The sequence below is a fragment of the Cupriavidus sp. H39 genome (assembly GCF_050271075.1).
Taxonomy (GTDB): Bacteria; Pseudomonadota; Gammaproteobacteria; order Burkholderiales; family Burkholderiaceae; genus Cupriavidus; species Cupriavidus necator_B.
Genome location: NZ_CP189846.1, coordinates 1,525,024 through 1,749,550 on the forward strand (window position 1 = coordinate 1,525,024; position 224,527 = coordinate 1,749,550).

197 protein-coding genes and 2 tRNA genes (2 of these 199 running past the window's edge) are annotated in these 224,527 nt (G+C 68.8%); 99 read left to right on the top strand and 100 right to left on the bottom strand.

Annotated elements, in window-relative coordinates:
* Both ACOCMH_RS07310 and ACOCMH_RS07315 read right to left on the bottom strand, forming a co-directional pair.
* Positions 1-241, bottom strand: the 5' end (the start) of a protein-coding gene (locus ACOCMH_RS07310) for an IucA/IucC family protein (RefSeq protein ID WP_427306230.1). 1,580 nt of this gene lie to the left of the window's left edge; 241 of the gene's 1,821 nt are visible here — the first part of the coding sequence; its start codon is at positions 239-241; its stop codon lies off the left edge, out of view.
* A complete protein-coding gene (locus tag ACOCMH_RS07315) occupies positions 238-1,443 on the bottom strand; it encodes an ATP-grasp domain-containing protein (protein ID WP_427306231.1) in 1,206 nt (401 codons plus the stop codon). The genes ACOCMH_RS07310 and ACOCMH_RS07315 overlap by 4 nt, the downstream gene beginning before the upstream one ends.
* Positions 1,444-1,878: 435 nt before the next feature.
* Between ACOCMH_RS07315 and ACOCMH_RS07320 the strand changes: the two genes are divergently transcribed.
* The 4 genes from ACOCMH_RS07320 (at position 1,879) to ACOCMH_RS07335 (ending at position 4,502) form a co-directional block, all read left to right on the top strand.
* Positions 1,879-2,370: a helix-turn-helix transcriptional regulator gene (locus ACOCMH_RS07320; protein WP_427306232.1), complete on the top strand. Its 492-nt coding sequence runs from the start codon at positions 1,879-1,881 to the stop codon at positions 2,368-2,370.
* 154 nt (positions 2,371-2,524) lie between these two features.
* Positions 2,525-2,836, top strand: a complete 312-nt coding sequence (locus ACOCMH_RS07325) for a hypothetical protein (RefSeq protein ID WP_427306234.1) — start codon at positions 2,525-2,527, stop codon at positions 2,834-2,836.
* 240 nt (positions 2,837-3,076) lie between these two features.
* Complete coding sequence (locus tag ACOCMH_RS07330) at positions 3,077-3,202, top strand: hypothetical protein (protein WP_427306235.1); 126 nt, start codon at positions 3,077-3,079, stop codon at positions 3,200-3,202.
* Positions 3,203-3,221: 19 nt separating this feature from the next.
* Positions 3,222-4,502 carry an Nramp family divalent metal transporter gene (locus ACOCMH_RS07335; RefSeq protein WP_427306236.1) on the top strand — a complete coding sequence of 427 codons (1,281 nt, stop codon included), beginning with the start codon at positions 3,222-3,224 and terminating at the stop codon, positions 4,500-4,502.
* Positions 4,503-4,523: 21 nt separating this feature from the next.
* On the opposite strand, the gene ACOCMH_RS07340 is transcribed toward ACOCMH_RS07335, so the two are convergent.
* Complete coding sequence (locus ACOCMH_RS07340; protein ID WP_427306237.1) at positions 4,524-5,423, bottom strand: manganese catalase family protein; 900 nt, start codon at positions 5,421-5,423, stop codon at positions 4,524-4,526.
* A gap of 288 nt (positions 5,424-5,711) precedes the next feature.
* Positions 5,712-6,245: a hypothetical protein gene (locus tag ACOCMH_RS07345; RefSeq protein WP_427306238.1), complete on the bottom strand. Its 534-nt coding sequence runs from the start codon at positions 6,243-6,245 to the stop codon at positions 5,712-5,714.
* Positions 6,246-6,257: 12 nt separating this feature from the next.
* Here ACOCMH_RS07345 and ACOCMH_RS07350 point away from each other — a divergent pair, with 12 nt between their 5' ends.
* A complete protein-coding gene (locus tag ACOCMH_RS07350; protein ID WP_427306239.1) occupies positions 6,258-7,538 on the top strand; it encodes an SDR family oxidoreductase in 1,281 nt (426 codons plus the stop codon).
* Positions 7,520-7,978, top strand: a complete 459-nt coding sequence (locus ACOCMH_RS07355) for a DUF2269 family protein (RefSeq protein ID WP_427306240.1) — start codon at positions 7,520-7,522, stop codon at positions 7,976-7,978. Before ACOCMH_RS07350 ends, ACOCMH_RS07355 begins: the two co-directional genes overlap by 19 nt.
* Before the next feature lie 55 nt (positions 7,979-8,033).
* Here ACOCMH_RS07355 and ACOCMH_RS07360 read toward each other — a convergent pair whose 3' ends face one another.
* On the bottom strand, positions 8,034-8,339 hold the full coding sequence (locus ACOCMH_RS07360; RefSeq protein ID WP_427306241.1) for a LysR family transcriptional regulator: 306 nt from the start codon (positions 8,337-8,339) through the stop codon (positions 8,034-8,036).
* Between the two features lie 104 nt (positions 8,340-8,443).
* Positions 8,444-9,385: a LysR family transcriptional regulator gene (locus ACOCMH_RS07365; protein WP_427306242.1), complete on the bottom strand. Its 942-nt coding sequence runs from the start codon at positions 9,383-9,385 to the stop codon at positions 8,444-8,446.
* A gap of 309 nt (positions 9,386-9,694) precedes the next feature.
* Between ACOCMH_RS07365 and ACOCMH_RS07370 the strand changes: the two genes are divergently transcribed.
* The 5 genes from ACOCMH_RS07370 to fdhF all read left to right on the top strand — a co-directional run bounded on the left by ACOCMH_RS07370 (position 9,695) and on the right by fdhF (position 17,645).
* Positions 9,695-10,618, top strand: coding sequence for a LysR family transcriptional regulator (locus tag ACOCMH_RS07370; protein ID WP_427306243.1), 924 nt, complete (start codon positions 9,695-9,697; stop codon positions 10,616-10,618).
* Between the two features lie 133 nt (positions 10,619-10,751).
* Positions 10,752-10,970, top strand: coding sequence for a hypothetical protein (locus ACOCMH_RS07375; protein WP_427306244.1), 219 nt, complete (start codon positions 10,752-10,754; stop codon positions 10,968-10,970).
* A 628-nt stretch (positions 10,971-11,598) separates the two neighbouring features.
* The gene (gene oxlT / locus ACOCMH_RS07380) at positions 11,599-12,918 is read left to right on the top strand and encodes an oxalate/formate MFS antiporter (protein ID WP_427306245.1); all 1,320 of its coding nucleotides are present in this window, start codon (positions 11,599-11,601) and stop codon (positions 12,916-12,918) included.
* A 174-nt stretch (positions 12,919-13,092) separates the two neighbouring features.
* Complete coding sequence (locus ACOCMH_RS07385) at positions 13,093-14,802, top strand: NADH-ubiquinone oxidoreductase-F iron-sulfur binding region domain-containing protein (protein WP_427306247.1); 1,710 nt, start codon at positions 13,093-13,095, stop codon at positions 14,800-14,802.
* Positions 14,803-14,825: 23 nt separating this feature from the next.
* A complete protein-coding gene (gene fdhF / locus ACOCMH_RS07390; protein WP_427306248.1) occupies positions 14,826-17,645 on the top strand; it encodes a formate dehydrogenase subunit alpha in 2,820 nt (939 codons plus the stop codon).
* Positions 17,646-17,718: 73 nt separating this feature from the next.
* Here the strand turns inward: fdhF and ACOCMH_RS07395 are convergent, their stop codons facing one another.
* The 4 genes from ACOCMH_RS07395 to ACOCMH_RS07410 form a co-directional block, all read right to left on the bottom strand.
* Positions 17,719-18,765 carry an AI-2E family transporter gene (locus ACOCMH_RS07395; protein WP_427306249.1) on the bottom strand — a complete coding sequence of 349 codons (1,047 nt, stop codon included), beginning with the start codon at positions 18,763-18,765 and terminating at the stop codon, positions 17,719-17,721.
* Positions 18,766-18,814: 49 nt separating this feature from the next.
* Complete coding sequence (locus ACOCMH_RS07400; protein ID WP_427306250.1) at positions 18,815-19,039, bottom strand: DUF2188 domain-containing protein; 225 nt, start codon at positions 19,037-19,039, stop codon at positions 18,815-18,817.
* A 172-nt stretch (positions 19,040-19,211) separates the two neighbouring features.
* Positions 19,212-19,505, bottom strand: coding sequence for a GYD domain-containing protein (locus ACOCMH_RS07405; protein WP_427306251.1), 294 nt, complete (start codon positions 19,503-19,505; stop codon positions 19,212-19,214).
* Positions 19,506-19,743: 238 nt separating this feature from the next.
* Positions 19,744-20,265, bottom strand: a complete 522-nt coding sequence (locus ACOCMH_RS07410; RefSeq protein ID WP_427306252.1) for a MarR family winged helix-turn-helix transcriptional regulator — start codon at positions 20,263-20,265, stop codon at positions 19,744-19,746.
* Positions 20,266-20,403: 138 nt separating this feature from the next.
* On the opposite strand from ACOCMH_RS07410, the gene badH reads away from it, so the two are divergent.
* From badH to aliA, 4 genes are read left to right on the top strand one after another with little or no spacing between them, the layout of a single operon-like run.
* Positions 20,404-21,171, top strand: coding sequence for a 2-hydroxycyclohexanecarboxyl-CoA dehydrogenase (gene badH / locus ACOCMH_RS07415; RefSeq protein WP_427306253.1), 768 nt, complete (start codon positions 20,404-20,406; stop codon positions 21,169-21,171).
* Positions 21,172-21,201: 30 nt separating this feature from the next.
* Positions 21,202-21,984: a 2-ketocyclohexanecarboxyl-CoA hydrolase gene (gene badI / locus ACOCMH_RS07420; protein WP_427306255.1), complete on the top strand. Its 783-nt coding sequence runs from the start codon at positions 21,202-21,204 to the stop codon at positions 21,982-21,984.
* Between the two features lie 12 nt (positions 21,985-21,996).
* Positions 21,997-23,148: a cyclohexanecarboxyl-CoA dehydrogenase gene (aliB, locus tag ACOCMH_RS07425; RefSeq protein WP_427306256.1), complete on the top strand. Its 1,152-nt coding sequence runs from the start codon at positions 21,997-21,999 to the stop codon at positions 23,146-23,148.
* Positions 23,149-23,196: 48 nt separating this feature from the next.
* Positions 23,197-24,840 carry a cyclohexanecarboxylate-CoA ligase gene (gene aliA, locus ACOCMH_RS07430; RefSeq protein ID WP_427306257.1) on the top strand — a complete coding sequence of 548 codons (1,644 nt, stop codon included), beginning with the start codon at positions 23,197-23,199 and terminating at the stop codon, positions 24,838-24,840.
* Positions 24,841-25,011: 171 nt separating this feature from the next.
* Here aliA and ACOCMH_RS07435 read toward each other — a convergent pair whose 3' ends face one another.
* From ACOCMH_RS07435 to ACOCMH_RS07445, 3 genes are all read right to left on the bottom strand, one after another.
* On the bottom strand, positions 25,012-25,344 hold the full coding sequence (locus tag ACOCMH_RS07435) for a DUF2917 domain-containing protein (protein WP_427306258.1): 333 nt from the start codon (positions 25,342-25,344) through the stop codon (positions 25,012-25,014).
* 14 nt (positions 25,345-25,358) lie between these two features.
* The gene (locus tag ACOCMH_RS07440) at positions 25,359-26,378 is read right to left on the bottom strand and encodes an alpha/beta fold hydrolase (protein WP_427306259.1); all 1,020 of its coding nucleotides are present in this window, start codon (positions 26,376-26,378) and stop codon (positions 25,359-25,361) included.
* 165 nt (positions 26,379-26,543) lie between these two features.
* Positions 26,544-27,158 carry a TetR/AcrR family transcriptional regulator gene (locus tag ACOCMH_RS07445; protein WP_427306260.1) on the bottom strand — a complete coding sequence of 205 codons (615 nt, stop codon included), beginning with the start codon at positions 27,156-27,158 and terminating at the stop codon, positions 26,544-26,546.
* 338 nt (positions 27,159-27,496) lie between these two features.
* Here ACOCMH_RS07445 and ACOCMH_RS07450 point away from each other — a divergent pair, with 338 nt between their 5' ends.
* From ACOCMH_RS07450 to fahA, 4 genes are all read left to right on the top strand, one after another.
* A complete protein-coding gene (locus ACOCMH_RS07450) occupies positions 27,497-27,880 on the top strand; it encodes a helix-turn-helix domain-containing protein (protein ID WP_427306261.1) in 384 nt (127 codons plus the stop codon).
* 143 nt (positions 27,881-28,023) lie between these two features.
* Positions 28,024-28,212, top strand: coding sequence for a hypothetical protein (locus tag ACOCMH_RS07455; RefSeq protein WP_427306262.1), 189 nt, complete (start codon positions 28,024-28,026; stop codon positions 28,210-28,212).
* 79 nt (positions 28,213-28,291) lie between these two features.
* Entirely contained in the window at positions 28,292-29,611 is a 1,320-nt protein-coding gene (hmgA, locus tag ACOCMH_RS07460) for a homogentisate 1,2-dioxygenase (protein WP_427306263.1), read from the top strand.
* Between the two features lie 128 nt (positions 29,612-29,739).
* Entirely contained in the window at positions 29,740-31,002 is a 1,263-nt protein-coding gene (fahA, locus tag ACOCMH_RS07465) for a fumarylacetoacetase (RefSeq protein WP_427306264.1), read from the top strand.
* A gap of 20 nt (positions 31,003-31,022) precedes the next feature.
* Here the strand turns inward: fahA and ACOCMH_RS07470 are convergent, their stop codons facing one another.
* The 9 genes from ACOCMH_RS07470 to ACOCMH_RS07510 all read right to left on the bottom strand — a co-directional run bounded on the left by ACOCMH_RS07470 (position 31,023) and on the right by ACOCMH_RS07510 (position 40,957).
* A complete protein-coding gene (locus ACOCMH_RS07470) occupies positions 31,023-31,502 on the bottom strand; it encodes a hydroxymyristoyl-ACP dehydratase (protein ID WP_427306265.1) in 480 nt (159 codons plus the stop codon).
* Positions 31,495-32,307 carry a beta-ketoacyl synthase chain length factor gene (locus tag ACOCMH_RS07475; protein ID WP_427306267.1) on the bottom strand — a complete coding sequence of 271 codons (813 nt, stop codon included), beginning with the start codon at positions 32,305-32,307 and terminating at the stop codon, positions 31,495-31,497. The genes ACOCMH_RS07470 and ACOCMH_RS07475 overlap by 8 nt, the downstream gene beginning before the upstream one ends.
* Positions 32,308-32,316: 9 nt before the next feature.
* Positions 32,317-33,519 carry a beta-ketoacyl-[acyl-carrier-protein] synthase family protein gene (locus ACOCMH_RS07480; protein WP_427306268.1) on the bottom strand — a complete coding sequence of 401 codons (1,203 nt, stop codon included), beginning with the start codon at positions 33,517-33,519 and terminating at the stop codon, positions 32,317-32,319.
* Between the two features lie 64 nt (positions 33,520-33,583).
* Positions 33,584-34,432: a polysaccharide deacetylase family protein gene (locus ACOCMH_RS07485; protein ID WP_427306269.1), complete on the bottom strand. Its 849-nt coding sequence runs from the start codon at positions 34,430-34,432 to the stop codon at positions 33,584-33,586.
* The gene (locus ACOCMH_RS07490; protein WP_427306270.1) at positions 34,429-36,834 is read right to left on the bottom strand and encodes an MMPL family transporter; all 2,406 of its coding nucleotides are present in this window, start codon (positions 36,832-36,834) and stop codon (positions 34,429-34,431) included. Before ACOCMH_RS07490 ends, ACOCMH_RS07485 begins: the two co-directional genes overlap by 4 nt.
* The gene (locus ACOCMH_RS07495; protein ID WP_427306271.1) at positions 36,831-37,457 is read right to left on the bottom strand and encodes a LolA-related protein; all 627 of its coding nucleotides are present in this window, start codon (positions 37,455-37,457) and stop codon (positions 36,831-36,833) included. The genes ACOCMH_RS07490 and ACOCMH_RS07495 overlap by 4 nt, the downstream gene beginning before the upstream one ends.
* 17 nt (positions 37,458-37,474) lie before the next feature.
* A complete protein-coding gene (locus tag ACOCMH_RS07500) occupies positions 37,475-38,449 on the bottom strand; it encodes an acyl-CoA synthetase (protein ID WP_427306272.1) in 975 nt (324 codons plus the stop codon).
* Positions 38,443-40,164: an AMP-binding protein gene (locus tag ACOCMH_RS07505; protein ID WP_427306273.1), complete on the bottom strand. Its 1,722-nt coding sequence runs from the start codon at positions 40,162-40,164 to the stop codon at positions 38,443-38,445. The genes ACOCMH_RS07500 and ACOCMH_RS07505 overlap by 7 nt, the downstream gene beginning before the upstream one ends.
* A gap of 49 nt (positions 40,165-40,213) precedes the next feature.
* A complete protein-coding gene (locus ACOCMH_RS07510) occupies positions 40,214-40,957 on the bottom strand; it encodes an acyl carrier protein (RefSeq protein ID WP_427306274.1) in 744 nt (247 codons plus the stop codon).
* Positions 40,958-41,222: 265 nt separating this feature from the next.
* Here ACOCMH_RS07510 and ACOCMH_RS07515 point away from each other — a divergent pair, with 265 nt between their 5' ends.
* On the top strand, positions 41,223-41,483 hold the full coding sequence (locus tag ACOCMH_RS07515; RefSeq protein ID WP_427306275.1) for a phosphopantetheine-binding protein: 261 nt from the start codon (positions 41,223-41,225) through the stop codon (positions 41,481-41,483).
* A gap of 39 nt (positions 41,484-41,522) precedes the next feature.
* Positions 41,523-42,356, top strand: coding sequence for a glycosyltransferase family 2 protein (locus ACOCMH_RS07520; protein ID WP_427306276.1), 834 nt, complete (start codon positions 41,523-41,525; stop codon positions 42,354-42,356).
* 66 nt (positions 42,357-42,422) lie between these two features.
* Here the strand turns inward: ACOCMH_RS07520 and ACOCMH_RS07525 are convergent, their stop codons facing one another.
* From ACOCMH_RS07525 to ACOCMH_RS07540, 4 genes are all read right to left on the bottom strand, one after another.
* Complete coding sequence (locus ACOCMH_RS07525; protein ID WP_171513682.1) at positions 42,423-42,599, bottom strand: glycine zipper 2TM domain-containing protein; 177 nt, start codon at positions 42,597-42,599, stop codon at positions 42,423-42,425.
* 170 nt (positions 42,600-42,769) lie between these two features.
* Positions 42,770-43,648: an NAD(P)-dependent oxidoreductase gene (locus tag ACOCMH_RS07530; protein WP_427306277.1), complete on the bottom strand. Its 879-nt coding sequence runs from the start codon at positions 43,646-43,648 to the stop codon at positions 42,770-42,772.
* A gap of 341 nt (positions 43,649-43,989) precedes the next feature.
* Entirely contained in the window at positions 43,990-46,278 is a 2,289-nt protein-coding gene (locus tag ACOCMH_RS07535; protein ID WP_427306278.1) for a cation:proton antiporter, read from the bottom strand.
* Positions 46,275-47,213, bottom strand: a complete 939-nt coding sequence (locus ACOCMH_RS07540; protein WP_427306279.1) for a LysR substrate-binding domain-containing protein — start codon at positions 47,211-47,213, stop codon at positions 46,275-46,277. Before ACOCMH_RS07540 ends, ACOCMH_RS07535 begins: the two co-directional genes overlap by 4 nt.
* Positions 47,214-47,348: 135 nt before the next feature.
* Between ACOCMH_RS07540 and ACOCMH_RS07545 the strand changes: the two genes are divergently transcribed.
* The gene (locus tag ACOCMH_RS07545) at positions 47,349-48,326 is read left to right on the top strand and encodes a 3-hydroxyacyl-CoA dehydrogenase family protein (protein WP_427306280.1); all 978 of its coding nucleotides are present in this window, start codon (positions 47,349-47,351) and stop codon (positions 48,324-48,326) included.
* Positions 48,323-49,207: a 3-keto-5-aminohexanoate cleavage protein gene (locus ACOCMH_RS07550; protein ID WP_427306281.1), complete on the top strand. Its 885-nt coding sequence runs from the start codon at positions 48,323-48,325 to the stop codon at positions 49,205-49,207. The genes ACOCMH_RS07545 and ACOCMH_RS07550 overlap by 4 nt, the downstream gene beginning before the upstream one ends.
* Positions 49,208-49,231: 24 nt before the next feature.
* Here the strand turns inward: ACOCMH_RS07550 and ACOCMH_RS07555 are convergent, their stop codons facing one another.
* Complete coding sequence (locus ACOCMH_RS07555; RefSeq protein WP_171513676.1) at positions 49,232-49,507, bottom strand: hydroxyquinol 1,2-dioxygenase; 276 nt, start codon at positions 49,505-49,507, stop codon at positions 49,232-49,234.
* 251 nt (positions 49,508-49,758) lie between these two features.
* Between ACOCMH_RS07555 and ACOCMH_RS07560 the strand changes: the two genes are divergently transcribed.
* Complete coding sequence (locus tag ACOCMH_RS07560; protein ID WP_427306282.1) at positions 49,759-50,064, top strand: H-NS family nucleoid-associated regulatory protein; 306 nt, start codon at positions 49,759-49,761, stop codon at positions 50,062-50,064.
* Between the two features lie 20 nt (positions 50,065-50,084).
* Here the strand turns inward: ACOCMH_RS07560 and ACOCMH_RS07565 are convergent, their stop codons facing one another.
* The gene (locus ACOCMH_RS07565; protein ID WP_427306283.1) at positions 50,085-50,528 is read right to left on the bottom strand and encodes a hypothetical protein; all 444 of its coding nucleotides are present in this window, start codon (positions 50,526-50,528) and stop codon (positions 50,085-50,087) included.
* Between the two features lie 207 nt (positions 50,529-50,735).
* On the opposite strand from ACOCMH_RS07565, the gene ACOCMH_RS07570 reads away from it, so the two are divergent.
* The 4 genes from ACOCMH_RS07570 (at position 50,736) to ACOCMH_RS07585 (ending at position 55,876) form a co-directional block, all read left to right on the top strand.
* Positions 50,736-51,425, top strand: a complete 690-nt coding sequence (locus ACOCMH_RS07570) for a heavy metal response regulator transcription factor (RefSeq protein WP_116340733.1) — start codon at positions 50,736-50,738, stop codon at positions 51,423-51,425.
* Positions 51,422-52,873, top strand: a complete 1,452-nt coding sequence (locus ACOCMH_RS07575) for a heavy metal sensor histidine kinase (protein ID WP_427306284.1) — start codon at positions 51,422-51,424, stop codon at positions 52,871-52,873. Before ACOCMH_RS07570 ends, ACOCMH_RS07575 begins: the two co-directional genes overlap by 4 nt.
* Positions 52,874-52,991: 118 nt before the next feature.
* On the top strand, positions 52,992-53,402 hold the full coding sequence (locus ACOCMH_RS07580) for a VOC family protein (RefSeq protein ID WP_427306285.1): 411 nt from the start codon (positions 52,992-52,994) through the stop codon (positions 53,400-53,402).
* A gap of 107 nt (positions 53,403-53,509) precedes the next feature.
* Positions 53,510-55,876 (top strand): heavy metal translocating P-type ATPase, encoded by a 2,367-nt coding sequence (locus ACOCMH_RS07585; RefSeq protein ID WP_427306287.1) that lies wholly within the window; start codon positions 53,510-53,512, stop codon positions 55,874-55,876.
* A gap of 75 nt (positions 55,877-55,951) precedes the next feature.
* On the opposite strand, the gene ACOCMH_RS07590 is transcribed toward ACOCMH_RS07585, so the two are convergent.
* From ACOCMH_RS07590 to ACOCMH_RS07620, 7 genes are read right to left on the bottom strand one after another with little or no spacing between them, the layout of a single operon-like run.
* A complete protein-coding gene (locus tag ACOCMH_RS07590) occupies positions 55,952-56,857 on the bottom strand; it encodes a polysaccharide deacetylase family protein (protein ID WP_427306288.1) in 906 nt (301 codons plus the stop codon).
* Positions 56,858-56,870: 13 nt separating this feature from the next.
* A complete protein-coding gene (locus ACOCMH_RS07595; protein ID WP_427306289.1) occupies positions 56,871-57,923 on the bottom strand; it encodes a bifunctional UDP-4-keto-pentose/UDP-xylose synthase in 1,053 nt (350 codons plus the stop codon).
* Positions 57,920-58,861 (bottom strand): formyltransferase, encoded by a 942-nt coding sequence (locus ACOCMH_RS07600; protein WP_427308398.1) that lies wholly within the window; start codon positions 58,859-58,861, stop codon positions 57,920-57,922. The genes ACOCMH_RS07595 and ACOCMH_RS07600 overlap by 4 nt, the downstream gene beginning before the upstream one ends.
* Complete coding sequence (locus ACOCMH_RS07605) at positions 58,861-59,853, bottom strand: glycosyltransferase (RefSeq protein ID WP_427306290.1); 993 nt, start codon at positions 59,851-59,853, stop codon at positions 58,861-58,863. Before ACOCMH_RS07605 ends, ACOCMH_RS07600 begins: the two co-directional genes overlap by 1 nt.
* Positions 59,832-61,004, bottom strand: coding sequence for a DegT/DnrJ/EryC1/StrS family aminotransferase (locus ACOCMH_RS07610; RefSeq protein WP_427306291.1), 1,173 nt, complete (start codon positions 61,002-61,004; stop codon positions 59,832-59,834). Before ACOCMH_RS07610 ends, ACOCMH_RS07605 begins: the two co-directional genes overlap by 22 nt.
* Positions 61,005-61,056: 52 nt before the next feature.
* Positions 61,057-61,428, bottom strand: coding sequence for an EamA family transporter (locus ACOCMH_RS07615; RefSeq protein ID WP_171513666.1), 372 nt, complete (start codon positions 61,426-61,428; stop codon positions 61,057-61,059).
* A gap of 18 nt (positions 61,429-61,446) precedes the next feature.
* Entirely contained in the window at positions 61,447-63,177 is a 1,731-nt protein-coding gene (locus ACOCMH_RS07620) for a glycosyltransferase family 39 protein (protein ID WP_427306292.1), read from the bottom strand.
* A 455-nt stretch (positions 63,178-63,632) separates the two neighbouring features.
* On the opposite strand from ACOCMH_RS07620, the gene ACOCMH_RS07625 reads away from it, so the two are divergent.
* Positions 63,633-64,547 carry a hypothetical protein gene (locus ACOCMH_RS07625; RefSeq protein ID WP_427306293.1) on the top strand — a complete coding sequence of 305 codons (915 nt, stop codon included), beginning with the start codon at positions 63,633-63,635 and terminating at the stop codon, positions 64,545-64,547.
* A 67-nt stretch (positions 64,548-64,614) separates the two neighbouring features.
* Here the strand turns inward: ACOCMH_RS07625 and ACOCMH_RS07630 are convergent, their stop codons facing one another.
* Both ACOCMH_RS07630 and ACOCMH_RS07635 read right to left on the bottom strand, forming a co-directional pair.
* Positions 64,615-64,929 carry an amino acid ABC transporter permease gene (locus ACOCMH_RS07630; protein WP_427306294.1) on the bottom strand — a complete coding sequence of 105 codons (315 nt, stop codon included), beginning with the start codon at positions 64,927-64,929 and terminating at the stop codon, positions 64,615-64,617.
* A gap of 186 nt (positions 64,930-65,115) precedes the next feature.
* Entirely contained in the window at positions 65,116-66,057 is a 942-nt protein-coding gene (locus ACOCMH_RS07635; protein ID WP_427306295.1) for an amino acid ABC transporter substrate-binding protein, read from the bottom strand.
* A 376-nt stretch (positions 66,058-66,433) separates the two neighbouring features.
* On the opposite strand from ACOCMH_RS07635, the gene ACOCMH_RS07640 reads away from it, so the two are divergent.
* The 5 genes from ACOCMH_RS07640 to ACOCMH_RS07660 all read left to right on the top strand — a co-directional run bounded on the left by ACOCMH_RS07640 (position 66,434) and on the right by ACOCMH_RS07660 (position 79,063).
* Positions 66,434-68,650, top strand: coding sequence for a type I secretion system permease/ATPase (locus ACOCMH_RS07640; protein WP_427306296.1), 2,217 nt, complete (start codon positions 66,434-66,436; stop codon positions 68,648-68,650).
* Positions 68,634-70,016, top strand: a complete 1,383-nt coding sequence (locus ACOCMH_RS07645; RefSeq protein WP_427306298.1) for an HlyD family type I secretion periplasmic adaptor subunit — start codon at positions 68,634-68,636, stop codon at positions 70,014-70,016. The genes ACOCMH_RS07640 and ACOCMH_RS07645 overlap by 17 nt, the downstream gene beginning before the upstream one ends.
* 87 nt (positions 70,017-70,103) lie before the next feature.
* Complete coding sequence (locus ACOCMH_RS07650; RefSeq protein WP_427306299.1) at positions 70,104-77,123, top strand: VCBS domain-containing protein; 7,020 nt, start codon at positions 70,104-70,106, stop codon at positions 77,121-77,123.
* Between the two features lie 171 nt (positions 77,124-77,294).
* Positions 77,295-78,635 (top strand): TolC family outer membrane protein, encoded by a 1,341-nt coding sequence (locus ACOCMH_RS07655; protein WP_427306301.1) that lies wholly within the window; start codon positions 77,295-77,297, stop codon positions 78,633-78,635.
* 98 nt (positions 78,636-78,733) lie between these two features.
* Positions 78,734-79,063, top strand: a complete 330-nt coding sequence (locus ACOCMH_RS07660) for a DUF2917 domain-containing protein (RefSeq protein WP_427306303.1) — start codon at positions 78,734-78,736, stop codon at positions 79,061-79,063.
* Here the strand turns inward: ACOCMH_RS07660 and ACOCMH_RS07665 are convergent.
* Positions 78,990-79,919 (bottom strand): LysR substrate-binding domain-containing protein, encoded by a 930-nt coding sequence (locus ACOCMH_RS07665; protein WP_427306304.1) that lies wholly within the window; start codon positions 79,917-79,919, stop codon positions 78,990-78,992. The genes ACOCMH_RS07660 and ACOCMH_RS07665 overlap by 74 nt on opposite strands.
* 181 nt (positions 79,920-80,100) lie before the next feature.
* Here ACOCMH_RS07665 and ACOCMH_RS07670 point away from each other — a divergent pair, with 181 nt between their 5' ends.
* The 8 genes from ACOCMH_RS07670 to ACOCMH_RS07705 all read left to right on the top strand — a co-directional run bounded on the left by ACOCMH_RS07670 (position 80,101) and on the right by ACOCMH_RS07705 (position 88,524).
* Positions 80,101-81,336 (top strand): MFS transporter, encoded by a 1,236-nt coding sequence (locus ACOCMH_RS07670; RefSeq protein WP_427306306.1) that lies wholly within the window; start codon positions 80,101-80,103, stop codon positions 81,334-81,336.
* 309 nt (positions 81,337-81,645) lie between these two features.
* Complete coding sequence (locus tag ACOCMH_RS07675; RefSeq protein ID WP_427306307.1) at positions 81,646-82,770, top strand: acyltransferase family protein; 1,125 nt, start codon at positions 81,646-81,648, stop codon at positions 82,768-82,770.
* A 267-nt stretch (positions 82,771-83,037) separates the two neighbouring features.
* Positions 83,038-84,276, top strand: a complete 1,239-nt coding sequence (locus ACOCMH_RS07680; RefSeq protein ID WP_427306308.1) for a GTP cyclohydrolase II — start codon at positions 83,038-83,040, stop codon at positions 84,274-84,276.
* On the top strand, positions 84,273-85,571 hold the full coding sequence (locus ACOCMH_RS07685; RefSeq protein WP_427306309.1) for a URC4/urg3 family protein: 1,299 nt from the start codon (positions 84,273-84,275) through the stop codon (positions 85,569-85,571). Before ACOCMH_RS07680 ends, ACOCMH_RS07685 begins: the two co-directional genes overlap by 4 nt.
* Positions 85,572-85,643: 72 nt before the next feature.
* A complete protein-coding gene (gene upp, locus ACOCMH_RS07690) occupies positions 85,644-86,339 on the top strand; it encodes a uracil phosphoribosyltransferase (protein WP_427306310.1) in 696 nt (231 codons plus the stop codon).
* A complete protein-coding gene (locus tag ACOCMH_RS07695; RefSeq protein ID WP_427306311.1) occupies positions 86,339-87,019 on the top strand; it encodes a TetR/AcrR family transcriptional regulator in 681 nt (226 codons plus the stop codon). The genes upp and ACOCMH_RS07695 overlap by 1 nt, the downstream gene beginning before the upstream one ends.
* Positions 87,020-87,054: 35 nt before the next feature.
* Positions 87,055-88,341, top strand: a complete 1,287-nt coding sequence (locus ACOCMH_RS07700; RefSeq protein ID WP_427306312.1) for an amidohydrolase family protein — start codon at positions 87,055-87,057, stop codon at positions 88,339-88,341.
* A gap of 96 nt (positions 88,342-88,437) precedes the next feature.
* A tRNA-Leu gene (locus tag ACOCMH_RS07705) sits at positions 88,438-88,524 on the top strand.
* 141 nt (positions 88,525-88,665) lie between these two features.
* Here ACOCMH_RS07705 and ACOCMH_RS07710 read toward each other — a convergent pair.
* Entirely contained in the window at positions 88,666-90,504 is a 1,839-nt protein-coding gene (locus ACOCMH_RS07710; protein WP_427306313.1) for a GGDEF domain-containing protein, read from the bottom strand.
* Positions 90,505-90,755: 251 nt separating this feature from the next.
* Between ACOCMH_RS07710 and ACOCMH_RS07715 the strand changes: the two genes are divergently transcribed.
* On the top strand, positions 90,756-91,670 hold the full coding sequence (locus ACOCMH_RS07715; protein WP_427306314.1) for a hydrolase: 915 nt from the start codon (positions 90,756-90,758) through the stop codon (positions 91,668-91,670).
* 99 nt (positions 91,671-91,769) lie between these two features.
* Here the strand turns inward: ACOCMH_RS07715 and ACOCMH_RS07720 are convergent.
* Positions 91,770-91,846: transfer RNA gene (locus tag ACOCMH_RS07720), tRNA-Arg, on the bottom strand.
* Positions 91,847-91,926: 80 nt separating this feature from the next.
* Entirely contained in the window at positions 91,927-93,624 is a 1,698-nt protein-coding gene (locus ACOCMH_RS07725; protein ID WP_427306315.1) for an MBL fold metallo-hydrolase, read from the bottom strand.
* Positions 93,625-93,861: 237 nt separating this feature from the next.
* Here ACOCMH_RS07725 and ACOCMH_RS07730 point away from each other — a divergent pair, with 237 nt between their 5' ends.
* From ACOCMH_RS07730 to ACOCMH_RS07755, 6 genes are all read left to right on the top strand, one after another.
* On the top strand, positions 93,862-94,239 hold the full coding sequence (locus ACOCMH_RS07730) for a short-chain fatty acid transporter (RefSeq protein ID WP_427306316.1): 378 nt from the start codon (positions 93,862-93,864) through the stop codon (positions 94,237-94,239).
* 198 nt (positions 94,240-94,437) lie between these two features.
* Positions 94,438-95,778, top strand: a complete 1,341-nt coding sequence (locus ACOCMH_RS07735) for a short-chain fatty acid transporter (RefSeq protein WP_427306318.1) — start codon at positions 94,438-94,440, stop codon at positions 95,776-95,778.
* A 37-nt stretch (positions 95,779-95,815) separates the two neighbouring features.
* On the top strand, positions 95,816-96,112 hold the full coding sequence (locus ACOCMH_RS07740) for a YciI family protein (RefSeq protein WP_427306319.1): 297 nt from the start codon (positions 95,816-95,818) through the stop codon (positions 96,110-96,112).
* A gap of 47 nt (positions 96,113-96,159) precedes the next feature.
* Complete coding sequence (catC, locus tag ACOCMH_RS07745; RefSeq protein ID WP_171513649.1) at positions 96,160-96,444, top strand: muconolactone Delta-isomerase; 285 nt, start codon at positions 96,160-96,162, stop codon at positions 96,442-96,444.
* A 49-nt stretch (positions 96,445-96,493) separates the two neighbouring features.
* Entirely contained in the window at positions 96,494-97,273 is a 780-nt protein-coding gene (gene pcaD / locus ACOCMH_RS07750; RefSeq protein WP_427306320.1) for a 3-oxoadipate enol-lactonase, read from the top strand.
* Between the two features lie 232 nt (positions 97,274-97,505).
* Positions 97,506-98,918, top strand: a complete 1,413-nt coding sequence (locus tag ACOCMH_RS07755) for a DUF1254 domain-containing protein (protein ID WP_427306321.1) — start codon at positions 97,506-97,508, stop codon at positions 98,916-98,918.
* 98 nt (positions 98,919-99,016) lie between these two features.
* Here ACOCMH_RS07755 and metE read toward each other — a convergent pair whose 3' ends face one another.
* Positions 99,017-101,395, bottom strand: a complete 2,379-nt coding sequence (metE, locus tag ACOCMH_RS07760; RefSeq protein ID WP_427306322.1) for a 5-methyltetrahydropteroyltriglutamate--homocysteine S-methyltransferase — start codon at positions 101,393-101,395, stop codon at positions 99,017-99,019.
* Positions 101,396-101,524: 129 nt separating this feature from the next.
* On the opposite strand from metE, the gene ACOCMH_RS07765 reads away from it, so the two are divergent.
* Positions 101,525-102,448, top strand: a complete 924-nt coding sequence (locus ACOCMH_RS07765) for a LysR family transcriptional regulator (protein WP_427306323.1) — start codon at positions 101,525-101,527, stop codon at positions 102,446-102,448.
* Positions 102,449-102,463: 15 nt separating this feature from the next.
* Here the strand turns inward: ACOCMH_RS07765 and ACOCMH_RS07770 are convergent, their stop codons facing one another.
* Positions 102,464-102,805 (bottom strand): AsnC family transcriptional regulator, encoded by a 342-nt coding sequence (locus tag ACOCMH_RS07770; protein ID WP_427306324.1) that lies wholly within the window; start codon positions 102,803-102,805, stop codon positions 102,464-102,466.
* Between the two features lie 152 nt (positions 102,806-102,957).
* Between ACOCMH_RS07770 and ACOCMH_RS07775 the strand changes: the two genes are divergently transcribed.
* Positions 102,958-103,428, top strand: a complete 471-nt coding sequence (locus ACOCMH_RS07775) for an Lrp/AsnC family transcriptional regulator (protein ID WP_012356231.1) — start codon at positions 102,958-102,960, stop codon at positions 103,426-103,428.
* Here the strand turns inward: ACOCMH_RS07775 and ACOCMH_RS07780 are convergent, their stop codons facing one another.
* A complete protein-coding gene (locus tag ACOCMH_RS07780) occupies positions 103,429-103,959 on the bottom strand; it encodes a riboflavin biosynthesis protein RibA (protein WP_427306325.1) in 531 nt (176 codons plus the stop codon).
* 259 nt (positions 103,960-104,218) lie between these two features.
* On the opposite strand from ACOCMH_RS07780, the gene ribA reads away from it, so the two are divergent.
* The 4 genes from ribA (at position 104,219) to ACOCMH_RS07800 (ending at position 108,238) form a co-directional block, all read left to right on the top strand.
* Positions 104,219-104,815 (top strand): GTP cyclohydrolase II, encoded by a 597-nt coding sequence (gene ribA / locus ACOCMH_RS07785; protein WP_171513641.1) that lies wholly within the window; start codon positions 104,219-104,221, stop codon positions 104,813-104,815.
* Positions 104,816-104,885: 70 nt separating this feature from the next.
* A complete protein-coding gene (locus ACOCMH_RS07790; RefSeq protein ID WP_427306326.1) occupies positions 104,886-106,229 on the top strand; it encodes a hypothetical protein in 1,344 nt (447 codons plus the stop codon).
* A 124-nt stretch (positions 106,230-106,353) separates the two neighbouring features.
* Positions 106,354-106,833: a MarR family winged helix-turn-helix transcriptional regulator gene (locus ACOCMH_RS07795; RefSeq protein ID WP_427306327.1), complete on the top strand. Its 480-nt coding sequence runs from the start codon at positions 106,354-106,356 to the stop codon at positions 106,831-106,833.
* 43 nt (positions 106,834-106,876) lie between these two features.
* Positions 106,877-108,238 (top strand): serine hydrolase domain-containing protein, encoded by a 1,362-nt coding sequence (locus ACOCMH_RS07800; protein ID WP_427306328.1) that lies wholly within the window; start codon positions 106,877-106,879, stop codon positions 108,236-108,238.
* A gap of 42 nt (positions 108,239-108,280) precedes the next feature.
* On the opposite strand, the gene ACOCMH_RS07805 is transcribed toward ACOCMH_RS07800, so the two are convergent.
* Both ACOCMH_RS07805 and ACOCMH_RS07810 read right to left on the bottom strand, forming a co-directional pair.
* Complete coding sequence (locus ACOCMH_RS07805) at positions 108,281-108,619, bottom strand: HigA family addiction module antitoxin (protein ID WP_427306330.1); 339 nt, start codon at positions 108,617-108,619, stop codon at positions 108,281-108,283.
* A 12-nt stretch (positions 108,620-108,631) separates the two neighbouring features.
* Positions 108,632-108,910: a type II toxin-antitoxin system RelE/ParE family toxin gene (locus ACOCMH_RS07810; RefSeq protein ID WP_427306331.1), complete on the bottom strand. Its 279-nt coding sequence runs from the start codon at positions 108,908-108,910 to the stop codon at positions 108,632-108,634.
* Between the two features lie 230 nt (positions 108,911-109,140).
* Here ACOCMH_RS07810 and uvrA point away from each other — a divergent pair, with 230 nt between their 5' ends.
* The 4 genes from uvrA (at position 109,141) to ACOCMH_RS07830 (ending at position 117,086) form a co-directional block, all read left to right on the top strand.
* Positions 109,141-115,002: an excinuclease ABC subunit UvrA gene (uvrA, locus tag ACOCMH_RS07815; RefSeq protein ID WP_427306332.1), complete on the top strand. Its 5,862-nt coding sequence runs from the start codon at positions 109,141-109,143 to the stop codon at positions 115,000-115,002.
* 101 nt (positions 115,003-115,103) lie between these two features.
* The gene (locus ACOCMH_RS07820) at positions 115,104-115,472 is read left to right on the top strand and encodes an endonuclease (protein ID WP_427306333.1); all 369 of its coding nucleotides are present in this window, start codon (positions 115,104-115,106) and stop codon (positions 115,470-115,472) included.
* A gap of 35 nt (positions 115,473-115,507) precedes the next feature.
* A complete protein-coding gene (locus ACOCMH_RS07825) occupies positions 115,508-116,398 on the top strand; it encodes an endonuclease/exonuclease/phosphatase family protein (protein WP_427306335.1) in 891 nt (296 codons plus the stop codon).
* Entirely contained in the window at positions 116,385-117,086 is a 702-nt protein-coding gene (locus ACOCMH_RS07830; RefSeq protein ID WP_427306336.1) for a BON domain-containing protein, read from the top strand. Before ACOCMH_RS07825 ends, ACOCMH_RS07830 begins: the two co-directional genes overlap by 14 nt.
* A gap of 62 nt (positions 117,087-117,148) precedes the next feature.
* Here the strand turns inward: ACOCMH_RS07830 and ACOCMH_RS07835 are convergent, their stop codons facing one another.
* From ACOCMH_RS07835 to ACOCMH_RS07845, 3 genes are read right to left on the bottom strand one after another with little or no spacing between them, the layout of a single operon-like run.
* Positions 117,149-117,547, bottom strand: coding sequence for a hypothetical protein (locus tag ACOCMH_RS07835; RefSeq protein ID WP_427306337.1), 399 nt, complete (start codon positions 117,545-117,547; stop codon positions 117,149-117,151).
* Positions 117,548-117,589: 42 nt separating this feature from the next.
* Positions 117,590-117,820 carry a hypothetical protein gene (locus ACOCMH_RS07840; protein WP_025585081.1) on the bottom strand — a complete coding sequence of 77 codons (231 nt, stop codon included), beginning with the start codon at positions 117,818-117,820 and terminating at the stop codon, positions 117,590-117,592.
* A gap of 44 nt (positions 117,821-117,864) precedes the next feature.
* Positions 117,865-118,236, bottom strand: coding sequence for a BON domain-containing protein (locus ACOCMH_RS07845; RefSeq protein WP_427306338.1), 372 nt, complete (start codon positions 118,234-118,236; stop codon positions 117,865-117,867).
* A gap of 483 nt (positions 118,237-118,719) precedes the next feature.
* Between ACOCMH_RS07845 and ACOCMH_RS07850 the strand changes: the two genes are divergently transcribed.
* Entirely contained in the window at positions 118,720-119,382 is a 663-nt protein-coding gene (locus ACOCMH_RS07850; RefSeq protein ID WP_427306339.1) for a malto-oligosyltrehalose synthase, read from the top strand.
* A 10-nt stretch (positions 119,383-119,392) separates the two neighbouring features.
* Here ACOCMH_RS07850 and treY read toward each other — a convergent pair whose 3' ends face one another.
* The 8 genes from treY to ACOCMH_RS07890 all read right to left on the bottom strand — a co-directional run bounded on the left by treY (position 119,393) and on the right by ACOCMH_RS07890 (position 140,533).
* Entirely contained in the window at positions 119,393-122,062 is a 2,670-nt protein-coding gene (gene treY, locus ACOCMH_RS07855; RefSeq protein ID WP_427306340.1) for a malto-oligosyltrehalose synthase, read from the bottom strand.
* Entirely contained in the window at positions 122,059-124,077 is a 2,019-nt protein-coding gene (locus tag ACOCMH_RS07860) for a malto-oligosyltrehalose trehalohydrolase (protein ID WP_427306341.1), read from the bottom strand. Before ACOCMH_RS07860 ends, treY begins: the two co-directional genes overlap by 4 nt.
* A gap of 218 nt (positions 124,078-124,295) precedes the next feature.
* Positions 124,296-126,839, bottom strand: coding sequence for a glycogen/starch/alpha-glucan phosphorylase (locus ACOCMH_RS07865; protein WP_427306342.1), 2,544 nt, complete (start codon positions 126,837-126,839; stop codon positions 124,296-124,298).
* A 155-nt stretch (positions 126,840-126,994) separates the two neighbouring features.
* Complete coding sequence (malQ, locus tag ACOCMH_RS07870; RefSeq protein ID WP_427306344.1) at positions 126,995-129,256, bottom strand: 4-alpha-glucanotransferase; 2,262 nt, start codon at positions 129,254-129,256, stop codon at positions 126,995-126,997.
* Entirely contained in the window at positions 129,253-131,448 is a 2,196-nt protein-coding gene (glgX, locus tag ACOCMH_RS07875) for a glycogen debranching protein GlgX (RefSeq protein ID WP_427306345.1), read from the bottom strand. Before glgX ends, malQ begins: the two co-directional genes overlap by 4 nt.
* On the bottom strand, positions 131,445-133,739 hold the full coding sequence (gene glgB, locus ACOCMH_RS07880; protein WP_427306346.1) for a 1,4-alpha-glucan branching protein GlgB: 2,295 nt from the start codon (positions 133,737-133,739) through the stop codon (positions 131,445-131,447). Before glgB ends, glgX begins: the two co-directional genes overlap by 4 nt.
* Positions 133,736-137,089, bottom strand: coding sequence for a maltose alpha-D-glucosyltransferase (treS, locus tag ACOCMH_RS07885; protein ID WP_427306347.1), 3,354 nt, complete (start codon positions 137,087-137,089; stop codon positions 133,736-133,738). The genes glgB and treS overlap by 4 nt, the downstream gene beginning before the upstream one ends.
* 21 nt (positions 137,090-137,110) lie before the next feature.
* Positions 137,111-140,533, bottom strand: a complete 3,423-nt coding sequence (locus tag ACOCMH_RS07890) for a maltotransferase domain-containing protein (RefSeq protein ID WP_427306348.1) — start codon at positions 140,531-140,533, stop codon at positions 137,111-137,113.
* A 340-nt stretch (positions 140,534-140,873) separates the two neighbouring features.
* Between ACOCMH_RS07890 and ACOCMH_RS07895 the strand changes: the two genes are divergently transcribed.
* From ACOCMH_RS07895 to ACOCMH_RS07905, 3 genes are read left to right on the top strand one after another with little or no spacing between them, the layout of a single operon-like run.
* On the top strand, positions 140,874-141,254 hold the full coding sequence (locus ACOCMH_RS07895) for a hypothetical protein (protein WP_427306349.1): 381 nt from the start codon (positions 140,874-140,876) through the stop codon (positions 141,252-141,254).
* Between the two features lie 36 nt (positions 141,255-141,290).
* Positions 141,291-141,743: a PA2169 family four-helix-bundle protein gene (locus ACOCMH_RS07900; protein WP_427306350.1), complete on the top strand. Its 453-nt coding sequence runs from the start codon at positions 141,291-141,293 to the stop codon at positions 141,741-141,743.
* 29 nt (positions 141,744-141,772) lie between these two features.
* Positions 141,773-142,390 carry a diguanylate cyclase gene (locus ACOCMH_RS07905; RefSeq protein WP_427306351.1) on the top strand — a complete coding sequence of 206 codons (618 nt, stop codon included), beginning with the start codon at positions 141,773-141,775 and terminating at the stop codon, positions 142,388-142,390.
* 85 nt (positions 142,391-142,475) lie between these two features.
* Here the strand turns inward: ACOCMH_RS07905 and ACOCMH_RS07910 are convergent, their stop codons facing one another.
* From ACOCMH_RS07910 to ACOCMH_RS07920, 3 genes are all read right to left on the bottom strand, one after another.
* Positions 142,476-142,817: a hypothetical protein gene (locus ACOCMH_RS07910; RefSeq protein WP_427306352.1), complete on the bottom strand. Its 342-nt coding sequence runs from the start codon at positions 142,815-142,817 to the stop codon at positions 142,476-142,478.
* Between the two features lie 81 nt (positions 142,818-142,898).
* Positions 142,899-143,465, bottom strand: a complete 567-nt coding sequence (locus ACOCMH_RS07915; protein WP_427306353.1) for a CinA family protein — start codon at positions 143,463-143,465, stop codon at positions 142,899-142,901.
* Positions 143,462-144,064 (bottom strand): DUF421 domain-containing protein, encoded by a 603-nt coding sequence (locus tag ACOCMH_RS07920; protein WP_427306354.1) that lies wholly within the window; start codon positions 144,062-144,064, stop codon positions 143,462-143,464. The genes ACOCMH_RS07915 and ACOCMH_RS07920 overlap by 4 nt, the downstream gene beginning before the upstream one ends.
* Before the next feature lie 249 nt (positions 144,065-144,313).
* On the opposite strand from ACOCMH_RS07920, the gene ACOCMH_RS07925 reads away from it, so the two are divergent.
* The 4 genes from ACOCMH_RS07925 (at position 144,314) to ACOCMH_RS07940 (ending at position 146,781) form a co-directional block, all read left to right on the top strand.
* Positions 144,314-145,468, top strand: coding sequence for a flavodoxin family protein (locus ACOCMH_RS07925; protein ID WP_427306355.1), 1,155 nt, complete (start codon positions 144,314-144,316; stop codon positions 145,466-145,468).
* A gap of 56 nt (positions 145,469-145,524) precedes the next feature.
* Entirely contained in the window at positions 145,525-146,079 is a 555-nt protein-coding gene (locus ACOCMH_RS07930) for a BON domain-containing protein (RefSeq protein ID WP_427306356.1), read from the top strand.
* Between the two features lie 24 nt (positions 146,080-146,103).
* Positions 146,104-146,376, top strand: a complete 273-nt coding sequence (locus ACOCMH_RS07935) for a BON domain-containing protein (RefSeq protein ID WP_427306357.1) — start codon at positions 146,104-146,106, stop codon at positions 146,374-146,376.
* 87 nt (positions 146,377-146,463) lie between these two features.
* Entirely contained in the window at positions 146,464-146,781 is a 318-nt protein-coding gene (locus ACOCMH_RS07940; RefSeq protein ID WP_427306358.1) for a hypothetical protein, read from the top strand.
* 32 nt (positions 146,782-146,813) lie between these two features.
* On the opposite strand, the gene ACOCMH_RS07945 is transcribed toward ACOCMH_RS07940, so the two are convergent.
* Positions 146,814-148,190 carry an erythromycin esterase family protein gene (locus ACOCMH_RS07945; RefSeq protein WP_427306359.1) on the bottom strand — a complete coding sequence of 459 codons (1,377 nt, stop codon included), beginning with the start codon at positions 148,188-148,190 and terminating at the stop codon, positions 146,814-146,816.
* 58 nt (positions 148,191-148,248) lie between these two features.
* Entirely contained in the window at positions 148,249-148,470 is a 222-nt protein-coding gene (locus ACOCMH_RS07950) for a DUF2188 domain-containing protein (RefSeq protein ID WP_116358764.1), read from the bottom strand.
* Positions 148,471-148,643: 173 nt separating this feature from the next.
* On the opposite strand from ACOCMH_RS07950, the gene ACOCMH_RS07955 reads away from it, so the two are divergent.
* Positions 148,644-148,952, top strand: coding sequence for a hypothetical protein (locus tag ACOCMH_RS07955; protein WP_010814535.1), 309 nt, complete (start codon positions 148,644-148,646; stop codon positions 148,950-148,952).
* Between the two features lie 55 nt (positions 148,953-149,007).
* On the opposite strand, the gene ACOCMH_RS07960 is transcribed toward ACOCMH_RS07955, so the two are convergent.
* From ACOCMH_RS07960 to ACOCMH_RS07975, 4 genes are all read right to left on the bottom strand, one after another.
* Complete coding sequence (locus ACOCMH_RS07960) at positions 149,008-150,375, bottom strand: MFS transporter (RefSeq protein WP_427306361.1); 1,368 nt, start codon at positions 150,373-150,375, stop codon at positions 149,008-149,010.
* A 138-nt stretch (positions 150,376-150,513) separates the two neighbouring features.
* Entirely contained in the window at positions 150,514-150,750 is a 237-nt protein-coding gene (locus ACOCMH_RS07965) for a DUF2783 domain-containing protein (RefSeq protein WP_427306363.1), read from the bottom strand.
* Positions 150,751-150,778: 28 nt separating this feature from the next.
* Positions 150,779-152,521: an FAD-dependent oxidoreductase gene (locus tag ACOCMH_RS07970; protein ID WP_427306365.1), complete on the bottom strand. Its 1,743-nt coding sequence runs from the start codon at positions 152,519-152,521 to the stop codon at positions 150,779-150,781.
* A gap of 60 nt (positions 152,522-152,581) precedes the next feature.
* Positions 152,582-153,541, bottom strand: a complete 960-nt coding sequence (locus tag ACOCMH_RS07975) for an MBL fold metallo-hydrolase (protein ID WP_427306366.1) — start codon at positions 153,539-153,541, stop codon at positions 152,582-152,584.
* A gap of 308 nt (positions 153,542-153,849) precedes the next feature.
* Between ACOCMH_RS07975 and ACOCMH_RS07980 the strand changes: the two genes are divergently transcribed.
* Both ACOCMH_RS07980 and ACOCMH_RS07985 read left to right on the top strand, forming a co-directional pair.
* Complete coding sequence (locus ACOCMH_RS07980) at positions 153,850-154,677, top strand: IclR family transcriptional regulator (protein ID WP_427306367.1); 828 nt, start codon at positions 153,850-153,852, stop codon at positions 154,675-154,677.
* On the top strand, positions 154,674-155,504 hold the full coding sequence (locus ACOCMH_RS07985) for an IclR family transcriptional regulator (RefSeq protein ID WP_427306368.1): 831 nt from the start codon (positions 154,674-154,676) through the stop codon (positions 155,502-155,504). The genes ACOCMH_RS07980 and ACOCMH_RS07985 overlap by 4 nt, the downstream gene beginning before the upstream one ends.
* Before the next feature lie 9 nt (positions 155,505-155,513).
* Here ACOCMH_RS07985 and ACOCMH_RS07990 read toward each other — a convergent pair whose 3' ends face one another.
* Both ACOCMH_RS07990 and ACOCMH_RS07995 read right to left on the bottom strand, forming a co-directional pair.
* Positions 155,514-156,494, bottom strand: coding sequence for a Bug family tripartite tricarboxylate transporter substrate binding protein (locus ACOCMH_RS07990; RefSeq protein WP_427306369.1), 981 nt, complete (start codon positions 156,492-156,494; stop codon positions 155,514-155,516).
* Positions 156,495-156,608: 114 nt separating this feature from the next.
* Positions 156,609-158,582, bottom strand: a complete 1,974-nt coding sequence (locus ACOCMH_RS07995) for a hybrid sensor histidine kinase/response regulator (protein WP_427306370.1) — start codon at positions 158,580-158,582, stop codon at positions 156,609-156,611.
* A 251-nt stretch (positions 158,583-158,833) separates the two neighbouring features.
* On the opposite strand from ACOCMH_RS07995, the gene ACOCMH_RS08000 reads away from it, so the two are divergent.
* The 3 genes from ACOCMH_RS08000 to ACOCMH_RS08010 are packed head-to-tail and all read left to right on the top strand — an operon-like array spanning position 158,834 to position 160,847.
* Entirely contained in the window at positions 158,834-159,631 is a 798-nt protein-coding gene (locus ACOCMH_RS08000) for a Crp/Fnr family transcriptional regulator (protein ID WP_427306372.1), read from the top strand.
* Position 159,632: 1 nt separating this feature from the next.
* Entirely contained in the window at positions 159,633-159,986 is a 354-nt protein-coding gene (flhD, locus tag ACOCMH_RS08005) for a flagellar transcriptional regulator FlhD (protein WP_427306374.1), read from the top strand.
* A 3-nt stretch (positions 159,987-159,989) separates the two neighbouring features.
* Complete coding sequence (locus tag ACOCMH_RS08010; RefSeq protein ID WP_427306375.1) at positions 159,990-160,847, top strand: hypothetical protein; 858 nt, start codon at positions 159,990-159,992, stop codon at positions 160,845-160,847.
* Between the two features lie 12 nt (positions 160,848-160,859).
* Here the strand turns inward: ACOCMH_RS08010 and gabD are convergent, their stop codons facing one another.
* The 7 genes from gabD to ACOCMH_RS08045 form a co-directional block, all read right to left on the bottom strand.
* The gene (gene gabD, locus ACOCMH_RS08015; protein WP_427306376.1) at positions 160,860-162,308 is read right to left on the bottom strand and encodes an NADP-dependent succinate-semialdehyde dehydrogenase; all 1,449 of its coding nucleotides are present in this window, start codon (positions 162,306-162,308) and stop codon (positions 160,860-160,862) included.
* A 75-nt stretch (positions 162,309-162,383) separates the two neighbouring features.
* A complete protein-coding gene (locus ACOCMH_RS08020) occupies positions 162,384-162,593 on the bottom strand; it encodes a DUF3079 domain-containing protein (RefSeq protein ID WP_427306377.1) in 210 nt (69 codons plus the stop codon).
* Between the two features lie 78 nt (positions 162,594-162,671).
* The gene (locus tag ACOCMH_RS08025; protein ID WP_427308399.1) at positions 162,672-162,887 is read right to left on the bottom strand and encodes a hypothetical protein; all 216 of its coding nucleotides are present in this window, start codon (positions 162,885-162,887) and stop codon (positions 162,672-162,674) included.
* 101 nt (positions 162,888-162,988) lie between these two features.
* The gene (locus ACOCMH_RS08030) at positions 162,989-164,227 is read right to left on the bottom strand and encodes an AI-2E family transporter (RefSeq protein ID WP_427306378.1); all 1,239 of its coding nucleotides are present in this window, start codon (positions 164,225-164,227) and stop codon (positions 162,989-162,991) included.
* Between the two features lie 216 nt (positions 164,228-164,443).
* Positions 164,444-165,865, bottom strand: a complete 1,422-nt coding sequence (locus tag ACOCMH_RS08035) for an aldehyde dehydrogenase family protein (RefSeq protein WP_427306379.1) — start codon at positions 165,863-165,865, stop codon at positions 164,444-164,446.
* A gap of 29 nt (positions 165,866-165,894) precedes the next feature.
* A complete protein-coding gene (locus ACOCMH_RS08040; protein ID WP_427306381.1) occupies positions 165,895-166,806 on the bottom strand; it encodes a TauD/TfdA dioxygenase family protein in 912 nt (303 codons plus the stop codon).
* 38 nt (positions 166,807-166,844) lie between these two features.
* On the bottom strand, positions 166,845-168,515 hold the full coding sequence (locus ACOCMH_RS08045) for a GMC family oxidoreductase (RefSeq protein WP_427306382.1): 1,671 nt from the start codon (positions 168,513-168,515) through the stop codon (positions 166,845-166,847).
* 173 nt (positions 168,516-168,688) lie between these two features.
* Here ACOCMH_RS08045 and ACOCMH_RS08050 point away from each other — a divergent pair, with 173 nt between their 5' ends.
* Positions 168,689-169,399, top strand: coding sequence for a GntR family transcriptional regulator (locus ACOCMH_RS08050; RefSeq protein ID WP_427306384.1), 711 nt, complete (start codon positions 168,689-168,691; stop codon positions 169,397-169,399).
* Positions 169,400-169,618: 219 nt separating this feature from the next.
* Complete coding sequence (locus ACOCMH_RS08055; RefSeq protein ID WP_427306386.1) at positions 169,619-169,867, top strand: hypothetical protein; 249 nt, start codon at positions 169,619-169,621, stop codon at positions 169,865-169,867.
* A 54-nt stretch (positions 169,868-169,921) separates the two neighbouring features.
* Here ACOCMH_RS08055 and ACOCMH_RS08060 read toward each other — a convergent pair whose 3' ends face one another.
* The 3 genes from ACOCMH_RS08060 to ACOCMH_RS08070 all read right to left on the bottom strand — a co-directional run bounded on the left by ACOCMH_RS08060 (position 169,922) and on the right by ACOCMH_RS08070 (position 173,242).
* Positions 169,922-170,446, bottom strand: coding sequence for a host attachment protein (locus ACOCMH_RS08060; protein ID WP_427306387.1), 525 nt, complete (start codon positions 170,444-170,446; stop codon positions 169,922-169,924).
* A 215-nt stretch (positions 170,447-170,661) separates the two neighbouring features.
* Positions 170,662-172,230 carry a sulfatase-like hydrolase/transferase gene (locus tag ACOCMH_RS08065; RefSeq protein WP_427306389.1) on the bottom strand — a complete coding sequence of 523 codons (1,569 nt, stop codon included), beginning with the start codon at positions 172,228-172,230 and terminating at the stop codon, positions 170,662-170,664.
* Between the two features lie 34 nt (positions 172,231-172,264).
* Positions 172,265-173,242, bottom strand: a complete 978-nt coding sequence (locus ACOCMH_RS08070) for a Bug family tripartite tricarboxylate transporter substrate binding protein (RefSeq protein WP_427306390.1) — start codon at positions 173,240-173,242, stop codon at positions 172,265-172,267.
* A gap of 96 nt (positions 173,243-173,338) precedes the next feature.
* Between ACOCMH_RS08070 and ACOCMH_RS08075 the strand changes: the two genes are divergently transcribed.
* Positions 173,339-173,890, top strand: a complete 552-nt coding sequence (locus tag ACOCMH_RS08075) for a MarR family winged helix-turn-helix transcriptional regulator (RefSeq protein WP_427306391.1) — start codon at positions 173,339-173,341, stop codon at positions 173,888-173,890.
* 25 nt (positions 173,891-173,915) lie between these two features.
* On the opposite strand, the gene ACOCMH_RS08080 is transcribed toward ACOCMH_RS08075, so the two are convergent.
* Both ACOCMH_RS08080 and ACOCMH_RS08085 read right to left on the bottom strand, forming a co-directional pair.
* Complete coding sequence (locus tag ACOCMH_RS08080) at positions 173,916-174,041, bottom strand: hypothetical protein (protein WP_427306392.1); 126 nt, start codon at positions 174,039-174,041, stop codon at positions 173,916-173,918.
* The gene (locus ACOCMH_RS08085; protein ID WP_427306393.1) at positions 174,041-174,982 is read right to left on the bottom strand and encodes a LysR substrate-binding domain-containing protein; all 942 of its coding nucleotides are present in this window, start codon (positions 174,980-174,982) and stop codon (positions 174,041-174,043) included. Before ACOCMH_RS08085 ends, ACOCMH_RS08080 begins: the two co-directional genes overlap by 1 nt.
* Positions 174,983-175,159: 177 nt before the next feature.
* Between ACOCMH_RS08085 and ACOCMH_RS08090 the strand changes: the two genes are divergently transcribed.
* The 3 genes from ACOCMH_RS08090 to ACOCMH_RS08100 are packed head-to-tail and all read left to right on the top strand — an operon-like array spanning position 175,160 to position 178,442.
* On the top strand, positions 175,160-176,152 hold the full coding sequence (locus ACOCMH_RS08090; RefSeq protein ID WP_427306394.1) for a Bug family tripartite tricarboxylate transporter substrate binding protein: 993 nt from the start codon (positions 175,160-175,162) through the stop codon (positions 176,150-176,152).
* 45 nt (positions 176,153-176,197) lie between these two features.
* Positions 176,198-177,217 (top strand): DUF1338 domain-containing protein, encoded by a 1,020-nt coding sequence (locus ACOCMH_RS08095; protein WP_427306395.1) that lies wholly within the window; start codon positions 176,198-176,200, stop codon positions 177,215-177,217.
* A gap of 13 nt (positions 177,218-177,230) precedes the next feature.
* Positions 177,231-178,442, top strand: a complete 1,212-nt coding sequence (locus tag ACOCMH_RS08100) for a PLP-dependent aminotransferase family protein (RefSeq protein ID WP_427306396.1) — start codon at positions 177,231-177,233, stop codon at positions 178,440-178,442.
* 34 nt (positions 178,443-178,476) lie between these two features.
* On the opposite strand, the gene ACOCMH_RS08105 is transcribed toward ACOCMH_RS08100, so the two are convergent.
* Complete coding sequence (locus ACOCMH_RS08105) at positions 178,477-179,307, bottom strand: FadR/GntR family transcriptional regulator (RefSeq protein WP_427306397.1); 831 nt, start codon at positions 179,305-179,307, stop codon at positions 178,477-178,479.
* A 410-nt stretch (positions 179,308-179,717) separates the two neighbouring features.
* Between ACOCMH_RS08105 and ACOCMH_RS08110 the strand changes: the two genes are divergently transcribed.
* From ACOCMH_RS08110 to ACOCMH_RS08140, 7 genes are all read left to right on the top strand, one after another.
* Entirely contained in the window at positions 179,718-180,920 is a 1,203-nt protein-coding gene (locus ACOCMH_RS08110; protein WP_427306398.1) for an ABC transporter substrate-binding protein, read from the top strand.
* 109 nt (positions 180,921-181,029) lie between these two features.
* Positions 181,030-181,887 carry a branched-chain amino acid ABC transporter permease gene (locus ACOCMH_RS08115; RefSeq protein WP_427306399.1) on the top strand — a complete coding sequence of 286 codons (858 nt, stop codon included), beginning with the start codon at positions 181,030-181,032 and terminating at the stop codon, positions 181,885-181,887.
* Positions 181,887-182,882, top strand: a complete 996-nt coding sequence (locus ACOCMH_RS08120; RefSeq protein WP_427306400.1) for a branched-chain amino acid ABC transporter permease — start codon at positions 181,887-181,889, stop codon at positions 182,880-182,882. Before ACOCMH_RS08115 ends, ACOCMH_RS08120 begins: the two co-directional genes overlap by 1 nt.
* Entirely contained in the window at positions 182,879-183,655 is a 777-nt protein-coding gene (locus ACOCMH_RS08125) for an ABC transporter ATP-binding protein (protein ID WP_427306401.1), read from the top strand. Before ACOCMH_RS08120 ends, ACOCMH_RS08125 begins: the two co-directional genes overlap by 4 nt.
* The gene (locus ACOCMH_RS08130; RefSeq protein WP_171513580.1) at positions 183,652-184,356 is read left to right on the top strand and encodes an ABC transporter ATP-binding protein; all 705 of its coding nucleotides are present in this window, start codon (positions 183,652-183,654) and stop codon (positions 184,354-184,356) included. The genes ACOCMH_RS08125 and ACOCMH_RS08130 overlap by 4 nt, the downstream gene beginning before the upstream one ends.
* 48 nt (positions 184,357-184,404) lie before the next feature.
* Positions 184,405-185,688 carry a Zn-dependent hydrolase gene (locus tag ACOCMH_RS08135; protein WP_427306402.1) on the top strand — a complete coding sequence of 428 codons (1,284 nt, stop codon included), beginning with the start codon at positions 184,405-184,407 and terminating at the stop codon, positions 185,686-185,688.
* A 19-nt stretch (positions 185,689-185,707) separates the two neighbouring features.
* Entirely contained in the window at positions 185,708-187,198 is a 1,491-nt protein-coding gene (locus ACOCMH_RS08140; protein ID WP_427306403.1) for a M81 family metallopeptidase, read from the top strand.
* Positions 187,199-187,449: 251 nt separating this feature from the next.
* On the opposite strand, the gene ACOCMH_RS08145 is transcribed toward ACOCMH_RS08140, so the two are convergent.
* Positions 187,450-188,316 (bottom strand): LysR substrate-binding domain-containing protein, encoded by an 867-nt coding sequence (locus ACOCMH_RS08145; RefSeq protein ID WP_427306404.1) that lies wholly within the window; start codon positions 188,314-188,316, stop codon positions 187,450-187,452.
* Positions 188,317-188,459: 143 nt separating this feature from the next.
* Between ACOCMH_RS08145 and ACOCMH_RS08150 the strand changes: the two genes are divergently transcribed.
* The 3 genes from ACOCMH_RS08150 to ACOCMH_RS08160 all read left to right on the top strand — a co-directional run bounded on the left by ACOCMH_RS08150 (position 188,460) and on the right by ACOCMH_RS08160 (position 192,287).
* Positions 188,460-188,945, top strand: a complete 486-nt coding sequence (locus tag ACOCMH_RS08150; protein ID WP_427306406.1) for a (2Fe-2S)-binding protein — start codon at positions 188,460-188,462, stop codon at positions 188,943-188,945.
* On the top strand, positions 188,942-191,086 hold the full coding sequence (locus tag ACOCMH_RS08155) for a molybdopterin cofactor-binding domain-containing protein (protein WP_427306407.1): 2,145 nt from the start codon (positions 188,942-188,944) through the stop codon (positions 191,084-191,086). Before ACOCMH_RS08150 ends, ACOCMH_RS08155 begins: the two co-directional genes overlap by 4 nt.
* A 169-nt stretch (positions 191,087-191,255) precedes the next feature.
* On the top strand, positions 191,256-192,287 hold the full coding sequence (locus tag ACOCMH_RS08160; protein WP_427306408.1) for a patatin-like phospholipase family protein: 1,032 nt from the start codon (positions 191,256-191,258) through the stop codon (positions 192,285-192,287).
* Here the strand turns inward: ACOCMH_RS08160 and ACOCMH_RS08165 are convergent.
* From ACOCMH_RS08165 to ACOCMH_RS08175, 3 genes are all read right to left on the bottom strand, one after another.
* Positions 192,268-192,912 (bottom strand): HD domain-containing protein, encoded by a 645-nt coding sequence (locus ACOCMH_RS08165; protein ID WP_427306409.1) that lies wholly within the window; start codon positions 192,910-192,912, stop codon positions 192,268-192,270. The two genes, ACOCMH_RS08160 and ACOCMH_RS08165, sit on opposite strands and share 20 nt — an antisense overlap.
* Positions 192,909-196,379: an adenylate/guanylate cyclase domain-containing protein gene (locus ACOCMH_RS08170; RefSeq protein ID WP_427306410.1), complete on the bottom strand. Its 3,471-nt coding sequence runs from the start codon at positions 196,377-196,379 to the stop codon at positions 192,909-192,911. Before ACOCMH_RS08170 ends, ACOCMH_RS08165 begins: the two co-directional genes overlap by 4 nt.
* Positions 196,380-196,548: 169 nt before the next feature.
* Entirely contained in the window at positions 196,549-197,475 is a 927-nt protein-coding gene (locus ACOCMH_RS08175) for a LysR substrate-binding domain-containing protein (protein ID WP_427306411.1), read from the bottom strand.
* A 102-nt stretch (positions 197,476-197,577) separates the two neighbouring features.
* Between ACOCMH_RS08175 and ACOCMH_RS08180 the strand changes: the two genes are divergently transcribed.
* From ACOCMH_RS08180 to ACOCMH_RS08200, 5 genes are all read left to right on the top strand, one after another.
* On the top strand, positions 197,578-198,780 hold the full coding sequence (locus tag ACOCMH_RS08180; RefSeq protein ID WP_427306412.1) for an MFS transporter: 1,203 nt from the start codon (positions 197,578-197,580) through the stop codon (positions 198,778-198,780).
* A 142-nt stretch (positions 198,781-198,922) separates the two neighbouring features.
* Positions 198,923-199,729: a 2,5-didehydrogluconate reductase DkgB gene (gene dkgB / locus ACOCMH_RS08185; RefSeq protein WP_427306413.1), complete on the top strand. Its 807-nt coding sequence runs from the start codon at positions 198,923-198,925 to the stop codon at positions 199,727-199,729.
* Positions 199,730-199,805: 76 nt separating this feature from the next.
* Positions 199,806-200,921 (top strand): alkene reductase, encoded by a 1,116-nt coding sequence (locus ACOCMH_RS08190; RefSeq protein WP_427306414.1) that lies wholly within the window; start codon positions 199,806-199,808, stop codon positions 200,919-200,921.
* Positions 200,922-201,256: 335 nt separating this feature from the next.
* Positions 201,257-201,646, top strand: coding sequence for a hypothetical protein (locus ACOCMH_RS08195; protein WP_427306415.1), 390 nt, complete (start codon positions 201,257-201,259; stop codon positions 201,644-201,646).
* Positions 201,647-201,937: 291 nt separating this feature from the next.
* The gene (locus ACOCMH_RS08200; protein ID WP_427306416.1) at positions 201,938-202,909 is read left to right on the top strand and encodes a Bug family tripartite tricarboxylate transporter substrate binding protein; all 972 of its coding nucleotides are present in this window, start codon (positions 201,938-201,940) and stop codon (positions 202,907-202,909) included.
* 4 nt (positions 202,910-202,913) lie between these two features.
* Here ACOCMH_RS08200 and ACOCMH_RS08205 read toward each other — a convergent pair whose 3' ends face one another.
* The 3 genes from ACOCMH_RS08205 to ACOCMH_RS08215 all read right to left on the bottom strand — a co-directional run bounded on the left by ACOCMH_RS08205 (position 202,914) and on the right by ACOCMH_RS08215 (position 206,481).
* A complete protein-coding gene (locus tag ACOCMH_RS08205; protein WP_171513565.1) occupies positions 202,914-203,816 on the bottom strand; it encodes a LysR substrate-binding domain-containing protein in 903 nt (300 codons plus the stop codon).
* Positions 203,817-203,915: 99 nt separating this feature from the next.
* A complete protein-coding gene (locus ACOCMH_RS08210) occupies positions 203,916-205,154 on the bottom strand; it encodes an amidohydrolase family protein (RefSeq protein WP_427306418.1) in 1,239 nt (412 codons plus the stop codon).
* 1 nt (position 205,155) lies between these two features.
* A complete protein-coding gene (locus ACOCMH_RS08215; RefSeq protein ID WP_427306420.1) occupies positions 205,156-206,481 on the bottom strand; it encodes an MFS transporter in 1,326 nt (441 codons plus the stop codon).
* 443 nt (positions 206,482-206,924) lie between these two features.
* Between ACOCMH_RS08215 and ACOCMH_RS08220 the strand changes: the two genes are divergently transcribed.
* Positions 206,925-207,638, top strand: a complete 714-nt coding sequence (locus tag ACOCMH_RS08220; RefSeq protein WP_427306422.1) for a hypothetical protein — start codon at positions 206,925-206,927, stop codon at positions 207,636-207,638.
* Here the strand turns inward: ACOCMH_RS08220 and ACOCMH_RS08225 are convergent.
* The 7 genes from ACOCMH_RS08225 to ACOCMH_RS08255 all read right to left on the bottom strand — a co-directional run bounded on the left by ACOCMH_RS08225 (position 207,595) and on the right by ACOCMH_RS08255 (position 216,749).
* On the bottom strand, positions 207,595-208,545 hold the full coding sequence (locus ACOCMH_RS08225; protein WP_427306424.1) for a carbohydrate kinase family protein: 951 nt from the start codon (positions 208,543-208,545) through the stop codon (positions 207,595-207,597). The genes ACOCMH_RS08220 and ACOCMH_RS08225 overlap by 44 nt on opposite strands.
* A 38-nt stretch (positions 208,546-208,583) precedes the next feature.
* The gene (gene pgi / locus ACOCMH_RS08230) at positions 208,584-210,218 is read right to left on the bottom strand and encodes a glucose-6-phosphate isomerase (RefSeq protein ID WP_427306426.1); all 1,635 of its coding nucleotides are present in this window, start codon (positions 210,216-210,218) and stop codon (positions 208,584-208,586) included.
* 24 nt (positions 210,219-210,242) lie between these two features.
* Positions 210,243-211,739 (bottom strand): glucose-6-phosphate dehydrogenase, encoded by a 1,497-nt coding sequence (gene zwf / locus ACOCMH_RS08235; protein ID WP_427306428.1) that lies wholly within the window; start codon positions 211,737-211,739, stop codon positions 210,243-210,245.
* A gap of 44 nt (positions 211,740-211,783) precedes the next feature.
* The gene (locus tag ACOCMH_RS08240; protein ID WP_427308401.1) at positions 211,784-212,722 is read right to left on the bottom strand and encodes an ABC transporter substrate-binding protein; all 939 of its coding nucleotides are present in this window, start codon (positions 212,720-212,722) and stop codon (positions 211,784-211,786) included.
* Positions 212,723-212,795: 73 nt separating this feature from the next.
* The gene (locus ACOCMH_RS08245; RefSeq protein ID WP_427306430.1) at positions 212,796-213,809 is read right to left on the bottom strand and encodes an ABC transporter permease subunit; all 1,014 of its coding nucleotides are present in this window, start codon (positions 213,807-213,809) and stop codon (positions 212,796-212,798) included.
* Positions 213,810-213,889: 80 nt separating this feature from the next.
* The gene (locus ACOCMH_RS08250; protein ID WP_427306431.1) at positions 213,890-215,494 is read right to left on the bottom strand and encodes a sugar ABC transporter ATP-binding protein; all 1,605 of its coding nucleotides are present in this window, start codon (positions 215,492-215,494) and stop codon (positions 213,890-213,892) included.
* Positions 215,481-216,749, bottom strand: a complete 1,269-nt coding sequence (locus ACOCMH_RS08255) for an ROK family protein (protein ID WP_427306433.1) — start codon at positions 216,747-216,749, stop codon at positions 215,481-215,483. The genes ACOCMH_RS08250 and ACOCMH_RS08255 overlap by 14 nt, the downstream gene beginning before the upstream one ends.
* Positions 216,750-217,272: 523 nt before the next feature.
* Here ACOCMH_RS08255 and ACOCMH_RS08260 point away from each other — a divergent pair.
* The gene (locus tag ACOCMH_RS08260) at positions 217,273-217,473 is read left to right on the top strand and encodes a hypothetical protein (protein ID WP_427306434.1); all 201 of its coding nucleotides are present in this window, start codon (positions 217,273-217,275) and stop codon (positions 217,471-217,473) included.
* 108 nt (positions 217,474-217,581) lie between these two features.
* Here the strand turns inward: ACOCMH_RS08260 and ACOCMH_RS08265 are convergent, their stop codons facing one another.
* Positions 217,582-218,892: a DUF3422 family protein gene (locus tag ACOCMH_RS08265; RefSeq protein WP_427306435.1), complete on the bottom strand. Its 1,311-nt coding sequence runs from the start codon at positions 218,890-218,892 to the stop codon at positions 217,582-217,584.
* Positions 218,893-218,984: 92 nt separating this feature from the next.
* Here ACOCMH_RS08265 and ACOCMH_RS08270 point away from each other — a divergent pair, with 92 nt between their 5' ends.
* A complete protein-coding gene (locus ACOCMH_RS08270) occupies positions 218,985-219,845 on the top strand; it encodes a LysR substrate-binding domain-containing protein (protein WP_427306437.1) in 861 nt (286 codons plus the stop codon).
* 77 nt (positions 219,846-219,922) lie between these two features.
* Here ACOCMH_RS08270 and ACOCMH_RS08275 read toward each other — a convergent pair whose 3' ends face one another.
* Positions 219,923-220,588 carry a helix-turn-helix transcriptional regulator gene (locus ACOCMH_RS08275; RefSeq protein WP_427306438.1) on the bottom strand — a complete coding sequence of 222 codons (666 nt, stop codon included), beginning with the start codon at positions 220,586-220,588 and terminating at the stop codon, positions 219,923-219,925.
* Between the two features lie 80 nt (positions 220,589-220,668).
* On the bottom strand, positions 220,669-221,508 hold the full coding sequence (gene blaOXA / locus ACOCMH_RS08280; protein WP_427306439.1) for an OXA-1206 family carbapenem-hydrolyzing class D beta-lactamase: 840 nt from the start codon (positions 221,506-221,508) through the stop codon (positions 220,669-220,671).
* Positions 221,509-221,653: 145 nt separating this feature from the next.
* Here blaOXA and ACOCMH_RS08285 point away from each other — a divergent pair, with 145 nt between their 5' ends.
* Complete coding sequence (locus tag ACOCMH_RS08285; protein ID WP_427306441.1) at positions 221,654-223,294, top strand: hypothetical protein; 1,641 nt, start codon at positions 221,654-221,656, stop codon at positions 223,292-223,294.
* A 113-nt stretch (positions 223,295-223,407) separates the two neighbouring features.
* On the opposite strand, the gene ACOCMH_RS08290 is transcribed toward ACOCMH_RS08285, so the two are convergent.
* Positions 223,408-223,725 carry a zf-TFIIB domain-containing protein gene (locus ACOCMH_RS08290; protein WP_427306443.1) on the bottom strand — a complete coding sequence of 106 codons (318 nt, stop codon included), beginning with the start codon at positions 223,723-223,725 and terminating at the stop codon, positions 223,408-223,410.
* 223 nt (positions 223,726-223,948) lie between these two features.
* On the opposite strand from ACOCMH_RS08290, the gene ACOCMH_RS08295 reads away from it, so the two are divergent.
* Positions 223,949-224,449 carry a M23 family metallopeptidase gene (locus tag ACOCMH_RS08295; protein ID WP_427308402.1) on the top strand — a complete coding sequence of 167 codons (501 nt, stop codon included), beginning with the start codon at positions 223,949-223,951 and terminating at the stop codon, positions 224,447-224,449.
* Positions 224,450-224,466: 17 nt separating this feature from the next.
* Here ACOCMH_RS08295 and ACOCMH_RS08300 read toward each other — a convergent pair whose 3' ends face one another.
* Positions 224,467-224,527, bottom strand: partial view of a nucleobase:cation symporter-2 family protein gene (locus ACOCMH_RS08300; protein ID WP_427306445.1) — the 3' portion only. 1,271 nt of this gene lie beyond the right edge of the window; only the last 61 of its 1,332 coding nucleotides appear in the window; the start codon falls outside the window, past its right edge; its stop codon occupies positions 224,467-224,469.

A 224,527-nucleotide genomic window follows, 5' to 3' on the forward strand; every position in this document is an offset into this window, starting at 1 on the left:
TTACCGGGATCCACAGCGTGCCGGCGCCAAGGTGCGCGACGCGCAGCCACTGCTGGCCGGCGTCGAACCCATGCGCGTCAGCGGCCGCCACCGCTGCACCGCCGTACACCTCGCCACGGCTGGCACACGCGCGCACGTCTTCGCGCAGCAGGGTATCGACGACGCGAACGCAGACATAGTCCGCGTCGGCGTCGGCGGCGCTGGTGGACAGGGCTGGTCGCTCGGGCAGGCGGGCGCTCATTGTGCGATCTCCCAGGCGAGCTGGCTGCTGGCCAGTTCGACCGCGGCGGCAAGACCCGCGGTGTCGGGGCCACTGGCGCGCAGCACGCCCAGGTAATCCTTGTTGGAGTGGGTCAGCTGGATGGCGTCGCCCACCTTGCGCAGGGGCTGGTAGGTCAGCCGCACGCCGCCGTCTTCGTGCTGACTGTGGGCGGGCGCGTGTCGCAGCATGCCCTCTGCCTGCGCGGTGAAATAGCGGATCCAGGCCGCCCGCCGCGGCACCTCGAGCGCTGGCAGCGCCTCGCCAAGGTGCAGGCGCAAGACCTGCTCGAACAACGGGAACTGCAAGGTGTCGGCAAGCAGGAACTCGCGGTAGTCGCCGATGCTGCGGTAGTTGATCTCGATAAGCCGCGGGCCTTTCGCAGTCAGCACGTATTCGGTATGGCAGGCGCCAAAACCGATGCCGAAGCGGCGGATGGTGTCCAGCACCTCGGCTTCGACCGCGGCCGGCAGGCCGGTGCCCCATACCGCTTCCAGCTCAACGAAGTACGGCGGAGGCGACAGGGCCACGCGGAAGCCGCCCAGCGCGCGAAGCTGCTTGCCATCGCCCAGCGTTTCCAGCGTGTACAACGGGCCTTCCAGATATTCTTCCAGCAGCAACACCTGGCCCGGGTGGCGGGTCCAGATCGCGCCGCAATGCTCGGCCAGTTCGGCATGGCTGCGCGCCAGGCTGACCTGCTGGCTGGCCACGCCTTCGCGCGGCTTGACGATGCACGGCATCGGCACGTGGGCCAGCGCGGCCAGGCTGGCGCGGTCGCAGACAACCGCGTGCCAGAGCGTGTCGATGCCCGCCTCCTGCAGCCGCCGCCGCATTTCTGCCTTGTTCTTGGCGGCGTAGGTGGTGCGCCAGTCCTTGCCTGGCAGGCCAAAGTAGGCCGATGCGATCGCCGTCGCCGCCTGCAGATGGTCGCTATTGGAAAATACGGCCGCGGGCTTGCCGCCGCGGCGAGTGATGGCATCGACTACCGCCAGCGGGTTGAAGACATCGCACGGGACGATGTCATCCGGATAGGCGGGCAGGCCAACGCCGGCAAAGTGTGCGCGATGGGCGTCGGCACAATCGGTCAACAACACCACGGCGCGCCCGAGCGCGTGCGCCGCCGGCAGGAATCCTTCGTTGACGGCGGTGGTCGGTACGTGGGCGAGTACGAAGATCTCTTGCATGAGTCGAGCCTCAGAGGGATGTACGAGTGGGAGCTCTCAGTCGCTCCAACGACGGTGCGCGATGCACGGCGTCTTCGGGTTGCCGCGAATGCCGGGCGAAGATCCGTGGCCGTTCGCGGCGGGCCAATTGCTCGAAGCATGCTAATGCGACTCATTCTCAAATTCAACGACACATTGGCTGGCGGGCGGCATTTGCCATAGACATTCAGGCCATTTGTTCCGTGTTGGGATGGCGCAAGGTCCACATATTCGGCACCGGGACATATGTCCCGGATCGGAATTGTGCGAAGTAAGTCACTTCAGCTTATGCTGACAAGACAGGTCTTTGCCAGTTATTGAGAATCAGTTACATTACGCGTCCGCCTTTATGCCCGTTTTTTTCCAGCCGGCTCGTCATCGCTGGCCAGAAACCGAACGCCTATGCCCCCAAAGTTCTTGCTGCTGCTTGCCGTCTTCCCGCTTTATCAGGCATGGGATCTGTACCAGCTTGTAGGCAGCGGGCCGTCCTTCCACTTCTATGCCGAAACCGCGGCGACGATTGCGTTCCTGGCCGTCCTCTGCGTCGTGATCTGTGAACGCCGGCGGGCCTTGCGCGCGTTCGAAACGCTCAAGCATTCGGCGGACGCCTCCGCGCGCGCCGCGGCGGAACGCGACGCCGTCGCACAGCAGTCCACGCGCGATTTCCTGCAATCGATGCAAGAGCAGTTCGAGCGCTGGAACCTGACTCCCGCCGAAAGGGACGTCGCATTGCTGCTGGTCAAGGGCTTGTCGCTGGAGGAAATTGCCGGTGTGCGCGAAACCGGCGCGAAGACCGTGCGGCAGCACGCCGCCAACCTTTATGCCAAAGCCAAGGTGAGCGGGCGCCATCAGTTGGCGGCCTTCTTTTTCGAAGACCTCCTGGCGCCCCGTTCTTCGCGGGAATCGTAGTTAAACCCCTTGGCGAGCGCCTTTGCGGGGGCCTTCAGCCGGGCCAGTGCGCCGCCGTCAAGGGTCGCCGTTACAACCGGGAACCAGGCTAACGCTTAGAAAACACTTTCTGCCGCGTTTCGCGCCTACATTTCGCTGCGGGAGGAAATTCATCATGCGAAACATTCTTGCGGCCTGCGTTCTTGCAGGCCTGGGCACGATCGGATGGGGCAGTGCGCAAGCCCGGGTGAACGTGGACATTGGCATCGGGGTTCCCGGCTACGTCGTCGCTCCACCGCCCGTCTACTATGAACCGGCACCGGTCTACGCGGTGCCGCAACAACCGGTGATCGCCGCACCGGCGTATTACGATGACTGGCGGGCCAGGCGCGCCTGGCGAGAGGAGCAGTGGCGGGAGCGGCGGTGGCGCGAACGTGAATGGCGCGAACGGCACCGTGAATGGCATCGTTGGCATGACGACGACTGATCCGTGCTGGCCGCAGGCAGGAGCAAAGCACCTGCCATGTTTTTTGGGTCGAACCAACTCGACCCGATAGCGCACGTAAAGCTTGCAAAACGGCGCGTACACGGCTGCGCCGGATTTACCATGCAGCGCGCCGCGTGCGCCGCAGGCCGTGCGTGACCGGTCCTTGCCGGGCCGGAACGATCCTTGCGCCGCGGCAAGTCTGCCGGCACCGCGGTGGGCCGGCCCATCGGGAGAATGGCGATGGATCGAGACGGCTGGTTCTGGCGGCGCTGGCGCTGCCATCCGGTGCGCATGGCCCTGGGCCTGTTCATCGTCGCAGCGGGAGCCGCTTCCCTGCTGGCGCGGCTGTTGCCGCAATCGGTGTAGCGGTGCCAGCCGTGCCCTGATGCCTCCCGAACTCGCCGCCGCGCCACCGGCTTACGCGTGGCGCGACTTCGCCCGCTTTGCCGGGCCCGGCTACCTGGTCGCGGTCGGCTATATGGACCCGGGCAACTGGGCCACCGATCTCGCCGGCGGCTCGGCCTACGGCTATCGCCTGCTCTGGGTGGTGGCGATGGCCAGCGCCATGGCGATGCTGCTGCAGGTCATGGCCAGCCGCCTCGGGCTGGTCAGCGGCCTGGACCTGGCGCAGGCCTGCCGCAGGCACGCCTCGCCGCTGTCGGCCTGGTCCCAGTGGGTGCTGTGCGAAGTGGCGATCTGCGCCGCTGACCTGGCCGAGGTGATCGGCACCTCGATTGCGCTGAACCTGCTGTTCGGGCTGCCGCTGCCGTGGGGCGTGGCGCTGACCGTGCTCGACGTGCTGCTGGTGCTGGTGCTGCAGCAGCGCGGCTACAGGCGGCTGGAGGTCTTTGTCATCAGCATGGTGGTGCTGGTGCTGGGCTGCTTCCTGCTGATGCTGGCGCTGGCGCAGCCCGCGTGGCCGGACCTGGCGGCAGGCCTGGTGCCGCGCATGGCGGTGCTGGGCGATGCCGGCGCATTGTATATCGCCACCGGCATCATTGGCGCCACGGTGATGCCGCACAACCTGTACCTGCATTCCGCCGTGGTCAAGACGCGCCTGCCGCACGCGGACCGGCAGGGCACCGAGCGCGCGCTGCGCTATATCGCCGTCGACACGGTCACGGCGCTGGCGATTGCCTTCGTCATCAACAGTGCGATCCTGGTCACAGCCGCGGGCGTATTCCATGCGGCCGGCCATACCGACGTCGCCGAAATCCAGGATGCCTATCGGCTGCTCAGCCCGCTCACAGGCGCCACCTGGGCCAGCGTGGTGTTCGGTGTCGCGCTGCTCGCCTCGGGGCAGTGTTCCGCCGTGACGGCAACCCTGGCGGGGCAGGTGGTGATGGAGGGTTTTATCCGCACCCGGCTGCCGCCGTGGGCGCGCCGCCTGCTGACGCGCTGCGTGGCGATCGTGCCCGCGCTGGTGGTGGCCATCCTGTTTGCCGAGCGCGGCATGGCGCAGCTGCTGCTGGTGAGCCAGGTGATCCTGAGCCTGCAGTTGCCGTTCGCGGCGATCCCGCTGCTGCGCTTCACCAGCGACCGCAGGCTGATGGGCCGCTACGCCAATTCGCGCACGGTGTTCGTGCTGGCCGCGCTGGCCGTCGGCATCATCGTCGCCATGAACGTGGCGATGGTGGCGATGATGCTGACGGCGTGGCGGCCATAGCGCGGATTGCGCGCGCGCATCTCAGCGCTGCGGGCCCTCCTGCTCGTCATCGGCTTCGGGTCCGCCCGCACCCAGTTCCGCCCCCGTCAGCGGATCGCTCTGCGGATCAGAGGCGCCGCGCATCGCAAAGGCCTCCAGCGTGTCCTGCTGCTCGGCGGGCAGGTCGACCTGGGCGGTGCCGTCGCCGCCGTCCACCGCGGGCGTCGGGCTTTCGACAAAAACGAAGGTACGGTCCGCGTTCCACGGCCCGCGCATCGCCTCGCCCTGCGACATCTTGAAATAGACGTTGGCGAACTGCGGGTCGCCCGGCGTCTTGCCCGGCGGGAAGTTGGGGGTGATCGAGTACAGCGCCTTCTCGAACGACTTCTGGTGCGAGATCTCGCGCGTCATCAGGAAGCCCAGTGCCTCTTGCACGCTGGGGTCGTCGGTCACGTTCATCAGCCGTTCGTAGATGATCTTGGCGCGCGCCTCGGCGGCAATGTTGGAGCGCAGGTCGGCGGTGGGCTCGCCGATGGTATCGACATAGGCGGCGCTCCAGGGCACGCCGGCGGAGTTGACCAGCGCCGGTCCGCCGCCGAACAGCACCTGGGTCACGTGGCTGTCATTGCCGGCGCCCTGCAGCGAGCGGTAGAGCTCGGCTTGCTGGTCCAGCCCTTCAGCCAGTTCGCCCTTGGCGCCGCGGTTGAGCATGGCGATGATCGAGCCGATCACCTCGAGGTGGCTCAGTTCTTCCGTGGCGATATCGAGCAGCATGTCCTTGCGGCCGGGGTCTTCCTCGGCCAGGGCCTGCGTGAAATAGCGGCAGGCCGCGGCCAGCTCGCCCTGCGGGCCACCAAACTGCTCCAGCAGCAGATTGGCCAGGCCGGGGTCGGGACGCGATACGCGCACGGTGTACTGCAGTCGCTTGTTGTGCATGAACATGGTGGTCTCTCCGGTTGAGGTGAGCCGGGGGCGCGCCGGTGCGGCTGCCGCAGGCGGGTGGAGGAACGACGGCCCGGCCGGGCGCTCGCGGTCGCAACGATCATGCCCACGGGGGGCGCAAACAGCTTGCGGTGGCGTGGAGCTTGCACGGCTGCATGCAGCGTGTTGCCCGGCGCAACGCGCTAGGCCCGCCCGGCGCGGCGGATACGGTAAAACCGGGAGAGCCGTGTGAAAATTACTGGCGCTGGGTGCAGCAGGACGGGCGTTCCCGGAGAATGCAGGCGGGCCTTAGCCGCGCCTTCCGGCCGCGTGCCGCAGCAGCATCGCGCCCAGCGGCAGCGCCAGCCCAAACGCCAGGTAGACCAGCGTGAGCATGCTGGCCGAGAGCCGGCGCTCGAAGCCGGGAGTGAGGCGGTGGGGCGTGCACTTCAGGTCGACGAAGCACGCAATGCCGGCCACCGCAAGGCCGCCGAGCACCCGCGCCGGCGTGCGCTGGCGCTGCCCGCCCTGTGCCTCGGCACCGGCCATCGCCGCTTCGTAGAAGGCCGCCCAGAACACCGACATCGAATGATGGATGACATAGCCCAGCACGGTATGCCGGACCGAGGGACGGTTGACATGCATGGCACGCTCGCCCCAGACCCAGTGGCTGACCGCGTTGACCGGCGCGAAGGCGCTGCCGCAGTCGACGCTGCCGCCGCAGGCCAGCATGCCGGTGGACAACAGGCTGGCGCAGGTGCCCGAGACGACGGCGCGGCGCAGCACGGTGGCCGCATCCACCGGGTGCTGGTGCTCGGCGCCAGCGGCTTTATCGGCCGCCATGCCTGTGCCGCAATGCTGGCTGAAGGATTCCATGTGATAGCGGGCGTGCGGCGCGTGCCCGCGCGCGATGCACCCGAAGCGCCGCATGGCGGCCATGCCAGCACGGCAAGCGAATTCCGTGCCGTCGATTTCGCGCGGATGACGGCGGCGGCGGACTGGGCGCCGTTGCTGGCGGATGTCGATGCGGTGGTCAACCTGGTCGGCATCTTCCGTGAAACGCCCTCGCAGCGCTTCGACGTGCTGCATCGCGCCGCGCCGCAGGCGTTGTTCGACGCCTGCGTGCGGCATGGGGTGCGATTGGTACTGCAGATGTCGGCGCTGGGGGCCGATGACCACGCGCTTACCGAATTCCATCGCAGCAAGCGCACGGCCGACCAGCACTTGCTCGGCCTCGGCATCGATGCCACGGTGCTGCAGCCGTCGCTGGTGTTCGGCGCCGATGGCACCAGTGCGCAGCTGTTCTGCGCGCTGGCGACGCTGCCCTGCCTGGCACTGCCGGGAGGCGGCAGGCAACCGGTGCAGCCGGTCCATGTCGACGACGTGGCGCAGGCCATCGTGGCCTTGCTTGCCGCATGGGGCGGCAAGGCGCCCTGGCAATCCGGCCGGCTGGCGCTGGTGGGCCCGTCGCCGATGCCGCTGGCCGGCTACCTGGACGCACTGCGACACGGCCTGGGTTTGCGCGGCAACGCCTGGCTGTTGCCGATGCCGCGCAGTCTGGCCCAGGCGATGATGCCCCTGGCCGAACGCGTCACCGGCGGCGTGCTGGGACGCGATGCGCTGACCATGCTGGACCAGGGCAGCGTGGCGGATCCGTCGGGGCTCGCGCGCCTGCTGGGGCGGCCACCGCTGGCCGTGCCAGCATTCATCCCGCCGGGCCTGCGCGGCGCGTTGCGCGCGCAGGCGCTGCAGCGCTGGATCCATCCGGTGCTGCGCTGGAGCGTCGCCCTGGTATGGATCATCACCGCCGCGGTCTCGCTGGGGCTGTACCCGGTGGCTGACAGCTATGCGCTGCTTGCGCGCGCGGGCGTGCCCCCCGCCATGCAGCCGCTGGCGCTGTATGGCGCCGCGCTGCTAGACCTCGCCTTCGGCGTGCTGTGCGTGCTGCCGCGGCGCCCGCGCTGGCTGTGGCTGGCGCAGATCGCGCTGATCCTGGGCTACACCGCCATCATCAGCGTGCGCCTGCCGGAATACTGGCTGCATCCCTATGGCCCGCTCAGCAAGAATCTGCCGATGCTGGCCGTGCTGTGGTGGCTGCACCTGAGCGAGGAGCGGGCATGGACTACGTCACGCTGAAATGGCTGCATATCCTGTCGTCGACGTTTCTGTTCGGCACCGGCGTGGGCAGTGCCTTCTACCTGGTCGGCGCGACGCTGACGCGCAACGTCCGCACCGTCGCCGCGACCGCGCGCATGGTGGTGATCGCTGACTGGATCTTCACCGCTTCCACGGTCATCCTGCAGCCCCTGACCGGCTATGCGCTGGTGCGGATGGCAGGGTTCTCGTGGTCGGCGCCGTGGCTCAAGTGGTCGGTGGTGCTTTACGCGGTCGCCATTGCCTGCTGGCTGCCGGTGGTCTGGCTGCAGAAGCGCATGCGCGACGTGGCGCTGGACTGCGCCGGGCCGCGGTTGCCGCGCGCCTACTGGCGCCTGTTCTGGTGGTGGTTCGGGCTGGGCTTTCCGGCGCTGATCTCGTTCCTGGCCATCTTCTACCTGATGGTGGCCAAGCTCAGCTGAATAAAAAACGGCGAGGCCGCTGCCGCGCGCCTCGCCGTGAACCGATCGGGCCCGCTCAGTTGAGGTGGCCGACCGCGCGCAGGTACTCGTTCTTTTTCTCGAAGATCAGCGCGCTCAGGAACGCGGCGTCGTAGGCGGCCAGCAGGTGTGGGTGGTGTTCCTCGATATAGCGGGCCACCCGTCCCTTTTCGCATTCGATGCCGCACAGCCATTCATACATGGCGGCGTCCCAGCGAAAGCGCAGCCCCAGTTCAATGAACGCGGCGTTATACGCGGCGAGCTGGGTGTCGCGCGGGATGGGCTGGTTGTCGGCGCCGACGGTGATGGCGGCGTGGCGGCTTTCCTGCTGGGCGGGATTCATGCTGGTCTCCTCGGGTGCGCGCTGGCAGTTGGGTTGAGACAAGCATAGGGAGATCGGATGATTTACGATAATTAAAGTTTCATAGCAAAACCATAAACCATCGTTTATGCATCTTGGCGTATCAGTCCTTCCACGCCCGTGATCTTCTGGATCAGCCCGGCGCCTTCCTCCATCAGGAACTGCTTGAACGCCAGTGCCACCGGCGGCAGGCGCTTGTTCTTGCGATGCACCACGTACCAGTTAAGCATCACCGGGAAGCCTTCGATATCGAGCACGGCAAGCTTGCCGGCCTGCAGCTCCAGCCCCACCGTATGGGCCGACAGGAAGGCAATGCCCATATTGGCGATCACGGCCTGCTTGATGGTCTCGGTGCTCTTGATCTCCATGGCGATGCGCAGGTTCGACAAACGCCCGGCAAAGCCTTCCTGCATCGAGTTCCAGGTGTCCGAGCCTTTCTCGCGCGCAACAAAGGCTTCGTCGGCCAGTTCGGCAAGCGGGATGTTGCGCTCGCCCACCAGCGGATGGCTGGGCGCGGCGACGATGACATAAGGGTGGGGCGCAAAGGCCTCGTTGATGGTGTCCATGCCCTCGGGCGGGCGCACCATCACGGCCAGGTCGGTCAGGTTGCCGGCCAGCTGGTGCAGCAATTCCTCGCGGTTGTGCACGGCCAGGTTCAGCGTCACGCCGTCATGGCGGTCCATGAATTCCGCCAGCAGCCGTGGAAAGAAATAGTCGCCGGCGCTGATCACCGCGACATTGAGGCGACCGCCGGAGATGCCCTTGAGCTGCGACATGGCGTCTTCGGCTTCGCGGAACTGCTGGATGATGCTGCGGCTGTAATGCAGCATTTCATGGCCCGCCGGGGTCAGGTAGATCTTCTTGCCGAGTTGCTCGAACAGCGGCAGTCCCACGTGGTGTTCAAGCTGCCGCACCTGGGTCGACACCGCCGGCTGCGTCAGGTGCAGTTCCTCGGCGGCGCGGGAAAAACTCATATGGCGGGCAACGGTCTCGAAGACCTTGAGTTGCCGCAGCGTGGCGTTCTTCATCGGGCTCCTGTCCTATAAACGATCCGCTATATAAACGATAAAAAACTTTATGCAGTGTAGATCTTAGATTCAAGTAGCATCAATCGGCAGACTTCCATGTCCCGCCCGAATCCGGCACTCCGGTAGCGCAGGAGCCGCCGCCGGCCACCAGCACGGCCGACCGCAACGATGGCTGCCGACAGCCACGACAAACACCAAGGAGACTACCGTGACCGGACCGAACGCAACCGTGCGTGCCCCGCGGCGCCATGCCATGCCTGAAGACCGGCTTCGCCTCAGCCATGCCGGCGCAGGGCAGGGGGAGAGGCCATGAATATCTCGCTCCCGCAACTGAAAGCCTTTGCCGCGGTGGCGCGGCACAAGAGCTTCACCCGCGCCGCGGTGGAACTGGGCCTGACGCAGTCCGCGGTCAGCCGCAGCGTGCGCGAGCTGGAAGAAGAGATCGACCAGCGGCTGTTCGACCGCACCACGCGCCAGGTGGAACTGACCGACGCGGGCCAGCACCTGTCCCAGCGCATCTGCCACCTGATCGAGGAAGTCGAGCAGACCTTGCGCGACAGCCAGAGCGCCAGCCGGCCATGCCAGGGCCTGGTGCAGATCGCGTCGGACCCGGTGCTGAGCTCGATGTCGCTGCCGGCCTGGCTCGCCGGCTGCCGGCAGGCCTGGCCGGCGATCGCCATCCACCTGAAGGACCGTTCGCAGGAGTCGGTGCTGCAGAGCGTGCGCAGCGGCGAGGTCGATTTCGGCATCGCCACTGATCCGCGCGCTGGAGACGACCTGTATTGCGAGCCGTTGTGCGTCGACGCTTATCACGCCGTGCTGCCCGCCAAGCACCCGCTGGCCCAGCACGACACGGTAGGGTGGGGCGACCTGTCCGATGCCAGCGTGCTGACGCTGGATCAGCAATGCGGTATGCAGCCGGCGGTGGAAAAGGCGCTCAGCAGCTATCACGTGCGCGCGGGTTCGCTGCAACTGCTCGGCCATTTCGCCGCGGTGTTCGGCATGGTGGCGCTTGGGCTGGGCATCGGCGTGGTGCCGTCGCGGGCGCAGGCCGGAGGCATGCATCCGGCCGCCGTGATGCGGCCGCTGCGGCCACAGGTCACCTCGACGGTCATGCTGGTGCGGCGCAAGAGCCGGTCGTTGAAGCCGAATGCCGCCGCCATCTGGGACGCCCTGCGCGGCCAGGAGTATCAGGAGCCGCCTATGCGCAGTCGTGAAACGACGACGGTATGACCGCAAGCCTGAGGTGGCGACGTGTTGGATTAGTGCAAATCTTCTATTGATATATTACATACAGGATATTTACACATAGTGCGGCGCAGCATATAATGAAAACTCCTGATCACAACGCTACTGGAGTTTTCAAATGGAAGTCGCACTTCTCGTCGCCCTTGGCCTGGCCCTGATCGCTGTCGGTGTGGCCGTGACCACGCTGCTGGCCACGCGCCTGCCCATGGACATGCTGGTCACCGCGCAGGACCATGGCCGCTTCGCCGGACTGGGCTCGAACCAGCACAGCGACGGCGTGGGTCGTGCCAGCCCGTCGCGCATCGTGCCGGCCGCTGGCGAACTTGCTTACGCCTGAGGCCAGCACGCGCGCGACGCTTGCACGCTGAGGCGCGCATCAGGCAAGGGCTGTAGCGGCCGGCATCCCTGGCGACAAGCACGCCAATCACGACGTGTACGGCCGCCTTCTTCTCTCTCTCCATCCGTGCGCAACGGCGAACAGCGGCACGCATCCTGCGCGTCCCCTCTGCGCAAGCCAGCGCGCCCTGTCTGTCCAGTCCCTGCGGTAAGGATTCATCGTCCATACGTACACCGCCAGGCATCCATGTCTGCATCTAGGGACTTTCCCGAACCGCTCGTTTTCCCGGTTTTTCGATGGTGCGATCCCCGGCATGCTTGCGGGTGCGTTGCGTCGGCCGATTGATCTGCAGGCGCACGCCAACTGCTTGATTTCCAACGACTCCGGATGCTGCCGGCGCGGCCTTTGATGCAGTCTGCGCACTAGTCGCACGCTGCCAGGGAAGGCTCCGGCTCCAGGTAACGCGGCAGGATGCTGCATAGCCGCGAAGAATACGCTTGACTTACCTGATATATCACATACCGTATAGCACTAGAACGGCTCAGCTGTTCTTCGACCGAGAGTCACGCAGAGGCGTCTACAGGCGCCCATCTTCCACCTTGGCGGTTCGCCGCTATAAGGAGACATCATGGAATTGCAGCAGAGGGAGTCCACGTCGCGCTTTGCGTCGCCGTGGGTACAACTGGTATTCGGCGTGATCTGCATGGCGATGATCGCCAACATGCAATACGGCTGGACCCTGTTCGTCAACCCGATCGACGACAAATACGGCTGGGGCCGCACCGCGATCCAGGTCGCCTTCACCATCTTCGTGGTGACCGAAACCTGGCTGGTGCCGATCGAGGGTTACCTGGTCGACAAGTACGGCCCGCGCCCGGTGGTGGTGGGTGGCGGCCTGCTGTGCGCAGTGGCCTGGGCGCTGAACTCGGTGGCCTCCTCGCTGCCCATGCTTTACTTCGCGGCCGCTATCGGCGGCCTGGGCGCCGGCGCGGTGTATGGCACTTGCGTGGGCAACGCGCTGAAGTGGTTCCCGAATCGCCGCGGCCTGGCGGCTGGGATTACCGCGGCCGGTTTCGGCGCCGGCTCGGCGCTCACCGTGGTGCCGATCGCCAACATGATCAAGACCTCCGGCTATGAGGCTGCCTTCCTATGGTTCGGCCTTGGCCAGGGGCTGGTGGTGTTCATCCTCGGCATGGCCCTGTACCCGCCGTCGGCCAAGATCCTGAGCGACGTCAAGACCACGCTGAAGGCTGCCGCCACCTACAACGCTTCGCCGCGCGAGGTGCTGAAGTCGCCGATCTTCTGGGTCATGTATGCGATGTTCGTCATGATGGCCGCCGGCGGTCTGATGGCCACCGCGCAGCTGGGCCCGATCGCCAAGGACTTCGGCCTGCACGAGGCGCCGATCTCCATCCTTGGCCTGACCCTGCCGGCACTGACCTTCGCGCTGACCATCGACCGCGTGCTCAATGGCCTGACGCGTCCGTTCTTTGGCTGGATCTCCGACCATATCGGCCGCGAACGGACCATGTTCTTTGCCTTCGGCGTGGAGGCCGTCGGTATCCTGCTGCTGTCGAAGTACGGCCACCATCCGGTCGCCTTCGTGATCCTGACCGGCGTGGTGTTCTTTGCCTGGGGCGAGATCTACAGCCTGTTCCCGGCCACCTGCGGCGACACCTTCGGGCCCAAGTTTGCCGCCACCAACGCCGGCTTGCTGTATACCGCCAAGGGCACGGCCGCCTTGCTGGTGCCGTTCTCCAGCGTGATCACGGCCGCGACCGGCAGCTGGCATGCGGTGTTCATGGTGGCTTCCGCCATGGCGGCACTGACCGCGGTGATGGCGCTGTTCGTGCTAAAGCCGATGCGCGAGGCCCATGCCCGCAAGTACGTGCATGCCAACACCGCGGCGCCGATGGGCTACCGTACCGTACCCGAAGACCTGACCTGATGAAGAAAGCAGTACGGCGCCGGCCGGCGCCGGCAGTACCCGGGCGCGGCGGCTGCGAGGCCTGCACAGCGGCCACGCCCGGTAGCACAATACGACAACAACAAAGCGCGACAGGAGGGCGGCCCGCCGGGCGCCTTCCTGATCGCACCTAGACAAACAATATCCAGGCACGCCATGAACCAGGTTGTTATTCCTCTCGAGGCGACGGGGCTCAGCCGGCAGCGCAAGCGCCGCCAGCCCAAGGGCCGGCAGGTCGACGCGGCCGCGCTGGCCGAAGTGCGCGTGGCGCTGGGCGACATGCCCCGCCGGCGCGACCTGCTGATCGAACACCTGCACTGCATCAACGACCGCTACGGCCAGCTGGCGATGCCGCACCTGGTGGCGCTGGCCAGCGAGCTGCGGCTGTCGATGACCGAGGTCTACGAGGTCGCCACGTTCTATCACCACTTCGACGTGGTGCGCGAGGATGCCGACGGCCAGATCGCGCCGCCGCCCGCGCTGACCGTGCGCGTGTGCGAAGGCATTGCCTGCGAACTGGCTGGTGCGCAGGCGCTGCTCGACAAGCTGCCGGCGCTGCTCGGCACCGAGGTGCGCGTGGTGGCCGCGCCCTGCATCGGCCGCTGCGAGAAGGCGCCCGCGGCGCTGGTCGGACAGCATCCGGTCGATAGCGCCAGCGCCGAGGCGATCGGCGTCGCCGTGCAGGCCAAGGCGGTGCGCCATGTGCCCGAACCCCATATCGACTACGACGCATACCGGCGCGACGGCGGTTATGCGCTGCTGAAGTCCCTCGCCGGCGGCGCGCTCGACGCGGACGCCGTGCTCGCCACGATGGAGGATTCCGGCCTGCGCGGACTGGGCGGCGCCGGCTTCCCGACCGGGCGCAAATGGCGCATCGTGCGTAGCGAAGCCGCGCCGCGGCTGATGGCGGTCAATATCGACGAGGGCGAGCCAGGCACCTTCAAGGACCGCGTCTACCTGGAACGCGATCCGCACCGGTTCCTTGAAGGCATGCTGATTGCGGCGCACGTGGTCGATGTGTCGGCGATCTACATCTACCTGCGCGACGAGTACGCCGGCTGCCGCGCGCTGCTGGCTGAAGCCTTGCAGCAGATGCAGCAGGATCCGCCGATCCCCGGCCTGCCGCGCATCGAACTGCGCCGCGGCGCGGGCGCATATATCTGCGGCGAAGAATCGGCCATGATCGAATCGATCGAAGGCAAGCGCGGCATGCCGCGCCTGCGCCCACCGTATGTGGCGCAGGTAGGGCTGTTCGGCCGGCCGACGCTGGAGCACAACTTCGAAACCCTCTACTGGGTGCGCGACCTCATCGAAAAGGGCGCCGAGTGGTTTGCCGCGCAGGGGCGCAACGGACGCAAGGGGCTGCGCTCATTCTCGGTCTCGGGCCGGGTCAAACGTCCCGGCGTGCACCTGGCTCCGGCCGGGATCACGGTGCGCGAGCTGATCGACGAATACTGCGGCGGCATGCTCGACGGCCATGCGTTCTACGGCTACCTGCCGGGCGGGGCGTCGGGCGGCATCCTGCCGGCGTCGCTGGGCAATATCCCGCTGGACTTCGACACGCTGCAGCCCTACGGCTGCTTTATCGGCTCGGCCGCGATCGTGATCTTGTCCGACCACGACAGTGCCACGCAGGCGGCGCGCAACCTGATGCACTTCTTCAAGCATGAGTCATGCGGGCAATGCACGCCATGCCGCACCGGCACGGCCAAGACGCTCGACCTGATCCGCCAGCCGAAATGGGACCTGGCGGCGCTGGAAGACCTGTCCGCGGTGATGCGCGATGCATCGATCTGCGGGCTGGGGCAGGCCGCGCCGAACCCGGTCGACTGCGTGATCAAGTACTTCCCGCACGAACTGGCCTGATGGCCCGAGCCTGAGAGACAGACATGAATGCACTGACCCGCGCCGAACGCGCGCTAGTCGAATCCGCGGAGCCCGCCGTCACCTTCACGCTCAATGGCCGCGAAGTGAGCGCGCAGCCCCGCGAAAGCCTGCTCAAGGTAGCGCAGCGCGAAGGCTTTGAGGTGCCGCACCTGTGCTACAAGGACGGCCTGGAGCCGGCCGGCAATTGCCGCGCCTGCATGGTCGAGATCCAGGGCGAGCGCGTGCTGGCGCCGTCCTGCTGCCGCTACCCGGCCGCCGGCATGCAGGTGCAGACCGAGTCCGAGCGCGCCCGCCGGGCCCAGCGCACGGTGCTGGAACTGCTGCAGTCGGACATGCCGGAAGCCGACTACACGCGCCACAACGAACTGGACCAGTGGGCCGCGAAGCTGGAGGTCGGCAAGCCCCGCTTTGCCCCGCGCGAGCGCGTCACGGCCGACCTGTCGCACCCGGCCATCGCGGTCAACCTGGATGCCTGCATCCAGTGCACCCGCTGCCTGCGCGCCTGCCGCGACGAGCAGGTCAACGACGTGATCGGGCTGGCGCTGCGCGGCGACGCGGCCCGTATCGTGTTCGACATGGACGACCCGATGGGCGCCTCTACCTGCGTCGCCTGCGGCGAATGCGTGCAGGCGTGCCCGACCGGCGCACTGATGCCGGCGCGCGACGTAGCCCTCGCCGTGCCCGACAAGCAGGTCGAATCGGTGTGCCCGTATTGCGGCGTGGGCTGCCAGCTGACCTACAACGTCAAGGACAACCGCATCCTGTTCGTCGAGGGCCGCGACGGCCCCGCCAACCACCAGCGGCTGTGCGTGAAGGGCCGCTATGGCTTCGACTACGTGCAGCACCCGCAGCGGCTGACCGTGCCGCTGGTGCGGCGCGACGGGGTGCCGAAGCAGGGCGATTTCGTCATGGACCCCGACCACGTCATGGACGTGTTCCGCGAAGCCACCTGGGAGGAGGCGCTGGCGCTGGCCGGCGGCAAGCTCGCGCAGATCCGCGACACGCATGGCAAGCGCGCGCTGGCCGGGTTTGGCTCGGCCAAGGGCAGCAACGAAGAGGCCTACCTGTTCCAGAAGCTGGTACGCACCGGCTTCGGCAGCAACAACGTTGACCATTGCACACGGCTGTGCCATGCCTCGTCGGTGGCGGCGTTGCTGGAAGGCATCGGCTCGGGGGCGGTGTCGAACCCGGTGATGGACGTCGACAAGGCCGAAGTGGTGATCGTGATCGGCGCCAACCCGACCGTGAACCACCCGGTCGCGGCCAGCTGGATCAAGAACGCGGTGAAGAACGGCACCAGGCTGATCGTGGCCGATCCGCGCCGCTCCGACCTGGCGCGCTTCGCCTGGCGCTTCCTGCAGTTCAAGCCCGATGCCGACGTGGCGCTGCTCAACGCGATGATGCATGTGATCGTCAACGAGGGCCTGGTCGACCGTGACTTCATCGACAGCCGCACCATCGGCTTCGACGAACTGCAGCGCAACGTCGCCGCATACAGTCCCGAGCTGATGGCGCCGGTCTGCGGCATCGACGCCGAGACCATCCGCGAAGTCGCGCGCGTCTATGCCACCTCGAAGGCCTCGATGATCCTGTGGGGCATGGGCGTGTCGCAGCACGTGCACGGCACCGACAACGCGCGCTGCCTGATCGCGCTGGCGCTGATGACCGGGCAGATCGGCCGTCCCGGCACCGGCCTGCATCCGCTGCGCGGCCAGAACAACGTGCAGGGCGCGTCCGACGCCGGCCTGATCCCGATGATGTACCCGGACTACCGGCGCGTGGATGATCCGCTGGCGATCGCCAGCTTCGAGGCGCTGTGGGGCATGCCGCTGGACCGCCAGCCCGGCCTGACCGTGGTCGAGGTGATGCAGGCGATCGAGCGCGGCGAGGTGCGCGGCATGTACATCATGGGCGAGAACCCGGCGATGTCCGATCCCGACGCCGAGCATGCGCGCGCGGCGCTGGCGTCGCTCGACCACCTGGTGGTGCAGGACATCTTCCTCACCGAGACGGCCTACCTGGCTGACGTGGTGCTGCCGGCCTCGGCCTTCCCCGAAAAGACTGGCACCTTCACCAACACCGACCGCACGGTGCAGCTCGGGCGGCAGGCGCTCGAGCCGCCGGGGCAGGCGCGGCAGGACCTGTGGATCGTCCAGCAGATGGCGGCACGGCTCGGGCTGGACTGGCACTACGACAGCGTGGAGGACGTGTTCAACGAGATGCGCCAGGCCATGCCGAGCATCGGCGGCGTGACCTGGGAGCGGCTGGAACGCGAGCACGCCGTGACCTACCCGTGCAAGGCCGAGGGCGACCCGGGCGAACCCGTGATCTTCGTCGACAGCTTCCCGACCGCGACGGGGCGGGGGCGCTTCGTGCCGGCCGACATCATTCCGGCGGCGGAGCGACCCGATGCCGACTACCCGATGGTGCTGATCACCGGCCGCCAGCTCGAGCATTGGCACACCGGCAGCATGACGCGCCGCGCCGGCGTGCTGGACGCGATCGAGCCTGATCCGGTGGCGCTGGTGCATCCGCTGGACCTCGACGCGCTCGGCGGCACGCCGGGCGGCGTAGTCACGCTGTCGTCGCGGCGCGGTGAAGTCACGCTCTATGCGCGCGCCGATGCCGGCACGCCGCGCGGCGCCGTGTTCGTGCCGTTCTGCTACTACGAGGCGGCAATCAACAAGCTGACCAACGCGGCGCTGGACCCGTTCGGCAAAATCCCAGAGTTCAAATATTGCGCGATCAGGATGACGGCGGGCGGACCGGTGCCGGTGCAGTCCAGCTATGGCGGTGGACAGATACTGGCGCCCGCGGTCTGAGCGCAAGCATGGTGGTGTTTCGCCTGGCAGGCGAGACACCGCCTGGTTCCCAGCTTCGCGGCCCACGGGCCGGTCACATGGTCTCGTCCCGCTCCTCGAGTACGGAAATATCCCAGCAGGACATAAACAGCGCGGCAATCAGCGGACCTATCACAAAGCCGTTGATGCCAAAAACAGACATGCCGCCCAATGTCGATATCAGGACCAGCCAGTCTGGCAGCTTGGTGTCTTTGCCGATCAGGACCGGGCGAAGCAGGTTGTCCACGGCGCCAATGACCAGGGTGCCGATGGCAATCAGCGCGATGCCTTTCCAGGCCGGGCCTGCCAGCAGGAAATACACCGCGGCGGGACCCCAGACCAGCGCAGCGCCAACGGCTGGCAGCAGGGATAGAAACGCCATCAGGGTGCCCCACAGCAACGCCCCGTTGATGCCCAGCAGCAGAAAAGCCAGGCCGCCCAGAATGCCCTGAACCGCCGCCACGACGACGTTGCCCTTGACCGTGGCGCGGACTACGGTGGTGAACCGGCCGACCAGCCGGCGGGTGTGCGCGTCGGTCAGCGGTATGGCCTCGCGCAAGCGATGGGAAATGACCGCACCATCGCGCAGCAGGAAGAACACCAGATAAAGCATGATGCCGATGCCGACGGCGAACTGCAGCGTGTTCTGGCCAATGATGACAGCCTGGGCCGCCATGAACTGACTGATGCGGGCGGCACCTTCGGTCAGTTTCGCTTGCAACCCCGCTACGTCGGCCAACCCGATTTCATTCAGCCAGGCCGCGACGGAAGCCGGCAGGGCCTGTACGGCGGTCTGGAAGTATTGACCGAAGTCCCATTTGCCGGTCTTGATCTGGTGGTAGGCAAAGGCCGCTTCCTGCGCGAGTGTGGCAATCATCAGGAACACCGGAACAATGGCCATCAGCACGCAGACCAGCAGCGTTGCCAGCGCGGCGAGATTTTCCCGGTTGCCAAATCGCACCGTCAGCTTGCGGTGCATCGGATGAAAAAGGATAGCCAGTATGGTGCCCCAGAGAATCGCGCTGTAGAAGGGCAGCAGTATCCAGATGAACGCAATGGTGACAGCGACCAGGAGGATGTAAAAACCTTTCAGATTGCGCATCGTATTTTTCAGGTTCGCCGAAGCAACGATGCCGATGGTACCCCTGCAACTACCCGTCGAGGTCGCCCGGAGCGTTTCCAAAGGCGTTTCGCTCCAGGATCTGATGGTCTCTGCCGTGGATCAGCAATTCAACCTTGGCGCGCCTGGCCTTCTCCCTGCCGGTGGCAATCGCATGAGCCATTGAGGTGAATCGCTGCTGGTTGCCGGAGCGTCCTTCCGCTTCGACCGCCCAGCCGTTATAGGTGGGCACGACATGGATATTCTTGCCTGGCATGGCGCTCTCCCGAAGTTGGCAGTCTGAGTGTCGACTTCGGCGCGCCGGCGAGATATCGGGCGTCGTCTGACAAGACCGTCGGAAATCAGGAAGCATCACAGCAGCCAGAAACGACCACGCCCGCCAGGAACCATGACGGGCGTGCTTATGACAGGGACGGCGCAAAGCCGGTTCAACTCATCTTGTCGATAATCGCCTGCATTTCGTCGGCATTGAACGCCCGCAGCGTTTGCGTGCGCACGTTGCCAAGCGCGCCGACCGCCAGGCCGAACGCGGTCATGCTGGCGTCATCCTGGGCCTCGACGGTCAGCACGATGTCGTATTTGCCCAGGGTCCAGTAGATGTCTTTCATCTGCACCCCGAAGCGTGCGCCCATTTCGCGCACCGCGACGGCGCGCTTGGCGGTGTCCTTGACGGCGCGGATGCCCTGGTCGGTGAAGGTGGCTAGCACGATATAGCGGGTCATGGCGGGATCTCCGGTAAAGGATCGATCGAACGCCGTCCCGGTTGCGCGCGGCGACCCGTCGCAGCAAGCCGGGGCAGTGGTTCAGGACTTCGCGGCGCGGCGCCGGGGGCTCTGAGCAACCCCATACTGAAGCATTTCGCGCGCCAGCCGCCGTGGCGCGCCGCAGAGCGAGAGATGCTGCAGCGCCGGGCCATGCCGGCCGGTGCCATGTGTATCAGCCCTGAAACAGCGGCCCGCCTCAGTCCTGCGCCGGGCCGCTGTCGCCGCCCTCCGGCGTATCCAGCGCGCGCATGTTATCCAGCAGTTTCAGCAGGTAATGCAGCGTATGCGTCAGGTCGTTGGTCGAGAACCCGTCCAGCGCCTGCTCGTAATACTGGCGGATCTTCGGCTGCGCCTGGTGCAGCCATACCTCGCGGCCGGTCGCGCTCATCCGCACCAGCCGCGAGCGGCGATCACGCCCGTCCGGCGCCAGCGTCAAGTGACCGTCCCGTTCCATCCTGCTGACCAGCCCGGACAGGTTCTGGCGGCTCACCAACAGGTAGCGCGCCAGGTCGCCGACGCTCATGCCGGCGGCGGCTTCCGGGCGGGAGAGGGCGCCCAGCACGGCCCACTGCTGCGTCGTCAGGCCTTCCGCCTCGACGGCGCGCGACCCAGTTTTATGCAACATGTTTGCGCATTGGTACAGGCGAAAGAACAGCCGGTTGGCCAGTTCCATGCGGGCGTTTGTCGGGAGTTCGCCTCCCTGGTCGGGGTTAACCATAGTCATTTCCAAAGATTGACGCCTTGCGCGCGGCATCGGTCGAACCTATTATACGTCAACATATTTACGTAATTGACGGGGCTTGTGGCGGCGGCACCGCCGGCACGATAGCACCGGAACCCTCGAAGGAGAACGGCTGTGCAAGGACTCGAAGGCAAGACGGTCATCGTGACCGGCGGTGGTGGCGGTATCGGCGGCGCAACCTGTTTGCGCTTTGCGGGCGCCGGTGCAGCGGTGGGCGTGCTCGACCTGAACCCGGAGGCGGGCGAACGCGTGGCGGCGCAGATCCGCGATGGCGGCGGCCGCGCCCTGTCCGTGCGCTGCGACATTACCGATCGCGCCAGCGTCGACGCGGCGGTGGCAGCGGTGGAGCAGCAGCTGGGCCCGATCGACGTGCTGGTCAACAACGCCGGCTGGGACGTGTTCCGTCCCTTCGTCAAGACCGAGCCGGCGCAGTGGGAGCGGCTTATCGCCATCAACCTGACCGGCGCGCTGCATATGCACCACGCGGTGCTGCCGGGCATGGTCAGCCGCAAGCGCGGGCGCATCGTCAATATTGCCTCCGACGCCGCACGCGTTGGTTCTTCCGGCGAAGCGGTGTACGCCGCGTGCAAGGGCGGGCTGGTGTCGTTCTCCAAGACCATCGCGCGCGAGCATGCGCGCCACGGCATCACCGTGAACGTGGTGTGCCCGGGGCCGACCGAGACCGCGCTGTTCGAAGACTACAAGCAGGGCGCGGGCAACCCCGACAAGCTGGTGGAAGCCTTCACCCGCTCGATCCCGCTGGGCCGCATTGGCCAGCCCGATGACCTGCCCGGCGCGGTGCTGTTCTTCGCCGGCGACGATGCGGCATTCATTACCGGACAAGTGCTGAGCGTGTCGGGCGGCCTGACCATGCACGGCTGAGCGCAAGCCAATCACACCTTGGAGACGACCATGCAATACGAAGACATCCGCTATGAAGTGCGCAACGGCGCGGCCTGGATCATCATCAACCGCCCGGAAAAGATGAACGCCTTCCGCGGCCGTACCTGCGACGAACTGATCCACGCCATCAACCGCGCCGGCTACGACCGCGAGATCGGCGCCATCGTGCTGGCCGGCGCCGGCGACAAGGCTTTTTGCACCGGTGGCGACCAGTCCGCGCACGAAGGCCAGTACGACGGCCGCGGCACCATCGGCCTGCCCATGGAAGAGCTGCATAACGCCATCCGTGACGTGCCCAAGCCGGTGATCGCGCGCGTGCAGGGCTATGCCATCGGCGGCGGCAACGTGCTGTGCACGATCTGCGATTTCACCATCGCTTCGGACAAGGCCGTGTTCGGCCAGGTCGGCCCGCGGGTCGGCTCGGTCGACCCGGGCTACGGCACCGCCTTCCTCGCGCGCGTGGTTGGCGAGAAGAAGGCGCGCGAGATCTGGTACCTGTGCCGCCGCTATCCCGCCGCCGAGGCGCTGGCGATGGGGCTGGTCAATGCCGTGGTGCCGCACGAGCAGCTCGACGCCGAAGTGCAGAAGTGGTGCGACGAGATCCTGGAGAAGAGCCCGACCGCCATCGCCATCGCCAAGCGCTCGTTCAACATGGACACCGCGCACCAGGGCGGCATCGCCGGCATGGGCATGTACGCGCTCAAGCTCTACTACGACACCGAGGAGTCGCGCGAGGGCGTGCGCGCCTTCCAGGAAAAGCGCAAGCCGGATTTCCGGAAGTTCGCGAAGTGAGCGGAGGCGGCCATGAATCCCTACCTTGACGAAGACCTGACGGCGCTGGCCGAACATGCCCGCCGTTTTGCCGACGCCCGCGTCGCGCCCGGCTACCTGGAGCGCGACCGTACCCGCGTGCTGGACCGCGCGCTGATGCGCGAGATGGGCGAAATGGGCTTTATCGCGCCCGAGTTGCCGGAACAGTATGGCGGGCAGGGCCTGGGCTCGCTGGCGGCCGGCGTGATCCACGAAGCGGTGGCGCGCGCCGACCTGAGCCTGTCGTATATCAACCTGCTCGCTTCGCTGAACGGGCAGATCCTGGCGCACCATGCCCTGCCGGAGATCGCCGGCCCGTGGCTGCAGCGCCTGGCGCGCGGCGAAGCGCTGCTGGCGATCGCCCTGACCGAGCCGCGCGGCGGCTCGGACGCGGCCAGCCTGCGCCTGCGCATGGAGCGCGATGGCGACGACTACGTGCTCAATGGCGAGAAGACTTCGATCTCCGCCGCCGACCAGGCCGATGCCGCGGTGGTGTTCGCGCGCAGCGGCGCGGTCGAGGCGGGGGCGCGCGGCGTCTCGGCGCTGCTGGTGCCGATGGACCTGCCGGGCATCACGCGCAACCGCTTCGACTGCCATGGCCAGCGTGCCATCGGGCGCGGCTCGATCTTCTTCGAGAACGTGCGCGTGCCGGCAAGCCATCTGCTCGGCAAGGAAGGCGGGGGCTTCGTGCAGGTGATGCAGGGCTTCGATTTCTCGCGCGCGCTGATTGGCTTGCAGGTGCTGGCGGTGGCGCAGGTGGCGCTGGACGAGACCTGGGCCTACGTGGCCGAGCGCCAGGCCTTCGGCAAGCCGCTGTCAGCGTTCCAGGGCGTGTCGCACCCGCTGGCCGACTTCGAGACCCAGGTGCAGGGCGCGCGCCTGCTGTGTTTGCAGACGCTGTGGCTGAAGGACCGCGGCCTGCCGCATACCGCCGAAGCCGCGATGTGCAAGTGGTGGGCGCCCAGGCTGGCGTATGACGTGGTGCACCAGTGCCTGCTGTCGTTCGGCCACGGCGGCTACGACCGCGGCGTGATGGAGCAGCGCCTGCGCGACGTGCTGGGTTTCCAGATCGGCGACGGCACCGCGCAGATCATGAAGACCATCATCGCGCGCACGCGCGCGGGGCGCGAGGCGGTACCGGCCTGACGCGAGCCGCCTCAATGGCTGGCAGCACACAACAACGAGGAGACCGCCATGGATTTCGACGCCGTACTGATCGCGCCGCGCCGTGCCGCCAGCATTGCCGCCGGGCACTGGCATGACCGTACTATCAATGATTATCTTGCCGCATGCGTGCGGGACCGGCCCGACGCGCCCGCGCTGACGGCGCTCAGCATCGAGCGCCAGCATGTGGCGCGCTTCTCCTGGCAGCAGCTGGCGCGCATGGCCGACCGCGTGGCGGTGGGCCTCGCCCGCCTCGGCATCGTTGCCGGCGACGTGGTCTCGTGCCAGCTGCCCAACGGCTGGCACCTGAGCGTGCTGTATCTGGCCTGCGCTCGCCTGGGCGCGGTGCTGAACCCGGTGATGCCGATCTTCCGCGAGCGCGAGCTGTCGTTCATGCTGGCGCACGCGCAAAGCAAGGTGGTGGTGGTGCCCGAAGTGTTCCGCGGTTTTCGCCATGCGCGGATGCTGCAGGGTTTGCGCGATGCGTTGCCGGCGCTGCGGCATATCGTCGTGGCGGATGGCGATGGCGACGACAGCTTCGAGGCGCTGCTCAGCGGGCCATCCTGGGAAGAGGCGCCCGATGCCGGCACCATCCTGCGGCGCAGCCGACCGGGCCCGGATGACGTCACGCAGCTGATCTACACCTCCGGCACTACCGGCGAGCCCAAGGGCGTGATGCATACCGCCAACACGCTGTTCTCCAATATCGTCGCCTATGCCGGCCGGCTGCATCTCGGCGGCGACGACGTAGTGCTGATGGCTTCGCCGATGGCGCACCAGACCGGCTTCATGTATGGCCTGCTGATGCCGGTGGTGCTGGGCGCGCATGCGGTGCTGCAGGATATCTGGGACCCCGCGCGCGCAGCGGCGCTGATCCGCGACGAGGGCGTGACCTTTACCATGGGTTCCACGCCTTTCCTCACCGACCTGGCGCGCGTAGTGGCAGAGGCCGGCGCGCCCCTGCCCAGCCTGCGCATTTTTCTGTGCGCGGGCGCGCCGATTCCGGGCGCGCTGGTCGAGCAGGCACGTCAGGCGCTGGGCGCGAAGATCGTATCGGCCTGGGGCATGACCGAGAACGGCGCCGTCACCACGACGCTGCCGGAGGACGGCGACGAACGCGCGTCGACCACCGACGGCTGCCCGCTGCCCGGGGTTGAAATCCGCATCGTCGACGGTGCCGACGAGGACGTGCCGGTGGGCGCGACCGGCCGGCTGCTGGTGCGCGCCTGCTCCAATTTCGGCGGCTACCTGAAGCGCCCGCATCTGAACGGCACTGATGCCGGCGGCTGGTTCGACACCGGTGACCTGGCGCGGTGCGATGCAAGGGGGTATTTGCGCATCGCCGGCCGCAGCAAGGACGTGATCATCCGCGGCGGCGAGAACATACCCGTGCTCGAGGTCGAGACCCTGCTGTACCGGCACCCCGCGGTGGCGCAAGTGGCGATCGTGGCCTATCCCGATGCGCGGCTGGGCGAGCGCGCGTGCGCCTTCGTCGTGCCCATGCCGGGGCAGTCCTTCGACATGGATGCCATGGTGGACTGGCTCAGGCAGCAGAAGATGGCGCTGCAGTACATCCCCGAGAAACTGGTGGTACGGCAGGCGCTGCCGGCCACGCCCGCCGGCAAGGTCCAGAAGTTCCGGCTGCGCGAGATGCTGCTGGAGGACGCGGCCTGACACTGCATCGACGCGGGGCGCGCCGGTACGGCACGGCGCGTCCGCGGTCTAATTGCGCAATTAACCGCCATGACGCAAACTTGTCGGCGTACGCCGGCGGCGGCAAGCCTGCAGGGTGTGGTCCGTGAGGGCGACGGGCGGTGGCAACGGCGGCCTGTCAGCGGCCCGCGTCTAGCGGCCTGCGTCGCCAAAGCCGTGGCTGCGCGCGGCCAGCCAGCGCCAAAGCCGGCGCCGCCAGGCGGCGCCGGTGGCAGCGCACGCGGGCTTGCAGCGCGTGACATGCAGGGCGGCGGCGGTGATCGCATATAGCTCGATATGGCCGGTATCGGCCAACGTGATGCACTCGCTCGGCGTCAGCGCCGTGTCCTTGGGATCGCCATCGCGGATCAGCCACAGTTCGCCTGCGGTGCAGCGCACCGCAACCTGCTCGCCAGGCCCGGCCACGAGCCGCAACGAACTGCGGGCGGGCAGGGTGGCAGTCATATCGTTGCTTACCAGATACATGGCGGTCTCCTGGCTCAGGCCATGGCCGCCAGGCCGGCCGGTACGGGTCTCTGGCGCGGCTCGGAGGGCGGCCGGATGAATCCGGCGATGCGCTGGATCACGGCGGGATCGCGCAGGATGCGGCGATGGCCCAGGCCCGTGGTGGTCTCCAGCCGCGCGCCCGGCCAGGCGCCGGCGATGGCCGCGCCGTCTTCCCAGCGCACTTCCTTGTCGTCGCGGTCATGGATGACCAGCGTCGGCGGCACCGGGCGGGTGCGGCCCAGGTCCGGCACATTGAAGGCCGACCATGGCATGCCCAGCCAGCGCTCGCTGTGGCGTTGCATGCGTCCGAGCACGGCCGGTGACGCGCCCAGTTGCCACGCCAGCGCCGCGCACGCCGCGCGCATGTCGGCGGGCGCGCCAACCAGCACCGCGGCGCGTGCCGGCAGGCCTTCGCGCAACGCCAGCGCGGCAGCCGCGCCGCCAAGCGAATGGGCCACCACGGCATGAACCGGGCCGGCATGCCACGCGGCCGCCAGCAGCGAGCGCGACATCTCCAGCACGGAAGTCTGCGCGGCGCCGCGCGCGCCCGCATCGGACGCCCCATGCGACAGCGCATCGAAGGCTACCACCCGCATGCCCGCTGCCAGCAGGCCGTCGATCACCGCATGCCACTGGCCGGCATGGCCGCCCCATCCATGCGCGAGCAGTACCACCGGCCCGGCACTGCCCCAGCGGTAGACCCGCACGCGCCGGCTGGGGCCATGGCCGGTGACCAGGGCCCAGTCGGCGCGCGCGCGGTCCAGCGCGTGGCGTGCCGCGGAAGTGACCACCGCCCGCGGCGGGCGGAACCAGATGCGCTCGAGCGTGCGTGCCGCTGCCGCGGGCATCAGCACGCTGCCGGCTTGCCAGCGCAAGCGCTGCAAGCCCATCATGGCGCGCTCGAAGGTGCCGCCGCGGCTGGCAGGGGGCGACGCATCGGTGGGGCGCACTGCCGCGGCTGCAACTGCGGGCGACCGGGAAACCGGGGAAGGAGAAGAGACTGCTTGCGTCACGACCTGCACCTCCATTGGATTCTGGATTGCGCGGCGTCATCGGAACCGGGGTGGCCGGAGGCGTCCCGCGCTTTTAAAAGACCGACCAGTCGTGCTTTTCTAAGTGCAAAAAAAGCCCGCCGGAGCGGTTTGCTGCCCGCCGGCGCGGTAGCGCCGGCGCCGATTTCATGTCCTGGCGGGATGGGCCGCACCTGCCGCGGCGCGCTCGACCAATGCCGTAAAGGCGAGCCGTGCCATCGTTTCAGCATCCTGCCGGCCCAGCAGCTTGAATGACTGCTGGAAGGCCATGCCGATGCCCGAAAGCTCGAAGGCGAACTGGCGCGGATCGACGTGCGGCCCGAACTGGCCTTCTTCGATGGCGTCCCCGAAAACGCGCGCGATGGTGCTGTGCCAGTCCTTTAACGACTGCACCACCAGGTCGCGGATCGAGCCCGGCCGGTCGCGGTATTCCTGCCCCAGCGCCGTGAAAAGGCACCGTCCCTGCGTCACCGTGCCGCCCAGCCATTCCAGGTAGCCTTCGAACAGCGCCTGCAATCGCGGCATGCCGCGCGGCTGGCGCATCGCCGGCCGGATCACAATCTCGCCAAAGCGCTCTACCGCCAGGTCCAGCACCGCCTGCTGCAGCATCTCCTTGGACTTGAAGTGCGCATACAGGCCGCTCTTGGACATATTGGTGTCGGCCGCCAGCGTGGCCAGCGACAACTGTTCGAAGCCAACCTTGGCGGCCGCGTCCAGCGCCTGCTCGATGATGGCCTTGCGGGTGAGTTGTCCTTTCTGCATGCAGCGAAGAATAGCACGACCGGTCGGTTTGTCAACGAAACCGGATGCATGGTAGTTGCCCGAACTTGCGTTGTTGTGCTCGCGAGGCCATAACGTCATACAGCTATGCATGTGACGTCAACGCAAACTGAGGGGCCCCGTTACTGTCAAGGCAGCGCGAACACGTTGGGCACTTTCCGACGCCTGGATGGGCGACTTCCGGCGGATGCCGGCGCAAGATGACGGGCAAGCAAGAAATCTGCACAAAGTGTTTCGGCGGTTACATACGGAACGCTTTGCGTGCTCTATACTCGAATGCACGTCCGCGCACTTTTTTTCATTGGTGACTGGAGACCGACATGAACAGTACAGCCGTGCCACGAGGCGCTAGCGAACCGTTCCGGCAATTGCGGGCGCTGCGCCGCGCGCGCAAGCTCAAGCAGGAGGACGTCGCCCGCAAGGCGGGTATTTCCCGGGAAGCCTACCTGCGGGCAGAATCCGGCCAGGCCGACCCCCGCATGTCGACCTTCCTGGCCGCCTGCGAGGCGCTGGGCCTGGAAGTCGTGCTGGCGCCGCAGCACCTTGCCGCCGACGTCAACGCATTCATAGCCAGCCGCAACGGCGGCGTGACTGCTGCCTCAATGGCCGGCCAGCCCGCCGGCAGCGCGCCGGCGCCGGCCTCGACACCGGCATCCGGCGGCAGCTTCGGCCCCGGCACCGGCGAGGGTCACAAACCGGTCTGATTCGCCTTCTGCCTGCCCGGTCCTATGCTTTGCAGGGCCGGTATGGCAGCTGGGCTCCAGGCCACCCTCGGCAACCGGCGCGTGCCCTTCGGCGCGCGCCGGGCCACATTTGTCCGGAGCGCCGTTTTCGGCCCGGAACAGCCATGACGCCGCAGGCCCGCCTGCCTGAGCCGGCGCTTTTCCGCCTTTCTGCCTTTTGCCACGCCCGGCGCATTCGCCAGCGGCATCCTTCCCATTTCCCGGTTCGCTACCTGCCACTGCAAGCGCATCGCATGCTGCTCGCGCGCACGCGCGGTTTGACACGTCCAGTTTCGATCATTACGATATGGTAAATTCATTGCACAATACGTAATTCATGCGCGGTGCGGCCAGCGCTGCGCTGATGGACCACCCGGAGACGAAGACCACACCATGGACCTCACGCATACCCAGCTTGCCGAGCACGGCTATATGTCCGGCTTCGCCAACGAATTTGCCACCGAGGCACTGCCCGGCGCACTGCCGGTGGGCCGGAACTCGCCCCAACGGGCGCCCTACGGCCTGTATGCGGAGCAGTTGTCGGGCACGGCGTTCACCGCGCCGCGCGCGCACAACCGCCGCGCGTGGCTGTACCGCATCCGCCCGGCGGCGATGCACCAGCCGTTCACCCATATCGAACAGTCGCGTTTCCTGAGCCGCTTCGACCAGGTGCCGCCGTCACCGAACCAGATGCGCTGGAGCCCGCCGGCGATGCCATCGGTGCCAACCGACTTTATCGACGGCATCGTCACCATGGCGGGCAATGGCGGCCCGGAAGCCATGACCGGCTGCGGCATCCATCTGTACCTGGCCAACCGGTCGATGCAGGACCGTTTTTTCTACAACGCCGACGGCGAGATGCTGATCGTGCCGCAGCAGGGAAGGCTGCTGATGGTGACCGAGCTTGGCCGCCTGGAAGTCGAGCCGCACGAGATCGTGGTGATTCCGCGCGGCGTGCGCTTCCGCGTGGAGCTGCCCGATGGCGAGGCGCGCGGCTATATCTGCGAGAACTACGGCGCGCTGTTCCGGCTGCCTGACCTGGGCGTGATCGGCTCGAACGGGCTGGCCAACCCGCGTGACTTCCTGTCGCCGGTGGCGAGCTACGAGGACCGCGAAGGCGCGTTCGAACTGGTGGCCAAGTTCCAGGGCAACCTGTGGCGCGCCGACATCGGCCACTCGCCGCTGGACGTGGTGGCGTGGCATGGCAACTACGCGCCGTACAAGTACGACCTGCGCCGCTTCAACACCATCGGCTCGATCAGCTTCGACCATCCGGATCCGTCGATCTTCCTGGTGCTGCAGTCGCCGTCGGATACGCCGGGCGTCGACACCATCGACTTCGTCATCTTCGGGCCGCGCTGGCTGGCCATGCAGGACTCGTTCCGCCCGCCCTGGTTCCACCGCAATATCGCCAGCGAATTCATGGGCCTGATCGCCGGCGTCTATGACGCCAAGGCCGAAGGCTTCGCGCCCGGCGGCGCCAGCCTGCACAACTGCATGAGCGGCCACGGCCCGGATGCGGAGACTTTCGAGAAGGCCAGCGTCGCCGACACCTCGACGCCGCACCACATCGAGAACACCATGGCGTTCATGTTCGAAACGCCGGGCGTGATCCGCCCGACGCCGTACGCCGCGCAATCGGCCTCGCTGCAGCAGGAGTACTACACCTGCTGGCAGGGCCTGAAGAAGCATTTCAACCCGAACGTCCGCTAAAGCGCTGGCGTCTGCCATCCCGCCGTTGTTCTTACCCTGTGCCGGGAAGAACGTGAGACGGGGCAGACGCCGGGCAGCAACACAAGCCCGCACGCCACTCGTGCCGGCCAAATTTTCCGGAGCAACCGATGACCGCCCCCCAAACCAGCTGGATCGACAGCGCCAACGACGGCAAGAGCCATTTTCCGCTGCAAAACCTGCCCTACGGCGTGTTTTCCACCAAGGGCCAGACGCCGCGTGTCGGCGTGGCCATCGGCGACCAGGTCGTGGACCTGGCCGCACTGGACCAGGCGGGCCTGCTGCCTGAAGCGGTCCGGGGCACCTTTGCCGCGGCCAGCCTGAACCGCTTCATCGCGCTGGGCCAGCCGGTCTGGAGCGAGACGCGCCGGCGCCTGACGGCGCTGCTGTCCGGTGCGGACGCGGGCTTGCGCGACAACGCCGCCTTGCGCCAGCAGGCGCTGGTGCCGATGTCGGCCGCAACACTGCACCTGCCGGTTGAAATCCCGGGCTACACGGACTTCTATTCGTCGAAGGAGCATGCCACCAACGTCGGCCGCATGTTCCGCGATCCGGACAATGCGCTGCTGCCGAACTGGCTGGAAATTCCCATCGGCTACAACGGCCGCGCCAGCTCGGTGGTGGTGAGCGGCACGCCGCTGCACCGCCCCAATGGCCAGATCAAGCTGCCCAACGAGGCCCGCCCGGTCTTCAGCGCCTGCCGCAAGCTGGATTTCGAGCTGGAGATGGGCTTTATCGTCGGCAAGGCCTCGGCCCTGGGCGAGCCCGTCAGCACCGCCGACGCGCCGGCGCATATGTTCGGCATGGTGCTGCTGAACGACTGGAGCGCGCGCGATATCCAGCAATGGGAATACGTGCCGCTGGGGCCGTTCAACAGCAAGGGCTTCGGCACCTCGATCTCGCCGTGGGTGGTCACCATGGAGGCGCTCGAGCCGTTCCGCCGCGACAATCCCGCGCAATCGCCCGAGCCGCTGGCCTACCTGCGGCAGCAGGACAAGAACGCCTACGACATCGCGCTGGAAGTCGCGCTGCAGCCCGATGGCGCAGCGGCCCCCAGCACCATCTGCCGCACCAACTTCAAGGCGATGTACTGGACCATGGCGCAGCAGCTGGCGCACCACACCGTGTCGGGCTGCAACGTGCGCGTGGGCGACCTGATGGGCTCGGGCACGATCAGCGGCACCACGCCGGACTCTTACGGCAGCCTGCTGGAACTGACCCGCAACGGCGCCGAGCCGCTGACGCTGGCCGATGGCAGCCAGCGCGGCTTCCTGCAGGATGGCGACGAGGTGATCATGACCGGTTACTGCCAGGGCGACGGCTATCGCGTCGGCTTCGGTACGGTGTCCGGCAAGATCCTGCCGGCGCGCTAAGGCAAGGGCGCCGGGGCGCTTCAGTTGGTGTGATCGCCAAGCACGGCAGCATCCAGGATGACCGCCGCGCGGCCTGATAGCAGCGTACGTCCCGCGGCGCTGACGGCAAAAGCGTAGAGCACGGTCGCACCCTCGCCGCTGATGCGTTCTGCCGTAACCTCCAGCGGCGCCGGGATGTCGTCGAGCCGCTCCACCTGCAATACCAGCCTGCGCACGCTGGCAAGATAGCCCGTTCGCGGGCGCTGCTGCGCGCCGCAACCCGGCGCGGTCTCGGCCAGCAGGGCGCCATGCACGGCCATCGCCTGGGCGGCATATTCAATGCCGCACACTGCCGCCAGCCGGCCCTGCGCGCGCAACGGATTATCCGGGTGCGTGTGGCTCGCTGCCGTGCAGCGGATCGATGCCGCATCCCATGCCACCACGCCGTCGAGCAGGCACATGCTGCCCTGATGCGGAATGCGCGCCGCGATCCATGCGCGGTCCCTGATCCATTCAGGCATGGGCCTGGCTGCCCGGGCTGGCTACGTCGGCTTCGATCCGCAGCGTGTCCAGATAATCCAGTACCACCGTGCCGGTCTCGCCGCGGGCAATGGCCGCCAGCAGCGGCAGCGCGCGCGCGGCAGGGGCCGAGTTGCGCAGCGCTTCCAGCGCGGCGTCCGGCATTGCGGTGGCGGACGCCTGCGTCAGCGCCACCGCGATGCGCGCCAGCGAGCGCGGGGTCGGTCGTGGCGTGAGCAGCAGGGCCACGCCAAACGGATCGGGAATCGTCCGGCAACTGTGCAGCGGCTCCGGGTAGCCGGTGTCATAAGCGATCAGCAGGCAGGGCTCCGCATCGGCGCCAACCTGCAGCACGCCTTCCAGCAGCCCGGCGCCAAAGCTGCCGTCCATCGCGCACAGCACGTTCGAGGCGCGCATTGCGCCGGCGGCGATCGACCAGTAGCCGGCGGTCGCGTTGTGCACCGAGTTGTGAAAGCGGGTGGGCGACATCAGCGGCTCAGGCTGTGCCAGCCCTTCGCAGATGGCGTGGAAGTTGTGGCCATCGCTGCTGGACGAGGTAAAGATCGTCGGCAGTTGCGCGGCATCGTAGCCACTGGCCGCCACCGCCTGCTGGCCCACGCCCAGCGCCAGCCGGACGGTGGGGCCGGTGCGGCGGCGCTCGGCCGGGGGCAGGCCCGCGGGCAGCGGCAGCTCGGTGGCCGCGTACGCATAGGGCATGCGCCCCGCGAGCACGGCGCTGGCTTGCTGCCAGCTGCTCAGCCCGGGGCCGAGCAGGCCAATGCTTTCGATATAGACAGGCTGCGGCATGGCGCTGGCTCAGTGAGCAACCGCGTCCGCACGGGCGAACAGCAGGCTGCAGTTGGATCCGCCGAAGCCGAACGCATTGCTCATCGCGTAGCCCAACGGCGCGTCCCGGTTGGCGAGCTGGTAGTTCACGTCGAGCGCGGGGTCTACCTGCGTGGTATTGATGCCGGCCGGCACCAGGCCGTGGCGCAGCGCCAGCGCGGAGATCACCGCCTCGAGCGCGCCGGCCGCGCCGAGCGCATGGCCGGTGGCGCCCTTGGTCGAGCTGCACGGCGTGCCGGGCAGTACCGCGGCCATGGCCAGGGCTTCGGCGGCGTCGTTGCTGCGCGTGGCGGTGCCGTGCAGGTTGACGTAGCCCACCTGCGCCGGCGCGATGCCCCCGCCGGCCAGCGCCTGCGCCATCGCCATGCGCGCGCCGAGCCCTTCCGGGTGTGGCGTCGACATATGGTGGGCGTCGCTCGATTCGCCGATGCCTGCGAGCAGGATGGCATCGTCCGCCACCGTGCCGGTCACGCGTTCAAGCAGGCCGAACACCGCGCCTTCGCCGATCGAGATGCCGTTGCGCGCCACGTCGTAGGGGCGGCACGGCTGGCGCGACAACAACTCCAGCGCATTGAAGCCGTACAGCGTGGTGTGGCACAGCGAGTCGACGCCGCCGACCACGGCCGCATCGATCAGCCCGGCCTCCAGCAGGCGCCGCGCCGAGCTGAACACCTTGGCGCCCGACGAGCACGCCGACGACACTGCCGCCGCAGGCCCCGACAGGCCCAGATGCTGCCGCAGCAACGCCGGCAGCGAATAGGGGTTGTGCGTGCCGCCGTAGTGGAAGCCCGGTGGCAGCGCGCCGCTGGCCGGATCGCGCTGGCGGTAGCCCAGTTCCGTCTGCAGCACGCCCGCGGTGCTGGTGCCGAGAAAGACACCGATGCGGTGGCTGCCGTAGCGTGCCGCTGCCTCGCGCACCCGTGTGGCAAAGTCATCCTGCTCCAGGGCCAGCAGCGCCAGCCGGTTGTTGCGGCAGTCGAATTCGGCCAGGCCGGCCGGCAGCGTGACGGCGTCGAGGCCGGCCACTTCGCCGACGTAGGTGTCGAGCGCGACGTCGCCGAAGCGGCAGGGCGCCAGGCCGCCGCGCTGCGCGCGCAGCGCCGCCAGCGTGGCGTCGGTGCCGGCGCCAAGGCAGCTGGTGGCCGTGAAATGCGAGAACAGGAGCGGGGACACGGCTTGGATGGGGCGAATGGAAGGATTCTCGGAAAGCAGCGCCAATTGTAACAAGGCGCCGGACTCAGGCCGGCGGCACCGCGGCGCGCAGCGTCACGCAGCGCAGTCCGGCACGGTCGATGGCGGCAAGCAGGCCCGGCAGCACGGTGGTGCAGTGGGGGTGGCCGGCAGGGTCCAGGCCGGGGTTGCCGTCATGCAGCAGCAGGATGTCGCGCGCGGCCAGCCCGCCGGCAAGGCGCCGCGCCACGCGCGCGGCGTTGTTGCCGCTGCGGGTATCGAAGCCGCGCCGGGTCCAGGCCGCCAGTTGCAGCCCGAGCCGGCACAGCACCGGTTCCAGGAAGGGATTGCGCAGCCCCGCCGGGGCGCGGAAGAAGCGCGGCGCCTGGCCGGTGATATCCGCCAGCACCTGCTGCGCGGCGGCGATATCGCGCTGCATGCGGCCGGGCCCGAACGTGGAAAAGTACAGCCGGTGGAACATGCTGTGGTTCTCCACCGCGTGGCCGCGGCGCACGATCTCGCGCACCAGGTCGGGATGCGCCGCGGCGCGCTGGCCGATGCAGAAGAACGTCGCGCTGGCGCCGTGCTGGTCGAGCAGGTCGAGTACTCGCGGCGTCAACGCCGGGTTGGGGCCGTCGTCGAAGGTCAGCGCCACGCAGCCTTCGGCCGATGGCGGCAAGCGCAGCAGGTTGGGGCCGAGCCAGGTACTGCGCGGCCACAGGCCGGCGGCGCACATTGCCGCATGGGTTGCGCCGATGCTACCCAGGGCCCAGCCCAGGCTCTGCGGGTAAGCGAGCATCGCGCCGATGGCACCCACATGGACGGCGGCGGCGCCATAGAGCATGGGGCTGGGCCGCCATGGTCGGCTGGGGCAAGCTTCGGGCAAGGCAACGCCCGGTGCGGATAGCGGTTTCATGTTGCGCTCCCGGCCTTCCCCGGTGCTGCGGCGGGCGCAAGGATGGCCGAAAACCACAGCGCCAGCACGGCGCCGGGACCGACGGTCAGGCCAAACGCCTGCAGCAGCGGCAGGCTCGACAGCGCCAGCAGGCCGAACGCGGCAACCGTGGTCATGTTGGCCAGCAGCAGCGACACCAGCGTGTGCGGTGAAGCGCCGGCCACCCGGCCGTCCGCTGCCGGGCCATTAAAGAATAGTGCGTAGTTGGAGCCGACCGCGGCCAGCAGCAACAGGCCCACCAGGTGCAGCAGCGTCAGCGGCTGGCCCAGCGCCGCCAGCCCGCCCAGCACCACCACCGCCGCGGCGGCCAACGGCAGCACCGTGGCCAGCACTCGCCGCGGCGAGTGCAGCGCCACCGCCAGCAGGGCGATGATCGCCAGCAGCCCGGCCAGCGACAGCAGCAAGGCCTCGCGCAGGTAGCCGGCATAGAGCCGGTCCGATTCGCCTTTCAGATCGACGAACAGGGTATCGGCCACGCCGGCCCGCTGGATCGCGGCGCGCACCGCGGCGCTGTCGACGCCGTCGGCGGCGCCGGCTTCGTGCGGCGCGTGCACCGGCGCGCGCAGCGGCAGCGTGGCGCTCCAGCGGCCGTCGCGCTGCAGCAGCAGGGCGTCGACCGCCAGCGCCATCGAGGTGCCGCGCAGGCTCTCGCGCTGCAGCAGCGGCCCGGTGCGGGCCGCTTCGACCTGCGCCAGGAAGGGCGCGAACAGCGACACGCGCACCGGCTGGGTGGCGATGGCGGCATGCAGGCGCTGCGCCAGCGCGTCGGGCGGCGGCAGGCTGGCCTGGCGTTCGCGCTGGGTGGCCGCGCTCGGCAGGTAGCGCGCCGGACTCTCGTAGCCGCCGATGAAGTTCTGCGCCACCAGCGGTTCCAGCTCATGCGCCACGCGCTCGGCGCCCTGCAGCACGGATTCCTGGTCCGGCCCCGACACCACCACCAGGTAGCGTACGTCCGGTGCGCCCAGGTTCTCGCGCAGGGAGGTATCCAGGGCCTGGTCGCTTGCCGATACCGGGCTTAGCGCCTGCAGTTCCCGGCCCCACAGCGTGCCGCGGTGCAGGGCCAGCGCCACGCAGGCGCCCACCACCAGCAGCAGCACCAGCCAGCGCAGCCGGTGCGCGCGCACCGCCAGCCATTGCAACTTGCGGCCCAGTGGCGCGACGTCGCGCAGGTGCAGCGTCGCCGGCACCAGCTGCGGCAGCACGAAGCGGGTGACCAAAGCCGCGGTGGCGAGCCCGGCGATCGAATACAGGCCCAATTGCGCCAGTCCCGGGAAGCCCGACAGCAGCAGCGAGGCAAAGCCGCAGACCGAAGTCAGCACGCCCAGGCGCACCGTCGGCCAGAAGCCGCCCAGCCAGGCGTGTTCGTCGCGCTGGCCATTGCGCGTGTACTGCGCGGACTGCACGAATAGATAGATCGAATAGTCGACGGCCTCGCCGATCAGCGTGGTGCCAAAGCCGAGCGTCAGGCCATGCACCGATCCACCGAAACCCAGGCTGACCGCGGCAATGCCGGCCAGCGCGCCGCTCAGTACGGGCACCAGCCCGAGCACCAGCAGCGGCACCGAGCGGTACACCGCCAGCAGCAGCGTGACGACGATGGCCAGGCCGATGGTCGAGAGCCGCTCGACATCGTGCCGGATGGTGTCGCGCGCCTTGACCGAGAACACGCCGGGGCCCGTCATCACCAGCTGGTACGGACCGGCCGCTGCGGCGCGGGCAAATGCTTCCCGCACGGCGGCTATCGCCTGTGCCTGCGCATCCGTATCCGAGCCCGCGCTGGCGGTCTGCGCCAGCAACAGCGCGCGCTTGCCGTCGCGCGAGGCCCACGCGCCCGCATGCATCGGCACGCGCTGGCCGGCATCGAGTTGCGCCAGCATCGCCGCGACCTCGCCGGTGGGATCGCGCGGCAGCAATGACTTGGTGAAGAGCCCGGCGGAGGAGGCCAGCAGCGCGAACGAATCGTTCACCGCCTGGGCAAGCCCGCGTTCGCTGAAACGCTCCGGCGTGACCGCGGGGCTGAGCAGGTAGCGGTGGGCGAAGACGTACTCGCGGTCCGCGGCCTGGTTGACCGGCTCGCCGTTCTGCACCGACGCGAAGCGGCGGTCGGCGCGCAGTTGCGCCGCCATCGCGCGCGCGATCCGCGCGCGGCCGTCGGCGTCGCCGCCTTCGATGCCGACCAGGATCAGGCGCGAGACCAGCCCGTCGCGCAGCTGGTTCACCAGCAACTGCTGCTCGGCGCTGGGCAGCCGCGGCAGAAAGGCGGAGAGGTCGGCGGTGAAGGTGGTGCGGCTGACGACAGCGGCGCAGGCCAGCAGTGCCAGCACCCACAGCGCCAGCGCCAGGCGGCGCGGTGCCGCGCTCATCGGCTCGCGGCCGGCCGGATCTTCATCACCGAGCGGTCACCGTCGGCCTGCCGGATCTCGACCTGGTCCAGCGCATCCTGGCTGCCCTCGATGCGGACCTGGCTGACGGCCGCGGCCATGCGCGAGTCCGCCGGCGTCAGCGTCAGCGTCCAGCGGCTGGCGCGGCCCTCCAGGCCCAGCTTGTAGTAGCGCTCCAGCGTATCGCGGTTGCCGGCCAGCGTGGCGCGGATGCTTTCGATAAAGGCGGCGATCTCGGGGTAGTTCTGCAGCGGCATGGTGTAGCGCTTGCCGTCGCGCTCGACCGTCAGCATGTCGCCGTCCAGTAACAGGTTCTCTGGCTTGGGCGACAGCGTGCGCTTTTCCAGGTGGTCGGGCGCGGTGAAGCGCAGTTCGCCCGAGGACTGCACCGGCTTGTCGAGCATTGCCAGGTACTTGGTTTCGGTAAACAGCACGCGCCCGGACTTGCGCTGCGCCAGCGTGGACATCAGCTGGTCGACGCCGAACGCGGCGCTGGCCGCCGGCGCCGCGGGGGCGGCCGAGCTCGCCAGCGGCGCCAGTGCGAGCACGGCGCTGGCCAGCAGTGCGGACAGCGGGTAGCGGAAAGGACGCGCGGAGAAAAACATCAATGGCGGCTCACGGGTCAAGGCTCGTTCCCCGGCGGCGGCTGCTCGGACAGCGGCGGACCGGCGTGCCAGAAGTCATAGAAGTTGAACCAGTTGTACGGGGCGCTGCGGCAAAAACGCTGCAGCAGCTGCACGTAGTCGGCCAGCGCCGCCTGCACCGCCGTTTCGCGCTGGCCGCGCGCCGTCTCGGTGAAGTCCGCCAGCGGCACGAAATGGACGTCGTAGCGGTTGCCGCCACGGTACAGCCCGGTGATGAAGAACACCGGCCGCCGCAGCATGGCCGCCATGCGCAGCGGGCCGGTGGGGAAGCCGGTTTGCGCACCGAGGAAACTGCATTGCTGCACCGGGTCGGTGGCGCGCTGCGACAGCGTGCGGTCGGCCAGCATGCCGATCATATAGCTCCGGTCCAGGTAGTCGCGCACCCGCAGCATGGTGTCGAAGCGGCCCAGCGCGATCACGTCCTGGCGCATCGCCGGGTTGATCGACTGCAGCACGTCGTTGAGCTTGTGCGCGTTCTCTTCGTACATGGTGATCGCGACCTCCATGTCCGGGTGGCGCCGCCCCAGCGCGCGCACCACCTCGAAGCTGCCCAGGTGCGCGCCCAGCAGGATGGCGCCGCGCCCGCGCGCCATCGCGGCTTCCAGCAGGCCCTCGCCATGCAGGCGGATGTCGAACAGGTCGAAGCGGCCGTTGAGCAGGTAGATGCGGTCGTGGATGGTCGAGGCGAAGGTGAACACATGCCGGTAGCCGTCGCCCCAGGTGGCCTGGCGTCCGAGCACGCGGTCCAGGTAAGCGCGCGACGCATGGCGCGCCGCCGGCGCGAACAGCATGAAGTAGGCAGCAATGGCCCGCAGCACCACGCGTCCCGCGGGCCGGCCCAGCGCCAGCGACAGCCACGTCATGATGCGCAGCAGCGTGATGTTGCCGCGCTCTTCGCGGCTGGACCATTCCGCATCCAGCGGCGCCTGGCGCCGCCACCGCCAGCTCAGCATGGCAAGGCCTCCGCATGGGGCGCGCTGCCGCGTACCTGCAGCGTGCCGCTGGCGACATCGCGCCCGGCGCTGCGCAACGTGAAGCGGATGGTCTCGTCGCCACCGCTTGCCGCCTCGGACTGGTGCAGCACCTCCACGCGCTCGCCCGGGCGCACCGGGCTCAGGAACTTCAGCATGCTGGCCTGCGCGACGGCCAGCGGGCGGCCCAGCGCGGTGCCGAGCGCCAGCACGGCATGGTCCAGCAGCACCACGCCGGGTACGATCGGATGGCCCGGGAAGTGGCCGGCCATGGCCGGATGGCCGGCGTCGATGACAAAGCCTGGTGGTGGCGCGGGTTTGCGGCCTTGGGTGCCGGACAGTCTTGCCACCAGCGCGGCCAGCGCCGCGCGCGGCAGCTTGCCCGCGGCATTGCGCGGCAGGCACTCGGCAAAGTACAGGGGCCGCGGCATGAAGGCCGGATCGATCCGTTCGCGCAGTGCCTGCTGCAGCCGGTCCGGCGCCAGGTCCGGAGCCACCACTACGGCTACCAGCCGCACCACGTGCCCTTGCGCGTCGCCTTCATGCGCGTCGTCGGGCATGAAGAACGCGCCGTCGCGCACGCCGTCGATGGCCGTCAGCTGGTGATTCAGGTAAGCCAGCGAAGACCGCTTGCCGGCGATGTTGAGCAGGTCGGCCTTGCGCCCATTGAGCCGGAAGCGCTGCGCGTCCAGCGGGGCGATCGCATCGCCCAGCGGCACCGGCTGTTCGATATGGCCGCCCTCGGCCCAGGTCTCGGTATCGTCGCCGGCGGCATTGGGGCGGGCTTGCAGCCGCACCCCCGGCACCAGCGTCCAGGCGTCGTCCCGGGCGGTGCGACGGGTGGCGAGCTGGCCAGTCTCGGTGCTGCCGTAGATTTCGCACAGCGGCGCGGCGAACAGCGCCTCGGTCTCGGTGGCCAGCTCGCGCCCAAGCGGCGCGGTGGCGCACAGCACCAGGTCCGCCGCGGGCATGGCCAGCCCGGATTGCACCAGCGTGCGCAGATGCACGGGTGAGCTGACCAGCGCGCGCGGCGCCGGCACCGCGGCCAGCGCCGCGCAGACATCGGCCGGATAGAACGCCGGCGCGGCCACCAGCGCCGCACGGCCCTGCAGCACCAGCATCACGGTGGCTTCGAGGCCGAACATATGCTGCGGCGGCACCGTGCCGACCAGCGTCCACGCACGCCCGTCGAGCAGGCCCAGCCGTTGCGCCGCGGCGCGCGCGCAGCGGGCCATGGCGCCCCAGGTCTTGCGGTGCGGCACCGGCGTGCCGGTCGATCCGGAGGTGAACACGTAGGCCATGACCTGCGCCGCCGGGATCTGCGGAATCTCGACCGGGCCGTCCGCGACGGTGGCCGCCGGGCCATCGGGGTAGTGCATCGCCGGCATATCGAAGGCCGCATCGGGCTGGTCGTGCAGGCAGAAGGCGTCGGGCGCGAAGGCAAGCAGCTGGCGCACCGTCTCGGGCGTGTGCGACGGCGGCAGCAGCGTGGGCTTGCCCGCCAGCAGCGCCGCGCACAGGCCGACGGTAAAGCGGTAGCGGTCGGTGCAGGCGTTGAAGACATGGCCGCCAGCCGGCAGGGCTGCCGCCAGGCGGGCCGCATCGGCCAGGAATTGGCACACGGTCACTGGCTGTCCGTGCGCCCAGGCGATGATGTCGTCGGGCGTAGCGTGGGCAACGATGGGGAGCGTAGTCATGGACGGAGCCTGTGCGCAGTTCGCGGTGCCGGGGCCGGATCGCGGCGCGTCAGCGCGGCAACCCGAGCCGGGCCGCACGGGCCGTCATGAGCGCGCGGTAGCCATGCACCGCGTCGAGCAGGCCGCCGTGGCGCATGCCCGGGAAGGCAAGGCGGCGGCACACGGCCTCGCCCGCGAACATCAGGGCGATCAGCAGCGGCGTGGCAAGGTTGGCGAAGCTGGACCAGGCCGCCACCGGCGCCAGCACGAACAGCAGCGTCGACACGCCCACCATTGCCGCGAAGAACAGCGTCCAGGCCTGGGTCACGCGCACCGTATAGCGCGCATGCGCGGCGGACAGCGTGCCGTGGATGACCGTGGCGATCTGCGTGCAAAGCGGGGTGCGGCCGCGGCGCAGGCTGAGCGCGAACATCGCGCCCAGCGCGGCATTGGCGCCCGCATGCTGCAGGTAGTAGGTCCAGCCGAAATGACCGGCCAGCGGCGTGCGCCAGAGCCACAGCGCGGCGCACGCGGCCAGCAGCGCCAGCAGCGCCGGGACACGCAGGATAGGCGCGGCCAGCCGGCGGCAGGCCACGAAACCGACCAGCAGGAACGGCGCCGCGCCGAGCAGCAGCGCCGCCACCTCGGCGCCGGGCTGGTGTGCCGCGCGATGCAGGGCCGATTCGTAGGCCACGAAGGCCGCCACCGCGCCAATCCAGGCATGGCGCCGCCACCACGGGGCTGCGGCGTCCAGCGCGGGCGGGACCCGGGCGGCGGGCGGAGAAAAGCGGTCTACGGGCTGGCTCAAAGGCATCTGTGGAAGCTTGGTGTGTTGCGTAAGTCGCTTGGCCCGCGGTGCACCGGACAGGCGCCACCCGGCAAGCGAAGCGAACGCTTTATACCCCAAAAGACCTTCACGGCGCGATGATGATTCCCGAATAGGGTGTTGATGTTGTTACTAAACTTCTCTCGACTCGCCCGTGAATGCCCCGTTTGATAGCATTCGGGTGCCCGACGCGCGCACCGGGATTGACTTGCCCCGGCACGGGGGCGCAGCGGCGTTCCAGCCATCTAGCAACATGACCGAACTCGAAACCGAACTTGCCCGCCTGATCCTCGACGAACTCGACATCGCCGAACTGCGGCTGGAGGACATCAACGCCGCCACGCCGCTCTATGGAGAAGGCTTCGGGCTGGATTCCATCGACATTCTCGAGATCGCCCTGCTGGTATCGCGCAAGTACGGCGTCGAGCTGCGCTCGGACAATCCCGACAACAAGACCATCTTTACCTCACTGGGCAGCCTGGCCGCCTACCTGGCGGAACACCGCACGCGCTAGCCCAGCCATCGTTTTCTTCAGCCCGGACAGGATCACGACATGCCGCAGCAAGCCACGCCCGCGCCGGCGCTGGTGGACGGCAGCGCCGGGTCTTCAGCGACCCACCTGGTGCTGATTCCCAGCTATAACCCCGGCGTGCGGCTGCATGAGGTGCTGCGCGGCGCGCGCGCGGCCTGGACCCCGGTATGGGTAGTGGTCGACGGCAGCACTGACGGCAGCGCGCAGTGGCTGCAGGCGCAGGCCGCCACCGACCCCGGGCTGCAGGTGCTGGTGCTGCCGAGCAACCAGGGCAAGGGCGCCGCCGTGCTGCACGGCATCGAACGGGCCGCGGCGGCAGGCTATACGCATGTGCTGGTGATGGATTCCGACGGCCAGCATCCGGCGCAGCTGATTCCGGCATTCATGGCGGTATCGCAGCGCGACCCCGGCGCGATGGTGCTGGGCCGCCCGCGCTTCGACGCCAGCGCCCCGCGCGAGCGGGTGTACTGGCGGCGCATGTCGAATTTCTGGGTGGACGTGGAGACGCTGTGGGCCGGCATCGGCGATTCCCTGTTTGGCTTTCGCGTCTACCCGATCGCGCCGCTGCGCGCGGTGATGCGGCATAGCCGCTGGATGCGGCGCTTTGATTTTGATCCGGAAGTTGCGGTGCGGCTGTGCTGGCGCGGCGTGCGCCCCATCAACCTGGACGCGCCGGTGCGTTATTTCAAGCCGCGCGAGGGCGGGGTCTCGCACTTCCGCTACCTGCGCGACAACCTGCTGTTGGCCGGCATGCACCTGCGGCTGCTGGCCGGGTTCGTGGTGCGGCTGCCGCTGCTGGCCTGGCGGCGGTGGCGCCGGCCCAGGGGCGGCCCGGCGCCCGCGCACACGGACTAAGTCCCGAACGCATAAAGGCCGCGCGAAGCGGCCTTCAGGTCAGGCGGACAGGCGGATACAGGCGGGTTACTTGCCCAGCTCGTGGCCCACCACCCCACCCACCACGGCGCCGCCGATGGTTCCGGCGGTACTGCCGTCAGTCAGTTCATGCCCGGCGACACCGCCGGCTACTGCGCCCGCCGCCGTACAGCCGGCCAGCGCCATGCTTGCGCCTACCAGAAGCGCGCCTGCGAGTTTCCACATGATGGTCTCCTGCTTCGTTGCCGGGCCCGCCGCACGACATCGCAGCACCACTTCGAAGCGGCCAGGCCCTCACGCGTCCACTTTAGCCGCGTGACGCGGCGTGGCCCGTCCGTGAGGCGCCGATTGGCCGGTAGGAATCGGACGATGGCAGGGGTGGCGCGCCCGTGGCCTCAGCCCTTGTCGCTGTGCTGGCGCAGCCGCTTAACCAGCGACGAGGTGTCGGCACGGCCACAGCCCATCTGCTGCAGGTCGGCGTAGAACTGGTCCACCAGCGCCGTGACCGGCAGGCCCGCGCCGTTGCGGCGGGCTTCGTCCAGGCACAGGCCAAGGTCCTTGCGCATCCAGTCCACCGCGAAGCCGAAGTCGAACTTGTTGTCGATCATGGTGGGACCGCGATTCTCCAGTTGCCAGGATCCGGCCGCGCCCTTGCTGATGACGTCCAGCACCAGGCGCATGTCCAGGCCCGCGCGCTCGCCGAAGGCAATGGCCTCGGACAGGCCCTGGATCAGGCCCGCGATGCTGATCTGGTTGACCATCTTGGCCAGCTGCCCCGCACCAGATTCGCCGATGCGGGTCACGGCGCGCGCGTAGGCCGCGATGACCGGCTCGGCCCGCGCAAAGGCCTCGGCGTCGCCGCCGCACATGATGGTCAGGATGCCTTTTTCCGCGCCCACTTCGCCACCCGAGACCGGGCCGTCGATAAAGTGCAGGCCGCGTTCGCCGGCCGCAGCGTAGAGTTCGCGCGCGACGTTGGCGCTGGCGGTGGTGTGGTCGACAAAGATGCAACCGCTGGGCGCGCCGAAGAAGGCGCCGTCGCGCCCGGTCAGCACCGTGCGCAGGTCGTCGTCGTTGCCGACGCACGAGCACACCACCTGCGCACCGCCCACGGCCTGCGCGGGGGTGGCGGCGGACTTGCCGCCGAACCGGTCGACCCAGGCCTGGGCCTTGGCGGCGGTGCGGTTATAGACCGTGACCTCGTGGCCCTTGGACACCAGGTGGCCGGCCATGTGGAAACCCATGACGCCCAGTCCGAGGAATGCGACACGCATGCTGCTGCTCCGTTGCTTGTTGATGTTCGGGATCGGTGAGGCGCGGCCGCGCAAGGCTGGGCAAGCGCCCGCCGACAGCGCCGCGCCGGTCCCGCGAGTATACGGGCCGGGTGGCGCGGCGGACAGATACAGAACCGTCGGCAATGGGGCACGACAGCGCCGGGACGTCGGCATGGGCCGTTCCGGTCACAAGTGGGGCACAAGCGGGGCACAAGTGGGGCACAAGCGGGTCAGAACCCGCCTACGCCAGCATCCGCCCTTGTCCTATCCCTTGCGCCGTGCACGCTGCCTACATTGAACACAGGTTGCACCCCCGAAGGAGCCGACTCATGTCATTCGCGCTATATATCATCGGCCTGCTGGTCCTGGTAGGCGGCATTGCCTGGGGCCTCTCGACGGCCGGGCTGGCGCCGGTCTACATCGGCATTGCCTGCCTGATCGTGCTCGGTATCGGCATCATGGCGGCGGTCTCGCGTACCCGCACCAAGGATCCCTCCTGAAGCCCGCGGGCCCGGCGCCGTGCCGGGCTCGCCCGCATGGTCGGTCACGCCGCGCAAGGGCGGGCGCACCAGGCTGCCGTGCCACGCCTGCTGGATCACCTGGGCGATCTGGTTGAACGCTTCCTTGGAAATCACCGCCTCTTCGCGCATGGTCTGCAGCGAGAGCCTGCCCTTGCGCAGCGCGAACAGCGTCAGCAGGCGCCGCTCCAGCGCCACGGTATAGGCGCCGAACCTGGAACGCATGTCCGCCAGCCCTTCGGCGGCCGCCCGCGAGCGGTCTTCCAGCACCCCGTCGAGCACGGTGGCCATGCGCGCGCCGAACACCGGGGTCAGCATCGAGCGGTTGTAGCGGCGCAGCCGGTCCAGCACGGTCTGGCGGCAGATCAGCAGCTCAAAGCGGTCGGCCAGCGCGCGCGCCAGCGGGCGGTCGATGCCGAGCCGGCGGTGCAGGAACAGCGCCACCTTGAAACCCAGGTGATAGTCCAGGATATGCCGCGCGGCACGGTTGTAGCCGATGCGCCCCTGCTCGCGCGCCGCGTCGATCATCTGCGCGGTGTTGCGCATCATTGCGTCCAGGTTGGCCACGGAGATCACGCCGTCGCCATATTCGGGAATCAGTTCCCGCTCGCGGGTGGCCAGCGTGACCAGGCCGATGGTCAGGCGGTCGCGCTCGGACAAGGCCGTGTCGAAGTCGAATTCCGCCGAACCCAGTTCAATGCCGCGCCGATACGTCTGCGCCGCCTCGCGCGCGATGGCGGGTGGCAGGTCGAACGAGTCGGCCACGCGCGCCAGCATCGCCTCGACTTCTTCGGTGGAAAGGCGGATCGCCTGCAGCTGCAGCGCCCGCTCCTGCGGCGACAGCTGGTCCAGCCCGAGCCGGTGGATCAGCGCGCGCAGCGTGGTGCCGTTGAGCAGCAGGCTGACCAGCACGAAGCCGGTAGCCAGGATGGCAACAAAATGCCGCGTTTCGAGGGGCAGGGCGCTGTTCTCGGCGATGCCCAGCGCCAGCACCAGGGTCACCGCGCCGCGCAGCCCGCCCCACGCGATAGCCAGCTTGAAGGCGCCGTTGATGGGCGCGCTCAGCCGCAGCCAGGACAGCAGCGGTAGCAGCCCGAACAGCGTCGCCAGGCGCGCCGCCAGCGCCGCGAGCACCAGCACCAGCAGCAGCCAGCCATGATGCCCGGTCACGCCCGCCAGCATTGCGGGCACGCGCACGGCGGCCAAAAGGAACACCACGGCGCCGGCAATCCCGGCGAACTGCCCCCACAGCATGCGCAGGTGGCGCCAGTTGGGCGGTGCCAGCCGCGTCGGGCCCAGCGCGCTGACCATCAGGCCCGCGCACACCACCGCGACCACGCCTGATACGCCCAGCAGTTGCTCGGCCAGCAGGTAGAGCGGGTAGGGCAGCGCCAGGGTCAGCGCGCTTTCCGCCATGGCCAGGCCGGCCAGCCGGGGCAGCAGGTCGGACACCAGCCGCCCGGCCAGCGCGCCGCACAGCACCCCGCCGGCAAAGCCCCAGGCCAGCTCGCGCAGGCCGGCCGCCAGCGTCGCCTGCGCGCCATGCCCGGTCAGCATGGCCACCAGCACGCCGACGATGGCGATAGCGGCGGCGTCGTTGAGCAGGCTTTCGCCCTCCACCAGGCGGATCAGCCGCGCCGGCGCGCCCACGTCGCGGAAGATCGCGATGACCGCGGCCGGGTCGGTGGTGGCCACCACCGCGCCCAGCAGCAGGCACACCGCCAGCGGCATGCCGCTGGCCGCCGCGGTGGCCACGCCAATGACCCCGGTGGCCACCACTACGGCAACCACCGCCAGCAGCAGGATCGGTGCCGCGTCCGGCAGCATGCCGCGCACGTCGGCGGTCAAGGCGGCGTGGAACAGCAGCGGCGGCAGGAAGATCCACAGGTAGGCCTCCGGCGGCAAGGCCGGGTCGATCAGCGGATGCAGGAAATGCCGGGCAAAGTCAGGGTGGGCGGCGTCGATGGCGACATAGCCGGCGCCGATGGCGATGCCGATGGCCGACAGCAGCGTGGATTCCGGCAGCACCAGCCGTGCCGCGGCCACCTGCACCACGGCGACGATGGCCAGCAATACGCCGGCCAGGATCAGGATATCGACGATGATGCTCATGCGCCGGCCTCCGTGTCCGCCGCGGCCGGCAGCGGCCGGGTCGCCAGCCGCGCGCGCACGGCTGCCGCCAGTTCGGCCGCCGCCGGCGACAGGCTGCGGTTGCGCGCGGTGACCAGGCCGATCGAGCGCTCGGTGACCGGCGCGGTCAGCAGCCGTTCGACAATGCCGGGCTGGCGCACGGTGCCGGCGGCGATCTCGGGCAGCGCCGCCACGCCGAAGCCGCATTCGACCATGGCCGCGATGGTGGCCAGGCGTTCGGCCTCGAACACCGGCTGGAAGCGGATGCGGTTCTGCAGGAAGGCCCATTCCGCGTACTGGCGCACGCTGCTGGGATGCGTCATCGACACATGCGGCCCGTCGGCGGTGTCGGCCCAACGCAGCGGGCCGGGGCGGCGCGCCAGCGGGTGCGCCGACGGGATCAGCAGCACGAAGCGGTCCGACAGCAGCGGCTCGTACTGCAGATCGGCCTGCTGCGGGTTGGCCGCGGTCAGCGCGAAGTCCACTTCGCCGGCGCGCACCAGGTCGAAAGCCGGCCCGGACAGGGTGTCGAACACCTTCAGCGCGACCTCGGGGCGTGCCTGGTGGTAGGCCATCAGCACGCGCGGCAGCACCCGCGCCGCCAGCGACGGCAGCGCAGCCACCGCCACCCGGCCGCGCTCGGCGGTGGCGATGCCGGTCACGGCGTCGATGGCGCCGCGGAACGCCGCCTGCAGCAGCGCGGCCTGCTGCATGAAGACCTGGCCCGCGGCGGTCAGGCGCACGGTGCGGGTGGTGCGGTCGAACAGGCGCACGCCGAGGGATGCCTCGATGCGCAGGATCTGCGTGGACAGGGCGGACTGCGACAAGTGCAGCTGGCCGGCGGCCTGGCGGAAGTTCAGCGTGCGGCCCAGCACCAGCGTGGTTTCGATGTCGCGCATCGACAAGTTGATGTTCATGGAAGCGGCGGTCCGGCGGCATCCGCGGACGCGACGGTTCAGGCGATTGATCTGGTTTGTGGATCATTTTATCCAGAGAATCGACTTCTTCAATCAAAGCGGGTTCTCTACACTGGCGGGATGCCAGGAGAAACCATGCCGAACCCCAGTCCCCCGCCCTCATCATCGATCCTGAGCCGCCCGGGTGCCGCCCATGCCGTGGTGGTAGGCGGCGGCACCATGGGCGCCGATGTCGCCGTGGTGCTGACCCGTGCGCTGTGCCGCACCACCATCGTCGAGCCCGACGCGGGGCGTGCCGGTGGTTTGCCCGCGCGCGCGCGTGCCAACCTTGCCGCGATCGGCCGCGAAGCCGGCGCGGAGCGGCTCGGGGTGGCCGCGACGCTGGAGGCCGTGGACTGGGCCTCGGTCGACCTGGTGATCGAATGCATTCCCGAGGACCTCGCACTGAAGCAGGCACTCTTTGCCGAACTGGTGGCGCGTGCGCGCCCGGACACGCTGCTGGCCAGCAACAGTTCCAGCTTCCCGATCAGCGCGATCGGCGCCGGCCTGGACACGCGTGCGCGCATGCTTGGCCTGCACTTCTTCATGCCCGCGCACCTGGTGCCGCTGGTGGAGGTGGTGATGGGCGAGGCCAGCGACGAGCGCGGCGCCGACGCGCTGGCCGCCTTCATGCGCCGCTGCGGCATGGTGCCGGTGAAGGTGCGCAAGGACCTGCCGGGTTTCCTCGCCAACCGGCTGCAGCATGCGCTGTCACGCGAGGCCTTCAGCCTGATCGATCGCGGCATTGCCTCGCCCGAGGACGTCGATGCGGCGGTGCGCTTCGGCTTCGGCTTCCGCTTCCTGGCGGCGGGGCCGGTGCTGCAGCGCGACCACGCCGGCATCGACGTGCATGCAGCCGCCGGCGCCACCATGTACCCGACCTTCTGCAATGACGACCATCCCGCGCGCTGCCTGTCCGAGCGGGCCGCCGACGGCCGCCACGGCATGAAGCGCGGCGAAGGCTTCTACGCGTGGACGCCTGACACCATCGCCGCCGAGCGGGCGCGCTATGACCAATTGCTGCGCGCCGGCCTGGCGCTGATCGCGCCCGAACTGCCCGAGATCCAGCCATGACCGACACCCCATCCCAAGCCGCCCAGGTGGCTGCGCAGCGCGCGGCGCTGGCCGACTCGCCACTGATCGTCACCGTGGCGCCCAACGGCGCCTACAAGCGCGCCAGCGACCACCCCGCGGTGCCGCTGACCGCGGCCGCGCTGGCGGCGGAAGCGCGTGCCTGCCTCGATGCCGGGGCCGCCATGATGCACATGCACGTGCGCGATGCCGAGGGCCGCCATTCGCTTGATGTGCAGGCTTATCGCGAGGCCCTGGCGGCGGTCAGGCAGGCGGTTGGCGACGCGCTGCTGGTGCAGGTGACCAGCGAGGCCGCCGGCGTGTACCAGGCCGCCGAGCAGATGGCGATGGTGCGCGCACTGCGTCCCGAGGCGGTTTCGATCGGCCTGCGCGAAGTGGCCGTGCCGGAGATCCCGGACAGCGAGCTGGCGGCGTTCTTCGCCTGGCTGGCGCGCGAACGCGTGATGACGCAGGTGATCCTGTATGACGTGGCCGACGTAAGGCGCTGGCAGCGCATGCGCGAGCGCGGCATGGTGCCGCCGGGGGCGTGGTCGGTGCTGTACGTGCTGGGTCGCTACACGGCGGGGCAGGTTTCGTCACCGCACGACCTGCTGCCATTCCTGCAGGCTGCGGCCGAGGCCGGCGATGCGCTGCCATGGGCCATCTGCGCGTTCGGGCGCGAGGAGAATGCCTGCGTGACCGCGGCCGCCGCGTTTGGCGGCCATGTGCGGGTGGGCTTCGAGAACAACCTGCTGTTGCGCGACGGCAGCCGTGCGCCCGGCAACCATGCGCTCGTGGCGCAGGCGGTGCAGGGCGGGCTGACGCTGGGCCGGCCGATCGCGGATGCGGCCGATGCGCGCCGCATCTACGGCGCGGTGCGCTGAGGCAGGCGCGCTGGCGCGGCGCCGTCAGGCGCCGTCGGTAAAGCTGTCGCGCGGGGCGTTGGGGTTGTGGGCACCGTCGGCAAATGGGTCGCGCGCACCGGTCGCGGTGTGTGCGCCATCGGTAAAGCTGCTGCGGGTGCCGGTCGCGGTGTTGGCGCCATCGGTAAAGGCGCTGCGCGGGCTGGTGACGCTGCGCGCGCCATCGCTGAACGGATCGACGCTGCGTGGCGCGGCTTGCGCGGCGCCGGCAACGCCGGCAATAAGGGCGGTGGCGACAAAGACTTGCCTGAGTGCATGCATGGATCGCTTCTCCGTAAGGTTGCCGGCCCGGTATGGGCGGCGGTGTGGCTAGTCTAGGTGGCGGCCGCCCACGCGAGCATGACCGCCACATGACAATGCCGTCATCCCGCGCGCTGCCGCGGACCCCACCTGCACGCCAGAGCAGCTGCCGCCCGGCAAAGGCTGTAGAATCATGGCTGTCCGACCGGCCTGTGGTTCCATCGCCGGTTTTTCATTGCCCGCGGAAATGCAGCGGGCCTCTCACAAGAGTCATGTCCGAGTCTGATTCAGCCAAACTCGCTGCGGTGGCGTGGATCCGCGAGCAAATGGACCGTCATGCCCTGAGCATCGACGACCTCGTCGAGGCCGGGTGCTTCGACCACGTTCCGACGGCGTCGGCAGGCGCCGGCGAAGCCGCGCCGTCGACGGCCACCGCCGCGGCGCCGAAGGCCGCGGGCGCGCGCCCGCTGTACCGCAATGCCATGGGCCAGAGCTGGGACGGGCAGGGCGAGTATCCTGACTGGCTGCAGCGGGCGGTCAACGCCGGGCAGTCGATCGAATTCTTCCGCGTCAATTAAGTCCGGCCTGAGCCTCGCGCTCAGCAGTGCGTGGGCAGCAGCGGCAAGACGGGCAGCATGGGCAGGATGCCGTTGAATGCCGCCGGCGTGGCCATGGGGGCCACCCGCGCGCGGTGCACGAACACCTCGGCGGGCAGCTCGCGCAGCACGTTCGAAGCCGCGGCGGGCTGCAAGGCGGTGTCCGGGGCGGTGTCCTGCGCAGCATCCGGCTCGCCCGACTGCAACGGCGCGCCGCCGCCGGCCGGCTCGGCCATCACGCGGACCGCGCTGCCGCCGCAACCCGCGTCGGCGGCGCCGTCCAGCGACGCTTCCGCTGCCAGCTTGGCCACGACATGCCGATCCGGCAGCGACAGGCCAGCCGCCTGCACGGCGCCGCACGTCGCGGTCCCCGCCACCGCGGCGCCCGCAGCGGGCAGCGCAAGCAGGACAAGAGACAGCAACAAGGGGCTAGACAGGCGTTTCATCGCAGGGAAACCGGCAGAAGGGGAGACGACGTGCGCGGGCCAGTCGCGCACGGGAGATGAGCGCGCATTCTACCGGTGTTTTGCGCGGCCATGCCGTGGCAAGGCGTTGGCATGGCGATGACATTTCTGCAATCTTTACCCATTTGCCGCCATCCTCGGCTAGCGTTACGCCATGGCGGCACTGGGCCGCCGGAAAGTGATGGAATCATGCGTATCCTGATTGTCGAGGACGAACCCAAGGCGGGCGACTACCTGCACAAGGGGCTGACCGAATCCGGCTTCGTGGTGGACCTGGCGCGCGACGGCGCCGACGGCCTGGCCCACGCGCGCGAGCATCCCTATGACCTGATCGTGCTGGATGTGATGCTGCCCGGCCTCGACGGCTGGGAGGTGCTGCGCGAGCTGCGCCGCGAGCGCGACACGCCGGTGCTGTTCCTGACCGCGCGCGACGAGCTGTCGGACCGCCTCAAGGGCCTGGAGCTCGGCGCCGACGACTATATGGTCAAGCCCTTTGCCTTCGCCGAACTGGTGCTGCGCATCCGCACCATCCTGCGCCGCGGACCGCTGCGTGAGAGCGAGTTCATCGAGGTGGCCGACCTGCAGATCGACGCCATCCGCCGCCGCGTGGTGCGCGCCGGCCAGAAGATCGACCTGACCTCCAAGGAATTCGCGCTGCTGTACCTGCTCGCGCGCCGGCGCGGCGAAGTGCTGTCGCGCTCGCTGATCGCCTCGCAGGTATGGGATGTCAATTTCGACAGCAACACCAATGTGGTCGACGTATCGATCCGGCGCCTGCGCGCCAAGGTCGACGACCCGTTCCCGCGCAAGCTGATCCATACGCGCCGCGGCATGGGCTATGTGCTGGACGATGGCGACGACCGGGTCCACGACGCATGATGCGGCTGCCGTCTTCGCTCACCACGCGGCTGGCGCTGGCCTACGGGCTGGCCACGGCGGCGATCCTCGCCAGCGTGGCGGCGTACCTGTCGGGCGCGCTGTCGGCCCAGCTGGAAGGACGCGATGAAAGCGAGCTGGTGGGCGAGGTGCTGCTGGTGCGCCACCTGCTGCGCGAGGTGCGCAGCGAAGCCGAGATCCGCGCCGATACCCATCGCTTTGCCGATATCGCGATGGGTCACGAGGGCCTGATCCTGGTGGTGCGCACGCGCCAGGGCGAGCCGCTGGTCACGCTGAACCCGCGCAACGAGAGCGTGCCGCCGCTGCGCGTGTTGCCGGCTACCACGCAGCCCGAGAAAAGCATGCTGCAAACCTGGCGGCCGAAGAACGGCGTGCCGTCGCGCGGCATTGCCGCACTGGGCCAGCTGGGCGACTCGGACAAGGCCGTGGAAATCGTGGTGTTGCGCGATGCCGGCTATCGCGTGGCGCTGATCCGGGACTATCGCCACCAGCTGCTGTGGGCCACGCTGTGCGGCGCCGCGGTGGCGGCGGGACTGGGCTTTGCGCTGGCGCGGCGTGCGCTGCGGCCGCTGCGGCGCATGGCCGCCGATGCCGCCGCGGTGACCACCAGCCGCCTTGCCACGCGGCTCGACGTCGGCAGCGCGCCGGCGGAGCTGCGCGAACTGGCGGCCGCGCTCAACGACATGCTGGCGCGGCTGCAGGACAGCTTTTCGCGGCTGTCCGAATTCTCGGCCGACCTGGCCCATGACTTCCGCACGCCGATCAGCAACCTGATCGGCCAGACCCAGGTCACGCTGGCGCAAAGCCGCAAGACGGCCGAGTATGAGGCCCTGCTCGAGTCCAACCTGGAGGAGTACGAGCGCCTGGCCCGCATGATCGAGAACATGCTGTTCCTGGCGCGCGCCGACCATGCACAGGTGGCGCTGGACGTGCGCACGCTGGACGCGCGCGAAGAGCTCGACAAGATGGCCGAGTACTTCGAAGCCGTGGCGGCCGACCGCGAGGTCGCGCTCACGGTTTCCGGCTCGGCCCCGGTGCAGGCCGACCAGACCCTGCTGCGGCGCGCCGTGACCAACCTGCTGGATAACGCGCTGCGCCATGCGCCGGCGGGCAGCACGGTGCGGGTCGACGTTGCGCGCGCGCCCACGGCGGCCGACGCCGGCACCAGCATCCGCGTCAGCAACCCGGGCCCGGCGATTCCGCCGGAGACGCTGCCGCATATCTTCGGCCGCTTCTACCGTGCCGATCCGTCGCGGCGCAACTCGGCGGCGTCGACCGGGCTGGGGCTGGCCATCGTCGACACCATCATGCGGCTGCATGGCGGCAGCGTGACGGTGCGCAGCGTCGACGGACTGACCGTGTTCACGCTGAAGTTCCCGGCCGAGCCGGTGCCGATGCCGGCGGCTGCCGCCCCCGCCGCGGTGGCCTGAACCCGCCCTTGCACTGGCCCCGCGCGCGCGGATAATGGCGCGCGTGCCGGCCGCGTCCGCTCCCGGAGCGTCCGGCAGTTCCATGTCATGCAACCCGATGGACAACCAGGAGAGCAACATGCAGGTGCAACCCTATCTGGATTTCGGTGGCCGCTTCGATGAGGCGGTGGCTTTTTACGGCACGGTGCTGGGTGCCCAAGTCACGTTTGCGATGCGCTACAAGGAGGCGCCGCCGGACCAGGGCATGGCGGTGCCCGATGACTGGAAAGACAAGGTGATGCACGCCAATCTCCAGATTGGCGAAAACCAGGTGATGGCCTCCGATGGCCGTCCCGGAGAGCGCCCCGCTTTCAGCGGCTTCAGCCTGTCGGTGGGCGGGGTCAGCCGCGACGAAGGCCGGCGCATCTTCGAGGGCCTGAGCGAGGGGGGCCAGGTGGTGGTGCCGTACCAGAAGACCTTCTGGGCCGAAGGCTTCGGCATGCTGGTGGATCGCTTCGGCATGTCATGGATGGTCAACTGCGAGCACTAGCGGCGCGCGACGGCGCGGGCGGCATCGCGGCCGCCCGCGCCGCTTGACTCTGTAGCCGCTACAGGGTCTTCAATGTCATCAGGTCAAACCAGCGGGAACAACAAGACATGGCTCGCACGTCACCTGAAGACGCTCTTCCACACGATCACACAGCCCGGCACGGCGCGCCGCATGGCGCCTGCCATGCGCATGAGCACGATCGCCACGGCCACGCCCATACACCCCAGGCTGCGCCCGCGCATGCCGGCGAGCCGCCGGCACCGGCCGCGTGTTGCGGCAGCGGGTGCGCGGCCCCCGTCGCGCTGACGCCGCCGGCACCGGTCGAGGTCCCGGCCGGCGCCAGCACCGCCGCCTGGCGCATCGACGCCATGGATTGCCCCACCGAGGAAATGCTGATCCGCAACAAGCTGGGCGGCATGGCTGGCATCGCCGCGCTGGAATTCAACCTGATCCAGCGCGTGCTGACGGTGCACCACACGCTGGCGTCAACGGAGCCGGTGGCCAGCGCGATCGAAAGCCTCGGCATGCGGCCGGTGCCGCTCAGCGCCGACGCCGCGCACCAGGTCTGGCCCGAAACCGCCGCGCGCAAGCCGTGGTGGCCGCTGGCGCTGGCCGGTGTGGCCGCGCTGGGAGCCGAGGCGACGGAATGGCTGGGCCTGGGGCTGCCGTGGCTGCCGGCGGTGCTGGCGCTGGCCGCGGTGGCGCTGGGCGGGCTGACTACCTACCACAAGGGCTGGATCGCCCTGCGCAACGGCAACCTGAACATCAACGCGCTGATGAGCATTGCCGTGACCGGCGCGCTGCTGCTGCGCCAGTGGCCGGAAGCGGCCATGGTCATGGTGCTGTTCGCGTTGGCCGAGCGCATCGAGGCGGCGTCGCTGGACCGGGCCCGCAATGCCATCCGCGGCCTGATGGCGATGGCGCCGGAGCAGGCCACGGTGCGGCGCGCCGATGGCAGCTGGGAGACCGTGCCGGCCGCCGGCGTGGCCGTCGGCACGCAGGTGCGCCTGCGCCCGGGCGAGCGCGTGGCGCTCGACGGCAAGGTCGTGCGCGGCCAGTCGGCGCTGGACCAGGCGCCCATCACCGGCGAAAGCGTGCCGGTCGACAAGGCCGAAGGCGATGCGCTCTACGCGGGCTCGATCAACCAGTCCGGCGAGCTGGAGTACATCGTGACTGCGCCCGCCAGCGACTCGACCCTCGCGCGCATCATCCACGCCGTGGAGGCCGCGCAGGGCAGCCGCGCGCCCACCCAGCGCTTTGTCGACCAGTTCGCGCGCATCTACACGCCCACGGTGTTCGCGATCGCGCTGGCGGTCGCGGTGGTGCCGCCGCTGGTGGCCGGCGGCGGCTGGGTCGACTGGATCTACAAGGCGCTGGTGCTGCTGGTGATCGCCTGCCCATGCGCGCTGGTAATCTCCACCCCGGTCACCATCGTCAGCGGGCTGGCCGCGGCCGCGCGGCGCGGCATCCTGGTCAAGGGCGGGGTCTACCTGGAACAGGGCCGCGAGCTCGCCTGGGTGGCGCTGGACAAGACCGGCACCATCACGCACGGCAAGCCCGCGCAGACTGACCATGCGCTGCTTGCCGACGATGCGCCGCACGCGCGCGCCATTGCCGCCAGCCTGGCGGCGCGCTCCGACCATCCGGTCTCGCGCGCGGTGGCCACGGCGGCGCGGGCCGACGGCATCGCCACGCTGCCGGCGGAGGCGTTCGAGGCGCTGGCGGGGCGCGGCACGCGCGGCACGGTGCAGGGCGTGGAATACCGGCTCGGCAACCACCGGCTGGTGCATGAGATGGGCGCGTGCTCGCCGGCGCTGGAGGCGCGGCTGGAAGCGCTGGAGCGCGAGGGCAAGACCGTGGTGCTGCTGGCGCGGGTAACTGGCCAGGGCGCGGCCACGGCGCTGGCGCTGTTCGCGGTGGCCGACACGGTGCGCGACACCAGCCGCCAGGCGATTGCGGAACTGCATGCGCTGGGCGTCAAGACGCTGATGCTGTCCGGCGATAACCCGCATACGGCACAGGCGATCGCGGCGCAGGTCGGCATCGACGAAGCGCGCGGCAATCAGCTGCCGCAGGACAAGGCCGATGCCATCGCCGCGCTGGCCGCCGCAGCCCATGCGCGCGGCGGCCGCATCGGCATGGTGGGCGACGGCATCAACGACGCCCCGGCGCTGGCCCGTGCCGATGTTGGCTTCGCCATGGGCGCGGCGGGCACCGACACCGCCATCGAAACCGCCGACGTGGCGCTGATGGACGACGACTTGCGCAAGATCCCGGCCTTCGTGCGGCTGTCGCGCCGCACCGCCATCATCCTTAGGCAGAACATTGCGCTGGCGCTGGGCATCAAGGCCGTGTTCCTGGTGCTGACGGTGCTGGGGATGGGGACGATGTGGATGGCAGTGTTCGCCGATATGGGGGCGAGCCTGCTGGTGGTGTTCAATGGGTTGAGGGTGGGGGCGCGGCGCGGGGCTTGATTACCGCTTTCGGTCTGCTCGCCTCTCCCGCGAGCGGGAGCGGCGAGCCTGGTTGATACGGCGTTGGCCTGCGGTTCAGCGCAATGCCATGTCGGGCTGCACAATCAATTCCCCGCTTCTTCCCGGAATCTCGCCCCACGTCACCGGCAGTTCCGGCAGCGTCTGCCGATCCAGCCCGCGATACCACGTCGCCATCGACACCAGCTCGTGCCCCTGGGCACGCCAGCCTGCCAGCAGCCGTTCGAACACGGGCGCCAGCTTGCCGCCTTCCAGCTCGGCATGCAGCGTGAACACATGGTCGCGCGTGCCTTCGGTCAGCTTCAGCAGGGCCGTGTGGACGTTGTCCTCGGTCAGGCCGTCGGTGCCGATCAGTTCATCCAGCGTCGGCAGCGTGGTCGGCATCTGCACGTGCCGGCAGGGCACGCCACCGATCGTGGGGATGTACGGTGCGGTGCCGCGGCCGTCGGACGCATAGGCCATGCCCCAGATGTCGATCTGGCGGAACGCGGCCTCGTTCATCTGCCAGCCGGCCGCGCCGTGCGTGGACGGGGCCTCGCCGAAGATTTCGCGGTAGCGCGCGAAGGCGCGCTGCATCTGGTCGCGCGTCCAGGCGTCATCGCGCTCGCGCACGTTGTCCTGCCAGTAAACGTGGTCCCATGTGTGGATGCCGCATTCATGTCCGGCGGCGCGCGTCGCGCGCATCTGGGCGGCGCCCTTGCGGCCGATATCCGGGCCGGGCAGCAGCACGCCGTACATCAGCGTGCGCAGGCCGTAGTTCGAGACCACCGAGGTGCGCGATACCTTCTGCAGAAAGCCGGGACGGAAGACGCGCCGCAGCGCCCAGCCGGTATGGTCAGGGCCCAGGCTGAACAGGAAGGTGGCCTGCGCCTGCGCGGCCGCCAGCATCGACAGCAGCCGGGGTACGCCTTCGCGCGTGCCGCGCAGCGTGTCGACGTCGACCTTCAGGGCAATGCGAGCCATGTTGCGGTGCGCCTCAGTCGGCCGAATCGACCAGGGTGCGGGCCTCGACCACCTTGCCCCGGTACGCCTCGAAGATGCGCCGCAGCGCCGCTTCCATGCTGATCTCCGGGCGCCAGCCCAGCTCTTCGATGGTGTTGTCGATCTTCGGCACGCGGTGCTGCACGTCCTGGTAGCCCTTGCCGTAGAAGTCGCCCGACGAGGTCTCGACAATCTGCGTATGGCGCGCTTCCTGCGCGTACTCCGGGTAGTCGGCGGCCATCTTCAGCATCATCTCGGCCAGTTCGCGCACGGAGTGGATATTGCCCGGGTTGCCGATGTTGTAGATCTTGCCGCTGGCCACGCCGCCGGGATTCTCGATGATGCGCATCAGCGCGCTGATGCCGTCGGCGATGTCGGCGAAGGCCCGCTGCTGCGCGCCGCCGTCGACCAGCTTGATCGGTTCGCCGCGCACGATGTGGCCGAGGAACTGCGTCACCACGCGCGACGAGCCTTCCTTCGATTCGAAGATCGAGTCCAGCCCCGCGCCGATCCAGTTGAAGGGGCGGAACAGCGTGTAGTTCAGGCCCTGCTCCATGCCGTAGGCGTGGATCACGCGGTCCATCAACTGCTTGGAGCAGGCGTAGATCCAGCGCGGCTTGTTGATCGGGCCGTAGACCAGCGGCGAGGCCTCGGGATCGAACTCTTCATCGCTGCACATGCCGTAGACCTCGGAGGTCGACGGGAACACCAGGTGCTTGCCGTACTTGACCGCGGCGCGCACGATCGGCAGGTTGGCCTCGAAGTCCAGCTCGAACACGCGCAGCGGCTGGCGCACGTAGGTGGCGGGGGTGGCGATGGCGACCAGCGGCAGCACGACGTCGCACTTGCGGATGTTGTACTCGATCCACTCCTTGTTGATGGTGATGTCGCCCTCGAAGAAGTGCATGCGCGGGTGGTCGACCAGGTCGCCCAGGCGGTCCGACGACATGTCCATGCCGTAGACCTCCCACGGCGTGGTTTCCAGGATGCGGCGCGTCAGGTGGTGGCCGATGAAGCCGTTGACGCCAAGAATCAGGACCTTTTTCATCGGTTTTCCTCGTTGGACTGTTCGGTATGGAGATGCTGGGCAAGCGCCTGCGGCGTGACGGCCGAGCCGTCCTGCGCCAGCAGTTGCGTGATGATGACCAGGCCGCCGTCGCCGCACAGGCCGACGATATGGTCGTCGCGCACATGCAGGCCTGGCGCTGTTCCGGCGGGCAGCGCAAGCGAGGCAGCCGGCAGCGGCCGGCGCGCCTGCGCCACGATAAAGCGTTTCCCGGCGATTTCCGTGAAGGCGCCGGGATAGGGTGGCGCGACGGCCCGGATCAGGTTGTAGACCTCGGCGGCGGGGCGATTCCAGTCGATGCGGCCGTCCTCGGGCTTGCGCCCGGAGTAGTAGCTGCCTTCGGCCAGCTTGTTGGGGCGGCGCGGGGTCTGTCCGGCCATCATCGCGGGCAGGGCGCGCCACAGCGTCTGCTCGGCCGCCACGGTGACCTTCTCGAACACTTCGCCGGCCGTGTCGTCCGGCAGGATCGGCACGGCGGTCTGGTCGACGATATCGCCGGCGTCAGGCCTGGCTTCCATGGCGTGCAGCGTGGCGCCGGTCTCGGTTTCGCCATGCAGCACCGCCCAGTTCACCGGCACGCGGCCGCGGTATTTCGGCAGCAGCGAGCCGTGCATGTTGAAGGCGCCCGCGGGTGCCAGCGCCAGCACGCCTGGAGGGATCATGGCGCGGTAGTAAAACGAGAAGATGACGTCCGGACGCGCGGCGCGCACTGCCTCGGCGATGGCGGGATCGGCCGGGTCCTCGCCATAGACGAAGGGGATGCCCAGTTGCGCCGCGGTATCCGCGACGCGGCGGAACCAGATGTTCTCGTCGGGCCGGTCGCGGTGCGTGACCACCAGCGCCACGTCGACGCCGCGCGCATGCAGCACGCGCAGGCAGCGGTCGCCGACATTGTGGTAGGCAAAGACCACGGCGCGCATCATGGCTCCACGCCCGTGCGGGCCGGCGCCGTGCGTGCCGGATCGGCCTCGAGCACGGCCTTGATGCGGTAGCGCGGGCGATCGCGCACTTCCTGGTAGATGCGGCCGACATATTCGCCCAGCAGCCCGACGCCGAACAGCAGGATGCCGATCAGGAAGAAGTTCATGGCGAACAGCGTGAATACACCCTGCACTTCCGAACCCAGCACGAAGCGCCGCACCAGCAGCACCACGAACAGCACCCCGGACAGCAGCGACAGGATCGTGCCGATGGCCGAGAACCACTGCAGGGGCACGATCGAGAAGCCGGTGACCAGGTCGAAGTTCAGGCGGATCAGCTGGTACAGCGAGTACTTCGATTCGCCCGCGTGGCGCTGCTCGTGGCCGACCTCGATCTCGACCGGATTCGAGGCAAAGGTGTACGCCAGCGCCGGAATGAAGGTGTTGACCTCGCGGCACGCGTTGATGGTGTCGATCACGTTGCGGTCATAGGCGCGCAGCATGCAGCCCTGGTCCGTCATGCGGATCTTGGTGATGCGTTCGCGCAGCCGGTTCATCGCGCGCGAGGCATAGCGGCGGAACGCGGTGTCGTTGCGCTGGCGGCGGATGGTGCCGACGTAGTCGTGCCCGGCGCGCATGGTCTCCACCAGGCGCGGGATTTCCTCGGGCGGGTTCTGCAGGTCCGCGTCCAGCGTGATCACGATCTTGCCGCGAGTGTGTTCGAAACCCGCCAGGATCGCCATGTGCTGGCCGAAATTGCCATTGAACAGCACCACCCGGGTCACGTCCGGGCGCTTGTGGAACTGCGCTGCCAGCATTTGCGCCGAGCGGTCGACGCTGCCATCGTTGATGAAGATGATCTCGTACGATTCACCGAGGCCATCCAGCGCCGGATAGAGGCGGTCGAACAGGGCTTGCAGCCCGTCTTCTTCGTTGTAGACCGGAATGACGACCGAGACTTCGACCGGGCTCATTGGGAAAGACGTTTGCATGTTTCGCTGAGGGTTGCGCAGACCCGCTCCACGTCGGCGGCTTGCATCGCCGGGAACAGCGGCAGTGTGACAATGCCGCGCCCGATGCGTTCGGCGTGCGGCAGCATGCCTTCGCGCCAGCCGAGTGAGCGGTAGTAAGTGAAAAGATGGACCGGCGGATAGTGCACGCCGGTGCCGATGCCGCGCTCGCGCATGGCTTCCATGACCTGCTGCCGCGCCTGCGCCGCGCCGCCTTGCAGCCGGTCGGTGGGCAGCACCACCTGGAACATGTGCCAGTTGGTGGTGGCGGCCAGAGGATCCAGCGGCTGCGGCAGTTCGATGCCCAGGGCTTCCAGGCCGCTGTCGGCAGCGCAGCGGAAGTAGGTGTCGGCCAGTTCGGCGCGGCGCGCGGTGATGGCGTCAAGCCGTTCCAGTTGTGCCAGGCCGACCGCGGCGTTGACGTCGGTCAGGTTGAACTTGCCGCCGGGCTCTTCGACATCCATGCCGTCCATGCCGGTGCGGATCACGCCCTGCAGCCGCAGGCGCTCGGCGCGCACCGCTTCCTCGGGCGTGTTCATCACCAGGCAGCCGCCTTCGATGGTGGTGATGTTCTTGTTGGCCTGGAAGCTGAAGCTGACCAGGTCGCCGAAGGCGCCGATGCGCTGGCCGCGCCAGCGCGAGTCGATCGCCTGGGCCGCGTCTTCGATCACGCGCAGCCCATGCCTGGCGGCGATCGCGAACAGGCGCTCCATGTCGACCGGCAGGCCCGACAGGTAGACCGGCATGATGGCGCGTGTGCGCGGCGTGATCGCGGCCTCGACGGCGTCGAGGTCCAGGTTGCGCGTGCGCGGGTCGATGTCGACGAACACCGGCTTCGCCCCGACGGCCACCACCACGTTGGCGGTGGCGACCCACGTGATCGGCGTGGTGATGACTTCATCGCCGGGGCCGATGCCGGCGATGCGCAGCGCGATCTCCATGGTTGCGGAGCCGTTGGCGAAGGTGCGCACCGGGCGCCCGCCGAACAGCGCCGACAGCGCGGCTTCGAAGGCCTGCATCTTGGGACCGGAGGTGATCCAGCCGGAGGCCAGCACCTTGCCGACTTCGGCAATGGTGGCGGCGTCGATATCGGGCCGGACAAAAGGCAGGAATGCGGGAGCGGATGCGGTCATGGCAAGGCGAAGGGGGCAGCGGTGGTCAGGCCTGGCAAAGGCACGGGCACCTTCAGGAGCGGGCGATCAGGAAGACGCCCGCCAGTATCAGCAGGATGCCAGCCACGCGCAAGGGGCCGATGATCTCGCCGAACAGCCACCAGGCCGCCAGCGCGTTGACCACATAGCCCAGCGACAGCATCGGATAGGCGATCGACACATCGACGCGCGACAGGCCCACGATCCAGACGCCCACGCTGACCACGTACAGCGTGAGCCCCGCCAGCACCGGCCATTGCGTCAGGACGCGCAGCGCCGTGAGCAGCAGCGTGCCGCGATCGAGGGTGATGGCGCCGATGGCGTTGACGCCGGCCTTGAGCAGCAGTTGCGCGGCCGCATTGAGCAGCACGCCGGTCAGGATGAAAGCGAAAGTGGAAAGCGTCATGGCACTGCGGTTGGCGGATTACGGTGCTTGCGTCGGGACGGGCTGGCCCGGCAGGGCGAAATTGGCGACCGCCACGCGCCGGCGGTCAGCGGCGATCTGGTGCATCGGCACGCCGCGCGCGGCCAGCGCGGCGTAGGTCTGCGGCGCCATGATGGCCACCGCGCGCTGGCCGTCCCGCCAGCGCGCTATGAACTGGTCGACGGTCGGGATCCACTTCTGCGGTTCCTGGTTGACGCCGAAATCGAGCTCGTCCGGATGCTCGACGAGGATGGTGGTTCGCCGCAGGTAAAACGGCAGCGTGTGGTCCAGCAGCCGCACGCTGTACAGCGGCATGTCCGGCGTCAGCACGGCCTGGATCGCGGGCACCAGGTCCGCGCCGGAACTCGGCCGGCCCATGGCCTCGTGGGCACGCAGCGCCACCGTGGCGCACACAAACATTGCCAGCGCATAGGCCACCACGCTTGGGAATACCCCGCGCGTGCGCAGCAGGCGGCGTGCCAGCAGCGCGCCGCCCAGCATCACGGCAAAGGCGACGGCAAGCCATTCGGCAAATTCACGATACACCGCATTGGGCGTGCCTGGCTTGTCCATCATGCCGACGAAGGGACTCGCGACCAGCCCGATCACGCCGAGCGCGATCATGGCATTGACCTGCCAGCGCCACGCGCGTTCCGTGGTGGTGTCCAGCGCCACGCCGGCCAGCAGCGCCAGCGCCGGGAAGACCGGCACGATGTAGCCCGGCAGCTTGGAGCCGGACAGGCTGAAGAAGACAAAGATCGCCACGCCCCACAGCCCGGCCAGCAATGCCGGCTGGAACGGTCGCGGCGCGTTGCCGCGCGCCACCCCGGCGTGCTCGCGCACCGCCTGCCACATCTGCGGCGCCAGGCCCAGCCACGGCAGGAAGCCGCCCAGCAGCAACGGCACGAAGTACCAGACCGAGCCCTCGCGGTGGTGCACGTTGGAGGTGTAGCGCTGCCAGTGCTCGTGGATAAAGAAGAAGCGCAGGAACTCCGGATTGCGTTCGGAAATCAGCCAGAACCACGGCACCGTGACGGCCAGCAGCACGGCAATGCCGGCCAGCAGATGCAGGCGGCTCCACAGCTTCCAGTCGCGCGTCGCCAGCGTGTAGGCCACCAGCACCAGCCCGGGCAAGGCCAGCCCGACCAGCCCCTTGACCAGCACCGCCACCCCCATGGCAGCCCAGCAGGCCAGCATCCAGTTGCGCCGCGCGGCCGGCGTGGCCTCGGGATGCTGGGCCAGCAGCATGCAGGCGAGCACGCAGGCCATGGCCCCGGAAAGCGTCATGTCGAGCGAATTGAAGTGCCCGGCGACATTCCACATCGGCGCCGAGACCAGCACCAGCCCGGTCAGCATCGCCACGCGGCAGCCGTACCAGCGCGCCGCGGCCAGCATCGAGACGCCGATGCCCAGCATGCCGGACAACGCCACGCACAGGCGGGCCTGCCAGTCGCCAACGCCAAAGAGGGTATACGCCAGCGCCGTCACCCACAGGTGGAAGGGCGGCTTCTCGAAGTACTTGAGTTCGTGGTAGCGGATCGTGACCCAGTCGCCGGTGGCGACCATCTCGCGGGCAATCTCGGCGTAGCGGCCTTCATCGGAGCGCAGCAGGTGGCGCATGTCCAGGGTACCGAACCAGACCAGCAGGATCAGCAGGCTGACCAGCATGACGGCGCTTGCGGTGGCTCCGACGAACGGCGCGGCAACCCGCGGGGTCGATGAACTACGCATGGATCTCCTGGAAAAGCGCGGCGGGCCAGGTCTCGGGCGGCGCGGGTGGCGGGCAAGCCATCACAACGCAGAGCCGGGGCTGGCGGTGGACACCGGACGGGAATGTCGACGCCCGGCGCGCCGCAGCGAGCCCGTGATACCGCCAGGCGCCTGGGACGCCACAACCGCGGGAATACGCAAGGCGGAATACGCAAGGCGCGCAATGGTAGCACGCCAGGCCAAGTGACTCGAAGTGGTTACGGGTGCGCGTGCAGCGACAGACCCAGGCGCATGAGCTGTATAGGGCACATGCAGCGTGGTGGATGCGCGATCGTCCCGGCCTCCTCGGCGGCATGTCCGTTAGCCCGACGCAGGCGTGAAATGACCAGTTACATGCGCAACAAAAACGCGATAATTCCGATGTCAGTCAGTGGCCACCAGGGGCGGGCGCTTGACCATCCAAGACGGGGATTGATGTGAAGAGAAAGGTTCAGCAGAGCCGGCGGGCGGGCCAGGTAGCGTTCGCGGCCCTGACGGTCGGGCTGTCCGTGGCGCTATCCGCGGCGCAACCCGCCAGCGCCCAGGGCATGGCGGTGCTGCCGGGCACGGGTGGTGTCGCCCAGGCCGCGGCGAGCCAGGCGCAGGCCGCCGCCGCGGCGGTGCTGTGCAATGCGCCGTGGTTCCGCTCCGGGTCGCACGTGCAGATGGAAGGCGACGGCGTGATGCCGATGTCGATCCGCATGACCCTGCGCGACGTGGTGCGCAGCCCGTCCGGGTGCCGTGCCCAGCTCGAGGTCAATTCCAAGTCGGCGCTGTCCGCGCTGATGGGGCCGCCCGTGATCACCAACCAGGTGCACGAGGTGGTGATCGAACGCGGCGCGCCCGAGGCGCAGACCAGCATCGAAAGCCAGCATGCGGTCATCAACGCGCGCGCGCGCTATGCCCGCATGTATGGCGAGGCTGCCTTCCGCGGCAAGGGCGTATTCAACTATGCCGGGCTGGACCTGCGCGAAGGCACCACGCTGGAGGGGGAAACCTTCGAATCCAGCGTCTCGCTGAAGGTCTATCCGCTGGGTGCCGATGAAGCGGTCAGCACCATGGACGCGCAGCGCGCGACCATCCATATCGGGTCGCGCCACGTGGGCAAGCGCCAGCTGATCGATACCCTGATGGGCCGCAAGGAATGCCAGCCGATTTCCTACGAGAAGCGCACCTCGCTGGGACCGCTGATGATCGGCGGCGAGCTGGTGCAGGCCGAGCCTACCGTGATGCACGTGACTGACTGGTATTGCCCGGCCGACGCCTTCGTGCTTCGCACCGAAGTGCGCCAGGGCGATAAGGTCCAGCGTGTCGACGTCACCGCGCTGGAGCGCGACACGCAGGCGCCGTAAGCCGCAGGTTGTCCGAGGCGACAAAAAACCCGCCGAAGCGGGTTTTTTGTTTCCGACCGCTGCCAGGTCAGCTGGCAGCCGGTGCGGAGGCGGCTTTCTTCTTGCTCTTCTTTTTCTTGCTGGCCTTCTTGGCCGGCTTCTTCTCGGCCGCCGGCGCCGAAGCGTCGGTCAGGTCGGTGCGGGTGCTCTTGTTCGCGCCCTGGCTATACGGGTCGAACTTGTCGCCGGCCTTGGCTCCCTGGCTGTACGGGTCGAACTTCTCGCCCGCCTTGGCGCCCTGGGAATATGGATCGAACTGCTGCTTGCCGGCGGCTTGTGCCTGCACCGCCAGCGATGCGGCGCCAAGGCAGAGTGCGATCGCGGTCGCGACGAACTTGTTCATGGTTTCTCCTCAGATATGCCGCCGTCGGGCGGTCGTGTCTATGGCCCGCCCTGCACAGGGATGGCGCGGGCCAGTGTCGCTAACATCATTGATCGCTGTCAACTTGGGGCTTGCCCGGCACCGCGCCCTCATGGAAACCCTGAATTGCGGCGCTGGCGCGATTGCGCTCTGCGCCGCCGGCACGGCTTATTCGGTGACCGCGTCGGAGGGGTGCTTCCACGCCGCGCGCACCTCGCCCGAGGGCGCCAGCGCCAGGTTGATGCCCCGGCTGCCGATGGGCTGCTGGAACCAGCGCTGCTGCAGCGCCGTGACCTCCGGGCCGGCAAAGGTCGTCGCCAGGGTCTGGTCGACCAGGCGCTTCCATTCCGGATCAGCCTTGGACAGCATCAGCGCGTTCTGCTCGACGGACAGCGCCGGACCCACGATGACATATTGCGCGGGGTCCTTGGCGCGCGCGCGCAGCCCGGCCAGCAGCACGTCGTCCATCACGAAGGCCTGGGCCCGGCCCGACTCCAGCAGCAGGAACGATTCGCCGTGGTCCTTGGCGTAGACGTCGTGATAGCCGTACTGGCCCTTGAAGCGGCGCACATGGCGGTCGCCGGTCGAGCCCGCGCTGGTGACCACGGTCTTGCCGCGCAGGTCGCCGAACGAGCGGATGCCCGAGTCGGCCCGCACCAGCATGCGCACCGTCGACACATAGTGCGAGACGCTGAACGCGACCTGCTTCTGGCGTTCGAGCGAATTGGTGTTGGGCGCGCAATCGAGGTCGACCAGCCCGTTCGCCACCGCCGGGATGCGGTTCTGCGGCGTCAGCGGCATCCAGCGCACCTTCAGGTCTTTCAGGCCCAGCTTCTGGCGCGCGGCCTCGGCCGCGCGCAGGCACAGGTCAACCGCATAGCCGGCCGGATGGCCCTTGTCGTCGGCAAACGAGAACGGCAGCGCGGATTCGCGGTAGCCCAGCACGATGGTGCCCGAGTCGCGGATCTTGTCGAGCACCGGGCTCTGGGCGCGGACTGCGGCCGGGGTCAACATGGCCGCGGCGCCGGCGGCAAGAGCGATGGCGATGGCCGCGAAGGTGCGGCGGACGCGGGCAGGGCGGATAGAGGCGGGCAAGGCAACGACAGACATGCGAAGAGGAACCAGGAAGCGGCCGACCATGCGGCAAAGACGCTAGGGTATACCCCAGCCATGGCAAGGCGAAGGACATTGTCGTCATAAGCAAATTCCGCCCGGAACGCGCGCCAGCCCGCATGGGGCAGGGCCACGGTTGCAGTCGTGAAACGCCAAACGGATGAGGCGCCCCGGGGCCCTCGATGCGTCCGTTGCGCCATTTGGCCGATGGGCGCAGCACCCTTGCTGGCCTACGCTTGCCAAAAACGACACAGCGACGGGACGGGGGGCATGATGGCAGCAAGCACTTGCGGGCGCGGCACGAGGAAGGGGGCACGCGCCATGGCCCGGCGGCAGCCCGGCCGGCAGACCCATTAACGCCAGGGCCCATACCATGCACGCAGCCGCCACGCCGGTGCGCGAGGCCCGCCATACCGGCCCAGCCAGGCCGGAGCTATGCGCCCACGCGCGGCCCGACGATGCGCTGCTGGACTGCCTGCTCTGGCTGGCACGGCACTTCCGGCAGCCGGCTTCGCCCGAGGCGCTGCTGGCGGGCCTGCCGCTGGAAAACCATCGCCTGACCCCGGCGCTGTTCGCGCGTGCGGCGGCGCGCGCCGGCCTGTCCGCGCGGCTGGTGCGACGCAGGCTTGACGAGATCCCTGACCGGGTGCTGCCCGCGGTCCTGCTGCTCGACCAGGGCCAGGAGGCGTGCTTGCTGATGCGCCGCGGCGATGACGGCATGCTGGTGGTGGTGCTGCCCGAGTTCGGTGACGGCGAGCAGGCGGTGCCGGGCGCGGAACTGCTGGCCCGCTGCACCGGACACGCCATCTTCGCCCGGCCCGCGTACCGTGCCGACGGCGCGCAAGCAGCCCCCCATGCCGCGCGCCATGACGCCCCGGATGCCTCGCCGCAAGCCTGGTTCTGGAGCGTGATGCGGCAGTCGTGGCCGGTCTATGGCGAGGTCTTGGTGGCTTCGCTGCTGCTGAGCCTGTTCGCGCTGGTCATGCCGCTGTTCACCATGAACGTGTACGACCGCGTGGTGCCGAACCATGCGCTGGAAACGCTGTGGGCGCTGGCCGTCGGCGTCGGCCTGGTGCTGCTGTTCGAATTCGCGATGCGCATGCTGCGCGGCTACTTTGTCGATGTGGCGGGCCGGCGCATCGACGTGACGGTATCCGCCGGCGTGTTCGAAAAAGTCCTGGGCATAGAGATGAAGTCACGGCCCGCATCGGTCGGCAGCCTCAGCAGCCAGCTGCAAGAGTTCGAATCGGTGCGCGATTTCCTGACCTCGGCCACGATCACCACGCTGATCGACCTGCCCTTCGCCGCCGTCTTCATCGCCGCGCTGTTCTGGGTGGGTGGGCCGCTTGCGTGGGTGCCGCTGCTGGCGGTGCCGGTGGTGCTGGGCCTGGGCCTGGCGCTGCAGGGCCCGCTGTCGCGCGCGGTGCGGGCCAGCAGCGCCTGCGCGGCGCAGCGCCAGGCGGCGCTGGTGGAGACGCTGGTGGGTCTCGAGACCATCAAGACCACCGGCGCGGAAGGCGCGGCGCAGCGCCACTGGGAGCAGGTGGTCGGACAGATGGCCAGGCTCGGGCTGCGCTCGCGCTGGCTGTCGGCGTGCGTCATCAACGCCGCGCTGTTCGCGCAGCAGGCCACTACGCTGGTGGTGGTGGTGATCGGCGTCTACCAGATTGCCGACGACCGCCTCACCATGGGCGGCCTGATCGCCTGCACCCTGCTGGCCGGGCGTGCGCTGGCGCCGCTGTCGCAGATGGCCGGGCTGACCACGCGCTACCACCAGGCGCGCACGGCGCTTGCCGGCCTTGACCGGATGATGGCGCTGCCGGTCGAGCGCCCACCCGGCAAGCATTTCTTGCACCGCCCGCCGTTGCGGGGCGAGATCGAATTCCGCGGAGTCAGTTTCCGCTATCCCGGTCGCGAAGGTGCGGCGCTCGACGGGGTGTCGTTCCGCATTGCCAGCGGCGAGCGGGTCGGGCTGATCGGCCGCATCGGCTCAGGCAAGAGCACCATCGAAAAGCTGATCCTGGGGCTCTATCCGCCGGATGCCGGCGCGGTGCTGGTCGACGGTGCCGAGGTGCGCCAGTTCGACCCCACGGCGCTGCGGCGCGATATCGGCTATGTGCCGCAGGATGTGATGCTGTTCAGCGGCACCGTGCGCGACAACATCGTGATGGGCGCGCCCTATGCCGAGGACGCCGCGGTGTTGCGCGCGGCGCGCCTGGGTGGCGTCAGCGACTTTATCGATCGCTTGCCAGAGGGCTATGACCTGCGCCTGGGCGAACGCGGCGAAGGGCTGTCAGGCGGCCAGCGGCAAGCCATCGCCATCGCCCGGGCCGAGCTGTTGCAGCCGCCCGTGCTGTTGCTCGACGAGCCCAGCAGTGCCATGGACAACCGCACCGAAGAGCAGTTCAAGGCGCGGCTCGCTGCAGCGCTGGGCGGGCGCACGCTGCTGCTGGTGACCCACCGTGGTTCGCTGCTGAGCCTGGTCGATCGGCTGATCGTGATGGACCAGGGCCGCATCGTGGCGGATGGGCCCAAGGCCGAGGTGCTGGACGCGCTCGCGGGGAGGAAGCTCCATGTCGCCTCGGCCTGAGATCCGCACCGGGGCGCGCCGCCTCGCCGCCGCGCTGCGTCCGCGCGCGGACGATACCGCCTTCATGGATGCGCGCGACGCGGCGGCGCTATCGGCGCCGCGCTGGTTCTCGCACTGGATCCTGTGGTGCGCGGTGAGCTTTGTCGCCATCGCGCTGGCATGGGCGGCACTGGCGCGAGTGGATGAGGTGACGGTGGGCGAGGGCAAGGTGATCCCGTCCAGCCAGGTACAGGTGGTGCAGAACCTGGAGGGCGGCATCGTGGCGCAGATCATGGTGCGGCCCGGGCAGGTGGTCAGCAAGGACCAGCCGCTGATGCGCATCGACGATACGCGCTTCACCGCCTCGTACCAGGAGGGCCGCACCAAGGACGATGCGCTGGTGGCACGCATCACGCGCCTGAGCGCCGAGGCCGCCGGCACGGAATTCGCCGCCACCATGCCAGGCGATGTCGATTCGCGCCGTTTCGTCGCCGAGGAACGCTCGCTGTTCGCCTCGCGCAAGCAGGCGCTGGAAGCCAACCTCGCGGTGCTGCGCCAGCAGTCGGAGCAGCGCCGGCAAGAACTGGCCGAGAAGCGCTCGCGCGAGCAGCAACTGCGTCAAAGCCACCGCCTGGTGGCGCAGGAACTGGCAATGATGCGGCCGATGGTGGCGCAGGGGGTGGTGTCCGATGTCGATGTGCTGCGGCTGGAGCGGCAGACCAACGACCTGAAAGGCGAGCTCGACGCCTCGCGGCTGGCGATGCCGCGCCTGGAAGCGGCCTATCGCGAGAGCCAGCAGAAGCTCGATGAGGCGAGCACGCATTTCCGCGCCGAGGCCATGCGTGAACTCAACCAGGCCAAGGCGGAGCAGGCAGCGCTGAGTGCGACCAACACCGCCCTGCAGGATCGCGTCGACCGCACCCTGGTGCGTGCGCCGCTGGCCGGGATCGTCAAGCAGCTCAAGGTCAATACCGTGGGCGGCGTGGTCCAGCCCGGCATGGACCTGGTGGAAATCGTGCCGCTGGAGGACACCCTGCTGGTCGAGGCGCGCGTGCGTCCGGCCGACATCGCCTTCCTGCGGCCGGGGCAGCCCGCCGTGGTCAAGCTGTCGGCCTACGACTTCTCCATCTATGGCGGCTTTGCCGGCACGGTCGAGCATATCAGCGCCGATACGCTCACGCCGGAGCGGCCCGGGGAGCGGCCGGAAAGCTACTACCTGGTGCGGGTGCGCACCCGCGACAACCGGCCCGCCGGTAGCGCCGTGCAGGTGCCCATCCTGCCCGGCATGGTCGCCACGGTGGATGTATTGACGGGGCAGAAGACGGTGCTCCATTACCTGCTCAAGCCCATCATCAAGACGCGGGACATGGCGTTCCGTGAACGGTAGGCCCCGCGCTCGCACGCGAGCTTTTTGCAACGATAACAAGCAAGGCATGGCCGCAAGGCCTGCATTCAGGACGGAGAGAGAAACACCATGGCAACCCTGACTGGCACCAACGGCAGCGACACCCTCACCGGCACCGCAAGCAGCGACACCATCCTGAGCGGCAACGGCAACGACTATGTCAGCGCCGGCGATGGCAGCGACTATGTCGATGCCGGCAATGGCGACGATATCGTCGAGGGCGGCGCGGGCGACGACACGCTGCTGGGCGCCAATGGCAAGGACCGCCTGTTCGGCGGGCGCGGCAACGACAGCCTGTCAGGCGGCAACGGAACCGACGCCGTCTATGGCGGCAGCGGCGACGACGTGATCGGCAGCGCCGACGGCGCGTCCGCGCTCTACACCGGCGACAATGGCGGCGACACGCTCTATGGCGACGGCTACGACAGCTATGCCGACTATCTGCTCGGGCGCGGCCATGAATCGGCCCAGCCGGGCAACGACCGCATCCAGGGTGGCAATGGCGACGACCTGATCTACGGCGACAACGGCGACGGCGCTTTCGTTGGTGGCGACGACATCATTGCCGGCGGCAACGGCCGGGATACCATCTACGGCGAAGGCGGCAACGACACTATCGCGGGCGGGTGCGGCGGCGACATGCTCAGCGGCGGCGCCGGCCGCGACACCTTTGTCTACCACGCCGTCGCCGATTCCACCGCGGCGGGAATGGATGTCATCGCCGACTTCCAGCGTGGCACGGACCGCCTGGACCTGCGCCCAGTGCTGGGCGACACCGGCTTTCAGTGGGGCGGCCTGACGCCGACAGCCCATGGCGCGTGGTACCAGCAGTCGGGCGGCAACACCTATGTCTACGTCGACGTCGACGGCAATCCCGCCACCGCGGAAATGGTGATCCGGCTGAACGGGCTGCACGACCTGACCAAAACCGATTTCGCCGGCTACGACAACCATGCCCCCACGGCCGCCGCCGACGCCAACGCCATCGGCGAAGATAACCATCCGAACCCGATCACCGGCAACGTCCTGGCCAATGACAGCGATGTCGACGCCGGCAACGTGCTCGCAGTGGCCAGTCCCGGCACCTATGTTGGCCAGTACGGCACCTTGCAGATCAACGCCGACGGCAGTTATAGCTATACCCTCGACAACGGCAATGCGCAGGTCCAGTCGCTGCGGCCGGGCGACCATGTCGACGAGACGTTCAGCTATAGCGTGACGGACGGCCAGGCGTCGGCGACATCGACGCTGGGTATCCGGATCAACGGCGCCAACGATGCGGCGACGATCACGGCGTCGACGAGCGAAGACACGGCGGTGACCGAGGCGGGCGGCATGGCGAACGCCGCTACTGGCGACGCTTCCGCCAGCGGCACGCTGACGGTCAGTGATGTCGATAGCGGCGAAGCGCACTTCGCCGCGGTGTCGCCGGGCAGCCTGGTCGGCCAGTACGGCACCTTCACCTTCAACAGCACGACGGGCGCCTGGACCTATACGCTCGATAACAGCCGGGCCGATGCGCTGACGGTAGGTCAGCAGGTCACCGATTCCCTGACGGTGTCATCGGCCGACCAGACCGCGCAGCAGACCATCACGGTCAACATCACCGGCGCCAACGATGCCGCGACGATTACCGCATCGACCGGTGAAGACACGACGGTAACCGAAGCGGGCGGCCTGGCGAACGCCGCCACCGGCGACGCTTCGGCCAGCGGCACGCTGACGGTCAGCGATGTCGATAGCGGCGAAGCGCACTTTGCCGCGGTGTCGCCGGACAGCCTGGTCGGCCAGTATGGCAGCTTCACCTTCAACAGCACGACCGGATCCTGGACCTATACGCTCGATAACAGCCGGGCCGATGCCCTGACGGTGGGTCAGCAGGTCACCGATTCCCTGACGGTGTCATCGTCCGACCTGACCGCGCAGCAGACCATCACGGTCAACATCACCGGCGCCAACGATGCCGCGACGATCACGGCGTCGACGAGCGAGGACACGGCGGTGACCGAAGCGGGCGGCCTGGCGAACGCCGCCACCGGCGACGCTTCGGCCAGCGGCACGCTGACCGTCAGCGATGTCGACAGCGGCGAAGCGCACTTCGCCGCGGTGTCGCCGGGCAGCCTGGTCGGCCAGTATGGCACCTTCACCTTCAACAGCACGACCGGCGCCTGGACCTACACGCTCGACAACAGCCGGGCCGATGCGCTGACGGCGGGTCAGCAGGTCACCGATTCCCTGCTGGTGTCGTCGGCCGACCAGACCGCGCACCAGACCATCACGGTCAACATCACCGGCACCAACGATGCCGCGACGATCGCGGCGTCGACAAGCGAGGACACGACGGTAACCGAAGCGGGCGGCATGGCGAACGCCGCCACCGGCGAGGCTTCGGCCAGCGGCACGCTGACGGTCAGTGATGTCGATAGCGGCGAAGCGCACTTCGCCGCGGTGTCGCCGGGCAGCCTGGTCGGCCAGTACGGCACCTTCACCTTCAACAGCACGACCGGCGCCTGGACCTATACGCTCGATAACAGCCGGGCCGATGCGCTGACGGTAGGTCAGCAGGTCACCGATTCCCTGACGGTGTCATCGGCCGACCAGACCGCGCAGCAGACCATCACGGTCAACATCACCGGCGCCAACGATGCCGCGACGATTACCGCATCGACCGGTGAAGACACGACGGTAACCGAAGCGGGCGGCCTGGCGAACGCCGCCACCGGCGAGGCTTCGGCCAGCGGCACGCTGACGGTCAGCGATGTCGATAGCGGCGAAGCGCACTTTGCCGCGGTGTCGCCGGACAGCCTGGTCGGCCAGTACGGCAGCTTCACCTTCAACAGCACGACCGGCGCCTGGACCTATACGCTCGATAACAGTCGGGCCGATGCGCTGACGGTGGGTCAGCAGGTCACCGATTCCCTGCTGGTGTCGTCGGCCGACCAGACCGCGCAGCAGACCATCACGGTCAATATCACCGGCGCCAACGATGCCGCGACGATCACGGCGTCGACGAGCGAGGACACGGCGGTGACCGAAGCGGGCGGGCTGGCGAACGCCGCCACCGGCGACGCTTCGGCCAGCGGCACGCTTACAGTCAGCGATGTCGATAGCGGCGAAGCGCACTTTGCCGCGGTGTCGCCGGACAGCCTGGTCGGCCAGTACGGCAGCTTCACCTTCAACAGCACGACCGGCGCCTGGACCTATACGCTCGATAACAGCCGGGCCGATGCCCTGACGGTGGGTCAGCAGGTTACCGATTCCCTGCTGGTGTCATCGGCCGACCTGACCGCGCACCAGACCATCACGGTCAACATCACCGGCGCCAACGATGCCGCGACGATCACCGCGTCGACAAGCGAGGACACGGCGGTGACCGAAGCGGGCGGGCTGGCGAACGCCGCCACCGGCGACGCTTCGGCCAGCGGCACGCTGACCGTTGGTGATGTCGATAGCGGCGAAGCGCACTTTGCCGCGGTGTCGCCGGACAGCCTGGTCGGCCAGTACGGCAGCTTCACCTTCAACAGCACGACCGGCGCCTGGACCTATACGCTCGATAACAGTCGGGCCGATGCGCTGACGGTGGGTCAGCAGGTCACCGATTCCCTGCTGGTGTCGTCGGCCGACCAGACCGCGCAGCAGACCATCACGGTCAATATCACCGGCGCCAACGATGCCGCGACGATCACGGCGTCGACGAGCGAGGACACGGCGGTGACCGAAGCGGGCGGGCTGGCGAACGCCGCCACCGGCGACGCTTCGGCCAGCGGCACGCTTACAGTCAGCGATGTCGATAGCGGCGAAGCGCACTTTGCCGCGGTGTCGCCGGACAGCCTGGTCGGCCAGTACGGCAGCTTCACCTTCAACAGCACGACCGGCGCCTGGACCTATACGCTCGATAACAGCCGGGCCGATGCCCTGACGGTGGGTCAGCAGGTTACCGATTCCCTGGTGGTGTCATCGTCCGACCAGACCGCGCAGCAGACCATCACGGTCAACATCACCGGCGCCAACGATGCCGCGACGATCACGGCGTCGACGAGCGAAGACACGACGGTAACCGAAGCGGGCGGCCTGGCGAACGCCACTACTGGCGATGCTTCGGCCAGCGGCATGCTGACGGTCGGTGATGTCGACAGCGGCGAAGCGCACTTTGCCGCGGTGGCGCCGGGCAGCCTGGTCGGCCAATACGGCAGCTTCACCTTCGACAGCACGACCGGGGCCTGGACCTACACACTCGATAACAGCCGGGCCGATGCACTGACGGTGGGTCAGCAGGTCACCGATTCCCTGACGGTGTCATCGTCCGACCTGACCGCGCACCAGACCATCACGGTCAACATCACCGGCGCCAACGATGCCGCGACGATCACGGCGTCGACGAGCGAGGACACGGCGGTGACCGAAGCGGGCGGCATGGCGAACGCCGCCACCGGCGATGCCTCCGCCAGCGGCACGCTGACGGTCGGTGATGTCGACAGCGGCGAAGCGCACTTCGCCGCGGTGTCGCCGGGCAGTCTGGTTGGCCAGTACGGCACGTTCAGCTTCAACAGCACGACCGGCGCCTGGACCTATACGCTCGATAACAGCCGGGCCGATGCGCTGACGGTGGGTCAGCAGGTTACCGATGCCCTGCTGGTGTCGTCGGCCGACCAAACGGCGCACCAGACCATCACGGTCAACATCACCGGCGCTAACGATGCCGCGACCATCACGGCGTCGACGAGCGAGGACACCGCGGTGACCGAAGCGGGCGGCATGGCGAACGCCACCACCGGCGACGCTTCCGCCAGCGGCACGCTGACGGTCGGTGATGTCGACAGCGGCGAAGCGCACTTCGCCGCGGTGTCGCCGGGCAGCCTGGTCGGCCAGTATGGCACCTTCACCTTCAACAGCACGACCGGCGCCTGGACCTACACGCTCGACAACAGCCGGGCCGATGCGCTGACGGTGGGTCAGCAGGTCACCGATTCCCTGCTGGTGTCGTCGGCCGACCAGACCGCGCACCAGACCATCACGGTCAACATCACCGGCGCCAACGATGCGGCGACGATCACGGCGTCTGCGAGCGAAGACACGGCGGTAACGGAAGCGGGCGGCCTGGCGAACGCCACCACCGGCGACGCTTCCGCCAGCGGCACGCTGACGGTCAGCGATGTGGATAGCGGCGAAGCGCACTTTGCCGCGGTGTCGCCGGGCAGCTTGGTCGGGCAGTACGGCAGCTTCAGCTTCAACAGCACGACGGGCGCCTGGACCTACACGCTCGATAACAGCCGGGCCGATGCGCTGACGGGGGGTCAGCAAGTCACCGATTCCCTGCTGGTGTCGTCGGCCGACCAGACCGCGCACCAGACCATCACGGTCAACATCACTGGCGCCGACGATGCGGTCGTCAACAGCGTTCCCGTGGCGCAGTCTGTCAACGAAGACACTCCGCTCGTGTTCAGTACCGCCAACGGCAATGCGCTCAGCATCTCCGACGTGGACAGCGGCAGCCACACCGTGACGCTGAGCGCCACCGCCGGCACCATCACGCTGAACGGTATCGCTGGACTGCAATTCCTGGCAGGAGACGGCACCGCGGACAGTACCTTGACGATCAGAGGCACCGACGCGGCGATCAATGCCGCGCTGGACGGCATGACGTTCGTCGGCGACAAGAACTATGCCGGCGCGGCATCGGTGCAAATGCAGTCCAGCGACGGCTTTTCATCCGATACGGATACGGTGGCGATCGCGCTCAAGCCGGTCAACGATGCTCCGGTCGCGGGCGCCGACGTGGTCTACGTCTCGAACGACAACAATGGCAACAGCACCGCCACCAGCACCGTCCTGATTCCGGTCAGCGCGCTGCTTGGCAATGACGGCGACGTCGATGGCATGGCGCTGTCGGTCACTGCAGTCGGATCAGCCACTGGCGGCGTCAGCAGCCTCGCATTTGCTCCGGGAACCAATGGTAGCTACATCCAGTTCGAGATCGGGAAAACTGCCGGGACCTTCACCTATACCGTTTCAGACGCAGCCGGTGGCACCAGTACGGCGACGGTCGCGGTCAATGTCATGCTCACCGGGGACGCAGCCACGGTGTCTCTGGCGGGCCTGGATTACCAGGCCTCCTATCTGGACGGTGGCACCCAGAACGATGCACTGACGGGCGCGGGCGTTGCGGATGTGTTTATCGGTGGATCAGGCGTCGACTCGCTCAACGGCGGGGGCGGTGACGACGTGCTCCGGGGTGGCGCGGGCAACGACACTCTTGATGGCGGTGCAGGTATCGACATGCTGGATTTTTCCGATGCCACCGGCGCGGTGTCGTTTTCGCTGACACAAAGCAGTCTCCCCACAACGATTGCTGTGAATCTGCCCGGCGTGGGCGCTGACACGTACAAGAACATGGAGGGCGTGATCGGCTCGCAGTATAACGACACCCTGAACGGCAGCAGCGCCAACGACATCCTGCGTGGCGGCGCCGGCAATGACACCATCGATGGCGGTGCGGGCATCGACCTGCTGGATTTCTCCGATGCGTCGGGCGCGATCAACTTCACGCTGGTCCAGGGCAGCGGCGTGACCGCGGTCAACCTCAGCGCCGTCAATCTCGGCACCGACAGCTATACGAAGATGGAAGGCGTGATCGGTTCGACATTCAACGACACGATAACGGGCTCGGCCGGCAACGACGTGCTGCGTGGCGGCGCTGGCAATGACCAGCTGGCAGGCAACGCCGGCAGTGACCAGCTCATCGGCGGCGCCGGCGCCGACACGCTGACAGGCGGCGACGGCAGCGACACCTTCCGCTTCCTGCGCGCCGATGCCGCTTCGGTCGACACGATCACTGACTTCAACCTGGCGCCCGCAGCCGGCGGCGGCGATGTGCTGGACCTGTCCGACCTGCTGTCGGGCGTCAGTGTCACCAGCGCCAACGCCGCGCAGTTCGTGCGGCTGTCCGAGGTCGATGGCAATACCGTCGTCAGCCTGGACCGGGACGGCAGCGGCTCCGCCGCGGCGTTCCAGGATGTCGCCGTGCTGCAGGGCGCGGTGGGGCTTGACCTCAACACCCTGCTGAGCAACGGCAATATCCATACGGCCTGAATCCGGGTCACGAGAGCGGACGGGAACGAGGGGGAGTGAGAAGAGACCGCCACCAGGCGGCAATTGCAGGACGGCAGCACCGCTGCCGGCAGTGTCAAAATAATAAGCGGGTAGGGCACCGCGTTCGGGCGCGCGCAGCGCGCGAACGCGGTGTACCCGGCTGGGGGAAGCATGTGGACGACATGGTGCCGGCTGGCACCCGTACTGCTATGGACGGCGATGGTGTTGCCGCAGCACGCGGCGGCCCAGGCGTTGCCGCAGGCAGTCGAGCAGGCCGTGCGCAGCAATCCTGAAGTGCTGGCCGCGGGCAGCCGCCGCCTGGCTGCCGACGAGGGGCTGAAGCAGGCGCGCGCCGGTTACCTGCCGCGCGTCGATGTCAGCGGCGCCAGCGGACGCGTGCGCCTGGACAGCCAGAGTTCTCGCGTGATGGGCCTGTCGGATTCGTCATATGCGCGTCATGCCGCGGACGTCACCATCACGCAGATGTTGTTCGACGGCTTCGCGGTCAGCAGCGATGTCGAGCGCCAGGGTGCAAGGATCGACGGCGCGGCCTATCGGGTCGGCGCCACCGCCGAGGACATCGCGCTGCGCACCGTCGGCGTGTATGTTGAGGTGCTGCGCCGCCAGGAAACGGTGGCCATCGGCGTTGCCAACCTCGAGGCGCACCAGCACATTTATGACCAGATCCGGCTCGGCGCCGACAACGGCGTACTGCGCCGCGCCGACCTGTTCCAGGCCGAAAGCCGGCTGGCACTGGCGCAGGCCAACCTGCGCGCCGAGCAAGGCGCGCTGCAGGACGCCGTGGCGGCTTTCCTGCGCGTGGTCGGGGCGACGCCGCAGCGCTTGTCCCGTCCCGACTCGCTGGCCACCATGCTGCCCGCGAGCGAGCGCGAGGCGCAGCAGGTGGCCAGTGCCAGCCATCCCGCACTGGGGGCGGGGCAGTCCGACATTGCCGAAGCCGAGGCCGCGCGCGAGCTGGCGCGCTCGGCCCTGTGGCCCAAGCTGGACCTGGAAGTCGGCGCCGGGCGCGACCGCGATCGCGTGCTGGGCACCACCGATGAGCGCAGGGTGATGCTGCGCTTGCGCTACAACCTGTTTCGCGGCAACGCCGACAAGGCGCGCATCAATGAGGCAGGCTTCCAGATCCAGGAGGCGGAGCAGAACCTGGAGCGGCTGCGCCGGCAGGTGCAGGAAAGCGTGTCGCTGGCCTATAACGCCTACCGTACCGCCCAGGAACGGCTGGCGAGCCTGCAGCAATACGTGCAGGCGAGCGATGCCACGCGCGTCAGCTACGGCCGCCAGTTCCGCATCGGCCAGCGCAGCCTGCTGGACCTGCTCAATGCCGAAAACGAGTACTTCAGCGCGCGCACCGCCTATGTGACCGGCCAGTACACCGAGCTGGCCAGCCAGTACCGCATCCTGGCCGGCATGGGACTGCTGCTGCCGACGCTGAACGTGGCGCCGCCCGGCGAGGCGCTGGTCCAGATGGGGATGCGCGCGGGCCAGCGCTAGCCAGCCTGCCATGCCGCCCGCGTATGCCCGGCCGGCGCATTGCTCATGGCAGGGCAGCATGGCTCACCGCACAATGGAAAGGCCAACCGGAGCCTTTCATGTCATGCACTCTTTCCCTCGAAGCGGAATGCGTCGGCCTGCGCCTGCGGGCTGGCACCGAACTGGTCTGCCGCGGCGGCACCGTGTGGGTGACCATCGAGGCGCCGGGCCGGCCGTCCCCGGATGTATTGCTGGCGCGTGGCGAGCGCCATCGCCTGCTGGGCGACACCGCGGTATTTCTCGCCGCGCTGCATGGCGCCGGCCCGGCGTTGTGCCGGATCGAGGCGCCGCCGCAACGCCGCGGCCGGGCCTGGTTCAGGTGGCTGCGGGGCCCGGCGTCATGGCCGTTTGCGCGGCTTCCTGGCAAATCCATGCGGCCACGCGGCTGACCTCTTCGCGCGGATGCGCGGCGGCGTGAACCAGCCAGTATGAGTTCGGGCTCGGCGGCGCTTGCCGCGCCGTCGGCACGACCACCAGCTGGCCACCATCGACCAGCGGCCGCACCAGTTCCAGCCGGCCCAGCGCGATGCCTTGCCCCGCCAGCGCGGCGTGGATGATCTGGTCGTACTGGTTGAAACGCAGCATGCCGCGCTGGCTGGCATGACGGAACTCGCGCGGCGCCAGCCAGCTGCGCCATTGCAGCCACGGGCGCGGATCGTCGAACTCCAGCAGCGGCAACTGCAGCAGCGCGTCGCCGTGCTGCCCGGGCGCCTCCAACAGGGACGGATGGACGATCGGCGCAATATGCTCGCCGAACAGGCGTACCGCGTCGGGCGGCGCCGCGGCGTCGCGGCAATAGCGCACCGCAAGGTCGATGCCCTCTTCGCGCAGGTCGCTGATGCGGTTGCTGGCCGACAGCCGCACATCGAGCTGCGGGTGCGCCTTCTGCAGGCTGCCCAGGCGAGGCAGCAGCCACAGGCCAGTGACGCCGATGCTGGCGGTGATCGTGACCGGCTGGCGGCCCTCGCCGCGGCGCACCTCGGCCACAACGTCCTGCAATTGCTGCAGGGCGCTGTCGGCGCTGCGGAACAGCCGTTCGCCCTCGGCGGTGAAGGCGACGCCGCGATGCTTGCGCACAAACAGCGCCACCTTCAGCTGCGCTTCCAGCGCATGGACCTGCCGGCTTACCGCCGACTGGGTCAGACACAGGTCATCCGCGGCCTGCGTAATGCTCATGCGACGGCCGACGGCGACGAAGCCCTTGAGCAGGTCGAGCGGAAACAGGCGAGCAAGCGGAATGGACATGCGGGGGCCTCAGGCAGACACGTGATACGCGATACGCCATTACAGCATGATCGCGGCCTCCCTTGCCATGCGTGCCACGCATGGCAGAACGACCGAAAGATCGCTTGAAGCGAGACCCGCCGGCGATTGCAATAGAGCCATCGCGCCTGCGGGTGCCACTGTCCGACAAAGGGGAGCTGCCATGACAATCCATCTGCCGCGCTCGTCCGCTGCGAGCGCCGCGCACCAGTGCGCCACGCCATGGTGGCGGCAACTATGGGTGCTGGTGCTGGCGGGCGGCCTGATGATGGGACTGGCGCTGGGCGTGCGCCATGTGCAGGGCCTGTTCATGCTGCCCATCATCACCGAGCGCGGCTGGACCCGCGAAACCTTTGGCCTTGCCATCGCGATGCAGAACCTGGCGTGGGGGCTGGTGCAGCCGTTCACCGGCATGCTCGCCGACCGCTACGGCTCATGGAAAGTGATGGCTGGCGGGCTGGCGCTGTATGGCGCGGGGCTATGCGGGATGGCACAGGCGCAGACGCCGACGGCCCTGTTCTGGACGGCGGGACTGTGCATCGGCATTGCGCTGTCCGGCACCACCTTCGGCGTGGTCTACGGCGCGCTGAGCCGGATGACCGGCGCAGCGGAGCGCAGCCGTGCCCTGGGACTGGCGGGCGCCGTCGGCGGCATCGCGCAGTTTGCGCTGGTGCCGGGCGCGCAGGCGCTGGCGGCGCTGATACCGCTAGGGCTGCCGTTCCAGGACCGGGGCGCGCCGGAGCCACCCCCAGGCCACGACGCGGCGGGTCCGGCCGGGGGCCAACCATTGCGCGCCGCCGTGCGCGAGGCCTTCGGCCATTCCGGCTTCTGGCTGCTCAACCTGGGCTTTCTGGCATGCGGCTTCCAGCTCGCCTTCATCGCCAGCCACTTGCCGGCCTATCTGCTGGATCGCGGCATGCGTGCGGCCGACGGCATGGCGGCGCTCGCCATCATCGCGCTGGCCAATGTGGCTGGCGTCTATGTGTGCGGGCTGGTGGGCGGGCGCCACAGCAAGAAATACCTGCTCGCCGGCATCTACCTCGCGCGCACCGCGGCGATGGCGCTGTTCCTGCTGCTGCCGCTGAGCCGGGCGACGCTGTATGGCTTTTGCGCGGCGATGGGGTTCCTGTGGCTCGGCACGGTGCCGCTGACCAACGGGATCCTTGCCCAGGTGTTCGGCGTGCGCTATCTCTCCACGCTGTTCGGCTTCGTGTTCCTGGGCCACCAGCTAGGCTCGTTCCTTGGCGTGTGGCTGGGCGGGCTGGTGTTCGAACTCACGCGCTCCTACGACCTGGTCTGGTATGGCGCAATGGCGCTGGGCATGGTGGCCGCGGCGCTGCACTCTCCGATCGACGACCGCCAGATCGTCCGCACCGGCCTGGCGCCGGCACGGGCATGAGGCGGCCCGGCATGCCGCGGCCGGGCGCATGGCTGACGGTGCTCGCCCTCATCGCCCTCAGCGCCCTGTGCGCGGTCGCGCTGGCGGGATGGCTGGCTCCGGCCCATGCCCAGGCGTGGATAGCGCTTATGGCGTTGTGCCAATAATCCGCCACAGCCCGCCCGGCACGACCGTGCACCGCCTGGCGAACTCGCAACAAGGGCGGCCACTGTGTAACCAATCTGCAAAATGTAGGTATTGCGCTACATTGAGTGGCGGCGCAACGGGTAGAATCGCGCCTTCCGTGCCTTTTGCCCCGTCCCTATAACAATGAGCTCCCGCCCGTCGCGCCTGCCGTGCATCGACGCCCTGAAAGCCGTCAGTTCGCAACTGATCGTCCTGCATCACCTCGCCTTCTATGGACCGATGTCGGACGCCGCTTACCAGTTGGCGCCAGGGCTGGTGGACTGGCTGTATGACTACGCCCGCATCGCGGTGCAGGTGTTCCTGGTGATCAGCGGCTTCCTGGCGGCGCGCAGCCTGGCGCCCAACGGACGGCTGGAGACGCGCCAGCACCCGCTGGCGATGTTGTGGCGCCGCTACCAGAAGCTGGTGGTGCCATTCGCCGCGGCGATCCTGCTGAGCATTGCCGGTGCCGCGGTGGCCCGGCACTGGATGGCGCACGAGTCGATTCCCGCGTCGCCGACGCTGGGCCAGTTCCTCGCGCACCTGACGCTGCTCCATAACATCCTCGACGTTGACGCCTTGTCGGCCGGGGTCTGGTACGTGGCCATCGACCTGCAATTGTTCGCGCTGCTGCTGGGCACGCTGTGGGCCGCCCGCGCGGTGGCCCGGGGCCGGGCGCCAGCCGGCGTGGCCGTCAGCATCGGGCTGGTGGCCCTGGTGGCCATGGCCTCGCTGTTCTGGTTCAACCGTGATGCCGCGTGGGATATCTGGGCGGTGTACTTCTTCGGCGCCTATGGCATGGGCACGCTAGCCTACTGGGCGTCAGCGCCCGGGCGGCCGCTGCTGCCGCTGGTGCTGATCGGCACGGTGGCGCTGGCCGCGCTGATGCTGGACTTCCGGCTGCGTATTGCCGTAGCGCTGGCCACCGCCCTGCTACTGGCGCTGGCGCGCCGCGGCGAATGGCTGGAACGCTGGCCCCGGGCGCGCGTGGTGGGCTACCTCGGGCGGATTTCCTATTCCGTGTTCCTGGTCCATTTCCCGGTGTGCCTGGTGGTCAATGCGCTGGTGTCGCATCTCGCACCGGGCCAGCCGGTGCTGAATGCACTGGGCATGGCAGCGGCGTGGGGGCTCAGCAATGTGACGGGCGCCTTGTTCTACCGCTATGTGGAAAGCGCGCAGCCGCTCGCTATCCTGCGCGCGGTGCTGGGTGGGCGCGGGGATGCGGCAGGCAACTCGGGCTCCGGGTCCGCGAGCCGCCCAACCATGTAACCCTTGCAAGCATCGCCGCGCGACACTACCGAGATCGTCCGCGCGGTACGTGGCCGCGCCTGGCGTGCGGCTGGTGCATGCGTGCCGCCAGCGTGGTGCCGCCGGCACGAAGGCCGTGCATGGCTGCCATACGTACTTGCGTTGGACGCCACACACACTGGCGCAACACTGGCGTAAACGGGCATTGGGCGATGGCACAAAGGTTGCCTAGTATGGAATCGTAAACCTGACCGACTGGTCAGGATTCCATCGGGAACCGAGGGTGCCATGTCCGACCATATCGTCCTGACTTCGCATGCGCGCCGCGACAAGCCGGCCGAGCCGATCCACTGGGGCGCCCCGACGGCCGCGCAGCGTGGACCGGTCATCGCCAGCCTGGGCAACCCGGCGCAGCGCAATGTGATCGGCACCCATGCCGGCGCGTATGCCATCTACCGGGCCCTCGCGGTAGCGTCCGGTACGCTGCAGCGCGACCATCGCCCCGACCTGACCGACACCGCGCCCGCCGAAGCCATCGGCCCACATCCACAGTGGGGCGATCCGGACAAGATCGTCTCGCTCGATCCCTGGGGGCACCTGGTTTCCAGCGTCTTTGCCGAGCGCATCGCCGCCGGCGTCGATATCCGCCCGACCATCGCCGTGACCCGTGCGCACATCAATATGCCGGAGCTGGTCTCGGCCATCGCCGCGGGCCGGCTCAAGCCTGACGGCAACCTGTTGCATGCCAATGGCGACGTGCGGGTGACCAAGGCGGCAGTCGACCCGGTGTGGTACCTGCCCGGCATGGCGGCCCGTTTCGGCATCAAGGAAAGCGTGCTGCGCCGCAGCCTGTTCGAGCAGACTGGCGGCATGTTCCCGGAACTGGTGACGCGGCCGGACCTGAAGGTGTTCTTGCCGCCGATCGGCGGCATGACGCTGTACTTCTTCGGCGATGTCAGCCAGCTGGGCCAGCCCGAGACCCGCGTGGCCTGCCGCGTGCACGATGAATGCAACGGATCGGATGTGTTCGGGTCAGACATCTGTACCTGCCGGCCGTATCTGGCACACGGCATCGAAGTGTGCATCGAGATGGCGCAGCAGGGCGGTGTCGGGCTGGTGGTCTACAACCGCAAGGAGGGCCGCGCGCTGGGCGAGGTGACCAAGTTCCTGGTCTACAACGCGCGCAAGCGCCAGGTTGGCGGCGACCGTGCCGAGACTTATTTTGCCCGTACCGAATGCGTGGCGGGCGTGCAGGACATGCGTTTCCAGGAGCTGATGCCGGATGTGTTCCATTGGCTGGGCATCCGCCGCATCGACCGCTGGGCGTCGATGAGCAACATGAAGCATGGCGCGCTGGTGGCGCAGGGCATCGAGGTGGTCGAGCAGGTGGCGATCCCCGAGGCCTTGATCCCCGCCGACGCCCGTGTCGAGATCGACGCCAAGGTGGCCGCCGGCTACTTCACGCACTACACGCCGCCGGATGCCAACGAACTGGCCCTGGCAAAGGGCAGGGGGTTGAACGAATGACGATGTATCCCGAGGACGGCAGTGCCGGCAACGAGCGCCATGGCAACGGCTGGCTGAACCCGGTGCCGGCAGGGCATCCCGCTGCGGCGCTGCTGTGCGCCGAGGCGGTGCGCACCCATTGCGCGGCGGTCACCGAACACGTGGCCAGCGGCGCATCCGAACTCTTTACCTGGCATCCGGACCGCGTGCATGCGATTGCCGATTACGTCGCCAGCACCATCCGGCAGCGCTACCCGGACCTGCAAGTGCCCTATCACAGCCGCTGGCGCCATTTTGAAGGCGGCGGCGCCGACCAGCGCGCTGACCGCTGGCAGGTGCTGTGCGAGCGCGCCGGGCTGAGCGGGCCCGAACACCGCGAGGAGCGCGCCCGCATCGGCATCGACCTGGTGATCCCCAGCGTACTGCTGGACGCGGGCGCCGGCCCGGAGTGGCGCTACCGCGATCCGGCCAGCGATCTGGTGCTGACACGCTCGGAAGGACTGGGCGCGGCCAGCTTCGACCTGTTCGCGCGCGGCGGTTTTTCCGCGGCGCCTGGCGATCCGCTGCGCGCCGATGCCGAGCGCCTGCAGCGCATCGACGCCGACAGCATTGCCCACGCCTTCCAGGTCGCGCAGCACAACCCGCTGGTGGGGCTGGAAGGCCGCGCCGGGCTGCTGCGCCGGCTGGGCGAGGTGATGGAAGCGACCCCGGCGCTGTTCGGCCGGCCGGCGCGGCTGGGCAATCTCTATGACTACCTGAAGGCGCATGCCGTCGGCGGCGACCTCGATGCCAGCTTCCTGCTGCGCACACTGCTGGTGGGGCTGGGGCCGGTGTGGCCGGGGCGGATCGTGCTCGAGGGCGTGTCGCTGGGTGACTGCTGGCGCCATCCGGCGGCGCCGGGCGGGCTGGTGCCGTTCCACAAGCTGACCCAGTGGCTGACCTACTCGCTGCTGGAGCCGCTGGAAGACGCCGGCCTGACCGTGACCGGCCTGGATGCGCTGACCGGCCTGCCCGAGTACCGCAACGGCGGCCTGCTGTACGACTTCGAGCTGATGGTGCCGCGCGCTCCCGGCTTTGCCGCCGAGCCGCATGCGGTGGATGAGCCCGTCATCGTCGAATGGCGCGCGCTGACCGTGAGCGGGCTGGACCTGGTGGCCGACTGCGTGCGCCAGGCGCTGGGCCTGGAGGAAGCGCAGTTTCCGCTGGCGCGCGTGCTCGAAGGCGGCACCTGGGCGGCAGGGCGGCGCATCGCCGCCAAGCGTCGGCCCGGCGGCGCGCCGCCGTTTGCCATCGTCAGCGACGGCACGGTGTTCTGAACGCGCCGCCCGCGCCGCGGGCGGCGTTGCCGGCAGGGATGGCTTGTGCAACGTGGCATCAGGAGCGTCACCATGAACGACATGTCCGCTGTTCCCGCAGTTGAGCCCCGCGTGCCGGATGCCGCCGACCTTGCCTGCCTGTCCGGCGTGATGGTGGTCGACCATCCGCTGGTGCAGCACAAGGTCACGCTGGTGCGCAGCGAAGAAACCACCACCGACAATTTCCGCCGGTTGGTGCGCGAGATCAGCCAGCTGCTGACCTACGAAGCCACGCGCGACCTGGCGATGGAAACCATCGCGATCCGCACGCCGATCGCGCCCACCCAGTCGCGCGTGCTGTCCGGCAAGAAGCTGTGCCTGGTGTCGATCCTGCGCGCCGGCAACGGCTTTCTCGACGGCATGCTCGACCTGCTGCCGGCGGCGCGCGTCGGGCATATCGGCCTGTACCGCGACCCCGAGACACTGGAGCCGATCGAGTATTACTTCAAGATGCCCGAGGACATCCAGGAACGCATGGTGATCGTGGTCGATCCGATGCTGGCCACCGGCAACTCGGCCATCGCCGCGCTGAACCGGCTCAAGGAGGCCGGCGTCACCACCATGAAGTATGTGTGCCTGATCGCCTCGCGTCCCGGCCTGGGCGCGCTGCGCGCCGCGCATCCGGACGTCGGCATCGTCACCGCGGCCATCGACGAGACGCTCAACGAGCACGGCTATATCGTGCCCGGCCTGGGCGACGCCGGCGACCGCCTGTACGGCACGCGCTGATGGACTCGCGCGCCGGTCTTGCGCCGACACTGCGTGCGCCGCCTGTACGCGCGGCGGCGGGCGGCCGCATCCGGCAGGAGAACCAGGCCATGATCCTGCGCGCGGCCGAGCATGTGTTCGCGCGGGCCGGGTTTGCCGGTGCCACCATGGCCGAGATCGCGGTGCGCGCGGGGGTGCCCAAGTCCAACCTGCATTACTACTTCCGCACCAAGCAGGCGCTGTACCGCGCGGTGCTGGCGCACACGCTGCAGCTGTGGCTGTCGGAAGCCGACGTGATCCGCGCCGAGCTGCCGCCGCAGGTGGCGCTGGAACAGTACATCCGCGCCAAGATGCGGCTGTCGGCGAGCCATCCCGATGCGTCGCGGGTGTTCGCCAACGAGTTGCTGCACGGCGCGCCCGAGATCGGCGAGATCCTGCGCCATGCCCTGCGCGAACTGGTGTCGCGCAAGGCCGCGGTGGTGCAGCAGTGGATCGACCGCGGCCAGATGGCACCGGTCGATCCGCAACACCTGTTCTTCACCATCTGGGCCGCCACGCAGACCTACGCGGACTTTGAATCGCAGGTATGCGCGGTGCTGGGTATCAGCCGCCTGAAGCCGCAGGACTATGCGCACGCCACCGAGCACGTGGTGGTGATGCTGCTGCGCGGCTGCGGCCTGGCGCCCGTGCCGCTGGCCTGAGCCCCGACCCGATACCGGATACCACGACACCCCTCATGCTCGACCTGATCCTGCGGCATTGCAACCTGCCCGACGGGCGCACCGGCATCGACATCGGCATTGCCGATGGCCGCATCGCCGCAGTGGAGCCGGCGCTGGCCGCGCACGCGGGCGAAGAGATCGACGCCGCCGGCCAACTGGTGACGCCGCCGTTCGTCGACGCGCACTTCCATATGGATTCCACGCTGTCGTACGGGCTGCCGCGCGTGAACCAGTCGGGCACGCTGCTGGAAGGCATTGCGCTGTGGGGCGAGCTCAAGCCGCTGCTGACGCAGGAGGCCATCGTCGAGCGCGCGCTCGCCTATTGCGACTGGGCCGTGGCGCGCGGGCTGCTGGCGATCCGCTCGCATGTGGATGTGTGCGATGCGCGCCTGCTGGCGGTGGAGGCGCTGCTGCACGTGCGCGAACGCGTGCGGCCATACCTGGACCTGCAGCTGGTGGCGTTCCCGCAGGACGGCGTACTGCGTGCGCCGGGCGCGCTTGCCAACCTGAAGCGCGCGCTGGACCTGGGCGTCGACGTGGTCGGCGGCATTCCGCATTTCGAGCGCACCATGGCGCAGGGGGCGGACTCGGTGCGGCTGCTGTGCGAGCTGGCGGCGGAGCGCGGCCTGCGCGTGGACATGCATTGCGACGAAAGCGACGATCCGCTGTCGCGCCATATCGAGACTCTTGCCAGTGAAACCGTGCGGCTGGGCCTGCAGGGCAGGGTCGCCGGATCGCACCTGACCTCGATGCATTCGATGGACAACTACTACGTCTCCAAGCTGATCCCGCTGATGCGCGAGGCGGGGGTGGCGGCGATCGCCAATCCGCTGATCAACATCACGCTGCAGGGGCGGCACGACACCTACCCGCGGCGCCGCGGCATGACGCGCGTGCCCGAGCTGATGGCGGCCGGGGTGCCGGTGGCATTCGGCCACGACTGCGTGATGGACCCGTGGTACGGCCTGGGTTCGGGCGACATGCTGGAAGTGGCGCACATGGGCCTGCACGTCGCGCAGATGACAGGGCAGGCGGCGATGCGTGCCTGCTTTGACGCGGTGACCGCCACGCCGGCGCGCATCCTGGGGCTGGAGGGCTATGGCCTGGCGCCGGGCTGCCGCGCCGACCTGGTGCTGCTGCAGGCGCGCGATCCAGTGGAGGCGATCCGGCTGCGCGCCACCCGGCTGCGCGTGCTGCGCGCCGGCAAGACCATCGCCACCATGCCGGCGGCGACCGCGGCGCTGGCGCTGCCCGGCCGGCCGGCGCAGGCGGACTTCCTGCGCGGGGGCGGTGCGGCATAGCGCGCACAGAGTTTTTTGCGCGCGGGTGTTGACAGTGTCCGCAGCACTCGGCATAATTTCCTTCTTCGCATCGCAGCAGCAATGCAGCGAAACGAAGCCCAGATGGCGGAATTGGTAGACGCACTAGGTTCAGGTCCTAGCGGTGGCAACACTGTGGAGGTTCGAGTCCTCTTCTGGGCACCAAAATTCGGAAAGGCTCGCGCAAGCGAGCCTTTCTTCGTTTCCGCCCCTCCGCACCGGAACGGGAGCGGGCAACGACAAGGCGGTCCGCGCAAGCGGGCTTTTTTTTGTCCGCTGTTTTCGTCCATTCTCCGAGGCGGCGGCTCAGCGTGCCGGCATCCCTTCCAGGTCCTGCGCCTCGCGCACGCAATTGCGGCCCTCCGCCTTGGCGCGGTACATGGCCGCGTCGGCCGCGCTGAACAGGCGCTGCCAGTGGTCCGCGCCGCCATGGCCGACCGCCACGCCGAAGCTCGCGGTCACGCCAAGCTGCGTGGTGCCCGACAGGTAGACCGGCCGTGACGCGATCGCCGCGCGCAGCGTCTCGGCCAGCGCCGCGGCGTCGCCGGGCCGCCCGTGCGGCAGCCATAGCGCAAACTCCTCGCCGCCAAAGCGGGCCAGCACGCTCTCGGACGGCACCAGCGCGCGCATCTGCGCGGCGATGTTGCGCAACACCTGGTCGCCGGCGGCGTGGCCATGGCGGTCATTGATCTGCTTGAAGCGGTCGACGTCGATCAGCACCAGGCTGGCGGTCTCGTGCGCCCCGTACTGGGCCGCCACCAGTTCCAGCGCGCGCCGGTTCAGCAGGCCGGTCAGGCTGTCGGTGCGGGCCTGCAGCTCCAGTTGCGCGGTCAGCGCGGCGCGCTCGCGCAGCTTGCGGCGCAGGATGTCGATGGCATCGAACAGACGCCGCATCTCGGCGGCCTGGCCAATGCGCGCGGCCTGCGCGGCGGACACGGACGTGGCGGCACCGTGCGGGTGGCCGCGGTCCTCGGCCAGCGCGATCACCTCGACCCGCGCGCGCAGCAGCGGCAGGAACACCGCGCGCCGCGCGAACACCAGCATGTAGCCCAGTATCGCCAGGATCAGCGCGGAGGTGCCGCACGCGGCCGCGAGCCGGCGCAGCGCGCGCTCGCGCGTGGTGGTGAAATGCGCCACCACTTCATCCAGGAACACACTGCGCAGCCGCTCCAGCGGCTCCAGCGTTGGCACGTAGCGGTTGGTCAGCTCGGTGGGCGTCATCGAGTAGTTGCCGGAGATCCGCCCCTGCGCGACCAGGCTGTCGACCATGGCCACGCCGCGGCCGAAGAACTGGTGGCCGGCGTCGGCGTAAGCCTGTTCCAGCGCGGGCGCGGCGCCAAACATGTTGTACGCCGGCCCGGCCAGCTGCCACAGCTCCAGCAGCCGTCCGCGCGAGCGCGTCGCGTCGACCAGGCTCTGCACCGGCATCGGCTGGCGCGCCGCCACCGGCGCCATGATCTGCGATGCCATGCGCCCGGCGTACTCGCGCAGGTCGCCCAGCATCTTGCCGGTCAGGGCGGGGGCGGCAAGGCCGTCATCGCAAACGGAAAGCGCGCGGACCTGCCAGGCGATGGCCGGCTGCAGCGCGTCGACGACCTCGAACATGCCTTCGATGGCATGGCGGATCTCGTCCATGTCGCGCTGCTGTAGCGGGCGCGCAGCCAGTTCGTCGATCTCGGCGCGCGCCCGCGCCAGGCGCTCGCGCACGCGCTTGACCATCAGCGGCGGCAGGTGGTGGCTGTGCAGGCCGAAGGGGGCATGCAGCGGTGCGGCCAGCCGCGCCAGCGCGGCGTCGCTGCGGGCGCGGAATGCCTGCAGGCGCGCGCGCGCCGCGCTGTGGGGCGAGGGTGGCTCACCCAGCACGCTGTTGGCCGGGCCGCGTTCCGCGGACAGCGTGTTGGCGGTGTCCAGCACGTCGCGATACGCCGAGATGTCGTAAAGGTTCTGTCGGGCCGCGGCGAGGTCGCCGTACGATCCGGCGATCACCAGGGCCGCCAGCACCACCGTGCCAAGGCCGCCCACCGCGGTGGCCACCGCCAGCTTGCACTGCAGGCTGCGGCGCGGCCAGTTGCGCGGCGCGCTGCCGGCGCTCAGGGCAATGTCGTTGCCGGGATCAAGGCGTCGGGTGCGTTGCCGCAGGGCCATGCTGTCTCCACCCGGCAGCCAGCGGCCGGGCCATGCGTGGAAATTTTGTCATCGCCGACATTATTGACGAAAAGGCTGCGGCGCCTGTCCAAAACTTCCGCAATTCGCGCCAGCCACGCCGGCGTGCGGCGCTGTGCCGCGGGCTTGTCAGGGCGCGCGCCGCCGAACATTCCCGGCTAACGCTGGCGGGGCATTTGACCTATGCTCAAGCTCATCGGGCAGGCTCTTATAACGTCCCGAAGGTGGTTGCCATGACTGTGGTCTTGTCATCATCGAGAGAAAGGGAGGCGGGGACGAACCCCGGATGGCACGGCTGTGCCGCGCACCCCGGCATCGTCCAGCATCACCTGCATTACTGCGCCATCCTGGCCATGCTGATGTGTGCGCTGGCCCACGCAGACGAAGCCTTGCCCGATTACCAGGGCGCTTCCGGTTCTGATCCGCCGCTGCAGGCCAGCCTGGCGCAGCCGGGGCTGGCGGAAGCGGCGCAGGCTTTCAAGCAGCTGGCCGACGGCTCCGAAGCGAGCGGCTGGATGGTCCAGCCCGTGGAGCCGGTCGTCGTCGAATACGCGGCGGTGCCGCCGCCATCCCCATCTGCTTCCGCATTGCCGCGCGCCATCGGCGCCGGGCCCGATGACGATGCCCCGGGCCTGGCCGCCGTCGACCGCGAGACCGCGGCCATGCCGGAGCGTCCGCGCCGGCTGTCGCTGCATCTCGATGACATCACCACCGCCAGCGGCTTTGCCGACAATCGGGTGCGCACCATGGCGCTCGCTGTCGATGCCGTGGTGGCGCGCGCCGGCGGGCTGACCATCCAGCCGCGGCTGCAACTGGCCTACCAGCCAGGCATGAACGCGGCCCCGGACATGCCGCCGCAAGCCATGCCCGGCGATGCCAGTGCCACCGGCATCGGCGTGCGCCTGTACGGCGCGCAGCCCACGCGGCTGGCCGGCATCTATCCGTTCGTCGAGGCCGACTGGTGGCAGGACAGCCGCAAGCAGGTCATCAATATCAACGGCACCAAGATCGATGCGGACCTGCTGCGCGGATTGTTCTCGTTCAATATCGGCGCGCATGGGAATACCAAGACCGGCATGAAGCTGTGGTTCAAGGTCCGGGCGGGGCGCAGCCCGAGCGGCACTGTCGGCGCGCGCTATCGGTGGTAAGGGTGGTGGCAGGAGCGGTGGGGGCAACAGCGCGCAACAGGCGCGCGGCAATGAAAAAAGGGCTTCCGTTTCCGGAAGCCCTTTTTCTTTCTGCATAGGTGGCGCGGCTGGCAGGATTCGAACCCACGACCCCTTGGTTCGTAGCCAAGTACTCTATCCAACTGAGCTACAGCCGCACACGAGAGGCGCAATTGTATCGCAATTATTGATTTGCGCAAGCCCCCCGCCGAAAAATCCTCATCCGCCGCCGACGGCGTCAGTCCGCGGCCTCCGACCAGACGCCATCCGCCTCCTGCGCCTTGCCTTCGTCGCGCAGCTTGAGCAGGTGCGCCAGCAGCGAGCGCTGCGCGACCGGATGCAGGCGCGGCGACACATCGTCATAGACGCGCAGCACCAGGTCGCCGAGCGGAGCAGGGCCGAATTGGCGCAGCGCGCCGGCCACCTTGGCCTCGCGCTGCTGGCGGTGTCGCACCAGGATGCGGATGGCGTCCTGCGGCCGCGCGATCAGGAAGCCGTGCCCCGGCGCCAGCCACTCGAGGTCTTCTTCCTGCAGCGCCGCGAGCGAGTCGAGGTAGGCGCGCATGTCGCCGTCGGGCGGGCCGATCACGACTGTCGATCCCTGCATCACGTGGTCGCCGGTGAAGAGTGTCTTTTCTTCCTCCAGCAGGTAGCAGAGGTGGTTGGACGCATGGCCCGGGGTGTGGCAGACCCGCAGGGTGCAGGCTTCGGCCAGCGCCAGGCGCTCGCCGTGCACCAGTTCGCGCTGCGGTGCGAAGCTGGCGTCCTGCCACGGGCCGGCGGGAGCGGCGCGTCCCAGCACGGTGGCGCCGGTGGCGGCCTGCAACGCCGCCGCCGCGGGCGAATGGTCCAGGTGCGTGTGCGTGGCGAGAATCCAGCGGATCGGGCCCGGCGCCGCTGCGAGGATGGCGCGTACATGCTCGGCATCGTCCGGGCCCGGATCGATCACGGCCCATTCGTTGCGCGCGCCGCCGCCGACCAGGTAGGTGTTGGTGCCGGGGCCGGTCATCACGCTGCCATTGTTGGCGGTGACCCGCCATACCCGCTCTGACAACTGCACCGGCACGCCGGGTGCAAGCTCGTAGCGCCCGTGCACCTTGCCGTCAGGGTCGATGCGGCCGATCTCGGCGTAGCACGGCTCGTTCGGCATCACCGGGCGCACCCCCGCCGCACCGGTGGCGAGGCGCGGCATGATGCAGGCAATGCCGCGCAACTGCGAGAAATAGGCAAAGCAGGTGGCGGCGGTCTCGAACTGTGCGATCGAGCTCAGCGTCCGGCGCGTGACATGCATCATCGGCAGGCCGCTGGCCGGGTCGGCGGCCTCGGCCGGGCGCACCCAGCGGTGCTCCACGATCTCGGTGCCGTCGGGCACGGCAAGCTGGCCTTCGGGCGCGATGGCGACGAAGAAGCGGGTATCGAAACGCTTGGGCAGGCCGGGCGGCGTCAGCCAGTAGCTGTGATAGGCCAGGCGGTCGGTTGCCAGGCGCAGGCCCAGCTGCTCGCAGGCGTGGGCCAGTCCCGGGCCGCCGCGTTGCACGGCCTCGCGCAGCAGGGCTTGCTGCGCGGCGTCCAGTTCGTGCGGCGCGCGCAGGCGCCCTTGAGGATCGCAGGCGAACAGCAGGCCGGCCTCTTCGAAGCATTCGCGCACGGCAGCCAGGTAGAAGTCCAGCCCGCTGGCAGGCAGGCCCAGGCGTTCGCTGGCGAGCACGTCATCGAGGCCGTGGGCGTGCGCGTGCAGGTGCCGGTCTTGCGCATCGAGGGTGCCGCCGGGAAAAACATAAGCGCCGCTGCTGCGGTCATTGGCGCGTTCGACGCGGCGCACCAGCAGCACTTCCATGCCGTGGGACGCGTCGCGCACCACCAGCAGGCTGGCCGCCGTGCGCAGTAGCGGCGTGGGGGTGGCGGGGCGGTTGCCGCTTGTCTCTGTGGTTGTCATTGTGTCGGCATCGTGGGTTGTATGCGCGGCGCGCCAGGGTGCCGCGTGCGCTAGTTTAGCCGCGTTCGCGGATTCGAAAGTCCGGGCAATCCCGGCGCCGCGGCCGCTTCTGCGGCCGTGCCGGGCCGGCGGCGGCCGCGGGCGGGCTTTGGCTTTTCCGGCTACACGCAGTAACCTGATGGCTCCGCTTCACTTTCTGGAGCGCCACCGCCGGCGCTCCTATTGGAGGAGGTCCGCGTGATCCGAGCTTCTTACCTGTGCCTGCCGGTTGCGTGCCTGCTGGCGGCCTGCGCGACGCCGCCGCAGCTGGCACCGCGCCCGGTGCCGCCGCCCGCCACCCGCATCACCGTCGACGCCCAGGCCATGTCCCGGGCGGCATCCGCGGCCTGCGAGCCGGCGGTGGCGGAGGCCGTCCAGCGCCGTTATCCGCAGCCCGGCAGCGTCATGCTGATGGCCGACCGCGAGCAGTACTACCAGCGCCCCAATGCGCAGACCTCGGTCAACGGCGAAGGCGTGTTCGAGCCGGACGACAGCTCGTCCGCGATTGGCTTCCACTACGCCTGCCTGTACAACGCGCGCACCGGCAAGGTCGACGATGTCCAGATGCGGTACTGAGCCGCGCAGTCGCTTTCCCGAAAATACCAGCCGCGCCAGTGAGTAACTATTGCGTTAAATAGCGGTAATAGCGACTCCCCATTTCCTTGACCAACCGGTCGACCGGCCATTAGCATAGCCACGCGCCGTTTTGAAGTTCGCATATAGAACCGTAGTTCGAATGGCGTAACTTTAGTCGACTTTGGAGACAAGGAAGCCATGAACAAGATCGCCGGGTTCTTCACCGAACTCATGCGCCGGTACCTGCCGGATCCTTTCGTGTTTGCCATCGGCCTGACGCTGCTGACGATGGCACTGGCGGTGCTGGTGCAGGGGCAAGCGGCCCCGGCGGTGATCGCCAGCTGGGGCAAGGGCTTCTGGAACCTGCTGGCCTTCACCACGCAGATGGCCGTGATCCTGGCGATGGGCTACGTGCTGGCTACCGCGCCGCTGACCGACCGCATGCTCGACCGCATCGTCGGCGCCGTGCATACGCCGCGCACGGCGATCATCGTCGCCACGCTGGTGGGCGGCATCGGCAGCTACCTGAACTGGGGCTTCGGGCTGGTCATCGGCGGCATCATCGCCAAGAAGCTCGCGCTGAAGGTTCGCGGCGTGCATTACCCGTTGATCATCGCTTCCGCATACAGCGGTTTCACCCTGTACGGCCTGGGCCTGTCGGCCAGCATCCCGGTGCTGATCTCGACTCCGGGGCACCCGATGGAAAAGGCGATGGGCGTGGTCCCGCTGTCTGAAACCATCTTCTCGACGCCGATGCTGCTGACCAGCCTGGCGGTCATCGTCACCCTGCCGCTGCTCAACGCCTGGCTGCACCCGCGCCATCCGGCCGAAGTGGTCGAGATCCGCCGCGACCAGGAACCGTCCCGGGCCGAGGCCGGCGCGGCCCACAGCATCGGCGGCGAGAACACCCTGGCCGGGCGCCTGAACAACAGCCGCATCCTGAGCCTGGCGATCGGGCTGTGCGGCATGGCCTATGCCGTCATCTACTTCACCCAGGGCGGCTCGCTGGACCTGAACCTGATCAACTTCCTGATCCTGTTCGGGGGCGTGCTGCTGCTAGGCACGCCGGTCAACTACGTGGCCAAGCTCAACGAAGGCATCAAGACCATTTCCGGCATCATCCTGCAGTATCCGTTCTATGCGGGCATCATGGCGATCATGGCAGGCTCGGGGCTGGTGGATACCATCTCGCGCGTGTTCGTCGATATCGCCACGCCGCAGACGCTGCCGTTCTGGGGCCTGGTCAGTTCCTTCGTGATCAACTTCTTCGCGCCCTCCGGCGGCGGCCACTGGGTGATCCAGGGGCCGTTCATGGTCGATGCCGCCAAGGCGATCAACAGCTCGGTCAGCCAGACCTCGATGTCGGTGATGCTGGGCAACGCCTGGAACGACCTGGTGCAGCCGTTCTGGATCCTGCCCGCGCTGGCGCTGTCGAAGCTGAACCTGAAGGACGTGATGGGCTACACCGTGATCATGATGTTCTGGGTGGGCCTGATCTATATCGCTGCGATGCTGCTGTGGGGCGCGCAGATTGCCTGACTTTGACCCGCGGCCGCAAGGCTGACAGGAGGACCGCATGCCATACCTGATCGAAACCCTCGACAAGCCCGATCACCAGCACGTGCGCCAGGCCAGCCGCGCCCGCCATCTGGAGTACCTCGACGCCAACAAGGCGCTGCTGCTGGCCTGCGGCGCCAAGCTCAACGATGACGGCTCCGATGCCGGCGGCGGCGTCTATATCGTCGATGTCGACAGCCGCGAGGCCGCGCAGCGGTTTATCGACGCCGATCCGTTTGCCACCGCGGGCCTGTTCGCCGAGGTGCGCATCGTGCGCTGGCGCAAGGCCTATCTCGACGGCACCTGCCGTCTCTGACGGGCCGCGCAAGCCGCTCCATCTCACCCTCAACACCAGGAGACCCCATGCTGTTCATGGCCGAAATGACCGTCAAGATTCCCGCATCGCTCGACCCGAAGCTGGTCGAGCAGCTCAAGGCCGATGAAAAGGCCATGTCGCAGCGCCTGCAGCGCGAAGGCAAATGGCGCCACCTGTGGCGCGTGGTGGGCCAGTATGCCAACGTCAGCATCTTTGACGTCAGCGACAACGATGAACTGCACACCTTGCTGACCGCGCTGCCGCTGTACCCGTACATGGAGATCCAGGTCACGCCGCTGGCCCAGCACGGTTCCGCCATCGCGCAGAACTGAGCCGGCCCGACCCCGCAACACCGCCCGTGATCCCTGACTGACCAACGCCATGCCCTTCGCAGATCTTCCCGACGTTCGCCTGCACTACCGCCTCGATGGCGCCGAGCACCTGCCGGTGCTGGTGCTGTCCAACTCTCTCGGCACCAACCTGGACATGTGGGCACCGCAGGTGGATGCCTTCAGTCAGTATTTCCGCGTGCTGCGCTATGACACGCGCGGGCATGGGGCGTCGTCGGTGCCGCCCGGTCCTTACAGCATGGCGCAACTGGGCGGCGATGTGATCGCGCTGCTCGATCATCTCGGCATCGCGCAGGCCAGCTTCTGCGGCCTGTCGATGGGCGGCATCACCGGCATGTGGCTGGCGCTGAACCACGGCGCGCGGCTGCGCAAGCTGGTGCTGTGCAATACCGCGGCGTATATCGGCCCGCCCGAGAACTGGACTAACCGCGCCGCCGCGGTCGAGCGCGACGGGGTGGCGTCGATCGCGGCGGCGGTGGTCGACAAGTGGCTCACCCCCGCCTACGCGGCCGCGCATCCGGAACTGGTGGTGTCGCTGCGCGCCATGCTCGGCGCCAGCCCGGCCGCGGGCTATGCCGCCAACTGCCTGGCCGTGCGCGATGCCGACCTGCGTGCCGAAATCGCCGGCATTGCCACGCCGACGCTGGTGATTGCCGGCTCCGGCGACCTCCCTACGCCCCCGCGCGACGGCGTGTACCTGGCGCAGACGATTCCCGGCGCGCATTACGTCGAGCTGGAAGCCGCGCATATTTCCAACCTGGAACAGGCACAGGCGTTCGCCCAGGTCGTGCTCGATTTCCTGAGCCGTTGACCTGGCGCCGGCCGGGGCCTTTCCGGGGCCCGGCGGCGTGGCTTATCATGCACCCTTTGCCGTTGCGCTCCCCCGTTGGTGCGCCCGGCCTCCGATCCCCGCATTCGAGGAATTGACAGGCCGGGAGCGTCCGGACAAGATGCGGACGGACAGATGCGCCTTCGGGACGACATGCCGGCAGTCATAGCCGCAATGCCCGGAGAACACGCACGAACTTTGGGAAATCGGGGTCATGAAGCCTATCCTTCGTCAACTGGCGGGCGCGGTCACGCTCGCCGTCGTGCTCTCTGGCTGCGCTACCGGGCCTGACTATGCCGGCAACCCGGCGGCGGCCGAGCAGCCGCCGTCCGACCAGGCCATGAAGACCTTGTCCGCCGAGGTCTTCACCTTCGCCTATCCAATGGTGCTGATGGACGTGACGCGCGAGCTGATGACGCTGCGCACGCCTGCCAACACCTTCAGCCACAAGCGCACCTTCCCGGACGCCACCTTCACCGACGTGGTCAGCCCCAATGCCGACACGCTGTACTCGTCGGCGTGGCTGGACCTGTCGCGCGAGCCGGTGATCCTGTCCGTGCCCGATACGCGCGGGCGTTATTACCTGATGCCGCTGATGGATGCGTGGACCAATGTGTTTGCCGCGCCGGGCAAGCGCACCACCGGCACCCGCCGCGGCAATTTCGCCATCACCGGTCCCGACTGGCGCGGCACGTTGCCCAAGGGCATGCAGGAGATCCGTTCGCCCACGTCGATGGTCTGGCTGATCGGCCGCACCCAGGCCAGCGGCAAGCAGGACTTCCCGGCAGTGCACCGGCTGCAGGACCAGTACCGGCTCACGCCGCTGTCGGCCTGGGGCGGCGGCCGCCGCGTGCCAGACAAGGCTGCCCCTCGGCCCGCGCTGGACCCGGACAGTTCCCCGGTGGAGCAGGTGGCCGCCATGGACGCGCAGGCATTCTTCACGCGTTTTGCCGCACTGCTGCCCGCCAACCCGCCGGCGCCGGCCGACAGCGCCATGGTGGAAAAGATGCGCCGCATGGGGATCCGCGCCGGCGTGCCGTTCAAGACCACGGTGATGGAACCTTCCACCGCGCGCGCGGTGCAGGAGGGCGCCACGGCCGCGCTGGCGGCGATCGTGCAGGCCGCGCGCCAGGGCAACGCCGACGCCGGCAATGGCTGGGTCATGCATCGCGACCTGGGCAATTACGGCACCAGCTATGGCCGCCGCGCGGTCACGGCGTGGGTGGGCCTGGGCGCCAACCTGCCGGAGGATGCGATCTACGCTTCCACCCGTACCGATGCCAACGGCAAGCCGCTGCAGGGCGGGGCGCGCTACGTGCTGCACTTCGACAAGGACCAGCTGCCGCCGGCGCGCGCGTTCTGGTCGCTGACGCTGTACAACGAACGCCAGGCTTTCGTCCCGAACCCGATCCAGCGCTACGCCATCGGCAGCCGCGATCGCCTGCGCTACAACCGCGACGGCTCGCTCGACATCTACATCCAGCATGAGCGCCCGGCCGGCGCCAGGGCCGCCAACTGGCTGCCGGCGCCGCCCGATGGGCTGAACATGATGCTGCGCGCGTACTGGCCGGAACAGGCGCTGCTGGACGGCACCTGGATGCCGCCGCCGGTGATGCGGGTGAACTGAGCCGCCAGGCGCCGGCAGGCAAAAAACAGGCCGCATGTCCCTGAAGGACATGCGGCCTGTCTGCTTGCGCTGTGGCGCTGCGCCAGTGGCCGGTGGTGTCAGTGCACGTGCGTGGCGCAGGCGGTGCAGGCCCCGGCGGCGTGCGCTACCGGTGCGGTGCCGGCTGCGGGAGCGCGGTTGACGCGCTTCCAGGCCGCCACGTCCGGCGCCGACAGGCGCTGGCGCAGCGCGCGCGCCGCACTGACCATATTGGCCAGCGCCGCTTCGGTTTCTTCCCAGCCGCGCGTCTTCAGCCCGCAGTCCGGGTTGACCCACAGGCGCTGCGGCGGCACCACCTCGCAGGCGCGGTCCAGCAGCCGCTCCATCGCCTGCACCGACGGTACGCGCGGCGAGTGGATGTCATAGACGCCCGGGCCGATCTCGTTCGGGTAGTCGAAGTCGCCAAAGCCCTCCAGCAGTTCCATCGCCGAGCGCGAGGTCTCGATGGTGATCACGTCCGCGTCCAGCGCCGCGATCGCGGGCAGGATGTCGTTGAATTCGGCATAGCACATATGGGTGTGGATCTGGGTCTGGTCCCGCACGCCGCTGGCGGACAGCCGGAACGCGGTCACGGCCCAGTCCAGGTAGGCGTCCCAGTCGGCGCGGCGCAGCGGCAGGCCTTCGCGCAGCGCCGGTTCATCGATCTGGATCACGCGGATGCCGGCCTGCTCCAGGTCGCACACCTCGTCGCGGATCGCCAGCGCGAGCTGGCGCGCGGTGGTGGCGCGCGGCTGGTCGTCGCGCACGAAGGACCACTGCAGCATGGTGATGGGGCCGGTCAGCATGCCCTTCATCGGCCGCTCGGTCAGTGACTGCGCGTAGCGGGCGGTGTCGACCGTCATCGGTTCCGGGCGGTACACGTCGCCATAGATCACCGGCGGCTTGACGCAGCGCGAGCCGTAGCTTTGCACCCAGCCGTTCTCGGTGAAGCCATAGCCGCACAGTTGTTCGCCGAAATATTCGACCATGTCGTTGCGCTCGGCCTCGCCGTGCACCAGCACGTCCAGCCCAAGGGCTTCCTGCTTGCGTACCGCCAGCGCGATCTCGGCGCGGATGCGCTCCAGGTATTCCAGCGCGCCGATCTCGCCGCGCTTGAAGGCGGCCCGGGTTTGCCGGATTGCCGCGGTCTGCGGGAACGAGCCGATCGTGGTGGTCGGCAGCAGCGGCAGCGCAAGCGCCTGGCGCTGGCGCTCGATGCGCTCGGCGAAGGGGCTGGCGCGCTCGGCCATCGCGGCGTTGACGCCGGCCAGGCGCTGCTGGACGCGCGGATTGACCACGCGGCCCGAGGCCCGGCGCGAAGCCTGCGCCGCATCCGATGCGGCCAGCGCTTCGGCGACGGCCGCATCGCCCTGGTTCAGCGCGCGGGCCAGCACCGACAGCTCGTCGAGCTTTTCGGTGGCGAAGGCAAGCCATGACTTCAGTTCGTCATCGAGCCGCGTTTCATGCGCGAGCGATACCGGCACATGCAGCAGCGAGCACGACGGCGCCAGCCACAGGCGCTCGCCCAGCGCGCCGTGCAGCGGGCGCAGCATGTCCAGCACGCGGCGCAGGTCGGTGCGCCAGATATTGCGGCCGTCGATTACGCCCAGCGACAGCACCGCGTGGTCCGGCAGCGCGGCCTGCCATGCCGCCAGTTGGGCGGGGGCGCGCACCAGGTCGATATGGAAGCCGTCGACCGGCAACGCGGCCGCGCGCTGCGCGTGGTCGGCGGCCGTATCGAAGTAAGTGGCCAGCAGCAGCTTCGGCCCCGCCTCATGCAGCGCGGCGTAGGCGGCGTCGAAGGCATCGAGCCAGGCCGGTTCAAGGTCCAGGCACAGCGCCGGTTCATCGATCTGCACCCACTCGATGCCGCGCGCCTTGAGCTGGCCAAGGATGCGGCGATAGGCCTGCAGCAGTCGCGGCAGCAGCGACAGCCGGTCGAAGCCGGGCACATGGCTCTTGGACAGCCAGAGGTAGGTGACCGGCCCGATCAGCGCCGGGCGGGCGCGCAGTCCCAGCGCCAGCGCCTCGTCGGTTTCCTCGAGGAACCATGCCGGGCCGCCGTCGAAGGTGCTGTCGGCATCGAGTTCCGGGACCAGGTAGTGGTAGTTGGTGTCGAACCACTTGGTCATTTCCATGGCCGGCTGCTCGTGGTTGCCGCGGGCCAGTTCGAAATACTGAGCCAGCGTCAGCTGCGCCGCATCGAAGCCGAAGCGGCGCGGCAGCGCGCCCAGCAGCGCGGTCAGGCTCAGCATCTGGTCGTAATAGGCAAAGTCGCCGGTGGCGACCGTGTCCAGGCCGCGTTCGGCCTGCAGTTGCCAGTGCTGGCGGCGCAGTTGCGCGGCCACCTCGCGCAATTCGGCTTCGGTGCGTTCACCACGCCAGAACGCTTCTTGCGCAAATTTGAGTTCACGGCGTGCGCCGATGCGGGGGAAGCCGAGGATATGGGTGCGTGCCATGGTGTTGTTCCAGTAGAAGTCTGGCGCACAGTGTCGGTTTGCCCATAAAATGAATCAAGCGACAAGTTTTAAACAACATATGAATCTGTTTCATATCACCCCGGGCTGGCGGCACTGCGGGGACGCTGCATGATCGAAGTCCGCCATTTGCGTTCGCTGGTGGCCATTGCCGAATCCGGCAAGCTGGCCACCGCGGCCGAACGCGTGCATGTGAGCCAGTCAGCGCTGTCGCACCAGATCAAGGCGATCGAATCGCACTACGGCGTGCCGCTGTTCGACCGCACCCGCCAGGGCCTGCGCTTCACGCCGGCGGGCGAGCGCCTGCTGGCGCTGGCGCGCGAAGTGCTGGCCGCGGTCAGCGCGGCCGAGCGCGATATCGAACGGCTCAAGGGGGATACCACCGGCGAGTTGCGCGTGGTGCTGGAATGCCATACGTGCTTTGACTGGCTGATGCCGGTGATGGACGAATTCCGCCGCCGCTGGCCCGAAGTTGAGGTGGACCTGGTCGCGGGCTTCCATGCCGATCCGATTGGGCTGCTGCGCAACGGCCGCGCCGACATGGTGATCGGATCGCAGCCGGCGGCGCGGCGCGGGCTGGAGGTGGCCCCGCTGTTCCGCTTCGAGATCCTCGCGGTCATCGCCAACGAACACCGGCTGCGCAACAAGCGCCGCATCGAAGCCGCCGACCTCGCCGGCGAAACGCTGATCACCTACCCGGTGCCCGAGTCACGCATCGACCTGATCCGCGAGGTGCTCGAACCCGCCGGCATCCACCTGGAACGGCGCACGGCGGAACTCACGGTGGCGGTGCTGCAACTGGTCGCCAGCCGCCGCGGCGTGGCGGCGCTGCCCAACTGGGGCGTCAAGAACTACGTCGACCACGACTACGTGCTGGCCAAGCGCATCGGCGCCAGGGGGCTGTGGAGCGAGCTCTACGCGACCGTGCCGGCGGCGATGGCGCGACGGCCCTATGTGGCGGATTTTGTCGCGATCGTGCGCGATACCTGCGCGGCGCAGCTCGACGGGATCGAGTTGCTGGCGCCGGCAGCGTAGCGGCGATCGGCCGGTTCAGGCCGTCAGCATGAGCGCAGCGGCGCTGTCGCGGCGAGTCGCGGCGCGCGGCGCCGGCTCGGCCGCGGTGTCATCGTCCGGATCCTCCACGTCCGCAACCAGCAGTTCCACGTCGAAGCCGTTATCGAGGCGGCGCAGGAACAGCCACAGCAGGCCGGCGTCGTTTGCCGTCAGGGTGGCATGCAGCACGGGTTGCGGGGCGTCGTCGAAATCCAGCTTCTGCGGCGCGAGTCCGGTACGGCGCGCATTCGCCAGCACCCATTCCATGGCGCCAAATAAATCGGCGGGGTCAAGGCGCAGCGACAGGCGCAGGGTGGGAAGAGGGCGGGAGGCTGGCATGTGTCGTTTCCGGCAGTCGATCTGTGCAGGTAAATTTACCAGCCGGCGTGCAGAATTGGCTTTCTGATTTTCTCCGTAACAGCGCCTATATCAGGATATTCATCCCACGTTGGTAGAATTATAGGGAGACTATTCTTCCTTCATGATACTTGATGGCACAGTCACCCAAACTTGATGACACCGACCGGCGCATCCTGCGTGAACTCCGGCGGGATGGCCGCCTGTCCAACGCGCGCCTGGCGGAGCAGGTGGGCCTGTCGGCCACGCCGTGCTGGAACCGCGTGCGCGCGCTGGAAGAGAGCGGGGTGATAGAAGGCTACGCCGCCCTGCTGAACCAGAAGGCCCTGGGCCTGCCCGACACCGTGCTGATCGAAGTCACGCTGGAGCGGCACGACGACGACATGCTGTACCGCTTCGGCAAGGCTCTGGCGGAACTACCGGAGGTGATGGAAGCCTACCTGCTGACCGGCGAATACGACTACCTGATCAAGGTGGCGGTGGCCGGCACCCAGGGCTATGAGGAGTTTTTGCGGCACAAGCTCTACAAGCTGCCCGGCCTGCGCCACAGTCGCTCGACCTTCGTGCTGCGCACCCTGAAGCGCGAGACTTCGGTCGAGCCGTGATCAAGCTGTCCTGAGCACTTCGGCGGTGGTATTGCGCAGCGCGCGCAGGGCCTCGTTGCATTGCTGCGGCGTGGTGGGGTGCACCAGCACGGCCCAGCGGCCGTGCTGCACCGCCTCGCGCACCGGCGTGATCACCAGTTGATGATCCGGCCGCGCGGTTATCAACCCAGCCAGCAGCATGCCAAACATCACCCCAAGGAAAATTGCCGCGCCGGTGGCCAGTCCGGGGCTCTGCATCACCGCCTCGATTTCCTGCCGATGCAGGATGCCCACCACCGCAAGGCCGATTACGGCACCGAGCGCGGCCATCATCAGGTGCGAACGCAGCGCGGTTTGCACGATGCCATCGTTCTCAGGCTCGAGCTTGCGGCCAAAATGGGCTTCGTAGGGGTGCACCAGCCGCACCTGCCCGCGCTTCAGGTGCGCCTCATAGCAAACGCGCTCGGCGGCGCTGCTGGCCGCCAGCTTGGAGTCGAACAATGCTGCGATCTTGGTGCTGGCTGCCTCGGCGTTCAAGGGATTGGTTGTCATGGCGAACTCCGGCTGCGGCCGTACCCCCGCGCGTTGCATCCATGCATTCCAGCCCGCCGGGGACGACCAGTGTCCTGTATACCGAGTCTAGAGATCCGTTTGAAGCGGCTGCATAAGTGGACTGCGCTTGCGCTTGTAGGAATTGGCCGACCCGGCGCGGCGCCAGGCCTGGCGGGGAATCCGAGCGCGAACGACCGATTCCGCTCATAATGTCGGCGGTGCCGGGCTGCGCCCCCGCCTTTTGACCAAGAATTCCGGTATGAATGACACAGAAATTGAGCTGATCGACTCGGCGCGCCTGCCGACGCGATTCGGCGACTTCACGGCGCACGCCTTCAAGGGCGCCGATTCAGGCATCGAACACCTGGCCCTCAGCGTTGGCGAGGTGGCGGGCGACAATGTGCTGATCCGCATGCATTCCGAATGCCTGACCGGTGACGTGTTCGGCTCTTGCCGGTGTGATTGCGGGCCGCAACTCGAACTCGCCATGGAAAAGATCGCCGCCGAGGGCCGAGGCATCCTGCTGTACTTGCGCGGTCACGAAGGGCGCGGCATTGGCCTGGCCGAGAAAATCCGGGCCTATCGCCTGCAAGACGGCGGGCTCGACACCGTGGACGCCAACCTAGCCCTGGGCCAGGCCATCGACGCCCGCAACTATGCGTTTGCCGCGGACCTGCTGCACCAGTGGGGCGTCAAATCCGTGCGCCTCATGAGCAACAACCCGCTGAAGGCCGCCGCGCTGGAGAAGGCCGGCATTACGGTCTCGGAGCAACTGCGCCACATCGTGCCCTCCAACGCCGAAAACGAGAAATACCTGGCGACCAAGCGCACGCGCATGGGGCATCTGCTGGACTGATAGCGCTGAGGCGGCGGCTGGCCGGCAGACTGCCCGGGCCATGCGCCATTTTCTTTTCGCGGAACCGCCCATGCACTGGATTCTCGCCGCGATCGCCGTGCTTGTGGCCAGCCAGGCCGTGTCTGGCTGGTGGGTGCCGGTGCTGGCCGTCGCCGTCTGGGCCGGCGAAGTGCTGCTGATTATCCTGGCAGGGCGGTTGGCTGGCGACGCCGGTGGTCGGCAGCTTTCGGTCTCCCCAGGCTCGACAAGTCCGCTGCCTTGCGACAAGGCGCCTCGGGATGTGGCGCACACATCCGCGCCGAGCCTTGTGCCGGCTTCGCAGGCGGTCACGACGGCAGCCACCACCGCCCAACCAGCCCCGGAGGGCAACGGCTGGTATCTGCCCCTCGACGTCCTGGGCATTTCCTTCAACGAGCGCTGGCCGCGCCCGGGCATCTGCGACACCCGCGAGTACTTCCTGCGCGGCGGCGACCGCCTGCTGCTGCGCTATGCGCCGCCGGCCGACGCGCCGCCCGGGCAGTCCTGGCTTTGCGACATCTCGGGACGCTGGCGCGACGGCGGCCTGCCGTGTCGTGCAATCCAGTTGAACGCCTCACGATTCGAGTGCATTCCCATCACGCATGACGGCGTCTATGAGATCGGCGTGGGCCAGGGCGACCCGTCCGGAGCCGAACACGGCGAGATCGAGGCGTGGCTAGGATCGGACTCTCCCGACCGCCTGGCGCAGAGCAATGTGCCCCAGCAGCAGAGTGGTGCAGCGTGGAGCTGCGACGCCGCGGGTCAATGGCGCGTCCATATTACCCACGAGTCGACGGCGCTGGACCGCGCCGCCATGCCGGAACGGCACGAAACATCGGTGCCGCGCAGCGCCCTGGTGCTGTTCGATCCCCAGCATCAAGCGTGGGACGAAGCCGGTATCGCCGACCCCACCACGGCCTGGCAGGCCGAGCGGCGCCACATATTCCGGTACTACCTGCAGCTGTGCCAGGGCGATGTCCTGGCCGTCGAACATAGCTGGCAGCCCTCGTTGTTCGGCGCGCCAATCGAGGAGCAAAACGGCGTTTCCTTTACTCACGCAGAACTGGAACTGACGCAGTTCGTGCGTTCGCCGACCTTGCTGAGCGTGCATACCGGGTGGAGCGAAATCAGCAAGGAAACGCCGCGCGTCACGCTCCTGACCTGTCCCGACGATGGCTTCTTCCAGGTCGAGCTTGCGCTCTTCGGGCCACCGTCATGGCGGACACGGCCTTCGCCGGAATTCCTGCAACTGCGTGTGTGGGGCGTGCGGTTGCGCCGCCCGGCGCTGGTTCGGGATTTCAGCCTGGTCGAAGGCTGGGTCGAGGACTGGTACCGCCGCACGATCCCGGTTCCGCGCGATGCGCTTGCCGGGCGTGGCGAGCCTTCCAGCGCCTAGGATGCGTCAGGGCCGCTGACCATATCGGTGTTGTAGCACGTGGGTGCCGCGGGATTTTGGTGCAATAGTTGCCAATGGCAACTATTGCTCATAGAATCCATTCGCCGCCTGACTTCCTGCTCCCATGTCCAATCCAGACCATTCCACCCCCTCGATTCTCGAGTTCATGTCGTTCCGCCTGAACCGGCTGTGCGAGATGACAAAGAACTCGGCATCCGGCTTCTACGAGCGTGAATTCGGCATCGGCCTGCGGGAACTGCGTGTGCTGCGTTTCGCCGGGCTGGAACCGGGATTGACGCTGACGCGGTTGATGGAGCTGGTGCTGCTGGAAAAGACGGTGACCTCAAAGCTGGTCACCGCGCTGGCGAAGCGGGGCCTGCTGCGTCGTGAAGTGGGCGAAGCCGATGCCCGGCAATTGAACCTCTACCTGACGCCTAGCGGCGAAGCCCTGGTGGCGCGGACGTACCAGCGCGGCGACGTGCTGGAGAAGATGTTCCTGTCGGTGCTGACCGAGGCAGAGGTGCGGACGCTGGACCGTTGCATTGACAAGCTGACGGCAGCGCTGATCGCGCATCAGCAAGGCGCGGGGGTATCGACGGACTAAGCCAAGTGCGGCAATGCCGACCAAAATAATCCAAGGAGACAGCATGTTTTTGAAGCCCCATCGGAAATCCCCGCGGCCATGGCACCGCCTGACGGGCGTGGCCCTGTTCGCGGCGAGCCTCCCGGCGTGGAGCCAGCCCGCTGCCAGTGCTGCGTCCGCGCCGGCCGCACCGGCGACGACAGTGGCCGCGGCGCTGGCCACCGACCCGACCCGCCTGGGCTGGATGCAGGGGTTTCCGCCGCCGCCGGACAAGCTGATCAAGCATGAGCCGGGAGGCAACAGGTTTCCGCGCAACCGCTGGCTGTTCTCGCATGTGCGTGAACTGGGGCCGACCGCATCGGTATGGCGCGGAGCCGGCCCGGCCAGCGTGCTGCCGCGCGCGGAACAGGACATCGGCGCGATACCGTTCACAGATGCCGACGGTACGCGCCGGACCTTCGACGAGATGCTGGCGCTGACCTATACCGACGGCATCCTGGTGATGCACAGGGGCAAGGTCATCTACGAGCGCTATTTCGGCGCGCTCGACAGCCATACGCCGCATATCGCGATGTCGGTGACCAAGTCGTTCGTCGGCACGCTGGCCGCCATGCTGGCGGCAGACGGCAAGCTGGACCCGGCCGCCCCGGTGACGCGCTACCTGCCCGAGATGGCCGGGACTGCCTACGGCGATGCGACGGTGCGGCAGGTCATGGACATGACCATCGGCGTGCGCTATTCGGAAGACTATGCCGACCCCAAGGCCGAGGTCTGGGATTACGCGCGCGCGGGCGGCATGCTGGCCCGTCCCGCCAAGTACAACGGCCCCGACACCTTCTACGATTTCCTGAAGACGCTGCAGAAGGACGGCGACCACGATGCCGCCTTTGCCTACAAGACCGTCAATGCCGAGGTGCTGGCGTGGATCGTGCGCCGCGCGTCGGGCCAGTCACTGGCGAAGCTGCTGTCCGAGCGGATCTGGCAGCCGATGGGCGCCGAGCAGGACGCGTACTTCACCGTCGACAGCATCGGCACCGAGTCCGGCGGCGGCGGCCTGAACACTACGCTGCGCGACCTCGCGCGCTTCGGCGAAACCATCCGCGGCAACGGGCGCTTCAACGGCAGGCAGATCATCCCGGCGTCGGTGGTGGCCGATATCCGCCGCGGTGGCAGTCGCGAACAATTTGCCCGCTCCGCCAGCGCGCCGGTATTGCCGGGCTGGAGCTACCGCGACATGTGGTGGGTCTCGCACGACAGCCATGGCATGTTCCAGGCCGCCGGCATCCATGGCCAGCGTATCTACATCGACCCGCAGGCCGAGCTGACCATCGTGCGGTACGCCTCGCATCCGGTTGCCGGCAATGCGGCCAACAATGCGATTACGTTCCGGGCCTTCCGGGCGGTGGGGGAAGCGCTGTCGCGGTAGGTTGGCCCACGGGGCAGCGCGGCTGCGCCGCCCCGTGCGCCTTTACTTTCCCGCCTGGGATGGAGCCGCGTGTGCCGCCGGGTCGCGCGGCGTGATTTCCGCTGCGATCCGCTCGCCATGATCGCGCTCGGCAACCTTCAGGTCATAGTTGGTTTGCAGGTTCAGCCACGAACGCGCATCACCGCCAAAGTAGCGCGCCAGCCGCAGCGCCGTGTCCGGGGTGATGCCGCGCTCTTCGCGCACGATCTCGTTGATGCGGGCCGCGGTCACGCGCAAGGCGACCGCGAGCGCGTTGGCGCTCATGTCCAGTGGCACCAGGTATTCCTCGCGCAGGATCTCGCCAGGATGGACCGGCGGCATGCCGTCTTTGAAATGCGCCATGGTGTTCCTCTTTCAGTGATAGTCGATGATTTCGACGGCAGCAGGGCCGTCGTCGGTCCAGATAAAGCAGATCCGCCATTGGTTGTTGATGCGAATGCTGTAGCGGCCCTTGCGCTCGCCGCTTAGCCGCTCAACCCTGTTGCCCGGCGGCGAGCGCAACATATCGAGCGTTGTTGCCTCATGCAGCATGACGAGCTTGCGCACGGCCGCCGCGCGGAGGTTGGCAAAACGCGGCACCCAGCGGCCGGTGAACAGATCAAAGGTGTCGGAACAGCGGAATGACTGGATCATATCGTATACCGGTAATCGATAAATAGCAATTTGGCGAAATGCTTATGCGGGCCAGGGAAGGGTGAAAGCAGCCATGAAAACCCCGGGCACGTCCGGCCGCACCGTCAGTTGTCTGATTCGCGACCGCCAGATCGATACGAATTCGTTTCCAACCTGATAGACTGTATGGATGTACAGTGGTCGGGACGTTTCCCGCCCTCCCTTTAACGTCCTGATCCGAAAGAGAAATCGTGTCGAGCAAGCAGCTAATCCGCATTCGCGGCGCCCGCCAGCACAACCTCAAGGATGTCGATCTCGACCTGCGTCCCGGCGAGATGACCGTGGTGACGGGGCCGTCCGGCTCCGGCAAGTCCAGCCTGGTGTTCGACACGCTCTATGCTGAAGGCCAGCGCCGCTACGTCGAGACCTTCAGCGCCTACGCCCGCCAGTTCCTGGACCGGATGGACCGGCCCCAGGTGGAGCGCGTGGACGGCGTGCCCCCGGCCATTGCCATCGACCAGACCAACCCGGTGCGCAGCTCGCGTTCGACGGTCGGCACGATGACGGAGCTGAACGACCACCTGAAGCTGCTCTACGCGCGCGCGGCGGAGCTGTTCGACAAGCAGACCGCGCTGCCGGTGCGCCATGACTCGCCTGAAACCATCTATGCCGAACTGCTCGCGCGCACGGCCGCGGGCCAGCCGCACCATGACGCCCGGCTGGTGGTGACGTTCCCGGTGGAACTGCCGGAATCGGCCACCGACGAGGAAGTCCAGCAATGGCTGTCGGTCAGTGGCTATACGCGCGTGCAGGCGCAGCGCGTGGTGCAGTCGCCCACCGGCGCGCGCAAGCTGCTCGACGTGGTCGCCGACCGCTTCCGCCTCGGCAATGCCGAGAAAGTGCGCGTGGTCGAGGCCATTGAAGCCTCGCTCAAGCGAGGCGGCGGACGCGTCAACATCTACGTGCTGACCGATGGCGACGACGGCCCGGTCTGGCGCTACTCCACCGGGCTGCATAGCCCGGACAGCGACCTGCGCTACGCCGACCCGCAGCCGGCCTTGTTTTCGTTCAACTCCGCCTACGGCGCCTGCGAAACCTGCCGTGGCTTCGGCCGCGTGATCGGCGTCGACCTGGGCCTGGTGATTCCCGACGCGCGCAAGACCCTGCGCGGCGGCGCGATCAAGCCGATGCAGACGCCGGCGTGGAAGGAATGCCAGGACGACCTGATGCGCTATGCCGGCAAGGCCGGCATCCCGCGCGATACGCCCTGGGCGGAGCTGACCGAGGCCGAGCGCGATTGGGTCATCCATGGCTCGCCGGAGTGGAACGGGCAGTGGAACAAGCAGTGGTACGGCGTGATGCGGTTCTTCAGCTATCTCGAGTCGAAGGCCTACAAGATGCACATCCGCGTGCTGCTGTCGAAGTACCGCAGCTATACGCCGTGCGAAACCTGTGGCGGCGCGCGCCTGAAGACCGAGTCGCTGCTGTGGCGCCTGGGGTCGAAAGAGAACGCCGACGCCGTGCTGACGCCGCAGCGCCGCTTCCTGCCGCGCGGTGTGGACTGGGGCCGCACGCAGCTGGAGGCGCTGCCGGGCCTGACCGTGCATGACCTGATGCTGCTGCCGATCGAACGGATCCGCCGCTTCTTCGACGCGCTGACGCTGCCCAGCGCGATGCTGGACGATGCGCTCAAGCTGTTGCTGGCCGAAGTGCGCACGCGCCTGAAGTACCTGTGCGACGTGGGCCTGGGCTACCTGACACTGGACCGCCAGAGCCGCACGCTGTCCGGCGGCGAGGTCCAGCGCATCAACCTGACCACGGCGCTGGGCACTTCGCTGGTCAACACGCTGTTCGTGCTGGACGAGCCCAGCATCGGCCTGCACCCGCGCGACCTCAACCGCATTGTCGAAGCCATGCACCGGCTGCGCGATGCGGGCAATACGCTGGTGGTGGTGGAGCACGATCCGTCGGTGATGCTGGCCGCCGACCGCCTGATCGACATGGGTCCCGGCCCCGGCGAGCGCGGCGGCAATATCATCTTCGACGGCACGCCGGCGGATATCCGCCATGCCGGCACGCTGACCGGCGACTACCTCGGCGGGCGCCGGCGGGTGGCCGACGCCTCGCACTGGCAGCGCCGGCCGGTCGATGCCAGCCAGCCGCGCATCGTGCTGGCGGGTGCGACCGAGCACAACCTGCAGGACGTCACGGTGGAGATCCCGCTGCAGCGGCTGGTGTGCGTGACCGGTGTGTCCGGCTCGGGCAAGTCCACGCTGCTGCAGGACGTGCTGTATCCCGCCATGGCGCGGCACTTCGGCAAGGCCACCGAATCTCCGGGCGCGTTCCGCCAGTTGACGGGCGCGGAGCTGGTCGACGACGTGGTCTTTGTCGACCAGTCGCCGATCGGCAAGACCGCGCGCTCCAACCCGGCCAGCTACGTCGGCGCCTTCGACGAGATCCGCAAGCTCTTCGCCAGGGCGCCGCTGGCGCTGCAGCGCAGCTATACCGCCGGCACTTTCAGCTTCAACTCCGGCGACGGACGCTGCCCGACCTGTGGCGGCTCAGGCTTCGAGCACGTGGAGATGCAGTTCCTCAGCGATGTCTACCTGCGCTGCCCGGACTGCGACGGCACCCGCTACCGTCCTGAAGTGCTGGAGGTGAAGATCGAGCGCGCCGCACCCGGCCAGCCGCCACGCCTGCTCAGCATCGCCGACGTGCTGGAACTCACGGTCAGCGAGGCCGCGGCATGCTTTGCCGGCGACGCCGCGGTGCTGCGCGTGCTGCAGCCCATTGTCGATGTCGGGCTGGAATACATGAAGCTGGGACAGCCGGTGCCGACGCTGTCGGGCGGCGAGGCCCAGCGGCTCAAGCTGGCCGGCTTCCTGGCCGAAGCCGCGCAGGCGACGCCGTCGCGCACCCGGGCCAGCACCATGCCGCGCCGGCTGTTCATGTTCGACGAGCCCACCACGGGGCTGCATTTCGACGACATCGCCAAGCTGATGCAGGCCTTCGGCAAACTGCTCGATGGCGGCCATTCGCTGATCGTGATCGAGCACAACCTGGATGTGATCCGCGCCGCAGACTGGCTGATCGACCTGGGTCCCGAAGGCGGCGACGCGGGCGGTCGCGTGGTTTGCACCGGCACGCCCGAGGACGTGAAGCGCTGCCCCGATTCGCATACCGGCCAGGCGCTGATCCACTATGACGCGGCGCTCGGCGAAGCCGGCACGCTGGCCGCCGAACGCGCCGAGATGGAAGGCGTGCCGCTGCAGGCCGCGCTGCAGGCGCGGCGCGCGCGCCGCGAGGTGGAAGGCGAGGACGTGGTGCGCATCGTCAATGCGCATGAGCACAACCTGAAGGCGCTGAACGTCGACATCCCGCACGGCAAGTTCAACGTGGTCACCGGCGTGTCCGGCTCCGGCAAGTCAACGCTCGCGTTCGACATCCTGTTCCACGAGGGGCAGCGCCGCTACCTGGAATCGCTCAACGCCTATGCGCGGTCGATCGTGCAGCCCGCGGGCCGGCCCGAAGTGGATGCGGTCTACGGCATCCCGCCCACGGTGGCGATCGAGCAGCGGCTGTCGCGCGGCGGCCGCAAGAGCACGGTCGCGACCACCTCCGAGGTCTGGCACTTCCTGCGCCTGCTGTACGTCAAGCTCGGCATCCAGCACTGCGTGCATGACGGCGCGCCGGTGACGTCGCAGAGCCCCGATTCGATCGCCGCACAGCTGCTGCGCGACCATCGTGGCCAGCACGTGGGACTGCTGGCACCGCTGGTAGTCAACCGCAAGGGGGTCTACACGGACCTGGCCAAATGGGCCAAGGCGCGCGGCAATACGCACCTGCGCGTCGACGGCGAATTCCTGCCGGTGGACCCGTGGCCACGGCTGGACCGCTTTCGCGAGCACACCATCGAGCTGCCCGTCGGCGACCTGGTGGTGTCGGCCGAGAACGAGGCTGAACTGCGCGCGCTGCTGGCGCAGACGCTCGAGGCCGGCAAGGGCGTGATGCACCTGCTGGCCCCGCTGGACGGACTCGACCATGCCATGCACAACGGCGGCACCGCGCACGTCGGCGAGGTCAAGGTGTTCTCGACCAAGCGAGCCTGTCCGCAATGCGGCACCAGCTATCCGGAGCTGGATCCGCGCATGTTCTCGTACAACAGCAAGCACGGCTGGTGCACCACCTGCGTCGGCACCGGGCTGGCACTGACGGGCGAGCAGCGCGCCGCCTTCGACGATACCGTGCTGGCCGATGACAACCGCGGCCGCGAGCAGAGCCTGCCGTCGGAAGAGCAGGAGCCCGAAGGCGTGGCCGACACGCCGTGCCCGGACTGCCATGGCACGCGCCTGAACCCGGTGGCGCGCGCGGTCACCTTCGACGCGCACGCCATTGTCGACGTGGCGCAGTGGACGGTGTCGGATACCCGCCGCTGGGTCGACGGCCTGCGCCTGGCCGGGCGCGACGCCGAGATTGCGCGCGACGTGGTCAGCGAGATCGGCAGCCGCCTGCAGTTCCTGGAGGAGGTGGGGCTGGGCTACCTGAGCCTGGACCGCGCCGCGCCCAGCCTGTCCGGCGGCGAGGCGCAGCGCATCCGTCTGGCCGCGCAGCTCGGCAGCAACCTGCAGGGCGTGTGCTACGTGCTGGACGAGCCCACCATCGGCCTGCATCCGCGCGACAACCAGATCCTGCTGGACGCGCTGCGCAAGCTGGGCGACAAGGGCAACACGCTGGTGGTGGTCGAGCATGACGAAGACACCATTCGCCGCGCCGACCACATCATCGACATCGGCCCCGGCGCGGGCAAGCGTGGCGGCACGCTCGTGGCGCAGGGCGGCGTGGCCGAACTGGCCGCGGCGACGGCTTCCGCCACCGGCCAGTTCCTGGCGAACCCGATCGTCCATCCGCTGCAGCCGCGGCGCGCGGTCAGGCCCGGCGCCGCGGGCAAGCCGGCGGAGCCGCCGCATTGGCTGACGGTGCATGGCGCGTCGCTGCATAACCTGCGCAACGTGACGGCACGCATTCCGCTGTCGCGGCTGGTGGCAATCACCGGCGTGTCTGGTTCGGGCAAGTCCACGCTGGCGCGCGATGTGCTGATGACCAACCTGCTCGATGCGGTCGGGCGTTCGGTGCTGTCGTCGCCGGCGACCCGGCGCGCGCGCAATGCGGCCAAGGATGCGAGCGGCGCGGCGAAGGCCTCAGGCAGGAAGCCGCTCAACGTCCAGCACAACTGGCATGGTTGCGACGACGTCACCGGCTGGGAATCGATCGACCGCGTGCTGGAAGTGGACCAGACCCCGATCGGCAAGACGCCGCGCTCATGCCCGGCGACTTATATCGGCGTGTGGGACACCATCCGCAGGCTGTTCGCCGATACGCTGGAAGCGCGCGCACGCGGCTACACCGCCTCGCGCTTCTCGTTCAACACCGGCGACGGGCGCTGCCCGGCGTGCGAAGGGCAGGGCGTGCGCACCATCGGCATGAGTTTCCTGCCGGACGTGAAGGTGCCGTGCGACGTCTGCCACGGGCAGCGCTTCAACCCCGAAACCCTGGCGGTGACGTGGCGCGGCAAGAATATCGGCGAAGTGCTGACGATGGAGATCGACGAGGCGGTGGAGTTCTTCGCGGCCATGTCGAACATCGCCCATCCGCTTCAGCTGATGAAGGATGTGGGACTGGGCTACCTGACGCTGGGGCAGCCCTCGCCGACGCTGTCCGGCGGCGAAGCGCAGCGCATCAAGCTGGTCACCGAGCTGAGCAAGGTGCGCGACGACATCACGCGCCGCGGCCAGAAGCCACCGCATACGCTGTACGTGCTGGACGAACCGACCGTGGGCCTGCACATGGCCGACGTGGCGCGCCTGATCCGCGTGCTGCACCGGCTTACCGACGGCGGCCACAGCGTGGTGGTGATCGAGCATGACCTCGACGTGATTGCCGAGGCAGACTGGATCATCGACCTGGGACCCGAGGGCGGCGCGGGCGGCGGCGGCATTGTGGGCGCCGCCGATCCCGAAGCCCTGTCGCGCAACCGCGCCAGCCACACCGGTGCGGCGCTGGCGCCGGTGCTGGCGCGGGGCAATGCCGACGCGGGTAAGGTCGGCATCGCCTGAGGCAAGCGGCTGGCAAGCGTGGCGATGCGAAAGGCGTACGGGCACGCCTTTCGCTTGCCCATGGTTACTGGCGCGCACATCGCGCCCTAACGGAGGTAACCATGAAGCATATCCGCACCAGCCAACTCCTCGCCGCCATCGCCGTGGCCGCGGCCGCCCTTCCCGCCATGGCGCAGACGCCGGGTACGCCGCGCGGCTCGTACGACCCGTATTCGCAGGGCGCGCGCAGCACCGACAAGTTCGATCCTTACTCGCAAGGCGCCAACGCGCCGACGCGTACTGATCTCGCACCGACGGCCCCCGCGGCAACCGCACCGGAGGCCCAGCCGTCGACCATGCCGGCGCAGCCTGGCATGCCCGGCACGACCATGCAGCGCACACCGGATCCCTACATGGATGGCGCGCGCTGGGAAAGCCCTGACTTGGGCCGCCGTATCGGCAAGCCCAGCAAGTTCCTTGACGGGGCCTGAGGGTCGCGCCTCCCCAGCGCACATCGAGACCGGCCATGCGAATGCAACCGGACTTACCGTCCCTTGTAAATCCTGCCCACGCGCGTGAACCCGGCGACACCCCGGCCGTGGCCGAGGCGCCGGCGGCGCTGCACTGCCGGCCCACGCGCGCGGCGGGGCTGGCCCAGATGACGGTGGTCAGCTACAACATCCACCGCGCCGTCGGCACTGACCGCCGCTACCGCCCCGACCGGATCGCCGCCGTGCTGCAGGAACTCGACGCCGATATCGTCGCGCTGCAGGAGGTGGAATCGGGCAGCGGCAACGACCATACGCTCGAATATCTGGCCGGACACACCGGCATGCACATGGTCGCGGGCTTTACGCGGGTGCGCGGCAGCGCCGACTATGGCAATGCCCTGCTGACACGCTTCGCCCCCGAGGCCGTGAACCAGATCGACCTGACCGTCAAGGGCTGCGAGCCGCGCGGCGCGATCGACGCCACGGTTGCCTGCACCGCCTCGGGATGCGCCAATCCGCTGCGCGTGATTGCCACGCATCTGGGGCTGCGCCCCGGCGAGCGACGCCACCAGGTGCAGCAGTTGCTCAACTACGTGGCCACCGCGCCGCCGCTGCCAACCATCCTGCTGGGCGACGTCAACGAATGGTTCCTGTGGGGCCGGCCGCTGCGCTGGCTGCATGCGTATTTCGAGCACACCCCGCATACGGCGACCTTTCCGTCGCGGCTGCCCTTGTTTGCGCTGGACCGCATCTGGGTGTCACCACGCGCGCATCTTGTGTCGGTGGCAAGCCATCGCTCGCCACTGGCGCGGGTGGCTTCCGATCACCTGCCGCTGGTGGCGTGTTTCGAAGTGCCCGAAGGCGGCTGGGACGAGCGGCGCGCCACTGCGCGCGCGATGAAGGAGGACTTCAATGAAACACCGTGACGAGGATTACCTGCGCAGGCGACCCGATCACCAGTACGGCAGCAACGACCAGGGCTACAGCGGCATTCCCGCGCAGGCGCGCAACCGCCGGCAGCGCAACCTGACCGCGGGCCGCTATGGCAATACCGCGGAGCGCCTGCCGCGCGATGAGACCCGGCCGTTCGAAGCCGGCCCGGAAGGTTGGTCCGGCAGGACGGGAGAGTCACGGCGCTGGCCGCCTGAACCCGGCGACTGGGAAGCGTCCCGCTATGAAGACGAATGGTCGGGGCGCCGCAGCGCGGCTCGCGATCCGCGCGATCCGTATGGTGACGAGCGCTGGGCGGCGAGCAGGGGCGACTGGTATGGCGGTCCTGCCGGTGCGCGCTACGGTGACACCGGTGGCTATGACCCGGGCGACTGGGACACGCCGGCGTACCGGGGCAGTAACCGGGGCAGCGGGCCGAAGAACTATCGCCGCGGTGACGACCGCATCCATGATGAGGTCTGCGACCGGCTGGCGCATGCGCACGAGCTCGATGTCAGCGAGGTGACGGTGCACGTGCAGGACGGCCTGGTCACGCTGGAAGGGCACGTCGGCGATCGCCGCAGCAAGTACGACATCGAAGAAGTTGCCGAGCGCGTGTTCGGGGTGCAGGACGTCATCAACCACATCCGTGTGCGTCCGTACGGCATCCTGGCATCGGAATGACAAATGGCGGTGCCGGAGCGCTTACGGCACCGCCTGACCTATCGGTTCGCACAAGGGCAGGGTTAATCCACCCGCGGCGCCCGTGGCGGATTCTCTTCCCGTTCGTCGGTGCGGTCGGCTTTGTCGACCGGCACATCCGCGGGCAGGGCCTCGGCCGCGCGGACCACTTCATCCGCGATCTCTTCTTCGGGGGTTTCCTCTTCTTCCGGGCTATGCGCCTCTTCATTGCGCTGCTCGAGTTCGTTCTCGATATCGTCGGTTTCCTGGTCGAGGTCCGGATCCAGCGTGCTGGGGATATTGCCGGCGTCGGCGCGCGCTGCTCCGGTGGCCGTGTTCTCGCGCGAACGGCCACGGCCTGACGCGGCCTGCGCGCCTTCGCGGCGGCCCGTTGGCGTGCTGCCCACGCGATCGTGCCTGACGCCGGCATGCCGGGTCGGTCCGGTACGTACGGTCTTGCTCATCGTGCCTCCTGTTCGAGTGGGTAAAAGGAATTCCGCGAGCGTTCAATAGTTTTCCACGGGCGGTTCGCTTTCCTCCGGCTTGCCGCCTGGGCGCCTGACCGAGGGCGGTTCGCCGTTTTCGTCAGGAATGTCATGCTCGCGCTCGACATCGTGGCGCCGGTCACGTCCCGGCTTGCCACGCTCGTGCTCGGTGTCGGGGCCGCCCTTGTGCGGGTCGCGGGGCTCGCTGCGGCGGCGGGTGGTGTCGTGGTCGGGCTGGCGATGGGTACTCATCACGTCTCCATCAAGGGTGGCATGGCTGCCGGTCAAACGACAGGTCAATCGGTGCCGGCGCGCAGTTCGTCCGATACGGCGCTGACGCCGCGCACCGAACGCGCCAGTTCCATGGCCATCGTACGCTGTTTGTCGTCGCGCACGGTGCCTTCCAGCTTGACCACGCCGTCGGTGGTCGACACCCGGATCCGGGCCGGATCGAGCGTGCGCGCGTTGGCCAGCCGTGCCTGGACCTCGGCAGTGATGGCACGGTCGCTGGCGGCAGCGGTGTCGCGCGGCGCGGCGGTGTGGCCGGTGGAAGACGGCGCCGCAGGCGCGTCGGTCGCGGCCGCCGCGGCGGGCTGTGAGGAGGCCATGGCCAGCACGGCCAGCGGCAACGCCAGGCCGGCCAGGCGAGAGCGGGAGCGTGCGGTCATAGGGTCCTCCTGTGCATGCAGGCAGGCTGCGGTGCAGCCCGCATCTGTCATTAGCCTGCAAGCTCCGTTCCCGCCAAGGCACTCGCACCGGCGTTGCCAGCGGCCGTCATGTGCTGCGTCACGACACCGGCTGTGCGCCATGCGGCGCTGGCCCGGGTGCCGCGCGGGTGCCGCATGCGCCGTAGTTTTTACAGGCCCTGCAGAAACTGCATGGCGCGCGCGGCTAGCCGGGCACAGCGCGCCGGCGGCGGTGCGCAGGGATGAGGCGCGGCGTCTTGGCGTGCCGCTTGCGTTCCGTCGTGTGCTTGCGTGCGGTCCTGTCTTTCCTGTCTATAGTGAAGGAAATGCTGGCAACAACTGGCGTGCGGCATGTGCCGGCGAGCACAGCGCGCAACGCCGGCCTTCCCGCCGCGGCGCAGCTTGCCGCTGCGTGCTGCCGGGCCCGACAGCGCGGGGGAGCGTATCAGCCGTTGCGAGGAAGCGATGAACCTAGCCAGCATTCTGTCCACCGTGGTCCTGGCCTCGTCGGTATCGGTGTCGTCGGCACCGGTCGAGCGCCAGCTGCTTGCGATCACGCCTTCGGACTTCGCCCAGCGTTTCAACACCGTCGCGCAGGACACCGGTTCGGGCCTGGCGCTGCCCAGCTTCAAGGTCAAGCCCGGCTGGCACCGGGCCGCGCCCAGCACAGGGGTTTCGGTGCTGGTGCGCGCCAGCCGCGCCGGCTACGCCATCGATGAAGTGGTGGTGGTGTGCCGCGAGGTCGAACGCTGCTTCCTGACCATCTGCACCGCCGCGCTTGCGATCGACGACAGCGTCAACCCGATGCTGCTGCAGCGTTTTATCGTGGCGCGCATCGCTACCGAACTCGGCGAGGTCGGCCTGGTGATGTCGGGGCTCGCGTACATCGTGGTGACGCCCAAGGAAGACGACTACGTGGCCGTGGTGATCCGCCCTTATCTGCCGCAGGAGCGCAGCGCCTCGCCGACACAGGCGTCGCGCGAACCGCAGCCCAGCCATGCCATGCCGAACGCCGTGCCGCGCGATTCGGACAGTCCGCATGGTTGGTACGGTCCGCATGGTACTCATGGTCCCCGCGGTGCGCTCACGCCGATCGTATTGCAGTCCACGGCGCCGCCGCACTCCTGAGCCGGACGCGTCAAGGCTCACGCAGCAGCAGCGCGACCGGCAGGCCGCCCAGCACGTCGCGCAGCCGCAACCGGCCCATGGGGGCGTCGATGACATGGCCGGTGAGGGCGTCGGTCCAGCGGCTGCGTTGCGGCGCGCCGACGTTGAGCGTGGTATCCCCCCAGGCCGATTGCGGAATGCGCGGCATGGCGGGGTCGACGCGCGCGGCGGCAAGCCGGGTCACCACGGTGATGGCCTGCCGTCCGTCGGCAGTGCGGGCGAATGCCAGCACCTGCGGCGCCAGCGCACCCTGCGCGGCCAGCATGCTGTATTGGCCGTCGGCGAAGAGCGCCGCATGCGCGCGGCGTACCGCCAGCACCTGGCGCACCAGCTGCTGCTTGATGCGGCCGTCGTGCCAGTGCGCCAGCCAGTGGGCCCAGCCCGCGCTGCAGCCCAGCCGGGCCTGCAGCCGGGCGTAGTCGGGCGGGCGCCGGTTGTCGGGATCGACCAGGCTCAGGTCCCAGCCTTCGCAGCCCTGGTAGCGGTCCGGGATGCCGGGTGCGGTCAGTTGCACCAGCACCTGCGCCAGGCTGTTGACCGCGCCGGCCGGGGCAATGCGCTGGGCGAACTGGCCGATCTGCGCCAGCACGCCGCCGGGCCCGTCTCCTGGCCCCCCGGCGGCGATGCCGCGCAGGAAGGCCTCGCACCCGGCTTCGTAGTCGAGATCGGGGCAGGTCCAGTTGCCATGGCGCTTGGCTTCACGGATGGCCTTGCGTTGCCACGCGCCGACGCGCTCCAGCAAAGGCTGCGCGGCGCCGGCGTCGTCGCCAGGGCTGGGCTCCTCCATCGGCCAGGCGCCGATCAGGGTCTGGTACAGCATCAGCCGGTCGCCGGGGTCGGGCACTTGCGGCAGCGTCGCCCGCAGGGGTGCCGATGCGGCCTCCCACGCGGCCACGGCATCGGCCCAAGCACCCGGCACCTCGCTCAGCACCGCCAGGCGCATGCGCGCGTCTTCGCCACGCTTGTGGTCGTGGGTCGCAGTGGCCAGCATGGCGTAGGGGCAGGTCAGGCGCCGCTCGGCCATGCGGGCGTGGAACTGCGCCGGCGGTATCGCCAGCCGGGCCGGATCGCTGCCGACTTCATTGCGCGACAGCAGCCGGCCGTAGCGGTAGAACGCGGTGTCCTCGCCGGCCTTGGCGGCCAGCGCGGGCATCAGTTGCTGCAGCCTGCGGCGCAGTGCTCCGGTCTCGCTGTCCGCTGGCGCGGTGGTGCGCAGGCAGCCGCCGATAAAGGCAAGGGCAACGGCTTCGTCCGGCGCCAGGCCGGCGCGCGCAGCCTGCATGGCCTGGTCAAGCATGGCGTCGTCGGCAAGGGCCGCGGCGGCATCGCGTTCGGCGGGGTGCGCATCGAAGTAGCTGCGATACACCGGCACCGCCGCCATCAGTGCCGCCAGCGCGCGCCGCAGCGCCGCCCGGGTCAGGTCGCGCGTGCCGGGGTCCTGTTCGGCGCAGTCGCGCAGGCATGCGGCGGCGCCTTCGAATTCCGTCACCAGGTGCCGCTCCAGCACCTGATGCCGCGCGGCCTCGACCTGTGCGGGAAAGGCGCGCGCATCGCCGCTGACTGTGGCCCACAGCGTATCCAGCGCCGCCTCGCCGCCGCCGTCATGCAGCACCGCGGCCACCTCGTCCATGAAATCGTAGCCGGTGGTGCCGTGCACCTGCCAGTCCGGCGCCAGGCGCTCGCGCGGGCCGAGGATCTTCTCGACCACCAGCCACGGACGCTCCAGCCGCAGCGTTGGCGGACGCGCGGCGGCATGGCGGTCCAGTTCGGCGCGCAGCCGGCGGCAGTAGCCGGCGGGATCGGCCAGGCCATCGACATGATCCACGCGCACGCCGTCGATCCAGCCCTCGCGCAGCAAACGCAAGACCAGGGCATGGACTGCCTCGAACACCCGCGGCTCTTCCTCGCGCACCCCGACCAGGTCGCTGATCTCGAAGAAGCGGCGCCAGTTCTGCGCGGCCGCAGCGGTGCGCCACCACGCCAGCCGGTAGTGCTGGCGCTCCAGCAAGGCATGGAGCCGGCTGCGCCCGTCGGGACGTGTGGCGTCGTACCAGGCCGCACCGTGGCGCCCGGCTTCGGCGTCCAGGCTGCCCGGCGCCAGCGGCAGCGTGTGGTCGAAATAGCGCAGATGGGCGGGCGCGTCGTCGCTGGCCGGGACCCAGCGCAGTTCGCCGGCCACCACGGTGTCCCAGTACGATTGCCCCAGCATCGGCAGCAGCACCTTGCCGTGCAGGGCCGTGTCGCGCGGGGTCCAGTCGATGTCGAAGCTCGCTGCGTGGGGGCTGCCGCGGCCATGCGCCAGCACGTCGCGCCACCAGCTGTTGTGGGTGGGGTCGGCCGCCATATGGTTGGGCACGATGTCGACGATCAGGCCGAGGCCGGCCTCGCGGGCGCGCGCGGCCAGCGCCTTCAGGCCGGGTTCGCCGCCCAGTTCGGCGCGCACGGCGGTGAAATCCGTGACGTCATAGCCGTGGGTGGAAGCGGGGCGCGCGCCCCATACCGGCGACAGGTACAGGTGGCTGACACCCAGCCGGGCGTAATAGCCGACCACCGCGGCGGCATCGGCAAAGGTGAACCCCGGATGCAGCTGCAGCCGGGCCGTTGCGCGCGGCAGGGCTTGCGGCGCGCCGTCCGGCATCATCGGGCCCGTGCCACGGCAGGCTCGCACACGGTGGCCACGCAGCACCGCTGCGGCAGCAGGCCGGCCGACAATGCGGCGGCCGCGCCAGCGCTGCTCTCATGCAGCGCCGTGCTCTTGTCGTGGCACGGACGCGTGCACGGCACGGCTTCGTTGCCCAGGTTCAGCCACAGGCTCAGCTCCACGCCGTCCATCAGCCGCCAGCGCGCGCACAGCGCCGCCGGCCCCAGCACATCAACCCCGGCGCTCTGGCAGCCGGCCAGCCGGTGCAGCAGCTCCCGGCGACGCACGGCGAGCAGCTCGCGGTAGTACGGTGTCCAGTCGCCATCATCCTCGTAGGCCGGGCGCGAAGCGTCGAACGTGGCCGGGTCGTTGGGATCGGGGATGGCAGCCGCGCGGGCGTCGTCGCGGAACGCGGCGGTCGCGGCGAACTCGCGCCGGCGGCCGTCGCGCACGGCACGGGCCAGCTCGGGCGGATGGCTGGTGAAATACAGGAATGGCTGCGGGGTGCCGGTTTCCTCGCCCATGAACACCAGCGGCACCTGCGGGCAGAGCAGCTGCATGGCGATCGCCGCGCGCAGCGCGTCGCGGTCGGCCAGTTGCGCCAGCCGTTCGCCGAAGGCGCGGTTGCCGGTCTGGTCGTGGTTCTGCAGGAAGCAGACAAAGGCGGTGGGTGGCAGGTGCGCGCTGGGCTGGCCGCGCCGTACGCCCTCCGCCACCGCCGGCAGGGCGGCCGAGCGGAAGGCCGAGCGTTCGCCCTGGTAGGCAAAGCCTTCGCCAAGCACCCGCGCGAGATGGCGCAGGGCAGGCAGCCCGCGACCGGCGGTGGCCGCGCCATTGCCAACGTTGTCAGCACGGTCATCATCGCCGGCATCGGCGGCCGTGGTGTAGTCCCGGTAGTAGCCGTCGCCCTCGCCGGTCAGCAGCACGTGCAGCGCGTGATGGGCGTCGTCGTTCCACTGTGCATCGTAGCCCGCGGCCAGCAGGGCGGCATCGTTGTTATCGTTCTCCAGCACCAGGTGCACATGGCGATGGGCGCCATCGCCGTTGGCCAGCGCGGTGCGCAATTCGCGCGGCAGCGCGGCCAGCCAGCCTTCGTCCTCGATGGCATGCACGGCGTCCAGGCGCAGGCCGTCGAAGCGGAATTGCTCGAGCCAGTAGCGCGCGTTCTCGGTAAAGAAGCGTCGCACCTGCGGACGGCGGAAATCGATGGCCGGACCCCATGGGGTCTGCCGGTCCGCGCGGAAGAACGCGCTGGCATAGCGGTGCAGGTAGTTGCCTTCGGGGCCGAAATGGTTGTAGACCACGTCCAGCAGCACCATCATGCCAAGCTGGTGGGCGCGGTCGACCAGTGCGCGCAGGTCGTCCGGCGTGCCGTAGCCGGACTCCGGCGCAAACGGCAGCACACCGTCATAGCCCCAGTTGCGCGTGCCGGGAAACTCGGCGACCGGCATCAGCTCGACCGCGGTGAAGCCCAGCGCCGCAAGCCGCGGCAGTTGCTGCGCGGCACCCGCATAGCCGCCGCACAGGCCAACGTGCATTTCATAAATGATGGCTTCGTGCCACGGGCGGCCGCGCCAGTCCGGGCAGGTCCACGCAAAGGCGCGGGCGGCGTCGCGGGCAGGCACGATGCTGGGTCCGTGCACGTCGTCGGCTTGCCAGCGCGAGGCCGGATCCGGCACGGTGGTGCCATCGTCAAGCCGGAACCAGTAGCGGGCGCCCGCGCAGCCCGGCACGATGGCCTCGAACCAGCCGTTGGGCCCGCACGCCATCGGCACCGGACCCAGCCCGGCGATTTCCACGCGCACCGCCTGGCCCTGCGCGGCGGCGTCGGGCGCCCACAGGCGGAAGCGTACCCGGCCATCGGGCAGCCAGGCGGGCCCGAACAGGTAGTCCTGTGCGGATTCATCGTTGGAGCAGAAGGCCGATGCCGACGGCGCGGCAAAGCAGTCGAACGGCGCCAGCCGCGGCACGGCCGAGCGGGTGCCGGGGGCGGAGAGAAAGGGGTCGGCGTTCAAATTCGGCTCCTGCCTTCTGGGGTGGTAGGGGAGGCGCAAGCGGACCGGCCAGCGGCGGTCCTTGCGCGATGCGAACTCCATGCCAGCAGAACGGCGCATTGGCGCTGCCGCCGGCGCGCGGGTGGTGCGGTGCGGCGCGGGCTTTGTTACCTGTGGCATTGTAGAAACTACCCTGCGTGCTGCGCCCGTTCCAGCGCCGCGCGCAGGGTCGCGAAACCTCAGGCCGCGCGCGGCCCGCTGACCCCGGACTCCACCTGTCCGGGCGCCCCGCTGGCGCGGTGCAGCAGCCGCACCGGCACCGGCGCGACATGCCAGATGCGCTCGCAGTATTCGCGAATCGCCCGATCCGACGAAAAGCGCCCGGAGCGCGCGCACGACAGCACCGACATGCGCTGCCAGCGCGCCGGGTCGGCAAACGCGGCCGATACCAGCTGCTGGCAATCGATATAGGAGGCAAAGTCCGCCATCAGCAGGTAGGGGTCGTGCCCCTGCTGCGGCGCGAACAACGGGCGGAACAGCCCGGGATCGCCGCGCGAAAAAAAGCCCTGCTGGACCAGGTCGATCACGGCGCGCAGTTGCGGGTTGCTGTGGTAATACGCCGCCGGGTCGTAGCCGCTGTCGCGCAGCGCATAGACCTCGGGCGCGGTCAGGCCGAAGGGGAAGAAGTTGTCATGGCCCACCGCTTCGCGCAGTTCGATATTGGCGCCATCCATGGTGCCGATATTCAGCGCGCCATTCATCGCGAACTTCATGTTGCCGGTGCCGGAGGCCTCCTTGCCGGCCAGCGAAATCTGCTCGGCCAGGTCGGCCGCGGGGTAGATGCGCTGTCCGTAGGTGACGTTGAAGTTGGGCAGGAACACCACCTTCAGCCGGTCGCGCACCTGCGGATCGCGGTTGACCACGTCGGCCACCGAGGTGATAAAGCGGATCATCAGCTTGGCGTAGGCGTAGCCGGGCGCAGCCTTGCCGCCGAAGAGGAAGGTGCGCGGCTGGATCTGCGCGCCGGGGTCGGACTTGATGCGGTGGTACAGCGCAATCACATGCAGCACCGCCAGGTGCTGGCGCTTGTATTCGTGGATGCGCTTGACCATCACGTCGAACATGGACGACGGGTCCACCACCACGCCGGTGGTGTCGCGTACCAGTTGCGCCAGGTCGGCCTTGTTGGCCAGCCGCGCCGCCTGCCAGGATTCGCGGAAACCGGCGTCGTCGGCATAAGGTTCCAGCGCGCGCAGCTGCTCCAGGTCAGAGATCCAGCCATCGCCGATCGCGTCCGATACCAGCCGGGTCAGGCGCGGGTTGGACAGCGCCAGCCAGCGCCGCGGCGTCACGCCGTTGGTGATGCTGGTGAATTTCTCCGGCCACATCTCGTAGAAGTCCTTCAGCACGTCCTCGCGCATCAGCCGTGAGTGCAGCTCGGCCACGCCATTGATGGCATGGCTGCCGACGCACGCCAGGTTGGCCATGCGCACATGCCGCTGGCCATGCTCGTCGATCAGCGACAGCCGCGCCAGGCGCGATTCGTCGCCGTAGAAGCGGATGCGCACCTCATCCAGGAAGCGCGCGTTGATCTCCAGGATGATCTCGAGGTGGCGTGGCAGCACCCGGCCGAACAGCGGCAACGGCCACTGCTCCAGCGCCTCGGGCAGCAGCGTGTGGTTGGTATAGGCGAAGGCATTCTGGGTGATGTGCCAGGCTTCGTTCCACGGCAGGTCATGCTCGTCGACCAGCAGCCGCATCAACTCGGCGATGCCGACGGCGGGATGGGTGTCATTGAGCTGCACCGCGAATTTTTCGTGGAAGCGCGTGACCGGGATGCCGTCGACCGCGAGCAGCCGCAGCATGTCCTGCAGGGAACAGGCGACAAAGAAATACTGTTGCTCCAGCCGCAGTTCCTTGCCCTGCGTGGTTTCGTCGTTGGGATAGAGCACCTTGGTCAGGTTCTCGGAGGTCACCTTCTTGCTGACCGCGCCAAGGTAGTCGCCGCGGTTGAAGGTATGGAAGTCGAACGCCTCGGTGGCATCCGCGCGCCACAGCCGCAGCGTATTCACGGTATTGACGCGGTAGCCCAGGATCGGCGAATCGAACGGCACGCCGACCACGGTCTTGGCCGGCACCCAGCGCACGCGGTAGTGGCCGCGGTCGTCGGTGTAGTGCTCGGTGTGCCCGCCCAGGCGCACCTGCACCGCCCATTCGGAGCGCTGGATTTCCCATGGGTTGCCATTGCGCAGCCAGGTATCGGTCTTCTCCACCTGCATGCCATCCATGATGATCTGCTGGAAGATGCCGTATTCGTAGCGGATGCCATAGCCCAGCGCAGGGATCTCCAGCGTCGCCAGCGAATCCATGAAGCACGCCGCCAGCCGGCCCAGGCCGCCGTTGCCCAGGCCCGGCTCGACTTCCTGGTCGAGGATGCGGTCGAGGTCCAGCCCGGCCGCATCCATGGCCTCGCAAACCTCGTCGAAGATGCCCAGGTTGATCAGGTTGTTGCCCAGGTGCGGGCCCATCAGGAATTCGGCGGAAAGATAGGCCACCGTGCGCGAGGGCTGGCCCAGGTAGGCTTCGGCGGTGCTGATCCAGCGCTGCACCAGGCGGTCGCGCACGGTATGCGCGGCGGCCTGGTAGAGGTCGTTCTGGCTGGCGTGCCCGGGCAGCTTGCCCTGGGTATGGAACACGTGGTCGAGAAAGGCCTGGCGCAGGCTGGCGCCGGACAGGGCGGTGCGGGTGTCATCGGCATGCTCGGGCCGGAGGGCTTCGTTCATGGCGGGGCTCCTGCGCATGGGGGTGGGTCAAGCTTAGCGGATCGGGCGATGGTTGCACGATCGACGCTGGCGTCGGTTCCGGACTCTGCACATCTGCGGCGCTCGCGGCGTTGCGGGTCTTGTCTGTGGGCTGGTCAGGGGCGTTGTTTGGGCCGTTATGTGCGCCCCGGTGGATGGCGTGCGCCGTGGCGGCCGCCGCGCCATGCGTCGGCGCGCGCGCGCAGCGCCGGGGTGCCGAACCACGCACCCACCTCGGTGTCGAGCCGGCGCTGCCAGTTGGGATGGACCCGCGTGGTTCCTGGCAGGTTGGGCTGCTCGGCCAGGCCCAGCAGGTCTTCCACCGGCAGCAGCCGCATGGCCGCGGGCACCGTGCCCAGCCACGCCAGCACCGCGTCCAGCGGCGCATGGTCCGGCGCGGGCACGGCGCCGCTGCATAGCCCCGCCTCGCACAACGCCTGCCATAGCGCCACGCGCTCGCGCGCGCGGCCGGCCTGCGCCTGCGCGAGGGTCTCGCCGGGCGCCAGCAGTTGCAGCCGGTCGCGCCACGCCAGGTCCTGGCCGGCCCACCAGCCGGCGACGGTGGGCAGGTCGTGCGTGGTGGTGGTGGCGACAGCGTCCCGGGGCCACGCTTGTGGCGGCAGGAAGGCCGCTGCGTCGGGCGCCGGCCCGGCCATGTCGCCGCCGTCTGCGCGCTGAGCGTCGTCCCGGGGGGCGTCCAGCACGTCGTCCTGCGCGCGCGCTTCACGCTGGAACCACAGCACGTCGATGCCGAGCACGCCGCGCGCCGACAGTGCCGCATTCAGCTCCGGCGGCACCGTGCCAAGGTTCTCGCCAATGATGATGGCGCGATGCCGCCAGGACTCCAGCGCCACCAGCCGCAGCAAGTCTTCCAGCGGATAGCGCAGGTAAGCGCCGTCGCTGGCGGGTGCGCCGGCCGGCACCAGCCATATGCGCGCCAGGCCCAGCACGTGGTCGATGCGCAGTCCGCCAGCGTGGGACAGGTTGGCGCGCAGCATCTCGAGGAACGCAGCGTAGCCGTGCCGGCGCAGCCCGCGCGGCGAGAACACCGCCACGCCCCAGTCTTGCCCGAGCGGGTTGTACAGGTCCGGTGGCGCGCCGGCATGGAAGCCGGCCAGGGTTTCGGGCTGGCGCGTCCAGGCCTGACTGCCGCCGGGGTCGGCGCCCACGGCGAGGTCGCGGATGATGCCAAGGGCCATGCCGGCGTCGCGCGCCGCACGCTGCGCGCGCGCCAGTCCGTCGTCAGCCAGCCACTGCAGGAAGCCATGGCACGCCACGTCGTCGGCATGAGACTGCGCAAAGGCGGCCACCGCGGCATCCGTCGGGGTGCGCAGCGTGACCGGCCAGCAGCGCCAGTCCGGCGCGGCATGGTGGTTGGTGCCATTGGCGCTGTCGCTGAGCCGTTGCGCCTGGATCGCCTCATAGCACGCATGCGCATGCAGCGCTGTGCCGCCGCGGGCGCGAAAGGCGGCGCAGGCGTCCAGCGCCGCGCGCGGCAGCAGGGTTTCGCGGCGTTGCCAGAGCCAGCGCAGGACGGCGTAGCGCAGCGGCGCCAGCGCGATCCAGTCGATCTCGCTGCGCGCGTCCAGTGCCCGCAGCGTGTCGCCCGCGCCCAGGTCATGGATGGCGGCATCCACGGCCGCCTGGCCGAACACCGCGGCGGGGTCGGCATAGAGCGGGTTCAGGAACAGCCGGCTGGAAGGCGCATACGGGCTGTAGCGCTCAGGCAGCGCGGCAAAGGGCGCGTGCAGCGGGTTGATCGCAACGGCGTCGGCGCCCGCGCGGGCGGCACTGGCGCAGGCATCGGCCAGCGCGGTCAGGTCACCCATGCCGCAGGGCGCGGCGCGCCGCAAGCTGTAGAGCTGCACCGCCAGTCCCCACGGCGGCGTGCCCGCGCCGTTGCCGTTGCCGCCGCGGCCGGCATGCCGTAGCGCGTCGGCCACGCCGTAGCAGCGCCGCGGCGCCACCGCCAGCGTGGTATGGCCATCGCCCAGGTCCAGCCGGTGGTAGCCGCAGACGTCGATGGCGGGCAGTTGCATCAGCCCGCCGCTGGCGCCCGCGCTGCGCACCGCGGTACCGGTGATGATCGCGCCGTCTTCCAGCGTCAGCCGGTAGGCACGCTGCGGCGAGGCATGGAGCCACGGCACCGCCACCGGCTGGCCGCGCTCCGCGGTCACCAGCGGCGGCAGCGCATGGGCCGCGTCATCGGCGGCCAGCCACGCGTGCGAGGCGGCGCACTGGCCGGGGGTGGCGCAGGGTAGTCCCAGTCCGTCCAGCACGCGCTGCAGGGCCGCCTCGCTGACCTCGCGGGGCTGGTTCCAGGCATCGGTCCAGTGCGGCTGCAGGCCGGCGCGCAGCGCCAGCGCCTGCAGCGGCGAGGGTTCGCCAGCGCGGCTCACGCGAGGTCCTCCGGTGGCGGGGCGGCCTGCGCGGCCAGCAGCACCAGCGAGTGGGCGGCGACCGCCTGGGCCTCGTGCACCGGCGCGCCCCCCAGCTCGGTGTCGCTGGCCTCGGGCCGGCTGCTGTCGAACAGCAAGGCCCACGGCAGCGCGGGCTCGGGCAGCTGGAAGGTGGCGTCGCTGTCCCCGGCGTTGAGCAGCAGCAGGGTGACCTGCACCGCGCGCGAATCGCCTGGAGCGGGTTCCGCCAGCGACCCCAGTGTCGGGCGCTCCGGTTGCGGCGGGCTGGCCGCGCGGCGCAGCGCGAGCGTGCGGATCTCCGGATCGGCCCATTCTTCCGGCGTGGGGGGCTTGCCGTCGGTATCGAACCAGGCGATGTCGGCAATGCCCGGGGCCGGCGCTTCACGCCCGTGGGCAAAGCGGTCGCCGGTCAGCGCATAAAGCTTGCGGCGCAGCGCCAGCAGCCGGCGCACCATCTGCTGCAGCGGCTGCGCGCCGGGCCCCTGGGCCTGCTTCCAGTCTAGCCACGACAGCTCGTTGTCCTGGCAATAGGCATTGTTGTTGCCGTGCTGGGTGCGGCCCCATTCGTCGCCGGCAGTGAGCATCGGAGTCCCTTGCGCCAGCAGCAGCGTAGCCATCAGCGCCTGCGCCACGCGCTTGCGGCGCTCCAGGATCTCGGGATCATCGGTGGGCCCTTCGACGCTGCCATCGGGGCTCCAGTTGGCGCTGGCGTTGTCGTCGGTGCCGTCGCGGTTGTCCTCGCCATTGGCCTCGTTGTGCTTGCCGCTGTAGCTGACCAGGTCGGCCAGGGTGAAGCCATCGTGCGCGGTGATGAAGTTGATGCTGGCCCAGGGCCGCCGGTGGCGGCGGTCGAACAGGTCGGCCGAGGCCGCCAGGCGCGCCGCCAGCTCGCCGCGGTGCCCGGCGTCGCCGCGCCAGAAGCGGCGGCTGACGTCGCGGAACTTGTCGTTCCACTCGGCAAATCCGGGCGGATGATTGCCCAGCTGGTAGCCGCCCGGGCCCAGGTCCCAGGGCTCGGAGATGAGCTTGACGCGGCTCAGCACCGGATCCTGCATCAGTGCATCGAAGAACCCCGAGCCGGCGTCGAAGCCATTGCCTTCGCGCCCCAGCGTGCTGCCCAGGTCGAAGCGGAAGCCGTCGACGTGGTAGCACTGCACCCAATAGCGCAGCGAATCCAGCACCATCTGCAGCACGCGCGGGTGCGACAGGTTGAGCGTGTTGCCGCAGCCGGTGTCATTGATGTAGTGGCGCTCGTCGCCAGGCACCAGCCGGTAGTAGCTGGCGTTGTCCAGCCCGCGCCACGACACCGTCGGCCCCAGCTCGTTGCCCTCGCAAGTGTGGTTGTAGACCACGTCCAGGATCACTTCGATGCCGGCGGCGTGCAGGCGCCGCATCGCCACCTTGCACTCCTGCAGCTGCCCGGTGCCGAGGTAGGCCGGCTCGGGGGCGAAGTAGGACAGCGTGTTGTAGCCCCAGTAGTTGCGCAGGCCACGCTCCAGCAGGAAGCGGTCCTGCAGGATGGCGTGCACCGGCAGCAGCTCGACGGTGGTCACCCCCAGCTGCACCAGGTGGTCGACAAAGCGCGGGTCGCACAGCGCGGCGAAGGTGCCGCGCAGGTTGGGCAGCAGGTCGTCGCGCAGCATCGACAGGCCGCGCAGGTGGGCTTCGTAGATGATGGTGGAGGGCCAGGGCACGGCCGGCGGCCGGTCGTCGCCCCAATGGAAGCTTTCGTCCACCACCACCGCCTTGGGCATGGTCGGCGCGCTGTCGCGGCGGTCGGGCGTGAGGTCGGCGCGCGCGCTTTGCAGCCGATAGCCGAACAGCGCGTCGGACCAGCGCACCGGGCCGCTCAGCTGGCGCGCATACGGGTCCAGCAGCAACTTGTGGGGATTGAAGCGGTGGCCGTGGCCGGGGTCGTAAGGCCCATGCGCGCGATAGCCATACAGCGTGCCCAGCGCCGCGTTGGGCAGGTAGCCGTGCCAGATCTCGTCGGTGCATTCCGGCAGCGGCAGCCGCGCCAGCTCCTTGCGGCCGTTGCCGGAGAACAGGCATAGCTCGATGCGCGAGGCGTGGGCCGAGAACACCGCGAAATTGACCCCCAGACCGTCCCAGTGGGCACCGAGCGGGAACGGCTTGCCCGGCAGCAGCCGGTCAGCGAACGGGCGGGTCATGTCGCGGCGCCTTCGGTATCGTCACCCTGTTCGAAGCGCAGCACCAGCGTGGCCAGCGGCGGCAGCGTCAGCGCCAGCGAAGCCGGCTGCCCGTGCGAAGGCACATCCACCGCCGCCACGGCGCCGCCGTTGCCGACATTGCTGCCGCCGTACACGGCGGCATCGGTATTCAGGCATTCCCGCCATGCGCCGGCATAAGGGACGCCGACGCGGTACCCGTAGCGCGGCACCGGCGTCATGTTGGCCACCACCAGAACCACCTCGCGGCGCTCCGGCCCCGCGCGGCGCAGCCACGCAAACACGCTGTTGTGGTTGTCGTCGCCGACCACCCACTGGAAGCCATCGGGACTGTGGTCCCGCGCATGCAGCGCGGGCAGTTCGCGGTAGAGCCGGTTCAGGTCTCGCACCAGTGTGTGCACGCCGCGGTGCATGGGCTGGTCCAGCAGCGGCCAGTCAAGCTCGGCATCGTGGTTCCATTCCTGCCACTGCGCCAGCTCGCCGCCCATGAACAGCAGCTTCTTGCCCGGATGGGCCCACATGAAGCCGTAGTAGGCGCGCAGGCCGGCAAAGCGCTGCCAGTCGTCGCCTGGCACCTTGCCGATCATCGAGCCCTTGCCGTGCACCACCTCGTCGTGCGACAGCGGCAGCACGAAGGCTTCGGACCAGGCGTAGACCAGGCCGAAGGTCATGTTCTGGTGGTGCCAGGCGCGGTGAACCGGCTCATGCCCCAGGTAATGCAGGGTGTCGTGCATCCAGCCCATATTCCATTTGAAATCGAAGCCTAGCCCGCCGCTGGCGACGCTGGCGGTCACGCCGGGCCACGCGGTGGACTCTTCGGCGATGGTCAGCGCGCCGGGGCAGCGTTCATGGACCACTGCGTTGAGTTCGCGCAGGAAGTCCACCGCTTCGAGGTTCTCGCGGCCGCCGAAACGGTTCGGCACCCACTGGCCGGGCTCGCGGCTGTAGTCGCGGTAGAGCATCGACGCCACCGCGTCGACCCGCAGCCCGTCGGCGTGGAAGTGCTCGAGCCAGTGCAGCGCGCCGGCCAGCAGGAAGCCGCGCACTTCGTTGCGGCCCAGGTTGTAGATCAGCGTGTTCCAGTCCTGGTGAAAGCCTTCGCGCGGGTCCTGGTGCTCGTACAGCGCGGTGCCGTCGAACTGCGCCAGCCCGTGCGGATCGGTGGGGAAGTGCGCCGGCACCCAGTCCAGGATCACGCCGATGCCAGCCTGGTGGCAGCGGTCGATAAAGGCGGCAAAGGCCTGCGGCGGTCCCAGCCGCGCGGTGGGCGCATACAGCGACAGCGGCTGGTAGCCCCAGGAGCCGCCGAACGGATGCTCGGTGACAGGCAGCAGCTCGATATGGGTGAAGCCGAGTTCCTGCACGTAGGGGACCAGACGGTCGGCCAGGATGCTCCAGCCATGCTGCGCGTCGTTGGCCGCGCGCAGCCACGACAGCACGTGCACCTCGTAGACCGACATCGGCGCGGCATACGGGTCGGCGGCCTGGCGGCGCGCCATCCAGTCGGCGTCGTTCCAGCTGAACGGTGGCGCGCCCTGGCCCGGACCGGCCACGACCGAGGCGGTGGCAGGCGGCGCCTCGGTGGCCAGCGCCAGCGGATCGGCCTTGTCGGGCAGCTCGGTGCCGTGCGGGTCGAGCAGGTCGTACTTGTAGCGGCTGCCTGGCTGCGCACCGAGCGCGGCGGGGACGAACAACTCCCAGATACCGCTGGGATGGCGCAGCCGCATCGGATGCCGCGCCGGATGCCAGCCGTTGAAGTCGGCAATCACCGAGACCCGCCGCGCATTCGGCGCCCACACCGCGAAGCGCACGCCGTCGATGCCGTCCACGCGCTGGCATTGCGCGCCCAGGCAGGCGCCCAGCTTGAAGTGCCGTCCCTCGGCGATCAGGTGCAGGTCCAGCTCGCCCAGCAGCAGGCCAAAAGCGTAGGGGTCGGCGCTGCACTGCTCGGTGCCGTCGGACCATTGCACGCGCAGGCGGTAGGCCGCAGCGCCGGTGCCGGCCCCGTGCGGCAGCCGGCCGGCGAATACGCCGCCGCCGTGCAGCCGCTCCATCTCCGCCAGCGGCGCGCCGCTGGCATCGGCCAGCTGCACCGACGCCGCCCCCGGCAGGCAAGCGCGCACCAGCGTGGCGTCGCCATCCGGATGCGGTCCCAGCACGCCGAACGGGTCGGGATGGCGGCCGCCCAGCAGGGCATCGAGTTCATGGCCGGGCAGCAGGCCCGGCTGTTGGCCGGCGCGCGTCCCGCCGTCGGTGCTGCCGGTGGGGCTCATGCCGGTTCTCCGGTCGCGGCCAGCTTGCGCAGCAGGCGGGCCAGCCCGCTGGCCGGCAGGTCGATCCACGTGACGCGGTTGGCGGCTTCGTATTCGACTTCATAGGCCGCGCGTTCCAGCAGGAACAGGTCAAGCAGAGGCTGCAACTGGTCGGGCGCCACCCATGGCACGGGCGCGGCCTCCATGTGCTGGCGGTAGCAGTTCAGGAAGGCCTCGTTGGCGGTGCTGCGGAAGCGCTCCAGCAGCACCGCGCGCCGTTCGGCCAGCTGTGGCGGCAGTTCGCTGTGGGTGCGTTCGCTGCGGTCGGTGCCGACCGTGGCCGCGGCATAGTCGAGCGAGCGCAGCAGCCCCGCCACATCGCGCAGCGGCGAGGTCTTGCGCCGGCGCCAGTCCAGCGGCAATCCGGGTTCGCCTTCGAAGTCGACCAGGTAGGTGTCGTTCTGCGCGATCAGCACCTGCCCCAGGTGGAAGTCGCCGTGGATGCGGGTCTGCAGGCTGCCCGGCGCCGCGGCGGCGAGCTGCTCGACCAGCCCGGGCAGGCTATCGCGCGCAGCCAACAGGGTTTGCACATCGGCCTCGAAGGCCGGGCTGGCCGGCTCGGTGCCAGGCCGTGGCTGCAGCCGGCTCAGGGCGCGCTGCAGCGCCTCCATGGCCTGCCCGGCCCATGCGCGTGCCTCGTCTTCGGTGGCCGGCAAGGGCGCGAAGGCGTCGTCTTCGCTGGGACGCGCCAGCACCGCATGCAGTTCGGCCAGGCGCCGGCCCAGCGTGCCGGCCAGCGCGGCGTAGCCGTTCATGGCCTCGGCGAACTCGTCCTCGCTCTCCTGCGACGGCAGTGCATCGTCGATGGCACGGCCCAGGTAGTCCAGGGTCCAGTCCCAGCCGTTGCCCTGGTTCAGGATGTAGCCCTGCAGCAGCATCATCGTATGCGGCACGCCGTCCGGTCCGGTGCGCACCACCTCGCCCAGCAGCGCCGCGGCGTGCGCATAGCCCTGCGCGGTCAGGTAGCGCGTCATCTCGGCTTCAGGGTGAATGCCGCCCGAAAGCCGGCGCACCAGCTTGAGCACGGCGGTGTTGTTGTACGACAGCGAGCTGTTGGACTGCTCGGCCGACATGTATTCGATCGGGTCGCGCTCCAGTTCCAGCGCCGCCAGTCCGGGCTCGGCGCGGAAATGGATGACGTCGTGCCCGGCGTGGACCTGTACATCGTTGCGCAAGGCGCGCACCACCTCGCGCGCGAACGGTTCGATCACGAAGCCGTCGGTGGCCAGCCCGACGCGGCTGCCCTGGCGCACGCGCGCCATCGACAGCCCATGCGCCAGCTGCGAGACCCCGTCGGCGCTTTCGCGGTCCCACAGGATGCCCACCGGCAGCTGGTAGCGCTCGGTGCGCCCGGGCAGCGCCACTTCGACTTCGCCCAGGTAGATGTCTTCGCCGGCACTGCCGCGTGCAAACGGCAGCAGGTAGGCCAGCCCTACGCGCTCGATGCGCTCATGCTTGGCGCCGAACCAGCGGCGCCGGCCGATGTAGTGGGGCAGCACCTCGCTGGCCATCAGCCGGCGCGAGGCCTCGGTCAGTTCGGGCCGGCCGGTGTTCTGCATCACAAGGGTGATCTGGTCTGGCATTTGTTCAGGCGCCTCCACGTGCCACGACGGCGGCTGCGCCTCGTCGCTCAGCACGAACCAGTAGAAGCCATAGGGCGGCAGCGTCAGCAGGTAAGTCAGCGTGCCGATCGCCGGGAACGGCGTGGCGCCCATCATCTCCACGGGGACGCGGCCGTTGAAGGCGGACAGGTCCAGTTCCACCGCCTGCGGCGCGCGCGACAGGTTGGCTACGCACAGGATGTGCTCGCCCTCGAACTCGCGCAGGTACGCCAGGATCTTGCGGTTGCCGGGAAACAGGAAGCGCAGCGTGCCGCGGCCGAAGGCACGGTGCTTGCGCCGCAGCGCCAGCATGCGCCGCATCCAGTTCAGCAGCGAGTGCGGGTCGCGCGCCTGCGCTTCGACATTGACCGCCTCGTAGCCATACAGCGGGCCCTGCAACGGCGGCAGCACCAGCCGCTCGGGATCGGCATGCGAGAAGCCGCCGTTGCGGTCGGGCGACCACTGCATCGGCGTGCGCACGCCGTCGCGGTCGCCCAGGTGGATGTTGTCGCCCATGCCGATCTCGTCGCCGTAGTAGATCACCGGCGTGCCCGGCATCGAGAACAGCAGGCTGTTCATCAGCTCGATGCGGCGGCGGTCGCGTTCCATCAGCGGCGCCAGCCGGCGGCGGATGCCCAGGTTGATGCGCGCGCGCCGATCGGTGGCGTAGACCTCCCACAGGTAGTCGCGCTCGCTGCTGGTCACCATCTCCAGCGTCAGCTCGTCATGGTTGCGCAGGAAGATGGCCCACTGGCAGTTGGGTGGCACCTCCGGCGTCTGGCGCATGATGTCGGTGATCGGGAAGCGGTCTTCGCGCGCGATCGCCATGTACATGCGCGGCATCAGCGGGAAGTGGAACGCCATGTGGCATTCGTCGCCTTCGGGGTCGGGGCCGGTCAGGCCGAAGTACTGCTGCGCGTCTTCCGGCCACATGTTGGCCTCGGCCAGCAGCATGCGGCCGGGGAAATGCTGGTCGAGGTGGGAACGGATGCTGCGGATGACGGCATGGGTCTCGGGCAGGTTCTCGTTGCTGGTGCCTTCGCGCTCGACCAGGTAGGGCACCGCGTCCAGGCGCAGGCCGTCGACGCCCATGTCCAGCCAGAAGCGCATCACCGACAGCACTTCGTTGAGCACCTGCGGGTTGTCGAAGTTCAGGTCCGGCTGGTGCGAGTAAAAGCGGTGCCAGAAATAGGCGCCCGCCACCGGGTCCCAGCTCCAGTTGGATTTCTCGGTATCGCAGAAGATGATGCGCGTGCCGGCGTAGGCCTGGTCATGGTCCGACCACACGTAGTAGCGGCGCGCCGCGGAGCCGGGCTTGGCCTTGCGCGCGCGCTGGAACCACGGATGCTGGTCCGAGGTGTGGTTGATGACCAGCTCGGTGATCACGCGCAGGCCGCGCGCGTGCGCCGCGGCGATAAAGCGCCGCGCGTCCGCCAGCGTGCCGTAGTCGGGGTGGACGTTGCGGTAGTCGGCGATGTCATAGCCGTCATCGCGGCGCGGCGACGGGTAGAACGGCAGCAGCCATACCGTGTCGACGCCCAGGTTGACGAGATAGTCGAGCTTGCCGAGCAGGCCGGCGAAGTCGCCCACGCCATCGCCATTGGCGTCGGAGAAGGACTTGATGTGCAGCTGGTAGATCACCGCGTCCTTGTACCAGAGCGGATCGGCGTTGAGCAGGGCGGCGCTGCCGGTTTCGGTAAGGCGTTTCATCCGTGTCTCCACGTATGCCTGTCAGGCGCCGTGCGGGTCGGTCGAGACCGGCGCAGCAGGTGGGCGGGGGGCGGGACGTTCCAGCGGCTGCACATGCCAGACCGCGAACGGCAGCTGCGCGGGGTCCAGGCGGATGCGCTGGTGCTTGCCGCGCAGCTCGAAGCGCTGGCCGCGCATCAGGTCCTGCACAGCCAGGCCGGCCTGGTCGGGCAGGCCCCATTCCCACAGCGGGATTTCAATGTCGGCATCGTGCGCGGTGCGCGGGTCGAGGTTGATCGCCGCCAGCAGCACGTCGTCGCCGAACAGGTAATCGGTGCCCGGCACGAAGCGGGCGAACCACAGCACCGCGTCGCTGCCGGCAGGGTAGAAGCGCAGCCCCAGGTGGTTCTGCAGCGCGGGGTGGCCGGCGCGGATCTCGTTGAGCCGCGAGATCTCGGCGACGATATTGCCCGGCTGCTGCCAGTCGCGCACCCGCAGCTGGTATTTCTCGGAGTCCAGGTATTCCTCGCGCACCTTGCCGTCGAGCACGAACGGCGCGCTCTCGCACAGCTCGAAGCCGCTGTACATGCCCCACAGTCCGGACAGCAGCGTGGCCAGCGCGGCGCGGATCAGGAACGCCGGGCGGCCGCTGTGATGCAAGAAATAGGGATTGATGTCCGGCGTGTTGACGAAGAAGTGCGGCCGGAAAAAGTCGCGCAGCGGGCTCTGCGTCAGTTCGGTCAGGTACTCGGTCAGTTCCCACTTGGTGTTGCGCCAGGTGAAGTAGGTGTACGACTGGCTGAAGCCCAGCTTGGCCAGCCGCGCCATCATCTTGGGCCGCGTGAAGGCCTCGGCCAGGAAGATGGTGTCGGGGTGGCGCGCGCGCACGTCGGCGATCATCCATTCCCAGAACGGCAGCGGCTTGGTGTGCGGGTTGTCGACGCGGAAGATGCGGATGCCGTGGTCGGCCCAGAACATCACCACGTCGCGCAGCGCCTGCCACAGCGCGGCACCGGCCGGCGGCGCGGCGTAGAAATCGACGTTGACGATGTCCTCGTATTTCTTGGGCGGGTTCTCGGCGTAGCGCAGCGAGCCGTCGGGCCGGTGCGCGAACCACTCCGGGTGGTCCTTCAGCCACGGATGGTCGGGCGAGCACTGGATCGCGAAGTCCAGCGCCAGCTCCAGGCCGTTGGCCGCGGCGGCGTCGATCAGCCGGCTGAAATCCTCGAAGGTGCCAAGCTCGGGATGCAAGGCATCATGGCCGCCTTCCGCGCCGCCGATCGCGTAAGGGCTGCCCGGGTCGCCGGGCTCGCTGCGCAGGCTGTTGTTGCGGCCCTTGCGATGGGTACGGCCGATCGGGTGGATCGGCGGGAAATACAGCACGTCGAAGCCCATCGCGCGGATCGCTGGCAAGCGCGCGATGACGTCGTCGAAGGTGCCATGGCGCTGCGCATCGTTGCTTTGCGAGCGCGGAAAGAGTTCATACCAGCTGGCGAAACGCGCGGCCAGCCGATCCGCCTCGACCGGCATCGCCACCGGATGGCGCGAGGCGAACGGCCTGCCGGCCGCGGTCTTCATCACCGCCCGCATCGCCGCGGCGGTGCGTTCGGACAGCAGCAGTTGCAGGCGGCGTTCATCGTCGCCAGCGGCCGCGGTCAGTTCGTCGACGATGGCGGCGAGCTCGCCGTCCGTGGCTCCCTGGTTGACCTTCTTGCCGTTTTTTCTGCCGTTGCCCTTTTTCCCGTTCCCGGCCGGCAGCAGCGCGTCCGCCACCAGCCGCGCACCTTCCTCGGTTTCCAGCGCAACGTTGAGTCCCGCCGCGCGCTTCTTGCCGATCTCGTCGAGCCAGCTGGCGAAGGTGTCGCGCCACGCCTCGACCGTGAATTCATGCCGGCCCAGCGCCACCAGCGGGAAGCTGCCTTCCCAGCGGTCGTTGATGCCGGGCTGCATCGGCGCTTCATGCCAGTCGCTCTCGCCCGGCGCGCGCCACAAGACCACGGCGGCCAGCTTGTCGTGGCCATCCATCCAGATATCGGCACTGACGGTGACGCGTTCGCCCACCACGCGGCGCACGGCGAAGCGGCCGGCGTCGCAGGCCGGCTCGACTCGTTCGATGGCGATGCGCGGTGCCTCCATGGCGGCCACCACGCTGCCCAGTCCCGTGACCGCCAGCGTTTCGTGGCCATGCGGCGCAGTCGCGTCGGGCCGCGGCATGCCGGGCCGGCTCAGCGGCACCGGCGGCACTTCGTAAAGGCGGATATCCGCCGGCGCCAGCGTGATGCTGGAGAGCGCATCGAGCCGGCTGGTGCCGTCGAGGGTGCCGCCGGGTCCCCCCGCCGCGGGTTCCAGGCGCGCACTGGCATGCGGCATGGCACTGAGCACGCGGTCGGCGCCCAGGCTGGCCGGTTCCATCGGATCGGGGTTGATCACCACCGCCAGGGCCGGGCCGCCATCCGGCACCGCCGGATCATCCCGGCGCGGCGGGGCATCGGCACTGCTGCAGTGCCCGTTGGGTGCGGGCAGGCGCGCCAGTACCGTGAGCGGCGCGTCGGGCCCGCTCAGCAAACGCACCGCCAGGGCCGGCGCGGGGTCGCGCGCGGCCAGCCAGGTGTTGGCCTCGAGCACTTCGTGCGTGATGTCGTAGGGCACGCCGTCATGCGCGTGGCCGTCCGGGGCCAGCGGATCGCGTGCCTGCGCGCCGCCGGTCTCGAATCCCGCCGGCACCAGGATGCCGTCGCCGATCGCCGCGGCAGTCCACAGCGCGCGCCGCGCGCTGAGCGCGTCATGGCGGGCGGGCGCCAGTGCCGGCGCCGCCAGCACCCGGCCAAGGCGGCGCAGCCGCGCCATTTCCTCGGTCAGCCAGGCGCTGCGGTAGTCCCACCACGGCAGCGAGCAAAAGGCGCCGTCGAAGCCGGCGGGCGCCAGCTCGTCCAGCTGTGCCGGCGTCAGACCCGGGGTCCAGGCGAGGAAGCGCGGCGTGCCCCGCGCCGTTTCCGGTACCGCATCGCCGCGCAAGGTGGCCAGCAGTGTGGCCCAGCACTGGCCGGGCACGCGGGCCGGCGCGCGGCAGCAGAAGCCGGCCGCGCCCGCGGCCCAGGCCATGCGCAGCCGCGCCGCCCACCATTGCACCAGCGCTTCGGCAATCTGCCGGTCATGCCAGCGCAGGCGCGTGCCGGGGATGTGGTTGTCGGTCTCGTGCGGCGCGAAGGCGGGCGCCGCGGTGTCGATCCAGGCGGCATCGGGGAGGTCGTCTGTCCCCGCGGCGCCATCCGCCATATAGCGGTCCAGTGAAATATCGAGCAGGGGGGCCAGTCCATGCCGGGCGCACGCAGCGAGCGTGTCGTCCCCAGGCAGGTGCGGCCAGCCGCCGATCAATACGTGGTCGAACCCCAGCGCCGCCACGCGCTGCAGCGCGTGCTGATCGGCTTCGGGCGTTCCGGTCAGGTCGATCTGGCAGATCCGCACATGTCCTCCCGGTGTTTCGCTCCGGCGGAGCAACAAAAAACCCGGAGCGGCGCCTTGCGGCCAGCCGCCGGGATGGCACTGCCATGCGAAGTGCGTGCCAGCGCGCCTGCGCGCCAGGAGGGGACGGTTCGGCGAGGCACTGCAAGGCCGTGCGGCGCGGCAGCGCATGTGCCGGTTCTGCCGCAGCTTGTAAAAACTACTGGTGGCTGCCGCGCCGATGGAAATAACGCGCAAGGCCGCGCGCCCGGTGCAGGCCCGGTGAGTTCCCGGTATGTTTCTTGCCCCTGTGCGCCTGTGCGTGCCATTGCCGGCACGGTGGCAAGCCATCAAAAGGGGACCCATGGATCAATGGCTGGAGGCGGCGCAATGGCCGGCAATGGTGGTGACGGTACTGGCGACCTGGCTGGTCGGTTCGCGATCGATCGCGCGGCGGCGCACCGGCTTCCGGGTGTTCCTCGCCAGCAACGTGCTGTGGATTGCGTGGGGCTGGCACGGCGACGCCTATGCGCTGATCGTGCTGCAGCTGGCCCTGATCGCCATGAACCTGCGCGGCATGCGCGAGGCGCGCAAGGCGTGGCAGGCCGCCGCGCAGCGCGCCTTCCCTGCAACGGGCGCAACTGGCGCCACGCGGGCCGAGCCGTTATCCTTGGACCAGTCCGGCATGCGCCGCATGCCCGGCGCCAACGCGCAGCCGCCGGCAGCCGCCGGCTCCGATCGCTGACTTCACGGTCCGCCTGCGGACCAGGGCAGGTGTGCCATGGCGAAGAAAAGAATCGTGTTGCTCAACGCGCTGCTCGCGGCCTCGCGCGAGGGCGAGCTGGGCTGCCGCCGCGCCGCCACGGCCGCGGCCAACCCCCACCTCAAGTCCGTGCTGACCAGCCGCGCCAATGCGTTTGCGCAGGCCGCGCATGAACTGCAGGCGTGCCTGCTCGACCTGGGCGAGGTGCCGCAAGCATTGCCCGCGCCGGCCGCTTGTCCGGCCTCCGGGGCGGGCGGCATCGGCAAGCACAGTTCCGACCGTTCCATCGTGCAGGCCATCAGCAAGCGCGAGCACGCCGTGCAACGGCGCTATGCGCGGGCGCTGCGCACGCATGTGCTGGGCTCGCGCGTGCGCGCCGTGGTGCGGCGCCAGTATCGCGGCGTGCAGGTGAACCACGAACTGTTCCGGGTGCTGCGACAGCAGTACCGCGTGCCGCAGGCGCGGCCGTAGCCCGGCCTGCATCGGGACCCAGCACTGCCATGCCGGCCGACCTCCATGCCTTCGAACATGCTGCCCGGCTCGTACTGATGTACGGGCTGGTGCCGCTGTGGCTGCTGGCGGGCCTGGGCGACTGGCTGTGCCACCGGGTTACGCAGATCGAACGCAACGCCGGCGTCGCCGAGTCCCTGCTGCACATGCTGATGCTGGCCGAAGTGGGCCTGCCGCTGCTGCTGGTGGTGTTCCTGGAAGTCAACGCGCTGGTGATCGCGGTGGTGCTGGCGGCACTGGTGGTGCATGAAGTCACCGCATGGTGGGACGTGCATTACGCCAGCAAGCGCCGCCACATCGCACCCGTCGAGCAGCACATGCACAGCCTGCTCGAAGTGCTGCCCCTGGCCGCGGCGTCATATGTGGTGGTGTTGCACTGGGACCAGTTCCTGGCCTTGTTCGGACGCGGGACCGAGCCGGCGCGCTTGGCGCTGGCCTTGAAGGCCGAGCCACTGCCGCCAGGTTATCTGGCCGGCCTGCTGGTGGCCGTGCTGCTGCTGGCGGGTCTGCCTTACCTGGAGGAGCTATGGCGCTGCGTCCGCTGGCGCCGGCGCGAACGCGAAGCGCTGCTGGCGCAGGCGACGCGGGCCATGCGCGGTGGCGGCTGAGTTCCCGCGACGCCCGGCGACCGGATCATCGCATCCGGCTGCGGGCGTGGCAGGTTACGTGGCAGGTAAAGACGCCTCAGGGCGCTTACTGCTTCGGCGCCGGATTCGGCGAATCGCCCTTGGGCCCGCTTGGCGCGTCGGCGGTCGGTGCGGGCGGCGCGCCTTGCTCGCGTGGCTTCTTGCTGCGCGCGGTGTTCGATGCCTTGTCCGATTTGGACTTGGACTTCTTCATGGTGTCCTTGGCACCCGGGCCGGAAGCGGCGCCCATGTCGGTGGCGGCCGGCTGGTTGCGCGTGGCGGGGGCGCCTTCGATCGGCGGCACGCTCGGGTTGGGCGCGTTCGGTGAGGCAGGTGCTTGTTGGGCAAAGGCCGGCAGGCAGAGCGCGGTGCCGACGACCAGTGCCGTGGTAGCGAGAGTGCGTTTCATGATGGTCTCCATTGCAAGACTACGTCGGTCGGGCCCAGGGCCCTCGGGGTTGCCGGCGTGCCGTTTCGGCGCGCCGGCGATTCATGCGCGCGCGTCACGGCCTTGCCCGCTGCGCGCCAGTTCGTGGTAGTGGCAGATTCGGGCCAGGGCCCAGTCGGCGGCGGCTTCACGCACGGCGTTGCGCGCGCCGGCAAAGCGGCGTGTTTCGGTAAAGGCCGCAATCCCCGCCGCGTGCGACACGACGTCGTGCGCGGCATGGCCGGGGCGGCGGAAAACCCAGGCAAAGCATTGCGTGCCGGCGGGGATATCGCCGTCGCCGCCGCCATCGGCAACTCCGGTGTTGGCGATCGCGAGATCCGCGCCGGTCAGTTGCATGGCGCCGCGCGCCATCGCCAGCGACACCGCCTCGCTGGTCAGGCCATGGCGCCGGATAGTCTCGCGCGGGACGTGCAGCAGTTGCTCCTTGGCCGACGGCGAGTAGGCCACGATCGCGCAGCGCAACACGTCGCCGCAGCCGGGCACCTCGGCGATGCGCGAGGCGATCAGGCCCGCGGTGCAGGATTCCGCCGTGACCACGCGCAGCCCATGGCGCAGCAGGTAGCGTGCGATGCCGAGGTTGTCGCTGCCGCCAGCGCCGCCATGGCTCATCGCCGCGCTCCCGATGCCCGCGCCGGCACACCGTTGCCGCGTGGGACCGAACCGGTGGCCGTGCGTGGCGGCGCGGACGCGGGTTCCGCCCGCTGCGCGCGAACGAACGTGACCTTGCCATCGCGCTCCAGTACCACCCGCCTGAGATCATCGAAGCTGTCGGTCTGCAGCGTCGCGCGCAGATTCGCCTTGAGATCTTCCTCGGTCAGCATCGCGCCGCGGATGCGCTCGCGGTCCAGCTCACCCGACCGCATCAGGTCCAGCGCGTCGCCAGCGGTGGCGCGGTCGAATCCGGGAGAGCGGCTCGACAGCCAGCCCACGGCCCGGTGCAGCAGCACCAGCACCAGCGCCGCGGCAAAGGCCACCGGGAACGACGTCGCCCCGACCACCGCGCGCGATAGCACCGCGCCCAGCAGCAGCACGATGCACAGGTCGAACGAGGTCTTCTGCGCAAAGGCACGCCGGCCGGCCAGCCGCAGCAAGGCCCAGGTGCCGGCGAAAACGAGGGCGGCGCGTACGCCGGCCTGCCACCAGGCCAGGTCGTCGCCGTCGCCCAGCACTCCGCGCATCGCCTCGGCAATCACTTGCATGCTCTCCATTGCGATATCCGCAGTCGATTTCCCGCCAAGGCGGCAGGTTTCGTGCCAGCTCCGTCGCTGCCACACCCGGCTGTGCTGCAGGAAAGCACGCGCCGGGGATTGGCACCGGCGGATTGAAATGCGGGGAAAAATGTACATGCAGCGGCGGCCCGCGCCTGTAAAAGCTGCGCGCCGCGCGCAGCGCACACGTGGCGCGGCGGTGGCGCTCATCTTGCATGTCTGCGCGCAATGACCTGTACGGAGACCGCCATGCCCGATCAGCCGCCAAAGCCGCGCACGCCCCCGGACCGGCCCTGGCGCGATGCGCCGCGCGCGCCGCGCCACGCTGGCGACCCCGAGGACGTGCGCAAGGGCCAGGTAACCAGTGCGCTGCCGCGCGAGGTCTTTCGCCAGCGCTTCCTGGCCCGTTTTACCGATGCCGCCTACCGTCAGGAGGACGAAGCCCTGGATCGCCTCGAGCGCATTGCGTGGCAGGCCTACCAGGAAGGCCGCAAGGCACCCCTTACGCACAAGGCCGGCGCAGGCTATGCCGACCCGGATTACGACCTCTCCGACGAATGGCGCGCCACCAGCGAGGCGGTGCGCGTGGCCCAGCAGCGCCAAGCCGATCCCGCCACCCGCTCGCGCGTGCTGCTGGTCTGCGCGGGCTCGCGCAATGACTACACCTGCCCTGGCGAGATGTCGAAATCCTGGCGCCTGGCGGGGCGTGCGCGCGAACAGCTGGAAGCGCAGGGCATCGAGGTCGACCTGCTCGACCTGAGCCGCCTCACCTCCGACGCGCACCTGCACATCCATCCCTGCAAGGGCTGCGTATCGACCGCGATGCCCTTGTGCCACTGGCCGTGCAGCTGCTACCCCAATCATGCGCTGGGCCAGGTCAATGACTGGATGAACGAGATCTACCCGCGCTGGGCGGCCTGCCACGGCGTGCTGATTGTCACGCCGGTGTACTGGTACCAGGCCAGCAGCCCGCTCAAGCTGATGATGGACCGGCTGGTGTGCGCCGACGGCGGCAACCCGGACCCCACCACCACGCATGGCAAGGACGTGGTGCGTGCCAAGGCGATCGAACTGTCGGGCTGGGACTATCCCAAGCACCTGTCCGGGCGCGCCTACGGACTGGTGGTGCATGGCGACGTCGCCGGCATCGAAGGCGTGCGCCGCGCGCTGTCGGACTGGCTGGACTGGATGGGACTGGTCGATGCCGGCGCCCAGGCGCGGCTGGACCGGTATATCGGCTACTACGAGCCGTATGCCACCAGCCACGTCGCGCTGGACCAGGACATCGGCGTGCAGGGCGAAGTCGACAACGTGGCGCGCGCGGTGGCTTGCGCGGTGGCGCAACTGCGCCGCGGCGAACTGCGCCAGCCCGACCAGGACCTGGTGCCGCCGCGGCAGAAGTAGCGCAACCGGTGACAGCAAGCCCGCTGGCCAGTGCGGCGGGACCAACGGAGGCAACGATGGATCGCAGAGACAACTGGCGCGGCCGTCCATGGCACGAAAGTGCCGTGCCCGAGGCCGATATGCGCAGCCACTACGTGGGTGCCTATGGCGTCTATGACTATGACCAGCCGGTGGACCCCGGCGAGTTTGGCCCCGGCCGCGATGCGGGAGAATGGCGGCCGCACGATACCCAGGCCGCGCGACCGCGGGACATGACCGATCCCTACCGCCAGTTCACCGGCTACAACGAGCGCATGGACCTCTACCGCGGCGGCACGGAGCACCGGCGGCCGGTCGGGCCGCGCAACTACCAGCGCAGCGATGAACGGATCCTGGAAGACCTGTGCGAGCAGTTGACGCGCAGTGGCCGGCTGGACCTGAACGAGGTAGAGGTGCGGGTCGAGCAGGGCGTGGTCACGCTGGAGGGCAGCGTCCCGGAGCGGCACCAGAAGTACCGCATCGAGGATATTGCCGATGAGGTCTTCGGCGTCAGGGACCTCGTCAACCACTTGCGCGTGGCACGGCCGGCCGGGTCGGAGGCCCACCCCGGCCACGGCATGCGCATGTATTGAGGCCGTCGCGCGGAAACCTTGCCCATGCCCGATTCGCTGAAGACGGACAATCCGCGCGGCCACGCCGCCGGCGCGGCGGACACGGCCTTGCAGGCATCGCTGTGCGCGCGCCTGTGGGAGACCGGACTCGACCTGAGCGAGATTGCGCTGGACGTGGTGCAAGGCCGCATCACGCTACGCGGCGCGATCGGCAGCGCCGCTGACCGCGACGCGGTCGAGGCCTGCGTGCGCGCGAGTGCCGGCGTGCGCGACGTCGTCAATCACATCAAGGTCGAGCCTGACCGCACCGGGGGCTGACCGGGGCGCGCTGGCATGGGTTTCGCACAGGAGCCATTTCCGGCCGCTGCCGCACGCCGCTGGCCGTTCACGAGGAAGGAGACTGTCATGAGACACACTGCGATCTTTGCGCTGCTCGCGCTGCTCAGCGTTCCAGCCTGGGCCCAGACCACCACCACGCGCCCTCCCGCTGACACGCGCGCGCCGGGCACGTCGGCCTCGGATGTCATGCCGGGCCAGGGCGACACACGCCGCGCCACGCCCGCTACGCCGGCCACGCCCGCCACCCCGGGCGGCCCCGGCACCCGCGCCACGCCGGCAACGCCAGCCACCCCGGCCAGCCCCGCCGTCAACGAGGGGCCGCAATCGCCGCAACGGTATGACTATCCGGCCTCCGAGCCCAAGGCGCCGAAGACCCGCAAGTAACCTGCGCCAGCAGCCGGGGCCTGGCAAGCGTCTCAGAGACCGGATGGCCAGGTCTCTGCCGCGCCCGGCGCAGGCGGTGCCGGCAACGCCGGCACCGCGCTGCTGCGGTCGAACCACGCCAGCACGTCGAACTGGCGCGGCAGGATGGCGTGCGCGTAGTGGCTCTGCAATTCAGTGTCCGGTCGGTAGATCACGCCGATGAAGCGCTCCTGCCGAGCCGGCATCAGCAGCTCGCGCAGTTCAGCCTGCACGGCGCTGCCGTCACTGCCGCCACCACGCAAATCAGTCCAGCCCTGCGCATGGCCGGCGGCGTGGAACAGGTGCTCGTAGCTGTCCGGCCGTGCGGGCCTGACCTGCTTGATTTCCATCGGCCCGTCCCAGGAGGTGGCCGCCGCCACGGTGCCGTCGTAGGTGCTGAAGCCGACCAGCACGGCGGCGTCGCCGAAGGCTTCGCGGCATAGCTGGCCGATATTCAGCTGGCCCTGGTTGATGCCCATCTCGGTGTGCGCGGCATCTCCGATATGCGAGTTGTGCGCCCAGACCACGGCGCGCGATTCCGGCCCATGGGCGTGCAGCAGTTGCGCCAGGGTCTCGAACATATGCGTGTCGCGCAGGTTCCAGCTGTCGTCGCTGCCGTGGTACATGACGCGGTAGTAGCGTTCGGCCGAGGCTACCAGGCGCGCATTCTGCGCGGCGTCGAGGAAGTCTTCATGCCCCGCGCGCGCATAGGCCAGGCGTTTGTCGAGCAAGGCCTGCAGCTGTTCGACCACCGCGTCCTCGCAGTCCGCATGGGTGCCGTGCAGCACGGCGCGGCCATAGCGCGCCGGGTCGCGCCGCCAGGGCTCCAGGCATGCGTAGCGTTCGCGCGCGGCCTGCGCGGCGCGGGGATCGACGCCTTCCAGGTAAGCCAGCACCGCCGCCATCGACGCGGCCAGGCTGTAGATATCGAGGCCGAAGAAGCCGGCGCGCCGGGCGGGCGCTTGCGCGGCATTGTGCGCGTGCAGCCAGCGGATAAAGCGCGCAACCTCCAGGTTTCGCCACATCCAGACCGGGAAGCGCGTAAAGGCGGCAGCAGGAGATTCGGCAGGCTGCGCCTGGCGGCCGCGCACGTGGCGGTCCACTGCCGCGGCGTCCGGCCAGTCCGCCTCCACCGCGATGATGCGGAAGCCGTGCCGCGCCACCAGGTGCGCGGTCAGCGCGGCGCGTGCGTGATAGAACTCGGCGGTGCCGTGCGTGCTCTCGCCCAGCAGCACCAGGCGGTGCCCGGCGAGCCGATCGGCCAGCGCCGCGGCAGCGTGGGCAAAGGGGCCGGTGAGAGGGCTCGCGGCCGCCTGGTCAACCGCCGGCCACGGCACGGTCGCGGCCGCGATCGCGGCCACGGCGTGTGGGTCGGCCCGGTGTTGTGGCATGGTCGCGCGGGCACCCGGCAGCGTGCCGGCACCTCGGCGTTACGGCAACCGCCGCGGATCACCCGTGGATGGCGCGGGGATCGTGGCCAAAGCTGTTGCGCGAGCGGATCTGGCCGTCGCGGCCATGGATCAGCAATTCAACGTGCTCGCGCTGCGCCTGCGTGGTGCCCGCGGCGACCGCCTCTTCCTGGGTGGCGTGGTGCGATTCGGCGTAGCGTGCGCCCTCGTGGATGACGTCCCAGCCTTCGTCGTGCGGAACGACGTGTATGTTGCTGCCCATGTCGGGTCTCCTCGGATATCGGTCCTTCTATTGTGGTCGATCCGCGCGCGCTGTCTATCCGGCGGCGTCTGACAGGCGCGAAGCGCTTCTGGTTCCACTTTCCGGTGGAAATCCCTGGTTATTTGTGTGGCCTCTTGTAAGCTGGACTTGGATCGCAATCAGAGGAGCGGACCATGCGTGCAAGATTTGCCAGGGGGCTGACGCAGTCGCCGGTGACCGTGGTGGCCCGGGCGTTCGACGGAGAAGCGGTGCGCACTCCCCAGGTGGGCGACCTGGTGACGGTGTATAGCCAGGACCAGGACACCGAATTCAATATCCGCCTGTGCGAGGCCGTGGAGCCCGGCCGCTGGCGCGGCGTGGTCTACGCCATCGGCCGCGGACAGGACGTGCTGGTCACGGCCGAAGGGCTCGAAATCGACGATGTGGTCGAGGTGATGCGGGAGGAAATCGCCTCCGTGATTCCCTGCGGCCGATCTCACTGAACGCCGCACCCGGCGGGTGCGGACTATCCGGTATTGAGGTTCCCCGAGGCCATTTTCACGCAGGCCGCGCGGGCGGTTTTGGCACGCCCAGCCACATGGCCAGGCCGCTTGCCAGCAGCAGTGCCGCCAGCAGGTAGAGGGCATGGTCGAGGCTGCCGGTGCGGGTCTTGATCTGCCCGATCACCCACGGGCTGACGATGCCGCTGGTAATGCCGATGCTGCTGATGAAGGCGATTCCGGCGGCGCTGCCGGCTCCGGGCAGGTAGCCCGGCGGTAGCGCCCAGAACACCGGCAGCGCGGCAAAGATCAGCACCGCCGCCACCGACAGGATTGCCAGCATCGCGGCCAGCCCCGGCAGCGGCAGCGTCAGCGCCGCCAGCGCCAGCGCGCCGCCCGCCGTGCACAGCAGAAAATGTCGATGGCGCTCGCCGGTGCGGTCCGAGTGCCGCGCGATCACGACCAGGCCGACGGCGCCGACCGCATTCGGCACCACCGAATACAGGCTGACCGATATCACATCGGTCACGCCGAAATCGCGGATCATCAGCGGCATCCAGAAGCTGAGCGCCAGCGAACCGCAGGTCAGCGAAAAATAGATGAAGGCGAACAGGTACACGCGCGGGTTGCGCAACACCTGGCGCAGCGCGTGCAGCGAATGGCCGCCGGCATGGGCCTGCGCGGCGGTGTCGCGCAACAGGTAGGCGCGTTCGTGCTCGCTCAGCCAGCCGGCCTGCTGCGGGCTGTCAACCAGCACGCGCGCCGCCACCAGGCCCAGCAGCACCGCCGGCGCGCCTTCGATCGCGAACATCCACTTCCAGCCCTGCAGGCCCAGCACGCCCGCCATGTCGCGCATGATCCAGCCGGACACCAGCCCGCCCAGCACCCCTGCCACCGCCACGCCGGCGAAGAAGATCGCCATCACCGCGGCCCGCCGGCGCGCGGGGAACCAGTAGGTCAGGTACAGCACGATGCCGGGGAAGAAGCCCGCCTCGAACACGCCCAGCAGGAAGCGCAGCGTGTAGAACTGCGCCGGTGTCGACACCGCCATCATCGCCACCGACGCCGCGCCCCACAGCACCATGATGCGGGTGAAGGTGCGGCGCGCGCCGAAGCGCGCCAGCAGCATATTGCTGGGCACCTCGCATAGCACGTAGCCGACGTAGAACACGGCGGCGCCGAGGCCGTACATGGCGTCGCTGAAGCCCAGGTCCTGCTTCATCTGCAGTTGCGCGAAGCCGATGTTGATGCGGTCCAGGAACGACACCACGTAGCAGACGAAGAGGAAGGGAATGATGCGCAGCCAGACCTTGCGGTAGAGCGCGTCCTTGTCGCGCGCGGCCAGGGTTGCGGGGGCCGGGGCGGGAGGCGCCAGGCTGGAAAGGGACGATAGGGACGAAAGCTCCCCTGAGACCGGATGGCTCATGCGTGTTGTCTCCGTGCGGTGGTGGCTGCGGCGGCAGGCAGCCGGGCGGATGCCGCCAATGGGCCGCGTCTGGTGCGCGTTGGCCCGGGATGTCGTGGTGAAAGCAGCCTGGCGCAGGTGCGGCGCCAGGCTTTCCGGTCAGGCCGGCTTGGCGGCCGGTGTCGTGGCCGGCGCCGCCATGGCGCCCGCGCGCGCTTCGGCCATCGCGGCCAGCAGCACGTCGTGGTCGCCGATATGGTTGGCCAGCAGCAGGATCAGCTGCGCGTTGGCGGCCTGGCTCTGGGCATCGTCAAGGTCGCGGTGCATGTCGATCAGCGCTTCGTAGAAGTCGTCAGGCCGCGCCAGGTTGGGTTGGGTGTTGAGCAGATGGGGCATGGCTATCTCCGTGGGTCTGGGCAGGCGATCACGCGGCCATGCGGCCCGGCTGCGGCGCGCGCAGGTCGGCGCCGGTGGCGCGCGCCAGCGCGGCGCGGATCGCGGCAGGGTCGGGACGGTGCCAGCGCGCGCACACATGCTGGTCCGGACGCACCAGGTAGCAGGTGCCGGGCGCGGCGCCGTAGCGCGCGGCCGCCAGGCCTTCGTCGTCGCGCAGCACGGTGGCGTGGGTGCAGGTCATCGGCGGCTGCGCGGCGTCGGTGACATAGACCAGCTGCAGCGGCGCGCCGGCCTGCTTCAGTGCGGCAAGGTCGGCCAGCGTGCCGGAATCGATCGCCTCGGGATTGGCGAACACCAGCACCGTGAAATCCCCGCCCAGGTAAGACAGCAGCCAGCCCGCGCCGTCGACGCCGGACACCGGCGCATCGCAGCAGACCGCGCCGGGCACCAGCTTGCCGGCAGCATCCGGCGCGGCATCATCAGTGTTCAGCGGCGAGCCATGCAGCACCGCCGGCACCGACAGCCTGCCGCTGTTCACCAGGGCGCGCGCGAACGCATGGCGCCGCGACAGCGCCAGCACCGCGTCGCGGAACACGCGGCTGGCGGCGCTCTTGGGCGTGATGAAGTCGGTCGAGCGGGTGGAGTTGCGGATGTTCTCGTCGGCGGCGAATTCGCGCTCGCTGGCGTAGGTGTCCAGCAGCCGGTCGCTGGCATGGCCCTGCAGCACGTAGGCCAGCTTCCACGCCAGGTTCTCGGCGTCCTGGACGCCGCTGTTGGCGCCGCGCGCGCCGAACGGCGAGACGCCGTGCGCGGCATCGCCGGCGAACAGGATATTGCCGTGGCGGAAGCTGTCCATGCGCTGGCAAGAGAAGGTATAGACGCTGACCCATTCCAGCTCGAACTTGACGTCCTTGCCCAGCAGCGCCTGCACCCGCGGGATCACGCGTTCGGGGGTTTTCTCCAGCACCGGGTCAGCGTCCCAGCCCAGCTGGAAGTCGATGCGCCAGACATTGTCCGGCTGCCGATGCAGCAGCACCGACTGGTTGGGGTGGAAGGGCGGGTCGAACCAGAACCAGCGCTCGGCCGGGAAATCCGCCTCCATCCTGACGTCGGCAATCAGGAAGCGGTCGCGGAAGGTGCGCCCCTTGCTGTCCAGGCCCAGCAGCTTGCGCATCGGGCTGCGCGAGCCGTCGGCGGCCACCACGTAGCGCGCCGCCAGCGGGTAGCAGCCATCGGGCGTCTCGACGGTCAGCACCACGCCGGCTTCGGGCAGGCCACGTGTTTCCACGCCGACCACCTTGTTGTGCCAGCGGATCTCGATATTGGGCAGGGCCTGCGCGCGCTCCAGCAGGAAGCCTTCGAGGTAATACTGCTGCAGGTTGATGAAGGCCGGGCGGCGGTGGCCGCTTTCGGGCAGCAGGTCGAAGCTGTAGACCTGCTCGTTGCGCAGGAACACCCGGCCGACATGCCAGCGCACGCCCTTTTCGACCATGCGCTCGGCGCAGCCCAGGCGGTCGAAGATATCCAGCGTGCGCTTGGAAAAACAGATGGCGCGCGAACCGGTGGACAGGGTGCAGTCATCATCCACCAGCACCACGCGCACGCCGCGTTGCGCCAGGTCGATGGCGGTGGCCAGCCCGACCGGGCCGGCCCCGACCACGACCACCGGATGCACTGCCGCAGGCGCGGCGTCAGCGGATTGCCCCGCGCGCTGCTGATCCGCGCAGGGCTGGTATGCGAACGACAGCCGCTGGTAGTCGATGCTGCTCATGCTTGTGTCTCCCTCCACTCTGGTTGCTCTGATGCGCGATGGCTTGTTGGCGGTCCGGCGTCAGTCCTGCAGCGCGGCCCACATGTCCTGGTCGCGCTGGGCGGTCCAGATGCGCGGATGGCGCATGCCGCTGGCCTCGTCGTAGGCGCGCGAGACATCGAAGGGCAGGCAGTGCTCGTAGATGAAGACGTGGCCGAACTTGGGGTCCATGGCGCGGCGCGTGTGCGCCATCGCGGCCTTCAGGTCGAGCTTTTCCGCCACCGCTTCCTGGCCGGCCTTGTACAGCGTGGTGACGAAGTCCTTGGTGTAGGCGATGCCCTTCTTCACGTCATCGGGCGTGGTCAGCGCGGGGCCGCGGCCCGGCACCAGCTTCTCGGGGTTCAGCGCTTGCAGGGCATCCAGCGTGGCGGGCCATTCGGCCAGCTGCGCGTCGCCGCAGTAGCAGGCGGCGTCGTACTCGACCAGGTCGCCGGAAAACAGCACCTTCTGCTGCGGCAGCCAGACCACGGTATCGCCCTTGGTGTGGCCCGAGCCCAGGTGGGCGATGCGCACTTCCAGCTTGCCCAGGAACAGCGTGATCTCCTTGTCGAACACCAGCGTCGGCCAGGTCAGGCCGGGCACTGTCTCCACGCCGGCGAACAGGCGCGGGAAGCGTTCGATCTCCGACTTCATGTCGGCCTCGCCGCGCTCGACGATCATCTCGTAGGTGCCGCGGCTGGCGATGATCTGCTGCGCCCCCTCGGCAAAGTAGGCCGAAGCGCCCAGCACGCGCACGGCGTGGTAGTGCGACAGCACCACGTACTTGATCGGCTTGTCGGTGACGGTGCGGATGCGCGCGATCAGGTCTTGCGCCATCGCCGGCGTGGCCGTGGTGTCGACGATCAGCACGCCGTCATCGCCGATGACCACGCCGGAGTTGGGATCGCCCTCGGCGGTATAGGCCCACGCGTTCTCGGACAGCTGGGTGAAGGTGATCTGCTTGGCTTCGAGGTCGGCCTGCGATGCAAATGCCTTGGACATGGCGTCTTTCCTTTTGTGGGGGAGGCAAGACGGCACGGCCGCGGAAGGCGGGCGGCATGGCGCTGGCTGTCTCGCCCCCGTTCGTTTGGATTTCCGGATGTCGCACGGCTGGATGAAGCCGTGTCGCGACGGGGTAATGCCATCTTAGGAAAGCTTGGAAAATTAATCAATAGCGAAATGATTCGTCTATGACAAATACCAGGGGCGATGAAAAAGCCGTTGGCGCGAAGGGCCGGGTAAACCCGCGCTAGCCCGGATCGGGGAGGCGTTCGATTAATATCCGGGTTTTCCGATCACACAGGACCGCAATGGGCAGACCCAGGACGGGGGCAGCGGCAACGCCGGCGGGCGGCCCGGCGCCACGTGCCGACAAGGCGCAGCGCGGCATCCAGAGCGTGGAGGTGGGCGCGCGCCTGCTGGCGGCGCTGGCCGCGGCGCGCGTGCCGATGCCGCTGGCGGCGCTGGCCGATGCCGCACAGCTGGGCCCGGCCCAGGCGCATGCCTATCTGGTCAGCCTGGCGCGGCTGGGCCTGATCAAGCGCGACCACCTGTCCGGCCGCTACGAACCCGGACCGCTGTCGCTGCGCCTGGGCCTGCTGCACCTGGAGCAGGACTCCGCCTGGCGCGCCGCGCTGCCGCGCGTGGACGCGCTGGCGCAGGCACTGGGCTTCAGCGTGGCGATCAGCCTGGCCGGCCCGCAGGGGCCGACCATCGTGCGCTATGTGCCGGCCAGCGCGCCCCTGCACGTCAACCTGCACGTCGGCACGGTGATGGCGCTGGGCGCCACCGCCACCGGCCGCGTGTTCTGCGCGTTCCAGCCGCCAGCGCAGTGGCAGCCGTTGTGGCATGCGCAGCAACCGGATGCCACCGAGGCAGACCTGGCGGCGTTCAGCGCCAGGCTGGCGGAGATTCGCGCACGCGGCATCGAGCGCAGCATCGATGCCCCCAGCCCGGCCGTCAGCAGCCTCAGCGTGCCGGTACTGGACGGTGGCGGCGCGCTGCGGCTGGTGCTGACGCTGGTGGGATCGACCGGCGCCATCGATGTCGGCTGGCACGGCGCGGCGGCGCGGGCGCTGCTGGCGGCGGGCGCCGAGATCGGCGCGGCGCTGCGCCAGGCAAAGGGGGAGCCGGCATGAGCGGCGCGAACGAAAGCCCGCAGGAGATCGAGGGCGGCAAGCCGCAGCGCGGCATCCAGTCGCTCGACAGCACCGGCCAGTTGCTCGGCGCGCTGGTCGCCGCCGGGCGGCCGCTGCCGCTGCGCGACCTGGCCTTGGCCGCCGGCATGCCGGCGGCCAAGGCCTTCCCGCACCTGGTCAGCCTGCAGAAGACCGGCCTGCTGGCACGCGATGCCGCCGGCAACTACCTGTGCGGACCGCTGGCGCTGGAGCTGGGGCTGATCGCGCTGCAGCGGCTGTCGCCGACGCGCGAGGCCGAACCGGAGGTGATCGAGCTGGCCGGGACCACGGGCCTGAGCGTGGCCATGGCGGTGCTGGGCCCGCTGGGGCCCACCGTGGTGCGGCTGGAAGAGTCGGCGCGGCCGCAGCATGTCAGCCTGCGCGTGGGCACGGTGCTGTCGCTGGTCCACACCGCGATCGGCCGCACCGTGGCGGCGTACCTGCCCGCCAACGTGCTGGCGGGCCTGCTGGAGCATGATGCTTTGCGCCTGGCGGGCACCAGCCCTGCCACCGTGCTTGGGGCCGGCGGCAAGCTGGATCCGGCCTACGCCGCCCGGCTTGCGCAGGTGCGCGCGGCGCGCATCGACAATGCGCTGAGCCACCCGGTGCCGGGCATCGACACCCTGGCGGCGCCGGTGTTCGACCACACCGGCAGCCTGGCGCTGGTGATCGCGGTGATGGGTTCCAGCGGCAGCTTTGACAGCGGCAACGAAGGCGCCACCGCCGCGCTGGTGCGGCAGGCGGCGGCCCGGCTGTCGTGGCGCTTCGGCGCGCCGGACGCCGCCTGAGGCCAGGCGTCAGTTATCCAGCTTGATATTGGCGGACTTGATCAGGCTGTCCCACTTCTCGTACTGCGCGCGGATATAGCTGCCGAACTGCGCCGGCGTCGCGGGGAATGGCACCGTGCCCTGGCTGGCCAGCTTGGCGGCCAGGTCCGGCTGCTTCAGCGCGCCCACGATCTCGCCGTTGAGGCGGTCGATCACGGCCCTAGGCGTGCCCGCCGGCGCGGCAACGCCAAACCATGCGGTCAGCTCGTAGCCGGGCACGCCGGCGGCGGCCAGCGTGGGCACGCCGGGCAGCTGCTCCGACGGCTTCTGCGTGGTCACCGCCAGCGCGCGCACACGCTGGTCGCGGATATACGGCAGTGCCGTCGAGACGCTGTCGAACATCATGGTGATGCGCCCGCCGATCAGGTCGGTCATCGACGCGGCGCTGCCCTTGTACGGAATATGCGTGATATTGACACCCGCCAGGTGCGTGAACAGCTCGCCCGCCAGGTGCGACGACGAGCCGTTGCCGAACGAGCCGTAGGTCAGCCTGCCCGGCTCCTTGCGCGCCAGCGCCAGCAGTTCCGGCACGGTGCGCGCGGGCACGCTGGGATGCACCACCAGCACGTTGGGCAGGTAGGCCACCGACGCCACGGGCGCGAAGTCCTTGAGCGGGTCGTAGCCGGGCTTGTCATAGAGGCTCTTGTTCACGGCCAGCGAGCCGAAGGTGCCGAACAGCAGCGTGTAGCCGTCGGCCGGGGCGCGCGCCACGGCGATTGCCGCCAGGTTGCCGCCGGCGCCGGGCCGGTTGTCGATCACCACCGGCTGGTGCAGCCGCGCCGACAGCGCGTTGCCGATCTCGCGCGCGAGCAGGTCGGTGGCCCCGCCCGGCGGGAACGGCACCACCAGCCGCACCGGCTTGTCGGGATAGTCCGCCAGTGCGGTGCCGGCGGCCGCGGCCGCCCATGCAAACAGCAGCCCCGTGGCCGCACGCCTGATCCAACCCTGCATCGCTGTCTCCTTTCTGTCGTCGGTTGCGATGGAACGGGCGTCAGTGTGTCGCAGCGGCGGCGCGGGCGTGTTCGGGATTGGCGAAGGTCGCGTTCGGCCCCGCTGCCGCGCCGGTCAGTCAGGCTGGCGCAGCCGCGCGATGGTGCCGAACAGGGTTTCCAGCTCGACCGGCTTGACCAAGTGCGCATCGAAGCCCGCCGCTTCGGTATGCTGGCGGTCGGCCGGCTGGCCGAAGCCGGTCAGCGCGACGAAACGGGTGGACTCGGTGCCGGCCACGCCGCGCATGGCGCGCACGACTTCATAGCCGTCCATGCCCGGCATGGCCAGGTCGATCAGCGCGATATGCGGACGGCAGCGCGGCGCCACGTGCAGGGCCTCGGAGCCATCGTACGCAATGGTCACCTCGTGGCCGCACATCTCGAGCAGCATGGCCAGGCTGTCGGCGGCGTCGCGGTTGTCGTCGACCAGCAGGATGCGCTGCGCCTGCAGGTCAGGCTTGTCCGGCACGGTGGCGGGCAGGATGGCGCCGTGCGGGTCGTCGGACTGGCGCGCGGCGGGCAGCGGCAGGCGTACCGTGAAGGTGCTGCCCAGCCCTGGCCCGGCACTGCTGGCCGCGATGGTGCCGCCGTGCAGTTCCACCAGCGAGCGGCACAGTGACAGGCCGATGCCCAGCCCGCCATGCACATCGGTGCCCGGCCGGCTTTCCTGCACGAACAGCTGGAAGATTTCCTCGAGGGCGTGCGGCGAGATGCCCCGGCCCTGGTCGGTCACCCGGACCTCGAGGGTACGGTTCTGCGCGGCGGTGGTGATGGTCACGACCGTGCCGGGCGGCGAAAACTTCGACGCATTGAGCACCAGGTTCTGCATCACCTGCACCAGCCGGGTCCGGTCCGCATCCATGCGGATGGTGCCGGATGAGCCCTGCAGGTCCACGCGCTGGGCCTTGGCATCGAGCGCGGGCCGCGCCCCCTCGAGCGCCAGCGCAATGATCTCGTTGAATTCGACCGGGCCGGTGCGCAGTTCGATCCGGCCCGAGGTGATGCGGCCGATATCGAGCAGGTCGTCCACCAGCCGGCTCAGGTGTGTCACCTGCCGTTCGATCAGCGCCAGGCTCTGGTTTGCCAGCGCGCCGTCCGCAGGCGCCAGCCGCATCGCCGTCAGCGCGTTGCGCACCGGCGCCAGCGGATTGCGCAGCTCATGCGAGAGCGTGGCGAGGAATTCGTTCAGGCGCTGGCTGGAGCGTTCCAGTTCCTCGCGGCGGCGGCGTTCGCTCATGTCGCGCGTCACCTCGGCAAAGCCGCGCAGCGCGCGTGAATCGTCGTAGACCGCGGTCAGCGTGACATTGGCCCAGAAAAGCGAGCCGTCCTTGCGCACTCGCCAGCCTTCGTCCTCGATGCGCCCGGCGCGCCGGGCCAGGTCCAGGTGCCGGGCCGGCTTGCCCGCGGCAAGGTCTTCCTGCGGATAAAACAGCGAAAAATGCCGGCCGATGATTTCGTCGCGGCGATAGCCCTTGATATAGGACGCGCCTGAATTCCAACTGACGATATGGCCGCCGGGATCGAGCATGAAGATCGCGTAATCCTTGACGCCCTCCACCAGCAGGCGCAGCGATTCTTCGCTCTGGCGCAGCGCCTCGGCGGCGCGGCGCTGCTCGGTCAGGTCGCGCGTGACCTTGCCGAAGCCGATCAACTGCCCCTCGGGGTTGCGCAAGGCGGTGATGACGACGTTGGCCCAGAAGCGGCTGCCGTCCTTGCGCACGCGCCAGCCCTCGTCCTCGAAGCGGCCCAGCTCGGCGGCCGCCTTCAGCTCCGCGTCGGGCCAGCGCCGGGCTACGGCGTCGGGCGTATAGAACTGCGAGAAATGCTTGCCCAGGATCTCCTCGCGCCGGTACCCCTTGATGCGGGCCGCCCCCTTGTTCCAGCTGGAGACATGGCCGCCCACGTCGAGCGTGAAGATGGCGTAGTCCTGTACGGATTCCACCAGCGTCCGGTAGGGGGTGTCCGCCGCGTGGCGGTCGTCCGGGCCATCCGGCTGGGGGCTGTTGGCGTTGCCGGCACGGGGTTGCGGATCGTCGGGGCGTCTTGTCATGGAGATGGTTTGGGCGGCGTGCCGGCCTACGGCGGCGCATCGGATCCTTGTAGTGCGGTAAGGATACCCCTGCTTGCGCGTCCCTTGCACCCGGCCGCATGGCCAAGTGCAGCACGGACGTCCCGGCGGCCCGCAGAACGGAAGCGTCAGACGCTTCCGTTCTGCGAATCAGAATGTACGGATTGTCTGGCCAGGGGGGCTCCATAAAATGGACGCACGAGGTTTCTCAGGTCTTCCATCCCCCAGCGCCGATGACACAGTCCGATGATCGCCCGCCGCAACGCGAAGCCATGCCGTGCAGCATGTGTTGCCAGATGGCCGGCTCCTGCCCAGCATGCGGACTGGGGCAGAAGGCTTGCGGCCCGGCCGGTGCCGACACCGCGCAACGCATGGTCCGCCTGCGCAAGGGGGAGTTCCTGTACCTGCTGGGAGACCCCGTGACCGCGGTCTATGCCATTCGCGTCGGCACGGTCAAGACCCATGTCACCACCGAAGACGGACGCACCCAGGTGCTGGCCTTCCACTTTCCCGGCGACATGGTCGGGCTGGACAGCCTGGTGCGCCCGCACTATGCGTCTTACGCCACCGCGCTCGAAGATACCAAGCTGTGCCTGTTCGCGGTGGACGCCTTGCACCAGGCCGCGGCCAGCCTGGCACCGCTCGGGGGGCAACTGCTGCTGGCACTGGACGGCCAGCTGCAGCGCGCGCGGGCGGTGCAGACCATGCTGGCGCTGATGACGGCCGAAGAGCGGCTGGTAACGTTCCTGCTGTGGCTGGCGGACGGCTTCGCGCTGCGCGGCTTTTCGTCGTCGGCCTTTGTGTTGCGCATGAGCCGGGAAGAGATCGGCAGCTTTATCGGCCTGACGCTGGAAACGGTAAGCCGGCAGTTCTCGCGGCTGGCCGAAGTCGGATTGATCACGGTACGGCACCGCACCATCACGCTGCTCGACAAGCCCGCGCTGCGGGCCATTGCTTCGCGCCCGATGATCCTGGCGCAGGCGCCCCAAGCGCCCATCGCGCGCCGGGCGTCACCGCAGGACATCGGCTGACATGGAACCAGCCCCGCCAGCCAGCGCCAACGTTCCGGAGTTAGCCCAGCCACCGGACGCAGACCCCCTGCGGCAGATCGAGGCGCTGAACCTGTCCTACCTGCTGCTGGCACAGCGGCTGCTGCGCGAGAACCAAGCCGAGGCGCTGTTCCGGCTCGGCCTTGGCCCGGAGGAGGGCCGCGTGCTGGCATCGCTGACGTCGCCGCAAACCGTGGCGCTGGCGCGTTCCAACCTGATGCTGTACCGCTTCCGGCTGGAGAACAGCCTGCTGGTGGCCGCGCTGACCGGACCCGAGCCGCCGCACGCCTTGCAAGGCATGCACGCCGCCATCGTGATGGCCTCGGCGCAGGATTAAGACATGACTTCTGGAATCGGAGGGTATATGACGGGCAATGCGATGACGCATGTCGATCTGAAGCGGATGACCACGACCGCTGATCGCCGGGGCGGGTGGCCGCCCGCGGCAGAGCGCACCGAACTTGCCGGCACGCTGCAGATGCAGGACATCGTCCAGGCCCTCGGCGCCGAGGCCGCCGAACAGCGCTGCATCGAAGCCGGCCTGGAAACGCTGGCCATGGCGGGGCTCCCGCCGGTGCGCGCGGTGGTTTCGGCCGGACCCGGGCGGCAGCCGGCGCTCGACTTCTATGTCGACGCCGACATCCAGGCGTGCTGCGCCCTGGACCGGGCCTTGCAGCAGGCCATCGCCAGCCGCTTCACCAGCGTGCTGCCACCCGGGCTTTCGGTGTCGGTGCTGCCGCTGTCCATCCATGTGCGGGAAAGCAGCGGGCCGGACCATGGGCTCGAGGCGCATGCATGGAGTCGCTGTGCGCGCCAACTGCTGGCCGGCGGCGAGATGCACCAGCGCCTCGCGGTCGTCTGCGCTTATCTGTCAGCGCTGCATGACGCGCAGGGCCTTGCCGAGCGGCTCGGCTACCTGCAGCAGAACCTGCTGGACCAGGGCCAGGAAGCCCTGTCGTGGCGCCTGCGCCGACATCGCAGCGTGGAGGGGCGGGCGCTGGCACAGGCGCTCGAAGGCTTGTCCCGTGCCGCGGACGGGGCGCTGTATGAGTTCGGCACCCGCTACAGCGCCGAGCGCGCCATCTATCAGATCGAACAGATGCAGCACGTGCACGACCAGATCGCGCGCTTTCGGGACAACTGCCGGCTGGCGGCCGCGCAAGCCCAGCCGCGCGGCCCCGCCGGCGCGCCGCGCTGACGCTTGGCCGGCTCAGATGCCGGCCATGCAGGTGTACTTGATCACCAGATAATCGTCGATGCCGTAATGCGAGCCTTCGCGGCCCACGCCCGATTGCTTGACGCCGCCGAACGGCGCCACCTCGTTCGAGATCAGGCCCGTGTTGACGCCGACCATGCCGTATTCCAGCCGTTCCGAGACACGCCAGACCCGGCCCAGGTCGCGCGCATAGAAGTAGCTGGCCAGGCCGAACTCGGTATCGTTGGCCATGGCCACCACGTCGTCCTCGGTGTCGAAGCGGAACAGCGGCGCCAGCGGGCCGAAGGTTTCCTCGCGCGCGACCAGCATGCCGGGCGCGACGTCGGCCAGCACGGTCGGCTGGAAGAAGGAATGCCCGAGCGCGTGGCGCTGGCCACCCTGCAGCAGGCGGGCGCCCTTGCCGAGCGCATCGGCGATATGCTCTTCCACCTTGGCCACGGCCTTGTCGTCGATCAGCGGGCCGATGCGCACGCCGTCCTCCATGCCATTGCCCACCTTAAGCGCCGCCACCGCGGCCACCAGTTTCTGCGCAAACGCCTCGTACACGCCGGACTGCACGTAGATGCGGTTGGCGCAGACGCACGTCTGGCCGGCGTTGCGGTACTTGGAGACGATCGCGCCTTCCACCGCGGCGTCGAGGTCGGCATCGTCGAACACGATAAAGGGCGCGTTGCCGCCCAGTTCCATCGACACCTTCTTGATGGTGGAAGCGGTCTGCGCCATCAGCACGCGTCCGACTTCGGTCGAGCCGGTGAAGGTCAGCTTGCGCACCAGCGGATTGCTGCTCATCTCGCCGCCGATCGCGCTGGCCGAGCCGGTCACCACCGACAGCACCCCAGCGGGAATGCCGGCGCGCTCGGCCAGGGCCACCAGTGCCAGCGCCGTCAACGGCGTCTGAGAGGCGGGTTTGAGCACCATGGTGCAGCCTACCGCCAGCGCCGGGCCGGCCTTGCGAGTGATCATGGCGGCGGGAAAGTTCCACGGCGTGATTGCGGCGCAGAGCCCGACCGGCTCCTTGGTCACCACGATGCGCTGGTTGCTCACTGGGGCGGGAATGGTATCGCCATAGACCCGCTTGCCTTCCTCGGCAAACCATTCGATGAACGAGGCCGCGTAGGCGATCTCGCCGCGCGCTTCGGCAATCGGCTTGCCTTGCTCCGCGGTCATGATGCGGGCCAGGTCTTCCTGGCTGGCCAGGATCAGTTCGAACCATTTGCGCAGCAGCGCCGAGCGCTCCTTGGCGGTACGGGCGCGCCACGCCGGCAGCGCGCGATTGGCGGCCTCGATCGCCTGCCGGGTTTCCGCGGCGCCCAGCTGCGGCACCTGGCCCACGCGCTCGCCGGTGGCGGGGTTGGTCACGTCGATGCGGCGCTCGCCATCGATCCAGCGGCCGTCGATAAAGCACTGCTGCCGCAGCAGCGAGGAGTCCTGGAGGTTCAGCATGATTGTCTCGGTGGATGCCGGCGGTGGCGCCGGGTCTTATCGTTAAGCCGGAGACAACGATTGTAATCCTGCTCCCTAGGGGGTGGTCCCGGACGGTGCCGCGGGCGACGGCGCCTCGATGCCCCAGTCGCCGCATTCAAGCCAGTCTTCGCCGAGCAGTTCAACCGGATGCTGGGTGCGGCTGGAGCCATTGCCGCAGCGCATGGAATCGACCGGGCAGTATTGGTCGCAGCCCCAGCAAATGCGCTCGGGATGGCTGGGGTAGAGAGGAAATTTCTTGGCCATGATGGCCCATTATGTCGGCGCCACCGGCGGTCGGGCTTGCGCGGGATCAAGGCGGCGCCAGCAGGGCTATGGCGCCCGTCAGCGCCAGCCGTCGGCGTCCAGCCGTGTCCAGCGGTCCGGCGCGTCGCCGTCGTGGGACGCAAGCAGCAGTGTCTCGCCGCAGTGGCCGCAACGGTACACGAACGCATTCTGGCCGCTCGCCATCCTCAGTGTTGCCGAGATCGACAGCCGCGGATGCGGCGGCACATGGCCGGGACGGTCCAGTTGCGACTCGCACAGGTCGCATAAAGACATCATGTTTTCCTCCGCGCGAACCGCCCGCACCAAAATGCTGTGGTGCAGCATCCGCACTTCCAGTATAGCGGCGCAATCCCGCGGCGGTGTGGCGGAAAAAGTCACTCGCCCAGGAACTCGGCGACCACTTCCATGCCCTCGATGTGATCGGCGACCACCTTGGCGATGGTGATCAGGGGAATCGCGAGCAGCATGCCCCACACGCCCCACAGCCAGGTGAACAGCAGCAGGGCGACGAATACCGCCACCGCATTCATGCGCGCCATGCGGCCAGTCATCCACGTGGTGATGACCGACCCGATCAGCGTTGCGATCAGCAGTGAGCCGCCTGCGGCCGCGGCGGCCATGCCGAGCGTGCCGAACTGCATGAACGTGACCATGCCCAGGCACACGGCGATCGCCAGCGCGCCGAAGTAGGGCACCAGGTGCAGCGCCGCCGCCGCAATCGACCAGCTGCCGGCGTTGTCGACCCCAAGCCATTTCAGCAGCAGCCAGGTGCAGATGCCGAGGCCGGCGTTGGTCACCAGCAGCATGCCCATGTAGCGGCGGATGGAACGGTTGACCTCGTCCAGCATGTGCACGCTGATCTTCTTTTCCGAGATGGTGGTGCCCACCATCTTGATGAACTTGCGCTTGAAGGTGTCGCCCGCCAGCATCAGGAAATACAGCAGGAACACGACTACCACCGCCTGCGCCGCCATGGTGAAGATGCTGACCGAGCCGGCCAGCAGCATGTTGTTGATCTGGCCTGACGACTGGTCCACCACCACGTGGGTGCCGCGCGCCGGCGGCGGCTGGCCGGTGCCGCTGAGCACGGTGGCGGCGCGGCGTATCTTCTGCCACATCGAGTCATCGCCGCTGAGCAGCGCACCGATGGAACGCGACAGTTTGCTGGCCATTTCCGGCAAGCTGTTGATCATCGATTCGACCTGCCCCTGCAACAGGTACGCACCGCTCAGCAGGGCGCTCAGCAGCGCCAGCAGCACGATGGTGCTGGCCAGCGTGCGCGGCAGCCCCAGCCGCTGCAGTGCCGACACCAGCGGATCCAGCAGGTAGGCCATCACCACCGCGATGATCACCGGCACCAGGAAATCGCGCGCGATATGCACGGCGTACAGCGAGAACAGCACTGCCAGCACCATCAGCGCGGTGCTGGCGCGATGCAGCGCGCCGGCAACGGCTTCGTCGGTCAGCAGGGCCGGCGCGGGGGCGGATACTTCGTCCGCGGCGCGGCCCGGCGGCGCGGTGTCGCCGGCCGCGGGCCGGCAGTGGTCGGTCAGCAGCGGGACGGGCGTCGCTGGCGGCAGCGCAGAGGCGGTGGGATCGGGCAGGGTCGACATAGCCGGGCGCTTCGGCAAAAGGCCTGGCGCTACCCTCGAAGATAGCGTGCCGGCAGGCATTGGCTGTCGGACGCTTCCGACTGCCGGTGTCAGACAAGCGCGGCAGCGTCGCCGCGGCTGGCGTCATGCGCCCCACAAGCGACACCGCCCGGCTGCAGCGAGGCGCTGCGCCGGGCGGTGGCGGGGTGAGCCGTCGCCAGCGACGGGCTCGCAGCCTCAGCCGGTCACGGTCTTGGTTTCCAGAAACTCGGCGATGCCTTCAGGGCCGTACTCGCGGCCGTTGCCGGAAGTCTTGTAGCCGCCGAACGGCGCGGTGATATCCATCATCGCGCCATTGATGCGCACGTTGCCGGCACGCAGCCTTGCCGCCAGCTTGCGTGCGCGCGCCGGGTCGGATGAGGCGATATAGGCGGCCAGGCCGAAGTCCGTGTCATTCCCGATGGCCACGGCTTGCTCTTCGCTGTCATACGGCAACAGGCACAGCACCGGCCCGAAGATTTCCTCGCGGGCGATGGTCATGTCGTTGCGCACCTCGGCAAAGATGGTCGGGCGGGCATAGAAGCCGCGCTCCAGGCCGTCGGGGCGGCCCGGGCCACCGGCAGCCAGCCGCGCACCCTCCTCGATGCCGACCCTGATCAGGTGCTGCACCTTGTCATACTGGCCGCGGTTGGAGATCGGCCCCATCTTGGTCTCGGGATCCGACGGATCGCCGACCTTGACCGCATTGGCCACCGCCGCCGCAATCTGCACCGCTTCCTCATAGCGAGCGCGCGGCACCAGGACGCGCGTGGGCGCCACGCAGGTCTGTCCGGAATTGACCATGCACTGTGCCACGCCGGTGGTCACCGCGGCCTGCAGGTCGGCGTCGTCCAGGATGATCAGCGGCGACTTGCCGCCCAGTTCCTGCGCCACGCGCTTGACCGTGGGGGCTGCGCTGATGGCCACTTCCACGCCGGCGCGGGTCGAGCCGGTGATCGACACCATGTCGACATCGCGATGCGACGACAGCGCGGCGCCCACCACGCGGCCTTCGCCATAGAGCATGTTGAACACGCCCGGCGGCGTGCCGGCGGCATCCATGATCTCGGCAAAGATCTGCGCATCCAGCGGCGCGATCTCCGACGGCTTGAGCACCACGGTGCAGCCTGCCGCCAGCGCGGGCGCAACCTTGGCCGCGATCTGGTTCAGCGGCCAGTTCCACGGCGTGATCAGCGCGGCGACGCCGATGGCTTCACGCAGGATATGGCTCTTGCCGCGGGGGCTTTCGAAGGCAAAGTCGCGCAGGGCCTGCAGCGTCGCCTGCAACTGTGCCAGCCCGATGGCGGCCTGGAGGTTGGTGGCCAGCGTGATCGGCGCGCCGATCTCCTGGCGCACCGCCTGCGCCAGGTCGGCCATGCGCGCCTGGTAGGCGGCGATGATGCGCTCGAGCAGCGCGATCCGGGTTTCCCGCGTGGACATCGACCACGCCGGGAAGGCGGCGCGCGCGGCCGCGACGGCGCGGTCCACATCCGCGGCGGTGCCCATGGCGAGCCTGCCGGCCACCGCTTCGGTGGCCGGGTCGATGATATCGGCCTGGGTGGCGCCCGCCGCGGGCGCCACCCATTTGCCGTCGAGATAGAACTTGTCGATGCGATGCATGCCGGTTGCCTCGATGGGTTGGCGTTCGGTCAGACCGGACGGTCGCCGATGATGGTGGCGCGGTTCATGTGGCGCACCGCGGGGAAATAGTCCTGCACGGCGTAATGCTGGGTGGAGCGGTTGTCCCACAGCGCGATCGTGTCCGGGTGCCAGCGCAGGCGCACCTGGTACTCCGGCGCCGCGGCCTGGCGGTACAGGTATTGCATCAGGTCCAGTTCGGCGGGCCGGTAGTCCGAGCCGAAGCGATACGGCTGTTCCTTGGCGAAGTTGGCGAAGTGCATGGTGAAGGCCTCGTTGACGAACAGGATCTTCTCGCCGGTTTCCGGATGGGTGCGTACTACCGGGTGCACCATGGGCGGATACTTGGCGCGCATTTCCGCGTACTTCTCGTCGCTCAGCGCGGCGCCGAACGCCGGCATGGCGTCATGCACGGCCTTCAGGTTGGCGATGCGGTCCTTCACGTCTTGCGGCAGGTTGTCGTAGGCCGCGGCCATGTTGACCCAGATGGTGTCGCCGCCCACCTCGGGACACTCCAGGCAGCGCAGCATCGATCCCATCGACGGGATCTCGCGCCAGGACACATCGGAGTGGTAGAGGTTTTCGCGGCCGCGGGCCTTGTCGTTGCGGCCGAACACCACCAGTTCCGGGTGCTCCGGATGGTTGGTGAACATCGGGTGCACTTCCAGGTCGCCGAAGCGCCGCGCCACGGCCACATGGTGGGCCGGCGTGATGGCCTGCTTGCGGAAGAACAGGACCTTGTACTTCAGCAGCGCGCGGCGCAGCGAGAGATAGGTGTCGTGATCGAGAGTCTCGCGGAAATCGATGCCCTCGACTTCGGCGCCGATGGTCGGCGTGCAGCGGCGCACGGTGAAGGGAAAGGGCGCTTGCTCCAGTTCCCGGTAGTCTTGCGGGCTGATGCTGGCAGGTGCGGTGGCTTGCATGGGTTGTCTCCTTGGTGTGGTGTGCCAATGCAGGGGATTCAACGGCACGCGGCCTTGAGCAGGTCCGCGGCCTTTTCGCCGATCATGATGGCGGGCGCGTTGGTGTTGCCGCCGATCAGGGTCGGCATGATCGAGGCGTCGGCGACGCGCAGGCCTTGCACGCCGCGCACGCGCAGTTCCGGGTCGACCACCGCCATGTCGTCGATGCCCATCTTGCAGGTGCCGACCGGGTGATAGACCGTATCGGCATGGTTGCGCACAAAGTCCTGGATCGCCGCCTCGTTGCTGCTGTCGGGACCGAACGCGTCGGTCAGGACCTCGTGCCCGCCGTGCTGCGCCAGCGCCGGCTGGGCGAAGATGCGGCGAATCGCCCGCACCCCTTCGACCATGCCGGCCATGTCTGCCTCGGCCGACAGGAAACGCGGGTCGATCAGCGGCGCCTCGCGCATGTCGGCGCTGCGCAGGCGCACGTGGCCGCGGCTCTTCGGGCGCAGCACGCAGGCATGGCAGGAGTAGCCGTGGCCGAGATTGCCGAGGTTGCGGTTGCCCAGCAGCGCCACCGCGAAGTGCAGCTGCACATCGGGAATCTCCAGTTCGGGACGGCTGCGCAGGAACGCGCCGGCCTCGGCGATATTGGACGTCACCATGCCGGTGCGGCTGCGCCGGTAGCGCAGCACCTCGCGCGCCAGCCGCAGCATGCCGCGGCCGGTCTTGCCGAACAGCTCGGTGCTCTGCAGCTGCTTGTTGACGATGATGTCGAGGTGGTCTTGCAGGTTCTCGCCCACGCCCGGCAATTCGTGGACCACGTCGATGCCGACTTCGCGCAGGTGTGCGGCCGGGCCAATGCCGGAGGCCAGCAGCAACTGCGGCGAATTGAACGCGCCGCCGCTGACCACGATCTCGCGCCGTGCGCGCAGCACCTGCACGGTGCCGCCACGGACCACCTCGACGCCGGTGGCGCGCTTGCCGTCGAACAGGATGCGCAGCGCCTGTGTATCGGTCATCACCGCCAGCCCGCGGCGGCCGCCGTTCAGCGCCGCGTCTGCCGCATTGCCGCTGTGCAGGTAGGCACGCGCGGCGTTCCAGCGCTCGCCATTGCGCTGCGTCACCTGGTACAGGCCCACGCCTTCCTGGGTGTGCCCGTTGAAGTCGTCGTTGTGCGGCAGTCCCGCCTGCATCGCGGCCTGGACAAAGCGCTGCGCGAACGGGTTGGGCGAGCGCAGGTCACTGACGTGCAGCGGTCCGTCGTTGCCGTGCAGCGGATCTGCCTGGCCGCCCAGGCGGGGATTGCGCTCGCTGCGGCGGAAGTAGGGCAGCACGTCGTCGAAGCCCCAGCCGCGGCAACCCAGCGCGGCCCAGTCGTCATAGTCGCGCCGGTGGCCCCGGATATAGACCATGCCGTTGATCGAGGAACTGCCGCCAAGCCCGCGCCCGCGCGGCTGGTATGAGCGGCGGCCGTTCAGCCCCGCCTGCGGCTCGGTGTAGTACGCGTAGTTGCGCGGCCCCGCCCTGGGCACCACGGCGGCGATGCCTACCGGTGCCCAGATGGCGTAGTGATGGTCATGCGGCCCCGCTTCCAGCAGCGCCACCGTGGCGGTGGCGTCCTCGGCCAGGCGTCCGGCCACGGCGCATCCCGCCGATCCCGCGCCGATGACGATGTAGTCGAACTCCGCCGGCGCGCTGGCGGTGTCATTTGCCCTGGTATCCAATTGTCGTGTCTCCTGAGTTGCCAGCCTGCGTGATGGTGCGGGGCGCAAGCAGCTGGTGACCACGGATACTGCCATTACCTGTTATAACAGGTCAATAGGTTGCGACGCGACCTGTCATGATAGGTATAATCCGCCCCACTGACTTACGAGCCGCCCGCCGGGGCGGAATGCACGTGGCACTGCCCAGGTTCAAAGAGATCGAAAGCGAGATTCGCCAGCGGATCGCCAGCAATACATTGGGCCCGGGGGCCAAGCTGCCATCCGAGGCGGAACTGATGACCGAGTTCGGCGTCAGCCGGATCACGGTTCGGCAGGCCCTGTCCGGCCTGCACAACGCCGGCCTGATCGAGAAAGTGAATGGCAAGGGCAGCTTCGTGACGCGCCCGGCCGATACCCCGAGCCTTGGCGCGCTGACCGGCTTCTACGAAACCGGACGTGCGCGCGGCCAGCTGGCCTACGGCAAGCTGGCTTCGGTGCGGTTGCTGCGCGCACCGCCCCATGTCGCCGCCGCATTGAGCCTGCAACCCGGCGAGAAGGTGTTGAGCGTGGCCACGGTGCGCTACTGGGACGACGTGCCGGTTGCGTATTTCAACCTGATGGGTCCTGAGCCGCTGATGCGCCGCCTGGCGCAGGAAGACCTGGAAACCAACGACGCCATGGCGCTGTTCGAAAGCCGGCTGGGGTATCGCTTCCGCGACGTGGCGATGGAAGCCAGTGCCATTGCCGCGCCGGCGGACGTGGCCCGCAAGCTCGGCGTCGCGGCAGGGCTGCCGCTGTTGCGGTTGCGCTGCACGCCATACGACATCGACGGCACGCCGCTGTTCTGCGCCGACCTGCTGTTCCGCTCCGAGCGCTACGCCTACAAATGGAAGCTGACGCGGTAAAACGGGCCGCGGGGTTGTTGCACGGCAACTTTTGCCCGCGCGGCGGTCGCAGTCCGCGTTCGTGCCGTCTGCGCCGCGGCGCTACGCCGCGGCTGCACCAAAGGATTCCCATCTGGTACGTCCGTTGCGTCTTCTCCAGCGCAGCGGCGCGACTGGCGCCCCGCCGGCAGGCTGCGCCATGCAGCAAGCTTGCCGTCCACCTGCCAGCTGGAGGAAGACATGAAAACACCACTACGCATCGGCGCAGCCTTGCTTGCACTCGGCGTCCTGGCGGGTTGCACCGCCACCGGCAGCACCAGCGGGTCGGGCTCGATGTCTGGCTCGGGTTCGGTGACGGAACAGAACCGTAGCCGCACCATGCCGGGCTCCGGCACGTCGACCGGTACCTCCGGCGCGACCAGCACCACCAGCCCCAGCGGCACCTCGAGCGGCGCCAGTGGGACCAGCGGCTCTGGCACCGCTCGCTGAGTGCGGCGCAGCCGCCCGCGCCAGCGTGGGCGGCTGCCTGGTTATCCGGTTTCGCTAGCGGTCGCGGCCGGTATTGACGCGTTCGTCGCGGCGGGCCGGGACTATGCCCTCGTCGGCCAGCCGCTGTTGCAGGTCGTTGTTGGGCACGTGGATGAAATCCTTGCCGATTTCCCTTGTGACGACATCCGTGACGCCGGTCGGCAGGGTCTTGCGCAGCAGGCCGAGGAAGCGCGGCGCCGCGATCAGTGCCAGTTCGTCGAAACGCTGCTTGTTGCGCGCATTGCCCAGGTAATCCGCCACGCGCCGGGCAAACAGCTGCGCTTCCTGGTGCAACTCGTCCTCACCGGCCGAAGACGTTACCGTCGCAGGCCCCACCTGATGGGCGCCGGGGTGGCCCGCGTCGCCTTGCGCGGGTGCCTGGCCGCGGCGGCCATAGGCATCGCGGCGCAGGTCGGCGCGGTCTGCGTGCGCGGCCGCGTCAGTGATTTCCTCGATGACCTCCAGCGGCGCGCTGTCGGCATGCGAGGCGAAAATGCGGGCGACGGATTCGTCCGCCACCAGGATCCAGATGTTCTTCATGATCGCTCCGGTTGCCGGCCCGAACACAGGGCCCTCCAGCCCCTGTTGCAAGGGATACGCCATCCGGCCCGACGCCGGTGTCGGGCCTCGAGCGGGAGCGCGCGCTGCCTGGCATGGCGGCCGCGTCACGCGGTTGCAGTATCGACAGGCACACCGTGCAACTTTTTCAGGCGGCCGGCGCCGGCCGCGGCGGTTTTTGCGTGGCAGCGATCCGGCTACCAGACCCCGAAGAACACGCCGGCCTGCTTGTACACATTGGTCTTGGCCGCGACCTCTTCGTTGGTCACCGTGACGCGCGGCTTGAGCGTGCAGAACCAGTCCAGCAGCCGCAGCCGCATGGCGCTGCGCACGGCTTCGTGCCCGGGGTCGGCGCCGAGGTCGAAGTACTCCTGCGGATCGTTCTGCAGATCGAACAGCTGGGGCCGGAAGCCCTGCCAGTGCACATACTTCCAGCGCGCGTCGCGCACCATCCAGGCGCGGCATTCGCCGGGATGGCGGCCCAGCGCGACACGCGCGCCGCGGTAGGCGTAGTCAAGCTCGGAGACCACGGCATCGCGCCAGGCACCCGCACCCGCGCGCGCGGCAGCGCGCGTCAGGTCCAGCAGCGAGCGGCCTTCGACGCGGTGGTCGGCGGGCGGCATGCCCAGCGCATCCAGCACCGTGGGCACCACGTCGACCGCGCTGACCAGGCTGTATTGCGCCGTGCCGCGGGTGGCATCGGCCTGCGGCGAGGGGTCGTAGACGATCAGCGGGATGTTCTGCACGGTGTCATAGAACTGTTCCTTCTCGCCCAGCCAGTGGTCGCCGAGGAAGTCGCCATGGTCGGCCGTGAAGACGATGAGCGTGTCGTCCCAGCGGCCCAGCCGTTCCAGCTCTTCCCACAGCAGCCCCAGGCGGTCGTCGATCTGCTGGATCAGGCCCTGGTAGGCGGGCCGCACCGTGTCCGACACCTCGCGCCGCATGAAGTTGGCGCATTCCTCTTGGGTGCGATAGGCCGACAGCACCGGATGCTGGTCTTCCAGCTCGGCGTCGTGGCGCTGCAACGGCAGGCAGTCGTCCAGCGCATACGCGGCGTGATATGGCGCGGGAGCGAGGTAAGGCCAGTGCGGCTTGACCAGCGACAGGTGCAGCACCCACGGCTCGTCGCCGCGCGCGCCGATGTACTGCATGGCCTGGTCGACGGTGTAGGCGGTCTCGGAATGCGGCTCGGCCACGCGCGCGGGCAGCCCGGCATTGCGCATGTGCCACCCCGAGACGATCTCGCCGCGCGCGTTCTCCGCGCTGATCACGTAGTCGGTCCACGGGTCGGCGCTGTCGTAGCCCTGCTGGCGCAGCCAGTCGGCATAGGCGCTGCGCGGTTCGGCGTGATGGCCGTCATGGCGGTCCACTTCAGTGAAGTGGCCGCTGCGCAGCAGGGTTTCCAGCTCGGTGCCGCCGTCCAGGTGCAGCCGCTTCAGGTTGGCGTTGTCGGGCATCACGTGAGTCTTTCCCGCCAGCGCCAGCGCGCGGCCGCTGTCCTTGAGGTATTCGCCCAGCGTGATCTCCCCGACCGACAGCGGCACCCGGTTCCAGGTGGCGCCGTGGCTGCTGACGTAGCGTCCGGTGTAGAAGCTCATGCGGCTGGGACCGCAGACCCCGGACGTGACATAGGCGCGGTCGAAGCGCACGCCGCGCGCGGCCAGTGTGTCGATGTTGCGCGTGCGCAGCGTCGGGTGGCCGTAGCAACCCAGGTGGTCGCGCCGCAGCTGGTCGCACATGATGAAGAGGGTATTGCGGATCGTCATGGTCGGAAGGTCGCGGGAAGCGGGGTGACGGGCATCAGTCGCCGGTATAGCCTGACGCCTTGACCACCGGTGCCCACTTGGCGGCGTCGGCCTTCAGCACCCCGGCGAAGGCGTCGGCGGGGCCGGTGGCGGGCTCGAGGCCGAGCTTCAGGAATTTCTCGCGCAGGTCGGGCGACTGCACCGCCTTGACGATGGCGGCGTTGAGCCGCTCCAGCGCCGCCCGCGGCGTGCCGGCGGGCGCCAGCACGCCATAGCGGCCTTCGCCCTCGATGTCCCGGTAGCCGAGTTCCGTGAACGTGGGCACCTCCGGCAGCGCCACCGAACGATGCGAGCCGGACGTGGCCAGCACGCGGATCTTGCCGGCGCGATGCATCTCGGTCAGGTCGGCCAGGGTATCGACCGAGGCAGGCACCTGGCCGCCGACCAGTGCGCTCATCAGCGGCGCCGAGCCGTTGAACGGCACGTGCAGCATCTCCACGCCCACCTGCTTGCCGATCATCAGCCCGAAGAAGTGCGGAATGCTGCCGAGCGCGGGCGACGCATAGGAGTTGTTCTGCGCACCGGCCTTGAGCCATGCCACGTAGTCCTTCAGCGTGCGCGCCGGGCTGCCCGGACCGGTGGCCAGAGCGAGCTGGAAGTTGGCGGCCTGCGCCACCGGGGTGAAATCGCGCTGGATATCGTAGTTGAGCTTGCGGTAGACCAGCGGCGCGATGGTCATCACCGCCGAGTTGGCGACCACCAGCGTATTGCCATCGGCCGGCTGGGTGCGCGCGTAGTCCATCACCAGACGTCCGCCCGCACCGGGCTTGTTCTCGATCACCACGGTCTGGTTAAGGGTCTCGCGCAACTTGTCGCCAACCAGGCGCGCGGCCAGGTCGGCAGTGCCGCCGGCAGGGTAGCCCACCAGGATGCGCAGCGGCCGCTCTGACTGCGCGCTGGCCGGTGCGGCCCAGGCTGCGGCGACGGCCAGCAGGCATGCGGCAAGGCGGGGGAAGAAGTTGCGGGGGCTCACGGTGTCTCCTGTCTGTTATGCGCCGGCGGCCGGCATGGACGGGAAGCTAACACCCGTCGATATAATTGACAAAGTCAACTAAATCTCGGGTGTGGCATGGCACACGACAACGGCGGCAGCCGCCTGCAGCGGCCGCGGCGGCTGGCCGATTTCATCAACTACCGGGTCTATCACCTGAACCGGGTCGCGCTGGGCGCGGCCGCGCTGCACCTGCGCGCGCGGGCCGGCGTGACGCGGCGCGAATGGCGCATGATTGCCTTCCTGGGCGAGCAGCCGGGCACGCGGCTGACCGAACTGGCTGAGAGCGCCGGGCTCGACAAGGTGCTGGCCAGCCGCGCCGTCCACGCGTTGGTGGAACGCGGCCTGGTGCGCCGCGAAACACGCGCGCAGGACCGGCGCGCGGCGGCCTTCACGCTGACCGATGAGGGCAGAGCGGTTTACCGCGCCGCCTTCGCGCAGGCGCGTGACTTCAATACGCGGCTGGCTGCCTGCCTGTCGGCCGAAGAGGCCCGGGTCCTGTCACGCTGCCTGGACAAGCTGCAGGCACAGGCCGGCGCCATGCTGGCCGAGGCCCAGGCGTTGCCGCAGCCGGCGGGCGAGGTGCCGGCGTGGGAACTGCAGCAGTTGTGGCGTGGCGACAAAGGGTAGCGGAGCGGCCCGGGCCGGCGCGCTGTCATGCAGCCACGAAGCCTGCGTCGAGCAGCAACTCCGGCAACGGCTCGTCGGAGTAGCCGAAGAAGTGGTGATACTCAGGCTGGGCCGCGCTTTTGGTTGGGACGCCGGGCGAGCGCGGCGTCATCAGACATCCGTGGCTGCCTCCGGTGCTTCGGAACCCGTAGCCTGCCCCCGGGAAAATGCCGCGGCGGCCTCCAGCAGCCAGGTGCGCAGGTGCTGCATGGCATCGCTTATCGGGCGTGTATCCGGCAGGGCCAGGTAATAGGCGCGCGTGGAGCGCAGCGACCGCGCAATCGGACTCACCAGTTGCCCGCTCGCGAGGTATTCCTCGACCAGGAAGCGCGGCACCAGCCCGATTCCCAGGCCGGCGCGCGCCGCCGCGATCACCATGCTGTGGTGGTCGAAGCGGGCTCCGCGCATGGCGTTGACGTCGTCGATGCCGGCCGCCTCCATCCATTGCTTCCAGCCAAAACTGCGCGTGGCCAGGTGCAGCAGCGGCGCGTGCGCGATGTCATGTGCGTCGATGCGCTGCTTGCGGCCAAACAGCTCCGGATGGCATACCGCCACGGATTCTTCCCCGAACAGCAGGTCCGCCCGCGCGCCGGGATAGACGGCTTCGCCGAAGTGGATCGCCGCGTCATAGGGCGTGCCATCGAACAGGAATACGTCCGACTGGGCACTGATATTGACCACGACCTTGGGATGCCGTGCGTAGAAGTCGGGCAGTCGCGGGATCAGCCATTCCACGGCAAGGGTCGGCACACAGGCCAGCTCGACGGTGCCGCCGGCGCCCTCATGCGCCATCACCTCGAGGGTGTCGCGCTGCAGCTTGCGCAGCATCTCGCGCACCTGCGCGCTGTAGAGGGTACCGGCCGCGGTCAGCGTGATGCGCTGGTTGGCGCGGTGAAAGAGCTGCACGCCGAGCAGGCTTTCCAGCGCGGCAATCTGGCGCGAGACCGCGCTTTCCGTGATGAACAGGTCGGCGGCCGCACGGCGCAGGTTCAGGTGCAGCGCGGCCGCTTCAAAGGCGCGCAGGCTGGAAAGGCTGGGAAGGCGTTGCCGCATTGGAGGGACGTCGGGCTTTAGTTGATGACATAAAGTCATCATCCTATACCGAAATCTCGCTTGAACCGGTGGACTTGATGAGAAATGATTCGGACCTGGTCCCGCCGCGTGCTCCCCGGATCCCCCGCTCTCCGCGGCACCGCCATAACGACAACCACCAGGTAGACAGGAGATTTCATGAAACGCTTGTTCAGCGCGCTGGCCGCCGGCACCTTTGCCGTCGGCATGACGATGTCCGGCATCGTCGCCGCCGAGGATTTCCCCGCCAAGCCCGTGCGCATCATCGTGCCGTATCCGCCGGGCGGCACCACCGACATGGTGGCGCGGCTGGTCGGCGAGCGGCTGGCGGTGCAGTGGAAGCAGTCCGTCGTGGTCGACAACCGGCCCGGCGCGGGCGGCATTGTCGGCACCGGCGCCGCTGCCAAATCCACGGCCGACGGCTATACGCTGCTGATGGGCTCGGTGGGCGAATTCGGCATCAACCCGACCTTGTACAAAAAGCTGCCCTATGACGCCGCGGCTGATTTCGCGCCGGTGTCGATGGTGGCGCGCGTGCCCAACGTGCTGGTGCTGTCGCCGGCCTTTGCCGAGCGTGCCCGTGTGCAGACGCTGGCGGAGTTCATCGCCTACCTGAAGGCCAACCCGAAGCGCGTCAATATGGCGTCGGCGGGCAACGGCACCTCGACGCACCTGGCCGGCGAGCTGTTCCAGCGCATGACCGGCACCGAGATGAGCCATGTCGCCTACAAGGGCAGCAGCCCGGCGATTGCCGACCTGATGGGCGGCAGCGTCGACGTGATGTTCGACAACCTGCCGGCTTCGCTGCCGTTCATCCGCTCCGGCAAGCTCAAGGCGCTGGCGGTGACCACGCCGGCGCGCTCGTCCGCATTGCCCAATGTGCCGACGGTGGCCGCCGCCGGCCCCGTGCAGGGTTTCGACGCCAGCCCGTGGTTTGGCCTGCTGGCACCGCGCGGCGTACCCAGCGCGGTGGCGCAGAAGATCAGCCAGGACCTGGCGCTAGTGCTCGGCGATCCCGCGGTACAGGCGCGCATGCGCGACCTGGGCGCGGAACCTGCGCCGGGCACCCCTGAAGCCTTTGCCGAGGTGCTGAAGAAAGACCGCCAGAAGTGGGGCGAGATCGTGCGGCTCTCAGGCGCGTCGGTGGACTGAACGCCGTTGTTGGTTTCCTTCTTGTTATCGAGCCCTCCCTTCATCATGAGCCCCATCACCCAACTCGTTTCCCTGCACCTTGGCGCCGCCGGCGCTGGCCGCCTTGCCAGCCTGGTGGACGCACCCACCCAGCTGCCGGCCGGCGAAGCCGGGCGCCCGTCGCGCGCCGAGATTGCCCACGCGCTGAACCTGGTGCTGTTCGCCGGCATCCTCGAGCGCGTGCCGACCGGCAAGGCCTACACCGAAGACGTGGTGGCAGCGGGCGGCAAGGTTCATTTCGACCATGGCGCGCTGCGCACGGTGCGCTGGCCCGACCACGGCGCGCTGCCCGCCGGCGAGGCTGCCTTCACGCGCATCCTGCGTCCGCTGGGCTACCGGCTCAACGGCACCTATCCGCTCGACCGGATCGGCATGACGGGCCGCTCATACGCGCACGAGGACGCGCCGGAAGAGATTGCGCAGTTCTTTGTCAGCGAGCTGCATCCCGAACGCTTCAGCGAGGGCTTCCAGCAAGCCGTCAGCCGCGTGGTGCGCACCTCGGTCGATCCGCTCACGCCGCGCGCGCAGGCATTGCTGTGGGAACTCGAGCGCGACGGGGCCTTGCCGCTGGCGGAGGCGGGCGCACTGATCGGTGCGCTGGCGCGCTGCTTCGAGCGCCAGCACGCCATGCCCACGCTGGCCGACTACGAGGCCCTGCTGGCCGAATCGGCGGAGATGGCGTGGATCGCCACCGAGGGCAATGCCTTCAACCACGCGACGGACCGCGTCGAAGACGTGTTCGCGCTGGCCGAGGCGCAGAAGCGCCTGGGGCGGCCGATCAAGGACAAGGTGGAAGTGTCCCGCAGCGGCCGCGTGCGCCAGACCGCCTTCCGCGCCGACCCGGTGCGCCGCGCCTTTATCGGCGCGGACGGCGCCGAGGTGGTGCGCGAGGTGCCCGGCTCGTTCTACGAGTTCATCACGCGCGACTGCTACGTGGATGACGCACAGGCAGTTACGCGCACCGACCTGGGCTTCGATGCCGGCAACGCGCAGGGCATCTTCAAGATGACCGCCGCCGCATGCTGAGGCCGACCCGACCATGACCGCCTACCCGTTCGTTCCCGCGCTGCGCGAGCCGCAAGGCTCACCGATCCGCGAGCTGTTCAAGTACCTGTCGGATCCGGAGATGATTTCCTTCGCGGGCGGCTACCCCTCGGCCGCGCTGTTCGATGCCGACGGCATCGGCGCCGCATCCGCGCAGGCGCTGCGCGAACGGCCCGCTGAATGCCTGCAGTACGGCGCGACCGAAGGCGTACCCGCGTTGCGCGACGCGCTCGCGGTGCTGATGGCGGAGCGCGGCGCCGCGGTGGCGCGGGACGAACTGCTGGTCACCAGCGGCTCGCAGCAGGGCTTTGATTTCCTGGTGCGCGCGCTGGTGGAGCCGGGCAGTGTGGTGCTGGTCGAGGAGCCGACCTATTCGGCGACGCTGCAGGCGCTGCGGCTGGGGGGCGCCGACGTGCGCGGCGTGCCGTCAGACCAGCACGGCATGGACGTCGATGCGCTCGCGGCCATGCTGGCCGGTGGCGCGCTCCGCCCGCGGCTGGTCTACACGGTGCCGACCTTCGCCAACCCGACCGGCGCCACGCTGTCGCACGCACGCCGGCTGCGGCTGCTGGAGCTGGCGGCCCGGCACCAGGTGGTGCTGGTCGAGGACGATCCCTATGGCGCGCTGAGCTTCGACGGTGCCGCGCCGCCGTCGTTGCTGGCGCTCAGTGGCCAGGTGGCCGGCGTACGTCCGTGGCTGGTGCACCTGGCCAGCCTGTCGAAGACGCTCGCGCCCGGCCTGCGCATCGGCTGGATGGTGGCCGCGCCGGAAATCATCCGCCGCGCCGTGATTGCCAAGCAGGTATCGGATCTCTGCACGCCGCCGTGGATCCAGCTGGCTGTCACGCAATACCTGGCGGACGGCCGCTTGCCCGCGCAGGTGGCGCGCGAGATCACGTTCTACGGCGACAAGCGCGACCGGCTGGCTGAATCGCTGCGGCTGGCCTTCGGCGATCGCATCCGCTTTGCCTTGCCCGCCGGCGGCATGTTCCTGTGGGCCTCGCTGGACGGCATCGATGATGCCGCCGCGCTGCTGCCGCATGCGATCGCGGAGAAAGTGTTGTTCGTCCCCGGCGCCGGCTTCTATGCGGCGCGCCGCGCGCGGCCCGCGTTCCGGCTTTCGTTTGCCGGCGCGGCCCCGGCCCAGATCACCGAAGGCGTGGCGCGGCTGGCGCGGGCGGCGGCGCGGCTGGACGCAGCCGGTTGATGCGATAGCCGGTGCGCCGTTTGCACCCGGCGCCTCATGCAGGCGCGTCGTCTGCCGGCAGCATCCGGCCGCGCCGCGGCATTTCGGAGTCGAGCACCAGGCGGCCGTGGACGCGTCCGTTCATGCGCGTGACGTAATGCGTGCACTCTTCCATATGGGCTGACATCAGCGCGCGTACGGTCTCGGCGTCGCGCTGGCGCGCCGCCTCGACAATGCGCTTGTGGAACTTGACGTTGGCCGCGCCGAATTTCTCGTGCTCGCAGGCAGGGGTGTCGTTGCCGAACACCACCAGCTGGCGGATCATCTCGTTGATCAGTTCGCAAGAAAACCGCAGCATCGGATTGGGATTGGCCGCGGCCAGGATGTCGTGGAAGGTCAGGTCTTCCTGGCGCTGGTCGAGCAGCGGCGTCGCGGCCGCGGCCGATGCCGGGTCGCACAGGTCGATGGTGCGTTCCAGCGCGTTGAAGTCGTCCTCGGTAAGGTGCGGCACCGCGCCGGCGGCCAGCTCGGGCTCCAGCAGCCGCCGCACGGTATAGATGTCGGCAATGCCGACGTCCTTGAAGAACAGGTAGTTCTGCATCAGCTGGAAGGTGCGGTCCAGCGGCACTTCCACGATCGTGCCCCCGCCCGCCGGTCCGGTGCTGACCCGGATCAGGCCTTGCACTTCCAGCGACTTGAGTGCCTCGCGGATCGTGCTCTTGCTGACGGAGAACATCTGCTGCAGCTTGACCTCGTGCGGCAGCTTGTCGCCGGGACGCAGGTTGCGCTGGGTAATCAGCCGCTTGAGCTCTTCCGCCACCAGGTCCGCGCGCTTTTGCCTGCGGATCTCGATGGCCCCGGTCTTGCCCTCCCGAAACATCGCCATTGCTCTTTCCTTGTCATGCGCCCGGGCCTGGAGGCTTGGGCGCTTGCATTCTAGCCAAGCGCGGCTGCCGCTGGCTTGCCCCGGCGCCGTGCATGCTGCCCCGTTGGCCGTCATGGCTGGTGCGCCCCGCACCTTTTTGTCCCGCCATTCCCGCAACGCCAGGGGGCGCCGGTGCCCCGCGCAGAGCTTGCGTAAACCCTGATCTTCCCTTTGTTGACAACGGTTCCGGCCGACTTCTAAGATGATTCTATTCTATTTATCCGTATAAATAGAATAAACAGGTTCGATTCTTGCTCGGTCATGCCGGCGCCGGGCGAAGTCACCAGCATGTCGGGGAGACGGTACAGCGCCACCTGGCGTTGGCCAGCCTTTCGCCCCGTGCCCCATCCCCACAGACCGAGGAGTGAGCCTTGAATCGTCGTGACCTGCTGAAACTGGCGGCGCTGTCCGCCGTCCCCACCTCGCTGATCCATGGCCGCAGCGCCCTTGCCGCGGGCGAGGCGCTGGAGTTTGGCTGCCCGGTGCCCATGTCGGGCGCCTTCGCCGCCAACGGCAAGTTTGCCGACCTGGGCATGCGGCTTGCCGTTGACCAGTACGGCCAGGTGCTGGGCCGGCCGCTGCGCTACAGCGTGCTCGATACCGAAGGCAAGCCCGCCACCGCAGTGCGCAAGGTGCAGGAGCTGGCGCAGCAGAAGGCGGCACGCTACTTCGCCGGTGGCATCCTGTCGTCGGAGTCGCTGGCCATGGGCAAGGAGGCGGAAAAGTTCGGCGGCGTGTTCGTCACCACCGCGGGGGCCGACGAGATCACCGGCAAGGACTGCAACCGCGCCACCTTCCGCTGGTCAGTGCCGACCTTCGGCGCGATCGAGCGCACCGTGCGGCCGCTGATCGAATCGATGCCCAAGGCGAAGCGCTGGTACACCATCACGCCGCAATACGTGTTTGGCGACGGACTGCTGTCGGCCGCCAAGGCGATCTTCAAGGAGAAGGGCATCGAGCACGTCGGCAACAGCTACCACGCCCTGACCGAGAAGGAATTCAGCGGCTACCTGACCAATGCGATGGCCGCCAAGCCGGACGTGCTGCTGATCCTGAACTTCGGCTCGCAGTCCGCCGACACGCTGCGCCAGGCGGTCAGCTTCGGCATGAAGAAGAACAGCACCATCCTGCTGGCCTGGGCCTCGGGGCTGGAACAGTTCGAGTCCCTCGGCGCCGACCTGTGCGAGGGCGTTTACTTCGGCGCGCAGTACTGGCACGGCGTCGATACGCCGCTGAACCGCGACCTGGTCCAGCGCACCCAGGCCAAGTTCAAGGCCAATCCCAACTACAGCCTGGCGGGCTCGTACATCTGCACCAAGATCATGGTGGACGGCGTGATCAAGGCCGGCAGCGCCGATCCCAAGGCCGTGGTCGCCGCGCTCGAAGGCATGAAATACGAAGGCCTGACGGGTCCCGAGGAAATCCGCGCCGCCGACCACCAGGTGCTGAAGAACTACTACCTGCTCAAGGGCAAGGCCAAGTCCCGCATGAAGGACAAGGACGACTACGCCGAGATCGTCAGCGTCGGCAAGGCCTTCCTGCCGGTCGACCAGACCCAGTGCAAGATGGCCTGATGCCCTGACACCGGGGCCGCCGCCCCGGCAGACAACACACTGAAGCACACCGAAGCACCATGCCACGCAGTGTCGTGCGGCATGGCGGCTTCCTACATCCGTACGACTCATGAACGTCTATCTGTTGCAGGTGATCAACGGCGTCGGGATCGGCATGCTCTACTTCCTGCTGGCGGTAGGGCTGTCGATCGTTTTCGGCCTGTTGCGCTTCGTCAATTTCGCGCATGGTGCCTTCTATGCGCTGGGTGCCTACCTCTGCTTCCAGGCGCTGCAGCTCGGCATGAATTTCTGGGCGGCGCTGGTGCTCGCCCCGGTCGTGATCGGCGCGCTGGCGTGGCTGACCGAGAAGCTCATGCTGCGCCACGTCTATGCGCAGCCGCATGAGTTCCACATCCTGGTCACGGTGGGCCTGGCGCTGGCCATCCAGGAACTCATCATCGTCGGCTGGGGACCGCTCGGCGTCGACGTGCCGCCGCCGGACGCGCTGCAGGGCGTGGTGATGTGGGGCGACTTCATCTATCCCAAGTACCGCCTCTTCGTGATCGGCTTCACCGGCCTGCTGGCCATCGGCCTGTGGTGGCTGCTGGAAGGCACGCGGCTGGGCAGCGCGGTGCGCGCTGGCAGCGAATCCACCGAGATGGTGTCGCTGCTCGGCATCAACGTGTTCCGCCTGTTCAGCCTGATGTTCGCGCTGGGGGCCGCGACTGCGGCGCTCGCTGGCGTGCTGGCGGCGCCGATCCGCGGCGCCGAGCCGTTCATGGGCGTCGAGGCGCTGGGCGTGGCCTTCATCGTGGTCGTGGTGGGGGGCATGGGCAGCTTCACCGGCGCGCTGGTAGGCGGCTTGCTGGTCGGCGTGGTGCAGAGTCTGATGAGCACGCTGTGGCCCGAAGGCGCGCGGCTGATGATCTATGTCGCCATGGCCGCGGTGCTGCTGCTGCGTCCGCATGGCTTGCTGGGGAGGGGATGATGGCTATGGAAAGACAAGGGTTCTTGCGCTACCGCTTCTGGTGGCTGGCGCTTGGGGTCACGCTGCTGCTGCCGTTGACGATGCGCTCCGGCACGCTCGCCACCGAAGTGCTGATCTACGCGATGGCCGCGATGGCGTGCAACCTGCTGCTCGGCTACACCGGCCTGCTGTCATTCGGCCAGGGGATCTTCTTCGGGCTGGGCAGCTATGCGGTGGGACTGGCACTGACCCGCGCAAGCCTGCCGATGCCGGTGGCGCTGCTGCTGTCAGTCGCGATCGGCGCGGCCGCAGCGGCGCTGGTGGGCTGGTTTGCGATCCGGCAGCGCGGCACCTACTTCGTGATGCTGACGCTGGCGTTCGCGCAGATGTTCTACTTCCTCGCCTATACGGCGCCCGGCCTTACCGGCGGCGACAACGGGCTGCTGGACATCCCGCGTCCGCCGCTGTCCGTCGCCGGCCATGCGCTGGTGCCGCTGGCGTCGCCGTGGCAGTTCTATGGCTTTGTCGCGGTGCTGTTCCTGGCAGTCTTCCTTGCGGTGCTGCGCGTGACCGAGTCCGTGCTCGGCCGCACGCTGCTCGCGATCCGCGACAACGAAGAGCGCGCCCTGGCGGTTGGCTACAACGTCAAGGCGTTCAAGCTGCTGGCGTTCATGGTCTCCGGCGCGGTCACCGGACTGGCCGGCGCGCTGCACGCGATGCTGACCGGGATCGCGCCGCTGGCCAATATCGACTACCACGCCAGCGAGATGATCCTGGTGATGACCGTGATCGGCGGCACCGGCAATATCTTCGCGTCGGTGCTGGGCGCGGCCTTCTATGTGCTGCTGGCGGACTGGCTGTCGACGCTGTGGCCGCGCTGGCTGATGCTGCTGGGCTTCCTGCTGATCGCTGTCAGCCTGTTCATGCAGCGCGGGCTGTGGGGGCTGGGCGCCACAGCATGGGAGCGACTGCGCGGCGTGCGCCGCGCGCCCGCCACGCAGGAGGAACGCGCATGAGCCCCACCACTATCCCCATCCTTGAAGCCACCGGCGTCGTCAAGCAGTACGGCAAGTTCATGGCGCTGGGCGGGGTCGACCTGCGCGTGATGCCGGGCACGATCCATTCGGTAATTGGCCCCAACGGCGCCGGCAAGACCACGCTGTTCCACATGCTGACCGGCACCAAGGAAGTCAGCGCCGGCCGCATCCTCTTCGACGGCACGGACGTCACGGCGGAAGCCGACTACCAGCGGGTCCAGCGCGGCATCGCGCGTTCGTTCCAGGTCACCAGCCTGTTCCCGAGCCTGCCGGTGCGCGAGAACCTGCGCCTCGCCGCGCTGGGCACGTCGCCGCGCAAGGCCATGAGCGGATGGCGCCTGCCGGTGGGTGCGCTGGCCTGCGGCGAGGTCGTCGACCAGGTGCTGGAGCGGCTGGAACTGACGCGCGTCGCAGACAGCGCGGCGGGCGTGCTGTCGCACGGCCAGCAGCGGCGCCTGGAGGTCGGCATGGCGCTGGCCGCGCGGCCACGTGCGATTTTCCTGGACGAGCCCACCTCGGGCATGGGCGTCGACGACCTCGGCGCGATGAAGCGGCTGATCCGCGGGCTTGCGCAGGACCACACCGTCGTGCTGATCGAGCACAACATGGACATCGTCATGGATATCTCGGACACCGTCACGGTGATGCAGCAAGGCAAGGTGCTGATGGAAGGGCCGCCCGCGGCCGTGCGCGGCGATCCGCGCGTGCGCGCCGCCTATCTCGGCAACATGATCACCGGAGGCAAGGGATGATGCTCGACGTACAGGAGATACATGGCTACTACGGCAAGAGCCATGTGCTGCAAGGCGTATCGCTGGCGGTCGGCGAAGGCGAGCTGGTGACGCTGCTGGGGCGCAACGGCGCCGGCAAGTCGACCACGCTCAAGGCCATCGCCGGCGTGGTCCGGCCCAGGGGCGGGCGTGTCGTCTTCCGCGGCCGGGACGTGGCCGGCATGGCGCCGCACCGGATTGCCGCCGACGGCCTGTGCCTGGTGCCCGAGCACCGCGGCATCTTCAAGCTGCTGACGGTGGAAGAGAACCTCAAGCTGGCCGCGCGCCGCGATTCGCCGTGGCAGCTGCAGGACATCTACCGCATCTTCCCGCGCCTGCGCGAGCGGCGCGGCAACGGCGGTGCGCAGCTCTCCGGCGGCGAACAGCAGATGCTCGCCATCGGGCGCGCCATGATGAACCATCCGCGCCTGCTGATGCTCGACGAGCCGGTCGAAGGGCTGGCCCCGGTGATCGTGGAAGAGATCGTGGCGCAGCTCAAGGTGATCAAGGCGGCCGGCGTGCCGATCCTGCTGGTGGAGCAGAACCTCGAGGTCTGCACGCAGCTGGCCGACCGCCACGTGATCATCGAGCAGGGCAGGGTGGTCTACACCGGCAGCAACGACGCGTTTCGTGCCGATGAGGCGGTCAAGGACCGCTATCTCGGCGTCGGCCTGGCGGCCTGAACTGGATCAAGCCGGCCGCAATGCCGGCCGACCGTTACGAGGAATGACATGACGACTTTACAAGCTGCGCGCGAGGCGGTTGCGGCTGCCGGCGCGCGCGCCGACCTGCGCATCGACGGCGAGCGCCTGTGGGACACCCTGATGCGCCTGGCCACCATCGGCGCCACGCCCAAGGGCGGCGTATGCCGGCTGGCGCTGACCGACCTGGACCGCCAGGGCCGCGACTTCTTCGTCGCCGAGGCCAGGGCAGCCGGGTGCACGATCCGTGTCGATGCCATCGGCAATATCTTTGCGCGTCGCGCCGGGCGTGATGATGCCTTGCCACCGGTGATGACCGGCAGCCATATCGACACCCAGCCGACTGGCGGCAAGTTCGATGGCAACTACGGCGTGTTCGCCGGCATCGAAGTGCTGCGCACGCTCGCCGATGCCGGCATCGTCACCGATGCCCCGCTCGAGGTCGCGGTCTGGACCAACGAGGAAGGCTCGCGCTTCGTCCCGGTGATGATGGGCTCGGGCACATTCATCGGCGAATTCGCGCTGGCTGACATGCTGCAGCAGCGCGACCGCGATGGCATCGGCGTCGGGCAGGCGCTGCAGGCGATCGGTTATGCCGGGCCGGAGCCGGTCGGTGGGCGCCCGGTCGGCGCCTACCTTGAAGCGCATATCGAGCAGGGGCCGGTGCTGGAGGCAAACGACACGACCATCGGCGTGGTCACGGGCGCGCTCGGGCAGCGCTGGTACGACGTGGTGCTGACCGGGATGGAAGCGCATGCGGGCCCAACGCCGATGGCGCTGCGCAAGGATGCGCTGCTGGCGGCGTCGGAGCTGGTCGGCATCGTCAACCGCATCGCGCTCGATCATCCCCCGCATGGCCGCGGCACGGTGGGCTGCCTGGCCGTGCATCCCGATTCGCGCAACGTCATCCCCGGCAAGGTGACCATGACGGCGGACCTGCGCGCCGGCGATGACACGGTGCTGTCGGCGATGGACGCGGCGCTGCGCGCGCAGGTTGCCGCGTTGGCGGCGCGCAGCGGCATCGCCATCGACCTGCGCCAGGTGGTGTACTTCCCGCCGCAGCCGTTCGATGCGCGGCTGGTCGAGGCAGTGCGCGGCGGCGCGCGGCGGCTCGGCCATTCCGCCATGGAAGTGATCAGCGGTGCCGGCCATGACGCGGTTTACCTCGCCCGCGTCGCCCCGGCCGCGATGATCTTCGTGCCGTGCAAGGACGGCATCAGCCACAACGAAATCGAAGACGCGCGGCCCGAGCACCTCGAGGCCGGCTGTAACGTGCTGCTGCACGCCATGCTCGATGCCGCCACGCGGCCATGACACCTGGACGGACTGACCGATGAAGATCCTGATTGCCGGACTCAATCACGAGACCAATACCTTTTCACCGGTGCCGACGCCGCTGGCTGCGTTCGCGCCGGCCTATGGCGATGCCGCCTATCGCGCCGCCAAGGGCACCCGCACCGCGGCCGCTGCCTTCATCGACCTGGCCGAGGCCGCCGGCGCCGAGATCGTGGTGCCGGTGATCGCCGCGGCCAACCCGAGCGGACGCGTCGCCGCCGACGCCTACACGCACCTGTGCGACACCATCATCGCGGCCGCGCACGGCTGCGATGCGGTGATGCTTGACCTGCATGGCGCGATGGTGGCCGAAAACAGCGACGACGGCGAGGGCGACCTGCTGCGCCGCCTGCGCGCGGTGCTGCCGCATGCGCCGGTCGCGGTCGCCCTTGACCTGCACGGCAACATTACGCAGGCGCTGGTCGACCATGCCGACATCGCGGTCAGCTTCAAGACCTACCCGCATGTGGACATGTATGAAACCGGCGCGCATGCCGGCCGGCTGCTGCTTGACATGGTTGCCGGGCGCGTGCGGCCGGTGATGGCGTGGCGGCGCCTGCCGCTGATCACGCACACCTTGCGCAGCCGCACCGATGAAGGCGCGATGCAGCGCGCCGTGGCGCTGGCGCGCGAGGCCGAGCGGGACGGCATGCTGGCGGTGTCGGTGCTGGCCGGCTTCGGCCTGGCCGATATCGCCGCGCCATGCCTGAGCGTGATCGTGGTCGGCGACGGCGATCCGGCCAGGGCGGAAGCGGTCGCCAGCCGGATCGCGGCGCAGGCATGGGCCGAGCGTGATGACTTTGCCTACCAGGCCGAGCCGCTGGCCCGTTCCATCGCGCGCGCGGCGCAGCTGGCGGACAGCGCGGACGGTGCTGACGCAAGGCCAGTGCTATTGCTCGATCACGGTGACAACTGCATGTCCGGCGGTACTTGCGACAACATGGCGGTGCTGCACGAGGCGCTGGCGCAGGGGCTGACCGGCATCGCAGTCGGGCCGGTGTGCGACCCGGAGGCGGTGGCGGCGCTGGTGGACGCCGGCGTCGGGGCCCGCATTACGCTGCCGGTCGGCGACAAGGTGGCCTTGCCCCAACTGGAGGTCTATCCGCAGGCCAGGCCGCTGACCGGGACGGTGGCGGCAATCAGCGACGGCGAGTACATCATCACCGGGCCGACCTACACCGGGCAGCGCATCCGCATGGGGCGCACCGCCTTGCTCGATATCGGCGCGGCGCAGGTGATCGTGACCGAGACCCCGCAAGAGCACTGGGACCTGGGGATCTTTACCCATATCGGCATCGATCCGCATCGGGCCAGGTTTCTGCTGCTGAAATCGCGCATGTACTGCCGGCCGGTGTTCGTGCCGATCGCGAGGGCGGTGGTGGAGTGTGACGGGGAGGGGGTTACCAGTTCACGGTACGAGCGGTTTCCGTTCCGGCAGGTCAGCAGGCCGGTTTATCCGCTCGACGATACCGCTGCGTGGGTGGAATAGGGACGCTTGCGGGAGGCATCAGGAGGACTGCCGGTTCGGGAGGGGGATGTCGGCCTGCACGGACCGATGCGGCTGACTTCGTGGATGCGCCGGCCCTCACCCCCGCCCCTCTCCCGCAAGCGGGAGAGGGGAGCAAACAAGCGGGAAGGCAATACGCTGTGGGGCTCGCACGCGATAACACTGTGCAAGCGCAGCGAGGCACTCCGTGCCAGAGCCGAAGACCTGAGAACCCGTTCAGTACGAATACCACCTCACCCCCGCACCGCCACGTCCCGCAACCACTGCGCGAAGCGCCGGATCAGCGCCTGCTTGGGGTTGTCGCCGCGCCAGACGATGTAGCAGTTATGGCTGGCCGGAAAGCTGCCCATCAGCGGCTGCACCAGCCGCCCCGCCGCGATGGCCTCGCGCGCCAGCAAGGCGCGCGTGAGCGCCAGGCCCATGCCGCTGGCGGCGGCTTCGATCAGCAGTGCGCGGCAGTCGAAGACGATGCCGTCTTCGGGCTCATCCAGCACAACGCCCGCGGCAGCGCCCCACTGCGCCCAGCGGAAGCGCGCGTGCCGCAGCCGCGGCAGGTGCGCGGCGTCGGCCGCGGTCATGCCGGCGTGCCGCTGCGCGAAGCCGGGGCTGCATACCGCGATGATGTCGTCGTCGAGCAGCTTCAGGCACTGGTAGCCGGTGAAGGGCGCCGGGCCATAGCGCAGGCTGACGTCCAGGTCCGACCGGGCAAAGTCGGGGTCTTCGGTGCTGGCGGCGATGGACAGGTCCAGGCCAGGCAGCGCCTGGCGCAGCTGCGGCAGCTTGGGCACCAGCCATGCACCGGCCAGTTCCGGACTGACATTGACATGCAGCGACTGCCGTTCGCGCGCGCGCCGCTCGGCCGCGCCGGCCAGTGACAGTTCCACCGCGCGCAGCGCGCGATCGAGGTCGTCGGCCAGTTCGCGGCCGGTGGCGGTCAGCTCCAGCTGCCGGCCGGCACGCAGGAACAGGGCGCAGCCAAGCTGTGACTCCAGCGCACGGATATGCCGGCTGATGGCGCCATGCGTCACGCACAGCGCATCGGCGGCACGCGTCATGCTGCCCGTGCGCGCGGTGGCGGCAAAGGCCTGGAGCACTTGCATCGAGGGGAGCCGGCGGATCATGGCTGTGATCTTGCCTCACAGGTGATGGCAAAACAAGTCGATTGTCCTGCCATGCCGCGCGCCCGATACTGGGCCGCACCCGAGCCGGCCGCTGCGAACCGGTGCGCAACGAGGAGCCCCCCATGAAACTGCAGTTGAAGATCAACGGCAAGCGCCACGCCGTCGATGCCGAGCGCGACATGCCCCTGCTGTGGGTGCTGCGCGATTACCTGGGCTATACCGGCACCAAGTTCGGCTGCGGCGCGGGCCTGTGCGGCGCCTGCACCGTGCATGTCGACGGCAAGGCCGTGCGCGCTTGCATCACGCCTGTCGGTACCGTGGCGCGCGCCGACATTACGACCATCGAAGGATTGTCGGCCGACAATTCGCACCCGGTCCAGCGCGCGTGGATTGCCGAGCAGGTGCCGCAGTGCGGCTATTGCCAGTCGGGCATGATCATGGCCGCGTGTGCCTTGCTGAAGGACCACCCCTCGCCGCGGCCGGAAGATATCCGCGCCGGCATCACCAACCTGTGCCGCTGCGGCACCTATCCGCGCGTGGAACGCGCCATCCTGCGTGCCGCCACCGCGCAGAACGCGGGCGACCCCAAGGGGAGGGCGTCATCGTGAGCCATCTCCACACAAGCCGCCGCCGCTTCCTGCAAGCCGCCGGCGCCATGCCCGCGGCGCTGGTGCTGGGCTTCCACCTGCCGCTGGCGAAGGCCGCCGACGCCAGCGTGCCCGCGCGCGATCCGGATGACATCAACGCGTGGCTGCGCATCGATGCCGATGGCAGCGTGACGATCATGGTGCCATCGGCCGAACTGGGGCAGGGCGTGATGACCTCCGCGCCGATGCTGGTCGCCGAGGAGCTGGAGTGCGACTGGCGCCAGGTGCGCGCCGAGCTGGCACCGACCGATCCGGTCTACAACAACCGCATGTTCAAGGTGCAGGCGACCGCCAGCAGTACCTCGGCGCGATGGTCGTTCGAGCCGCTGCGCCGCATCGGCGCCACCGCGCGCGAGATGCTGCGCGAGGCCGCCGCGCAAAGCTGGAGCGTGCCGGTGGCGCAGTGCCGCGCCGTGCAAGGCGTGGTGCGGCATGAGTCCAGCGGGCGCACGCTCGGCTATGGCGACCTCGCTGCGCGGGCTGCGTCCCTGCCACGCCCGGCCAGCGTCACGCTGAAGGATCCGCGCGACTGGAAGCTGCTGGGCCGCCCGACCGACCGGCTCGACATTCCGCTGAAGACCCGCGGCGCGGCGGTGTTCGGCGTCGACGTCAAGGTGCCGCGCATGCTGGTGGGTTCGGTGATGGCGTGCCCGGCCTTTGGCGGCACGCTGCGCCGGGTCGATGCCCGGCCGGCGCGGGCGGTGCGCGGCGTGCGGCGCGTGGTGCCGCTGGACGATGCCGTGGTGGTGCTGGCCGACAGCTACTGGACCGCGCGCAAGGGCCTGGCCGTGCTGCAGCCGGACTGGCAACTGCCGCCGGGCACACCGGCCGGCGACGCGGCACTCATGGCCGGCTACCGGGCCGCTGCGCGCGGCGCATCGGCGGTGGCGCTGCGCCACGGCGACCCGGACGCGCAGATGCCGGGCGCCCAGGCCTACACCGCCGAATACGAAGTGCCGTATCTCGCCCATGCCACCATGGAGCCGATGAACGCCACCGCCGACGTCCGCGCCGACCGCGCCGAGATCTGGGGGCCGACCCAGGTCTGCGGCGAGATCGCGCAGCGGCTGTCGGGCGTGCTGGGCCTGCCCGCCGAACGCATCGTCGTGCATGGGACTTTCGTCGGCGGCGGCTTTGGCCGGCGCGAGGAATTCGATGTCTTTATCCAGGCCGCGCTGGCGTCGAAGGCCGCGGGGCAGCCGGTCAAGCTGATCTGGTCGCGCGAGGAAGATCTCCAGCATGACTTCTACCGTCCGGCGGCGGCGGCGCGCTTCAGCGCGGTGCTGGCACCGGACAAGGCGGGCATTCACGCGCTGGAGGCGCGCCTGGCCTGCTCATCGATCTATGTCCGCAATTTTCCGGACCGGGTCAAGGGCGGGGTCGACCCCAAGTCGGTCGAAGGCGTGGTGGACCTGCCCTATGCGCTGCCCCATCTTGCCGTGCGCCATGCGATGGTTAATACCGCGGTGCCGGTCGGATTCTGGCGCGGGGTGGGCTATACGCAGAACACCTTCTTCGCCGAGAGCTTTATCGACGAGCTGGCGCATCACGCCGGGGCCGACCCGCTGCAGTTCCGACTGAGCCTGCTGGCCGATCGGCCGCGTCCGGCGCGATTGCTGCGGCGCCTGGCGCAGCAGGTGGGCTGGGGCAGCGCGCCGGCCGGGCGCTTCCACGGCATGGCGCTGTCGCAGGCGTGGGGCTCGCTGTGCGCCACGGCAGTGGAGCTGTCGGTGCAGGACCGGCGTATCACGCTGCACCGCATCGTCAATGCCATCGACTGCGGCACCGTGATCAACCCCGCAACCGTCGAGCGCCAGTTGGAAGGCGCCAGCATCTGGGCCCTCAGCGCGGCGCTGTCGGGCGTGATCACCATCGCCGACGGGCGCGTGCAGCAATCCAACTTCCATGATTATCCCCTGCTGCGCCTGGCCCAGACGCCGCGCTTCGAGGCGGTGCTCGCGCCCAGCGGCGAGCGCATTGGCGGCGTGGGCGAGTCGGCGGTGCCGACGCTGGCGCCGGCGCTGGCCAATGCGCTGTTTGCCGCCACCGGCCAGCGTATCCGCTCGTTGCCACTGGCGCGGCATGGGTTCGAACTGGCGTAGCGGGGCGCCGGCACGAACCAAGTGATGCCGCTGCCACGACGGCCGCTTCGGTGCCGTCGTGGCCCGCACGCCAGTGTGTGTCACACCACGCATGCAGCCCTACGCTGCCAGCCCGGTTCTTCCCTACACTGGAGCATGGCGCCTTGCCGCCGCCGAAGGGAAAACACCTATGCCGCCCGAGCGTGTCCAGACCAAGCCCGTGGCGCTGGCCTTGCAGGGCGGCGGCATGCACGGCGCGTTTACCTGGGGCGTGCTGGACCGTCTGCTGGAGGATGGCCGGCTGGAAATCGAAGGCGTCAGCGCCACCAGCGCCGGCGCCATGAACGGCACGGTGCTGGCCTATGGCCTGATGCAGGGCGGCAGCGACGGCGCGCGCCTGGCCTTGCATGACTTCTGGGAAGCCATCGCGCACTCGGCGCAGCGCTTCAACCCGTTGCGCTGGCTGCCGTGGTTCAAGGGCAGCCATACGCTGGGGCTGAACCACTCCCCGCTGTATGCCATGGCCGACATTACGCTGCGCCTGCTGTCGCCGTACCAGTTCAACCCGGGCAATGCCAATCCGCTGCGCGACGTGCTGCGCAGCCAGGTGGATTTTGCGGCGCTGCGCGAGCATTGCCCGATACGGCTGTACCTCTGTGCAACCAATATCGAAACCAGCCGGATCCGCATCTTCGCGCAGGAAGAGCTGAGCGTCGACGCGGTGCTGGCCTCGGCCTGCGTGCCCACGCTGTTCCAGGCGGTCAGCGTCGACGGCCAGCATTACTGGGACGGCGGCTATGTCGGCAACCCGGCGATCTTTCCGCTGATCTACCACTGCGAGACGCATGACGTGGTGATCGTCCACATCAACCCGATCGTGCGCCGCGGCGTGCCGACCACGGCGGCGGAGATCCTGAACCGGGTCAACGAAGTCAGCTTCAATTCGTCGCTGATGCGTGAGATGCGCGCGATCGGCTTCGTCACCACGCTGATCCAGCAGGGCAAGATCGACCGCAACGAGATGAAGGAGATGTGGATCCATTCGATCCGTTCGGACGAGACCATGGCCGCGCTCGGGGTTTCGACCAAATACAACGCCGACTGGGACTTCCTGTGCTCGCTGCGCGACAAGGGCCGGCAAGCCGCCACGCTCTGGCTGGAGCGCAACTATGACTGCGTGGGGCAGCGCTCGAGCATCGATATCACGGGCGAGTTCCTGTAGGCAGCGCCGGCTGGGCCAGCCGCCAGGCAAGGTTGGCCCGCGCCTGCGCCTCGTAGCGTGACTGGAACAGGTCGGTGGCGTAGATCCGGGGGCTGTCCAGCAGGCGGCGCAGGAAGGCGCGTTCGGCGGCGTCATAGGCGGCGTCGTCCAGGTCGGTGCGCTCGGCGCGCAGGCGCGCGCCGTTGTCCTGGAAGCGAGCCCGGCTGTATCCCAGCGCGGCCAGGTCAATATCAGCGGTGAAGCGCCCGGCCAGGCTCGCCGGCACGTCGGCGTGCGTGGTTTCCAGGATCAGCGCGGCAACGCGCCCGGCGGCGACGACCGTGCCGGCCGACCAGCGCCGCAGCCATGCGGCGCTGCGTGCTTCGTTGTCGGCGGCGCCGGGCACGTAGATGACGTCATGGCACCACAGCGCCAGTTCCACGTCGGCGGCATCGGGTATCGCGCTGCGCGCCCAGTCGAGGTCTTGCAGGCAGCGGCGCACATGGTCCAGGGTGTGGTAATGCCGGGTCGGCTCGCCGTAGCAGCGCGCCAGGTCGGCATAGGCGTCCGCCGCGCGGGTGCCGCCCGCCAGGGTCCAGAGCGCGACAAAGCGCTCTTGCAGCGGGCAGGCGGGGGCGGTGGTCATGCGCGCGCGGGGCCCGTGTCGCGGGCCGGCTGGCCGGAGAGCTCGGCAAGCAGTGCCTGCGCCTGCAGCCAGTCGGCGCTATCGGTGCCCTCGCTGAAGCTGCCGTGGATGCGCGCCAGCGCTTCGCGCGCGGCATCGCTCTTGCCCTGACGCTGCCACAGCCGGGCCAGGCTGAGCGCGGCCTGCAGTTCCAGCGGCCTGGCGCCCTGGCCGTGCGCCACCGCGATCGCCCGCTGGAAGCAGGCCTCGGCCTCATGGCTGGCGGCTGCGCCGGCATCCGGCGCAGCCAGCTGCAGCAGCATGTCGCCGCGCAATCGATACACGACGGCTTCATCGAGCCGTTCGCCGGTCTCTTCCACCATGGCCTGCGCGCGTGTCAGCACATCCAGCGCCGATGCGGGCTGGCCCGCCTTGCCGCAGGCCTCGGCCAGCATGGCCAGCAGGTTGGGCATGCCGAGTTCGCCGCCGGTGGCCTCGTAGGCGGCCAGGCCCCGGTGCATCAGCGCAATGCCTTCGTCGTGGCGGCCCAGTTCGGATACCGCCCAACCCTGCAGCACGGTGCCCCAGGCGAGGTAGATGGGGAAGCCCTGTTCGCAGGAAATGGCAATGGCGGCTTCCGCATATTCCCTGGCCTGCGCGGGATCGCTGCGCCACCGGTACTGTTCCGCCGCGAACACCAGGCACAGCGCAAGGTTGTAGGCATCCGGGCGCGCGCGCGCCAGCGCCAGCGCTTCGCGGCTGCGCGCCAGGGCCTGGTCGGCAAAGCCCTGGTACCACAGGATCCAGGCCAGCGTACCGGTGGCATGGACCATCGGGTCGCGGCCGTAGCCGGTCAGGAAGTCGTAGGCGGAGTGCTCGGGGTGCGGCACGGCCAGCACCGCCTCCATATGCGCGCGCGCCTCTTCCAGCAGGCCCAGGCGGAACAGCGTGGCGCCCAGCGCGCGATGGCCTTCGGCCAGCTGCTTGGTTTTCTGCGACTCGTTGGCCAGCGCAAGCAGGCGCCGGGCCAGCGGCAGCGACACCTGGTATTGCGCACGCAGCTGGTAGAACGCCCACATGCCCAGCTGCGCCGAGAACACATAGGGCGTCTGCCGGCCTTGTTCGCACAGCGCCATCGCGCGCCGGTAATTGGCCTCGACTTCGGGCGAAGCCTGGCCTCGCGCGGCAATCAGCGCGGGCCCCAGCGTCAGCAGCAGGGTCAGCTCCAGGCGCGCCCGTTCGGTACTGTCGGGCTGGCGCTTGAGCAATGCAATGGCATCGCTGAGATGCCGGATCGCTTCCTCCTGCGCCGAGCGCTGCAGCGCCTGCTGGCCGGCGCAGTGCAGGTACTCGACCGCCTTCGCGACATTGCCGCTGTGGCTGTAGTGGTGGGCCAGTTCGCTGCAATAGTCCTTGAGCCGGCCGTGGAACAGCGCCTCGATGGCCTGTGCCGAGCTTTCATGCAGCGCGCTGCGGCGCTCGGTCAGCAGCGAGCTGCCGGCCACCTCCTGGGTCAGCGCGTGCTTGAAGGCGTACTCCACCTCGGGGAAGGCCGGGCGTTCGTAGATAAAGTCAGCGGTCTGCAGGTCGCGCAGCAGCGGATGCAGCTGGTCCTCGGGCAGGCCGGTAACGCGCAGCACCAAGCCCAGCGGAAACTCCTTGCCGATCACGGCGAGGGTCTGCAACAGCTCTTTCTGCGCCAGCGGCAGCCGGTCGATACGGGCGGCCAGCACGCCCTGCACCGTGGTGGGAATGTGCAGCAGCGCCGGCGCCTTCTCGATGCGGTAGCCGCCCGGGTGGCCGAGCAGGGCGCCTTCCTCGGCCAGGGTCTGGACCACTTCCTCCATGAAGAAGGGATTGCCCTCGGTCTTTTCCAGTATCAGGCGCTTCAGCGGCCCCAGGCTGGGGTCGTCGCCCAGCAGCGCGGTCAGCAGCTCCTGCGCCTCGGCCTGTCCCAGCGGCTGCAGGCGCAGCTGCGAGTAATGCCCGCCGTCGTCCCAGCGATGGCTGTACTCCGGCCGGTAGTTCACCAGCAGCACGATGCGCGCGCCGGGAACGTGGTCGACCAGCATGTTGAGGAAGGCCTCGGTCTCGCCGTCGAGCCATTGCAGGTCCTCGAAGATGACTTGCAGCGGCTGGTTCTGGCTTTCGCGCACCAGCAGCCGCGCGATCGCATCAAAGGTGCGCTGGCGCCGGATGGCCGCGTCCATGGTCGGCAGCGGCGAGTCGGGCTCGACCACGCCGAGCAGGTAGAGCAGGTAGGGCAGGTGCTCTTCGAGCGAGCGGTCCAGCGTCAGCAGCCTGCCGGTCACCTTCTCGCGGCAGCCGCGGTCGCCGTCGTGCGCCGTGATCTGGAAGTAGTTCTTCAGCATCTCGATCAGCGGCAGGTAGGCAAAGGCCTTGCCATGCGAGACCGAGAACGTCTCCAGCGCCAGGCAGTCCCGCTGCGACCTGACCTTGAATTCATGGAACAGCCGCGACTTGCCGACGCCGGCCTCGCCCACCACCGCGACAATGCGGCCGTGGCCGGCCTTGGCCTGCTCCAGCGCCGCGTTCAGGTGCGCGAGCTCGTCCTGGCGCCCGACAAAGCGGGCCAGGCCGCGGTGCACCGCCACCTGCAGCCGCGTGCGCAAGGCCCCCGGCCCGATCACCTCATACACCGCCAGCGGCTCGCGCACGCCCTTGACGTTGGTGGTGCCCAATGCCGTGAACTCGAAATAGCCTTCAGTCAGCTTGTGGGTCGACTCGCTCACCAGGATCGACGCCGGCGTGGCGATGCCTTCCATGCGCGAGGCGATATGGATGGTGTGTCCGACCGGATCGTAGTCGGTGTGCAGGTCGTCCTTGCGGATCGAGCGCACCACCACCTCGCCGGTATGGATGCCGATGCGGACCTGCAGCGGAATGCCTTGCTCCAGGCGCACGCGGTCACTGTGCCGGTGCATCGCATCCTGCATTCGCAGCGCCGCGTACAGCGCGCGCAAGGCGTGGTCTTCATGCGCGATCGGCGCGCCGAACAGCGCCAGGATGCCGTCGCCGAGAAACTTGGCCACGTAGCCCTCGTAGTGGTGGACCGCCTCCATCATCAGCGTCACCACGGGATCGATCAGCCGGCGCGCGTCCTCCGGGTCCAGGTCCTGGGTCAGCGCGGTGGAGCCGGCCATGTCGGCAAACAGCGCGGTGATGGTCTTGCGTTCGCCGGCGGTCTCGCCGCGGGCTTCCATCGCCGCCTGCTCGGCCAGGATGCGCCCGGCAAGGTGCGGCGGCGTGTAGTGGACCGGCGCTGGGCTGTCCTGGCGCGGGGCGGCGGGCGCAGGCCCGGCGATAGCGGGTGCGTCCGGCAGGCCGGCGCCGCAGACTCGGCAGAACCGCGCCGCCGCGGTGGCTTCGGCGCCGCATTGCGGGCACGCGCGGGCAAGCCGCGCCCCGCACGCCTCACAGAAGTTGGCGCCCGCAAGGTTGCCGAAGCCGCATTGGCTGCAGCGCATGTCGCCTCCCGGCCGTCGTTGCCAGCCTGACGGTACCTGGATCTATTAGAGGCGGGATAAGGGGAGGTGGCAAGGCGACCCGCATGTGGCGGAGAGATTCCCGGTGCTGCCGCCGTCGGTCCGGCTAAAGGCCCGGCTGGATCCCAGTCCGTGGTCGGCCAGCAGCCTGTCAGGGCCGGGCCCATGCCGCCGCCTGGCGCGACCCGCCCTTGCCGCCGAGCGCTTCGACCAGATAGTCAACGAACGATGCGATCCGCGCCGAGATCGCGGTATTGCGGTAATAGACCGCATGGATCGGCTGGCGCACGTCCTGGGTCTGGCGCGCGAGCACATGCACCAACCGGCCGGCCTCGCGATCGTGCGCGGTCATGAAGTCCGACAGGCACACGATCCCCGCGCCCTCCAGCGCCAGCTGCCTGAGCGTCTCGCCGCTCGACGACCAAACTGCCGGTGCGATCCGCCAGGGCTCGCCGTCCGGGCCCAGGATCGGCCACACGTTCAGCGATTCGGGCTGGTTGAAGCCCAGCAGCGTGTGCTTGCCGAGTTCCGCGGCCTTGCGCGGGTGGCCGTGCGCGTCAAGGTAGGCGGGACTGGCCAGCATGCGCACCCGGCTGTTGCCGATCAGCCGGCTATGCAGCGTCGAGTCCTTCAGCCGGCCGATCCGGATGGCCACGTCGGTGCGCCGCTCGAGCAGGTCGATGATGCCCTCGTTGCTGTTCAGCTCAAGCTCCACCTGCGGAAAGCGCTCGCGGTAGCCGCGCACCAGCGGCACGATCACGTGCAGCATGAACGGCGACGCGGCGTCGACGCGCAGGCGCCCCGACGGCTTCTCGCGCCGCGCCAGCATCTGTTCTTCGGCGCTTTCGACTGAGTCGATGATGGCGCGCGCATCCTGCAGGAAGGCCTGGCCTTCCTCGGTCAGCTCAAGGCGGCGCGTGGTCCGGCGCAGCAAGGTGGTCTTGAGCTTTTCCTCGAGGCGGGCGAGGGTGCGGCTGGTCGCCGAGACGGTGAGGTCGAGCTGTTGCGCGGCGGCGGTGATCGAGCCGCTGTCGACCACGGTCGCGAACGCCAGCAGTTCGTCGAGCGTGATTTTCATTATTGAGTTGAAATCAAGACAGTTTGGTTTATAGACCACTTTTTACGCAAAAGTAAAGCGGGCACACTGCGCTCCATTCCGCACCGTACCTGGAGCCTCATCATGCCACTTGCCTTACTCGCGCTGACCCTCAGCGCCTTCGCCATCGGCACCACCGAATTCGTGATCGTCGGGCTGATCCCCACCATTGCCGCGGATCTCGGCGTCAGCCTGCCTGGCGCCGGCCTGCTGGTCAGCCTCTACGCGCTCAGCGTCGCGATCGGCGCGCCGCTGCTCACGGCGCTGACCGGGCGCGTGCCGCGCAAGCTGCTGCTTGCCGGCCTGATGGCGCTGTTTACGGTCGGCAACCTGGTGGCCTGGCGCGCCCCCGGCTATGAAGCGCTGATCGCGGCGCGCGTGCTCACGGGCCTGGCGCACGGCGTGTTCTTCTCGGTCGGCTCGATCATCGCCACCACGCTGGTGCCGAAGGACAAGGCGGCAAGCGCGATCGCGACGATGTTCAGCGGCATGACCGTGGCGTTCGTCGCCGGCATCCCGCTGGGTACCTTCATCGGCCAGCATTTTGGCTGGCGCGCGACCTTCCTCGTGGTAGCGCTGTTCGGCCTGGTTGCCTTCATCGGCGCGGTGGCCTTCGTGCCGCGGCGCCTGCCGCATGCAGCGCCGGCGCCGCTGCTGCGCCAGTTCCGCGTGCTGGCGCAACCGCGCCTGCTGCTGGTGTTTGCGATGACAGCGGTCGGCTACGGCGGCTCGCTGATCGCCTTTACCTACATGGCGCCGCTGCTCGAGCAGCGCGCCGGCTTCACGCCGTCGCAGGTCAGCCTGGTGCTGGTGGGCTACGGCGTTTCGGTGGCGTTCGGCAATGTATGGGGCGGCAAGCTGGCGGACCGTGTCGGCCCGGTCAAGGCGCTCAAGCACATCTTCCTGCTGCTGGCGCTGGTGCTGTTGGGGTTGACCTTCACCGTGCAGCACCCGTGGCTGACCGTGCTGACCATGCTCGCATGGGGCGCTGTGGCGTTCGGCAACGTGCCGGCGCTGCAGGTCTACGTGGTCAAGCAGGCGCGGCATTTTGCGCCCGACGCCGCCGACGTCGCCGCCGGCTTCAACATTGCTGCGTTCAACCTCGGCGTCGCGGGCGGCGCTTCGCTGGGCGGGCTGATCGTCGCGCACGGCGGCCTTGGCCATACGCCATGGATTGCGGCGCTCGTGACCCTCGGCGCTTACGCCCTGACTGCGTTGAGCGGCGCGCTCGACCGGCGTGCGGGCCTGCCGGCACGCACTGCCGAACCGGTAGAGTTTGCCCATTGAACCGCGGCGGCCAGGGTTGCCATCGTTGATTTCAGATCAATTATTTATGTCCGGTAAAGGCGTTTATTTCATCAGTGCCGGCCGGCACAATGCCTGGCATAGCGAACGCCTCGGCAGGCGTTCCCTCTCCAAGGATTACACCATGAGCAAGATTCCCGCCTTCGGCCTCGGCACCTTTCGCCTGCAGGGCCAGGTTGTCGTCGACTCGGTCCGCAACGGCCTCGAGCTGGGTTACCGCGCGATCGACACCGCGCAGATCTACGGCAACGAAGCCGAGGTCGGCGAGGCCGTCGCGGCTTCGGCCGTGCGCCGCGACGAGCTGTTCCTGACCACCAAGATCTGGGTCGACCACTACGCGCCGGACAAGCTGGTGCCGAGCCTCGAGCAAAGCCTGGCAAAGCTGCGTACCAGCTACGTCGACCTGACGCTGATCCACTGGCCGGCGCCCGGCAACGGCGTGCCGCTGGAAACCTTCATGACCGCGCTGGCCGAGGCGAAAGAAAAGGGCCTCACGCGGCAGATCGGCATCTCCAACTTCAACATCGCGCTGACGCGCCAGGCCATCGCCGCCGTCGGCAAGGACGCGCTCGCGACCAACCAGATCGAGCTGAGCCCGTACCTGCAGAACCGCGAGCTGGTGGCCTTCCTGCAGCGCGAAGGCATCCACGTGACCTCATACATGACGCTCGCTTACGGCAAGGTGCTCGGGGATCCGGTGATCGGCGCGATCGCGCAGCGGCACCAGGCCACGCCCGCCCAGGTCGCGCTCGCCTGGGCGCTGCAGCTCGGCTACTCGGTGATCCCGTCGTCGACCCGACGCGAGCACCTGGCCAGCAACCTGCTCGCGCAGAGCCTGCGGCTAAGCGACGACGACATGGCGCGGATCGCCGCGCTGGAGCGCAACGGCCGCGAGGTCAGCCCCGACGGCCTCGCGCCGCAGTGGGACTGATGGCCCCAACCCTGCCTGCATTCCGACTACCCCGTTCGCGGCCGAGCCGGCCGCGGGCCTGATAGGACAAGACACCATGAGCAAGGATCCGCTGTTTCAACCGCTGCAACTGGGTGGCCTGGCGCTGCCGAACCGCATCGTCATGCCGCCGATGACGCGCTCGCGCGCGAGCCAGCCCGGCGACGAGGCCAACGAGCTGATGGCCGCGTACTATGCGCAGCGCGCCGGCGCCGGCCTGATCGTCAGCGAGGGCACGTATATCGCACCGCTGGGCAAGGGCTACGCGTGGACGCCCGGCATCCACACGCCGGCGCAGGTGGCCGGATGGCGCAAGGTGACCAGCGCGGTGCATGCCGCCGGCGGCCGCATCTTCGCGCAGCTCTGGCACGTCGGCCGGCTCAGCCATACCCGCTTGCTGGGCGGCCAGCAGCCCGTGTCGTCGTCGCCGCTCCAGGCGCAGGGCGTCAATGTCTTCATCGCTGGCGAAGACGGCAGCACGCCGGGTTTCGTCCAGGCGTCCGTGCCGCGCGCTCTGACGGTGGACGAAATCCACGAAATCGTCGACCAGTACCGGACCGCGGCCCGCAATGCGATCGCCGCGGGCTTCGACGGCGTCGAACTGCACGGCGCCAACGGGTATCTGGTGAACCAGTTCATCGACTCGGGCGCCAACACCCGCACGGACCAGTACGGCGGTTCGCTGGAGAACCGGCTGCGCTTCCTCGGCGAAGTGACCCAGGCATTGATCGAAGGCGCCGGCGGTGCCTCGCGCGTCGGCATCCGCCTGGCGCCGCTGACCACGCTCAACGGCTGCGTCGATGACGATCCGGAAACGACCTACCTTGGCGCCGCGAAGCTGCTGGGGCAGCTCGGCGTTGGCTACCTCCATATCGCGGAAGCGGACTGGGACGACGCGCCGCTGATGCCGCTGTCGTTCAAGCAGAAATTGCGCGAGGCGTTCCCGGGGGTGCTGATCTATGCCGGCAAGTACACCGCGGAGCGTGCGCGCGCAGCCGTTGCCGCGGGCTGGGCCGACCTGATCGCGTTCGGCCGGCCGTTCGTGGCCAATCCGGACCTGCCCGAGCGCCTGCGCGTCGGCGCGCCGCTGGCGCAGCACCAGCGCGACACGCTGTTCGGCGGCGGTGCGCAAGGCCTGACCGATTACCCAACGCTGGCGCAAGCCGCGGCCTGAGCCGTTCACCAACGGATGGGACGAGGATGGGACCAGCCAGTGATGGCCTGCGCCGTCACTGCCGTACTGCTTCAGAGGGATATGCTGCGCGCAGCATAGTTAGGCAATATCGACACCGTCCGGGCACATCGGCCCCCGGACATCTCGCCCGCCAGGCTTGTCCGGCGGGCGCTTTCGCTTGACGGGTAGCAAAACGATATGAAGGCGCGAATCATTCGCGTTTGTGGGGTGAAAGCCGTGGGCGCGCGAGGGGGAGGTTGCGACAGGCCACGGTGGCGAGCTTTGCCCATGCGCTGCGGGTGCGCGAACATAACTATCAGAAGAGGAGTGAGACCGTGCCTGTCCACCAGTCGCCAGACCACAGCCTTGCGCCGGCATACCCGGATTTTCATCAGCTGTCGCGTGGCCCCGGCCTCGGCGCGCCACCGCGTGACACTGACCCCACCCACACACTGAGCGGCCCGGAAAAACTTGCCCTGGCACTTTGCGCGCGCGCTTGCCCGCTCGCCGACGTGGGGCCGCCGTTCTGGGCCGAAACGATCGCGTGGAAGGGCAGCGTCTACGTTTATGTCTTCGGCTGGGACAGCGGCGGCGAGCGCCGCCTGTTCGAAGTGTTCCGGGACAGGGACCAGACCCTGGAGCCGGTGCTGGCGTTCCAGTATCCGCTCCCGCTTCGGAAGCTGTTCCGGCACGATTTCGAACCGCTTTACAACGATCGACGTTGACGTTGAAACCGGGACGCGGGCATGCGGGGAGGACCCCGCTGCCCAAGTTCCGGGCGACGGCTTCGGATAGTTCCGTAGCGGTGCCTTGCTCCCAAGGCGGTCAACGCTTTCCCCCGCAACCACCCAGTAAAGCGCTGCGCCCGGCGTCCGCCCGGCGCTCGTCCGCATATACCCTCGGTTGACGGAAAAGTTTACGTGCGTAAAATAAAATTCATAAATATGAATAAAGGCGGGCGCTCGCCTGGATGCCGGCACCGCCTCCGACCACTGACATCCAGGAGACAACACCCGATGAAACCCAACCCGCGCCGCCGCCTGATGCTATGCGCTGCCATGCTGGGCGCGATGCCCGCGCTGGCCTGGAGCGACACCTACCCCAGCAAGCCGATCCGCATGGTGGTGCCGTTTGCCCCAGGCGGCGCCACCGACGTGGTGGCGCGGCTGATCTCGCAGAAGCTGGGCGAGGCGCTGAAGCAGCCGGTGGTGGTGGAAAACCGGCCCGGCGCCAACGGCATCATCGGCACCGACGTGGTCGCGCGCGCGGCGCCGGACGGCTATACGCTGCTGCTCAATTCCGCGGGCGCGCAGACGCTCAGCCCGGTGCTGTACAAGGCTGGCTATGAGCCGCTCAAGAGCTTCGCGCCGATCTCGCAGATCAGCAATATCGGCTTCGTCATGGTGGTACATCCTGCCGTGCCCGCCAGGACCGTGCAGGAGTTCGTGGCGCTGGCCAAGGCGAAATCCCGGCCGCTGAGCCTGTCGGCCGGCAGCAGCATGATCGAGCTGATCGGGGCCTCGTTCAAGAGCGCGGCGGGCACGCCCGACGTGGTCAGCGTGTCGTACCGCGGCACCGGCCCGCAGATGCAGGCGGTGGTTGCGGGCGAGGTCGACATGACGATCGATCCGTTCAACGGCATGGCGATGATCAAGGCCGGCAAGCTGCGCCCGCTGGCGGTGTTCGCCTCGAAGCGCTCGCCCGCGCTGCCGGATGTGCCGACCATGCACGAGGCCGGCTTTGATGGCATGGCCTTCAATTCCTGGGCGGGCCTGCTGGCGCCGGCGGGCACGCCGAAGGAGATCGTCACGCGGCTGAACCAGGAGATGAACCGCATCCTGGCGCAGCCCGACATCAAGCAACGGCTGGCCGCGATCGACTACGAGGTGGTCGGCGGCACCCCTGAACAGTTTGCCGCGACCATTGCCGAGGATGCCGCACGGTGGGCGAAGATCGTCAAGGAGACCAACTACAAGGCCGGGTCCTGAGCGCTCACGGGGCGGGGCTGGCCTGCCGCACCAGCCAGCTGCGGAACGCGCGCGCCGCGGCCGGTTCCATGCGGTCGCGCGGCCACACCGCGTAGTAGCCGCCGCCCAGGCTGGCGCTGGCGTCGCAGGCGCGCACCAGCAGGCCGTCGCGCAGGCAGGCATCGATCATGTGGCGCCAGCCCAGCGCAATGCCCTGGCCCTCCATGGCCAGCTGCAGCAGGATCGGATACTGGTTCGAGGTCAGCACATTGCGCAGCGTGGCGTCCGGCAGGCCCTGGTGGGCCAGCCAGGTCTGCCAGGACATCCACTGGCGCTGGCCGTCGTCGAGCATCAGCAGGGTCTCGCTGGCCAGGTCGGACGGGGCCAGGGTGCGGCCGCCGAGATAGCCGGGCGTGCACACCGGGAACACTTCCTCGCCATACAGCCGGCGCGCGGCCAGCCCGGGCGGCGGTCCTTCGCGCAGGTAATACAGGCCGATGTCGAACTCCGCCGGCGACAGCGCCGCCAGGCTGTCATTGACGGTCAGGCGCAGCTGGATTTCGGGATGGGCCGCGCGGAACGAGGCCAGCCGCGGCGTCAGCCACAGCACCGCGACGCCGCTGGAGCAGGCCACTGTCAGCGCGGTGTGGCTGCGCACCTTCATCACGTCTTCGGTGGCTTCGGCGCAGCCGACCAGCAGCCGCTGCACCACCTCGGCATAGCGTTGCCCGCTGACCGTCAGGCGCAGCGCGCGCGGTTCGCGGATAAACAGCTTGCGCCCCAGGAAGCGCTCCAGCTGCGCCACCTGGCGGCTGATCGCGCTCTGCGTCAGGTGCAGTTCGGCCGCGGCGCGGGTAAAGCTGCCGTGCCGCATCGCGGCTTCAAAGGCGACCAGGTTGGGCAGGGGCGGGAGCGGGGCGATGCGCATGGGGGCGTCCGGAACGGCGATGCCGCCATGATAGACCGCCGGCCCGCCACCGCGGCCTGGCGGGCGGTCACCCTTGGCATGCGGGCGGCGGCAGCCGGATCAGCCGGCGCGGCGGTGGATCCGGCCCGCCTGCATAACCACGTTCAGGCGCTCACCCTGGCCGGCAATCAGGCTGATGTCGGCGAGCGGGTTGCCGTCGACCAGCAGCAGGTCGGCCAGCGCGCCGGCCCGCGTGGTGCCCAGTTCGCCCTCGCGCTGCAGGATGGCCGCGGCGATCGAGGTGGCCGAACGGATCGCTTCCAGGTTGCCCAGCAGTTCGGCGCGGATGCGGAATTCGTCGGCCTGGTGGTCGTGCATTTCGCCGAGCAGGTCGGAGCCGTAGCCCATCGGCACGCCGGCGTCGGCATAGAGGCGCAGCGAGTCGCGGCCGGCCTGGCGCACGGTCTCGATCTTGGCCACCGACTCGGCCGGCAGGCCCAGGCGGGCGCCGTCGCGTGCCAGTGCGTCGTAGGTGACCAGCGTCGGCACCACGAAGGCGCCGTGCTTGCGCATCTCGTCGGCGGCGGCACGGTCGACCAGGTTGCCATGCTCGATGGTGCGCACGCCGCAGCGCACCGCGCGCGTGATGGCGCGGCCGGTGTAGGCGTGGGCCATCACGTAGGTCTGCGCGGCCTCGGCTTCGGCGACGATGGCGCGGATCTCGTCCTCGCTGTACTGGGTGTTGCCGATCGGGTCGGTGGGCGAAGCCACGCCGCCCGACGCCATGATCTTGATCTGGGTCGCGCCCTTCTGGATCTCTTCACGCACCGCGAGGCGCACCGCATCGACGCCGTCTGCCACGCGCGCGATGGCGCCGGCGCGGAAGGCGCACGAGCACGGCTCGAGCACATCGGAGCGCGGGCGGAAATCGCCATGGCCGCCGGTCTGCGACAACGCCTTGCCCGACGCAAAGATGCGCGGGCCGGGCACCAGCCCGGTGGCGACCGCCTGCGACAGGCCCCAGTCGGCGCCGCCGGCATCGCGCACCGTGGTGAAGCCGCGCTCCAGCATGCGCTGCATGATCGGCAGGGCCCGGATCGCCACCAGCACATTGGGCTGCACCGCGTTCAGGCCGAGGTTGGCCAGCGACGCCAGCACGTGCACATGGCAGTCGATCAGGCCGGGCATCATGGTCTTGCCGCGCGCGTCGATGCGCTGGGCGTTGGGGGCATCGATGGCCGGCCCGACCGCGGCGATGCGCTCGCCTTCGACCAGCACGTCGTGGCCGCGCAGCAGCTCGCCCGTGCCGGGTTCAAGCACGTCGCCACCGTGGAAGAGGATCTGGGAATTCTGGGACATGTCAGCGTGGTTGCAGATAAGAGGGTTCGCGCACGAAGCGGGTGCCGACCAGGCTGATGGCGGCGGCGATCATCACGTAGATGGCCGGCGCCATGCTGCTGCCGGTGGTGGCGATCAGCCAGGTGATGATGAACGAGGCAAAGCCGCCGAAGATCGTCACCGCGAAGTTGTAGGCCACCGACAGGCCGGTCGACAGCACGCGCGCCGGGAACAGCTCGGAGAAGGCCGCCAGGATCGGGCCGGTGTAGGTTGCGATCAGCACGCCGAACACCAGCTGGAACACCAGCAGCGAGGCCAGGCCGGGCGCGTGGTTGATATACGCGAACATCGGCCACGCCAGCACCAGGATCAGCAGCGCCGAGCCGGTCAGCAGCACGCGCCGGCCGATGCGGTCGGCCAGCAGGCCCACCAGCGGCGCGAACACCATGATGGCGCAGCCGCCCGCCATGCCGGCGACAAAGCCGTCGGCCTGCGGCACCTTCAGCACCTTGACCGCATAGGTCGGCATGTAGAACAGCAGCACGTAGGTGCACACCGTCCACAGGATCACCATCGAGAAGCTGGCCAGCGTCTCGCGCGGATAGGCCTGCACGATCTCCTTCAGCGGCGAATCGGCGCGCTCGGCGCTGTCGCGGAAGGCCGGGGTCTCATCCAGGTGGTGGCGTATGTAATAGCCCACCGGGCCGATCACGATGCCCAGCAGGAACGGCAGGCGCCAGCCCCAGCTGTTGAGTGCCTCGGGGCTCAGCGAGCTGGTGACGAAGGTGCCGACCGCGGCGCCCAGCAGCACGGCCACGCCGATGCTGGCCTGGATCCAGCTGGAGTAGTAGGCGCGCTGGCGCGCCGGCGCGTATTCGGTCAGGAAGGCGGTGGCGCCGCCCATTTCGCCGCCGGCCGAGAAGCCTTGCATTAGGCGCGCCACCACGATCAGCAGCGGGGCAAAGATGCCGATCTGGTCATAAGTCGGGGCGATGCCGATCAGCGTGGTGCCCAGCGCCATCAGCAGGATGGTCAGCGACAGTGCCGCCTTGCGTCCGACGCGGTCGGCGTAGATGCCCAGCACGATGCCGCCCACCGGGCGCATGAAAAAGCCCACGCCGAAGGTAGCCACGGCCAGCAGCAGCGAGCTGAGGTCGTTGCCGGTGGGGAAGAACAGCTTGGCGATGATGACCGCAAAGAAGCTGTAGACGGTGAAATCGAACCACTCCAGACCGTTGCCGATCACCGTGGCGATAATGGCGCGCCGGCGCTGGCTGGGCAGGATGGCGGGCGCCGCCGGGGTCGGCGGCGTGTAGGGCGCGCTCGTGGGCGCAGCACTGTTTGGCATGGTTCCTCCTCTGTGACAGCTGCCGGGGGCAAGGGCCGGTGTCGTCTCCAGGCCGGCCGGGCAGATGGTGCAGCCGATGTTAGGAGAAGGCGGGCCGGCGGCGGTAGCGATATCTCCGCATGCAGCCATGCGCATGGCGCATGGGTCGGGTTGACCGTGCCACGGGCCGGGATTACACTGCGCCCCGTTCTAGCCAACGGAGCTTTCCGTGGACAGTGGTCCCAGTCATTCTTGCGCAACGGGAGTTTCCCCGGCCGCGCCGGCGCGCTGAGACACTGCGGTCTTTCGCTGCAGTGCCGCCGCCCGGCGCTGCCATGCCCCAGGCGGTCAGGCCCAAGCCTGTGCCCGCCGGTGCCAGACCTCCCTTGCTGCCTTTCGATGTTTTGTCATGGCCCGCGCGTATCGTCGCCGGCCATGTGGCTGTATTTGCTCAGGAGGTTGCCATGGTGTGGCACCAGTTCTTCGTACGCCTGGCCGCGCTGGCCATCGTCGCCGCGGCGTGCCGGCCGGCGCTGGCGGCGCGGCCGCTGATCACGGACGATGCCCGCATCGTCGATCCCAAATCCTGCCAGCTGGAATCATGGATGCAGTTCCAGTCCGGCGGCAATGAGCTATGGGCGCTGCCCGGCTGCAATCCCACCGGCAACCTGGAACTGACGCTGGGCGGTTCGCTGCAGCGCGTCGATGGCGGATGGGACGGCACCAACGTGCAGTTCCAGGCCAAGACGCTGCTCAAGCCGCTCGAGACCAACGGCTACGGCATCGCGCTGTCGGGCGGGCTGATCCACCATCCCGATGCCGAGCCCCGCCGGGCGGTGGGCAACCTGTATGTCAACGTGCCGGTGTCGTTCTCGTTCGCGGACGACCGCTTCGTTACGCACCTGAACGTGGGCGCCAACCGCGACACCGCCGATCGGCAAACGCGCCTGACATGGGGCCTGGGCACCGAGACCGCGCTGCACCCGCGTGTGTTCCTCATCGCCGAGACCTTTGGCGCAAACCACGGCAAGCCATCGTTCCAGGGCGGCCTGCGCTTCTGGGTGGTGAAGGACCGCGTGCAGGTCGACACCACCTACGGCAACGTGTTCGGTGGCGGCACGGGCACGCGTTTCTTTACGGTCGGCCTGCGGCTGCTGTCGCCGGCGTTCCTGCCGTAGCGGCCAGCAGCGCATCGACTTCGCGCCGCAGCGGCGGATAGGGGCCGGCGCGGGTCGCCGCGACAGCTGCCGCCGCGCTGGCAAGGCGGGCCTGGGCGATGAGATCCGCCGCGCCATCGCCGAGCACACTGGCCATCCAGCCGCCCATGGCCGCATCGCCGCAGCCCACGGTATCGGCCACGTCGACGCGCATGGCCGCTTGCTCGACCGCGGTATTGCCCTCGAGCAGCGTCATGCCGTGCGCGCCGCGAGTCAGCATCACCGTGGCGCCGGGCGCCATCTCGCGCACGCGCGCCAGCGCCGCGCCGGTCTCCAGCCCGGGAAACAGCCCGGCCAGGTCTTCGTCGGAGACCTTGACGTAGGCCGCCAGCCCCAGCATATGCGCGAGCATCTCGGCGTAGCCCGGGGTGCGCATCAGGTCGCGGAAGTTGGGGTCGAAGGCAATGCGCTTGCCGGCGCGCGCAGCCTGCGTGGCTTCCTCGCACAGGCGCGCCGCAAGCGGCTGGCGTACCAGGCTGATCGAGCCGAAATGCACTACCTCGGCGGCTTCGCGCCAGCCGGCGGGCAGGCGCGCCGGGTCGAAATGTAGGTCGGCGCTGTCGTCGCCGACAAAAAAATACCGCGGGGGATGGCGCGAGGCGACAAAGGCCAGCAGCGGCGAGCGTGCCACGCGCTGCAGGAAGCGGCCATCGAGGCCGGCCTCGGCGCCGGCCCCTGCCAGCTCGTCGCCGAACAGGTCCTGGCTGACGGCCCCGGCAAAGGCGGTGGCAAGCCCCAGCCGGGCGGCCACGCGCGCCACGTTCCAGCATGAACCGCCGGGCAGGCCCAGCCAGCTGCCGTCGGCCTGGCGCACCATGTCGGTCAGCGCTTCGCCGAACACCACATAGCGGGGAAGAGGCATGGCCATCGAGATCTCCTTGGTGGTCGAATGTGGATGGCTGCCGCTCAGCGTGCCGCCGCGGCCTGCGCCGCGCGCGCACGGCGGATCAGTGCCGCGGTGGAGGCATCATGCGCCGCCGCCTCCGCCGTGCCTTCCAGTTCGCGCTGGATCGGCGCGGCCAGCTTCTTGCCCAGTTCCACGCCCCACTGGTCGAAGGAGTTGAGCTGCCACAGCGCGCCCTGCACGAAGGTGCGGTGCTCGGACAGCGCCAGCAGCGCGCCCAGGTGGTAGGGATCCAGCCGCTGGAGCAGCAATGTGTTGCTGGGCCGGTTGCCGTCGAACACGAGGTGCGGCACCAGCGCTTCGTCGCGCACGCCTTCGGCGCGCACCTCGTCGGCGCTGCGCCCGCGCAGCAGCGCCTCGCCCTGCGCAAAGCAGTTGGCCAGCAGCTTGGTATGGTGCCCGGGCAGCGCGCTGACCGGCTCGAGCGTGGCGATGAAGTCCACCGGAACCAGTTGCGAGCCCTGGTGCATCATCTGGAAGTAGGCATGCTGGCCGTTCGTGCCGGTGGTGCCCCACACCACCGCGGCGGAGCCGGCGGCGAGCGTGCTGCCGTCGAGCCCTACCGACTTGCCGTTGCTTTCCATTTCCAGTTGCTGCAGGAAGGCCGGCAGCAGTGCCAGCGGCTCGCAGTAGGGCGCCACGCAACGGCTGGCGGCGCCGAGGAAGCTGCGGTACCACACGTCCAGCAGGCCCAGGATCATCGGCAGGTTCTGCCGCGGCGGCGTGCCGGCGAAATGCAGGTCCATCGCGCGCGCGCCGTCCAGCAGTTGCCGGAAGCGTTCGAAGCCGATGGCCACGGCGATCGACAAGCCCACCGCCGACCACAGCGAAAAGCGCCCGCCGACCCAGTCCCAGAACGGGAACATATTGGCAGGATCGATGCCGAACCCGGCCACCGCCTCGCGGTTGGTCGACACTGCCACGAAGTGTCGCGCCAGGCCGGCACCGGTCACGCCTTGCCGCAGGAACCAGTCGCGTGCGGTGTGCGCGTTGGCCATGGTTTCCAGCGTGGTGAAGGTCTTGGAGCAGACGATCACCAGCGTGGTCGCGGCATCGAGCCCGGTCAGCGTGCGTGCCAGGTCGCTGCCGTCGACATTGGCGACGAAGTGCATGCGCGGACCCGTGGCCTGCGCGTCGGCCAGCGCGCGGCACACCATGCGCGGGCCCAGGTCCGAACCGCCGATGCCGATATTGACGACGTCGGTGATCGCGCGGCCATCGAAGCCGGTCCAGGCGCCGCTGCGCACCGCATCGGCAAAGCGCGCCATCTGCGCCAGCACGGCCTCGACTTGCGCGCCGACCGGCTCGCCCTGCGCGCGATAGCCATCCTCCGGATAGCCGCGCAGCGCGATATGCAGCGCGGCGCGGTGCTCGGTGACGTTGACCGGGTCGCCCGCGTACATGGCGTCGCGCCGCTCGGCCACGCGCGCCTGCGCCGCCAGTGCGAACAGCAGCGCGATGGTCTCGTCGGTGATGCGGTTCTTGGCGTAGTCCAGCGTCAGGCCGCAGGCTTCGGCGGTGAAGCGCTCGGCGCGCGCCGGCCCTTGCGGGCCGTCGAACCAGTCGCGCATATGGGTGCCGCGCAGCGTGTCGGCATGCGCGCGCAACGCTTGCCAGGCAGGTAGGGAAGTGGTCATCTCGGGTGCTCCGCTATACGTGGACTACATCTCTTCATGCCAGGCCATGCCGTCGCGCGACAGCAGGGCGCTGGAGGCCGCCGGGCCCCAGGTGCCGGCGGTGTAAGGCTTGGGCGGCGTGGGCGAGTGCTCCCAGGTCTGCAGGATCGGCGCGACCCAGCGCCACGCCTGCACCTGCTCGTCGCGCCGCACGAACAGGCCGAGCCGGCCGCGGATCACGTCGAGCAGCAAGCGCTCGTATGCGCCCACGCGCCGCACACGCGGCGCCGCGCTGGTCAGCTGCAGGTCCAGCGAGGCGGGAATCAGCGCCTGCGTGTCGCCCGGCTGCTTGGTCAGGAAATACAGCCGGATGCTCTCTTGCGGCTGCAGCGTGATCACCAGCCGGTTGCCAGACATGACCCCCAGCGGATGTGGGAACAGGGGGTAGGGCACGTCGTGGAAATGGATCACGATCTCCGCCACGCGCGACTGCATGCGCTTGCCGGTGCGCAGGTAGAACGGCACGCCGGCCCAGCGCCAGTTGGCGATCTCCGCGCGGATCGCGACGAAGGTTTCGGTGCGGCTGTCGGGCGCGATGCCGGGCTCGCTGGCATAGCCGGGCACCGGGTCGCCGCCGGCGGCGCCGCGCGCGTACTGGCCGCGCACCACTTTCTCGGCCACGTCCTCGGGCCGGATCGGCCGCAGCGCCTTCAGGATCTTCAGCTTTTCGTCGCGGATGGCATCTTCCGAAAGGCTGGTGGGCGGCTCCATCGCTACCATGCACAGCAGCTGCAGCAGATGGTTCTGCACCATGTCGCGCAGCGCGCCGATACCGTCGTAGAAGTTGCCGCGACGCTCCACGCCCAGTTCTTCGGCAATGGTGATCTGCACCTGGCGCACCCATTCGCGCCGCCACAGCGGTTCGAACAGCACGTTGCCGAAGCGCACCGCCATCAGGTTCTGCACCGACTCCTTGCCCAGGTAGTGGTCGATCCGGTAGATCTGGTCCTCGGCAAAATGGCGCGCCACTTCGGCATTGATGGCCTCGGACGAGGCCAGGTCGTGGCCGAGCGGCTTCTCCAGCACGATGCGGCTGCGCTGGCCGGTCAGCCCCACGCGCGCCAGCTGCTCGCACACGGTGACGAACAGCTGCGGGGCCGTGGCCAGGTAGAACACCACCACCGGTGCCGCGCGCGCGTTGACCAGTTCGGCCAGCGCATCGAAGCCGGCATTGGCGTTGGCATCGACCTGCAGGTACAGGATGCGCTCGACAAAGCCCTGCCACGCGGCCGCCGCGGCATGGCCCGACAGTGCGGGCAGCACTTCTTCGTCGAGCATGGCCAGGTAAGCGTCATGCGTCAGCGGCTGGCTGCCCAGCGCGAGGATGCGGCCGCGCGGATGCAGCGACCCGGCCGCATGGGCGTCGAACAGCGCCGGCAGCAGCTTGCGCCGCGCCAGGTCGCCAGTGGCGCCGAACAACACGAAATCGAACTCCGGGGCAGAGTCGGGCGCCGGTGCTCTGGCAGGGGGGCTAGCCATCATGGATCAGCAATAAGGGGAAGGGGAGCGGGAACCAGGCAGGCCGTTCAGCGTGGCGCGGCCCAGCCTTTGTACTGGCCGACATTGGCGCGCGTGACCAGCGTGGACGGCAGCAGCACGGTCGGGTTGGGCGGGCGCTGGCCGTGCATCATGCCCACGCCCAGCTGCACCGCGGTGCGGGCAATGGCCCACGGGTCCTGGCTGGCCGAGGCCTGCACCAGGGTGTCGGCCTTGAGCGCGGCCTCGATGTCGGGCGCGCCGTCGACCGAGGCAATCAGGATGCCGCGGCGGTTAAGCTGGCGCGCGGCCAGGTCCGCCCCCACGGCCTGCGGGTCGTTGATGGTGAAGACCGCGTCGACCTGGGGAAAGCGCGTCAGGTACAGCTGCATCACATTGAGCCCGCCTTCGCGCGAGCCCTTGGCATCCTGATCGTCGGACAGGATGCGGATGGCGGGGTGGCGCGCCAGCACCGTCTTGCAGCCCTTGACGCGGTCCAGCACCGCCGACACCGGCGGGCCGTTCTGGATGATGACGTTGCCGCGGCCCTTGAGCCGCTCGGCGATGAAGCCGCACGCCAGCTCGCCGGCCTGGGTGTTGTCGGTCTGCACGGTGGCGTCGGCGCCGGCCGCGGCCACGTCGACCGCCACCACCACGATGCCCGCCTTGCGGGCCTTGCGCACCGCCGGCTCGATGGCGCGCGCGTCGGCGGCGTTGATCAGGATCAGGTCGACGCCGGCGACGATAAAGCTGTCGATATGCGTGAACTGCTTGTTCAGGTCATAGTCGGCCGAAAGCACGGTAACCTTGACCTTCGGATTCACCTGCCGGGCGGCGGCCTCGGCCCCGCGGGCCAGCGCGACGAAGTACGGGTTGCCCAGCGAGCCCAGCGTGACGCCGACTTTGTTGAGCGGGCGTGGCGCGGCCGGCGCAGCGGAAGCCGGCGCGCCTTGCGCAGGCGCCTGGGCCAGGGCCGGCACCGCGCACAGTGCTGCCAGCGCGAGCGCGGCCAGGGCGTTGAGGATGGGTGGGATCACGGCTTGTCTCCGGTGCGTCAGCTGGTCAGGTACAGGCCGAGCCCTTCTGGCGATAGCGGTCGAGCGCGACCGCGCCGATGATCACCAGGCCCTTGATGATGTATTGCCAAATGTCCGATACGCCCAGCAGGATCAGCCCGTTGGACAGAACCGCGATGATCAGCGCGCCCACCAGCGTGCCGGCGATCGAGCCGACCCCGCCGACAAAGCTGGTGCCGCCCAGGATCACCGCGGCGATCGCGTCCAGTTCATAGGACTGGCCCAGCTGCAGGCCGTTGGCCGCATACAGCCGCGACGCCGACATCACGCCGCCCAGCCCCGACAGCAGGCCAGAGACCGCATAGACGAACAGCAGCACCACCCAGACCTTGATGCCCGACAGGCGCGCGGCCTCGGCATTGCCGCCGACCGCGTAGATCTGCAGCCCCAGCACGGTGCGGCGCAGCACCCCCCACGACACCGCCACCACCGCCACGGCGATCACCACCAGCCAGGGCACGCCCAGCAGGTCGCCATTGCCGATGAAGGCGAACGCGATGTCGGGGTTGTAGACCGTGCTGTCGTTGCCGACCAGGCGCGCCAGCCCGCGCACCGCGGTCAGGCTGCCCAGCGTCACGATGAACGGCGGCAGCTTCATGAACGCGATCAGCGCGCCGTTGACCAGGCCGAACAGCAGTCCGCACAGCAGCGCCGCGGGTACGCTCAGCGCGGCCAGTTGCGGCATCAGCGACACCAGCATCGTCACCACCGCCGATACCGACAGGATCGACCCCACCGACAGGTCGATGCCGCCGGTCAGGATGACGAAGGTCATGCCCGCGGCCAGCACCAGGTTGATCGAGGCCTGCTGGGCGATGATCGAAAGGTTCTGCAGGCTGGCGAAATTCTCGGTCAGCACCGTGAAGCCCGCGCACAGCAGCACCAGCACCGGCAGCATGCCGAGGGCGCGCAGGCGTTCCTGCGTGGTGGCACTTCCGGCGGTGCGCGCCAGCGGGGCGGCGTGGGCCGTGGATGAAAGGGGATTGCTGGGATTGCGCATCGGTGTCTCCTGTTGCCGCGAGGCGGCAGGCCGCCCCGGCTCAACCGTTTTTTGGCCGGCTTGTCTGGGGATTCAAGGGGTCAATGCAGGACCGCGGGGGCGGATGCGCCGGCGCCGGTCGCCAGCGCGATGATCCGTTCCTGCATGGCGGTGGCATCGGCACAGCCGGGCACTTCGCCGGCCAGCTCGCCCTCGCGCATCACCAGCACGCGGTCGCACAGGCCAACCACCTCGGGCAGTTCGCTGGAGATCAGCAGCACCGCCACGCCGGAGCGCGCCAGTGCGTTGATCAGCCGGTAGATCTCGGCCTTGGCGCCGATATCCACGCCGCGCGTCGGTTCGTCCAGGATCAGCACGCGCGGGCGTGTTTCCAGCAGGCGCGACAGCATCACCTTCTGCTGGTTGCCGCCGGACAGCGCGCCGACGTTGACCTGCGGGTGCGCCACGCGGATGCCGAGCGAGCGGATGGCCGCGGCGGTGCGCTGGCGCGCGCTGGCGCGGTTCAGGCGCCCGCCGCGCAGCGCGTCGCGCGCAGCCACGATGAGGTTGATGTTTTCGTGCACGCTCTGGTCCAGGAACAGGCCCTGCAGCTTGCGGTCTTCGGTCAGGTAGGCGATGCCGGCATCGATCGCCTGGCGCGGGCCACGGACAGCCAGCGGCGTGCCGGCCACGAACACCGCGCCGTCGGTGCGCGCGTCGGCGCCGAACACCAGCCGCGCCAGCTCGGTGCGGCCGGCCCCGACCAGTCCCGCCAGCCCGAGCACCTCGCCGGCGCGCAGGTCGAAGCTGCAGCCGCGCACGCGCTTGCCGTCGGACATATTGCGCACCGACAGCATGATCTCGCCGGGCGCGCTCTCGCCATGGGACTTGGTGTAGAAGCCGGACAGGTCGCGCCCGACCATCATCTTGACCAGCGCCGCCTGCGTCAGCGTGTCGCGCGTGAGCGTGCCGACCAGGCAGCCGTCGCGCAGCACCGTGACGCGGTCGGCCAGCTCGTCGATCTCGGCCATGCGGTGGCTGATATAGATGATGGCCATGCCTTCGGCGCGCAGCTGGCGGATCAGCGCGAACAAGCGGTCGGTCTCGCGCGTGGACAGTGGCGTGGTGGGCTCGTCCATGACCAGGATGCGGGTCTCGAAGTGCACCGCGCGCGCGATCTCCACCAGCTGGCGCTGGGCGATCGACAGCGTGTGCACCGCCGCGCGCGGCGTGAAGTCCGCGCCTAGGCGGGCCAGCGTGGCCTCGCAGGCGCGCGCCATGGCGGCGCGGTCGACCATGCCGCGATGGTGCAGGTGGCGGCCCAGGTAGATGTTCTCCGCCACGCTCAGGTTAGGGGCCAGACTCAGTTCCTGGTAGATCACGGCCACGCCGTGGGCGCGTGCCGCGGCCGGGCCGTCGATGATCACCGGCTTGCCGGCGATGCGGCACTCGCCGCCGGGGTCGGCGACGTAGGCGCCCGACAGGATCTTCATCAGCGTGGACTTGCCGGCGCCGTTCTCGCCCATCAGCGCATGGACCTCGCCGGGGTAGACGGTCAGTGCCATATTGGTGAGCGCCTTCACGCCGGGGAAGGTCTTGGAGATGTTATGCAGTTCCAGCAGGGGCGCTGGGCCGCCTTGGCCCGCAAGGCCGCCCTGCAAGGGCGTTGGCGTCGGCGAGGGATGCGCTGCTTCAGACCATGGCATGGCTGGCCTCCGGTACGATGGCCGACGCACCCCGTAGCAACTCGGCGCGCGGCGAGAAGTTCATGAACATCGGCAGCGACGCGGCCCCGACCGCGCCGGCGTTGGCGCCAAAGCAACCGCGCACCACGGTGGCCGGCGCGCGGGCTTCGGGGGCGCTTACAGCGAGGGCCCGCTGCAGGCGCGCGATCAGCGTGGCGACCAGGCCGCCGTCGATATCGGCGTCGAAGATCACCAGCGGCACGTCGAGCACCGCCAGCGCCGACTGCAGCGCAGGCGCGAGCGCATCGACGCAGTCCGTCACCCATTCATCGACCGCCTTGTGCCCCAGTTCGACCTGGCGCTGCAGGTCGGCGTGGCTGTCGACTACCACGCCATGGTGGCGCAGGTGTCGCGTCAGGGCATTGAGCGACGCGCGCGAGAGCAGGATGTCGCGGCGCTTGCCCTGGCCAGTTGCCGGCGGCGCGGAGGGCAGGGTGCTGCGCGGCACCGGCATCATCGCGATATCGCCGGCATTGCCGGAAACCCCGCGCACGCAATCGCCGTTGAGCACCACGCCACCGCCGATGGCAGGGCCCAGGAACACGTAAAGGAAATGCTGGGCATGGTGGTGCCCGTAGAACAGCTCGGCCACCGCGGCGGCGGTGCCATCGTTCTCGCCGAACACCGGCAGGCCGGTGGCGGCGTTGAGCATCGCCGGGAAATCGGCCTGGTCCCAGGCGCGGAAGCTGGCCTGGAAGGCTTCGCCCTGTACGTCGAGTTCGCGCAGCCAGGCGCCGAGGTTATAGGGCTGCGCCACGCCGATGCCCAGCAGCCGCTTCTGTTCGGCCGGGGCGAGCAGGGCGCGCAGCTCGGCGATATCGTGCCGCACCAGTTCGAGCGCCTGGTCGGGGTGCGGCAGCACCAGCTGGTGGGCGCGGCTGCCCAGGACATGGCCGGCAAAGTCCACCATTGCCACCTCGATGCTGCCCCGGTCCAGCCGCACGCCCAGGCCGAAGGCGCCCTTGGGCTGCAGGCGGATCAGGCTGGCGGGCTGCCCGCGCTGGCCTTCGGTGCGGCGCCCGGACTGCTCGATCAGGCCTTCGTCGGACAGGGTTTGAACGATGCTGCCAACCGCCGTATTGGTCAGTTGCGCCATGCGCGCCAGGTCTGCCTTGGAGGCCTCGCCGGCACGGCGCAGCGCCAGCAGCAGCGCGCGTTCGTTATAGAGGCGCAGGCTGGCGGAATTCACGCCACGGCCCGCCTTGGATGCGGTCATCTTGTCTCCGTCCTGTTTGGCCAGCCCCGCTGCAGCAGCTGGCCTATTAATTAATTCATGTTGAATTAAATGATAGGACGACGGAGAACTCAACTGCGGGGAAACCCGGATGGCGAATGCTTCACATCGGGGTGGCGGCAGGCGAAGAATGAGCGAGAAATGCAACGACGGTCCACCCAACGCGGACCGCCGCATGTTGCGCGCGTGGCGAAATACCCTCCTGTGCCGTGCTGGCGACCATGACCAGGTACGTAGCGTGTTGCTGTTCACAACGACGTTGCCATGAGCCGGCATCAAGCCGGAGCGACTGTCTGCCCGGGGCCAACACATCAGGCAGGCCTGTTGGGTTTCCAGTGCATTCACAGCGCCCAAAACGTCGCCCCTTGCGAGCTTTTCCGCCGAATGGTGGCGCCATAAGCACAACCGCGCTCTGGCACGTCTTATGCGAAAGCACTAGCGAGCAAGGGATGCCGCAACAGCTGACCGGCGCTCACCAACACGATCTGACCAAAGGAGCTCGATCATGGCAAACGCACTGACTATTGCTGACCTGCATCAGGAAGAGAAACTGTCCTCTGCCACGATGACCCGTGTCGTGGGCGGACACGATGTGGCCAAGGAAAAGGCGCTTGTGGAGGCCTACAGGGTGATCCACGACATCGACACGCTATTGAACGAGCCGGAGCCGGCGCCCGGCCGCGTGTCGATGAAGCTGCCCGGGTAATCTCCGGGCGTCGACAAACGGCACCAATACGGCACCGTCGGCAACGCCGGCCCCGCCCTGGATGGGAGCGGGGCCGGCACCGTTGTTCAATACTGCCTGGTGTGGGCGCTACGCAGCCTGATTTGCCGTCTGTTGCCGCGTTGCCGCTTTTTCCGCGGCATGCTTGCTACGCCGGGTAGCGCGCAGCACCAGCAGCACCACCGGCAGGATCAGTATCCCCTTGGCCAGTTCCGGGTCCAGCGGAAGATGGAAGGCATGCAGCGCCTTGAGCCCGGTGCCGGCGAGCGACAGCACGTAGTAGGAAATGGCGGCCACCGACAGCCCTTCGACCGCATGCTGCAGCCGCAACTGGTTGCGCGCGGTCTGGTCCATGCCCTCCAGCAGGCGCGTGGTGTCCTGCTCCTGGGCGAGGTTGACGCGCGTGCGGAGCAGGTCCAGCGCGCGTGCCACGCGGCTGGCAAACTGCTCGTGCCGCGCCCAGACCGACCTGCATGTCTCCATGGCCGGCGCGAAGCGGCGCTCCATGTATTCGGCGATCGTCGGGATGCCCTCGATCCGCTCTTCACGCAACTCCTGGATGCGCGCCAGCACCAGCTTCTCGTAGGCACGCGACGCGCTGAAGCGGTTGCCGGATTCCGCCAGCGCTTCGATGCGGACTGCCAGGTGTGTCAAGCGTTCCAGCACCTCGGCATCGTGGCGGCCGCCCTGGCTGGTGTCCATGCTGCGCATCAGCGGCGCGAGCGCGCTCTGCAGGTGGTCGACGTTGCGCCCCAGTTCACGCGCCACTGGCAACGACAACAGCGCCATCATCCGGTACGTCTCGATCTCATACAGCCGCTGCAGCAGCCGCCCGCCTTGCACCTCACGAAAGCCATTGTCGATGACGAGGAAGCGGGTAAAGCCGTCGGGGGGAATGGTCCAGTCGCAAAACACTTCACCGCCGCCCAGCACGTGGCTGCCCGCCAGGATGGGGCCATCGATCCACTGCCTCACGTTGTCGCGCGCATGCGCGGCGGCGTCGCCCGAGACCAGTTCCATGCGCAGCGCCACCAGGCGCTTGCCGGCGAAGCGGTCGAACCATTGCGCAGGGATATGCGCGGTGGCGAGCTCGGAGAAGTAGTCGGTGTCGACGCGCCGGGCCACGAAGGTGAAGGTGGAGAACTCGGTGTGCCGCTCCCACTTCAGTTGGGTGCCATGGCTCCAACGCGCTGAGAAATGGGTCGCGCCGTCGGCCGGCTGGTCGAGCCCGGTCAGCCTGCACAAGTCGGCCAGCAGGGTGTGGTGGATGGTGGTGTCGCCTTCGGCATAGATGGCAAAGTGCGTCAGCGAGGCTGATCCGCCGATGCGCAGGAAGGGGCGGGCATGCAGTTCGCGCGCAAGGCTGTCGCGCAGGGGGTGGTCCAGGGTCAGAGGTGGCATGGGCGCTCAACGTTTCCGGGCCAGTATGCCCGGGATGGATCATTAAGAAAAACGCGTAAAATTGATCTGTTGCTTCAGGTTTACTGATACCAATGAAAGCGCTTGACCTCGATGTGCTGGCCATGGTGGTGGCCGTGGCGGATACGGGCAGCATTTCCCGTGCGGCCGAACTCGTGCACCGGTCGCAGTCTGCGGTCAGCATGCAGATCAAGGCGCTCGAGCTGGCGTTGGGCAAGCCACTGTTCGTGCGCAAGCCGCGGAACCTGACACTGACTCCGGAAGGCGAGGTGCTGCTGGGCTTCGCGCGGCGCATGCTGGCCCTGCGGGACGAGGCCTGGGCAGCCGTGGTCCGCCCGGATGTGACCGGGCGCGTGGTGCTCGGCATGCCAGATGACTATGCGTCGTCGTTGCTGCCCGCGATCCTGAAGAAGTTTTCCGCGACTTACCCCAAGGTCGAGATCCAGGTCATCGGCCTGCCGAGCGTGGCGCTGGCGCCCCTGGTCAAGGATGGAACCGTTGACCTGGCCTGCGCCACGCGAGTGAAAGGCTTGTCCGGTGAATTCATCCGGCTGGAACCGATGGTATGGGCGGCTTCGCCGTCAGCGCAGGAAATCTGGAGCGAGCGGCCGCTGCCCATCGCCGTGTTCCAGCCGGGCAGCGTCGCGCGCAACAATGCCATCCGCAGCCTGGAACAGGCCGGGATTGCGTACCGCATGTCCTATGAAAGCCCGAGCCTGCTTGGCCTGCTCAGCATGGTAGAAGCCGGGCTGGCGGTGGCGCCGCTGGCGCGATGCGCAGTGCCAGCGCATTTCACGATCCTCGGCCAGCCCCAGGGGTTGCCCGAACTGGCGGCGCTGGAGCTGTTGCTGGCGCGCAGCGCAAAGTCAAAGCGGCCGCCGTGTGACTTCCTTGCCGAACAGATCCTGTCAGGGTTGCGGCGCAGGAACGGGTAACGGCACCGGAAGGAAGTTTCAGGCTTCATCCGGGGCAACCGCGTGGCCGTGGTCTCGCACGGCCCGATTTTCCCCGTTCATTCCTGATCCCCGAGCACAACCCCCTTCTTCAATGACTGGATCTGCGCAATCACGTCCTGCCGAAGGGCCTCGGGCAGAATCGTTGGCAGGGGAGAGGCCTGGCGAAGTTCCTGGGCACGCCGAGTCCGGCCAAGCACTTTGCGCCACGACTGTTTTGCAAGAATGACCTCCCATTCGGACCAGAGTGAATCTGACCGAGAGTCCCCTTGCAAGCGCCATCGCCCGAGGACCTCACGGGCGCGGTCCAGTAGCGCAGGATCATCCTGAATCATGCGGATCGCCTCTTTGTGAAGCGCCATGCTTTGCAGGTCCTGTGCTTCATGACGGCTCGGATCCGTCCTGACCATGACCTGCACATGGGGCCTGGCACGCGTGGACGCACCCGCCGCGGAATTCGGGGGCGGCGGCTGGAACGTGTCACTGACCAGCAGGGCAAGATCGCCGGCTACGCCGAGCACCGACATCACCCGCAGGTATGTGCCCATGGTTGGCGCAGGATCGCCGGCCTCGACGGCCGCGAGCGTCGTTCGGGAAATGCCGACGCTTTTGGCCATCTCGACCGCGCTGAGTTTTCTCGCCTTCCGCAGCCGTTTGAGACGGTCGCCCAACTGCAGGAGCAAGTGACGTTCCAGGACTGTAGTGGTGTCGGTGAAGGCTGGCATATGTCCAGTGTTCTAGTCAAAAAGTAATACTTTGACCAAAATATCGAACATGTGAACCGCCCCTCCCCATGGTCGCAGCCTTAGTCCGCCAGCGCCCCGGCCCTCTGCAGCGCCGCGCGCGCAATGTCCATCCGCGCCTTGGCATGTTCCGGCCGCAGGATGTCCAGATTGAGGGCGAACAGGTAGTCGTCGTTGCCGCGCTCGACCCAGCCCACCAGCCATCCCACCGCCGGCTTGGCCGAATCCGCCCAGCCGGTCTTGGCGTGCAAGGTATAGGCGGCCGTGCGCTCCAGCACGGTGATGTCATCGACGGCGTTGAAGGTGGCGGGCGAGAACGGCAGCGTGCGCTGCACCAGGCCCTTCAGGAAATCGATCTGCTGGTAGGCGCTGATCTGCAGCTTGCCGTTCAGCCAGAAGCGGTCCACTGGCCCGGAGCTGTCGGCATTGCCGTAGTGCGACGCGGTCAGGTAGCGCTGGTAGGCCGCGCTGCCGACCCGCCGCGCCAGCGCCTGGTAGGCCGGCACGCAGGAGTTGGGCAAGGCCACGCGCAACGGCACGTCCGCGTTGCAGGCCTCGGGCAGCACGGCCTTGCCGCCGACCAGCCAGACCTTGCCGTCCCAGGGCAGTTTGTCGTGGTCGACGTCGGCGACCGCGCCGGTCTCGAGGCCAATCATGGAGTTCAGGATCTTGAAGGTCGATGCCGGCGAGTAGGGCGTGGCGGCGCGGGCCGGGTTGTAGGTCATGATGCGGTCGCGGCGCAGGTCGTAGATCACCATGGTGCCGGTGGTATCGGCCTGGCGGAACAGTGCCGCGGCGTCGAGCGGCACTTCCTTGGGCGCGGCCAGCGCGGGCAGGTGGGCGGCAAGCAGGCTGAGGCCGAAGGCCACCGGCGTCAGCAGTCGGGCAAGACGATAGGTCATGGTTGTGCAGGAGTAAGTTAAGGGAATGACAATCCGGGCCCGGACCGTGATGCGCAGCATAGGAGAGGGCGTGCGCAGCGCCAACCGCGCGCCCTGTAACTTGCGTAACATGGCGGGCATTCCCGCAATGCTCCCTGCGCGTTCGATGCCTGCCCAGCCCGCCATGATCCATATCGATGTGTCGTCGCCCTACCAGGTGGAGGGCCAGCCCGCGCGCTACCAGTCGCTCTGGCTGCTGGCGCGCCTCTGGCATGCGCATCGCAGCGCAGAGGGGGTTGTCACCGCCGCCGCGTTACGCAGCGCGTTTCCCGCGGCGGCCAACCTGCGCATGCTGGTGTCGCGCGCGTTTGCCGATTTCGGGCGCTGGGGCATTGCGGTGGGGTGGGGCGCGGACCGCGCGCGCGATCCGGCCGCGGCCAACCCGGCGCATCGCAGCCGCGGGCCGTTCTGGCTGACGGCGGCCAGTGCGCGCCGGCTGCGCTTTGTCGCCAACGGGCGCACGCTGGGCCCGGCCGGGCTGGCGCGGCTGCTCCGCTTCCATGCCGGCGCGCAGGCGGCGGTGCCGGGGCAGCAGGACGGCACCGGCTACGTGATGCGCGACATGGCCTTCTGGAGCGAACTGACCCAGGCCATGCGCAGCGCGCAGGATGGCCATGCCGGCGCCCACGGCTTCGCCGTGGCCGAATCCTTCGGCGCGGCGCGCCGGCTTGCCGGCGACGGCTTCCAGCAGGCCTTGTCGCTGCTCAAGGAAAGCCAGGCCTGGCGCCGTTGCGGCCGGCTCGACCAGAGCCGGGCCGCGCTGCGGCGTTTCGACCGGCTGGCGCATGCGGCTGACGCCGGTGCGGCAACGCCGGCATTCCAGGCCATGGCGCAGGTGGTGCGCGCCTGGGAGCGCTATACCCGCGGCGACGGCGAGGGCGCGCGCGCCGGGCTGGAGCACCTGCACGCCGATGCCGAACTGCGCCTGGTGGTGCGCTATAACCCGCGCGTGCGCTTCGAGGTGCTGAACCTCGAAGCGCTGCTGCACAAGGCCGATGCCATGCGTCCCGCGCATGCGGGCGCCGCCGGCGCGGCGCAGCGGGCGCTGGACGCGTTTTCTGGCGCGCTGCAGGCGGCTTACGAGGCCGACTCGGTCGATGCCGTGCAGCATGCCGCGGCCAATATCGGCCTGTGCCTGTGGCTGTTCTGGCGCCATGGGCTGATCGATGCCGGGCGCAGCCTGTCAGCCAGTGCGGTGCAGCGGCAGGCGATGCGCTGGCTGGGGCTGTCGGAATGGATCTGCGACCGCTTCGGCGTCGGCGGCGGCACGGCGTGGAACGCGATCTTCCTGCTGCGCATCGCGCGCGGCAGCTGCGGCCCTGACGCGCCGCCGCTGGACCGCCCGGCCACCGCCAGCGACAGCATGGCCGTGTTCCGCCGCCAGCGCCCGCTTTCGGTGGCCGACGCGGTCGACGCGCTGCGGCCGTTCCACGCGCCGTTCGCGCCGGCCAGGGGCTTCGTGCGCTGGTCGGCCGTGGCCGCCTTTGCCCTGGAAGACCACGACGCCGGCCATGTCCGGCTGGCGCCGCTGCAGCTGGCCAACCTGCTGCTGGAATCGGCCTGGTACCTGACCCATGAGCAAGGCGCCACCGCCATCGCCTGCGCCGCGGTGGAGCGGCTCGCCGGGCAGCTTCACGCGCTGCGACCCGCGGAACGTGCCTTCTTCACGGCCGAGCTGCGCGCGCTGCCGCCGGCGTTGCGCGATGCCGCCGCGGAAGCGGCGCGGCGGCCGCGCAGTCGCGCTTGATGCCGGGCGCTAGCGGCCGATCCGCGCGGCGACGGCCTGGCAGCTGGGCTGTAGCGGCCGCAAACGAAAAAAGGGCGACCACGGTCGCCCTTTTTTTAAGGTATGTGGCCGGATTAGTCGAAAAGCTCGTGCCAGATGCTCTTTTTTCGATAGTGCTTCTGCTCGCGCTCGTAGTGGCGGTCGCGGTCCCGGTCATCGTAGCCGCGCTGGTAGCCCTGTTGCGGCGGTGCGCTGTGCATCGGTGCCTGCTGCTGTGGCGATGGTTGCATGGGGGTTTGCTGCGCCGGGGCGGCCACCGCCGAGCGTTCCAGGATCTTGTCGAGTTCGCCGCGGTCGAGCCAGACGCCGCGGCATTTGGGGCAGTAATCGATCTCGATGCCCTGGCGTTCGGACATCACGAGCTGGGTTTGCGGGCACACCGGACAGTCCATGGGTTCTCCTGTTGCAAATGAAAACGGTCCAGGTATGACTGGCCCCGGCGCCGATGGTTCGGCCAGGTGTGCCGCGAGACGTGGTGCGCAGTGCCCATCGCGCGCCAGCGTGAGCGGGAATTCGCGCGCCGAGCCGCCGTCGAAGGCATATGGCCGCGTCGCGTCTTGCTACCCTTTGCTTGTGTTTTTCCGCCGGCTGGCGTGGCTGGCGGCATGGCTCGTCATGGCCTGGCTTGCCTGGCTCTGGCTGCAGCCGCAGGTGGAGCGTGCCATCTACGCGGTGCGCCTGTCAGCGTGGCCCGCGCCGGCGGCGCTGCCGGTCCCGGTCACGGGCGTGGCTTCCCGGGCGCTGCGCGATACCTGGCACGGCGCGCGCGCAGGCGGGCGCAAGCATGAGGGCATCGACATCTTCGCGCCGCGCGGCCGTGAAGTGGTGTCCGCCACCGAAGGCATCGTCACGCGCGTGGGGACCAATGACCTTGGCGGGAAAGTCGTGTGGGTGATGGGGCCCGGACGCCAGCTGCACTACTACGCCCATCTTGATGACTACGCCGCCGTGCGCGCCGGCGACATCATCGCCGCCGGCATGGTGCTGGGTTATGTGGGCACCAGCGGCAATGCGCGGGGCACGCCGCCGCACCTGCACTATGGCATCTACACGGCAGGCGGGGCGATCAATCCTTATCCGCTGCTCAGGCCGTCGGTGCCCGCCGGCGCGCACTAGCGCCGGGGGCTTGCGGTTCAGGCCGCTTCGCCAACCGTGCCGTGGCCGGCTTCGTCCGCGGCGGCTTCCTTGCCGCCG

Excerpts from the sequence above, each read along its gene's own strand:
- dkgB (WP_427306413.1), top strand. The coding sequence starts at position 198,923 with ATGAGCAAGATTCCCGCCTTCGGCCTCGGCACCTTTCGCCTGCAGGGC.
- hmgA (WP_427306263.1), top strand. The coding sequence starts at position 28,292 with ATGGACCTCACGCATACCCAGCTTGCCGAGCACGGCTATATGTCCGGC.
- ACOCMH_RS08160 (WP_427306408.1), top strand. The coding sequence starts at position 191,256 with ATGCCGCCCGAGCGTGTCCAGACCAAGCCCGTGGCGCTGGCCTTGCAG.
- gabD (WP_427306376.1), bottom strand. The coding sequence starts at position 162,308 with ATGCTGAACCTCCAGGACTCCTCGCTGCTGCGGCAGCAGTGCTTTATC.
- ACOCMH_RS08220 (WP_427306422.1), top strand. The coding sequence starts at position 206,925 with ATGGTGTGGCACCAGTTCTTCGTACGCCTGGCCGCGCTGGCCATCGTC.
- ACOCMH_RS07735 (WP_427306318.1), top strand. The coding sequence starts at position 94,438 with ATGAACAAGATCGCCGGGTTCTTCACCGAACTCATGCGCCGGTACCTG.
- ACOCMH_RS07595 (WP_427306289.1), bottom strand. The coding sequence starts at position 57,923 with ATGAAAAAGGTCCTGATTCTTGGCGTCAACGGCTTCATCGGCCACCAC.
- ACOCMH_RS07340 (WP_427306237.1), bottom strand. The coding sequence starts at position 5,423 with ATGTTCATGCACAACAAGCGACTGCAGTACACCGTGCGCGTATCGCGT.
- ACOCMH_RS07900 (WP_427306350.1), top strand. The coding sequence starts at position 141,291 with ATGGCGAAGAAAAGAATCGTGTTGCTCAACGCGCTGCTCGCGGCCTCG.
- ACOCMH_RS07975 (WP_427306366.1), bottom strand. The coding sequence starts at position 153,541 with ATGTCCAAGGCATTTGCATCGCAGGCCGACCTCGAAGCCAAGCAGATC.
- ACOCMH_RS07535 (WP_427306278.1), bottom strand. The coding sequence starts at position 46,278 with ATGAGCATCATCGTCGATATCCTGATCCTGGCCGGCGTATTGCTGGCC.
- treS (WP_427306347.1), bottom strand. The coding sequence starts at position 137,089 with ATGAAACGCCTTACCGAAACCGGCAGCGCCGCCCTGCTCAACGCCGAT.
- ACOCMH_RS07665 (WP_427306304.1), bottom strand. The coding sequence starts at position 79,919 with ATGTCCATTCCGCTTGCTCGCCTGTTTCCGCTCGACCTGCTCAAGGGC.
- ACOCMH_RS07525 (WP_171513682.1), bottom strand. The coding sequence starts at position 42,599 with ATGTGGAAACTCGCAGGCGCGCTTCTGGTAGGCGCAAGCATGGCGCTG.
- ACOCMH_RS08260 (WP_427306434.1), top strand. The coding sequence starts at position 217,273 with ATGGCAAACGCACTGACTATTGCTGACCTGCATCAGGAAGAGAAACTG.
- pgi (WP_427306426.1), bottom strand. The coding sequence starts at position 210,218 with ATGACCACTTCCCTACCTGCCTGGCAAGCGTTGCGCGCGCATGCCGAC.
- ACOCMH_RS08115 (WP_427306399.1), top strand. The coding sequence starts at position 181,030 with ATGAACGTCTATCTGTTGCAGGTGATCAACGGCGTCGGGATCGGCATG.
- fahA (WP_427306264.1), top strand. The coding sequence starts at position 29,740 with ATGACCGCCCCCCAAACCAGCTGGATCGACAGCGCCAACGACGGCAAG.
- ACOCMH_RS07685 (WP_427306309.1), top strand. The coding sequence starts at position 84,273 with ATGACGATGTATCCCGAGGACGGCAGTGCCGGCAACGAGCGCCATGGC.
- ACOCMH_RS07630 (WP_427306294.1), bottom strand. The coding sequence starts at position 64,929 with ATGAACAAGTTCGTCGCGACCGCGATCGCACTCTGCCTTGGCGCCGCA.
- ACOCMH_RS08200 (WP_427306416.1), top strand. The coding sequence starts at position 201,938 with ATGAAACCCAACCCGCGCCGCCGCCTGATGCTATGCGCTGCCATGCTG.
- ACOCMH_RS07400 (WP_427306250.1), bottom strand. The coding sequence starts at position 19,039 with ATGCCAGGCAAGAATATCCATGTCGTGCCCACCTATAACGGCTGGGCG.
- upp (WP_427306310.1), top strand. The coding sequence starts at position 85,644 with ATGAACGACATGTCCGCTGTTCCCGCAGTTGAGCCCCGCGTGCCGGAT.
- ACOCMH_RS07805 (WP_427306330.1), bottom strand. The coding sequence starts at position 108,619 with ATGGCGCATTTCAAAGACGGCATGCCGCCGGTCCATCCTGGCGAGATC.
- ACOCMH_RS07530 (WP_427306277.1), bottom strand. The coding sequence starts at position 43,648 with ATGCGTGTCGCATTCCTCGGACTGGGCGTCATGGGTTTCCACATGGCC.
- ACOCMH_RS07345 (WP_427306238.1), bottom strand. The coding sequence starts at position 6,245 with ATGGCGGCCGATAAAGCCGCTGGCGCCGAGCACCAGCACCCGGTGGAT.
- ACOCMH_RS08265 (WP_427306435.1), bottom strand. The coding sequence starts at position 218,892 with ATGCCACCTCTGACCCTGGACCACCCCCTGCGCGACAGCCTTGCGCGC.
- ACOCMH_RS08095 (WP_427306395.1), top strand. The coding sequence starts at position 176,198 with ATGAGCCCCATCACCCAACTCGTTTCCCTGCACCTTGGCGCCGCCGGC.
- ACOCMH_RS08085 (WP_427306393.1), bottom strand. The coding sequence starts at position 174,982 with ATGCGGCAACGCCTTCCCAGCCTTTCCAGCCTGCGCGCCTTTGAAGCG.
- ACOCMH_RS07330 (WP_427306235.1), top strand. The coding sequence starts at position 3,077 with ATGGATCGAGACGGCTGGTTCTGGCGGCGCTGGCGCTGCCATCCGGTG.
- ACOCMH_RS07375 (WP_427306244.1), top strand. The coding sequence starts at position 10,752 with ATGGAAGTCGCACTTCTCGTCGCCCTTGGCCTGGCCCTGATCGCTGTC.
- ACOCMH_RS07575 (WP_427306284.1), top strand. The coding sequence starts at position 51,422 with ATGATGCGGCTGCCGTCTTCGCTCACCACGCGGCTGGCGCTGGCCTAC.
- ACOCMH_RS07355 (WP_427306240.1), top strand. The coding sequence starts at position 7,520 with ATGGACTACGTCACGCTGAAATGGCTGCATATCCTGTCGTCGACGTTT.
- fdhF (WP_427306248.1), top strand. The coding sequence starts at position 14,826 with ATGAATGCACTGACCCGCGCCGAACGCGCGCTAGTCGAATCCGCGGAG.
- ACOCMH_RS07755 (WP_427306321.1), top strand. The coding sequence starts at position 97,506 with ATGAAGCCTATCCTTCGTCAACTGGCGGGCGCGGTCACGCTCGCCGTC.
- ACOCMH_RS08120 (WP_427306400.1), top strand. The coding sequence starts at position 181,887 with ATGGCTATGGAAAGACAAGGGTTCTTGCGCTACCGCTTCTGGTGGCTG.
- ACOCMH_RS08035 (WP_427306379.1), bottom strand. The coding sequence starts at position 165,865 with ATGCATCGCATCGACAAGTTCTATCTCGACGGCAAATGGGTGGCGCCC.
- ACOCMH_RS08060 (WP_427306387.1), bottom strand. The coding sequence starts at position 170,446 with ATGAAGAACATCTGGATCCTGGTGGCGGACGAATCCGTCGCCCGCATT.
- ACOCMH_RS07695 (WP_427306311.1), top strand. The coding sequence starts at position 86,339 with ATGGACTCGCGCGCCGGTCTTGCGCCGACACTGCGTGCGCCGCCTGTA.
- ACOCMH_RS07580 (WP_427306285.1), top strand. The coding sequence starts at position 52,992 with ATGCAGGTGCAACCCTATCTGGATTTCGGTGGCCGCTTCGATGAGGCG.
- ACOCMH_RS07670 (WP_427306306.1), top strand. The coding sequence starts at position 80,101 with ATGACAATCCATCTGCCGCGCTCGTCCGCTGCGAGCGCCGCGCACCAG.
- ACOCMH_RS07500 (WP_427306272.1), bottom strand. The coding sequence starts at position 38,449 with ATGCTGAGCTGGCGGTGGCGGCGCCAGGCGCCGCTGGATGCGGAATGG.
- ACOCMH_RS08055 (WP_427306386.1), top strand. The coding sequence starts at position 169,619 with ATGAAAACACCACTACGCATCGGCGCAGCCTTGCTTGCACTCGGCGTC.
- ACOCMH_RS07990 (WP_427306369.1), bottom strand. The coding sequence starts at position 156,494 with ATGCAGGGTTGGATCAGGCGTGCGGCCACGGGGCTGCTGTTTGCATGG.
- ACOCMH_RS07645 (WP_427306298.1), top strand. The coding sequence starts at position 68,634 with ATGTCGCCTCGGCCTGAGATCCGCACCGGGGCGCGCCGCCTCGCCGCC.
- ACOCMH_RS07770 (WP_427306324.1), bottom strand. The coding sequence starts at position 102,805 with ATGCCAGCCTCCCGCCCTCTTCCCACCCTGCGCCTGTCGCTGCGCCTT.
- ACOCMH_RS07935 (WP_427306357.1), top strand. The coding sequence starts at position 146,104 with ATGCCCGATTCGCTGAAGACGGACAATCCGCGCGGCCACGCCGCCGGC.
- ACOCMH_RS08100 (WP_427306396.1), top strand. The coding sequence starts at position 177,231 with ATGACCGCCTACCCGTTCGTTCCCGCGCTGCGCGAGCCGCAAGGCTCA.
- ACOCMH_RS07995 (WP_427306370.1), bottom strand. The coding sequence starts at position 158,582 with ATGACAAGACGCCCCGACGATCCGCAACCCCGTGCCGGCAACGCCAAC.
- ACOCMH_RS07925 (WP_427306355.1), top strand. The coding sequence starts at position 144,314 with ATGCCCGATCAGCCGCCAAAGCCGCGCACGCCCCCGGACCGGCCCTGG.
- ACOCMH_RS07610 (WP_427306291.1), bottom strand. The coding sequence starts at position 61,004 with ATGACCGCATCCGCTCCCGCATTCCTGCCTTTTGTCCGGCCCGATATC.
- ACOCMH_RS08130 (WP_171513580.1), top strand. The coding sequence starts at position 183,652 with ATGATGCTCGACGTACAGGAGATACATGGCTACTACGGCAAGAGCCAT.
- ACOCMH_RS07505 (WP_427306273.1), bottom strand. The coding sequence starts at position 40,164 with ATGACTACGCTCCCCATCGTTGCCCACGCTACGCCCGACGACATCATC.
- ACOCMH_RS07710 (WP_427306313.1), bottom strand. The coding sequence starts at position 90,504 with ATGGCCCTGCGGCAACGCACCCGACGCCTTGATCCCGGCAACGACATT.
- ACOCMH_RS07775 (WP_012356231.1), top strand. The coding sequence starts at position 102,958 with ATGGCACAGTCACCCAAACTTGATGACACCGACCGGCGCATCCTGCGT.
- ACOCMH_RS08290 (WP_427306443.1), bottom strand. The coding sequence starts at position 223,725 with ATGGACTGTCCGGTGTGCCCGCAAACCCAGCTCGTGATGTCCGAACGC.
- ACOCMH_RS08225 (WP_427306424.1), bottom strand. The coding sequence starts at position 208,545 with ATGGCCATGCCTCTTCCCCGCTATGTGGTGTTCGGCGAAGCGCTGACC.
- ACOCMH_RS07905 (WP_427306351.1), top strand. The coding sequence starts at position 141,773 with ATGCCGGCCGACCTCCATGCCTTCGAACATGCTGCCCGGCTCGTACTG.
- ACOCMH_RS07540 (WP_427306279.1), bottom strand. The coding sequence starts at position 47,213 with ATGAACATCAACTTGTCGATGCGCGACATCGAAACCACGCTGGTGCTG.
- ACOCMH_RS07810 (WP_427306331.1), bottom strand. The coding sequence starts at position 108,910 with ATGATCCAGTCATTCCGCTGTTCCGACACCTTTGATCTGTTCACCGGC.
- ACOCMH_RS08135 (WP_427306402.1), top strand. The coding sequence starts at position 184,405 with ATGACGACTTTACAAGCTGCGCGCGAGGCGGTTGCGGCTGCCGGCGCG.
- ACOCMH_RS08125 (WP_427306401.1), top strand. The coding sequence starts at position 182,879 with ATGAGCCCCACCACTATCCCCATCCTTGAAGCCACCGGCGTCGTCAAG.
- ACOCMH_RS08020 (WP_427306377.1), bottom strand. The coding sequence starts at position 162,593 with ATGGCCAAGAAATTTCCTCTCTACCCCAGCCATCCCGAGCGCATTTGC.
- ACOCMH_RS07365 (WP_427306242.1), bottom strand. The coding sequence starts at position 9,385 with ATGAAGAACGCCACGCTGCGGCAACTCAAGGTCTTCGAGACCGTTGCC.
- ACOCMH_RS07550 (WP_427306281.1), top strand. The coding sequence starts at position 48,323 with ATGACCGACACCCCATCCCAAGCCGCCCAGGTGGCTGCGCAGCGCGCG.
- ACOCMH_RS07585 (WP_427306287.1), top strand. The coding sequence starts at position 53,510 with ATGGCTCGCACGTCACCTGAAGACGCTCTTCCACACGATCACACAGCC.
- ACOCMH_RS07920 (WP_427306354.1), bottom strand. The coding sequence starts at position 144,064 with ATGGAGAGCATGCAAGTGATTGCCGAGGCGATGCGCGGAGTGCTGGGC.
- ACOCMH_RS08080 (WP_427306392.1), bottom strand. The coding sequence starts at position 174,041 with ATGACGCCGCGCTCGCCCGGCGTCCCAACCAAAAGCGCGGCCCAGCCT.
- ACOCMH_RS07930 (WP_427306356.1), top strand. The coding sequence starts at position 145,525 with ATGGATCGCAGAGACAACTGGCGCGGCCGTCCATGGCACGAAAGTGCC.
- ACOCMH_RS07680 (WP_427306308.1), top strand. The coding sequence starts at position 83,038 with ATGTCCGACCATATCGTCCTGACTTCGCATGCGCGCCGCGACAAGCCG.
- ACOCMH_RS07955 (WP_010814535.1), top strand. The coding sequence starts at position 148,644 with ATGCGTGCAAGATTTGCCAGGGGGCTGACGCAGTCGCCGGTGACCGTG.
- ACOCMH_RS07405 (WP_427306251.1), bottom strand. The coding sequence starts at position 19,505 with ATGACCCGCTATATCGTGCTAGCCACCTTCACCGACCAGGGCATCCGC.
- ACOCMH_RS07945 (WP_427306359.1), bottom strand. The coding sequence starts at position 148,190 with ATGCCACAACACCGGGCCGACCCACACGCCGTGGCCGCGATCGCGGCC.
- ACOCMH_RS08255 (WP_427306433.1), bottom strand. The coding sequence starts at position 216,749 with ATGACCGCATCCAAGGCGGGCCGTGGCGTGAATTCCGCCAGCCTGCGC.
- ACOCMH_RS08275 (WP_427306438.1), bottom strand. The coding sequence starts at position 220,588 with ATGCCAGCCTTCACCGACACCACTACAGTCCTGGAACGTCACTTGCTC.
- zwf (WP_427306428.1), bottom strand. The coding sequence starts at position 211,739 with ATGATGGCTAGCCCCCCTGCCAGAGCACCGGCGCCCGACTCTGCCCCG.
- ACOCMH_RS07790 (WP_427306326.1), top strand. The coding sequence starts at position 104,886 with ATGCACTGGATTCTCGCCGCGATCGCCGTGCTTGTGGCCAGCCAGGCC.
- catC (WP_171513649.1), top strand. The coding sequence starts at position 96,160 with ATGCTGTTCATGGCCGAAATGACCGTCAAGATTCCCGCATCGCTCGAC.
- ACOCMH_RS07350 (WP_427306239.1), top strand. The coding sequence starts at position 6,258 with ATGCTGGCTGAAGGATTCCATGTGATAGCGGGCGTGCGGCGCGTGCCC.
- ACOCMH_RS08210 (WP_427306418.1), bottom strand. The coding sequence starts at position 205,154 with ATGTCCCAGAATTCCCAGATCCTCTTCCACGGTGGCGACGTGCTTGAA.
- ACOCMH_RS07765 (WP_427306323.1), top strand. The coding sequence starts at position 101,525 with ATGATCGAAGTCCGCCATTTGCGTTCGCTGGTGGCCATTGCCGAATCC.
- ACOCMH_RS07740 (WP_427306319.1), top strand. The coding sequence starts at position 95,816 with ATGCCATACCTGATCGAAACCCTCGACAAGCCCGATCACCAGCACGTG.
- ACOCMH_RS07410 (WP_427306252.1), bottom strand. The coding sequence starts at position 20,265 with ATGGTTAACCCCGACCAGGGAGGCGAACTCCCGACAAACGCCCGCATG.
- ACOCMH_RS07965 (WP_427306363.1), bottom strand. The coding sequence starts at position 150,750 with ATGCCCCATCTGCTCAACACCCAACCCAACCTGGCGCGGCCTGACGAC.
- ACOCMH_RS07825 (WP_427306335.1), top strand. The coding sequence starts at position 115,508 with ATGCGAATGCAACCGGACTTACCGTCCCTTGTAAATCCTGCCCACGCG.
- ACOCMH_RS07675 (WP_427306307.1), top strand. The coding sequence starts at position 81,646 with ATGAGCTCCCGCCCGTCGCGCCTGCCGTGCATCGACGCCCTGAAAGCC.
- ACOCMH_RS07725 (WP_427306315.1), bottom strand. The coding sequence starts at position 93,624 with ATGACAACCACAGAGACAAGCGGCAACCGCCCCGCCACCCCCACGCCG.
- ACOCMH_RS07450 (WP_427306261.1), top strand. The coding sequence starts at position 27,497 with ATGAACAGTACAGCCGTGCCACGAGGCGCTAGCGAACCGTTCCGGCAA.
- ACOCMH_RS08245 (WP_427306430.1), bottom strand. The coding sequence starts at position 213,809 with ATGCGCAATCCCAGCAATCCCCTTTCATCCACGGCCCACGCCGCCCCG.
- ACOCMH_RS07565 (WP_427306283.1), bottom strand. The coding sequence starts at position 50,528 with ATGAAACGCCTGTCTAGCCCCTTGTTGCTGTCTCTTGTCCTGCTTGCG.
- ACOCMH_RS08215 (WP_427306420.1), bottom strand. The coding sequence starts at position 206,481 with ATGCCAAACAGTGCTGCGCCCACGAGCGCGCCCTACACGCCGCCGACC.
- ACOCMH_RS07820 (WP_427306333.1), top strand. The coding sequence starts at position 115,104 with ATGAAGCATATCCGCACCAGCCAACTCCTCGCCGCCATCGCCGTGGCC.
- ACOCMH_RS07915 (WP_427306353.1), bottom strand. The coding sequence starts at position 143,465 with ATGAGCCATGGCGGCGCTGGCGGCAGCGACAACCTCGGCATCGCACGC.
- ACOCMH_RS07700 (WP_427306312.1), top strand. The coding sequence starts at position 87,055 with ATGCTCGACCTGATCCTGCGGCATTGCAACCTGCCCGACGGGCGCACC.
- aliB (WP_427306256.1), top strand. The coding sequence starts at position 21,997 with ATGAATCCCTACCTTGACGAAGACCTGACGGCGCTGGCCGAACATGCC.
- ACOCMH_RS07395 (WP_427306249.1), bottom strand. The coding sequence starts at position 18,765 with ATGCGCAATCTGAAAGGTTTTTACATCCTCCTGGTCGCTGTCACCATT.
- ACOCMH_RS07655 (WP_427306301.1), top strand. The coding sequence starts at position 77,295 with ATGTGGACGACATGGTGCCGGCTGGCACCCGTACTGCTATGGACGGCG.
- ACOCMH_RS07615 (WP_171513666.1), bottom strand. The coding sequence starts at position 61,428 with ATGACGCTTTCCACTTTCGCTTTCATCCTGACCGGCGTGCTGCTCAAT.
- ACOCMH_RS08170 (WP_427306410.1), bottom strand. The coding sequence starts at position 196,379 with ATGCGCTGCAGCCAATGCGGCTTCGGCAACCTTGCGGGCGCCAACTTC.
- ACOCMH_RS07475 (WP_427306267.1), bottom strand. The coding sequence starts at position 32,307 with ATGCCGCAGCCTGTCTATATCGAAAGCATTGGCCTGCTCGGCCCCGGG.
- ACOCMH_RS07800 (WP_427306328.1), top strand. The coding sequence starts at position 106,877 with ATGTTTTTGAAGCCCCATCGGAAATCCCCGCGGCCATGGCACCGCCTG.
- ACOCMH_RS07325 (WP_427306234.1), top strand. The coding sequence starts at position 2,525 with ATGCGAAACATTCTTGCGGCCTGCGTTCTTGCAGGCCTGGGCACGATC.
- ACOCMH_RS07370 (WP_427306243.1), top strand. The coding sequence starts at position 9,695 with ATGAATATCTCGCTCCCGCAACTGAAAGCCTTTGCCGCGGTGGCGCGG.
- ACOCMH_RS07605 (WP_427306290.1), bottom strand. The coding sequence starts at position 59,853 with ATGCAAACGTCTTTCCCAATGAGCCCGGTCGAAGTCTCGGTCGTCATT.
- ACOCMH_RS07895 (WP_427306349.1), top strand. The coding sequence starts at position 140,874 with ATGGATCAATGGCTGGAGGCGGCGCAATGGCCGGCAATGGTGGTGACG.
- ACOCMH_RS07485 (WP_427306269.1), bottom strand. The coding sequence starts at position 34,432 with ATGAAACCGCTATCCGCACCGGGCGTTGCCTTGCCCGAAGCTTGCCCC.
- ACOCMH_RS07835 (WP_427306337.1), bottom strand. The coding sequence starts at position 117,547 with ATGAGCAAGACCGTACGTACCGGACCGACCCGGCATGCCGGCGTCAGG.
- ACOCMH_RS07360 (WP_427306241.1), bottom strand. The coding sequence starts at position 8,339 with ATGAATCCCGCCCAGCAGGAAAGCCGCCACGCCGCCATCACCGTCGGC.
- ACOCMH_RS07455 (WP_427306262.1), top strand. The coding sequence starts at position 28,024 with ATGACGCCGCAGGCCCGCCTGCCTGAGCCGGCGCTTTTCCGCCTTTCT.
- ACOCMH_RS07660 (WP_427306303.1), top strand. The coding sequence starts at position 78,734 with ATGTCATGCACTCTTTCCCTCGAAGCGGAATGCGTCGGCCTGCGCCTG.
- ACOCMH_RS08190 (WP_427306414.1), top strand. The coding sequence starts at position 199,806 with ATGAGCAAGGATCCGCTGTTTCAACCGCTGCAACTGGGTGGCCTGGCG.
- ACOCMH_RS08140 (WP_427306403.1), top strand. The coding sequence starts at position 185,708 with ATGAAGATCCTGATTGCCGGACTCAATCACGAGACCAATACCTTTTCA.
- ACOCMH_RS07445 (WP_427306260.1), bottom strand. The coding sequence starts at position 27,158 with ATGCAGAAAGGACAACTCACCCGCAAGGCCATCATCGAGCAGGCGCTG.
- ACOCMH_RS08065 (WP_427306389.1), bottom strand. The coding sequence starts at position 172,230 with ATGACGATCCGCAATACCCTCTTCATCATGTGCGACCAGCTGCGGCGC.
- ACOCMH_RS07845 (WP_427306338.1), bottom strand. The coding sequence starts at position 118,236 with ATGACCGCACGCTCCCGCTCTCGCCTGGCCGGCCTGGCGTTGCCGCTG.
- metE (WP_427306322.1), bottom strand. The coding sequence starts at position 101,395 with ATGGCACGCACCCATATCCTCGGCTTCCCCCGCATCGGCGCACGCCGT.
- ACOCMH_RS07650 (WP_427306299.1), top strand. The coding sequence starts at position 70,104 with ATGGCAACCCTGACTGGCACCAACGGCAGCGACACCCTCACCGGCACC.
- ACOCMH_RS08165 (WP_427306409.1), bottom strand. The coding sequence starts at position 192,912 with ATGACCACCGCCCCCGCCTGCCCGCTGCAAGAGCGCTTTGTCGCGCTC.
- glgB (WP_427306346.1), bottom strand. The coding sequence starts at position 133,739 with ATGAGCCCCACCGGCAGCACCGACGGCGGGACGCGCGCCGGCCAACAG.
- ACOCMH_RS07335 (WP_427306236.1), top strand. The coding sequence starts at position 3,222 with ATGCCTCCCGAACTCGCCGCCGCGCCACCGGCTTACGCGTGGCGCGAC.
- ACOCMH_RS08075 (WP_427306391.1), top strand. The coding sequence starts at position 173,339 with ATGGCACACGACAACGGCGGCAGCCGCCTGCAGCGGCCGCGGCGGCTG.
- oxlT (WP_427306245.1), top strand. The coding sequence starts at position 11,599 with ATGGAATTGCAGCAGAGGGAGTCCACGTCGCGCTTTGCGTCGCCGTGG.
- ACOCMH_RS07850 (WP_427306339.1), top strand. The coding sequence starts at position 118,720 with ATGAACCTAGCCAGCATTCTGTCCACCGTGGTCCTGGCCTCGTCGGTA.
- ACOCMH_RS08150 (WP_427306406.1), top strand. The coding sequence starts at position 188,460 with ATGAAACTGCAGTTGAAGATCAACGGCAAGCGCCACGCCGTCGATGCC.
- ACOCMH_RS07385 (WP_427306247.1), top strand. The coding sequence starts at position 13,093 with ATGAACCAGGTTGTTATTCCTCTCGAGGCGACGGGGCTCAGCCGGCAG.
- ACOCMH_RS07600 (WP_427308398.1), bottom strand. The coding sequence starts at position 58,861 with ATGCGCGCCGTGGTCTTTGCCTACCACAATGTCGGCGACCGCTGCCTG.
- ACOCMH_RS08105 (WP_427306397.1), bottom strand. The coding sequence starts at position 179,307 with ATGGCGATGTTTCGGGAGGGCAAGACCGGGGCCATCGAGATCCGCAGG.
- ACOCMH_RS07865 (WP_427306342.1), bottom strand. The coding sequence starts at position 126,839 with ATGAACGAAGCCCTCCGGCCCGAGCATGCCGATGACACCCGCACCGCC.
- ACOCMH_RS07590 (WP_427306288.1), bottom strand. The coding sequence starts at position 56,857 with ATGGCTCGCATTGCCCTGAAGGTCGACGTCGACACGCTGCGCGGCACG.
- ACOCMH_RS07715 (WP_427306314.1), top strand. The coding sequence starts at position 90,756 with ATGACTGTGGTCTTGTCATCATCGAGAGAAAGGGAGGCGGGGACGAAC.
- ACOCMH_RS07980 (WP_427306367.1), top strand. The coding sequence starts at position 153,850 with ATGGGCAGACCCAGGACGGGGGCAGCGGCAACGCCGGCGGGCGGCCCG.
- ACOCMH_RS07620 (WP_427306292.1), bottom strand. The coding sequence starts at position 63,177 with ATGCGTAGTTCATCGACCCCGCGGGTTGCCGCGCCGTTCGTCGGAGCC.
- ACOCMH_RS07490 (WP_427306270.1), bottom strand. The coding sequence starts at position 36,834 with ATGAGCGCGGCACCGCGCCGCCTGGCGCTGGCGCTGTGGGTGCTGGCA.
- blaOXA (WP_427306439.1), bottom strand. The coding sequence starts at position 221,508 with ATGACCTATCGTCTTGCCCGACTGCTGACGCCGGTGGCCTTCGGCCTC.
- ACOCMH_RS08285 (WP_427306441.1), top strand. The coding sequence starts at position 221,654 with ATGCCTGCCCAGCCCGCCATGATCCATATCGATGTGTCGTCGCCCTAC.
- ACOCMH_RS07435 (WP_427306258.1), bottom strand. The coding sequence starts at position 25,344 with ATGTATCTGGTAAGCAACGATATGACTGCCACCCTGCCCGCCCGCAGT.
- ribA (WP_171513641.1), top strand. The coding sequence starts at position 104,219 with ATGAATGACACAGAAATTGAGCTGATCGACTCGGCGCGCCTGCCGACG.
- ACOCMH_RS07640 (WP_427306296.1), top strand. The coding sequence starts at position 66,434 with ATGCACGCAGCCGCCACGCCGGTGCGCGAGGCCCGCCATACCGGCCCA.
- ACOCMH_RS08145 (WP_427306404.1), bottom strand. The coding sequence starts at position 188,316 with ATGCAAGTGCTCCAGGCCTTTGCCGCCACCGCGCGCACGGGCAGCATG.
- ACOCMH_RS07570 (WP_116340733.1), top strand. The coding sequence starts at position 50,736 with ATGCGTATCCTGATTGTCGAGGACGAACCCAAGGCGGGCGACTACCTG.
- ACOCMH_RS07470 (WP_427306265.1), bottom strand. The coding sequence starts at position 31,502 with ATGCCTGAATGGATCAGGGACCGCGCATGGATCGCGGCGCGCATTCCG.
- treY (WP_427306340.1), bottom strand. The coding sequence starts at position 122,062 with ATGATGCCGGACGGCGCGCCGCAAGCCCTGCCGCGCGCAACGGCCCGG.
- ACOCMH_RS07515 (WP_427306275.1), top strand. The coding sequence starts at position 41,223 with ATGACCGAACTCGAAACCGAACTTGCCCGCCTGATCCTCGACGAACTC.
- ACOCMH_RS08000 (WP_427306372.1), top strand. The coding sequence starts at position 158,834 with ATGACACAGTCCGATGATCGCCCGCCGCAACGCGAAGCCATGCCGTGC.
- ACOCMH_RS07840 (WP_025585081.1), bottom strand. The coding sequence starts at position 117,820 with ATGAGTACCCATCGCCAGCCCGACCACGACACCACCCGCCGCCGCAGC.
- ACOCMH_RS08175 (WP_427306411.1), bottom strand. The coding sequence starts at position 197,475 with ATGAAAATCACGCTCGACGAACTGCTGGCGTTCGCGACCGTGGTCGAC.
- ACOCMH_RS07510 (WP_427306274.1), bottom strand. The coding sequence starts at position 40,957 with ATGCCTTTGAGCCAGCCCGTAGACCGCTTTTCTCCGCCCGCCGCCCGG.
- ACOCMH_RS08205 (WP_171513565.1), bottom strand. The coding sequence starts at position 203,816 with ATGCGCATCGCCCCGCTCCCGCCCCTGCCCAACCTGGTCGCCTTTGAA.
- ACOCMH_RS07940 (WP_427306358.1), top strand. The coding sequence starts at position 146,464 with ATGAGACACACTGCGATCTTTGCGCTGCTCGCGCTGCTCAGCGTTCCA.
- ACOCMH_RS07555 (WP_171513676.1), bottom strand. The coding sequence starts at position 49,507 with ATGCATGCACTCAGGCAAGTCTTTGTCGCCACCGCCCTTATTGCCGGC.
- pcaD (WP_427306320.1), top strand. The coding sequence starts at position 96,494 with ATGCCCTTCGCAGATCTTCCCGACGTTCGCCTGCACTACCGCCTCGAT.
- ACOCMH_RS07970 (WP_427306365.1), bottom strand. The coding sequence starts at position 152,521 with ATGAGCAGCATCGACTACCAGCGGCTGTCGTTCGCATACCAGCCCTGC.
- ACOCMH_RS07985 (WP_427306368.1), top strand. The coding sequence starts at position 154,674 with ATGAGCGGCGCGAACGAAAGCCCGCAGGAGATCGAGGGCGGCAAGCCG.
- ACOCMH_RS07910 (WP_427306352.1), bottom strand. The coding sequence starts at position 142,817 with ATGAAACGCACTCTCGCTACCACGGCACTGGTCGTCGGCACCGCGCTC.
- ACOCMH_RS08180 (WP_427306412.1), top strand. The coding sequence starts at position 197,578 with ATGCCACTTGCCTTACTCGCGCTGACCCTCAGCGCCTTCGCCATCGGC.
- ACOCMH_RS08010 (WP_427306375.1), top strand. The coding sequence starts at position 159,990 with ATGACTTCTGGAATCGGAGGGTATATGACGGGCAATGCGATGACGCAT.
- ACOCMH_RS07960 (WP_427306361.1), bottom strand. The coding sequence starts at position 150,375 with ATGAGCCATCCGGTCTCAGGGGAGCTTTCGTCCCTATCGTCCCTTTCC.
- ACOCMH_RS08030 (WP_427306378.1), bottom strand. The coding sequence starts at position 164,227 with ATGTCGACCCTGCCCGATCCCACCGCCTCTGCGCTGCCGCCAGCGACG.
- ACOCMH_RS07315 (WP_427306231.1), bottom strand. The coding sequence starts at position 1,443 with ATGCAAGAGATCTTCGTACTCGCCCACGTACCGACCACCGCCGTCAAC.
- ACOCMH_RS08250 (WP_427306431.1), bottom strand. The coding sequence starts at position 215,494 with ATGCCATGGTCTGAAGCAGCGCATCCCTCGCCGACGCCAACGCCCTTG.
- ACOCMH_RS07950 (WP_116358764.1), bottom strand. The coding sequence starts at position 148,470 with ATGGGCAGCAACATACACGTCGTTCCGCACGACGAAGGCTGGGACGTC.
- ACOCMH_RS07545 (WP_427306280.1), top strand. The coding sequence starts at position 47,349 with ATGCCGAACCCCAGTCCCCCGCCCTCATCATCGATCCTGAGCCGCCCG.
- ACOCMH_RS08295 (WP_427308402.1), top strand. The coding sequence starts at position 223,949 with ATGGCCTGGCTTGCCTGGCTCTGGCTGCAGCCGCAGGTGGAGCGTGCC.
- glgX (WP_427306345.1), bottom strand. The coding sequence starts at position 131,448 with ATGACCCGCCCGTTCGCTGACCGGCTGCTGCCGGGCAAGCCGTTCCCG.
- ACOCMH_RS07560 (WP_427306282.1), top strand. The coding sequence starts at position 49,759 with ATGTCCGAGTCTGATTCAGCCAAACTCGCTGCGGTGGCGTGGATCCGC.
- ACOCMH_RS08040 (WP_427306381.1), bottom strand. The coding sequence starts at position 166,806 with ATGCAAGCCACCGCACCTGCCAGCATCAGCCCGCAAGACTACCGGGAA.
- ACOCMH_RS07495 (WP_427306271.1), bottom strand. The coding sequence starts at position 37,457 with ATGTTTTTCTCCGCGCGTCCTTTCCGCTACCCGCTGTCCGCACTGCTG.
- ACOCMH_RS07830 (WP_427306336.1), top strand. The coding sequence starts at position 116,385 with ATGAAACACCGTGACGAGGATTACCTGCGCAGGCGACCCGATCACCAG.
- flhD (WP_427306374.1), top strand. The coding sequence starts at position 159,633 with ATGGAACCAGCCCCGCCAGCCAGCGCCAACGTTCCGGAGTTAGCCCAG.
- badI (WP_427306255.1), top strand. The coding sequence starts at position 21,202 with ATGCAATACGAAGACATCCGCTATGAAGTGCGCAACGGCGCGGCCTGG.
- ACOCMH_RS07635 (WP_427306295.1), bottom strand. The coding sequence starts at position 66,057 with ATGTCTGTCGTTGCCTTGCCCGCCTCTATCCGCCCTGCCCGCGTCCGC.
- ACOCMH_RS07780 (WP_427306325.1), bottom strand. The coding sequence starts at position 103,959 with ATGACAACCAATCCCTTGAACGCCGAGGCAGCCAGCACCAAGATCGCA.
- ACOCMH_RS07795 (WP_427306327.1), top strand. The coding sequence starts at position 106,354 with ATGTCCAATCCAGACCATTCCACCCCCTCGATTCTCGAGTTCATGTCG.
- ACOCMH_RS08090 (WP_427306394.1), top strand. The coding sequence starts at position 175,160 with ATGAAACGCTTGTTCAGCGCGCTGGCCGCCGGCACCTTTGCCGTCGGC.
- aliA (WP_427306257.1), top strand. The coding sequence starts at position 23,197 with ATGGATTTCGACGCCGTACTGATCGCGCCGCGCCGTGCCGCCAGCATT.
- ACOCMH_RS07520 (WP_427306276.1), top strand. The coding sequence starts at position 41,523 with ATGCCGCAGCAAGCCACGCCCGCGCCGGCGCTGGTGGACGGCAGCGCC.
- ACOCMH_RS08270 (WP_427306437.1), top strand. The coding sequence starts at position 218,985 with ATGAAAGCGCTTGACCTCGATGTGCTGGCCATGGTGGTGGCCGTGGCG.
- ACOCMH_RS08025 (WP_427308399.1), bottom strand. The coding sequence starts at position 162,887 with ATGTCTTTATGCGACCTGTGCGAGTCGCAACTGGACCGTCCCGGCCAT.